The sequence below is a fragment of the Rhizobium sp. R693 genome, from assembly GCF_002211315.1.
Lineage (GTDB): Bacteria > Pseudomonadota > Alphaproteobacteria > Rhizobiales > Rhizobiaceae > Rhizobium.
Genome location: NZ_LOKY01000002.1, coordinates 56709 through 267929, shown reverse-complemented (window position 1 = coordinate 267929; position 211221 = coordinate 56709). Strand labels below are relative to the sequence as shown.

Annotated in this window: 199 protein-coding genes, 1 tRNA gene and 6 pseudogenes (1 of these 206 cut by a window edge); 96 read left to right on the top strand and 110 right to left on the bottom strand. The window is 59.8% G+C overall.

Annotated elements, in window-relative coordinates:
* Positions 1 to 131 precede the first annotated feature (131 nt).
* Positions 132 to 1040, top strand: a complete 909-nt coding sequence (locus tag ATY79_RS04065) for a BRCT domain-containing protein (RefSeq protein WP_088703122.1) — start codon at positions 132 to 134, stop codon at positions 1038 to 1040.
* 41 nt (positions 1041 to 1081) lie between these two features.
* Here the strand turns inward: ATY79_RS04065 and ATY79_RS04060 are convergent, their stop codons facing one another.
* From ATY79_RS04060 to ATY79_RS04045, 4 genes are read right to left on the bottom strand one after another with little or no spacing between them, the layout of a single operon-like run.
* Positions 1082 to 3238, bottom strand: a complete 2157-nt coding sequence (locus ATY79_RS04060) for a TniQ family protein (RefSeq protein WP_189637955.1) — start codon at positions 3236 to 3238, stop codon at positions 1082 to 1084.
* Entirely contained in the window at positions 3238 to 4206 is a 969-nt protein-coding gene (locus tag ATY79_RS04055; RefSeq protein WP_088703120.1) for an ATP-binding protein, read from the bottom strand. The genes ATY79_RS04060 and ATY79_RS04055 overlap by 1 nt, the downstream gene beginning before the upstream one ends.
* 4 nt (positions 4207 to 4210) lie before the next feature.
* A complete protein-coding gene (locus ATY79_RS04050) occupies positions 4211 to 6541 on the bottom strand; it encodes a hypothetical protein (RefSeq protein WP_088703119.1) in 2331 nt (776 codons plus the stop codon).
* Positions 6538 to 7389 (bottom strand): hypothetical protein, encoded by an 852-nt coding sequence (locus tag ATY79_RS04045; RefSeq protein WP_088703118.1) that lies wholly within the window; start codon positions 7387 to 7389, stop codon positions 6538 to 6540. Before ATY79_RS04045 ends, ATY79_RS04050 begins: the two co-directional genes overlap by 4 nt.
* A gap of 904 nt (positions 7390 to 8293) precedes the next feature.
* On the opposite strand from ATY79_RS04045, the gene ATY79_RS04040 reads away from it, so the two are divergent.
* Entirely contained in the window at positions 8294 to 9049 is a 756-nt protein-coding gene (locus ATY79_RS04040) for a helix-turn-helix transcriptional regulator (RefSeq protein WP_088703117.1), read from the top strand.
* A 51-nt stretch (positions 9050 to 9100) separates the two neighbouring features.
* Here ATY79_RS04040 and ATY79_RS04035 read toward each other — a convergent pair whose 3' ends face one another.
* The 5 genes from ATY79_RS04035 to ATY79_RS04015 form a co-directional block, all read right to left on the bottom strand.
* Positions 9101 to 9430 (bottom strand): nucleotidyltransferase domain-containing protein, encoded by a 330-nt coding sequence (locus tag ATY79_RS04035; RefSeq protein ID WP_088703116.1) that lies wholly within the window; start codon positions 9428 to 9430, stop codon positions 9101 to 9103.
* Positions 9427 to 10089 (bottom strand): hypothetical protein, encoded by a 663-nt coding sequence (locus tag ATY79_RS04030; RefSeq protein WP_088703115.1) that lies wholly within the window; start codon positions 10087 to 10089, stop codon positions 9427 to 9429. The genes ATY79_RS04035 and ATY79_RS04030 overlap by 4 nt, the downstream gene beginning before the upstream one ends.
* A 2-nt stretch (positions 10090 to 10091) precedes the next feature.
* Positions 10092 to 10592 (bottom strand): hypothetical protein, encoded by a 501-nt coding sequence (locus tag ATY79_RS04025; protein ID WP_141105691.1) that lies wholly within the window; start codon positions 10590 to 10592, stop codon positions 10092 to 10094.
* 329 nt (positions 10593 to 10921) lie between these two features.
* Positions 10922 to 12085, bottom strand: coding sequence for a Shedu immune nuclease family protein (locus tag ATY79_RS04020; protein WP_088703113.1), 1164 nt, complete (start codon positions 12083 to 12085; stop codon positions 10922 to 10924).
* A gap of 19 nt (positions 12086 to 12104) precedes the next feature.
* Positions 12105 to 12974 (bottom strand): hypothetical protein, encoded by an 870-nt coding sequence (locus tag ATY79_RS04015; protein ID WP_245312311.1) that lies wholly within the window; start codon positions 12972 to 12974, stop codon positions 12105 to 12107.
* 445 nt (positions 12975 to 13419) lie between these two features.
* Here ATY79_RS04015 and ATY79_RS04010 point away from each other — a divergent pair, with 445 nt between their 5' ends.
* Both ATY79_RS04010 and ATY79_RS04005 read left to right on the top strand, forming a co-directional pair.
* Positions 13420 to 14037 (top strand): hypothetical protein, encoded by a 618-nt coding sequence (locus ATY79_RS04010; RefSeq protein WP_088703111.1) that lies wholly within the window; start codon positions 13420 to 13422, stop codon positions 14035 to 14037.
* Between the two features lie 49 nt (positions 14038 to 14086).
* Positions 14087 to 15988, top strand: coding sequence for an AAA family ATPase (locus ATY79_RS04005; protein WP_088703110.1), 1902 nt, complete (start codon positions 14087 to 14089; stop codon positions 15986 to 15988).
* A gap of 102 nt (positions 15989 to 16090) precedes the next feature.
* Here ATY79_RS04005 and ATY79_RS04000 read toward each other — a convergent pair whose 3' ends face one another.
* The 3 genes from ATY79_RS04000 to ATY79_RS03990 all read right to left on the bottom strand — a co-directional run bounded on the left by ATY79_RS04000 (position 16091) and on the right by ATY79_RS03990 (position 18722).
* Positions 16091 to 17281 (bottom strand): MFS transporter, encoded by a 1191-nt coding sequence (locus tag ATY79_RS04000; RefSeq protein ID WP_245312310.1) that lies wholly within the window; start codon positions 17279 to 17281, stop codon positions 16091 to 16093.
* 61 nt (positions 17282 to 17342) lie between these two features.
* Positions 17343 to 17942, bottom strand: coding sequence for an NAD(P)-binding domain-containing protein (locus ATY79_RS03995; RefSeq protein WP_088703108.1), 600 nt, complete (start codon positions 17940 to 17942; stop codon positions 17343 to 17345).
* Positions 17943 to 17969: 27 nt separating this feature from the next.
* Positions 17970 to 18722: a 3-oxoacyl-ACP reductase family protein gene (locus ATY79_RS03990; protein WP_088703107.1), complete on the bottom strand. Its 753-nt coding sequence runs from the start codon at positions 18720 to 18722 to the stop codon at positions 17970 to 17972.
* Between the two features lie 111 nt (positions 18723 to 18833).
* Here ATY79_RS03990 and ATY79_RS03985 point away from each other — a divergent pair, with 111 nt between their 5' ends.
* Entirely contained in the window at positions 18834 to 19763 is a 930-nt protein-coding gene (locus ATY79_RS03985; RefSeq protein WP_088703106.1) for a LysR family transcriptional regulator, read from the top strand.
* Positions 19764 to 19842: 79 nt separating this feature from the next.
* Here ATY79_RS03985 and ATY79_RS31255 read toward each other — a convergent pair whose 3' ends face one another.
* On the bottom strand, positions 19843 to 20682 hold the full coding sequence (locus tag ATY79_RS31255) for a hypothetical protein (RefSeq protein ID WP_245312309.1): 840 nt from the start codon (positions 20680 to 20682) through the stop codon (positions 19843 to 19845).
* 1075 nt (positions 20683 to 21757) lie between these two features.
* On the opposite strand from ATY79_RS31255, the gene ATY79_RS03970 reads away from it, so the two are divergent.
* The 3 genes from ATY79_RS03970 to ATY79_RS03960 are packed head-to-tail and all read left to right on the top strand — an operon-like array spanning position 21758 to position 26253.
* Complete coding sequence (locus ATY79_RS03970; protein WP_088703104.1) at positions 21758 to 22897, top strand: hypothetical protein; 1140 nt, start codon at positions 21758 to 21760, stop codon at positions 22895 to 22897.
* A gap of 4 nt (positions 22898 to 22901) precedes the next feature.
* On the top strand, positions 22902 to 25142 hold the full coding sequence (locus ATY79_RS03965) for a ThiF family adenylyltransferase (protein WP_088703103.1): 2241 nt from the start codon (positions 22902 to 22904) through the stop codon (positions 25140 to 25142).
* A complete protein-coding gene (locus tag ATY79_RS03960) occupies positions 25135 to 26253 on the top strand; it encodes a patatin-like phospholipase family protein (RefSeq protein WP_088703102.1) in 1119 nt (372 codons plus the stop codon). The genes ATY79_RS03965 and ATY79_RS03960 overlap by 8 nt, the downstream gene beginning before the upstream one ends.
* 541 nt (positions 26254 to 26794) lie before the next feature.
* On the opposite strand, the gene ATY79_RS03955 is transcribed toward ATY79_RS03960, so the two are convergent.
* From ATY79_RS03955 to xylF, 4 genes are all read right to left on the bottom strand, one after another.
* Positions 26795 to 26871, bottom strand: a tRNA-Arg gene (locus ATY79_RS03955).
* Positions 26872 to 27001: 130 nt separating this feature from the next.
* Positions 27002 to 27796 carry an ATP-binding cassette domain-containing protein gene (locus ATY79_RS03950; RefSeq protein WP_088695206.1) on the bottom strand — a complete coding sequence of 265 codons (795 nt, stop codon included), beginning with the start codon at positions 27794 to 27796 and terminating at the stop codon, positions 27002 to 27004.
* Between the two features lie 14 nt (positions 27797 to 27810).
* Complete coding sequence (locus ATY79_RS03945) at positions 27811 to 29124, bottom strand: sugar ABC transporter permease (protein WP_088695207.1); 1314 nt, start codon at positions 29122 to 29124, stop codon at positions 27811 to 27813.
* A 263-nt stretch (positions 29125 to 29387) separates the two neighbouring features.
* Positions 29388 to 30428, bottom strand: coding sequence for a D-xylose ABC transporter substrate-binding protein (xylF, locus tag ATY79_RS03940; protein ID WP_088695208.1), 1041 nt, complete (start codon positions 30426 to 30428; stop codon positions 29388 to 29390).
* A gap of 229 nt (positions 30429 to 30657) precedes the next feature.
* On the opposite strand from xylF, the gene ATY79_RS03935 reads away from it, so the two are divergent.
* Both ATY79_RS03935 and ATY79_RS31250 read left to right on the top strand, forming a co-directional pair.
* Positions 30658 to 31881 carry an ROK family transcriptional regulator gene (locus ATY79_RS03935; protein WP_088695209.1) on the top strand — a complete coding sequence of 408 codons (1224 nt, stop codon included), beginning with the start codon at positions 30658 to 30660 and terminating at the stop codon, positions 31879 to 31881.
* 50 nt (positions 31882 to 31931) lie between these two features.
* A pseudogene (locus ATY79_RS31250) lies at positions 31932 to 32045 on the top strand (short-chain dehydrogenase/reductase); the annotation flags it as partial.
* 144 nt (positions 32046 to 32189) lie between these two features.
* On the opposite strand, the gene iolG reads toward ATY79_RS31250, so the two are convergent.
* The gene (iolG, locus tag ATY79_RS03930; RefSeq protein WP_088695403.1) at positions 32190 to 33182 is read right to left on the bottom strand and encodes an inositol 2-dehydrogenase; all 993 of its coding nucleotides are present in this window, start codon (positions 33180 to 33182) and stop codon (positions 32190 to 32192) included.
* 150 nt (positions 33183 to 33332) lie between these two features.
* Here iolG and ATY79_RS03925 point away from each other — a divergent pair, with 150 nt between their 5' ends.
* Positions 33333 to 33587 carry a hypothetical protein gene (locus tag ATY79_RS03925; protein ID WP_088695210.1) on the top strand — a complete coding sequence of 85 codons (255 nt, stop codon included), beginning with the start codon at positions 33333 to 33335 and terminating at the stop codon, positions 33585 to 33587.
* On the opposite strand, the gene ATY79_RS03920 is transcribed toward ATY79_RS03925, so the two are convergent.
* Positions 33588 to 34058, bottom strand: coding sequence for a hypothetical protein (locus tag ATY79_RS03920; protein ID WP_088695211.1), 471 nt, complete (start codon positions 34056 to 34058; stop codon positions 33588 to 33590).
* 56 nt (positions 34059 to 34114) lie between these two features.
* A complete protein-coding gene (locus tag ATY79_RS03915) occupies positions 34115 to 35122 on the bottom strand; it encodes a LysR family transcriptional regulator (protein WP_088695212.1) in 1008 nt (335 codons plus the stop codon).
* A gap of 273 nt (positions 35123 to 35395) precedes the next feature.
* On the opposite strand from ATY79_RS03915, the gene chvE reads away from it, so the two are divergent.
* From chvE to ATY79_RS03890, 5 genes are all read left to right on the top strand, one after another.
* Positions 35396 to 36460 carry a multiple monosaccharide ABC transporter substrate-binding protein gene (gene chvE / locus ATY79_RS03910; protein WP_088695213.1) on the top strand — a complete coding sequence of 355 codons (1065 nt, stop codon included), beginning with the start codon at positions 35396 to 35398 and terminating at the stop codon, positions 36458 to 36460.
* A gap of 99 nt (positions 36461 to 36559) precedes the next feature.
* Positions 36560 to 38098: a multiple monosaccharide ABC transporter ATP-binding protein gene (gene mmsA, locus ATY79_RS03905; protein WP_088695404.1), complete on the top strand. Its 1539-nt coding sequence runs from the start codon at positions 36560 to 36562 to the stop codon at positions 38096 to 38098.
* Positions 38095 to 39303: a multiple monosaccharide ABC transporter permease gene (gene mmsB, locus ATY79_RS03900; RefSeq protein WP_088703101.1), complete on the top strand. Its 1209-nt coding sequence runs from the start codon at positions 38095 to 38097 to the stop codon at positions 39301 to 39303. The genes mmsA and mmsB overlap by 4 nt, the downstream gene beginning before the upstream one ends.
* A gap of 111 nt (positions 39304 to 39414) precedes the next feature.
* Positions 39415 to 40410 carry an AraD1 family protein gene (gene araD1, locus ATY79_RS03895; RefSeq protein ID WP_189637956.1) on the top strand — a complete coding sequence of 332 codons (996 nt, stop codon included), beginning with the start codon at positions 39415 to 39417 and terminating at the stop codon, positions 40408 to 40410.
* Positions 40411 to 40480: 70 nt separating this feature from the next.
* A complete protein-coding gene (locus ATY79_RS03890) occupies positions 40481 to 41914 on the top strand; it encodes an aldehyde dehydrogenase family protein (protein ID WP_088703099.1) in 1434 nt (477 codons plus the stop codon).
* A 53-nt stretch (positions 41915 to 41967) separates the two neighbouring features.
* Here ATY79_RS03890 and ATY79_RS03885 read toward each other — a convergent pair whose 3' ends face one another.
* The 3 genes from ATY79_RS03885 to ATY79_RS03875 are packed head-to-tail and all read right to left on the bottom strand — an operon-like array spanning position 41968 to position 45154.
* Positions 41968 to 42792 (bottom strand): transglutaminase family protein, encoded by an 825-nt coding sequence (locus ATY79_RS03885; protein ID WP_088703098.1) that lies wholly within the window; start codon positions 42790 to 42792, stop codon positions 41968 to 41970.
* Positions 42793 to 42803: 11 nt separating this feature from the next.
* Positions 42804 to 43745, bottom strand: coding sequence for an alpha-E domain-containing protein (locus ATY79_RS03880; RefSeq protein WP_088703097.1), 942 nt, complete (start codon positions 43743 to 43745; stop codon positions 42804 to 42806).
* The gene (locus ATY79_RS03875) at positions 43745 to 45154 is read right to left on the bottom strand and encodes a circularly permuted type 2 ATP-grasp protein (protein ID WP_088703096.1); all 1410 of its coding nucleotides are present in this window, start codon (positions 45152 to 45154) and stop codon (positions 43745 to 43747) included. Before ATY79_RS03875 ends, ATY79_RS03880 begins: the two co-directional genes overlap by 1 nt.
* Before the next feature lie 356 nt (positions 45155 to 45510).
* Between ATY79_RS03875 and ATY79_RS03870 the strand changes: the two genes are divergently transcribed.
* Positions 45511 to 46419, top strand: coding sequence for a DMT family transporter (locus ATY79_RS03870; RefSeq protein WP_088703130.1), 909 nt, complete (start codon positions 45511 to 45513; stop codon positions 46417 to 46419).
* Here ATY79_RS03870 and ATY79_RS03865 read toward each other — a convergent pair.
* The 3 genes from ATY79_RS03865 to ATY79_RS03855 form a co-directional block, all read right to left on the bottom strand.
* Positions 46416 to 47057, bottom strand: coding sequence for a VOC family protein (locus tag ATY79_RS03865; protein ID WP_088695220.1), 642 nt, complete (start codon positions 47055 to 47057; stop codon positions 46416 to 46418). The genes ATY79_RS03870 and ATY79_RS03865 overlap by 4 nt on opposite strands.
* A 205-nt stretch (positions 47058 to 47262) precedes the next feature.
* Positions 47263 to 48930, bottom strand: a complete 1668-nt coding sequence (locus ATY79_RS03860; RefSeq protein WP_088695221.1) for a DEAD/DEAH box helicase — start codon at positions 48928 to 48930, stop codon at positions 47263 to 47265.
* Positions 48931 to 49262: 332 nt separating this feature from the next.
* A complete protein-coding gene (locus tag ATY79_RS03855) occupies positions 49263 to 49673 on the bottom strand; it encodes a hypothetical protein (RefSeq protein WP_088695222.1) in 411 nt (136 codons plus the stop codon).
* A 257-nt stretch (positions 49674 to 49930) separates the two neighbouring features.
* Between ATY79_RS03855 and ATY79_RS03850 the strand changes: the two genes are divergently transcribed.
* The gene (locus ATY79_RS03850; protein WP_088703095.1) at positions 49931 to 52774 is read left to right on the top strand and encodes a response regulator; all 2844 of its coding nucleotides are present in this window, start codon (positions 49931 to 49933) and stop codon (positions 52772 to 52774) included.
* Between the two features lie 472 nt (positions 52775 to 53246).
* Positions 53247 to 54182, top strand: coding sequence for a HEPN domain-containing protein (locus ATY79_RS03845; RefSeq protein ID WP_088695224.1), 936 nt, complete (start codon positions 53247 to 53249; stop codon positions 54180 to 54182).
* A 169-nt stretch (positions 54183 to 54351) separates the two neighbouring features.
* Here the strand turns inward: ATY79_RS03845 and mnmD are convergent, their stop codons facing one another.
* Positions 54352 to 55068 carry a tRNA (5-methylaminomethyl-2-thiouridine)(34)-methyltransferase MnmD gene (mnmD, locus tag ATY79_RS03840; RefSeq protein ID WP_088703094.1) on the bottom strand — a complete coding sequence of 239 codons (717 nt, stop codon included), beginning with the start codon at positions 55066 to 55068 and terminating at the stop codon, positions 54352 to 54354.
* On the opposite strand from mnmD, the gene ATY79_RS03835 reads away from it, so the two are divergent.
* From ATY79_RS03835 to ATY79_RS03795, 9 genes are all read left to right on the top strand, one after another.
* A complete protein-coding gene (locus tag ATY79_RS03835; protein ID WP_088695226.1) occupies positions 55067 to 56245 on the top strand; it encodes an FAD-dependent oxidoreductase in 1179 nt (392 codons plus the stop codon). The two genes, mnmD and ATY79_RS03835, sit on opposite strands and share 2 nt — an antisense overlap.
* Positions 56246 to 56358: 113 nt before the next feature.
* Positions 56359 to 57081 carry a DUF1045 domain-containing protein gene (locus ATY79_RS03830; RefSeq protein WP_088703093.1) on the top strand — a complete coding sequence of 241 codons (723 nt, stop codon included), beginning with the start codon at positions 56359 to 56361 and terminating at the stop codon, positions 57079 to 57081.
* 99 nt (positions 57082 to 57180) lie between these two features.
* Complete coding sequence (puuE, locus tag ATY79_RS03825; RefSeq protein WP_088695228.1) at positions 57181 to 58104, top strand: allantoinase PuuE; 924 nt, start codon at positions 57181 to 57183, stop codon at positions 58102 to 58104.
* Complete coding sequence (gene uraD, locus ATY79_RS03820) at positions 58104 to 58601, top strand: 2-oxo-4-hydroxy-4-carboxy-5-ureidoimidazoline decarboxylase (RefSeq protein ID WP_088695229.1); 498 nt, start codon at positions 58104 to 58106, stop codon at positions 58599 to 58601. The genes puuE and uraD overlap by 1 nt, the downstream gene beginning before the upstream one ends.
* Positions 58602 to 58655: 54 nt before the next feature.
* Positions 58656 to 58946, top strand: coding sequence for a nucleotidyltransferase family protein (locus ATY79_RS03815; RefSeq protein ID WP_088695230.1), 291 nt, complete (start codon positions 58656 to 58658; stop codon positions 58944 to 58946).
* Positions 58943 to 59305 carry a HepT-like ribonuclease domain-containing protein gene (locus tag ATY79_RS03810; RefSeq protein WP_088695231.1) on the top strand — a complete coding sequence of 121 codons (363 nt, stop codon included), beginning with the start codon at positions 58943 to 58945 and terminating at the stop codon, positions 59303 to 59305. Before ATY79_RS03815 ends, ATY79_RS03810 begins: the two co-directional genes overlap by 4 nt.
* Positions 59306 to 59309: 4 nt before the next feature.
* Positions 59310 to 59810 carry an ureidoglycolate lyase gene (locus ATY79_RS03805; protein WP_088695232.1) on the top strand — a complete coding sequence of 167 codons (501 nt, stop codon included), beginning with the start codon at positions 59310 to 59312 and terminating at the stop codon, positions 59808 to 59810.
* Positions 59807 to 60163 carry a hydroxyisourate hydrolase gene (gene uraH, locus ATY79_RS03800; protein WP_088695233.1) on the top strand — a complete coding sequence of 119 codons (357 nt, stop codon included), beginning with the start codon at positions 59807 to 59809 and terminating at the stop codon, positions 60161 to 60163. The genes ATY79_RS03805 and uraH overlap by 4 nt, the downstream gene beginning before the upstream one ends.
* A gap of 3 nt (positions 60164 to 60166) precedes the next feature.
* Positions 60167 to 60907: a metallophosphoesterase family protein gene (locus tag ATY79_RS03795; RefSeq protein WP_088703092.1), complete on the top strand. Its 741-nt coding sequence runs from the start codon at positions 60167 to 60169 to the stop codon at positions 60905 to 60907.
* A gap of 7 nt (positions 60908 to 60914) precedes the next feature.
* Here the strand turns inward: ATY79_RS03795 and ATY79_RS03790 are convergent, their stop codons facing one another.
* Both ATY79_RS03790 and ATY79_RS03785 read right to left on the bottom strand, forming a co-directional pair.
* On the bottom strand, positions 60915 to 62057 hold the full coding sequence (locus ATY79_RS03790; RefSeq protein ID WP_088695235.1) for an alpha-hydroxy acid oxidase: 1143 nt from the start codon (positions 62055 to 62057) through the stop codon (positions 60915 to 60917).
* 76 nt (positions 62058 to 62133) lie between these two features.
* Positions 62134 to 63102: a quinone oxidoreductase gene (locus ATY79_RS03785; RefSeq protein WP_088695236.1), complete on the bottom strand. Its 969-nt coding sequence runs from the start codon at positions 63100 to 63102 to the stop codon at positions 62134 to 62136.
* Between the two features lie 94 nt (positions 63103 to 63196).
* On the opposite strand from ATY79_RS03785, the pseudogene ATY79_RS03780 reads away from it, so the two are divergent.
* A pseudogene (locus ATY79_RS03780) lies at positions 63197 to 63956 on the top strand (LysR family transcriptional regulator).
* A 12-nt stretch (positions 63957 to 63968) separates the two neighbouring features.
* On the opposite strand, the gene ATY79_RS03775 reads toward ATY79_RS03780, so the two are convergent.
* From ATY79_RS03775 to ATY79_RS03760, 4 genes are all read right to left on the bottom strand, one after another.
* Entirely contained in the window at positions 63969 to 64628 is a 660-nt protein-coding gene (locus ATY79_RS03775) for a RibD family protein (RefSeq protein WP_088703129.1), read from the bottom strand.
* A 66-nt stretch (positions 64629 to 64694) separates the two neighbouring features.
* Positions 64695 to 65432, bottom strand: coding sequence for an SDR family oxidoreductase (locus ATY79_RS03770; protein ID WP_088695238.1), 738 nt, complete (start codon positions 65430 to 65432; stop codon positions 64695 to 64697).
* 31 nt (positions 65433 to 65463) lie between these two features.
* Positions 65464 to 66453, bottom strand: a complete 990-nt coding sequence (locus ATY79_RS03765; protein ID WP_088703091.1) for an aldo/keto reductase — start codon at positions 66451 to 66453, stop codon at positions 65464 to 65466.
* A 14-nt stretch (positions 66454 to 66467) separates the two neighbouring features.
* Positions 66468 to 66863, bottom strand: coding sequence for a cupin domain-containing protein (locus ATY79_RS03760; RefSeq protein WP_088703090.1), 396 nt, complete (start codon positions 66861 to 66863; stop codon positions 66468 to 66470).
* 123 nt (positions 66864 to 66986) lie between these two features.
* Between ATY79_RS03760 and ATY79_RS03755 the strand changes: the two genes are divergently transcribed.
* The gene (locus tag ATY79_RS03755; protein ID WP_088695241.1) at positions 66987 to 67880 is read left to right on the top strand and encodes a LysR family transcriptional regulator; all 894 of its coding nucleotides are present in this window, start codon (positions 66987 to 66989) and stop codon (positions 67878 to 67880) included.
* 59 nt (positions 67881 to 67939) lie between these two features.
* On the opposite strand, the gene guaD is transcribed toward ATY79_RS03755, so the two are convergent.
* The 3 genes from guaD to ATY79_RS03740 are packed head-to-tail and all read right to left on the bottom strand — an operon-like array spanning position 67940 to position 70958.
* Positions 67940 to 69247: a guanine deaminase gene (guaD, locus tag ATY79_RS03750; RefSeq protein WP_088695242.1), complete on the bottom strand. Its 1308-nt coding sequence runs from the start codon at positions 69245 to 69247 to the stop codon at positions 67940 to 67942.
* A gap of 44 nt (positions 69248 to 69291) precedes the next feature.
* Complete coding sequence (locus ATY79_RS03745) at positions 69292 to 69723, bottom strand: hypothetical protein (protein WP_088703089.1); 432 nt, start codon at positions 69721 to 69723, stop codon at positions 69292 to 69294.
* The gene (locus tag ATY79_RS03740) at positions 69720 to 70958 is read right to left on the bottom strand and encodes a urate hydroxylase PuuD (RefSeq protein ID WP_088703088.1); all 1239 of its coding nucleotides are present in this window, start codon (positions 70956 to 70958) and stop codon (positions 69720 to 69722) included. The genes ATY79_RS03745 and ATY79_RS03740 overlap by 4 nt, the downstream gene beginning before the upstream one ends.
* A gap of 739 nt (positions 70959 to 71697) precedes the next feature.
* Here ATY79_RS03740 and ATY79_RS03735 point away from each other — a divergent pair.
* Entirely contained in the window at positions 71698 to 72030 is a 333-nt protein-coding gene (locus tag ATY79_RS03735) for a hypothetical protein (protein WP_088695245.1), read from the top strand.
* Here ATY79_RS03735 and ATY79_RS03730 read toward each other — a convergent pair.
* A complete protein-coding gene (locus ATY79_RS03730; protein ID WP_088695246.1) occupies positions 72027 to 72932 on the bottom strand; it encodes a LysR substrate-binding domain-containing protein in 906 nt (301 codons plus the stop codon). The genes ATY79_RS03735 and ATY79_RS03730 overlap by 4 nt on opposite strands.
* A gap of 101 nt (positions 72933 to 73033) precedes the next feature.
* Here ATY79_RS03730 and ATY79_RS03725 point away from each other — a divergent pair, with 101 nt between their 5' ends.
* A complete protein-coding gene (locus ATY79_RS03725; RefSeq protein WP_088695247.1) occupies positions 73034 to 73237 on the top strand; it encodes a hypothetical protein in 204 nt (67 codons plus the stop codon).
* Positions 73238 to 73282: 45 nt separating this feature from the next.
* Here ATY79_RS03725 and xdhB read toward each other — a convergent pair whose 3' ends face one another.
* The 3 genes from xdhB to ATY79_RS03710 are packed head-to-tail and all read right to left on the bottom strand — an operon-like array spanning position 73283 to position 77898.
* The gene (gene xdhB, locus ATY79_RS03720) at positions 73283 to 75622 is read right to left on the bottom strand and encodes a xanthine dehydrogenase molybdopterin binding subunit (RefSeq protein WP_088695248.1); all 2340 of its coding nucleotides are present in this window, start codon (positions 75620 to 75622) and stop codon (positions 73283 to 73285) included.
* The gene (gene xdhA, locus ATY79_RS03715; RefSeq protein WP_088695249.1) at positions 75622 to 77088 is read right to left on the bottom strand and encodes a xanthine dehydrogenase small subunit; all 1467 of its coding nucleotides are present in this window, start codon (positions 77086 to 77088) and stop codon (positions 75622 to 75624) included. The genes xdhB and xdhA overlap by 1 nt, the downstream gene beginning before the upstream one ends.
* Positions 77089 to 77121: 33 nt before the next feature.
* Entirely contained in the window at positions 77122 to 77898 is a 777-nt protein-coding gene (locus ATY79_RS03710; RefSeq protein WP_088695250.1) for a 3-hydroxybutyrate dehydrogenase, read from the bottom strand.
* 176 nt (positions 77899 to 78074) lie between these two features.
* On the opposite strand from ATY79_RS03710, the gene glpK reads away from it, so the two are divergent.
* Positions 78075 to 79568 carry a glycerol kinase GlpK gene (gene glpK / locus ATY79_RS03705; RefSeq protein WP_088703087.1) on the top strand — a complete coding sequence of 498 codons (1494 nt, stop codon included), beginning with the start codon at positions 78075 to 78077 and terminating at the stop codon, positions 79566 to 79568.
* Between the two features lie 122 nt (positions 79569 to 79690).
* Here the strand turns inward: glpK and ATY79_RS03700 are convergent, their stop codons facing one another.
* On the bottom strand, positions 79691 to 80224 hold the full coding sequence (locus ATY79_RS03700) for a LuxR C-terminal-related transcriptional regulator (RefSeq protein WP_088695252.1): 534 nt from the start codon (positions 80222 to 80224) through the stop codon (positions 79691 to 79693).
* A 279-nt stretch (positions 80225 to 80503) separates the two neighbouring features.
* Between ATY79_RS03700 and ATY79_RS03695 the strand changes: the two genes are divergently transcribed.
* The 7 genes from ATY79_RS03695 to map all read left to right on the top strand — a co-directional run bounded on the left by ATY79_RS03695 (position 80504) and on the right by map (position 86368).
* A complete protein-coding gene (locus tag ATY79_RS03695) occupies positions 80504 to 81445 on the top strand; it encodes an MYG1 family protein (protein ID WP_088703128.1) in 942 nt (313 codons plus the stop codon).
* 200 nt (positions 81446 to 81645) lie between these two features.
* The gene (locus tag ATY79_RS03690) at positions 81646 to 82020 is read left to right on the top strand and encodes a YciI family protein (RefSeq protein ID WP_088695253.1); all 375 of its coding nucleotides are present in this window, start codon (positions 81646 to 81648) and stop codon (positions 82018 to 82020) included.
* Positions 82017 to 83276 (top strand): RNA polymerase sigma factor, encoded by a 1260-nt coding sequence (locus ATY79_RS03685; protein WP_088695254.1) that lies wholly within the window; start codon positions 82017 to 82019, stop codon positions 83274 to 83276. The genes ATY79_RS03690 and ATY79_RS03685 overlap by 4 nt, the downstream gene beginning before the upstream one ends.
* Before the next feature lie 101 nt (positions 83277 to 83377).
* Positions 83378 to 83845, top strand: a complete 468-nt coding sequence (locus ATY79_RS03680) for an SRPBCC family protein (protein WP_088695255.1) — start codon at positions 83378 to 83380, stop codon at positions 83843 to 83845.
* Positions 83846 to 83874: 29 nt separating this feature from the next.
* On the top strand, positions 83875 to 84291 hold the full coding sequence (locus tag ATY79_RS03675; RefSeq protein ID WP_088703086.1) for a DoxX family protein: 417 nt from the start codon (positions 83875 to 83877) through the stop codon (positions 84289 to 84291).
* 151 nt (positions 84292 to 84442) lie between these two features.
* Complete coding sequence (locus ATY79_RS03670; protein WP_088703085.1) at positions 84443 to 85504, top strand: LLM class flavin-dependent oxidoreductase; 1062 nt, start codon at positions 84443 to 84445, stop codon at positions 85502 to 85504.
* Positions 85505 to 85609: 105 nt separating this feature from the next.
* Positions 85610 to 86368: a type I methionyl aminopeptidase gene (map, locus tag ATY79_RS03665; RefSeq protein ID WP_088703084.1), complete on the top strand. Its 759-nt coding sequence runs from the start codon at positions 85610 to 85612 to the stop codon at positions 86366 to 86368.
* A 4-nt stretch (positions 86369 to 86372) separates the two neighbouring features.
* On the opposite strand, the gene ATY79_RS03660 is transcribed toward map, so the two are convergent.
* On the bottom strand, positions 86373 to 86942 hold the full coding sequence (locus ATY79_RS03660) for a PadR family transcriptional regulator (protein ID WP_088695259.1): 570 nt from the start codon (positions 86940 to 86942) through the stop codon (positions 86373 to 86375).
* A gap of 128 nt (positions 86943 to 87070) precedes the next feature.
* Between ATY79_RS03660 and ATY79_RS03655 the strand changes: the two genes are divergently transcribed.
* The 3 genes from ATY79_RS03655 (at position 87071) to ATY79_RS03645 (ending at position 90719) form a co-directional block, all read left to right on the top strand.
* Positions 87071 to 88276 carry a YbfB/YjiJ family MFS transporter gene (locus ATY79_RS03655; RefSeq protein ID WP_088703127.1) on the top strand — a complete coding sequence of 402 codons (1206 nt, stop codon included), beginning with the start codon at positions 87071 to 87073 and terminating at the stop codon, positions 88274 to 88276.
* Positions 88277 to 88403: 127 nt separating this feature from the next.
* A complete protein-coding gene (sbmA, locus tag ATY79_RS03650) occupies positions 88404 to 89669 on the top strand; it encodes a peptide antibiotic transporter SbmA (RefSeq protein WP_088695260.1) in 1266 nt (421 codons plus the stop codon).
* 156 nt (positions 89670 to 89825) lie between these two features.
* A complete protein-coding gene (locus ATY79_RS03645) occupies positions 89826 to 90719 on the top strand; it encodes an amino acid ABC transporter substrate-binding protein (protein ID WP_088703083.1) in 894 nt (297 codons plus the stop codon).
* A 72-nt stretch (positions 90720 to 90791) separates the two neighbouring features.
* Here ATY79_RS03645 and ATY79_RS03640 read toward each other — a convergent pair whose 3' ends face one another.
* Positions 90792 to 91790 carry a polysaccharide deacetylase gene (locus ATY79_RS03640; RefSeq protein WP_088695262.1) on the bottom strand — a complete coding sequence of 333 codons (999 nt, stop codon included), beginning with the start codon at positions 91788 to 91790 and terminating at the stop codon, positions 90792 to 90794.
* A 117-nt stretch (positions 91791 to 91907) separates the two neighbouring features.
* Between ATY79_RS03640 and ATY79_RS03635 the strand changes: the two genes are divergently transcribed.
* The 3 genes from ATY79_RS03635 (at position 91908) to der (ending at position 94720) form a co-directional block, all read left to right on the top strand.
* On the top strand, positions 91908 to 92492 hold the full coding sequence (locus tag ATY79_RS03635) for an NnrU family protein (protein ID WP_088695263.1): 585 nt from the start codon (positions 91908 to 91910) through the stop codon (positions 92490 to 92492).
* Positions 92493 to 92596: 104 nt separating this feature from the next.
* The gene (locus ATY79_RS03630; RefSeq protein WP_088703082.1) at positions 92597 to 93280 is read left to right on the top strand and encodes a tetratricopeptide repeat protein; all 684 of its coding nucleotides are present in this window, start codon (positions 92597 to 92599) and stop codon (positions 93278 to 93280) included.
* Positions 93281 to 93295: 15 nt separating this feature from the next.
* Positions 93296 to 94720 carry a ribosome biogenesis GTPase Der gene (gene der / locus ATY79_RS03625; protein ID WP_088695265.1) on the top strand — a complete coding sequence of 475 codons (1425 nt, stop codon included), beginning with the start codon at positions 93296 to 93298 and terminating at the stop codon, positions 94718 to 94720.
* An 11-nt stretch (positions 94721 to 94731) separates the two neighbouring features.
* Here der and ATY79_RS03620 read toward each other — a convergent pair whose 3' ends face one another.
* Positions 94732 to 95169, bottom strand: a complete 438-nt coding sequence (locus tag ATY79_RS03620) for a MarR family transcriptional regulator (RefSeq protein ID WP_088695266.1) — start codon at positions 95167 to 95169, stop codon at positions 94732 to 94734.
* 148 nt (positions 95170 to 95317) lie between these two features.
* Here ATY79_RS03620 and ATY79_RS03615 point away from each other — a divergent pair, with 148 nt between their 5' ends.
* Positions 95318 to 96331 carry an alpha/beta hydrolase gene (locus ATY79_RS03615; RefSeq protein WP_088695409.1) on the top strand — a complete coding sequence of 338 codons (1014 nt, stop codon included), beginning with the start codon at positions 95318 to 95320 and terminating at the stop codon, positions 96329 to 96331.
* Positions 96332 to 96335: 4 nt separating this feature from the next.
* On the opposite strand, the gene ATY79_RS03610 is transcribed toward ATY79_RS03615, so the two are convergent.
* On the bottom strand, positions 96336 to 97502 hold the full coding sequence (locus ATY79_RS03610; protein ID WP_088695267.1) for a glycosyltransferase family 1 protein: 1167 nt from the start codon (positions 97500 to 97502) through the stop codon (positions 96336 to 96338).
* Between the two features lie 156 nt (positions 97503 to 97658).
* A complete protein-coding gene (locus ATY79_RS03605) occupies positions 97659 to 98579 on the bottom strand; it encodes a sugar kinase (protein ID WP_088695268.1) in 921 nt (306 codons plus the stop codon).
* 150 nt (positions 98580 to 98729) lie between these two features.
* Between ATY79_RS03605 and ATY79_RS03600 the strand changes: the two genes are divergently transcribed.
* Both ATY79_RS03600 and ATY79_RS03595 read left to right on the top strand, forming a co-directional pair.
* Positions 98730 to 98966: a hypothetical protein gene (locus ATY79_RS03600; RefSeq protein ID WP_088695269.1), complete on the top strand. Its 237-nt coding sequence runs from the start codon at positions 98730 to 98732 to the stop codon at positions 98964 to 98966.
* 66 nt (positions 98967 to 99032) lie between these two features.
* A complete protein-coding gene (locus tag ATY79_RS03595; RefSeq protein ID WP_088695270.1) occupies positions 99033 to 100682 on the top strand; it encodes an alpha-glucosidase in 1650 nt (549 codons plus the stop codon).
* Between the two features lie 4 nt (positions 100683 to 100686).
* Here the strand turns inward: ATY79_RS03595 and ade are convergent, their stop codons facing one another.
* The 8 genes from ade to ATY79_RS03555 all read right to left on the bottom strand — a co-directional run bounded on the left by ade (position 100687) and on the right by ATY79_RS03555 (position 109601).
* The gene (gene ade / locus ATY79_RS03590) at positions 100687 to 102384 is read right to left on the bottom strand and encodes an adenine deaminase (protein ID WP_088695271.1); all 1698 of its coding nucleotides are present in this window, start codon (positions 102382 to 102384) and stop codon (positions 100687 to 100689) included.
* Between the two features lie 136 nt (positions 102385 to 102520).
* On the bottom strand, positions 102521 to 103624 hold the full coding sequence (locus tag ATY79_RS03585) for a branched-chain amino acid ABC transporter substrate-binding protein (protein WP_088695272.1): 1104 nt from the start codon (positions 103622 to 103624) through the stop codon (positions 102521 to 102523).
* A 254-nt stretch (positions 103625 to 103878) separates the two neighbouring features.
* The gene (locus ATY79_RS03580; RefSeq protein ID WP_088695273.1) at positions 103879 to 105207 is read right to left on the bottom strand and encodes an aspartate aminotransferase family protein; all 1329 of its coding nucleotides are present in this window, start codon (positions 105205 to 105207) and stop codon (positions 103879 to 103881) included.
* Between the two features lie 262 nt (positions 105208 to 105469).
* Entirely contained in the window at positions 105470 to 105787 is a 318-nt protein-coding gene (locus tag ATY79_RS03575; RefSeq protein ID WP_088695274.1) for a metalloregulator ArsR/SmtB family transcription factor, read from the bottom strand.
* A 96-nt stretch (positions 105788 to 105883) separates the two neighbouring features.
* Positions 105884 to 106636: a pyridoxamine 5'-phosphate oxidase family protein gene (locus tag ATY79_RS03570; RefSeq protein WP_088703081.1), complete on the bottom strand. Its 753-nt coding sequence runs from the start codon at positions 106634 to 106636 to the stop codon at positions 105884 to 105886.
* Positions 106637 to 106668: 32 nt separating this feature from the next.
* On the bottom strand, positions 106669 to 107721 hold the full coding sequence (gene choV / locus ATY79_RS03565) for a choline ABC transporter ATP-binding protein (protein WP_088695276.1): 1053 nt from the start codon (positions 107719 to 107721) through the stop codon (positions 106669 to 106671).
* Positions 107718 to 108563: a choline ABC transporter permease subunit gene (choW, locus tag ATY79_RS03560; RefSeq protein WP_088695277.1), complete on the bottom strand. Its 846-nt coding sequence runs from the start codon at positions 108561 to 108563 to the stop codon at positions 107718 to 107720. Before choW ends, choV begins: the two co-directional genes overlap by 4 nt.
* Before the next feature lie 81 nt (positions 108564 to 108644).
* Complete coding sequence (locus ATY79_RS03555; RefSeq protein ID WP_088695278.1) at positions 108645 to 109601, bottom strand: choline ABC transporter substrate-binding protein; 957 nt, start codon at positions 109599 to 109601, stop codon at positions 108645 to 108647.
* A 235-nt stretch (positions 109602 to 109836) separates the two neighbouring features.
* Between ATY79_RS03555 and ATY79_RS03550 the strand changes: the two genes are divergently transcribed.
* From ATY79_RS03550 to ATY79_RS03540, 3 genes are all read left to right on the top strand, one after another.
* Entirely contained in the window at positions 109837 to 110439 is a 603-nt protein-coding gene (locus ATY79_RS03550; RefSeq protein ID WP_007789867.1) for a thymidine kinase, read from the top strand.
* Positions 110440 to 110513: 74 nt separating this feature from the next.
* Positions 110514 to 111587: a hypothetical protein gene (locus ATY79_RS03545; RefSeq protein ID WP_088703080.1), complete on the top strand. Its 1074-nt coding sequence runs from the start codon at positions 110514 to 110516 to the stop codon at positions 111585 to 111587.
* A gap of 102 nt (positions 111588 to 111689) precedes the next feature.
* Positions 111690 to 112814: a DUF2333 family protein gene (locus ATY79_RS03540; protein WP_088703079.1), complete on the top strand. Its 1125-nt coding sequence runs from the start codon at positions 111690 to 111692 to the stop codon at positions 112812 to 112814.
* A 9-nt stretch (positions 112815 to 112823) separates the two neighbouring features.
* Here ATY79_RS03540 and ATY79_RS03535 read toward each other — a convergent pair whose 3' ends face one another.
* Positions 112824 to 113549 carry a LuxR C-terminal-related transcriptional regulator gene (locus ATY79_RS03535; RefSeq protein ID WP_088695281.1) on the bottom strand — a complete coding sequence of 242 codons (726 nt, stop codon included), beginning with the start codon at positions 113547 to 113549 and terminating at the stop codon, positions 112824 to 112826.
* Positions 113550 to 113799: 250 nt separating this feature from the next.
* A pseudogene (locus ATY79_RS03530) lies at positions 113800 to 114311 on the bottom strand (TIGR00645 family protein).
* A gap of 159 nt (positions 114312 to 114470) precedes the next feature.
* Here ATY79_RS03530 and ATY79_RS03525 point away from each other — a divergent pair.
* Positions 114471 to 116150 carry a formate--tetrahydrofolate ligase gene (locus ATY79_RS03525; RefSeq protein WP_088703078.1) on the top strand — a complete coding sequence of 560 codons (1680 nt, stop codon included), beginning with the start codon at positions 114471 to 114473 and terminating at the stop codon, positions 116148 to 116150.
* A gap of 49 nt (positions 116151 to 116199) precedes the next feature.
* On the top strand, positions 116200 to 116460 hold the full coding sequence (locus ATY79_RS03520) for a hypothetical protein (protein ID WP_088695283.1): 261 nt from the start codon (positions 116200 to 116202) through the stop codon (positions 116458 to 116460).
* 41 nt (positions 116461 to 116501) lie between these two features.
* On the opposite strand, the gene ATY79_RS03515 is transcribed toward ATY79_RS03520, so the two are convergent.
* Complete coding sequence (locus ATY79_RS03515; protein ID WP_088703077.1) at positions 116502 to 117353, bottom strand: extensin family protein; 852 nt, start codon at positions 117351 to 117353, stop codon at positions 116502 to 116504.
* 263 nt (positions 117354 to 117616) lie between these two features.
* Here ATY79_RS03515 and ATY79_RS03510 point away from each other — a divergent pair, with 263 nt between their 5' ends.
* On the top strand, positions 117617 to 119734 hold the full coding sequence (locus ATY79_RS03510; protein ID WP_088703076.1) for a TonB-dependent receptor: 2118 nt from the start codon (positions 117617 to 117619) through the stop codon (positions 119732 to 119734).
* Between the two features lie 259 nt (positions 119735 to 119993).
* Positions 119994 to 122183, top strand: coding sequence for an anthranilate synthase (locus ATY79_RS03505; RefSeq protein WP_088695286.1), 2190 nt, complete (start codon positions 119994 to 119996; stop codon positions 122181 to 122183).
* A gap of 64 nt (positions 122184 to 122247) precedes the next feature.
* On the opposite strand, the gene ATY79_RS03500 is transcribed toward ATY79_RS03505, so the two are convergent.
* Positions 122248 to 122802: a hypothetical protein gene (locus ATY79_RS03500; RefSeq protein WP_141105690.1), complete on the bottom strand. Its 555-nt coding sequence runs from the start codon at positions 122800 to 122802 to the stop codon at positions 122248 to 122250.
* Positions 122803 to 122960: 158 nt separating this feature from the next.
* On the opposite strand from ATY79_RS03500, the gene ATY79_RS03495 reads away from it, so the two are divergent.
* The 4 genes from ATY79_RS03495 to queF all read left to right on the top strand — a co-directional run bounded on the left by ATY79_RS03495 (position 122961) and on the right by queF (position 125580).
* A complete protein-coding gene (locus ATY79_RS03495; protein ID WP_088695410.1) occupies positions 122961 to 123203 on the top strand; it encodes a hypothetical protein in 243 nt (80 codons plus the stop codon).
* 10 nt (positions 123204 to 123213) lie between these two features.
* Entirely contained in the window at positions 123214 to 123933 is a 720-nt protein-coding gene (locus ATY79_RS03490) for a DUF2161 family putative PD-(D/E)XK-type phosphodiesterase (protein WP_088695288.1), read from the top strand.
* A gap of 267 nt (positions 123934 to 124200) precedes the next feature.
* Positions 124201 to 125115: a CDF family cation efflux transporter EmfA gene (gene emfA / locus ATY79_RS03485; RefSeq protein ID WP_088695411.1), complete on the top strand. Its 915-nt coding sequence runs from the start codon at positions 124201 to 124203 to the stop codon at positions 125113 to 125115.
* Positions 125116 to 125580: a preQ(1) synthase gene (gene queF, locus ATY79_RS03480; protein WP_088695289.1), complete on the top strand. Its 465-nt coding sequence runs from the start codon at positions 125116 to 125118 to the stop codon at positions 125578 to 125580.
* Between the two features lie 80 nt (positions 125581 to 125660).
* Here queF and ATY79_RS03475 read toward each other — a convergent pair whose 3' ends face one another.
* A complete protein-coding gene (locus tag ATY79_RS03475) occupies positions 125661 to 126455 on the bottom strand; it encodes a glycosyltransferase family 25 protein (RefSeq protein ID WP_088703074.1) in 795 nt (264 codons plus the stop codon).
* A gap of 147 nt (positions 126456 to 126602) precedes the next feature.
* On the bottom strand, positions 126603 to 127403 hold the full coding sequence (locus ATY79_RS03470) for a DUF2076 domain-containing protein (protein WP_088695291.1): 801 nt from the start codon (positions 127401 to 127403) through the stop codon (positions 126603 to 126605).
* 214 nt (positions 127404 to 127617) lie between these two features.
* On the opposite strand from ATY79_RS03470, the gene ATY79_RS03465 reads away from it, so the two are divergent.
* From ATY79_RS03465 to leuA, 4 genes are all read left to right on the top strand, one after another.
* Positions 127618 to 128205 (top strand): ATP-dependent Clp protease proteolytic subunit, encoded by a 588-nt coding sequence (locus tag ATY79_RS03465; protein ID WP_088695292.1) that lies wholly within the window; start codon positions 127618 to 127620, stop codon positions 128203 to 128205.
* 87 nt (positions 128206 to 128292) lie between these two features.
* Positions 128293 to 129021: a class I SAM-dependent methyltransferase gene (locus ATY79_RS03460; protein WP_088703126.1), complete on the top strand. Its 729-nt coding sequence runs from the start codon at positions 128293 to 128295 to the stop codon at positions 129019 to 129021.
* A gap of 103 nt (positions 129022 to 129124) precedes the next feature.
* A complete protein-coding gene (locus ATY79_RS03455) occupies positions 129125 to 130309 on the top strand; it encodes a benzoate/H(+) symporter BenE family transporter (RefSeq protein WP_088695293.1) in 1185 nt (394 codons plus the stop codon).
* Positions 130310 to 130640: 331 nt separating this feature from the next.
* Positions 130641 to 132356, top strand: a complete 1716-nt coding sequence (gene leuA, locus ATY79_RS03450) for a 2-isopropylmalate synthase (protein WP_088703073.1) — start codon at positions 130641 to 130643, stop codon at positions 132354 to 132356.
* A gap of 107 nt (positions 132357 to 132463) precedes the next feature.
* Here leuA and ATY79_RS03445 read toward each other — a convergent pair whose 3' ends face one another.
* The 4 genes from ATY79_RS03445 to ATY79_RS03430 all read right to left on the bottom strand — a co-directional run bounded on the left by ATY79_RS03445 (position 132464) and on the right by ATY79_RS03430 (position 135633).
* Positions 132464 to 133306, bottom strand: a complete 843-nt coding sequence (locus ATY79_RS03445) for an anti-sigma factor (RefSeq protein ID WP_088695295.1) — start codon at positions 133304 to 133306, stop codon at positions 132464 to 132466.
* A gap of 1 nt (position 133307) precedes the next feature.
* Complete coding sequence (locus ATY79_RS03440) at positions 133308 to 133814, bottom strand: RNA polymerase sigma factor (RefSeq protein WP_088695296.1); 507 nt, start codon at positions 133812 to 133814, stop codon at positions 133308 to 133310.
* A 170-nt stretch (positions 133815 to 133984) separates the two neighbouring features.
* Positions 133985 to 134545: a hypothetical protein gene (locus tag ATY79_RS03435; protein ID WP_088703072.1), complete on the bottom strand. Its 561-nt coding sequence runs from the start codon at positions 134543 to 134545 to the stop codon at positions 133985 to 133987.
* A gap of 149 nt (positions 134546 to 134694) precedes the next feature.
* Positions 134695 to 135633: a metallophosphoesterase gene (locus tag ATY79_RS03430; protein WP_088703125.1), complete on the bottom strand. Its 939-nt coding sequence runs from the start codon at positions 135631 to 135633 to the stop codon at positions 134695 to 134697.
* A gap of 83 nt (positions 135634 to 135716) precedes the next feature.
* Here ATY79_RS03430 and ATY79_RS03425 point away from each other — a divergent pair, with 83 nt between their 5' ends.
* Positions 135717 to 136154, top strand: a complete 438-nt coding sequence (locus ATY79_RS03425) for an NUDIX domain-containing protein (RefSeq protein WP_088695414.1) — start codon at positions 135717 to 135719, stop codon at positions 136152 to 136154.
* A gap of 10 nt (positions 136155 to 136164) precedes the next feature.
* Here ATY79_RS03425 and ATY79_RS03420 read toward each other — a convergent pair whose 3' ends face one another.
* Positions 136165 to 137151 carry a glutathione S-transferase family protein gene (locus ATY79_RS03420; RefSeq protein WP_088695298.1) on the bottom strand — a complete coding sequence of 329 codons (987 nt, stop codon included), beginning with the start codon at positions 137149 to 137151 and terminating at the stop codon, positions 136165 to 136167.
* Positions 137152 to 137420: 269 nt separating this feature from the next.
* Here ATY79_RS03420 and ATY79_RS03415 point away from each other — a divergent pair, with 269 nt between their 5' ends.
* The gene (locus tag ATY79_RS03415; RefSeq protein WP_088695415.1) at positions 137421 to 137921 is read left to right on the top strand and encodes an N-acetyltransferase; all 501 of its coding nucleotides are present in this window, start codon (positions 137421 to 137423) and stop codon (positions 137919 to 137921) included.
* Positions 137922 to 138032: 111 nt separating this feature from the next.
* Positions 138033 to 138303, top strand: a pseudogene (locus ATY79_RS03410) (MFS transporter); the annotation flags it as partial.
* Here the strand turns inward: ATY79_RS03410 and ATY79_RS03405 are convergent.
* Genes ATY79_RS03405 through ATY79_RS03385 form a run of 5 tightly spaced genes read right to left on the bottom strand, consistent with a single transcriptional unit; the run spans position 138296 to position 145553 of the window.
* Entirely contained in the window at positions 138296 to 138724 is a 429-nt protein-coding gene (locus tag ATY79_RS03405; RefSeq protein ID WP_088703071.1) for a GNAT family N-acetyltransferase, read from the bottom strand. The pseudogene ATY79_RS03410 and the gene ATY79_RS03405 sit on opposite strands and share 8 nt — an antisense overlap.
* A gap of 4 nt (positions 138725 to 138728) precedes the next feature.
* On the bottom strand, positions 138729 to 140798 hold the full coding sequence (locus ATY79_RS03400; RefSeq protein WP_088703070.1) for a hypothetical protein: 2070 nt from the start codon (positions 140796 to 140798) through the stop codon (positions 138729 to 138731).
* Between the two features lies 1 nt (position 140799).
* Positions 140800 to 143613 carry a DUF4159 domain-containing protein gene (locus tag ATY79_RS03395; RefSeq protein WP_088695301.1) on the bottom strand — a complete coding sequence of 938 codons (2814 nt, stop codon included), beginning with the start codon at positions 143611 to 143613 and terminating at the stop codon, positions 140800 to 140802.
* Positions 143610 to 144530, bottom strand: coding sequence for a DUF58 domain-containing protein (locus ATY79_RS03390; protein ID WP_088703069.1), 921 nt, complete (start codon positions 144528 to 144530; stop codon positions 143610 to 143612). Before ATY79_RS03390 ends, ATY79_RS03395 begins: the two co-directional genes overlap by 4 nt.
* A gap of 12 nt (positions 144531 to 144542) precedes the next feature.
* On the bottom strand, positions 144543 to 145553 hold the full coding sequence (locus tag ATY79_RS03385; RefSeq protein ID WP_088703068.1) for a MoxR family ATPase: 1011 nt from the start codon (positions 145551 to 145553) through the stop codon (positions 144543 to 144545).
* Positions 145554 to 145711: 158 nt separating this feature from the next.
* On the opposite strand from ATY79_RS03385, the gene ATY79_RS03380 reads away from it, so the two are divergent.
* From ATY79_RS03380 to ATY79_RS03370, 3 genes are read left to right on the top strand one after another with little or no spacing between them, the layout of a single operon-like run.
* Entirely contained in the window at positions 145712 to 146335 is a 624-nt protein-coding gene (locus ATY79_RS03380) for a DUF1285 domain-containing protein (RefSeq protein WP_088695304.1), read from the top strand.
* Positions 146332 to 146982: a CoA pyrophosphatase gene (locus ATY79_RS03375; RefSeq protein WP_088703067.1), complete on the top strand. Its 651-nt coding sequence runs from the start codon at positions 146332 to 146334 to the stop codon at positions 146980 to 146982. The genes ATY79_RS03380 and ATY79_RS03375 overlap by 4 nt, the downstream gene beginning before the upstream one ends.
* Positions 146979 to 148235, top strand: a complete 1257-nt coding sequence (locus ATY79_RS03370) for a CCA tRNA nucleotidyltransferase (protein ID WP_088703066.1) — start codon at positions 146979 to 146981, stop codon at positions 148233 to 148235. Before ATY79_RS03375 ends, ATY79_RS03370 begins: the two co-directional genes overlap by 4 nt.
* Here ATY79_RS03370 and ATY79_RS03365 read toward each other — a convergent pair.
* The 3 genes from ATY79_RS03365 to hemF form a co-directional block, all read right to left on the bottom strand.
* On the bottom strand, positions 148232 to 148417 hold the full coding sequence (locus tag ATY79_RS03365; protein WP_025581808.1) for a DUF1059 domain-containing protein: 186 nt from the start codon (positions 148415 to 148417) through the stop codon (positions 148232 to 148234). The genes ATY79_RS03370 and ATY79_RS03365 overlap by 4 nt on opposite strands.
* A 120-nt stretch (positions 148418 to 148537) precedes the next feature.
* A complete protein-coding gene (locus tag ATY79_RS03360; protein ID WP_088695308.1) occupies positions 148538 to 148795 on the bottom strand; it encodes a hypothetical protein in 258 nt (85 codons plus the stop codon).
* Between the two features lie 92 nt (positions 148796 to 148887).
* On the bottom strand, positions 148888 to 149802 hold the full coding sequence (gene hemF / locus ATY79_RS03355) for an oxygen-dependent coproporphyrinogen oxidase (protein WP_088695309.1): 915 nt from the start codon (positions 149800 to 149802) through the stop codon (positions 148888 to 148890).
* Positions 149803 to 149968: 166 nt separating this feature from the next.
* On the opposite strand from hemF, the gene ATY79_RS03350 reads away from it, so the two are divergent.
* Positions 149969 to 150229 carry a hypothetical protein gene (locus tag ATY79_RS03350; protein WP_007534061.1) on the top strand — a complete coding sequence of 87 codons (261 nt, stop codon included), beginning with the start codon at positions 149969 to 149971 and terminating at the stop codon, positions 150227 to 150229.
* A 3-nt stretch (positions 150230 to 150232) separates the two neighbouring features.
* On the opposite strand, the gene ATY79_RS03345 is transcribed toward ATY79_RS03350, so the two are convergent.
* Positions 150233 to 151879: a Na/Pi cotransporter family protein gene (locus ATY79_RS03345; protein ID WP_088695310.1), complete on the bottom strand. Its 1647-nt coding sequence runs from the start codon at positions 151877 to 151879 to the stop codon at positions 150233 to 150235.
* Positions 151880 to 152076: 197 nt separating this feature from the next.
* A complete protein-coding gene (locus ATY79_RS03340) occupies positions 152077 to 152538 on the bottom strand; it encodes a tRNA (cytidine(34)-2'-O)-methyltransferase (protein WP_088695311.1) in 462 nt (153 codons plus the stop codon).
* 384 nt (positions 152539 to 152922) lie between these two features.
* Here ATY79_RS03340 and ATY79_RS03335 point away from each other — a divergent pair, with 384 nt between their 5' ends.
* Positions 152923 to 154779: an ABC transporter ATP-binding protein gene (locus ATY79_RS03335; RefSeq protein ID WP_088703065.1), complete on the top strand. Its 1857-nt coding sequence runs from the start codon at positions 152923 to 152925 to the stop codon at positions 154777 to 154779.
* Positions 154780 to 154840: 61 nt separating this feature from the next.
* Here the strand turns inward: ATY79_RS03335 and ATY79_RS03330 are convergent, their stop codons facing one another.
* Complete coding sequence (locus tag ATY79_RS03330) at positions 154841 to 155050, bottom strand: hypothetical protein (protein WP_088695313.1); 210 nt, start codon at positions 155048 to 155050, stop codon at positions 154841 to 154843.
* A gap of 182 nt (positions 155051 to 155232) precedes the next feature.
* On the opposite strand from ATY79_RS03330, the gene ATY79_RS03325 reads away from it, so the two are divergent.
* The gene (locus ATY79_RS03325; protein ID WP_088695314.1) at positions 155233 to 157152 is read left to right on the top strand and encodes an ABC transporter ATP-binding protein; all 1920 of its coding nucleotides are present in this window, start codon (positions 155233 to 155235) and stop codon (positions 157150 to 157152) included.
* On the opposite strand, the gene ATY79_RS03320 is transcribed toward ATY79_RS03325, so the two are convergent.
* Positions 157108 to 158040, bottom strand: a complete 933-nt coding sequence (locus ATY79_RS03320; RefSeq protein ID WP_088695315.1) for an endonuclease/exonuclease/phosphatase family protein — start codon at positions 158038 to 158040, stop codon at positions 157108 to 157110. The genes ATY79_RS03325 and ATY79_RS03320 overlap by 45 nt on opposite strands.
* 286 nt (positions 158041 to 158326) lie before the next feature.
* On the opposite strand from ATY79_RS03320, the gene petA reads away from it, so the two are divergent.
* The 5 genes from petA to ATY79_RS31950 all read left to right on the top strand — a co-directional run bounded on the left by petA (position 158327) and on the right by ATY79_RS31950 (position 162050).
* Entirely contained in the window at positions 158327 to 158905 is a 579-nt protein-coding gene (petA, locus tag ATY79_RS03315; RefSeq protein ID WP_088695316.1) for a ubiquinol-cytochrome c reductase iron-sulfur subunit, read from the top strand.
* Between the two features lie 13 nt (positions 158906 to 158918).
* Positions 158919 to 160196: a cytochrome b N-terminal domain-containing protein gene (locus ATY79_RS03310; protein ID WP_088695317.1), complete on the top strand. Its 1278-nt coding sequence runs from the start codon at positions 158919 to 158921 to the stop codon at positions 160194 to 160196.
* 26 nt (positions 160197 to 160222) lie between these two features.
* The gene (locus ATY79_RS03305; protein ID WP_088695318.1) at positions 160223 to 161119 is read left to right on the top strand and encodes a cytochrome c1; all 897 of its coding nucleotides are present in this window, start codon (positions 160223 to 160225) and stop codon (positions 161117 to 161119) included.
* 116 nt (positions 161120 to 161235) lie between these two features.
* Positions 161236 to 161778 (top strand): adenine phosphoribosyltransferase, encoded by a 543-nt coding sequence (locus ATY79_RS03300; protein ID WP_088695319.1) that lies wholly within the window; start codon positions 161236 to 161238, stop codon positions 161776 to 161778.
* A 44-nt stretch (positions 161779 to 161822) separates the two neighbouring features.
* Positions 161823 to 162050: a hypothetical protein gene (locus ATY79_RS31950; protein WP_088703064.1), complete on the top strand. Its 228-nt coding sequence runs from the start codon at positions 161823 to 161825 to the stop codon at positions 162048 to 162050.
* A gap of 25 nt (positions 162051 to 162075) precedes the next feature.
* Here the strand turns inward: ATY79_RS31950 and ATY79_RS03290 are convergent, their stop codons facing one another.
* Positions 162076 to 162543 (bottom strand): MaoC family dehydratase, encoded by a 468-nt coding sequence (locus tag ATY79_RS03290; RefSeq protein WP_088695321.1) that lies wholly within the window; start codon positions 162541 to 162543, stop codon positions 162076 to 162078.
* On the bottom strand, positions 162540 to 163010 hold the full coding sequence (locus ATY79_RS03285; protein ID WP_088695322.1) for a MaoC family dehydratase: 471 nt from the start codon (positions 163008 to 163010) through the stop codon (positions 162540 to 162542). Before ATY79_RS03285 ends, ATY79_RS03290 begins: the two co-directional genes overlap by 4 nt.
* An 81-nt stretch (positions 163011 to 163091) precedes the next feature.
* Between ATY79_RS03285 and ATY79_RS03280 the strand changes: the two genes are divergently transcribed.
* On the top strand, positions 163092 to 164171 hold the full coding sequence (locus tag ATY79_RS03280) for a hypothetical protein (protein WP_088703063.1): 1080 nt from the start codon (positions 163092 to 163094) through the stop codon (positions 164169 to 164171).
* Between the two features lie 22 nt (positions 164172 to 164193).
* On the opposite strand, the gene ychF is transcribed toward ATY79_RS03280, so the two are convergent.
* Entirely contained in the window at positions 164194 to 165297 is a 1104-nt protein-coding gene (gene ychF / locus ATY79_RS03275; protein ID WP_088695324.1) for a redox-regulated ATPase YchF, read from the bottom strand.
* A 179-nt stretch (positions 165298 to 165476) separates the two neighbouring features.
* Here ychF and clpS point away from each other — a divergent pair, with 179 nt between their 5' ends.
* The gene (gene clpS, locus ATY79_RS03270; RefSeq protein ID WP_088695416.1) at positions 165477 to 165788 is read left to right on the top strand and encodes an ATP-dependent Clp protease adapter ClpS; all 312 of its coding nucleotides are present in this window, start codon (positions 165477 to 165479) and stop codon (positions 165786 to 165788) included.
* A gap of 63 nt (positions 165789 to 165851) precedes the next feature.
* Here the strand turns inward: clpS and ATY79_RS03265 are convergent.
* The 5 genes and pseudogenes from ATY79_RS03265 to ATY79_RS03245 all read right to left on the bottom strand — a co-directional run bounded on the left by ATY79_RS03265 (position 165852) and on the right by ATY79_RS03245 (position 170949).
* Positions 165852 to 166236, bottom strand: a pseudogene (locus tag ATY79_RS03265) (GNAT family N-acetyltransferase).
* Between the two features lie 3 nt (positions 166237 to 166239).
* Positions 166240 to 166956, bottom strand: a complete 717-nt coding sequence (gene pth / locus ATY79_RS03260) for an aminoacyl-tRNA hydrolase (protein WP_088703062.1) — start codon at positions 166954 to 166956, stop codon at positions 166240 to 166242.
* Positions 166957 to 167046: 90 nt separating this feature from the next.
* On the bottom strand, positions 167047 to 167766 hold the full coding sequence (locus tag ATY79_RS03255; RefSeq protein ID WP_088695417.1) for a transporter substrate-binding domain-containing protein: 720 nt from the start codon (positions 167764 to 167766) through the stop codon (positions 167047 to 167049).
* A 23-nt stretch (positions 167767 to 167789) separates the two neighbouring features.
* Positions 167790 to 170150 carry an EAL domain-containing protein gene (locus tag ATY79_RS03250; protein ID WP_088703061.1) on the bottom strand — a complete coding sequence of 787 codons (2361 nt, stop codon included), beginning with the start codon at positions 170148 to 170150 and terminating at the stop codon, positions 167790 to 167792.
* Between the two features lie 184 nt (positions 170151 to 170334).
* Positions 170335 to 170949: a 50S ribosomal protein L25/general stress protein Ctc gene (locus ATY79_RS03245; RefSeq protein ID WP_088695328.1), complete on the bottom strand. Its 615-nt coding sequence runs from the start codon at positions 170947 to 170949 to the stop codon at positions 170335 to 170337.
* Between the two features lie 336 nt (positions 170950 to 171285).
* Between ATY79_RS03245 and ATY79_RS03240 the strand changes: the two genes are divergently transcribed.
* From ATY79_RS03240 to ATY79_RS03225, 4 genes are all read left to right on the top strand, one after another.
* Complete coding sequence (locus ATY79_RS03240; protein WP_088703060.1) at positions 171286 to 173373, top strand: EAL domain-containing protein; 2088 nt, start codon at positions 171286 to 171288, stop codon at positions 173371 to 173373.
* Positions 173374 to 173457: 84 nt separating this feature from the next.
* Complete coding sequence (locus ATY79_RS03235) at positions 173458 to 174912, top strand: hypothetical protein (protein ID WP_088703059.1); 1455 nt, start codon at positions 173458 to 173460, stop codon at positions 174910 to 174912.
* Positions 174913 to 175024: 112 nt separating this feature from the next.
* Positions 175025 to 178279 carry an adenylate/guanylate cyclase domain-containing protein gene (locus tag ATY79_RS03230; protein WP_088695331.1) on the top strand — a complete coding sequence of 1085 codons (3255 nt, stop codon included), beginning with the start codon at positions 175025 to 175027 and terminating at the stop codon, positions 178277 to 178279.
* A gap of 87 nt (positions 178280 to 178366) precedes the next feature.
* On the top strand, positions 178367 to 179044 hold the full coding sequence (locus ATY79_RS03225) for a peroxiredoxin-like family protein (RefSeq protein ID WP_088695332.1): 678 nt from the start codon (positions 178367 to 178369) through the stop codon (positions 179042 to 179044).
* Between the two features lie 39 nt (positions 179045 to 179083).
* Here the strand turns inward: ATY79_RS03225 and ATY79_RS03220 are convergent, their stop codons facing one another.
* The 7 genes from ATY79_RS03220 to lgt form a co-directional block, all read right to left on the bottom strand.
* Positions 179084 to 179386, bottom strand: coding sequence for a Kazal-type serine protease inhibitor domain-containing protein (locus ATY79_RS03220; protein WP_245312308.1), 303 nt, complete (start codon positions 179384 to 179386; stop codon positions 179084 to 179086).
* A 247-nt stretch (positions 179387 to 179633) separates the two neighbouring features.
* Positions 179634 to 180566: a ribose-phosphate pyrophosphokinase gene (locus ATY79_RS03215; protein ID WP_088695334.1), complete on the bottom strand. Its 933-nt coding sequence runs from the start codon at positions 180564 to 180566 to the stop codon at positions 179634 to 179636.
* 106 nt (positions 180567 to 180672) lie between these two features.
* Positions 180673 to 181500, bottom strand: coding sequence for a hypothetical protein (locus ATY79_RS03210; RefSeq protein WP_088695335.1), 828 nt, complete (start codon positions 181498 to 181500; stop codon positions 180673 to 180675).
* Positions 181501 to 181654: 154 nt separating this feature from the next.
* Positions 181655 to 182806 carry a Xaa-Pro peptidase family protein gene (locus ATY79_RS03205; RefSeq protein WP_088695336.1) on the bottom strand — a complete coding sequence of 384 codons (1152 nt, stop codon included), beginning with the start codon at positions 182804 to 182806 and terminating at the stop codon, positions 181655 to 181657.
* A 5-nt stretch (positions 182807 to 182811) separates the two neighbouring features.
* Positions 182812 to 183606: a peptidoglycan editing factor PgeF gene (gene pgeF / locus ATY79_RS03200; RefSeq protein ID WP_088703058.1), complete on the bottom strand. Its 795-nt coding sequence runs from the start codon at positions 183604 to 183606 to the stop codon at positions 182812 to 182814.
* Between the two features lie 96 nt (positions 183607 to 183702).
* Positions 183703 to 184803: a class I SAM-dependent methyltransferase gene (locus ATY79_RS03195; protein WP_088703057.1), complete on the bottom strand. Its 1101-nt coding sequence runs from the start codon at positions 184801 to 184803 to the stop codon at positions 183703 to 183705.
* A 25-nt stretch (positions 184804 to 184828) separates the two neighbouring features.
* Positions 184829 to 185710 carry a prolipoprotein diacylglyceryl transferase gene (gene lgt, locus ATY79_RS03190; protein WP_189637281.1) on the bottom strand — a complete coding sequence of 294 codons (882 nt, stop codon included), beginning with the start codon at positions 185708 to 185710 and terminating at the stop codon, positions 184829 to 184831.
* A gap of 282 nt (positions 185711 to 185992) precedes the next feature.
* On the opposite strand from lgt, the gene ATY79_RS03185 reads away from it, so the two are divergent.
* From ATY79_RS03185 to ATY79_RS03170, 4 genes are all read left to right on the top strand, one after another.
* Positions 185993 to 186253, top strand: a complete 261-nt coding sequence (locus ATY79_RS03185) for an accessory factor UbiK family protein (RefSeq protein WP_088695340.1) — start codon at positions 185993 to 185995, stop codon at positions 186251 to 186253.
* A 392-nt stretch (positions 186254 to 186645) separates the two neighbouring features.
* On the top strand, positions 186646 to 187146 hold the full coding sequence (locus ATY79_RS03180; RefSeq protein ID WP_007789996.1) for a YbjN domain-containing protein: 501 nt from the start codon (positions 186646 to 186648) through the stop codon (positions 187144 to 187146).
* Positions 187147 to 187965, top strand: coding sequence for a pyrroline-5-carboxylate reductase (gene proC, locus ATY79_RS03175; RefSeq protein ID WP_088695341.1), 819 nt, complete (start codon positions 187147 to 187149; stop codon positions 187963 to 187965).
* A gap of 13 nt (positions 187966 to 187978) precedes the next feature.
* On the top strand, positions 187979 to 188320 hold the full coding sequence (locus ATY79_RS03170; protein ID WP_088695418.1) for a tRNA-binding protein: 342 nt from the start codon (positions 187979 to 187981) through the stop codon (positions 188318 to 188320).
* Here the strand turns inward: ATY79_RS03170 and ATY79_RS03165 are convergent, their stop codons facing one another.
* The 4 genes from ATY79_RS03165 to ATY79_RS03150 are packed head-to-tail and all read right to left on the bottom strand — an operon-like array spanning position 188321 to position 191516.
* Positions 188321 to 188902, bottom strand: a complete 582-nt coding sequence (locus ATY79_RS03165; RefSeq protein ID WP_088695342.1) for a DUF1349 domain-containing protein — start codon at positions 188900 to 188902, stop codon at positions 188321 to 188323.
* Between the two features lie 6 nt (positions 188903 to 188908).
* The gene (locus tag ATY79_RS03160) at positions 188909 to 190288 is read right to left on the bottom strand and encodes an ATP-binding protein (RefSeq protein WP_088695343.1); all 1380 of its coding nucleotides are present in this window, start codon (positions 190286 to 190288) and stop codon (positions 188909 to 188911) included.
* A gap of 28 nt (positions 190289 to 190316) precedes the next feature.
* On the bottom strand, positions 190317 to 191018 hold the full coding sequence (locus ATY79_RS03155) for a response regulator transcription factor (RefSeq protein WP_025581889.1): 702 nt from the start codon (positions 191016 to 191018) through the stop codon (positions 190317 to 190319).
* A complete protein-coding gene (locus ATY79_RS03150) occupies positions 191019 to 191516 on the bottom strand; it encodes a MarR family transcriptional regulator (protein WP_088695344.1) in 498 nt (165 codons plus the stop codon). It abuts the gene before it with no gap.
* A 254-nt stretch (positions 191517 to 191770) separates the two neighbouring features.
* Between ATY79_RS03150 and ATY79_RS31245 the strand changes: the two are divergent.
* Positions 191771 to 191906 (top strand): annotated as a pseudogene (locus ATY79_RS31245) (branched-chain amino acid aminotransferase); the annotation flags it as partial.
* A gap of 190 nt (positions 191907 to 192096) precedes the next feature.
* Here the strand turns inward: ATY79_RS31245 and ATY79_RS03145 are convergent.
* Together ATY79_RS03145 and ATY79_RS03140 are read right to left on the bottom strand one after the other, a co-directional pair.
* Positions 192097 to 192363, bottom strand: a complete 267-nt coding sequence (locus tag ATY79_RS03145) for a hypothetical protein (RefSeq protein ID WP_037132788.1) — start codon at positions 192361 to 192363, stop codon at positions 192097 to 192099.
* Positions 192364 to 192601: 238 nt separating this feature from the next.
* Positions 192602 to 193210 carry a DUF1236 domain-containing protein gene (locus ATY79_RS03140; RefSeq protein ID WP_088695345.1) on the bottom strand — a complete coding sequence of 203 codons (609 nt, stop codon included), beginning with the start codon at positions 193208 to 193210 and terminating at the stop codon, positions 192602 to 192604.
* 227 nt (positions 193211 to 193437) lie between these two features.
* On the opposite strand from ATY79_RS03140, the gene ATY79_RS03135 reads away from it, so the two are divergent.
* Positions 193438 to 194085, top strand: a complete 648-nt coding sequence (locus ATY79_RS03135; protein ID WP_088695346.1) for an MBL fold metallo-hydrolase — start codon at positions 193438 to 193440, stop codon at positions 194083 to 194085.
* A 64-nt stretch (positions 194086 to 194149) separates the two neighbouring features.
* On the opposite strand, the gene ATY79_RS03130 is transcribed toward ATY79_RS03135, so the two are convergent.
* The 3 genes from ATY79_RS03130 to ATY79_RS03120 all read right to left on the bottom strand — a co-directional run bounded on the left by ATY79_RS03130 (position 194150) and on the right by ATY79_RS03120 (position 196294).
* Positions 194150 to 194557 carry a BA14K family protein gene (locus ATY79_RS03130; RefSeq protein ID WP_088695347.1) on the bottom strand — a complete coding sequence of 136 codons (408 nt, stop codon included), beginning with the start codon at positions 194555 to 194557 and terminating at the stop codon, positions 194150 to 194152.
* Between the two features lie 141 nt (positions 194558 to 194698).
* Positions 194699 to 194914 (bottom strand): cold-shock protein, encoded by a 216-nt coding sequence (locus ATY79_RS03125; protein WP_007534130.1) that lies wholly within the window; start codon positions 194912 to 194914, stop codon positions 194699 to 194701.
* Between the two features lie 465 nt (positions 194915 to 195379).
* Positions 195380 to 196294 carry a DMT family transporter gene (locus ATY79_RS03120; RefSeq protein WP_088695348.1) on the bottom strand — a complete coding sequence of 305 codons (915 nt, stop codon included), beginning with the start codon at positions 196292 to 196294 and terminating at the stop codon, positions 195380 to 195382.
* A 111-nt stretch (positions 196295 to 196405) separates the two neighbouring features.
* Here ATY79_RS03120 and ATY79_RS03115 point away from each other — a divergent pair, with 111 nt between their 5' ends.
* The gene (locus ATY79_RS03115; protein ID WP_245312307.1) at positions 196406 to 196891 is read left to right on the top strand and encodes a DUF3052 domain-containing protein; all 486 of its coding nucleotides are present in this window, start codon (positions 196406 to 196408) and stop codon (positions 196889 to 196891) included.
* 8 nt (positions 196892 to 196899) lie between these two features.
* Here ATY79_RS03115 and ATY79_RS03110 read toward each other — a convergent pair whose 3' ends face one another.
* Genes ATY79_RS03110 through ATY79_RS03100 form a run of 3 tightly spaced genes read right to left on the bottom strand, consistent with a single transcriptional unit; the run spans position 196900 to position 201220 of the window.
* Positions 196900 to 198048 carry a PQQ-dependent sugar dehydrogenase gene (locus ATY79_RS03110; RefSeq protein ID WP_088703055.1) on the bottom strand — a complete coding sequence of 383 codons (1149 nt, stop codon included), beginning with the start codon at positions 198046 to 198048 and terminating at the stop codon, positions 196900 to 196902.
* Positions 198049 to 198104: 56 nt separating this feature from the next.
* A complete protein-coding gene (locus ATY79_RS03105) occupies positions 198105 to 198887 on the bottom strand; it encodes a class GN sortase (RefSeq protein ID WP_088703054.1) in 783 nt (260 codons plus the stop codon).
* Positions 198884 to 201220, bottom strand: a complete 2337-nt coding sequence (locus tag ATY79_RS03100) for a marine proteobacterial sortase target protein (protein WP_088703053.1) — start codon at positions 201218 to 201220, stop codon at positions 198884 to 198886. Before ATY79_RS03100 ends, ATY79_RS03105 begins: the two co-directional genes overlap by 4 nt.
* On the opposite strand from ATY79_RS03100, the gene ATY79_RS03095 reads away from it, so the two are divergent.
* The 3 genes from ATY79_RS03095 to ATY79_RS03085 all read left to right on the top strand — a co-directional run bounded on the left by ATY79_RS03095 (position 201176) and on the right by ATY79_RS03085 (position 204090).
* Complete coding sequence (locus ATY79_RS03095; protein ID WP_141105689.1) at positions 201176 to 201541, top strand: hypothetical protein; 366 nt, start codon at positions 201176 to 201178, stop codon at positions 201539 to 201541. The genes ATY79_RS03100 and ATY79_RS03095 overlap by 45 nt on opposite strands.
* 54 nt (positions 201542 to 201595) lie before the next feature.
* Positions 201596 to 202798, top strand: coding sequence for a pyridoxal phosphate-dependent aminotransferase (locus tag ATY79_RS03090; RefSeq protein WP_088695353.1), 1203 nt, complete (start codon positions 201596 to 201598; stop codon positions 202796 to 202798).
* Between the two features lie 137 nt (positions 202799 to 202935).
* Positions 202936 to 204090 (top strand): GGDEF domain-containing protein, encoded by a 1155-nt coding sequence (locus ATY79_RS03085; RefSeq protein ID WP_088695354.1) that lies wholly within the window; start codon positions 202936 to 202938, stop codon positions 204088 to 204090.
* A gap of 20 nt (positions 204091 to 204110) precedes the next feature.
* Here the strand turns inward: ATY79_RS03085 and ATY79_RS03080 are convergent, their stop codons facing one another.
* Positions 204111 to 205208, bottom strand: a complete 1098-nt coding sequence (locus ATY79_RS03080; RefSeq protein ID WP_088695355.1) for a calcium:proton antiporter — start codon at positions 205206 to 205208, stop codon at positions 204111 to 204113.
* Positions 205209 to 205436: 228 nt separating this feature from the next.
* On the opposite strand from ATY79_RS03080, the gene ATY79_RS03075 reads away from it, so the two are divergent.
* A complete protein-coding gene (locus ATY79_RS03075) occupies positions 205437 to 205718 on the top strand; it encodes a DUF2188 domain-containing protein (protein WP_088695356.1) in 282 nt (93 codons plus the stop codon).
* 28 nt (positions 205719 to 205746) lie between these two features.
* On the opposite strand, the gene ATY79_RS03070 is transcribed toward ATY79_RS03075, so the two are convergent.
* Positions 205747 to 206658 (bottom strand): LysR family transcriptional regulator, encoded by a 912-nt coding sequence (locus ATY79_RS03070; protein ID WP_088703051.1) that lies wholly within the window; start codon positions 206656 to 206658, stop codon positions 205747 to 205749.
* Positions 206659 to 206751: 93 nt separating this feature from the next.
* Between ATY79_RS03070 and ATY79_RS03065 the strand changes: the two genes are divergently transcribed.
* A complete protein-coding gene (locus ATY79_RS03065; protein WP_088703050.1) occupies positions 206752 to 207762 on the top strand; it encodes an NAD(P)H-binding protein in 1011 nt (336 codons plus the stop codon).
* 46 nt (positions 207763 to 207808) lie between these two features.
* Here the strand turns inward: ATY79_RS03065 and ATY79_RS03060 are convergent, their stop codons facing one another.
* The 4 genes from ATY79_RS03060 to ATY79_RS03045 all read right to left on the bottom strand — a co-directional run.
* Positions 207809 to 208612: an aminoglycoside phosphotransferase family protein gene (locus ATY79_RS03060; protein WP_088703049.1), complete on the bottom strand. Its 804-nt coding sequence runs from the start codon at positions 208610 to 208612 to the stop codon at positions 207809 to 207811.
* 71 nt (positions 208613 to 208683) lie between these two features.
* A complete protein-coding gene (locus tag ATY79_RS03055) occupies positions 208684 to 209805 on the bottom strand; it encodes an alkene reductase (protein ID WP_088703048.1) in 1122 nt (373 codons plus the stop codon).
* Between the two features lie 202 nt (positions 209806 to 210007).
* Positions 210008 to 210301: a metalloregulator ArsR/SmtB family transcription factor gene (locus ATY79_RS03050; protein ID WP_088695360.1), complete on the bottom strand. Its 294-nt coding sequence runs from the start codon at positions 210299 to 210301 to the stop codon at positions 210008 to 210010.
* A 541-nt stretch (positions 210302 to 210842) separates the two neighbouring features.
* Positions 210843 to 211221, bottom strand: the end of a protein-coding gene (locus ATY79_RS03045) for a LysR family transcriptional regulator VtlR (RefSeq protein ID WP_007534166.1). It continues 518 nt past the right edge of the window; 379 of the gene's 897 nt are visible here — the last part of the coding sequence; the start codon falls outside the window, past its right edge; it ends in the stop codon at positions 210843 to 210845.

Below are 211221 nucleotides of genomic sequence, written 5' to 3'. Positions count from 1 at the left end.
GCAGGACACCCCGACAAACAGCCCAATCAGGGGGCGGCATCATCTCGGAACAAGGGGGCGGTTAATTCTCGGAATTGGGGGGCGGCATCATTTCGGAATGCGGGGGCGGCTTGCCTCGGAATCTGCACACGATGGTCGATACGAAGCATCCGCGGGAGAAGACGCTCGAGCATGAGGGGGCGGCGCTCGGTCGAATTCACGCAAGATCGAACAACAGAAAGGCGCTGGGCTATTGGCTGGGATTTCTGAAAGGGGTTCTGGCGAGCACGAAAGTCGAGACGACTGAGTACGAGCCGCTGCGAGTGGAGGCTGAGAACTTCCTCAATCTCCTTCACGACCCTGATGCTAGCGAGCTCATTGAAGACATCCGTATCTGGAAGGACGAACCGAACGAGATCTACGAAATCGTAGAGAACATTGTCGCCGTGCGCTCCCGGGACTTCGTCATCGAGAGTGAAAAGGACGAGATCAATGAACTCTACGGATTCTGCGCCGGCATCGCCTGCGACAATCGTGTAACACCCGAGGAAGTGGAGCGGCTGCTGTTGAGATTGGACAGCTATCCCAGGATTCAAGATGATCGGCGGGTGCGTAGCCTCAAAAGCGCTGCGCAGCGGTCGATCGCCGATGGAAGGATCACACCTGAAGAATCCGACGACATCTGCAACTGGATCACACATCTGGTCGGTGACAGCGCCACCGATACCGGGATCGCCACTTTCGGAAATGTCGGCGTCCTTGAAGGCGCACTTGAAGACCACAACGACATAATCTTCGACCGACGGATGTTCGTGTTGACCGGGAAGTTCACCCTTGGCCCCAGGAAGGCGATTCAAGGCATGATTTCCGACCGCGGGGGCGAATTCAAAAGCAGCGTCTGCAGAAATACCAACTATCTCTGCGTCGCAGCAGAAGCTTCACGCGATTGGCGGCATAGCCACGAAGGCTTGAAGATTATGCGGGCCATGGAACTTCGAGACGAAGGGCGCGGCCCCCAGTTGGTTCACGAGGGTACCCTGGCTCAGGCATTCGTCCGATAGCGACGCTGGGATGCACCTTCTCGTGGTGGTGGCGCTCGCACCTACCGGATCTCCTTCTTGAGAAGTAGCCAGTGATACTCCCCCAGTTCCTTGGCGAGTTTCGTCATTGTCTCCTTGTCATCGAGGAAGCAGGCTCCCAAAACTAGATCGCGGGGCGGCACCTCCTGGAATCGAAAGGTGGGCATCACCCTGTAGACTTCGGCCTTGTGTTCCTCGAACCATCGCCATTCGCGAGCGGCCCGAGGATTGAACTTCTTCCGGATCACGATCCGGTTTCCGACTGCCGCCGCCGTGAAGCGCGTGACGCGCGTCGAATTGAAAATCGTCTGCTCGGACCTCGTCAGGATCGCCGGAAGCAGGAATGCGGGGCAATGTTCGGCGGCGATCGAGGAGAATGTCTGCCACGTCGCCTGAACTGCCGTCGACACCTCCTCGATGCCCAACGCCTTCAGCAATACTGTACGCTCGACGACGTGATCGTGCATACCGTCGATGTCGGTGAAATGGCGAGGAACGTCGAGCTTAGCCAGTGCGTCGGCGATGTCGTTTCGGTCCGCACGCAACTCCTTCCTGTATTTCGATGCTTCGACATATCTCGCGAGGAAGGCTTTAACGGAATTCTCGGAAAGGAAGGACAACGACGAAGTGGTTCTCACGATCTTCAGAACGCCAGCGCGGGCAAGCGGTGCGATGGACTGGTGGCGGAGACCCAGAAGAGCCTTCGCGCGACCGAAGGTAACTTCGCCTTCCCGGGCGGTCGACCTTACCGCTGCGGCCGGAGGATCGTTGGCCATGCGCAAAGCGTTGAAGCCGATGCGATCCTTCCTGATCGCTGCCGGCTGCAATGCACCGGAGAGCACCATCTTCACCACTTTCCGCGGCGTGATGTCGTTCCAGCGTGCATAGTTCCAGATCGTGAGGCGCGTTCCCTTCTTTCGGCTGACGGGCAGGGTCGCAATCTTTTCCGCCAGCGCCCTGGCAGAGTCCGGATCGATTTTGAATTCCGAGGTCGCGGTCAGGCCGAGATAGCCTTCGAGGTAGCCGGATGTCACAAGGAAACGGATCATCTTCTTGCTGCATCCGAGCACCGCCGCGCACTCCTTGTGCGTAAGAAGGGCATCGATCGCCGATCGGATTTTCTCGACGTCGTCCCTGGAGTATTTCAGATCTGGAGATTCGAGACCTCGCTTCCGCAGGAATACGCGTGCCAGTTTGTATTGGATGCGCAGTTCCTTCTGAAGCGCCTGCGACGTGATGAATTTGAAATCGAATCCGCGTAGCTCGCGGAACTGGGTCACGCGGGCATGTCTGGCGAAAGCCTCCTTCTGTGCAAGGTCGATCCGCTTCCAACTTTTCTGAAGAAGGTTGACCCCTCTGCCTCCGCGGCGGATCCAGCCGAAGCCGTTCTCGATGCCGGATTTCAGGGCGTCCGCCGCATTTTCGACCAGCCAGGATTCGAATAGGGAGACGAGCTCCTGATGTGTTCCTCGGAGCGCTTCAAACCCCCGTTGATAGGGATGCTCGCATTGTGGCGCGTTCTCTTGCCACGGATGCAGGAAGAAACGACCGACAAGACCACACAATTCGATGACCTGGTAGAGATCGATGTCATCGAGAAGGGGCCGAGGCCGGCCGGAAACACACCCCAACCGCTGAAGCAGGTAGTGCTCGAACAGGTCGCTGCCGTCAACGATGGGCAACTTCGCGATCAGGGATTCGCCATCTGGTGCGTGCCCATAGTGCGGCCATGTCCATTTCAGGTGTCGACCTTCTCCGAAGGTCTCTTCGAGCGGGCAGCCGTGAATAGGGCAGATCCGGAATGGCACGATATCCCACCACACACGATGTGACTTCATCTCGCCGAGGCAACCGCGGCAGAACCTGCGGTGGACGGCGGAGATCTGCCCGATCCGAAACTTCTCGCCCGAGATGACGAAAAATCGGCCGATCCGTCGAGGAGTCCATCGCTCGAGCGACTCCTTCGATGCCGGTGATAGAGGCAGATTGATCACCTTGTCGGAAATCTCGGGAGAAAGGATCGAAGTCGTGGTGACCCCGATCGAGTTGGCATAGGCTCTGACGCTGGCCAGTCCCTCTTCCCCGACAAGTCTTCCGAAATAAGTATATCCCGGCTCTCCCATGGCAGGTTTCGTTCTCCATGACGAGAAGGAACGCTGAAGACGATTTGCTACTGTCATCATGCCGCTCCGAAATTGAAGAACGTTCTCTGATTTTCCTTCCAGGGACTGCGCATGCACGCATCGCGCAGGGTTTCAGGTCTGATGTATCGATGCCCTTCGTTGATGGCGGTCCAGCATGCACGTCTGATGACTACCATCACGCGGCCGAGATAGCCGTCGGAATAGGCGTACATCTCGTCGGCCATGTCCGGCTCGCCAAGGTTAGAAGTTTCGGCAAACGGAAGAAGGTCATCGATACCACCCATGAGAAGCTGGAAGCGTTCCCTGCCGTCCTCGGAGCCATCGAATTGACCGACAAATTCCTCGAAATAGTTTCGGCCACTCATTTCGGGGAGACTGAAGACCCATTTCCGAATCTTCGGCTCTCCGACGAGGACGACGGCGAACGACTTCGCTTCGATCAGTGACCTGATGAAGCTGTTGAACTTGGGAACCTCGTCCTTTCGCCGATCGAATAGCAGGTACTGGGCATCATCGATGATCACCAATTCGGTTCGATGCATGATGAGGCGATCCAACGCGTTTCGATTCCGGATATGCTGCGGCACCTTGGCTGCCTGTGCGCGGGATCCTGTCTGATAATAAATCTCGTCAGTCAGGGTTGACGGTGTCATGCCTGCTGTAGCGGCGATGTAGACCATCGGATAGACTTCCCCGTCCTCATCGACGGATGGGGCGTACTTGGCCATATAGGCCTCGCAGATCGCCGTCTTCCCGCCGCGCGGATCTCCATATAGCGCGCCAAAACTTCCTTTTCCGACGTCACCACCGTTGACGGGCCTGTGCGCGTCGGCCAACAATTTCCAGCCGGCATCGAACATTTCGTATCGATGAAGAAGATTGTTCACCATCCACTGTCGCTCGCTGTTCGGAAGCTTGCTCGCGGTCCATCGTGTTTCGGGTGTCAGGAACGGGGTTTCGTGAAATAGCTTGCGTGGTGCTGTGTTCATCGAATGCAGAGTCATGGTGTCAGGTCTCCTTCGGCTTGTTCTGATCGGAGTGTTTCTTCCTCAGCTCGGCAAGGCTGAGGCGACCGCCAGTTTTGGGGGCGGAGGCTGGTGGTGCAGGGTGGTGAGGCTGTACGTCGGGCCGTGGCAGAATGATTGGCGGTGCATTGACCGGGCCGGGCCTCGATGACGGTGGCTTCCGCAGAGCGCGGAGGCTGACCGGTTCCCTGACTTCGATGGTCGATGGCTCCGCAAGACTTGTCCGACCGCCGCTATCGACCCAGGTCAGGTCGACAACTTTCGCGCGCTCGATCTTCAGCCCTTGCTTCTCGATGTGACGGGCGATCTTTCTCGAGTTTTCGTCGCGCCTGGTTTTGATGTGAAAATCGATCTGCATATTCCGGAGCCGCTCATAGGCCTCCTGGAAGCTCAGGTCGCGCCCGTGCTCTTCGAGCTCCCGCTTCTTGAAGTCGCAGATCAATTGATGCTGGTAGGCGTTCAGGCCGTTGGCATAGGAAGCCAGAGCCGGATCGACAGGCACCCGGATGGGGTAGTTCCGTCGATGCGAGTCCATGAGCCAGATGTGGCCGACATCCCAGAAGGGGCGCGTGGCGACATATTGCGTGGATCGGTGAACGCGGCCTTTGTCGTCCCGTACACCCTTCTGGTGATTGGGATTGGCCGTGACCGTGAGAAGCTCGTCGGACTGATAGAGCAGATAGTCGAACTGGATCCCGTTGTCCTGGATGGTCACGTTTTTCTTATGGCCCGCAAGCCATTCGAACGCCTGAGGATCGACCAGCTTTCTTGGCGGCAAGGTACGGATATCGCGCTGCCAGATGACATCGGGAATCGATTTCATCGTGGGAATCTCACCGATGCCCTTCTTCGCCGTGCGGTTCACGCGCACAGCGAAGTGGATATCGAGAAGCGAGCGCAGCTCGACGATAGAGATCTCTGCCTGGATTTCTTGATCGGCGAAGTCGAGCCTCTTTCTCTTCTCAGGACGCGGCATGTGGCCGGGTGTCGACTGAAGAAGTCCGATATCCAGATCGTCGAACAGGTGTTCCAGCGCGCCCTTGTCCTCAGGAACCCGAGGCCTGTATTCGGTGATCTCGAAGCCCAGCATGGCCGAAGCGAACTGGATCTGCTCGCCCGTGAGATGCGCCGCCAGGTCGACCCCCACGCGTTTGGGCTTCCCGAACCATGGCCATGAAACGGATGAGTGGAGGTGATCCTTCGGAAACATCGCATGACGGAAGCCGTCGATAAAGGTTTCGAACGAAGGCGGAGAGAAGGAAATCGAGTAGCCGTAGACGATGCCGCAATATCGGTCGCGAAAGACCAGAATCTCGGGACGGCCGTAGGCGAGACCAGGAAGCAACGGGTCGTACGCCTTGATCGGCAGCGTCGAATAGTCGACATCGACCACATCGAGGATGCTCGACGGTCGCCAGGACAGCACGCTCCGGGAATGCTCACGGGCAGCATATTCCTCGCTGATGCGAAGGCGATCCTTGGTGTATCTGTCGAGGTCTGCGATGCCTTTCTTGAAGGATGACAGTCTCATCACCGGCTGGCCGGCGGCATCCAAGGCTAGATCTCTCGCCCAAGCGAATTCTGCGCCGTCCTTCACCAACTCCTTGACCCGGTTGCGGGCGTCCTCCGCCCCCATTTTCGCGGTCAACGCTTCGACGATGGCTTTGTCCTTGATGGCATAGAGAACGGCCGGAAATCGTGGTTCGGTGTTGCCTTTTGATTTGATCGGCGCGAACTTGACGATCCGGTTCAAGGCGGTGCCGTGCTTGTCGATCCGCATGATCTTGCAGATCCAACCCTTCGAAGGGGGCTTTTGCTCGCGCCGTCTCGCGGCGACCTCCGCTGCGATGCGTTCCTTGACATCGTCCGGCAATGTGTCGCTTCTGCGAAAATCCTTCTCTCTGTTCAGGGCATCGACATATTCGATGCGCCGCAGCGCTTCGGCGACTTCCTCGCTGGTGAGGCTGTGCACGCTGCCCGGCATATTGCGCATGTCGGGCCGTCGCCCGTCGATGGCGACGATCCGGTTCATGTTCTCGAGCTGGAGGATCTGATCCTCGTAGAGCAGAAGGCTGTCGGCTCCACCGACCTGCCTCAGTTCGGCGAAGCGTCTGCCTGTCACCTCGTCCTGCCAGCGGACGAACATGAAATCGCCAAAGGCACGGACCTTCTTATCGAAGATGTGGTACCGATCACCCTTGCGCATGTCGATGGGCTGGCCGACGTCCATCGACCTATCTGGTGGCGGCAATTCCAGTTCGCCCAGCGTCTGGACGGGTTTTCTGAAGCGGGAGTAATAGTCGGCGATGCTCACGGCGTTCCTCTCCCGTCCTCCCATTCCGGGGCCAGGAACGAGCGTGCGAAGTTGCGATCACGCCGCATGCCGGTGAATTCGGTTCGATGAATCACGCTCTCGATCGCAAAGGGCCGGGCCTCATCGACCCAAAGGTCGCCGGACGCGACAAGATCCATCACGACCTCGAACACGGGATTGATCTCGGTCAGGATGCTCGCCGTTTCGGGAGGCTCGTCCTCAAACCGCGTCGACATCGCGTTGAAGGTGCTGGCCTGCATGATCTGATGCACTGTCATCGGCAAAGGCATCCGGAGGATGTCTTCCCGGATACGTGCGAACTTTCGCAGACGTGCCTGGGGGCGAGCGAGTTCGCACATCTCCTTCACGTTGGTGAACAGCGGCTCGGGATAGATCTTGCGCTCGTCGTGGAGGATGTAGACGCTGCCGAACTTTTCGCGGTAGTGCTGGACTCTCGCGTCCGCACGGCCGCTTTCACCGGGGGTCGTGATGGTCTCCCAGTAGCGGCGAACGTCGATGAAGGTGATGCTGCCGTCGCGGTGGCCGAGCGCGAGGTCGGCGATATGGGATTCCGTACGGCGGCCGCGCCTCCCTTGCACCCAATAGAGCGTCTCCAAGGGATGATCCACGATAGAGACGACGTCGAAGTCGGTTTCGGCGAAATAGAGGAAATCATGGACGATGTTGTCGCGTGTGCGCAGAATGTGGATGCCGGAAGGCGCCTTCATCGTCGGGAACCAACCAGGGCGCTTCTTGTAGTCGTGCAAGGCTTCTGCATGAGGGCGCTTGCGTTCCGGATCGAACACGAAATCCCAAAGCGCGCGGCCGCGAAGATCGCTATCGGTCATGACATGGCTCTCCTGTCGCTCTGACGGTGCCAGAGACGTTGAAACAGATCAGTTGAAGGATTCATCGCCGTCGGGGTGGCCGTGGCGCGTCCGAGAACACACTCCAAAGTGGAAAGGTAAAGAAAATCTAAACGAAGTTCTGGCTCGGAAGGGCAGCGGCTCTCGAAGCGAATCCTTGGAAAAGATGTCCAAAAGACTCGAATGCGAATCTTATGTGCGCAACCTTTAGTTGCGCTCTTTGGGTGGGCGGTTTTTTGAATCCTGTGATCATGGATTCGATCTTGCCAAGGCCGGCAACCTGTCCGGGTGGTTCGGACACACGGTTATGACCCCGGCAGCGAATATCTCATGTCAACAATTATGATGGCGAGTCGATGCCGCCGAGATAGTTTTCAGGATTCGTGTTCCGCTAGTGGAGCCGCGCGGCGATTTCGGGCGTAACCTCGGTCAGGAAATGTATCCGGGGAGCGAATCACTCTGACGGACAGACCTCTCGGTGAACCCGATTAATGATGTCGTATTCGTATCCGCATCATGCGTTTTCTCCGCTCCAGAAGCCCCCAGGGCACGCCTGGATAACAAAGCGATGGGGGATATGTTCACATTTCGTTCCAGACGTCAACATCTGCGGTTTTATTTTGTTTTTGATGCCGGTGATAGTTGTGTAGCTCTCTGGAAAGCGGGCTCGTCGACACGAGGAAGACCGGGATCTACGAGTGCGGCGGCGACGACGAGGATGCCTGGACATCGACTGGTCGAACGCGACACTCACGCCGGGCCGATGGATCGTCGACACCCGTCGCTTTGTTGATTGGGGGCGCATCCCGTCGTACTGAAGGATTTTCCGGACTCTTTTGCGCGAAGCAGTTCGGGCATCTTCTCTACAGCAAAAGGAGACATGCCCATGAATGTTCAGGAATTGCTTCACAAGATCACCCAGTCTGCGGACAAGCGCGTCGACGTCCCGACCGCTCCGCCCATCGAGCTGGTTGCGCTCATCGTGAGGTGGGCGCGGGATCTTCGCCAGTGGAAGGCCTCGACGCTCGCCGACTTCGCCACCGTCTCAATCTCGACTGTCGAGCGCGTAGAGCGGGGAGAACGCGTCGGCGAAGAGGCGCTCGACCGGATCGCACTGGCGCTCGGCTACGAGAAGGGAGCCTTCCACGAGCCGAGGCTGCCAATCGGCCCCGAAGCCGTCGCCGAGCAGATGGTCGAAACCTATGCGCATCTCGAAGCTGTCGACGTGGTTCCGATGAAGACGCAGCGGGCCGTTCGGGAAGTCGCCCAATGCCAGGCATTCCTCGTTCACAGCCCCGGCGTTCCAGACACCTATGACCAGGACATTGCCGCCCTCACGGAGTGGCTGGACTTCGCATCGTTCGTGCTGTCCGACGACATCGAGATCGAAGGCGGTGGGGACATCCCAAGGCGCCGACTCTACAACGATATCCTTGCTTGCGTGATGGAGCTAGAGCGGCGCGGCCTCACCGTCCTGAGCGGGGTGATGTCTGCCCCGCAGCCTGGGTTGCCTGGCTGGAACGTCGCGGTGCTGTCGATCACGCCAAAGTTGACCGATCCGGGAGCCGCAAAGCGAAAGCAGGTGTTCGTCGATAGGCGGCATGTGGCGATGCCGAGCCTCGGCTTCAGGGCTGTCGGCTAAAGCTTGGAGAGCCCCGAGAATTCCGAAATGCGCCTATCTAGGCGCATTCATCTAGGGAATATGGCTGGTTACGACGCTGGTTGGAAAGAGCGGGTGGCAGGATTGCGCTTGCACGAAATCACATTCAGCCTCCTCAGCGGGACTCATCACAAGGAGGTCGATGGGCCACGTGCTACATACGTCGTGCATCTCATCGAATATGCGCATTTGTTCTTCGTGAGTGTCGGCCACTGCCAGAACGTCGAAATCCGGACAGGCTTTTGGATGAGTAACGGCTGATCCGAAAAGATAGAACTTGCTGTTTGGAATAAGTTTGCCCACGCGTTCGACCTCGCGCTTGAGGTCGTTCAGAGGGGCAAGGGCAAGTTCGTCGTTCGTCATGGTTGATTTAGCCTTCGGAAAAGATCACCCAATTTTAGGATGCTAACTTCCAAAGTCTTGCCGGCAGCCACGCCGTCCGCAAGTACTTTTCCATTCGGGTTTGTGTGGTGCACGATATCGAATGGGCCGTGCAACTTCGCCGCGTCCCAGATATTAGGGCCGCTGAGCTCGTATTCGTTTAACAGAACAACACGCTTGGGCGGGTAGTTCTTTCGATGCAGCAGGTACAGCCGATCAGTCAGGCGATCGAGCCGCTCAAGGTTTCGGTGGGTGGAAATTCTTTCTTCGAAAAATCGAAATTCGTCTCGGACGTATTCACTCACCTCGTCCCAATTGCACGCTGCCATGATGTCCTTGATCCCGCCGAACGAACGTCCGTGCTGTTGGACGAGTTGAATGGCCTCGCCGCTCCATCTCGATCTTGCAGGCACATTGACAACCATTTCGACACGCTCGACCAAGGATTCAACGTGAATTGGCTTCACGTCATATTCGCTGATGATCCCCGCGGTGAATGCAAATCGGTCCTCTCGTTCAACTCGAAGAATGTTTGGGCCCAAAACTTCATACGCACTGGCCGGCGGAGAATCGCCATAGTTTCTCGTTTCGCGCAAACGCTGGCCAACCCACTCGGTAGTCTCAATCGGACGCCTTGCCATTTCTATCTCATCAACTCGGGGACATTATCGGGAAATCGCCGTGCTGGGCCGTCGACCGTGGAGGTGTAGTGCTTCGCCTCAAGATCATGAATGTGCTGCCGGAAAAGCTCGATTGTCGCGAGTTCCTCGTCCTGTGCTAGTGCACGGTTCACATCGAGCAACGCGAGGATCTTTCGGTTATTGGGAATAATCCGTTCGCGCATGTTTCGCTGCCAGACGAGCGCGACGCCGCTTTCCGGATCATGGCTGTAGTCGAGGTCCGGATTATACTCTCGATGGATTGCCGCGTTCTCCGTGAGCAATGGAACAATCAGATTTCGAACCTCTTGGCGGGTTTCGCAAATCCTTGCGCCGAACAGTCCGTTCACGCGGTTGCCATGACCCCGCTTCCACGCGAGGATCTCATCTTCCGGATGGTCTTCCGGAGCCTTGTCGATGATCGTGTGGCAGGTCGGGCAAAGCAATATAAGATTGTCAAACTGCCCCCGTTCGTCTCGGCTCAACTTACCCGGAGGGCGCGGCCCGGCGGCGCTGGCCGCGAAAACGTGTGCGATCTCTCCGATATGAATCCTTTTCGAACCCGTCGTTAGAAAAAGAGACTTGTTGCAGCCAGGGTTTTGACAGAAGCCACCAGAGGCGGCGAAAAGCTCATATCTTGTACTTTGGTCTGGGGAGGCTTTGCCGCGGGGACAACCCATTTGAAAACTCCGAATCCTATCGTCACCTGATAGCTTCCGACTGGGCTTATTGTCTACCGAGGTCTCTGCATGGTTGCAGGAGTTGAGCCGCTAATATCTCGTCGACTTGCCGCACGGCCGGCTTCCCCAAGGTTTCATTTACTGCGGGTGATGAATCTTGCGCGTTCGAGCAGTTCGTCGAACGTAACGATATCGATACTCCGCGTTTCCCGTCGGAATAATTCGAAGGTGTCGCGCATGATCCTGGTATCCCTCGCATTCCCCGCTCTTGCAAACTCGTCACGGGATCCGATCACAAGGATCGTCCGAGCATTTCGGGTTCGCGCCTCCAGCAACGAGGTGCCGCTTTTGTCGAAATGCTCGCCGCTTTGGGCAAACGCGAGCCACTCCGCCTTCTGTTCGACCGCCTGCGAGATGGAGCTCATGAACTCGGGGCTGAATTCCCATGTTCCGGCTCGTCCGCCACGCGAGGCCCTGAAGATTGCGGTGTCCGGCCGCTTTATCTCGACGAGAACGGTATAGTCCGTGAACGTCATGAGGAAATCGACAACGGGCTTGTTGCGGTTGTCGATTCCACCAGCGCCGACAGTCATCTCACGTCCGAACTGACGCATCACGCGGTAGTCGAGACCATAACCGAACACCCAGCTCTCGCGTTCGAAAAAGTCCTGCCATTCGGTCTCCGTCCATGCATCCGAGCGGATCTGAACCTCGAACTCCTCCAGTCCCTGCTTGCGCCCGAGGAGGATGTTGACGTCTTCGGCTGTCAGAGAGGATGCAAGGTTGGACATCAGTCCTGAACGCTCGGCTGCGGTCATCTTCCGTATGCGCTCGATCAAGGCACGGTCGGAAGCATCTATGATGGCTTTCGGACCGGTGCCCGTGGAGATGTCCTCGATCTGGAAGTTGTCCTGATTGGAGAGGTCAATGAACTTCATATGCGCCAGGAAACCGAGAAGGCGCTGGAACTCGTCGCCGCGGAAGGTAAATTCGTCCTTCTCCAGACTTTCGCCCCACTCTCCCTTGCGGGTCTTGAACGTCTGCAGCGAAAGACGCCGGACGCTTTTCTCATCCTGCGTCACCAGGGCTGTCACTTGAGTCTTGCGGGTGTTGCCGGACACCCGGAGAGCGATCGCCCCCTCGACTTCGCCTAGGAGAACCTGATCGTTTCCCTCCATGACGATACGGACGTATCTCTGGGGTTCGGGGCTGTTCCCACCGAATGAGAAGACTTTCGAGATGAACGTTTTTGTGCCCTTCCGGAGACGGAAGAACTCGTACTCGCTTTCATCGCTCATCTGGCATCCTTTAGAACCTTCAGAAAACCATCCACGGAAGGATGACCGCTGCGGGCTGCCCCTGGTGGCGGAGATAGATGATTTGCTCCAAGGGTGTTCTCGCCTTCATCATGCGGCGGATACCCAACAAGGTCATGTCCCTGGTGATCGAGAAGGACTTGTAGTCGGCAATAGCCTTGGCCGACATGAGGTACTTCATCTTGTGATGATTAGGGGAGGCCTTGTAGTCGGCAGCGCGGTGAGACGAAAGCCAATACAAAAGCTCGAAGCACCGATTGTAGGTGAGATTCATCCTGTCCAGTGACTGAGCCACATTGACAGGACGGTTCCTCACTTGCGCCGGCCGATAGCGATGTCGCCATCTTCGCTCTTCCAGTAGGACACCGAACGTCCATATAGGCTCATGGTGAGCGATGCGGTTTCGCATGTCCCAGGCCGTTTCGAGGCGGCTGTAGAGCTTGTCCTGATTGGCCTGCTTCGCCCAGTGGGCTGCAGAACCATTGCGGTAATTGGGGAGGAGATCAGTCAGAACCTCGTTGAGCGGAACCGGCGAACCGTCGCGTGCGTGAGTGACATCGAGCAAATGCTTCCAAAACCCGAAAGATAGCCCTGAAATGATGTCCCCGGGGTTGGGAGCAAAGCGCCGCCATCTGTAATGCCCCCTGATCTCGTCGATCTTCTCTACGGATCTCGGGGAAAGGTCGAGATAGTCGTACCAGTGAGTGTTCGGTCCTCCAGCCGGAGGTCCGTACCGCTTGCTCAGCTCTCGGTGGAAGCCGTTTCGGAGAGTGATTTCGACCGTGGCTAGGAGCGTACTGAAGCCGTTCGCAACGCTTTCGTTCCAGCAGTAGATGCCGTATAGCTCGAGATCATTCGCGGGAGCGAACATACTCCTGTACGTGGAGAGCCGCGAGAGCGATATCGCCTCCAACGTCTCTGCGATATTAAGGGGTTGCATTTCGCTGAAGCCACCTATATTTTCAAAATCGTAAGCACTCGGATCCAACTGTGGGATGCTCATTTACGCGACGAGCGCTCAGAGCCGGGATGTATGAATTAGTTGAAAGGGTTTCCGAAAGGGAACCCTTTCTTCGTTTGGCCATGCCTTTCAGCTCAGCTTCCACGACTTGCAGTCAGCAATCTAACCTCTAGCACTTAACTATATATAACTGATTCAATAACTCCACCTTCAGTTGGTCCTTGACGCCCTCTTTGGTGTTCTTTATTCGTTCTCACCCATGATCACCTTCGCGCGCATCTCGTTCCGAATACGCTGACGCACTCCGGGCATGCCCGGTGCCGCCCAGTTCTGCGTTTCGTTTTCGAGGGATGCCATGAAGAGTGTCTCGAATGACCGGAGGGACGATGCTGTCCCGCACAAGGTCACGCTTTCGCCCACCTATACGCCGTTGGCGACCATCAAGTGCGATGGACCCGCTCTGTTCCGATCCCAGCAGGCGAGGGATTTCGCGTGCCTGCTTGATCTCGATCCCGATGTCGCGCGATGGAGTGCGGCGCCGCCGCTCCTACGTTACGGTGACGACGAATATCAGGTCGATTTCCTCGTGCTGACTACGGAAGGCGGATCCTTCCTGATCGACGTCGCGCAGGAGGAGCCGTCGCCGCCGATTTGGCTATCCGGCGCGATCGAATCCATGGGGCACCGATACCGCCCCGTGGCGATGATCGACTTCGCCGATAGCTTCCGCCTCCGGAACGCGAAGGATCTTCTCCGTTACGGCTTCTATCGAGCGCCGCTCGGCGACAGGATTCGCCTTCTGGCCGGTCTCGAGGAAATGGGATCGCTCACCATCGCGGAATGCCTCTCGGCGATCCGGGAAGGACGACCAATGCCGACACTGGCCTCGCTCATCCTCCAAGGATTCGTGGAGATCGATCTGGATGATGCCCTGATCAGCCCGGAAACGCAGGTGCGCCGGATACGGGGATGACGTGACGCAATCAAGCGCCAGCAGCCATCTCTAATCCGGGAACACATCAATGAAGAACATCTCTCGCGATGGGCACGATTTCTCGCTGCCCGAATTCCTCGCATACGCGTCCCTCAGTGGCGCCATCCGACCGTTCAAGCGTGCCACCCGCTACGCCATCGGACTAATCATTCCCGACTGGGACCGCAGGGTCACCTACATGCGGGCAGCGCTCGTGGTTATCGACCGGGAACTTGATTTCCGCTTCCGGGATCAGGTCAAGGCGTTCGATGACGAAAAGGCGGAATCCTCAACCGACTCCGTGCTGGACATGCTGCAGAACACGAAGACGATCATCCTCTTCAAGTCGGCAGAAGCCGTCCCATCGGATCTCCGGCATGCTCTCGATGCAATCGTCTACGTTCCGCCTCCCGATGGTCGCCTGGTGCGTGGCGTGGTTCGGTGGGCATACGGTATCGGGATCACCGAGCAGCAGGCGGATTCCCTCGGGAAGTCCAACTGGAAACGCCTGAAGCTCGCTATGACACGCGGTCGGCCAATCTCACGCGTGTTCGCCGTCCTTGAAAAGATGGCTCAGGAGGAGCCGCCGGCACCAAAGCAGGCAAAGGATCCCGAAGCGCTCTCCGAGGTCCGTCTCGAAGACATGGCGGGCTATGGCGAAGCCAAGGAGTGGGGCCTCGATCTTGCGCGCGACGTAGCTGACTGGCGCGCCGGGACGATTTCGTGGGAGGACGTCGACAAGGGTGTGCTGCTGTCGGGTCCGCCGGGAACAGGCAAGACGATGTTCGCCCGCGCGCTCGCCGCGACCTGCCACGTCAAGCTGATCGCCACCTCGTACGCCAAGTGGCAGGCGAAGGGGTATCTCAACGACTTCCTGAAGGCCATGCAGAGGAGCTTCAAGGAGGCCAAGGAGGCGGCCCCGGCAATCCTGTTCATCGACGAGCTCGATGCTTTCGGCTCACGCGATGGCGCCGCTGGCAGCAACGCATCATACGACATCAAGGCGATCAACGGTCTCCTGGAAGAACTCGATGGTATTGAGGGCAGGGAGGGTGTGATCGTCGTCGCTGCCTGCAATCATCCAGGGATGGTCGACGCCGCCATTCTGCGAGCGGGACGGCTCGATCGACATGTCGTAATCTCGCTACCGGACGAGCATGCCCGCGAGGCCATCTTCAGGATGCACCTCCAGGACAGCCTGGCCGCCGACGATCACCGCGATTTCGCGGCGGCCACCGCCGGAGTTTCCGGAGCTGAGATCGAGAAGATCGTCCGCAACGCGCGCAGGTCGGCAAGGCGGCGGCGCGGGCCGATCACCAAGGGGGATGTGATCCTTCATCTGCCTTTCATGACGGACATTCCTCCGAACATCTTGAAGGCGAATGCGGTCCACGAAATCGGACATGCAGTCGTCGGCGCCGTCCTCGGCATGGATCTCGTGAAAGTTGCCATCACCGGCCGGATCAGGGTCGATGACAGCGTGCAGTCCCTGGGGCAGGCGCGCTTCAAGCGTGGCACATGGATTCGCAGGACGAAGGAGCACTATCTTGATCTGATTGCCATGACGATGGCCGGCATGGCTGCGGAGGAGGTGTTCCTGGGTGGCCACGATGACGGTGTCGCAGGCAACGATGGATCCGATCTCTTCGAGGCCACGAAGACGGCGATCGCCTTGGAGCGATCATATGGCATGGGCGAGAAGCTTGCCTCCTATGGCGATCTCAGTCGGCGCCGTATCGAGGAGGTCGGCCATCTCGATCCGATGCTGATCGAACGGGTCGACCGCACATTGCAGGAGCAGCTTGATCGCTCGAAAGGGATCCTCCAGCGGCACTGGAAGGCTTGCTTGATCCTCACCGATCAACTGGTCTCGCGTCTGGAGTTGCCGGGCAAAGAGGTCTTGGACGTGCTGGGCGAGCAAGGAAAGCCGTCTCAACGAGTGGCCATGTGACCCTTGTGCCACGGCTGTTGCGCTCAGTCCCCCTCAGCGAAGCAGCGAATCTTTCAGATATCGCCCACTGCTGCCGGTGTTATGAGGGGGACATAAGACGCTCTAACGTCTTCCGGTGGACGCGACGACTATTAGAGTGGTCGCTAAGGCCGCACCACCACCAATCAATAGAGCGCTAGCGACGCCAAAATGATCGACGGCGAGACCGCCAACCAAGGCGCCCGCTCCGATGGCTAGTTGCGCAGTCGAAACAAACAGCGCCGCCACGCTTTCAAGCTTGTCAGGGGCCGAGGTGAACATAAAGGTCTGCATGGCGATCGGAAGCATTCCAAAGCCGAAGCCCCAAGCGAGCGTCCAGATCGTTGCGGCCACGGCGCTGTTCCCGGTTCCTGCAAGGCCGAATGCGGACAAGCTGATCAACGCAGCGGTTCCGGACAAAGCGAGATTTAATTGCTTGCCGACTGCCCAGCCGCCGAAGAGATTCCCGATAAACCCAGCAACCCCGTATCCAAGAAGGAGCGCGCTGAGCCCGGCGGCGTCGATGTGCGCGACCTGGTTGAGAAAAGGTGTGATGTAGGTGTAGGCGGCGAATTGCCCGATGAATATCAGGACAGCGGCAAGCAGGCCTACTTGCGTCTTTCGGTTTCGAAGGACCGCGGGGATTTGAGCCAACCCGGATGACTGCTGTGGCTTGATCGAGGGCAAGAGCAACAGGAGCGCAGCAACGACGAAAATGGCGACTCCAGATGCCAATCCGAATGAAAGACGCCATCCGAGCAGATTCCCGACGAGCGCGCCCGCCGGCACCCCGGCGACCGTTCCCAGCGAAACACCGGAATAGATCAGAGATGTCGCGCGTCCGCCCTCCGCTCCGGGTCGAAGGCGCGGACCAAGCGATCCCCCGATCGTCCAGAAGCCACCGACCCCGATCCCCAGCAGAACGCGACCGAACATCAACGCCTGGAAACTGGCCGCCGTCGCAACAATCGCATTTGACAGCACGAGCAGACCCAAAAGAAGGACCAGCACGTGCTTGCGGTCGAACCGACCCGCAAGGCCTATGGTGAGAGGGGCGGCGATGGCGGCGAGGACGCCCGGCGTCGTGACCATCAGGCCAGCCTGCCCTTCGCTGATTCCAATCTCTGCGGCGATCTGCGGCAGCAGCCCCACGGGGAGGAATTCCGTGGTGACGAGAGCGAATGCGCCAACCCCGACGCTGGCGACGGCGGCCCAGGACGCAAGTGGCGCATGCGCGCGAGTCTGCGCATAGCTCGATGAAACGGGCATATCCATTTGAAGATTCCTCATTAGTGAGAGCCTTCGGCCGGAGGCATGAGCGTCCGGCCGAAGTTCGTCATCCAAATTTCACGAGGTTGAGTGCGGGGAGCGGACCGCCCGGGAACTGCACGAGCTTTCCACCGATCGAGATCGGACCGAGATCGATCCCCGCGAAACCCAGCTTGGCGATCAGTGTGCCAACTTCGGCCTTCGACCTCGCGTCGTCTCCCGAGTAGAAGAGGACGCGGCTTCCGCCCTCAGCACGCGGATCGCCAGAGAGCAGATGCGGAGGAAGATGGTTGAACCCCTTTACGACGCGAGCGCCTGGCACCAGGTCAACGAACACTTCCGTCGACAGTCGGCCATTGAGTTCCGCCGGCTGAAAGAGCGGGCGCTCGATCGGGTTGTTGGCGTCGATGACGATGCGCCCGGCCCAATCAGGAAGACCCGCCAAGGCCTTTGGCAACTTCGACCACGGCACGGCGACTAGCACGAGATCGGCCTGGGCCGCGTCCTCGATAGTGCCTGCCGTGATGTGTGGTGTCAGTTCGCGTGCAAAGTCCCGAAGCGAGTCCGGACCGCGGCTGTTCGCGATCGTTGCGGCGATGCCGTTTCGAGCAAGCGCGCGGGCGAATGCGGAGCCGATCTCCCCGGCTCCAATGATGCCGATAGACATTTGGTGGTCTCCAGGTTGGATTGCTGATCAGGCGGTGAAGCCGCCATCGGCCACGATGTCAGCGCCGGTTACGAAGGCAGCCTCCGGGCTGGCGAGATAGGCCACGACACTGGCGACCTCGTAGTCCTTGCCGTAGCGGCCGATTGCCATGCCGGGGCCGACGATCTTCGAGACGGGACCTCCATCGGGATTCATGTCGGTGTCGGTCGGGCCAGGGTGGACGGTGTTCACGGTGATGCCCTTGGGGCCGAGGTCTCGTACGAGGCTGCGGTTGAAGCCGGCGACGGCTCCCTTCGTCAGCGTGTAGAGAGAGGCAGTCGGAAAGGCTGCATAGCGGACCATGGAAGAGCCGATGTGAATGATCCGGCCGCCCGACTTCATACGGCGTGCAGCCTCCTGCGTGCCGACGAACACACCGGTCACGTTCACTGCGATCATGCGCTCGTAGTCTTCGAACTTGATGTCCTCGATCGGACCACCAAGTGCGATGCCGGCATTGTTGACGAGGATGTCGAGGGAGCCGAACGCTTCCTCCGTCCTGGATACCGCGGCCCGTACGGATTCAGGGTTCCCGGAGTCGGCATGGATGGCGATGGCGCGTCCGCCTGCGTTTTCGATTTCCTTCACGACTGCGGCTGCCTTTTCAGGCGAGGCGCTGTAGGTGATGGCGACGGCGGCTCCATCGGCCGCGAGGCGCTTTGCGATGGCTGCGCCGATAGAACGGGAGCCGCCCGTGACGAGAGCGGTCTTGCCGGACAGTTTCAGAGAGATGTTGGTCATTGCGATCACTCCATTGCTTGGTTTCGATGGAGTGAATATCGCCTTCTTATTCCTCTATGATTAGAGACAATTGACTGTTATTAATTTCAAGCAAGCCTTGAAAGATGCCTCATGGAAACACTGGCAAATCTGGAGTCCTTCGTTCGCAGCGCGGAGCTCGGCAGCTTCTCTTCCGCAGCCCGCAGGCTGGGACTGACGCCAGCGGCGGTCAGCAGGAACGTCGCCGCTCTGGAATCCAACCTGAAGCTTCGGCTCTTCCAGCGCAGCACACGGAGTCTGGCACTGACGGAGGCGGGCGAGCGCTTCCTCCATTCGGTCCGTGATCACCTGGAGAGCCTTCAAGGTGCGATTGCCGAGGCTTCCAATGAACAGACCGAACCTGCAGGCGTGCTGAGACTCAGCATGAGCCCTACATTTGGAATTGAGTACATTCTCCCCAAACTGCCCGAGTTCATGAGCCGATACCCGCTGATCAGGCCGGAATGGATGTTCGAGAATCGCCAGGTTGACCTGATCGCCGAGGGATACGACGCGGCGATCGGTGGCGGATTCGAGCTGACGCCGGGCATCATCGCAAAAACCCTTGCCTCGGCCCACATCATCGCGGTTACCTCGCCATCGTACATGCGGACCCGCGTTCCGCCTCACGACCCAGAGGGCCTGACCGAGCTGGATGGGATCGTCATGCGTTCATTGCGGACAGGTCGAATTCGACAATGGCAGATGCGAAACGTCGCAGGTGAAGAGCAGTCGGCGGCGCTGAAGGAAAGGATCGTCGTCAACGACCCGGCCGCAATGCGATCCGCCGCGGTTCTGGGACTTGGTGTCGCCCTGATCGCAAAGCCTGACGCACTGCCTTATCTCGAGAACGGCGAGCTTATACGGCTGATTCCTGCATGGTACGCAGACGCTGGTCCGATTTCGATCTACTATGCTAACCGGACCTTGCTACCCGCAAAAACTCGCGTATTTGTTGATTTCATAAGCGAGGCTTTTCAACGTGAAAGGTGGCCAGAACGGTTCGCAGGTACGTTGGGATAATGTCCGCTGTCGCTCTTCGGCGATGAGGTTCGACGATTTGCCGCTAAGTCTTCGAACTCTGTGCACTGACCGCTTCGGTTCAGATCGGGCTGAACTCGACGTACTCGCACTGCAGATAGTCCGATCTCGTCTTCTTCCAGTCGTAGACATATTCGCGCTGATCGACTGCCGAGCAACTCAACCCAGGCAACACTTTGCCCGACGGATTGGTGGCGGCTTTCCGGGCAATGTACCGCCAGAACAGGCCGGAGGTGTCGGACTGGTCCTTCTCGAAGCGCGAAAGCTGGACTACGCCACATGCACCTTCGGGGTGCGATGACACCACCCACGCACCGCCATTGCCGAAGTCGGAGACCCAGACGAATTCCTGCGCGAACGGATTCGAACTGACCTGGCAAGTTCGAAGATTCTTGTCGTGGTCGGCCTTTGTGATCTTCAGGAAATTCTCCTCAGTCGGATGATCGCACATGCCTGCGAGAGCGCGGAAGGTGTCGAGCACGCTGGGGTTCGCCTTGGCGTCCTCCTGCAGACGGATCATGCCTTCTTTGAACTTCGCAGCATCCGTGGCGATTCCGGGATTGCGGGCGAGGGCGGCATCAATGGAAATCTGACCGGTGGCCATGCCAAGCCACGCCCCCACCATGTTGCATTCCCTGGGGTCGGAGAACTCCTTCACAGCCCCGGGGTAGTTCTTGCGGGCTTCAGCGAGCTTCTCTTCCAGATCGGCTGGCTTCGACTTCTTGCGAACGGCTGTCTGGATGAATTCGCACCGGAGCCGCTGCTGACCCTGCTGAAGCGTGCAAGTGTAGGTCAGCGAGGAATCTTCCTGCTGGTTATAGAGCATGCCAGTGGTGGGGTATTCGGCGGCGAGCACGGTGGACGCAGCTAGGCCGAACAGGCAGGCGAGCAGTGATCTCATGAGAAGTCCTCCGGGCGCATGTTTGCAGCGACCCAGAGGAGATTGCAATGGTCATGCCTTCGGCAATTTCCGCGGATTCCTGAAATGAAGATACAGGCACCGCAAAGCCTCCGCAGCAACGGTGATATCCTCCATCGCACGGATCCTGAATTCAGCGGTCACGTCACCTCTCGCATTCTGTTTCGACTAGGTGAAGGCCTTCCACTCCCCCTCTATCTGCCGCTGATTGGCGGTGAACACTTTCCATTCGCGCGGGGCAGGGTGGCCCCGAAAGTCTTCCGGATCAGCGGTTCTGCGCCGTCGACGTGAAGCCCCACACACGTCCACCGCGTGGCCATGCCGAAATCGGGTAGTTTCCTCCTACGAAACAGAGAAATCCTTTAAGTCGAAGCCGACATTGTCTCCCGAAAAACGAGCAGGGATACAGCGATGTCGTTTCAGAATAATGCAAACATCATCAAGGTCACCGGCACGGTCCGGGAGATCAATGGCAGGACGTTCCTCGGCCGCAACGGCGTGGATGCCTCTCAGGCAACTTCTTAGCAAGATCGACACGGCGATGAAATCGCTCCAGGAATGGAAGCAATAATTCCCAGGATGGCAGGATTCTCTACCTATCAGAGATCCTGCCATCCTTTCGCGAGATCCAGCCTGTAGGACTTCAGCGAAGCAATGCGTGAGCGCATTCCTCGTTGTCTGACTGTAGAGCTATTTCTTGGCGCGACCGCTGCACAATGGCGCAATTTTCTCGCTATCCGAATACGGAATCCGACGGGTGGTGTCTGGGCGAATGTCTTGCTCTCTTTCCTTGCCGCCAATGCCGACCTGTAGCTTACCCGACGCTACGAGAGTCCGAAACGGCCACGCATGAATTTAAGCCGCCCTAAAACCCTAGGGCTTCAACGAGTTCTTCTTTTCGGGCCGCCTTCCGGCGGAAATATCTCCGGCCACCGAAATCATCGGTGGAAACCAGAACAAAAGTGAACAACGGACCCTTGCGCCGGATCGTTGGCGTGCCCATCTCTGCTTCGGATACTTAAAATTGTAATCAATGCGGCGACGAGGATCACGGCGAATGACAGCGCATATGAAATTCTTCCCGACGGGAAATGCAGACACGACCTTTATCCAGCTTGCGAACAATCAGGTAGTCCTGATGGACTACGCCCATATGCGGAACGAGAAGGATCCTTACGACAAGCGGATCGACCTCCCCACCGCCATCCGCGAGGCCATGGACGAGGCCGGTCAGGAATCTTTCCGGGTCGTCGCTTTCACCCATCTCGACAAGGATCATATCAGCCGCGCCAGCGAGTTTTTCTGGTTCGACCATGCAGCCGTCTATCAGGGCAGCGATCGGATGAAGATCGATGAGCTTTGGGTTCCCGCGGGCGTCATCACCGAGATGGCCTTGGAAGACGATGCCCGTGTGATCCGTCAGGAAGCTCGCCATCGCCTCAAGTTGGGCTACGGCATCAAAGTATTCTCCCGTCCCGAGGCACTTGCTTCTTTCCTTGAAGAAAACCACCTTTCAATCGCCGAACGTGAGCACTGCATCGTCGATGCAGGCAAGCTGGTTCCAGGGTTCAGCAAGACCGGGCCGGAAGCGGCCGAATTCTTCGTCCACAGCCCATTCGCCTGGCGGACGGATGCTGGCCTCATCGATCGGAACCAGGGATCGATCGTAGTGCAGATGACGCTGAAGGAAGGCTTCAGCGAGTCCTACGCGCTCCTCGGTGCCGACATTGACCACGAGAGCCTTTCCCAGATTGTGCGTACGAGCAGGGCCCATGGTAACGAGGACCGTCTCCACTGGGATGTCTTGAAGCTCTTTCATCACTGCTCCTACCTGTCACTCTCGCCGGACAAGGGCGAGGAGATGACGGAGCCGGTCGAAGACGTGAAGTGGCTTTTCGAGACGCTGGCCCGACAGCATGAGACGATTATTTCTCCTAGCTGGCCCATTCCCAAGAAGGGCACGACGGAGGATGAGGACGTGCAGCCGCCGCATCGGCAGGCCGCCGCTTACTACAAGAAGATCATCAAGGATTCGGACGGTCGGTTCCTCGTCACCATGGAGACGCCAAGCGAGGCTCGCCCGAAGCCGATTCACCTGAAGATCACCGCACAGGGCGTCTCAGTGATGCTGGCGGCCGCAGCGACGGCAACCAGCGTCGCCGCGTCGACGCCTACCAGGGCCGGCAGGACGGGCTGACAGCATGTATTGGCAGCCAGATGGCTCGGAAGTCATCGAAGTCGGCGATCTCGGTAGTCCGCTTGCGAAGGCGCTCCACGACTTCATCGTGGGGCCGGCCGCGAGCTATGCCGTGTTCGGCGAATGTCGCCGTTTCATGGAAATGGACCTCGTATCTTTCGACCTCACCGTCGAACGACCTCAGCGACCTGTGTACGATATACGTCCCGTAGAGGCGTTAACGGTGTGCTTTCCTACGTCCGGGCCGAAGGCGTTCTCGGTGTTAGTCGCGCGTCCGGACTTTCCCGACACGCCTCATCAGAACCTGATGCCCGAGGGTTTTCCTTCCTGCATCTGTATCGACGACCGCCCATGGCAGGACACCAGAAGCTTCTATACGGCAGCAGAGCTTATGGGGCGGTTGAGCGCATGGTTCGAAAAGGCTTGCCAAGGTGAGCTTCACGGAGCCGGCCAGCCTCTCGATCCGCTTTTTGTCCCCGAAAGCATCAATGAGATCGTGCTGAAGTGCGATTTCTGGGAAGCAGTGGAACACAAAAACAGTCTCTTCATCTGGACTGCCGATCCTGAAGCCCGTTGCATATTCATCTCGGGATCGCGACCCAACAGCGTTCGCGGAGATGATATCCGGCTGATGGCTCTTCACTGCGCCATCGAGCCTCAGAAGATGACGCGGATGAAGCGCGCTCCCCGCGATCTCGGCCAGTTGAACGACTTCCTCTCAAATGCAGGCGTCGATTTCCTCGACTTGCTGCACACATCGATCAAGGACTGGGTTCAAGGCCGGAAGGAAAACGGTGAAGGCAAGCGCATTACCTGCTTCCTTGTGACAATGCCCCAGATCGATCCCGCAACGGGGAATGTTGGCGTGTCCGAGACCGTGGCGTTCGTCTCACCCCATAGCCCCGGTGAGATCGGAGAGAAAATGGGCTTCCTCTATCGAAACGCCACCGACGAGGCGAAGGAGATCAATTTTCTTCCTACGGTAGGCGCCAAGGTCTCCATCGAAGCGGCACGGGATATTCCGGTTTTCATGTCCTTCGTTCACAACGAACTCGACGCTGAAGGGGCCGCCAGACTGTCAGGAGGCGAGCACGCCGATGTTCGCCGAATCCTTATGATCGGGGCTGGTTCCGCCGGCACGATGATCTCGGAGACCCTCGTCCGGCAGGGCCTCTTCAAGTGGACTGTCGTCGATGACGACACCCTGTTCCCCCACAACGTCGTACGCCATTCGTTGAGCAACCAGTTCGTGGGCCAGAAGAAGGCGGTCGCGCTTGCGGGCCGACTGCAGCATGTCAGGAAAGATGCCGAAGTCCGCCCGGTCGTGGATAATGTCCTTGCTCCGAGCGATCTGACAGCGCTCGACGAGCAGATTGCGGATGCCGAGCTGATCTTCGACGCGTCGGCGTCCGTTCCGGTGTCGCGCTGGGCCTCCGATCTCCCGAGCGCGGCCCGGCGCATCTGCGCGTTCTTTACTCCGGATGGAAGATCCGGAGTCGTCATGATCGAGGACGAGGTTCGGTCGATCACGCTTCGCGATCTCGAGGCAGCCTACCTGCGCGAAGTACTCGTCAATCCCGCCCTCGCGGGTCATCTGGGGGCCGTCAATAGGATGCAGTATACAGGTGCCTGCAGGGCGCTGACGAACCGTATTCCGATGTCTTCGATCCAGATCCTGTCCGGCCTGATATCCGCAGAGATCACTTCCGGAACCAAGGCCGCCACCGCCACGCTCAAGATCTGGACGATGACCGAGAACGGCGTCGACGCGATCACCACTGCAGGTGCCACGAGCCAGATCGCGGGCGCGGGCTGGACGGTCTCAATGCCGTCCTCATTGAAGGTTGAACTTCTTCAACGCCGCAGTGCGGCCCTTCCGAGGGAAACAGGTGGATCCTTGATGGGAATGATCGACTTCGAGCGGCGGCGCATAGATGTCGTCGGAACCCTGCCTCCGCCGACCGACAGCATCGCCACCGCAGGATCGTTCACCCGTGGCGTGTCCAGGCTGCGGATGGATATCGAAGCCGCCGCGGCCCGGACGGGCAACCAAGTGCGGTATATCGGCGAATGGCATTCCCATCCCCGGGGCAGGTCTTCCGCCCCGAGCGGAACCGACATGGAGCAGATCAAGCAACTGAACGAAGCGATGGAGATCGACGGCCTACCGGCCATTTCGGTGATTGTCGCCGAGAATGACACGTCAGTATTGATCGGTGGGACGGGGAGCGCAGCGCATGGATAATGTTCCGAGTCGCCAGCGTCTGGGGCTGGCACTATCGGGCGGTGGCGTTCGCGCTGCCGTCTTCCATCTCGGAGTCTTGCGCTATCTCGCGCAGCAGGGTCGCCTTGAGGATATCGCGCAGATTTCGACGGTGTCCGGCGGCAGCCTGATTGTCGGTGCGATATTCTCCCATGCAGGCATGCGCTGGCCGAGCTCGGAACAGTATCTGAACGAGATCTATCCGGTGCTACGTGCAAGGCTGACATCCGGAGACCTCTTTAGCCTGAGTGCTTTGGGCTGGAAAGGAATCGTCCGCGAGAACCTTCGGATTCTTTTCCGACGAGCTGAGATTTTGCCAAAGCTTCTCGCCTCCGGGTGGGGCATCCAGGGATCGATGAAGGATCTTCCGGACTCACCAGAATGGCACATCAACACGACCTGTTACGAGACGGGGAAGAACTGGCGGTTCTCCAAGAAGATGATGGGTGACTGGCAGTTCGGGCGCCACTTCAGCCCAGACGTTCCAATCGCCAACGCAATCGCAGCTTCCGCTGCCGTACCATATGCGATCGGCGTCCTTCGATTGGATCTGCCCGAGCATGGATGGTGGAGGACAGATCCGGCTACCAAGGAACCGCTCCAGAAGGTTTCGCCGCTCATGCGGCGCGTCCGACTCTGGGATGGAGGTGCCTATGAAAACATGGGACTTGAGGCCATTTACAAGCCCAAGGAAGGCCTGCAGAACTGCGACTTCCTGATCTGCAGTGATGCGTCCGGTCCGCTCGGTAGACCGAAACCGTTCTCGTTCTCTGGCATGCTTCAGGGAAAGTTGAATTCACCCCGGCTGTTCGACATTGCTAGCGATCAGATTCGAGCGCTCCGGTCGCGCATGCTCATGGGATCGATCGCGCGCGGGGAAATTCGGGGTATCCTTGTGCGGATGGGAACCTCCATGCGTCAGTTTGGGATGGCGTCCGAGATGTTCAAAGCGCGGCTCACTGACGAGCAGGGGGCTATGTCTCTCAACTACCCGACCAACCTGACACGGATTTCCGAAAAGGATTTCGATCTTCTCTCCAGACATGGATTCGAAGTATGCGAGGCGACGATGACCACTTACGCCGCTCCGTGAAACGTCGGAATGCCGTCCTCCGCCTGCTTCAGGATCGCCATGATCTGCGCGTCGCTAAATCGTGATGTCTTCATGGAATCTTCTCCAAAATCATTGCGAGAAAATTCTACTTTTAAACCCGGTTACTTTGCGGGAGGATTACCCAAGAGGCTGACTGTTCAGGCGAATGCTCAAAAATTCGTCGAGATCAGGGATCTCTTTTTACGATACATCCTGAAGACCGATGCCGCGAGATTGGAGATCCCGTCGACTCCGTCGTTCGCCTCGCTAAACGAGGCTCGCCGTCTAATTCGGGGACGTATAGGCGAGGATCGACCGCAGTCCAGGGGCAGCCACCGAGAGCAGGATCGGGGCCAGATGCATCAATTCAAAAAGCGACGATAGATCGAGCTCGACCGAAACTCTCTATTCCACCTCGCCGCGCATGATCCGAGAAGTGATTCGGACCAGGGACTTTCCCTGCGCCACAATCCATCAGGCAATGCCTCTGGTTCACGGACATGGGGTGCCAGTTCACGGGTATGGGGTATTCATCAAATTATGGCGCACCCGACAGGATTCGAACCTGTGACCTTTGGAATCGGAATCCAACACTCTATCCAGCTGAGCTACGGGTGCATGCCTAGGCGGGTTGAATCGCCTTGTCCGATGCGTGGTTCTTAGCCTAGCTTCTCGCTGGCTTCAATCTACAAAATGAAAAGTCCGCCGTTCTTGCGAGAGGCGGACTTTTATGTCTCACATCTGCGGCTTAGACTTGCATGGCGCCGGGGCCGGGGATGGCTTTGGGCGGCACCTTGCCGAGGATGATCATACCGAGCACTTCGTCCTTGGTAACGTCCTCGGTGCGGGCGTGGCCGACAACCTGGCCGTTTTTCATCACCGAAACGCGATCGGCGAGGTCGAAGACGTCATGGATGTCGTGGCTGATGAGGAAGATGCCGATGCCTTCCTTCTTCAGCTGCTTGATCAGCTCGCCGACCTGCGCCGTTTCTTGCGGGCCAAGGGCGGCCGTCGGCTCGTCCATGATGAGGATGCGGGCGTTGAAGAGGATCGCGCGGGCGATTGCCACCGACTGCCGCTGGCCGCCGGATAGCGCTTTTACCGGCTCCTTGAAACGGCGGAAGTTGGGGTTGAGGCGCCCCATCACTTCACGCGCCGAGGCCTCCATGGCGACGTCGTCCAGCGTACCCCAGGGGGTGCGCAGCTCGCGGCCGAGATAGAGGTTGGCGGCGGCGTCGACGTTATCGGCGACGGCGAGCGTCTGGTAGATCGTCTCGATGCCGTACTTCTTCGCATCGCGCGGATTGCGGATGTCGGCCGGCTCGCCGTTGATCAGGATCTCGCCGCTGTCGCGCTTGTAGGCGCCGGAGAGGATCTTGATGAGCGTCGACTTGCCGGCGCCGTTGTGGCCGAGAAGAGCGACGACTTCGCCGGGGTAGAGATCGACCGAAGCATTGTCCACGGCGTGGATACCGCCGAAGGAGATCGAGATGTTCTTCAGTTCGACGAGAGGAGCGTTCTGGGGAGTGGGTTGATCAGTCATATCTGGGACTCCTCTTACTTGGCACGCGAACGATAGACAGTGTCGAGCCAGACGGCGACGACGAGCACCGCACCAACGACAACGCTCTGCAGCGGCGTGTCGACATGGGCAAGCACCATGCCCGACTGGAGCGATTGCATGACAAGCGCGCCGAGCATGGCGCCGGCGATCGTGCCGGTACCGCCGGCGAGCGACGTGCCGCCGATGACGGCTGCCGCGATGGTGTAAAGCTCGTCGAGGGTGCCTTGAGCGTTGGTGGCTGCGTTGAGGCGTGCCGTCGAGATGGCGGCAGCGACAGCGGCGAGCATGCCCATCAGCGCAAAGATGCGGACGGTGACCCAGCGGGTCTTGATACCGGCAAGTTCTGCCGCCTCAGGGTTTCCGCCGATCGCGAAGACGTAGCGGCCGAAGCGCAGGCGAGTGGCGATGAAAGTCATGATGATGCCGACCACAATGGCGATCAGGACCGGCACGGCGATGCCATAGGGGATATCCAGGCCGGTTTCGGGCCAAGGAATATTGTTTGTCTCTGCGTATTTCTTGGCGATGTTGATCGGCCAGTAGTAGCTGTTGGCGATCCAAACAGCGCCGAGGATCAAGACGCAGGACAGTGCCGACAGGAAGTACTCGGCCCAGACGGGACGCCGCGGGAAGCCGAAGCGTTTGCGCTGGCGGCGCGAGTTCAGGATGCTGCCGATGACGAAAAGGCAGGCGAGCACACCGACGATCCAGCTCCAAGTGGCTCCGATCGAGCCTTCGGCACCGCCGCCCATGATGCGGAAGGTCTGGTCCATCGGGGCAACGGTCTGGCCGCTGGTGACGAGCCAGGTGGCGCCACGCCAGACGAGCAGACCACCGAGCGTCACAATGAAGGAGGGAACGTTCAGGAAGGCAATGATGAGGCCCTGGAAGGTGCCGATCAGGGCGCCGGCGATGAGGCCGACGATCAGCGTGATGATCCAGGTGAACGGGCTGTCGAAGCCGATAAATTCGGGCAGGATTTTCGCCTGCGTCACGCCCATGATCATGGCGCAGAGGCCAAGCACGGAGCCGACGGAGAGGTCGATATTGCGGGTCACGATAATGAGAACCATGCCGGTCGTCATGATCGCAATATCGGTCGTCTGGACCGAAAGGTTCCAAAGATTTCTCGGCGTCAGAAACAGGCCGCCGGTGATGATGTGAAAACCGATCCAGATGATGAGCAGCGCGCCGATCATACCGAGAAGGCGCGTGTCGATTTCGGTCGCGCGGAAGAAGCGGCTGACGAGGTTGCTCTCAGCCATGCTCGGTCCGCCTGAAGTTGTGGATTTTACCATTTCGGCCATAGGTTTGCCGTTCCCCCACTGTTTGGACGTTTGATCCGCTTCGCATCACATCGATGCCGCTGCGTCGCCCCGTTCTTGTACTGACCATCGCCGTGCTTCCGAATTTCGGTCGCTCTGTCCCGCGACATGAAACCGGCAGGGAATCAAGGCCGCGATGGTTGGGTGAGGCGGATAGACCATCGAGCGACGGCTTAAATCCGCATCCGGCGCCGCAACGGTTTCAGCCGTTGCGGCGCCGGCAATCTATGCCTTGCGGACGTCGATTAGTCGCAAGCCTTGACGCTGCCGGCCTTGACGCCCTGGCAAGCTTCAGCCTTGGAGATCCAGCCGGCGTCGATGACGACGTTCAGGTTGTCCTTGGTGATCGGAAGCGGCTTCAGGAAGACCGATTGCATGGCGACCTTCTTGGCGCCACCGTCGAAGGTCTGGACGCCTTCGATTTCGGTCATTTTCTTGCCAGCGGCTAGGTCGAGAGCAACTTCGGCGGCGCGCTTGCCGAGTTCGCGCGAGTCCTTCCAGACGGAAACCGTCTGCGTGCCGAGGGCTACGCGGTTCAGAGCTGCCTTGTCTGCGTCCTGACCGGAAACCGGAACGGAGCCAGCGAGGCCCTGGGCGTCGAGGGCCGCGATGGCGCCACCGGCAGTGCCGTCGTTCGAAGCAACAACGGCGTCAACCTTGTTGTTGTTCGCGGTCAGGAACTGCTCCATGTTGCGCTGTGCATTCTCCGGCAGCCAGCCGTCGGTATAGGCTTCGCCGACGCTCTTGATCTTGCCGGCATCAACCGCAGCCTTCAGTACTTCCATCTGGCCCGAGAACAGGAAGTCCGCGTTCGGGTCGGACGAGGAGCCCTTGATGAAGACGTAGTTGCCTTCCGGCTTGACCTTGAACACGCCTTCAGCCTGGAGACGACCGACTTCCTTGTTGTCGAAGGTGATGTAGAAAGCGGCCGGATTTTCGATCAGGCGGTCGTAGCCGACGACCGGGATGCCTTCAGCGGCAGCCTTTTCGATGGCCGGGCCGATCGCATCGGAGTCCTGGGCGAGGATGATGAGTGCATTCGCGCCCTGCGAAATCAGCGATTCAACGTCAGTCAGCTGCTTTGCGGCAGACGACTGGGCGTCAGCGGAAATGTACTTGGCGCCCTTGGCTTCCAGTGCCTTCTTGATGGCCGCTTCGTCCGTCTTCCAACGCTCTTCCTGGAAGTTCGACCAGGAAACGCCAACGACGAGATCGGCAGCCATGGCTGCAGTGTGCACCGACACGAGGATGGCCGCCCCGGCCATCAGCTTCAAAATAGACTTCATAAATATCCTCCCGAATGAGTTGCGGCCAGCCCCAGCCAGTGGTTCCTCCGGCCGCCGCGGTTCGCTGGCGAGAAGTACGAATTATTTTCTCGACAGTCGAGAAATTTAGTGTCAGAGATTTTTTCAACTGTCAACACTGCACTACCGACGGAATTTTCGTTAGGGAGAAGCCTGCCGGAGATACAGTGTGAACGAGGGGTGGAATGCGAGGGGGAGAGGGCCGGCATATATGCTGACCAAGTCGAGCACGGAATTGGTCCGGCAGCGAAATAGCGTCCTCGTGCTCGCCGCGCTTCGAAGACACGGCGCGCTCGCGCATACGGAAATTGCCGACTTTACGAAGCTCTCCTCAGCGACGATTTCAGCGATCACCGCCGACCTCGAAAAAGCGCAGATCATCGAGAAATCCGAGCACCAGGCAGCGAGCGGAAGAGGGCGTCCGCGTGTGCTGTTTCGGCAACGGCGCGACTGCGGCTACCTTGTCGTCGTGATCATTTCGTCGGACGGCGTGCAATATTCGCTGGTCGATTACGCCGGCAAACTGATTGACCGGTTCAGCGAGGAAAGATCCCACGATCCCGCTGGCGCCGAGCGGTTTATTGCCTCCGTGAAGGAGGGGCTTGCACGCATTCTTTCGCGCTCGAAGCTTCCCCAGGAAAAGGTGCTGCTGATATCCATCAGCAGCAAAGGTCTCGTGCATGCCACTGAGCCAGTGCTGGTGTGGTCGCCGATCTTCGGCAGCAACCAGATCGACTTCGAATCAGCCTTACGACCGGACTGGCAAGCCAGGATCCTTCTAGGCAATGAGACGCAGCTTGTCGCGGCAGCACTCGGCGCACATGAGGAAAATATGAGGCCGGCCGATTTCCGGTCGCTTGCCGCGTTGTCGCTCGGACATAGCATCGGGCTTGGCATTGTCCGGCGGACAGGACAGGGCGAGCGCGAGATCTCCGCCCCGAATTTCGGACATATGCTGCATATGGCGAATGGTGGGCTTTGTCGCTGCGGCAGCAAGGGGTGCATCGAGGCCTATGCGGGCTTCTACGCCATTCTGCGCATGGCCTTCGAGGTGCCGCTCGATACGATCCCAGCTAAGTTCGTTCCGGTCGCCGAGCTCGACAAGATCGCTACGCAAGCGCGCCAAGGACATCGCATGTCTGCATTTGCATTCAGGCAGGCCGGTATCGCACTCGGGAACGGACTCTCGCGTCTCCTCAGCCTGACGGAGCGCATGCCGATCGCAATTACGGGTCCCGGGACGCGCTACTATGATCTGTTGCGCCAGGGGATCGAGGAAGGGCTTGGCCAGGCGCATGTCGTGCGGATGGAGGGGATGCCGGAGATCCGCGTTGTGCCTGACGAGCCGATCCTCGTCTTCGGGGGGCATCTGGACAGGGCATTGTCATTGATCGATCAGGAACTGGTCCTATCCGGCATTCAGGGATCGGACTAGACCGTCGACCCAGGAACTCTGACACGGCGCCGTTTCATTTATCCTGGGGCAAGAGACGCTGTACTGACGGAAAAGCAGTAGGTCAGGTCCGCTTCCTCCGCCGATTCCTGCCTGAGTCCCTCGTCGACAAGAGCCTGCGGAAATTCAACAGACTTCCCGATTGAGCCTCAATCGCCGCACTCCACGCGCTTTCAGTCGGTGAACCCGGAGCCTGGCCGGGCGTTCCGCCGCGGCATGCCGATGAAACGAGAAATGGCCGGGCAGGGGCCCGGCCATTTCACAGGTGGCTTTCGGTCGGGAGAGGGCCGTCAGCCAATCTTGATGAGCTTGCCTTCCTTGACGGATTGTACGGCGGCATCGGCCAGTGCCAGAGCCGCCAGGCCATCGGCGCCGGAAGGCGCAATCTTCGTGCCCTTCTCGATTGCGGCGATGAAGCTCGCGATCTCGTTGGCGTAGGCTTCGGTGTAGCGGGTCATGAAGAAGTCGTGCAACGGCGGGCGGGTGTAACCATCGCCATTGGCGACCTCGATCGAGACCGGACGCTGATTCTCCGCCGCGACCATGCCCTTTGAACCATGCACTTCGATGCGCTGGTCGTAGCCGTAGGTGGCGCGACGGGAGTTGGAGATGATTGCCTGCTTGCCGGACTTCGTCTGCAGGATTACCGAAACGCTGTCGTAGTCGCCGGCTTCGCCGATTGCCTTGTCGACGAGGACAGCGGCAGTCGCGCTGACGGCGACCGGTTCTTCGCCAAGCAGGAAGCGGGCCATGTCGAAGTCATGGATCGTCATATCGCGGAAGATGCCGCCAGAACGCTTGATGTAGTCGACCGGCGGAGCACCCGGATCGCGCGAGGTGATCGTCACCATTTCGACGTCGCCGATTCGGCCGTCGTCGATCGTCTTGCGAACGGCCATGAAATGCGGGTCGAAACGGCGGTTGAAACCAACCATCAGCTTGGCCTTGGTCTCGTCGACGACCTTGATGCAGGCTTTGACGCGGGCAACGTCGAGATCGATCGGCTTTTCGCAGAAGATCGCCTTGCCGGCGCGCGCGAAGCGCTCGATCAGATCAGCGTGGGTGTCGGTCGGCGTGCAGATGACGACGGCGTCGATGTCCTTGGCGGCTTCGATCGCTTCGATCGTGCGGACCTCGCAGCCGTAGGCCGACGCGATCGCTTCGGCGGCCTGCGGAAAGGCGTCGGCAACGGCGACAAGCTTGGCATTTGCATCGCCGCTGACCGCCTTCGCATGAACCTTGCCGATGCGGCCGGCGCCGAGAAGACCAAATCTGACTGTCATGAGAACCTCCCTTGGATTCGGAACAAATGAACCGAATTGCATATAATATGGAATTTTCATTCCATTTTATGTCCGCCGCGTCAAGCCGGGCTCTTTCACATTTTCAAAATCCACCTTAAAGACGTGTGACAATCTAGCTATGGGAACGAGATGCAACTGATTGATCCACAACATCCGGCCTATCGCCCGCTCTGGGCCCGCATTCTGATTGTGGCCGTTTGTTTCGGCTGGGCGCTGGTCGAAATCATCACCGGCGATCCGTTCTGGGCAGTGTTGTCGGGCGGCGCCGGTGTCTACGCGGCCTATATGCTGTTCTGGACCTACAAGCTGCAATCGGCGGAGACCGCCACGCCGCCATCGTCCGATGACGAGGACGAAAAGGAAGACACGAAGGACGCGGACTAGTTAGCGGGCGAGGCGACGCAGCGCCTGGTCGATCAACAGGTTGGCTGTGGTCATCCGCGTCGTGGCATGCTCACGGAACGGCGGATCAACGCGGTCAGGGTGGTTCTTCTTGGCAAAGGCGCGGCGCTTCAGGCTGAGACTTTGCACCGTATCGAGCGCTGAAATATCTAGCTCGGCGGCGATGTCCTCTGTCGTGATACGTGCGAGATAATCCGGCATCACCGGCTCGGGCTCCGGTTCGGGAGGCGGCAAGGGCTCGGCTGCAGTCTCCGGCGGGGCGAACTCCATTGTCTCGAAGTATGCCTGGTCGGGCCGTGCTGACGATGCGGAGACTCCTTCCATGACGTTGAAAGCAAGTCCGGTGTTGAGACCACTCGCACGGGCCGAAGCGGGTACATCCTGTTCGACAGTCTCGTCCTCCGCTTTCAAGCGGTTGAGCACCGACTGGAATACCGATTGGCCGAACAGCATGATTGCCACCTCCTTTGGCGGCGGCATTAGATGCGAGCAAAATGGTGCAAGGCTTGTCAGCTAGCCGCGGCCTTCTTGCTTTCGTCCAGAACCAGGTCGTAGAGCAGCCGCGCGCTCGGGGGGAGTGCTCGCTCCTTCACAGTGATCAGGCTATAAGGTCTGACATTAATCTCGAAATCGATTGGCAACACCCGCACATCGGACGCTTTCGACTTGTGCGTTGCCAGGAACTGCGCAACGTCAAGCGCGATCGGAGCGATTGCATCCGTCTGGCAAACCGTCGCGCATGTGAGCAGTAGCGACGAGGTGTTGACTATATTTTCCGGCAGCGGCACGCCTCGAGAGAGAAACAGGTCCTCGATCGTCCGGCGCAGCAGCGTCCCCGCTGGCTGGAAGACCCAATCATATTGCGGGAGGTCATCGAGAGAGACGATCTCCTTCTTCAGCAGCGGATGGCCGCCCCGCACGATCAGGCAAGCCTTTTCCACGCCGATCTCCTGGACCTGGAACAAACGCGGATTGAGATCGTCGGGAATGCGGCTGATGATGAAGTCGTGCCGAGCGGCAAGTAATTCGCGTGCGAGCACGTTGCTCGTCTCTACCTGTATGGTCACCTCTATGCCGGGCAGGGCGGTTCTAACCCGCTTGATCGCCGGCACCACAAGGCTCATGGCCGGCGCGGTAACCGCGCCGATGAAGACGGCGCCGCCCTTTCCCGTCTTCAGTTCGGCAATCTCGCGGCCGGCCTCGCGCAGTTCCAGCATGATCTTGCGCGCCCGCCTAGCAAGCGCCTGTCCGAAGGTCGTCAGTACAACGCCGCGGGCCACGCGTTCATAGAGCGGCATCTTAACGATCGACTCCATTTCCGACAGGATTCGCGAAGCCGCCGGCTGCGAAATGTTCAGCGCCTCGGCAGCTGCTGATATTTGCCCGCTATCTTCGATTGCGACGATCATTCGCAGGTGATTCAGTTTAAGCCCCGATCTCAAAAGGGCGTCGTCACCGAAGATATCCGTTTGAATATCCACATGGGCATCGGTCTGCGGGTCTGAAATGAACGCCATGGTTGCGGCCTCCCAACCGCGCTCCATCAAAAGTAATACTTTTTAACGATATACCAAAATTGTTATGCACTTTGCCAGTTATTCTATTTGACAGTTATAGGAATCCATACCAGTTTGCCGCCGTGTGCTGGTTGGCACTCAACACGTGTGAGAGCGTGGAGGAGACCTACTTCGTTTCTCACCATCTGAAGTATTATCCAAGACGGAACCTGCCACAGTTTCGGAGCGGGCGATTTTTCGTCCGTGCGTTTATTAACTAAGGGAGAGAGAGATATGAAATCCATTATCTCGTTGATGGCAGCGGCGGCCTTTGGCGTCGCTTCGTTCGTAATGCCGGCTATGGCAGCCGACAAGGGGACTGTCGGCATTGCAATGCCCACGAAGTCGTCCGCTCGCTGGATCGATGACGGTAACAACATCGTCAAGCAGCTCCAGGAAGCTGGCTACGCTACCGACCTGCAGTACGCTGACGACGACATTCCGAACCAGCTGTCTCAGATCGAGAACATGGTCACGAAGGGCGTCAAGGTTCTCGTCATCGCCGCAATTGACGGCACGACGCTTTCCGACGTTCTCCAGAAGGCTCACGACGCAGGCATCAAGGTCATCGCTTATGACCGTCTGATCCGTGACTCGGGCAACGTCGACTACTACGCGACGTTCGACAACTTCAAGGTCGGCGTTCTGCAGGCAACTTCCATCGTTGACGCCCTCGGCCTCAAGGATGGCAAGGGCCCGTTCAACATCGAGCTTTTCGGTGGCTCGCCTGACGACAACAACGCCTTCTTCTTCTATGACGGCGCAATGTCTGTCCTGCAGCCTTACATCGACAGCGGCAAGCTCGTCGTGAAGTCCGGCCAGACCGGCATGGACAAGGTCGGTACGCTGCGTTGGGACCCGGCAACGGCCCAGGCTCGTATGGACAACCTGCTCTCGGCTAACTATACCGACGCGAAGGTCAATGCAGTTCTGTCGCCTTACGACGGTCTGTCCATCGGCATCATCTCGTCGCTGAAGGGCGTCGGCTACGGCACCCCGGACCAGCCGCTCCCGGTCGTTTCCGGCCAGGACGCTGAAGTTCCGTCGGTCAAGTCGATCATCGCTGGCGAGCAGCACTCCACGATCTTCAAGGACACCCGCGACCTCGCAAAGGTTACCGTCGGCATGGTCAACGCTCTGATGGAAGGCAAGGAGCCGGAAGTCAACGACACCAAGACCTACGACAACGGCGTCAAGGTCGTTCCGTCCTACCTGCTGACCCCGGTCGCAGTTGACAAGACCAACTACGAGAAGGTCCTCGTCGAAGGCGGTTACTACAAGGCTGACCAGCTGAAGTAATAATTGTACCACGTTGGCCGGAACCCGCTGCTTGCGGGTTCCGGTCTTCAATTTTATGATCGCCGCGTCCCTTGTGGCTGCTGGCGCTGGATTATGACCATGGACAATACAATCCTCGAAATGCGGAACATCACCAAGACGTTCCCAGGCGTAAAGGCGCTTGAGAATGTGAACCTCAAGGTTCGCCAGGGTGAGATCCACGCATTGGTGGGTGAAAACGGGGCCGGAAAGTCGACCCTGATGAAAGTTCTCTCCGGCGTGTACCCGGCCGGAACCTACGACGGTGACATTGTCTACGAAGGCGACGTCCGTCATTTCAAGGCGCTCAAGGATTCCGAGGAAATCGGCATCGTCATCATCCATCAGGAACTGGCCCTGGTGCCGCTCCTGTCGATCGCCGAAAACATCTTCCTCGGCAACGAAGTTGCGCAGAACGGCATCATCAAGTGGCAGGAAGCCTTCAAGCGCACGAAAGAGCTGCTGAGCAAGGTTGGCCTCAAGGAGTCGCCGGAAACGCTTGTCACCGATATCGGCGTCGGCAAGCAGCAGCTTGTCGAAATCGCCAAGGCGCTATCGAAGAGCGTGAAGCTGCTGATCCTCGACGAACCCACGGCTTCCCTCAATGAAAAGGATTCCGACGCGCTGCTGGAGCTCCTGATAGAGTTCCGCAACCAGGGCCTGACCTCGATCATCATCACGCACAAGCTCAACGAAGTGCGCAAGGTCGCCGACCAGATCACGGTTCTGCGCGACGGCATGACGGTCAAATCGATGGACTGTCGGACTGAAGAGATCAGCGAAGACATCATCATCAAGAACATGGTGGGCCGCGAACTCGCCGATCGTTATCCGCCGCGCTCCGTGCCGATCGGCGAGACGATCCTCGAGGTGAAGAACTGGAACGCCTATCACCAGCATCACCGCGACCGCCAGGTCCTGCATGACATCAACGTCACCGTCCGCAAGGGCGAAGTGGTCGGCATCGCCGGCCTGATGGGCGCCGGTCGCACCGAATTTGCGATGAGCCTGTTCGGCAAGTCCTACGGACACAAGATTCATGGCGACGTGTCCATGCACGGCAAGCCGGTCGACGTCAGTACTGTTCGCAAGGCAATCGATGCCGGTCTCGCCTATGTGACCGAGGACCGCAAGCATCTCGGCCTCGTACTTGGCGAGAACATCGTGCATAACACGACGCTCGCCAACTTGGCAGGCGTGTCGAGCGCCACGGTCATCGACACGATCAAGGAATCGAAGGTCGCGTCGGACTATCGCTCGAAGCTGCGCATCCGCAGCTCCAGCATCTTCCAGGAAGCGGTCAATCTTTCGGGCGGCAACCAGCAAAAGGTCGTGCTGTCGAAGTGGCTGTTCTCCGATCCCGACGTTTTGATCCTCGACGAACCCACTCGCGGTATCGATGTCGGTGCAAAATACGAAATCTATACTATCATCAACCAGCTCGCCGCCGACGGCAAAGGTGTTCTGATGATCTCATCGGAAATGCCGGAACTGCTTGGCACGTGCGACCGCATCTACGTCATGAATGAAGGACGTATCGTTGCGGAACTGCCAAAGGGAGAGGCGAGCCAAGAAACCATCATGCGCGCTATCATGCGCTCAGGGGAGAAGAAACAATGACTCCGGTCAACCCTTCAGCCACCGAGGAAAGCAACGTCGTTTCCGTTGCGGACTACATCCGCAGCAACATTCGTGAATACGGCATGCTCATTGCGCTCGTCGCGATCATGGTGTTCTTCCAGTTCTATACGGGCGGTATCCTGTTCAAGCCCGTCAACCTGACGAACCTCGTTCTGCAGAACTCGTTCATCGTCATCATGGCGCTCGGCATGCTGCTCGTCATCGTGGCGGGGCATATCGACCTGTCGGTGGGCTCGATCGTCGCCTTCGTCGGCGCGGTCGCGGCTATTTTGACCGTCAATATGCAGATGAATTTCGTAGTGGCGGGCATTCTCTGCCTAGTCCTCGGCGGTGCAATCGGTGCTGCGCAGGGCTATTGGATCGCCTATCATCGCATTCCGGCCTTCATCGTCACGCTCGCTGGCATGCTCGTCTTCCGCGGTTTGACGCTCTTTGTGCTCGGCGGCAAGAACATCGGGCCGTTCCCGAAGGACTTCCAGGTCATTTCGACGGGTTTCCTGCCGGGTGATATGATCGATATTGCCGGCATCCCGCTGCATTCTACCTCGTTGGTCCTGACCATCATCATCCCGGCCGTGCTGTTCTTCCTTGCCTGGCGTCGCCGCAAGGTGAACGAGAGCCACGGCATTGACGTCGAGCCGTTTGGTTTCTTCGTTGCGCAGAACGTTATTATCGCGCTGGCGGTCCTGTTCCTCGGCTTTCAGCTGTCGACGTACAGGGGCCTGCCGAACGTTCTCGTTGTGATGCTTGTGCTGATCGCGGCCTACACCTTCGTGACGCGTCGCACGACGATTGGCCGCCGCATCTACGCCATGGGCGGCAACGAAAAAGCCACCAAGCTTTCCGGTATCAACACCGAGCGGCTGAGCTTCTACACCTTCGTCAACATGGGTGTCCTGGCTGGTCTTGCCGGCATGATCGTCGCGGCTCGCCTGAACTCGGCGACCCCGAAGGCGGGCGTCGGCTTCGAGCTTGACGTTATCGCAGCCTGCTTCATCGGTGGTGCTTCGGCGTCCGGCGGCGTTGGCAAAATCACCGGCGCTGTCATTGGCGCGTTCATCATGGGCGTCATGAACAACGGTATGTCGATCGTCGGCCTCGGCATCGACTTCCAGCAGATGGTCAAGGGACTGGTGCTTCTCGCTGCCGTCTTCTTCGACGTCTACAACAAGAACAAGGGCTAAGCGCTCCAGCGCTGGCCACGCATTCGCAGTCATGTGAACTTACCAATCCGGCTCTTCGGAGAGCCGGATTGGCGGAGCATTTTCCGCGCTATCGAAAAAAGGATGAAGACCGTGCTCATTTCGCAGATCAAGGGTTCGAACGGAGAGATCATTGTCGCCGTGCGCGAGCCGGGCGGTACCGCGAAAGCCGTCAAGAATGCCGGCAGCGTCTACGCGCTGGCCATGGAAGCCGCAAATAGCGGCAAGTCGCTGCTACAGGTGATTGAAGCGCATGGCCTCGGCGATGCTGTCGACCTCGAAAAGGCTTATGCCGAAGGCAAGTTTCTGCCGCCGATGACGCATTCTGACGCCGCACACCTGCACCTGACGGGCACCGGTCTTACGCATCTGGGTTCGGCTGCAACGCGCGACTCCATGCACAAGAAGACCTCCGAGGCGGCTGAAGACACGCTCACCGACTCGATGAAGATGTTCAAGATGGGCCTGGAGAACGGCAAGCCGAAAGCGGGCGAGAAGGGCGTTCAGCCCGAGTGGTTCTACAAGGGCAACGGCTACGGTTCGGCGGCTCCCGGCGCACCGCTCGTTTCTCCGTCCTTCGCGCTGGATGGCGGCGAAGAGCCCGAAATGGCTGGCATTTATGTCATTGCGCAAGACGGCACGCCGTTTCGCATCGGCTTTGCGCTGTCCAACGAGTTCTCCGATCACGTCACCGAGCGGATTAACTACCTCTACCTCGCGCATTCGAAGCTGCGCCCGGCAAGCTTCGGTCCCGAAATCCGTATCGGTGCTGCGCCCGAGGATATCCGCGGCACATCGCGCATCAAGCGTGGCGATAAGGTGATCTTCGAAAAGCCCTTCCTCTCAGGCGAAGCGAACATGTCGCACACCTTCGCCAATCTCGAATATCACCACTTCAAGTACGGCCTGTTCCGTGTGCCCGGCGACGTTCACGTTCATATGTTCGGCACCGCGACACTCTCCTTCGCAGAAGGCATCAAGACGGAAGAGGGCGATGTCTTCGAAATCGAAGTCGCCGAGTTCGGCCTGCCGTTGCGCAACCCTCTGAAGATTGCCGCCGAAGAAGAGATCGCCGTCAAGCAGCTCTGATTTCGCAAGGCCCGGCTGCTTCGGCGGCCGGACCGTCTCTACAGAACGGTGAAGGAGGCCTAGTCAGCCCATGACCATTTATAAGAACCTCATTGCTGGCGAATGGGTCGGCTTGGACGCCACGAAGAACATCAATCCGTCGGATACCAATGAGGTCGTTGGCCTCTATGCGGACGGTACGACCGAAGACACGAAGAATGCGATTGCCGCCGCCAAGGCAGCCTTCCCTGCCTGGTCGCGCTCTGGCATCTGGGAACGTCATGTCATCCTCAAGAAGGCCGGCGATGAGATTATGGCGCGCAAGGACGAGCTCGGCGCGCTGCTCGCCCGCGAAGAGGGCAAAACGCTTCCCGAGGCGATCGGCGAGACCATTCGCGCGTCGCAGATCTTCGAATTCTTCGCCGGCGAGGCGCTGCGCCTTGCAGGCGAGGTCATCCCATCTGTTCGCCCCAACATCGGTGTCGAGATCACCCGTGACCCGCTCGGTGTTATTGGTATCATCACGCCCTGGAACTTCCCGATCGCGATTCCCGCGTGGAAGATCGCGCCGGCGCTCTGCTACGGCAACACCGTCGTCTTCAAGCCGGCCGAACTCGTTCCGGGCTGCTCCTGGGCAATCGTCGACATCCTGCACCGCGCCGGCCTGCCGAAGGGCGTGCTGAACCTCGTCATGGGCAAGGGTTCGGTTGTCGGCCAGGCGATGCTCGACAGTCCGGATGTTACAGGCATCACGTTTACCGGCTCCACCGGCACCGGCCGCCGCGTCGCGGCCGCCTCGATCGAGCATAACCGCAAGTTCCAGCTCGAAATGGGCGGCAAGAACCCGATGGTCGTCCTCGACGATGCTGACCTCACGGTCGCTGTTGAAGCAGCAGCCAATTCTGGCTTTTTCTCCACCGGCCAGCGCTGCACGGCGTCTTCGCGTTTGATCGTCACTGAAGGCATCCACGACAAGTTCGTGGCGGCGCTGACGGAAAAGCTTCAGGCGCTGGTCGTCGACAACGCGATGAAGCCTGGCACGCACATCGGCCCCGTGGTCGATGAAAGGCAGTTGAAGACGGATACCGATTACATCGAGATCGGCCGGAAAGAGGGCGCCAAGCTCGCCTTCGGCGGCGAACTCATCACCCGTGAGACGCCCGGCTTCTATCTGCAGCCGACGCTGTTTACGGAAGCCACGAACCAGATGCGTATCAGCAGGGAGGAAATCTTCGGTCCTGTTGTCTCGGTCATCCGCGTCAAGGACTACGAGGAAGCACTGGCGACCGCCAACGACACGCCGTTCGGCCTGTCAGCCGGGATTGCTACGACAAGCCTCAAGCACGCGACGCATTTCAAGCGCAACTCCGAGGCGGGCATGGTCATGGTCAACCTGCCGACCGCAGGTGTAGACTTCCACGTGCCGTTCGGCGGTCGCAAAGGCTCGTCCTACGGCCCGCGCGAGCAGGGCAAGTACGCGGCCGAGTTCTATACGAGCGTCAAAACGGCCTATACGCTGGCCTAACGATGGCCCAAAACGATCCGAGCCGCTGTGCGGCGGCTCGGACAGCGAGTCCGTCAGCTCTGGCTTTGGCTCTGCATCTGCTCCTGATCTTCGACCTTAACGACGACCGAGAGCTTTTCTCCCGGCGTGCCGATGCGCATGCCTGAAACGGGGGCCGCATCGCGGTAGCAGAGCCCGGAGGCGACGCGCACGTAGCGTGCATCAGGGCAGATGTTGTTTGCCGGATCGAAGCCGACCCAGCCGAGCCCCGGCACATACGCTTCGCCCCAAGCGTGCGTTGCCGCCTGCTCCACCTTCTCTTCCATCATCAGGTAACCGGAGACGTAGCGGGCTGGTACGGCGAGGCTGCGTGCCGCGGCGACGAAGACATGGGCGTGATCCTGGCAGACGCCGCTCTTTTTCTCCAGCGCTTGCTCCGCTGTCGTTTCGGTGTCGCTGGTTCCAGGCCGGTAGGCCACTGCCTCGTGAATCCCCGACATCAGCGCATGCATGCGAGCCAGTTCGTTGTCACCGCTGACACCTTTGATCAGTTCCTTGACGAGCTTGCCGGACTTCGTCCTCGGCGTCTCGCGCAGGAACAGCCAGAGCGGGCAGAACCCGCTGTGAGCGCCGAGGACGCCATTTCGATCTTCGGTCTCGACTTCGCCTTCTGCGACGATGCGGGTCGTCCGCTGCTCGCCTTCCAGCGAAACGAGGTTGATGTGATTGCCGAACTGGTCGTCATATTCGACCTCGGGTTTCGCGCCCTCGACATGCAGCGACCAATTGAGGATCCTCTGCCCGGTTACGGTCGGCGGCGTCAGCCGCAATCGCTGTAGCGAGAAGACGGACGGCTCCTCGTAGTGATATTCGGTGACGTGGCTGATCTTAAGCTTCATGTCGTGCCCGCCTATGCATAGAACCGGTAACCGTCGGAAATTTCCGCGCCGAGCTGGTTGTTGCGCGTGACGAAATCTTCCAGAAACTCATGCAGGCCCTGGTCCATGATCTCCTTGATGGCGCGCGTCTGGAGGCTCTTGCGAATGGCATCTGCCGTGTCGTGTGCCGGCAGTCGTTCGCCGTAGTCCTTGGAGAGATAGCCGAGTTCGCTAACGATCTTTTCGTAGCAGTAGGCGAGCGAGCGTGGCATCTGGCCGTTGAGGATTAGGAAGTCGGCGATGTTCATCGCCCGATATTCGCCGTCGTAGGCCCAGCTGTAGGAGCGGTGGGCGGAGACGGACCGCAGGATCGACTCCCATTGGATGTTGTCGATCGACGTGCCGACGGCGGAGACCGAGGGCAGGAGCACATAGTACTTCACGTCAAGAATACGGCTCGTATTGTCCGCGCGCTCGATAAAGGTGCCGATGCGGGCGAAATTGTAGAGTTCGTTTCTGAGCATGGAGCCGTGGAAGGCGCCACGGATCAGCCCGGCGCGATGTTTGATGGCATCGATCGCTTCCGGCAATTCCGCTGCCTTCAGCCGCTTGGACAGCAGCGCCTTCAGCTCGATCCAAAATTCGTTCGTTGCTTCCCACGTCTCGCGAGTCAGCGCGGTGCGCACCATGCGGGCGTTATTTCGCCCATAGTCGACGCAGGACATGACGCTCGAAGGGTTGCTCCGATCGCGCAGCAGGTAGTCGATCGCGTCGGCGCTCGTCAGCTTGCTGTGGCCCTCGTCGTAGGTCTCGCGGACGCCCGCGCTTTGCAGGACGCCGTCCCAATCGTCGTCACCGGTTCCGCTTCTCGTCAGAGACATGCGCAGACCGGCATCGATGAGGCGCGCGATGTTCTCGGCGCGTTCGAAGTAACGGAACATCCAGTAGAGTCCGTTTGCAGTTCTTCCGAGCATCAGTCCTCCAATACCCAGGTATCTTTTGTGCCGCCGCCTTGGCTGGAATTGACCACAAGCGAGCCCTGTTTGAGAGCCACGCGGGTCAATCCGCCAGGGATGATCTGCACCTTGTCGGAGACGAGAACATAGGGACGCAGGTCCACATGGCGTGGCGCAATTCCCTTGTTGACGAGGATTGGCACGGTCGAGAGCGAAAGCGTCGGCTGTGCGATGTAGTTGGCGGGCTTTACCTTCAGCTTTTCGGCAAAATCGGCGCGCTCCTTCTTGGTGGCCGTCGGTCCGACCAGCATGCCATAGCCGCCGGAGCCGTGTACTTCCTTGATGACAAGCTCTTCGAGATGCTCGAGGACGTATTTGAGGCTCTGTGGTTCGGAACAGCGCCAGGTCGGCACGTTTTCCAGGATCGGCTTGCGCCCAGTATAGAACTCGACGATCTCGGGCATGTAGGAATAGATCGCCTTATCGTCCGATATGCCGGTGCCTGGTGCATTGGCGATGGTGATGTTGCCGGAACGGTAGACGTCCATGATGCCAGGAATGCCGAGCGCCGAATCCGGCCGGAAGGTGAGGGGATCGAGGAAGTCGTCGTCGACGCGGCGATAGAGCACGTCGATCGCCTCATAGCCGCGGGTCGTGCGCATTTTCACCTTGCCGTCGATGACGCGCAGATCCGAGCCTTCGACCAACTCGACGCCCATGGTGTCTGCGAGGAAGGAATGCTCGTAATAGGCGGAATTGTAGATGCCAGGCGTGAGCACGGCGACGCGCGGCTTGCCCTTGCAGCCCGGAGGCGCCAGCGACGCCAGGCTCTGGCGCAGCAGGTAGGGATAGTCCTCGACCGGTCGGACCTTGTTGGCGTGGAACAGTTCCGGAAACATCTGCATCATCGTCTCGCGGTTTTCCAGCATGTAGCTGACACCGGATGGTGTGCGGGCGTTGTCCTCCAACACGTAGAACTCGTCCTCGCCGGTGCGCACGATATCGGTGCCGACGATGTGCGTGTAGACGCCGCCCGGCGGACGGAAGCCGATCATCTCCGGTAGGAAGGCATCGTTCCTCTCGATCAGTTCGCGTGGGATGCGACCGGCGCGGATGATTTCCTGCTTGTGGTAAATATCATCAAGAAAAGCGTTGAGCGCGATCACCCGTTGCTCGATGCCCTGGGCGAGCTTGCGCCATTCGCGACCTGAGATGATGCGGGGGATGATATCGAAGGGGATGAGCTTTTCGGAGGAGTCTGCGTGTCCATAGACCGCGAAGGTGATGCCCGTCTTTCGGAAGATGTTTTCCGCGTCCCGGGATTTGGCAATCAGATGCGTTCGATCTTGGTTATTGTACCACTCAAAATATTTCTCATATGGCTGACGAGGATTTTCGTCCCCGGTGATCATTTCATCAAATGCCAAAGGTGTGGCTCCCCTTTTTTGTTCATTTGAATACAACGCAATAAGCAATGCAAGAACCATGCACAGTTCGGGGGTGAGATTTGTAAAATCCTCCCAAGTGGCCAAAAGAGCCAAAAAACTGGGCATTTATCAAAATCTGACATGGCTGCGGTGGCCGTCAATCCCTGGTGGTCGCTCAAAATATAGGCGCCTGATTATTTTCAGATCGGCATTCGATTCATTTTCGGGCCGAGCCGAATCTCTGTCGATCGCGTCACCCATCAACGAAACTGCAGGTAAGCATCAATGCTTCGCTTTTGACGGCGGGGCCACCGGTCGGCTATCAGCGCGGCAATCCGTTGCCCCAGGACCAATTCATGCTTGATCGCATTGCGCCCATCATCTTCGTTTTCCTCTGGTCGACCGGCTGGGTCGTGGCGAAATACGCCGCGATACATTCAGAGCCCTTCACGTTCCTCGCGGTGCGTTATGCGCTTTCGGCGCTGGCGTTTCTCAGCCTTTGTCTTGCCATGCGCGCGGCGTGGCCGGGCCGTGCTGTTGCTTTCAAGGCAGTCTATTCCGGTATGTTCCTGCACGGCTTCTATCTTGGCGGCTTGTGGTGGGCGATCGCGAATGGCGTGCCGGCGGGAATCTCGGGCATCATCGCTGCCCTGCAGCCGCTTTTGACGGCGATGGCTGCGCCGCTCCTCGTCGGCGAGCGTTTGCACGGCGTCCAGAGGCTGGGCCTGTTGCTTGGCTTCCTCGGCATCGCCATCGCGATATCGCCGAAGCTCTTCGATCCGGCGACGGCCGATCTGGCGCATGCGGCCGTACCGCTGGCGATCAACCTTATCGCCATGTGTTCCGTCACTTACGGAACGCTCTATCAGAAGAAGCATCTGCAGACCGGCAACCTTCTTCCCATTGCCACGTTGCAATATGTCGGCGCCTTAATCGTTACCGTGCCGCTGATGCTTTCCTTCGAGCGTATGCACTTCGACGGATCGGCACAGGCCGTTGCGGCGCTGATCTGGTCCGTATTCGGACTGTCGATGGGCGGTGTCGGATTGCTGCTCTATCTCATCCGCCGAGGCCAGGTTTCGCGGGCGGCTTCGCTCATTTATCTGATGCCGCCGACAGTAGCGCTCGAGGCTTTTATCGCCTTCGGCGAGCCGCTGACACTGCCGCTGATCCTCGGCACCATCGTCGTGGTGACCGGGGTCTATCTGACCAACAGACCGGTGAAAGTTCCTCCACAGGACGCAAAGGAGCTTCAACGGGCCTAGGGAGCCGTCCCTGAAAAGGCGATCAGGTTTCCGTCGGGGTCCTGCATGATAAAAGTGCGCGCGCCCCATGGCTCGGTGCGTAAGGGCTGATGGAACGAGGCGTCGGCAGCCTGATACTCCAGAAACAACTGTTTCGGATCATCGACCGTTAGCGTTGCGGAGAGGGCGTCGACCTCTCCGGCTCTGAAGCCAGCGTCGAAAACCGGCACCCCGACTTTTCGCAGGTTCAAGCGTGCGCTGCCGCGAAAGACCTGGGCATAAAAGGGCGGTTCGCCGTAGAGGAACGCAATTTCAAAGCCGAGTTTCCGAACATAGAATTGGCATGAGGCATTGATGTCGGAGACGAAGAGCTGCGGCTCTGCGGAGAGGATCAGCGGGCGCCTGCTGTCCAACACTGTCGATTTCGTCATGGTTTCGATCCCTTCGACTAGCGCCGGCCGATTCGCGAAGCCGTGCTTTCTGGCAACAAGCTCCTGCGCGTCGCTGAGCCTGAAGTCTGCATCTAGGATCTCTCGGTCGCTTTGATCTCGATATCTGGGCAGAATCCATCTGATCTGTGCGGCAACGGGATAATACCGTTCGCGATGCCATCGCAGGTATGTCTTGGCTTGCTTTCTGAGATTTTCGATATTTGGCATGGGCGCGGACTACGTTTGACTTTGTCGTACGTACGTGGGCGGGCAATGCCCCTCCGGCTTGAAGCCGACGCGCCCTACAGCAGCGCCATCATGCTAACGCGACTGGCGGGTCGGTACAAGGCAGGATTGAAATGATGAGCAATCAATCTGGTGCCGCAAGATGCGCATTGTAAAGGGCGGGATCTCTCCCGCCCTTGCTTTTTGATCAGGCGCGTTCGCGACGCTGGCCATTCCCACCACGCGAGGGACCGCCGCGACGGTTACCGCCATTGCCTTCCCGACGTTCGCCGCCGCCGTGGGCCTGTGCGCCGCGATCTTCGCCGTGCTTGCGGGCGGGACGGCCGTGCGCGTTGCGGGCGCCGCCGCCGGGATGATGGCGGTTCTCGCCGTTGGCATGGTTGCCATGCTGCGGGCGCTGCGGCTTGCGGGCCGGACGGAAGTCAGACGTCGCGGCCAGATCATTGTCGGGGCCGGATACCATCGGCGTCGGCTCGCCGCGACGTTGGCCGCGGAAGTCCTCGTTGCGCTGGGTCTGGCGCTCCGGACGCGGACGACGCTCGCGGCGCTCCTCGTTGTTGGCGCGGACTTCGTCACCGGCCTCAGGGCGCGGACGACGCTCCGGGCGACCGCCTGCACGATGACCTTCGCCACGACGCTCACCGCCACGGTTCTCGCCACCACGACCCTGGCCGCGGTTGCCGCCATTGCCGTTGCCGCGCTTTGGCGCCGCGTTCATGTTGGCTGGGGCCTCGCCGCTGGCAACGGCGATCGAGATGTTCATCAGGCGCTCGATGTCCCGCAGCAGACGGGTCTCATCGGGAGCGCAGAAGGCGATCGCGATGCCGTCGCGACCGGCGCGAGCGGTGCGGCCGATGCGGTGGACGTAGGCATCCGGCACTTCCGGCAGGTCGTAGTTGTAAACGTGGCTGACGGCCGGGATGTCGATGCCGCGGGCTGCGACATCGGTCGCGATCAGCGTCTTGATGTCGCCGTCACGGAAGGCCTTGAGGGCGCGCTCGCGCTGGCCCTGACTCTTGTTGCCGTGGATCGAGGCGACGGAATAGCCGAGGTGGTCGAGATGCTTCATCAGCTTCTCCGCACCGTGCTTGGTGCGCAGGAAGACGATGGCGCGGCCATCCGGGTTCTCGGTGAGCGACTTCTTCAGGAGGTCGGTCTTGTCATTCTTGCCGTTGACGAAATGGACATACTGCTCGACCTTGTCGGCAGCCTTGCCCGGAGGCGTCACTTCGACGGTGACTGGATTCGTCAGATATTCGCCAGCGAGATCGGCGATCGCCTTCGGCATGGTGGCCGAAAACAGCATCGTCTGGCGTTTCTTCGGCACCATTTTGGCGATCTTGCGCAGGTCGTGCACAAAGCCGAGGTCGAGCATCTGGTCGGCTTCGTCGAGAACGAGGTAGCGCACGGCCGTTAGGCCGATGGCGCGGCGTGCGACGAGGTCTAGGAGGCGACCGGGCGTGGCGACGAGGATGTCGGTGCCCTTTTCAAGCTGCAGCTGCTGCTTGTTGATCGACACACCGCCGACGACGACGTTGATGCGCAGGTGTGACTTGCGCAGGAAGTTCTTCAGGTTCTGGGCGATCTGGTTCACCAGTTCGCGGGTCGGGGCCAGGATCAGCGTCCGGGTGGTACGGTTGTCCGGGCGGCGTTCCTCAGGGATGAGCTTTTCGATGAGCGGCAGGCCGAAGGCGGCCGTCTTGCCGGTTCCGGTCTGGGCGAGGCCGATGAGGTCTCGGCCTTCGAGAAGAAGCGGGATCGCCTTCTCCTGAATGGGGGTCGGCTTTTCGATGCCGAGCTGGAAAAGTGTGGCGACGATCGGCTTGGAGACACCAAGCGATTCAAAATTGGTCAAGTCATAACCTTTTTAGGGCGCGCCAAAACAAATCCGCCGGATCGCAGAGTGCAGCCCGGTGTCATTCTGGCGTCAAGAACCCCGCGTGAAGTGGGAACTTGTCTTGTTGGAAAAAGCTTTCCAGCGCTTCTGCCGCGTCTTGGGTGCGGCCCGTATGAAATGCGCTTTTGCCCTTCTTCCTGCATCTTATTTGCTGGCAGGGGCACGCTCACGCGGCGGCCGGAAGGTGAAAGCTGGCCTGCATTTGGTCTAGTTCGGGCCAAAAGTCAAGGGCAGCCGGCTCAAGGAGCGGCTGCGCGAAAGCCCTGTGAGGCCTCAGACCAGCTCGGTCCTTAGTAGCATACCCTTGTGCGGTAAGCCTCGCCCCATCCATTGCGCTGCCATTGAACATAACAACGGGGTGCGTAGTAGTCGCGGCGGTAGTACGGTCTGTAGTAGCTTCGATAGGCCGGATATGGGCGATAGTAAGACCCGTAATAGGGCCGGTAATAGGGCCGGTAGTAGGAGCCATAGTAGGGCCGATACACCGATCCGTAGTAAGGCCGATAGTATGGCCGCGGATAGTAGCCGTAGTAGGGGTAGGGACGTACAGCCTGCGACAGCAGGATGCCACCGACGGCGCCAGCCGCGACGCCGCCCCAGAAGTCACTGTTGGCATTCGCGGGCGTTGCCGGGAGGAAAGTGGTCCCAGTCAAGGTCAATGCCATTAAGCCCGCCGCCATGCTTTTACGAAGTACGGACATGGTCGTCTCCTTTCGTTGACGAAGCTTGTTCTTGAAGCCGTCAGGAGAAGCCGTTCGGGTCTACGGGGCCAGCTGAACGAGTTCATTTTAGAAACGACTGAAACTATACCACAGTTCCCGGATGTCTACGGCCTGTGATCATACCGCGCCGGCCAATGCGCAAATTGCCCATTGCCATCAAAATCATGGTTAAAGCCTTGTTAAAGCGGCGCGGCTATACTGTTCGACGAGCAGACTTTTCTGACTGAGGACTGATTTTGACATCGAACGGGGACCTTCTCGAACTGGCCTGCCGCCGGATCGCAGATCTGGATCGCCCTGCCTATGTCAAGAACAGCGAGCTCCGTTACGTCGCAGTCAACGAGGCCTATGCGTCCTTCTTTGGAAAGGAAATCTCTGACTTTATCGGCCGTCGGAGCCGCGAACTGATCGACACGCCGGAAGAGGAGACCCGCGAAGACAAGGAGCGGCGTGCACTCGTTTTCGCAAGCGAGGAAAGTGCCGTTTGCTTCGACAGCAGCGGCGCTGAGCACGAGCGGGTGCGCATCGAAAGCTTCTCGCCCTCCGAAGACCGTGTCTACGTGCTCGGTATTTTCGAGAGGCGAGCACCGCGCCGGGATGGCGGTAGGCAGCCGGCGTCGAATTTGGCCCGCAGCCAGGCCCTGAGCGAGGATCTTCATAACATCCTTCGCGCTCTTCCCGTCGGCGTCATGATCCTCGACGACATGCGCAACGTTCTCTACGCCAATGACGAGTTTTACGATGTCTGGGATCTGCCGTGCGACAACCGCTTCGACGGCTGGGCTTTCATCGATGTAATCCGCCACAATCATAAGCTCGGACGCTATGGCGCCAAGGTGACGCCGGAGCAGGTTCTTGCTCGGCGGGAGGCACATTTCCAGGCGGCGGAGAGGGAACAGCGGCCGGTGGAACTCGGTTGGGTCGGTGGCAAGCGGGTACTGTTCGATGGCAGAAGTCTCTCCAATGGCCGGGTTCTGCTTTCCTATGCGGATGTGACCGCAGTTCGCGAGCGCGAAAAGGAAGTTCACGAAACGCGGGCGGCGCTCGAGCATATGGGCGATCTGATGCATGATGCGACGCGCGCCATGTCCCAGGGTCTTCTGATCGTGCAGGACGGGATCATCCTGCTCGCGAGCGATCCGCTCAGCGATATCCTGGCAATTCCGCCAGAGTACCTGGCTGTCGGTCGGGGATGGATCGACCTCTTCCGGTTCTGCGCCGAGCGGGGGGATTTTCACGGCCAGGAGGACGAAATCCTCACGAGTTGGCGAGACAACATTGCGGCCAAGAAGCCGATCTCGACTCCATTTCATGTCGCCGGCGAACGTTGGGTCAACCTGGACGCTACCATCAGCGAGCGGCAGCATTGGATTGCGTTGTTTACCGATGTCACCGAAGCGAAGGAGCGAGAGGCCGAGCTAGAGCGGCTCCTGTCGCGGGCGGAGGCGGCCGATCGCGTTAAATCCGAGTTCCTGGCGAACATGAGCCATGAGATCCGGACACCAATGAATGGTGTCCTCGGCATGGCTGAGTTGTTGGCGAAGACCGATCTCGATACGCGCCAGAAGACGTTCATCGATATCATCGTCAAGTCAGGCAATGCGCTGGTGACGATCATCAATGATATTCTCGATTTCTCGAAGATCGATGCCGGTCAGATGACGCTCCGGCGCACGACGTTCGATTTAGTCGACGCGATCGAGGATGTTGCGACCCTCCTGTCTTCGCCTGCGGCCGAAAAGAACATCGAACTGCTCGTGCGCACGGCGCCCGATTTGCCGTCGGCTGTGATCGGCGACGCGGGGCGCTTCCGGCAGATCATCACCAATCTCGTCGGCAATGCCGTAAAGTTCACTGAACGCGGTCACGTCCTAGTGGACATCGGTTTCGCGCCGGGCGCGCAAGACGAGATCATGGCGAGCATCCGGGTCGAGGATACCGGCATCGGCATTCCGGATGACAAGCTGGAGTCCATTTTCGACAAGTTCTCGCAGATAGACGCGTCCTCTACACGTCGTCACGAAGGAACAGGCCTCGGCCTTGCCATCACGGCAGGGCTGGTCGACCTGTTTGGTGGCTACCTCGAGGTGGACAGTCAGCCGGGTGAGGGCTCGGTCTTTACCGTGAACCTGCCTTTCGTCGTGGCTGCGGCGCGGCTGGCGCCTAAGCCGTTGCCGGTCAACGTGAGGGGTGCCCATGTTCTCGTCGTCGACGACAATGCGGTCAACCGACAGATTCTGACCGAGCAATTGGCTCTTTGGGGCTTCGATGGCGCCGCCGCCGAAGACGGGCCCGCGGCCTTTGCAATAATCGAGGCTGCGCACGAGTTTGGTCTAGGGATCGATGCAATCGTGCTGGACTATCAGATACCGGGCATGAATGGCGCCGAGATTGCGCGGAAATTGCGTACCGACAGCCGCTTCGAGCGTCTGCCGATTATCTTTTTGACATCAATGGACATTGCCGGGACCGAAAAAGAGTTCGCGGCGCTCAACGGCCAAGCCTATCTGATGAAGCCGGCGCGGGCCAACGTGCTGAGGAACACCATCGCAGACGTCGTGCGTGCAAGCCGGACAAAGCAGGTCGCCGCTGCTGCTATCATGCAGTCTAGCGCGGAAGCGATGCCATCGCCGCTGTCCAAAGCCCAGCCTTCCGAGACGGCGCCGACGGAGTTCATCGACGTGCTGGTCGCGGAAGACAACGAAGTCAACCAGATCGTCTTCACCCAGATCTTGCTGGAAAGCGGTCGTAGCTTTCTCGTTGTCGGCAACGGCCAAGAGGCGGTGGAAGCGTGGCACCGCCACACCCCGCGCATCATCATGATGGATGTCTCGATGCCCGTGATGAACGGCCATGACGCGACGCGCGCGATACGCGATCAGGAGCGCGGGCAAGGCCATCGTGTGCCAATCGTTGGGGTGACCGCGCATGCGCTGGAGGCCGATCGCGACCTTTGCCTGGAGGCAGGCATGGATGATTACATGTCAAAGCCGATCAGCCCGGAGTTGCTCGAAGAGAAGCTGGAGCTGTGGTTGGGCAGGAACGGGCGACAGACGGGTCAGTCGGCGAGCCATCGCTAGAACGGGAAGCTGCAGCCAGACGAGCCCCGCGTGGTGTGTCTGAGGCTCGCCCAAACCATCTTTGAGCTTGCCCGGGCAACTCGGTGCCGCCGAAAACGCGTATATTCGCGAGATCGCTGAATGTGGCGATGCGTTGCGGGTTGCGACGAAGCCGCTGCGCGATCGGGCGAGCGGATAACTACAGTGCCGCCGAAGTTGAGATCCAAGGTTGAGATCCAGGAAGGCGAACAAAAAATCACAGAGGTCCGCAATATTTCGGAGACACGTGAACCGATCCCGCCGAACAGAGCGGGTTTCACGATTGGAAGAGCTTCAGCGCGAGGCCGAGCACAACCCCGACAAAGACGAGTTCGAAGGATAGCAGCCGTTCGCCGCGCTTGCGTCATGATGCCGGACTGCTCGGCATTTGATTGTATTTTCAAGAATATTCCCGTATAACGTTTGGATGCGCAATCATGACGGAGCCGCTAGGATGGATGCGATTCTGACCGAAGGCTTTGACGCGGCTTTGACCCTGACCGACCATATCGAACATCTGCCGGACCGGAAGCGGCGCGAACTGGCGCACATCCTTCAGATCCTGTTTGCCGAGGTCGAACGCTTCCAGTCAAGCAAGCTGTCGGCCAAGCGCCATGCCGGCAAGATTCTGATGGTCCTGCTCTATGGATCTTACGGCCGAGGCGACTGGGTCGAAGATCACTTGAGCGGCTATCGCTCCGACTACGATCTGTTGATCGTCGTCAACAGCAAGTCGTTCGCCGAGGAGCAGGAGCTCTGGGAAGGCATCGAGGAGCGGCTGTTGAAGGAGCAGATCGCCCACCGCATCGACACGCCGGTCGTGCCGATCATCCATACGCTGGCCGATGTCAACGACCAGCTTTCGCGGGGCCGGCCCTTCTTCGTCGACATCGCCAGGGACGGCATTCCCCTCTACGAGACGCCTGGCCATCCGCTGGCCCAGCCGAAGCCCTTGACGGCGAAGGAGAGGCGCGCCGAAGCGCAAAGCTACTTCGAACAATGGCGGCAGTTGTCTGAAGAAGCGTTGAAATTTGCCCAATACGGTCTATCGAATGGCATGTGGCGCGACGGCGCGTTCATGCTGCACCAGGCCACCGAGCGCGCCTATCATTGTGCCCTGCTCACCCTAACCCTCTACAGCCCCAAATCTCATCGTCTCAGGATCCTTCGCTCTCAGGCCGAGGAGATCGACCATCGGCTGATTGCTGCATGGCCGCGTGACAACCGGTTTTCACGGCGCTGCTTCGAGTTGCTGTCGCGGGCCTATGTGGAAGCGCGATATTCGTCGAAATACGCAATCAGCAACGAGGAACTCGCCTGGCTGGTCGAGCGCGTAAAGGCTCTTCAGACTCTCGTGGAAACGGTATGTAAGGAGCGACTTTCCGTGTGAAAGTTAGTCATGACCGGCGTGGCGACGGTTGGTCTGAGCGGCTCGTCATGCGCAGCAGCCAAATGGAAACGCATTGCTCTCAGTATGGCAAGGGTCGTCTTCCAGCATCCGTTTGCCGCCAAACTCCCGCAGAGATCGGGAAAGACCGCCGTTTACGGACGAGCACGAGCTAGGATTTGATACCGCAGAGCATTTCGCGCTTGCCGGCAAAGCCGCTCCGACGCTCGACGACAAAGCCAGCCGCGATCAAATTGCGCCGGACGAAGCCCGCCGCGGCGTAAGTCGCAAAGGTTCCGTTCGTTCTTGTCTTTTCGCAGACGAGGTGCATCAATTCCTCGGACCACATATCAGCGTTGCGCGACGGTGCGAAGCCGTCGAGATACCAGGCATCAAAACCCGCTTCGGCGGCTGCGACTCCGTCTAGCGCGCGACCACAGACGACGCTGAGCGTCGTCTGGCTATCAAGGCTAAGGGATACGGTTCCGTTGGGTGTTTGTGGCCATGCTGCAGCCAGGGTTTGCCGTTCCGCATCGATCTCGGTCCAATGAGACAGCGCTCGGTCGATTTCCTCGCGTTGCATCGGATAAAGCTCGAACGACATGAAGTGCAATTTCTGCCCCGTGCGCCGATTGAGTTTCCACTGTCGCCAGCTTTCGACAAAATTCAGGCCGGTACCGAAGCCGAGTTCGCCGATCAGGAAGTCGCCTTGATCCTGCCAGCGCTGCGGCAGACCGTTGCCGGCAAGGAAGACATGCCCGCACTCAAGCCTACCGTCCGTCTGGCAATAAAAATGGTCGCCAAAGGCCGGTGAATAGGGCATATCGCCGTCGCGCCATTCAAGCGGCTGGTGCGCGCCAGGAGTTTTTTCAGGATCCGTATCTGTCATGACCAAAGCCGATAATCCGGCCTTGTCGTCCGGTCAATCATCGACTTCCCTGCTGATCGTCGGCGGCGGCATCATGGGACTGTGGGCGGCGGTTCACGCGGAGCGTCTTGGCATTGATACATTACTCGTCGACGCCGATCGGCTCGGCCACGGCGCGAGCGGTGGGTTGCTTGGCGCGCTCATGCCGCACATGCCGGACAAGTGGAACGCCAAGAAGCAATTCCAGTTCGATGCGCTGGTTTCGCTGGAGGCGGAAATTGCAGCTTTGGAACAGCAGACGGGCCTTTCCGCAGGCTATCGCCGTTCCGGGCGCCTCATTCCACTGCCGAAGCCGCACTTGCGCGAGATTGCGCTTGGCCATAACCGCGATGCCGACGATCGCTGGATCGCGGGCGAGCGGCGGTTCCATTGGCATGTCCTTAATAGGCTGCCTCAGGAGAATTGGCTCGATGCCACGACTGGCGAAAGTGGCTTCGTGCACGATACGCTTGCCGCTAGGGTTGCCCCCCGGTCGCTGACTGCTGTACTGGCCGCATCGCTGCGCGACGCCCGGCATGTACGGGTTGCCGAACATGTCTCGGTCGAGGATCTCGACTTTGAGCGCAAGGTTGCAAAAGCGACCGCAGGTGACATTGCGTTCGGCCAATGCGTTGTCGCAGCCGGGCACCAATCCTTTCCATTGCTGGGGCGCCACACTGCTGGCCTTGCCAGGCCGCTCGGCCAGTCCGTCAAAGGGCAGGCAGCGTTGTTGAAAGTCGATATAGACCCGTCCATGCCGACGATCTTCCGCGACGGACTGTATATTGTTGCGCATGAGGGTGGCCACGTCGCTGTCGGCAGTACCAGCGAGAATCGCTTCGACGAGCCGCTTTCGACCGATGGACAACTCGATGCGCTGCTTGAGGCAGCCGGACAATTGGTGCCGGCATTGCGGGGCGCGCCCGTGCTTGAACGATGGGCCGGTCTGCGGCCGAAGGCAATCGACCGTGACCCCATGATTGGCATCCACCCCGACCATGACGGATTGATCGCTTTGACCGGTGGCTTCAAGGTCAGTTTTGGTGTCGCCCACCGTCTTGCCGCCGCAGCGGTCGACTTGGCGGCCGATCGCCGGCCGCGTTTTGCTCTGCCGGACAGCTTTCTCCTTGCTAATCACATTCGTGTGGCTTCACGCTAAACGTGAATTAGCATTTCCTGCCTTTCGTTAATCTGTCATGCAAATCACCTATCTGCTAGCGCGACCGCGGCGCCGACGGATGGCCGCGCCGTATGTTCGACGGAGGAAATCGCATGCGCTATGCCATCTGCTTTACGCCCGCTGCGAGCGACCCGCTCTCGCACGTGGCCGCAAATTGGTTGGGCCGGAATGTGTTTTCCGGGGAGATGGTCGAGCCGACCGCCATCCGTGGACTGAGCATCCACGAAATTGCCTTCCATACAGCCATGCCGCGCCGCTACGGCTTTCACGGTGTTCTGAAGGCGCCCTTCCGCCTTGCCGCCGACATGTCGGAAGCGCAACTTTTGCGTGATCTCATGCGCTTCGGCGGCACGCTTTCGCCGTTCCAGATCAGGAAGCTGGAGGTCGCGCGGTTCGGCGGCTTCTATAGCCTCGTTCCGTCGATGCCCTGCGAGCATCTTCACTATCTCGCCTGCGCCGTTGTTCAAGAGTTCGATCGTTTTCGTGCGCCGTTGAGCGAGGCGGAAATCGAGCGTACGGATCCCGGCGGTCTGTCGGCGGCGCAGTTCACGAACCTGCATCGCTGGGGAAGCCCCTATGTTATGGACGAATTTCGATTCCATATGCCGCTGACCGGCCCTGTCAGTCAGTGTGACATGCCTAGGGTGGAGCAGGCGCTTCGCAATGTCTTCGAGCCGATGCTTGCCAATCCTATCAAGGTGGCGAATGTCGCTCTGATGATCGAAGAGGGGAATGGCGGGCCGTTTCGCGTGCATTCGCTGCATCCGATGGGCAAGGTCAGTGCCCGGCGGGATCGTGTGCCTGCATTTGCCTAAGGCTTTGTGCCGTAAAGGCGAAACTCTGTTGCGTACTTTCCGTCTCGACATTCCCTCGCTGGATGCTACCGTTTCGCCGACTTTCAGGAAGGTGATTTCATGGTATCCGAGACTTATCCGCGCAATCTGACCGGTTATGGACGCAATACGCCCGATCCGAAGTGGCCGGGCGACGCGCGCGTCGCCGTCCAGTTCGTTATCAATTACGAGGAGGGTGGCGAGAGCTGTGTCCTTGATGGCGATCCGGCTTCCGAGAATCTGCTGTCGGAAATCGTCGGTGCCGCGCCTTGGCCGGGCCAGCGCAACCTCAACATGGAATCGATCTATGAGTATGGCTCGCGCGCCGGTTTCTGGCGCCTGTGGCGGATGTTCACGGAGCTCAAGGTTCAGGCGACTGTCTATGGCGTGACACTTGCCATGGCCCGCAACCCGGAGGCGCTTGCGGCTATGAAGGAGGCCGGCTGGGAGATCGCCAGCCATGGCTACCGCTGGCTGGAATACAAGGATTTCCAGGAGGACGTCGAGCGCAAGCACATCCAGGAAGCGGTGCGCCTGCACACGGAACTGACCGGCGAGCGGCCCTACGGCATGTACCAGGGCAAGCCCTCCGACAACACGCTGCGCCTCGTCATGGAGGAGGGCGGGTTTCTTTATTCCTCGGACTCTTATGCCGACGACCTGCCGTTCTGGGTCAAGGGCATCGACGACAAGCCGTTCCTGATCATCCCATATACGCTTGAGACCAACGACATGCGTTTCGCCACGCCGCAGGGCTTCAACTCGGGCGATCAGTTCTTCACCTACCTTAAGGATGCTTTTGACACGCTCTATGACGAAGGTAAGGCGGGCAGCCCGAAGATGATGTCTGTCGGCCTGCATTGCCGCTTGGTCGGTCGACCCGGCCGCGCGGCGGCGCTGAAGCGCTTCATGGAATATGTGCTGAAGCATGACAAGGTTTGGATCCCAAGGCGTCTCGAGATCGCCCAGCATTGGCATACGCACCACAAGCCGGAGACGATCTGATGCTTTCGCGTGACGAGTTCGTATCGCGCTACGGCGGTGTTTTCGAACATTCGCCGTTCATTGCCGAGCGTGCCTATGACGATGGTTTCGTCGGAGATGAATTGACGGTGGATCGTGTGCATACGGCGCTCGTCGCCATCTTCCGGGCGGCGAGCCCGGAGGAGCGGCTGGGCGTACTGCGCGCCCATCCCGATCTTGCAGGACGCCTTGCGGTAGCCGGCGAACTCACCGAAGACAGCAAGAAGGAGCAGGCAGGCGCCGGGCTCGACCGGCTGAGTGCGGAGGAACATGCCCGTTTCACCGAGCTCAATACGGCCTACGTCGAGAAGTTCGGCTTTCCCTTCATCATTGCGATCAAGGGCTTGAACAAGGACGATATCCTGGCAGCCTTTGAAAAACGCATCGACAACACGCGCGACGAAGAGTTCGAAACGGCCACCGCTCAGGTCGAACGTATCGCGTTCCTGCGACTGGAAACGATGTTGCCGGGGCGCTGAGACAGCGTTTCCGTGGTACTTTTCTCTTTTGCGCCCGTGACTTATAGTTGCGTTATGAAGCCCTCAGAAGCGTTGGAGAAGAACAGGCAGGCGATCCGCGAAGCGACGAAGCGCTTCAACGCGGCGAACCCGCGTGTCTTCGGTTCGGTGGCGCGGGGTGAAGATCGGCCGGACAGCGATCTGGATATTCTGGTGGATACGTTGCCGGGCACGAGTCTATTCGATCTCGGCGGGTTGCTGGAGGAATTGAGGGAGACGCTCGGTGTAAAGGTCGATCTTGTAACACCCGGAGGGTTGCCGGACAGGATACGCGAACGCGTTCTTTCGGCGGCGATCGCGGTATGAGCGTCGAACGGCTGGTGGAGTACATCGATCGCATGCAGCAGGCTGCCGAGCAGGCACGTGCGCTAACCGACGGTATGACCGAAAGCGCCTTTCTGGCGGACCTCAGAACCCAACTGGCTGTGACGATGTCGCTGGTCCTTTTAGGCGAGGCGGCGGCTCGTATTGGCATGAACCAACCAGATTTCATTCGCGATCATCCCGAACTTCCTTGGTCAAAGATAAAGGGAATGCGGAATCTAATTGTGCGCGACTATTACCGTGCGGATCTTTCGGCCATTTGGGGCACCGTCAGATGCGACCTGGCGGACCTTATCTCGCAGCTTCAGTCGATACGCCATTGGCGCATGCAAGGCGAATAGCGACATGTCTCAACTCCTCGATATTCTTCCTCTGACCAAATCCGCCTTCGCGCCCTTCGGCGACGTCATCGAAGCCGATCCGGCAACGATGCGCTATATCAACAACGGCACGACCGAGCGGTTCCATGCGCTCGCTGTCGCCGAAGCGGTGGGCGAGGGCGCACGCGTCATCATCAACCTCTTTCGCGGCCAGCCTCGGGTCTTTCCCTATGAGATAGGCTTGATGGAGCGGCATCCGTTTGGCAGCCAGAGCTTCTCGCCGATCTCCGGTTGCCCTTACCTCGTTGTCGCCGCGGAGGACGAGGACGGCCGGCCCGGTCGTCCTCTGGTGTTCCTGGCGCGAGGCAATCAAGGCGTGAATTATCGCCGCAACGTCTGGCACCATCCGCTGATGTCGCTCAATGCCGTCAGTGATTTCCTTGTTGTCGATCGCGAGGGACCCGGCGACAACCTGGAAGAATACTTCTTCGAAACGCCCTACATCATCAGCGAGCCCAGCCTATGACCGGACTGACCACCCACGTACTCGATACCGCGTCCGGCAAGCCGGCCGAGGGGCTGAGGATCGATCTCTTTCATGTTGAAGGAGACGTCCGCCGTCACCTGAAGACGGTCAGGACCAACTCCGACGGCCGCGTCGACGGCGGGCCGATCCTGATCGGCGACAGTTTCAAGGCGGGAACTTACGAACTGCTCTTTCATGCTGGCGACTATCTGCGCGCGGCGGGCATCGCGTTGCCGCACCCGGCCTTTCTGGACCTCGTGCCCATCCGCTTCGGCATTGCCGACGCGACCGCGCATTACCACGTGCCGCTGTTGATCTCGCCCTACGGCTACTCGACCTATCGCGGTAGCTAAGCCATGCGATTTGCGGCGATCGCGGATGTTCACGGCAACCATCTGGCGCTGGAGGCGGTGCTGGCCGATATCGCGGCGCAGGGCATTACCGATATCGTCAATCTCGGCGACTGCTTTAGTGGCCCGCTGACAGCAGGGCGAACCGCCGAGCTGCTGCGGGCGTGGGACATGCTGACCGTCCGCGGCAATCACGACCGCTATTTGATCGAACAACAGCGCGAGGCCATGCACGCTTCCGATGCCGCGGCGTTTGATCAACTAACGGCGGACGACCTGCAATGGTTGCGCGGGCTGCTGCCGAGCGCGGTCTACCGTGATGAGGTCTACCTCTGCCACGCGGCGCCGGCGAACGACAGTACCTATTGGCTCGAGTCCGTGTCTACGGAAGGCCATGTCTTTTTGAAGCCGCTGGTGGAGATCGAGGCGCTGGCCGAGGGCGCGGATTTCCCGTTGATCCTCTGCGGCCACAGCCATATCCCGCGAATAGTTCGCCTCAGCGATAGCAGGCTGATCGTCAATCCCGGCAGCGTCGGCTGCCCGGCCTATGACGATGACCTGCCGCACCGCCACAAGGTCGACACCGGCCATCCACTGGCGTCCTATTGCATACTGGAGAAGCGTGAGACCGGCTGGCTCCCGATCTTCCGCACTGTCGCCTACGACCACATGGCCATGTCGCGACTCGCAAAAGAAAACGCCCGCCCGGAGTGGGCAGGCGCGCTCGCGACGGGCTGGATACCGTAGCTCTTTCTTACTGACGGCCGAGCAGGATCGATGCGTTGACGTCGTTGATGTCGCGCTTACCGCAGAGCGCCATGGTGACATCCATTTCCTTCCGCAGGATGCTGAGGGCGAGTGTGACACCTTCCTTGCCCATGGCGCCGAGGCCGTAGAGGAAGGGGCGCCCGATATAGGTGCCCTTAGCGCCGAAGGCGATGGCCTTCAGCACGTCCTGGCCGGAGCGGATGCCGCCGTCCAGGTGCACTTCGATCTTGTGGCCGACGGCATCGACGATCGGTTCCAGCATGCTGATCGACGAGGGGGCGCCGTCGAGCTGGCGGCCGCCGTGGTTGGAGACGATGATGGCGTCGGCGCCGGTTTCGGCGGCCGATTTGGCGTCCTCGACGTCGCAGATGCCCTTGATGATCAGCGGGCCGCCCCACTGCTCCTTGATCCAGGCGACATCGGCCCAGGACAGCTGCGGATCGAACTGCTCCGCCGTCCAGGAGGAGAGCGAGGAAAGGTCAGAGACATTCTTTGCATGGCCGACGATATTGCCGAAGGTGCGGCGCTTTGTCTGCAGCATGTCCAGGCACCAGAAGGGGCGCGTCGCCATCTGCCAGATATGCTTCGGCGTGAACTTAGGCGGCGCGGAGAGGCCGTTTCGCAGGTCCTTGTGGCGTTGGCCGAGGATCTGCAGGTCGGCAGTCAGCACCAGGGCCGAACACTTTGCCGCCTTGGCACGGTTGATCAGGTTGAGCACGAAATCCTTGTCGCGCATCACGTAGAGCTGGAACCAGAAGGGTCTGGTGGTGACCGAGGCGACATCTTCGATCGAGCAGATGCTCATCGTCGACAGGGTGAACGGAACACCGAATTCTTCGGCGGCGCGGGCCGCCAGCATTTCGCCGTCGGCATGCTGCATGCCGGTCATCCCGGTCGGCGCCAAAGCAACCGGCATCGAGACCTTCTGGCCGACCATGGTCGTCTCGAGCGTGCGGTTCGTCATGTCGACAAGCACGCGCTGGCGCAGCTTGATTTTGGCAAAATCGCTCTCGTTCGCCTGGTAGGTCGACTCCGTCCAGGCGCCGGAATCCGCATAGTCGAAAAACATCTTCGGGACGCGGCGCTGGGCAAGGGTTTTCAGGTCGGCGATTGTGAGAGGCGTGGCCATGGATAAGACTTTCACATCTGAATAACGCCATGGCCCTTAACATGATTTCCGAGGCTTTGTGTATCTCTTTCGTCGCCTACGGAACAAGAATCAGACTGCCTGCGGCACGCCCGTCTTCGAGGTATTGCTGGGCTTGCGCAGCCTCCTCGAGAGGGTATTCGCGGGCAATTGTCGCGGTGATGCCTGATGCCAGCATTTTGACCACGGCTTCGGCCGCTGTCAGGTAGGCCGAAGTGTCCGTGATGTAAGCCATGATGCTTGGATGCGTCAGCGATTTTCCGGGGCGAAGCGCGTCGACGGCGACAGGAGGGATCGGCCCGCCGGCCTGTCCAATCGTGGCCACGACGCCGAACGGACGTACGGACTGAATCGACTTTGCGAGCATACCGGCACCGATGCCGTCATAAGCAACATCGACGCCGCCGTCGTTAGTCAGCGCCTTAACCGCGACGACGACATCAGCGTTGCGGCCGACGATCAGATGGTCCGCGCCGTGGCTGCGGGCGAGATCGGCCTTCTCCTCCGAGCTTACGGTTCCGATGACTGTGGCGCCCAGATGCTTTGCCCATCGCACGAGAATACTTCCAAGGCCGCCGGCGGCGGCGTGGATGAGAACGGTGGTTCCGAGCTCGACGCGATGGGTCTTCGTCAGCAGCATGTAGGCTGTCAGCCCCTTCAGCATGGACGCGGCCGCGACCTTTGACGACACACCATCGGGCAGGCGAACGGCGCGGGCCGCCGGTAAGAGGCGCGTCGCAGCATAGGCGCCAACGGGTGCGCCGGCATAGGCGACGCGGTCGCCGGGCTTCAGGTCGGTGACTGCGCTCCCCACGGCTTCGACAGTGCCGGCGCCTTCGACGCCGAGCACGGCGGGGTAGGCCGGCAAGGCGTAGAGCCCGCGCCGGTGGTAGATATCGAGGAAATTCATGCCGATCGCATCATGGCGGATGCGGATCTCGTATGCACCAGGCGCTTGCGGCGCCTGCTCCGAAACCTGCAATTGTTCGATACCGCCAGGGGCGAGAAGCGTAACGACCTTATCCATGTGTACTCTCCGATTGCTGTTTTAAGCATCATCGCGGATGGCGATATGATCGAAAATTCCCTATTGTTTCTCATTGAATGGGAAAAAATTAACAATGATCGATTGGGAAAGCCTTCGCTATTTCGCGGCGCTCGCTCGCGCCGGAACATTGCTCGGGGCGGCTCGTGCCCTTGGTGTGGAGCACGCGACCGTCGCCCGCCGGAATGGCGGAACGGATGGGGCAGGAGGCGCAGGCCGTCGAACGGCTGGGGCTTGCCGCCGGTGCGACGCTTGCCGGAGAGGTCCGGATCAGCGCGCCGCCGACACTTGCGGCGGCGATGCTGCCGGAAGCGCTCGTCGCCTTGCGGGTACGGCATCCTCACATCGGCATCACCATCGTCGGCGAGACGCGCTACGCCTCGCTCGACAGGCGGGAGGCGGATGTTGCGGTTCGCATGACGAAGCCGGAGCAGGGCAATTTCGTCATCAGCAAGCTCGGAGATATCGCCTTCGGCTTCTACGCCACGGCTGATTATCTGGCCGCGACGCCGGAGGCGCAGAGAACCTTCATTGCCTATGACGAAACGATGGCAAGCGCACCCCAGTCGATCCGGCTTGCCGAGGCAACCGAGGAGAGGAAGGTGGCGCTAAGAGCCACGACGCTGGAATTTCAGCTGGCGGCGGCGCGCGCCGGCGGGGGCATTGCCATGCTGCCGAATTTCATGCTCGCGGGTGTTGATGATCTCGTCGAGGCGATCCCGCAGGCTCAGCCTCTGATGCGGGAGCTGTGGCTGGTCGTGCATGCCGACATCCGCAACGTACCGATCATCCGGGTTGCCATGGACGCGCTGAAATCGATCTCGTGGTCAGGCTAGCCGCTGCCGGCGTTACCGCGCGCGGTAGCGCAGGTGAACGATATCGCCTTCGAGCTGCTCCACCGAAACGAGCGACAGGGGCTTTGCCGGCGCTGGCGCGCGGTCGAAGGTCATCGGCATGTTCCTACCACCGTCGGCGACGGGCAGGATCAGCAGGCTGATTTCGTCGATGAGCCCGGCCGACAGAAAACTGCCGTTGATGCTGCCGCCGCCTTCGAGCAATAACCGCTCGATGCCGAAGTCTGCGCGGAGGTGTTCGAGCGCCAGAGCAAGGTCGATCTCTTGTCGTCCGGCGAAGATATAGGAGATGCCATCGCGGCGGAGTTCTGCCAGATGGTTGTCAGGCGCCGTTTTCGGCAGGATCATCACGATCGGATCGCCGTTGATCGCGTCGATGTTCATTTGCAGTTTGGCGCCTTGATCGACGGCAACGGCGTATGGACCTTCTGAAGCCCCTGGCGCCTTGCAACTGGTGCGAGGCAAAGCCTCGACGGCTTCGGCAGGGCGGGGGTCGCCTTTCGCGAATTCGGCGATGGTCACGCGTCCGACAAGCCAGGCGTCGCCGTTCATCTGCTGGTGCAGGCGCTCATAGATCGCGGTGAGGGCGGCGGTCATCTCCTGCGGCCATTGAGACGGTACGATCCGGCCGTCGATGCTCGACCCCATGTGCATGATCACGTAAGGGTCCTCCAGGTCCCGTCGGTGGTGAGAGGCGGCAAGATGCGGCCGCCTTCCGTGTCAATATTCCTGCCTGGTTGGCCTGAACAGGATTTCATTCACGTCGACATCCTCCGGCTGGCTCATGGCGAAGGCAACCATGCTCGCGAAGGAATCGGCCGGGATCGCCATCTCGTAGACCTTGCGGATGCGCTCGGCGACGTCAGGTTCGGTGACGCTGTCCGGCAGCTCGGTCGCAACGGCGCCCGGCGAGATGATCGTCGTGCGGATGTTGTAGGGTTTCACCTCCTGCCGCAGAGCTTCGGAAATGACGCGCACGCCATACTTGGTCGCGGCATAGACGGCGCCACCCGGATTGACCTTGTGGCCGGCCACCGAAGAAACGTTGATGACATGGCCGCTTTTCTGCTCCTTCATGTAGGGCAGCGCTGCGGCAATGCCGTAGAGCACGCCCTTGAGGTTGACGTCGATCATCCGGTCCCAATCCTCGACCTGGCCGCGCTCTAGTGGAGAGTGCGGCATCAGGCCGGCATTGTTGATGACGACGTCGATGCGGCCGTGCAGCCGGACGGCGTGGTCGACCAGCCGTCTGACCTGATCGACCTTAGTTACGTCGGTCTCGACAACGGCATCGCTGCCGAGGCCGAGTTCGCCGGCGATCGCATTCAGCCGGTCGAGACGCCGGGCGCCGAGAGCGAGCTTGGCGCCGTCTCGAGCCAGGCGTCGGGCCGCAGCTTCACCAAGGCCGCTGCTCGCGCCGGTAATCACGACGACTTTGTTTTTGATACCGTCAGTCATGACAGGCCCCTTCCGTTCGCTTGGTCGCCGCTCAACGGTCGATCCGTGCCTGCAGGTGTGCCGGATAGCGGTCGCCCTCGACCTTTATGCCGGCGAGCGCGGTTTCGATAGCAGCAAGGTCGTCAGCCGTCAGCTGCACGGCGGCGGCGCCGATGTTCTCTTCCAGGCGGTGCATCTTCGTCGTGCCGGGGATCGGAACGATCCAGGGCTTGCGAGCCAGCAGCCAAGCAAGCGCGATCTGCGCTGGCGTCGCGCCCTTTTCGCGGGCGATCTCGCCCAGCCGATCGACGAGCGCCTGATTGGCCTTGCGTGCTTCGGCGGAAAAGCGCGGCACGACGTTGCGGAAGTCCTTGCTGTCGAAGGTCGTAGCCTCGTTGATCGCGCCGGTCAGGAAGCCCTTGCCGAGCGGGCTGAACGGAACGAAGCCGATGCCGAGTTCCTCGAGCGTCGGCAGGATGTCCTGTTCCGGCTCGCGCCACCACAGCGAATATTCGCTCTGGAGGGCGGCAACGGGCTGCACCGCATGCGCGCGGCGGATCGTCCTGGCGCCGGCTTCGGAAAGGCCGAAATGCTTGACCTTGCCCTCGCGGATCAGGTCCTTGACCGTGCCGGCGACATCCTCGATCGGCACGTCAGGATCGACACGGTGCTGGTAGAAGAGGTCGATCACGCCGGTGTTGAGGCGCTTCAGCGCCGCATCGGCCACCTCTCTGATATGGGCGGGACGGCTGTTCATGCCGCTCTGGCCGCCATCTGGGCCGAAGTTGAAGCCGAACTTGGTGGCGATGACGACCTTGTCGCGGAACGGCGCCAGCGCCTCGCCGAGCAAGGTTTCGTTCTTGCAGGGACCGTAGGCTTCCGCGGTGTCGAAGAAGGTGACGCCGCGTTCGAAGGCGGCGCGGATCAATTTGATCGCGTCCGCGGTGTCCGTTGCCGGGCCGTAGCCGTAGCTCAGGCCCATGCATCCGAGGCCGAGCGCGGAGACTTCGAGGCCGCTTTTTCCGAGTGTGCGCTTCTGCATGGAATTTTCCTTTTCTAGCCCTGGTATTGTTCGTCGGTGACCTTTTCCATCCAGTCGACCACCTTGCCGTCGAGGGCTTCGGCAATCGCGATGTGGGCCATGGCTGTTGTTGCGGATGCGCCGTGCCAGTGCTTCTCGCCCGGTTCGAACCAGATGATGTCGCCGGCGCGGATTTCCTCGACGGGTCCACCTTCGCGCTGCGCGCGACCGCTGCCTGAGAGGACGATCAGCGTCTGACCGAGCGGATGCGTGTGCCAGGCGGTGCGAGCGCCGGGCTCGAAGGTCACCGTTGCACCGCCGACGCGCGCCGGCGCTGTCGCGCTGAACGGCGCATCGATGCGGACCGTCCCGGTGAAATAATCCGCCGGTCCCTTGGCGGATGGATCGGAGCCGTTTCGCTTGATTTTCATCTTTCGTCCTTTCGTGAGCTCAGGAGCGTAGTGCTCGGCTGACGTTCGGAGGAAGATCTAGTGCGGAGGCTTTCCTGCGATTAGATGGTATAAACGGCATAAGCTTATGAGTGAGATTCATGAATGACGCGGCAATCGATCAATGACCTCATCGCCTTTCTGGCCGTGGCCCGGGAGAGAAGCTTCACGAAGGCCGCGGCCAAGCTCGGCGTGTCGCAATCGGCGCTCAGCCATACGATCCGCGCCCTTGAGACACGCCTCGGCCTGAGGCTATTGACGCGCACGACACGCAGCGTGTCGCCGACAGAGGCAGGCGAGCGGCTGCTGAGTTCGATCGGGCCGCGTTTCGACGAGATCGAGAGCGAGTTGGCTGCGCTCAGCGAATTTCGCGAGAAGCCTGCTGGTACGATCCGCATCACGGCGGGAGAGCACGCCGCCGACGCTTTGCTCTGGCCGGCGCTGGAAAAGCTGCTGCCTGATTATCCTGACATCAATGTCGAGATCATCGTCGATTATGGGCTGACCGATATTGTCGCCGAGCGTTACGACGCCGGCGTTCGGCTCGGCGAGCAGGTCGCGAAGGACATGATCGCCGTGCGCATCGGGCCGGACATGCGGATGGCTGTCGTGGGAGCGCCTGCCTATTTCGGGCGGCGGACGAAGCCACAGACGCCCGCCGATCTCACCGACCACAACTGCATCAACCTGCGCCTGCCGACCTATGGCGGGGTCTATGCCTGGGAATTCGAGAAGGACGGGCGCGAAGTGAAGGTGCGCGTGGAGGGGCAGCTGGTATTCAACAATGCGCAGCTACGGCTGAATGCAGCCCTTTCAGGGCTCGGTCTGGCGTTCGTGCCGGAGGCGCTGGTGCGACAGCCCCTGTCCGATGGACGGCTCGTTCGCGTGCTTGAGGATTGGTGCGCGCCTTTCCCAGGATACCACCTCTACTATCCGAGCCGCCGGCAGACGTCGCCGGCTTTCGCCTTGCTGGTCAATGCGCTTCGCTACCGGCGGTGAGGTGCGCGAAATCCGCCCGCTGTTTGCGGGCAGGCGCCGACCTCAAAGGGCGGCGGATCTCAGATCGCGCTCTTGGCTGCGACGCCCGCCACGTAGGTCTCCACGATCGCGCGGTCATCGCCCATGGTCTGCAGCAGGAAGAGTTCTTCCGGCAGCGTCTTCACGACCTCCATTTTCAGCGCCATGGCGGGCGTCGCGGCGGCGTTGAGGACGACGATATCTGCGTCGGAGCCGACATCGAGCGTACCGATCCTGTCGGCAAGTGACAGCGACCGGGCGTTGCCCAATGTCATGTGGTAATAGCTCTCCAGCGGGTTCAGGCGTTCGCCCAGCAGCTGCTGGATCTTGTAGGCCTCGTCCATGGTGCGCAGCATCGAATAGCTGGAGCCGCCGCCGATATCGGTGGCGACGCCTATTCGAACCGGCTTTTCGCGGCGTGCCAGCGCCTTCAGCGGGAAGAGACCGGAACCGAGAAAGAGGTTCGAGGTCGGGCAGTGGACCGCAACCGAACCCGCCTCGCTCATCGCATCGGCTTCGCGATCCGAAAGATGGATGCAGTGGCCGAAGAGCGTCTTGTCGCCGAGCAGGCCGTAGCGGGCATAGATGTCGGTGTAGTCGATCGCCTCGGGATAGAGCTCGCAGGTGAACTTGATCTCGTCGTGGTTCTCGGAGAGATGCGTCTGGATGTGCAGGTCGGGAAACTCGCGGGCAAGCGCTTGCGTCGCCTCCATCTGCGCCGGCGTCGAGGTGATCGCGAAGCGGGGGGTGATTGCGACGTGGTTCCGGCCCTTGCCGTGCCACTCGGCGATGATCTGGCGGGTTTCGTCGTAGCCCATCTGTGGGGTGTCGAGCAGGCCCTGAGGGGCATTGCGATCCATCATCACCTTGCCGCCGACCATACGCATGTTGCGTCTCAGCGCTTCGGCGAAGAAGGCATCGGCTGAGGTCTTGTGGACGGAGCAATAGGCGACAGCCGTCGTCGTGCCGTGGCGCAGCAGCTCATCATAGAAATGCGTTGCGATCCGCTGGGCGTGACCGCTTTCGACGAAGCGGCACTCTTCGGGGAAGGTGTAGGTGTTCAGCCATTCAAGCAGGTTTGCGGCGTAGGAGGCGATCACCTGCATCTGCGGGAAATGCAGGTGCATGTCGATGAAGCCAGGCATGATCAGATGCGGACGATGATCGACGGTCACGGTATCGGCGGGAGCTTGCGCGCTGACCTGGTCATAGGCGCCGCAGGCAATGATCAAGCCGTCCTTGATCAAGAGGCCGCCGTCGCTTTCATAAAGATAGCTTCCGCTATCGCCAAGATCTTGGGGTGTGCGCAGAAAGGAGAGCAGGCGGCCGCGGAGGAGGGTATGTGTCATGGCTTTCTGCCTCTGTCGATTGTCTTCTTGTTACGCCGTTCGCGTCAGAGCGCCGGCTGGGCGGCAATGGCCGCCGGAGTGTCGGCGCAGCCGTACATGGTCTTGTCTGCGAATACCAGAACCGCGTTCAGTGTGTAGTGGCGATCGGACATGCCATCGGAGCACTCGCCTTTGGTCAGCGTCAGCTTGAAGGGCGCCGGTCCGTCGGCGATCGTCCAGGTGGCGCGATCGTTCTCAATGACCGGACCGGGGTTGGCGCTCTTCACGTCCTCGGCGCCCGGGCGGCTGAAGGTGAGGCCGTCGGTGCGGATCTTGATCGCCCAGAAGGGCTCCGTGCCGAGCGCGTTGAGATCGGCCGCAAAATAGCCTGCAGGTGCGGTCGGGCTGCCCTTCGCTGTCGTTGCGTCCGCACCGCTCTTGCCGCAAGCGGTCAGAATTGACGCAAGGAGCATGAGGCGAAGGGCGGCTGACATCATTCCTGTTTGCCTTCGACTGCGCTTTCGAACCAAGCGACGAGTAGCTTGCGCTCATCCGGGGTGATATCGGTCACGTTGCCGGGCGGCATGGCGTGGCTGCGGCCCGCCTGTATATAGATCTCGCGGGCATGAGCGGCAATTTCCGCATCGGTTTCAAGAACGACGTCTTTCGGCGGACGCGCCAGCCCCTCATAGACAGGTTCGGCGGCATGGCACATCGAACAGCGCGTGCCGACAAGCTGCTTGACCGCGGGGAAATGCGCGTCGCCGGCGAATTCCTGGAAGGCAGGAGCGACGGCCTGCGCATCCTTCTCGCCGGTCAGCACCTTGGGCACCGTGGACAGCCACATGATCAGGATGAAGAGGATGACGGTGACGATCCAGGTCCAAGTCGGGCGACCCTTGCGGGCGTGCGTCGTGTTGAACCAGTGGCGGATGGTGACGCCCATCAGGAAGACGAGGGCCGCGATTACCCAGTTGTAGGCAGTGCCGAAAGCCAGCGGATAGTGGTTCGACAGCATGAAGAAGATGACGGGCAGCGTCAGGTAGTTGTTATGAAGCGAACGCTGTTTGGCGATCGCACCGTATTTCGCATCAGGCGTACGCCCCGCGATCAGGTCGGCGACGACGATCTTCTGATTCGGGATGATGATCATGAAGACGTTGGTCGACATGATCGTTGCCGTAAAGGCGCCGAGATGCAGGAAGGCGGCGCGGCCGGTGAAGAGCTGCGTATAGCCCCAGCCCATGAAGATGATCACGGCGTAGAGCACCGCCATCAGGCCCCAGGTGTTCTTGCCGAGCGGCGATTTGCACAAGAGGTCGTAGACGATCCAGCCGACGGCGAGCGAGGCAAGCGAGATCAGGATCGCCACCGGCGCGCTGATGTCGAGCACATGACGGTCGATGAGGAAGAGATCGGCGCCGCCATAGTAGACGATGCAGAGCATCAGGAAGCCGGAGAGCCAGGTGAAATAGCTTTCGTACTTGAACCAGGTGAGGTGCTCCGGCATCTGCGCCGGGGCCACGAGGTATTTCTGGATGTGATAGAAGCCGCCGCCGTGAACCTGCCACTCCTCGCCATAGGCGCCGGGCGGAAGATGCGGCCGCTTCACCAGGCCGAGGTCGAGTGCAATGAAATAAAACGACGAGCCGATCCAGGCAATCGCGGTAATGACGTGGAACCAGCGGGCCGCAAAGGCCAACCATTCCCACGCGATGGCATATTCATACATTGAGTTCCCCTGTTCTTCCCTCGACTCGTCACATTGCAGAAAGTCGTGCCCGGAGGAAAGGGGATTGGCGGCTCGCTAGGAGCTATTGGCGCGAGAATAACCTCCAGTCGATCGCGGTAACGAACTTTTGAAAAGGTGCCACGGAAGCATGCACGCAGTCCTAGGCTCAAAACCTATGGGAAAAGCCAGACGCGTTGTTTTGATTTCATGCTCGGTTAGAGATCAAGGCGGTCTTGTCTTATCGGAAGCATGCTGACCCGGGAGATGGTGATCGACAGGACGGTCCAGCTCCTATGACCGATTGCGTCGAAGCTCGCGTTTGTTCTGTCTTGTCCTTCGAACGCGAACGAACTCGATCCCGATACGGCCGTAATACACAAACCATATCAATGTCCGAGGTAGCTGATCTTGTGGATCTCGCCGCGCAAATCAGATTCTCTGCCCGAACAGATGTTCCCCGGCAAACGCCGCGGACTAAGCCAACATATCGACGTTTTTTCATTGGATGCTCTTCCGTGCTGGAGATGTCAGCCATCGTGGAGACGGCTTGCCAACGGTCGATTGGTGAACGCCATGAATGGTAAAGCACCTTTGAAAATGCGGTTCGTCGACGCCGCCTCGCAGCACGTGAAGTGGCTTGAAATGTAACGCTTCGATTACAGTTTCATTTTTGAAGCCGCCGGGATGAGGTGGAAACCGCTTCATTCCGGCGGCGCATTCATCAACGGAGAAGATGCCAATGCGCAGCATTCTTGTGTGTGTGATGATTGCATTCGCGTCCGGCGCTTACGGCCATGACGCACCGTCCGGCTGGAGCTACGAGCCCTTCTGTTGCAACGGCGATAGCGAAACCGGGGATTGCCAGATGATCCCGCCGAAAAGCGTGGCGATCACGCCGCGCGGTTATCGGGTGACGCTGCTGCCGGGCGATCACCGACTTGTCACGCACGCGCATGTCTTCCTGCTTCCTATGGGAAAGGCCATGCGTTCAGGTGACGGCGACTACCATCTCTGCCTGTTCCCGAATGAGGATACGCCGCGCTGCTTCTACGCGCCGCAGATGGGTTATTAGCTGTCGTCGGTCCCGGTGAAGTTCATTTCCTCGAGAATCCAGTTTCGAAATGCCTTGATCTTCGGAACGTTGCGACGGGTCTCCGGATAGGCCAGCCAGTAGTCTCGCCCGTCATTGGCCGTTAAGGCAAACGGCTGATAGAGCCGTCCCGCGGCAATGTCCTCCAGGAAGTGGCCGGGGCTGAGAATAGCGACGCCTTGGCCGGCCATCGCGATATTGGCGTCCAGTACCTGAGTGCCGAATTCATTCTTCGGAAACTTTTCCAGACCCGGGTTATCGACATCGGCGGCATTGAACCACTGCAGCCACCACGGGTCCCGCGCACTTATCAGTGTCAGACGCAGCAGATCGGCGGGCGTGTTGATGCCGCCTGCCTTCTCGGCCAGCGCCGGACTCAACATCGGCGTGAAATCGAGACTCATGATCTTATGTGCGGTCAACCCCTGCCAGTCGCCCTTGCCCCAACGAATGGCGATATCGGCGGCCTCGCGATTGAAATCCACCAGCGATCCCGAGGTGATTAGCCGTACGGCGATATTTGGATGCTTCAACTGAAACGAGCCGATATGGCGTGACAACCATTGTTGCGCAAAAGTGGCCGTCGAGTGGATGATCAGCGTGTCCTCGATCTGCTCGCGAACCGACGCCATCGCTTCATGCAACATCGCGAAGGCTTCTGTCACCTTGGGCGCCAACCGCTCGCCAGCGTCGGTCAGCGCGATCTGACGCGGACGCCGCAGAAAGAGCGGCTCTCCGATATTCTCCTCCAGCAGTTTTACCTGGTAGCTGACGGCCGTTTGCGTCATGCCGAGCTCGTCGCCCGCCTTGGTGAAACTGCCGAGTCGCGCGACGGCCTCGAAGACCCGCAAGGCGTTCAACGGAAACTGCTTCGACAGCTTCATGGATAAGCTCTCTTTATGCGTGCAGATGATCGTTCGATTGGAATTGCAGCATTTATAGGCGCAATCTGCAATCGAATAGATCAGATTATTAAGGTGATGTCATGGATTGCGCCGCAATCGAGCAGGACAAGCAAGCAAGGGCTGCCCGGGCTTCTAGTTGGCTGTCCGACCTTGGCCGGAGACTGCTGCGTCGGCTTTCGGGATGGGACAGGCTGGAACTCGAGGGTATGCCGGATCGCATCAAGCGCGACCTCGGTTTTATGGACGGGCGCGAGCCGCGCTGCGACATCGAGTTCCGGCGATAGGCCGTGAGGCAGGGAGTGGCAGCACCCGAGGTGCTGCCCTTTTTGTTAGGCTTTCTTCATTCGCTCGACGGCCATCAGTACGCGCTCGGGCGTTGCCGGTGCGTCGAGCCGAGGGCAGACCTTGTAGTTCGCAACACTGGCGATCGCCATCGAAAGCGCTTCCAGCACCGAAATCGCCAGCATGAACGGCGGTTCGCCGACGGCTTTGGATCGGCCGATCGTATGTTCGGCATTCTCCGACCATTCCGCCAGCCGGACGTTGAAGCTCTTCGGGCGATCTGAGGCGAGGGGGATCTTGTAGGTCGAGGGTGCGTGCGTGCGCAGCCGACCCTTCTCGTCCCACCACAGCTCTTCCGTTGTCAGCCATCCCATGCCCTGAACGAATGCCCCCTCGACCTGACCGATATCGATCGCCGGGTTCAGTGAGCGACCGACATCGTGGAGAATATCGGTCCGTTCGATCATGTATTCGCCGGTCAGCGTATCGATCGACACTTCCGAGCAGGCCGCGCCGTAGGAATAATAGTAGAACGGCGTGCCGCGGCCGGCCGCGCGATCCCAATGGATCTTGGGCGTCTTGTAGAAGCCCGCGGCGGAAAGCTGGATGCGGGCGAAATAGGCCTGCTTGATGAAATCGGGGAAGGCAAACTCCTTGTCGCCAACCCGGACGCGGTTCGGCAAGAAGACAACGTCCGTCGGCGGCACGCCCCATTTTTCGGCGGCAAAAGCGACCAGCCGCTCCTTGATCTGGCGGGCGGCATCGTAAGCCGCCATGCCGTTAAGATCCGATCCTGACGATGCTGCCGTGGCCGAGGTGTTCGGGACCTTGCCTGTCGTCGTGGCCGTGATCTTTACTCGCTCGATGTCAACCTGGAAGCTGTCGGCCAGCACCTGCGCTACCTTCGTGTAGAGACCTTGGCCCATCTCCGTGCCGCCGTGGTTCAGGTGGATCGAGCCGTCCTGATAAACGTGAACGAGGGCGCCTGCCTGGTTGAAGGCGGTCATGGTGAAGGAGATGCCGAACTTCACCGGTGTCAGTGCAATGCCTTTGCGGATATAGCGGTTGTTGCGGTTGAACTCGACGATTGCGTTGCGGCGCGCCTGATAGTCGGCGCTTTCCTCAAGCTCATCGACGATGCGGCCGATTATGTTGCCCTCGACTTCCTGGTGGTAGGGGGTGAGCGTGCGACCCGAGCCGGGCTGTCCGTAGAAGTTCAGTTTGCGGACATCGAGCGGGTCCTTGCCGACGGCGTAGGCAATTTCCTCGATGAAGCGTTCCGCACCGAGCATGCCCTGCGGACCGCCGAAACCGCGGAAGGCGGTGTTCGAGACGGTGTGAGTCTTCAGCGGCTTCGATACCAGGTGAACATGCGGGTAGAAGTAGCTGGAATCCGCATGGAACAGTGCGCGGTCGGTGACAGGCCCCGAGAGATCCGAAGAGAAGCCGCAACGGGCGGCGTAGGTCGCTTCGACTGCGTGGATCCGCCCGTCGTCGTCGAAGCCAAGTTCGTAATCGACAAGAAAATCGTGGCGCTTGCCGGTTGCGGCCATATCCTCGTCGCGGTCGGGCCGGAACTTAATCGCACGCTTCAGCTTCTTGGCGGCGACTGCGGCAAGGGCTGCGAACTGGTTGCCCTGTGTCTCCTTGCCGCCGAAGCCGCCACCCATGCGGCGGACATTCACCGTTACCGCGTTCGACGGGATATCGAGGACGTGGCCGACGATATGCTGGATCTCGCTTGGATGCTGGGTTGACGACCAGACAGTAACCTCGTCATCTTCGCCGGGGATCGCCATGGCGATATGGCTTTCGAGATAGAAATGCTCCTGGCCGCCGATGCGCATCTGGCTCTTGAGACGCCGCGGCGCGTTTTCCATTTCCGTCTTCGCATCGCCGCGTTGCAGGGTCATGGGTGTGATGACGAGCGGGCTGCCGTTGGCAAGCGCGCCATCGATATCGCTCCAGTGCGGCAGATCGCGATATTCGATTTTCGCCTTACGGGCCGCTCGCCGCGCAATTTCGCGCGTTTCGGCAATGACGGCGAAGATCGGCTGGTTGTGGAATTCGACCTTTTTCTCGGCGAGCAATGGTTCGTCATGGCTGCCGTTGGAACTGACGTCGTTGACGCCTGGGACGTCCTTGCCGGTGAACACCCAGATGATGCCCGGTGTTGCTTCGACCTCCGAGAGGTCCATGCTGACGATCTCGGCGTGCGCCCGGTCGGACAGGCCCAAAGCGCCGTGCAGCAGGTCGACAGGCTCAGGAAGATCGTCGATGTAGTCGGCAGAGCCAGTCACATGCTTGTGCGCGGAATCGTGGCGCTGCGCGTCGTGCATCGCGCCGTTGATGATGAATTTGGGATCGGCGAAGCTCGACTTGTCCATTATGCCACCTCTTCGAAGCGGTGGAGTTCAGCCGGCGTTCCTGATGTTTCCAGGAAAAAGCGCGTCAACAGATTTTTCGCCGTCAGTTGGCGGTATTCGGCCGTTGCGCGCCAGTCGGTCAGCGGCTGGAAGTCGGCGTCGAATTCTGCCCGGGCCGCCTCGATGGTCTGTTCGGTCCAGGGTTTGCCCATCAGCGCGTTCTCGACATGGCGCGCGCGCTTCGGCGTTGCTGCCATGCCGCCAAAGGCGATCCGGATGTCGTTGACGTCGCCTTCGTCGTCCAGCGTGAGATAGAATGCTCCGAGAACCGCGGTGATGTCCTCATCACGGCGCTTGGTGACTTTGTAGACCGCAAATTGCGTGTCCTCGGCAGGATAGGGCACGAAGATGCTCTCTACGAATTCACCGGGGCGCCGATCCTGCTTGCCGTAAGCGATGAAGAAGTCCTCAAGCCGCAGCATGCGCGCTCCGTCCAGAGACCGCAGCGTCACGGTGGCGCCAAGGGCAATCAAGGGCGGTGGCGTGTCGCCGATCGGCGAGCCATTCGCGATATTGCCGCCGATCGTGCCCATGTTGCGCACCTGATCCCCGCCGATGCGGTTGATGAGACGGCCAAGTGTAGGCACCTTCCTGGCGATGGTCTCGAAGGCGCGGCTGTAGGTGACGCCTGCGCCGATCGTGAAGCCGCCATCGCCTGCGGTGATCGATTGCAGATCGGTCAGATGGTTGATGAAGACAACCGGATCCAAGGCACGCATCTGCTTGGTTACCCAAAGCCCGACATCGGTCGATCCCGCGACGATGGTGGCCGCAGGCTCTTCGGCCAGCACACGCGCCAGCGCGTCCGGCGATCCCGGGAGGACGAGCCGGCCCTCTGCCGTCGCGATCGAGATGGTCTCGCTGTTCCGCATCGCCCACAGGCGCGAGATGATTTCGGAGCGGGTCTTCTCGAGCGGGTCGAAGAGCGCGCTCGGACGGGTGTGACTCACCTGCTCGGCGGCCTTCACGATCGGCTCATAACCGGTACAACGACAGAGATTGCCTTGCAGCGCCTTTTCGATGTCGGCGCGGCTCGGCTTGTCGTTGGAAAGCCAAAGGCCATACATCGACATGATGAAGCCCGGCGTGCAGAACCCACACTGCGAACCGTGGCAATCGACCATTGCTTGCTGCACCGGATGCAGCGTGCCGTCCTTGGCAGCCAGATGCTCGACGGTAACGACATGGGTGGCGTTCAGCGATCCCATGAAGCGGATGCAGGCATTGACGGACTCATAGTGCAGTTTGCCGTCGATCAGCCGTCCGACGAGGACGGTGCACGCGCCACAATCGCCTTCCGCGCATCCTTCCTTCGTGCCGGTCAGCCGGCGCTTCAACCGGAGATAGTCGAGAAGCGTCTCAGTCGGCCGGACATCGCCAAGCGTGACGTCCTCGCCATTCAGGATGAAGCGGATGCTGTCGGTCATATCGTTCCCAGGTTTTATCTTTGTTTTGAATGGTTATGCCGCGGTCCAGCCACCGTCAATCGAGATATGGGTCCCGGTCACTTGCCGGGCTTCGTCGCTTGCGAGGTAGAGGGCCAGCGCGCCAATCTCTTCCGCCTTGACGAACTCATGCGTCGGCTGGGCCTTGAGGATCACCTCGGTTTTGACCTGTTCCTCGGTCATGCCGCGTGCCTTGGCCGTATCTGGTATCTGTTTCTCGACGAGGGGCGTCAGCACATAGCCCGGGCAGATCGCGTTCACGGTCACGCCAAATTCGGCAAGTTCGAGCGCCGCGGTCTTCGTCAGGCCTAATATACCATGCTTTGCCGCGACATAGGCGGATTTGAACGGCGACGCGACCAGGCCGTGCGCGGAGGCTATGTTGATGATGCGGCCCTGCTTCTTCGCCTTCATCAGCGGAATCGCCGCCCGCATCGTATGAAACGAACTGGAGAGGTTGATGGCTATGATCTGGTCCCACTTTTCGATCGGGAAATCTTCGATCTTCTCGACATGCTGAATGCCGGCATTGTTGACCAGCACATCCACACTGCCGAAGGTCTTTGCCGCTGTCTCTATCAGATCCGCGATTTCAGCCGGCTTCGTCATGTCCGCCGGATGATGGATCACCTTCGCCTTCGAGACTGATTCAAGGTTCTCGATTATCGCCTTGATTTCCTCGGACTTTCCGAAGCCGTTGATGACGATGTTGTCGCCCTTGCCGACAAAGGCTGTCGCAATCGCAAGCCCGATGCCGCTGGTGGATCCGGTTACGACGACTGTTCTGGCCATTCTCTTCTCCTCAAGCCTTTTTGCGACGCAATAGAGGTGAGGTTATGCGCAAAGCATCGCTGCTGGCAATTGCGCTGCTGCCAAATCTCTTGTGTCGAAGAGGGGCTGGGTGCTTTCCTCGCTTGCCCTCCTGTCCTATTGATTTTTCCCGACAATCACGATCAGCGGGGGCAGGCATGAGCGGATATGTTCTGGCAATCGATCAGGGGACGACATCGACACGGGCGATCGTCTTCGACGGTAAGATGCAGATCGCCGGTGCGGGCCAGAAGGAATTCCGCCAGATTTACCCGCAATCCGGCTGGGTCGAGCATGATCCCGAGGAAATCTGGGATTCCGTTGTCTCGACCATCAAGATGGCGATCCGCGAGGCGAGGATCGAGGTAAAGGACATTGCGGCGCTCGGCATTACCAACCAGCGCGAGACCGTTGTCGTCTGGGAGCGCGAGAGCGGCAAGCCGATCCATAACGCGATCGTCTGGCAAGACAGGCGCACGGCTAGCTACTGCGACAAGCTGAAGAGGCAGGATCTCGAAAAGACCTTCACCAAGAAAACCGGCCTTCTCCTCGATCCGTATTTTTCCGGCACCAAGCTTTCGTGGCTGCTCGCGAACGTCAAGGGCGCGCGGGCGCGCGCCGCGAAGGGTGAGTTGTGCTTCGGCACGGTCGATACCTTCCTGATCTGGCGGCTGACCGGCGGCAAGATGTTCGCGACCGATGCGACGAACGCCTCCCGCACACTGATGTACAACATTGCCGACAACACCTGGGACAAGGATCTGCTCGATATCTTGCGGGTTCCGGCGGCGATGCTACCCGAGGTGAAGGATTGTGCCGACGATTTCGGTACGACGGAGAAGGCTATCCTCGGAGCGGAGATCCCGATCCTCGGCGTTGCTGGCGACCAGCATGCCGCGACCATCGGGCAGGCTTGCTTCGAGCCCGGTATGATGAAGTCGACCTACGGCACCGGTTGCTTTGCGCTGCTCAACACCGGCAGTGATATGGTTCGCTCGAAGAACCGACTGCTGACGACGATCGCCTATCGGCTGAACGGCGAGACGACCTATGCGCTCGAGGGGTCGATCTTTATCGCGGGCGCGGCCGTGCAGTGGCTTCGTGACGGGCTTGGCATCATCGATACGGCCTCGCGTACCGGCGAGCTCGCCGACGCCGCCGATCCGACGCAAGAGGTCTATCTCGTTCCGGCCTTCACCGGCCTTGGCGCGCCGCATTGGGATGCGAATGCCCGGGGCGCGATTTTCGGGCTGACGCGCAATAGTGGCCCGAAGGAATTTGCTCGCGCCGCGCTCGAGGCTGTCTGCTACCAGTCGCGTGATCTGCTCGACGCCATGCACAAGGATTGGAAGGGCGGCGTGGAGAGCACTGTTCTTCGCGTCGATGGCGGTATGGTCGCTTCCGACTGGACGATGCAGCGGCTTGCCGACATTCTCGACGCGCCCGTCGACCGGCCGGTCATCCTCGAAACCACGGCGCTTGGCGCCGCATGGCTTGCCGGCAGCCGGGCCGGCGTCTGGCCGGATCGCGTCGGCTTTGCCAAGAGCTGGAAGTGCAACCGCCGTTTTGAACCCGAGATGGATGAGAAGACGCGTGTGGCAAAGCTCAAGGGGTGGCGTAGTGCCGTCAAGCGTACGCTCGCCGACCTGTGACGCGCGCGGGTCCCGCTTGGTTGGGATCAGGCATCTTTTCTGTATGGTCGCCAATTCGCTGCGCCGTGGCGTGGCGGTTTCGATCGAGCGTGCCGTCTAGCTCCACGTCCGAGCAGGCCGGTTTACTTGCCAAGTCCCACGACGAGGCGGGCGAGATCGATCTGACCACTCGTTCCCGTCTTCTCGAAAACCGTGTGGAGTTGAGCGCGGACCGTGCCGACGGAGACGTTTCGGGCCTTGGCGACAACTTCCACACTCTGACCAAGCCCGATCTCGCGCGCGACGCTGGCCTCGGCAGGCGTCAGGTCGAACAGACCTGCAAGGAGGCCGTCATCGACCTTAGCATCCCTGATCGCCGACGTTATCACAAGAAGCAGGTCCGCAGCGGCGAAAATGTCATGGGCCTCGCCGGCGATCGGCAATGCATGGACGACCATTCCCACGTGTTGTTCGTCGGCAGCGATCGGAAAGGATCCGCCCAACTTCACGACGCCGGCCTCGATCAGCGCCTCCCAACGGGCTTCCGTGGTTCGCTGTGCAAAAACCAGCCTGTGCCGCGAGTCGCGGATGACCTCCGGTATCAGCCTACTGAAGCCGCTGTTGGCATGAGCGACAGCGGGTAACGCTATCAACAGCACCAGAGAAATCGACCGCATTTCCTCCTCCTGTCGCTTGATATCCGGTATCGGGCCCACAACCCATCAATCAAAACAGAATAACGAGGCATTAGCCACGGCGCATATATCAAGTGATATAGACCACCGCAGAGCACGAAGTCCGGCGGATGCCGGCGAGGGCGCCGTCGTGTAGGTTGCCGCTTTTCGATCGCGAACCAAAAAGGGAATTGGGCCAATGACGGGTTGAGATGGCAGCCAGCAAGGGTTATGTGCTGCCGACCGCAAGCGGCCGTCGCAAACAACAAGGCGCATCCTGGCATGACACCAGATTTCCTCGTCACCCATTCCGGTGGTTTCCATGCCGACGAAGTGCTGTCGAGCGTCATCCTGACTCGGCTTTTCCCGCAGGCCCGTCTGATCCGCAGCCGGGCACCAGAGTGGATCACGCCAGGCGCCGATCGCATCATCTATGACGTCGGCGGCGGATATGACCCCGCTGTGCGTCTCTTCGACCACCATCAGCGCGGTGCGCCGCTGCGTGGGGATGGGCAGCCCTACAGCTCGTTCGGTCTGATATGGAAGCACTACGGTCGCGACTACCTGGTTGCCACAGGTGTTCCCGAAACCCACGTCGAGGCATTGCATGCCTCGTTTGATCTCGCCTTTGTGCTGCCGATCGATCTGACGGATAACGGCGCGCTCAGCCCGTCGGGACCGCTGGCCGGATTGACGTTGCCGGCCTTGCTTGAAACCTTGAAGCCGGTGTTCGACGAGACTGATCCGGATGCCGACGATCGCAGATTTCAGGACGCAGTGGTCATCGCCCGCAGTTTGGTCGAGGCGAAGATCGCCCAAAGCGCTGCGAAATTGCGGGCCGAGGCGCTTGTCCTGCAGGCAATCGTGCGTACGGGACCGGGGCGCGTCCTCGAACTTCCGACTGGAATGCCTTTCCGTCCTGCGATCGTAAAGGCCGGCGCCGATCATCTTCTCTTTGTCGTTCACCCGCGCGAAAGGGATTGGTGTGTGACCGGCATTCGCCGTGGGGACGAGGGGTTTGAGCTTCGAGCGGATCTGCCGGCTGCCTGGGCCGGCCTGACCAATCACGATCTGGAGGCTGTTTGCGGCGTGGAAGGCGCAACGTTCTGCCACAACGGCGGCTTCGTTGCGGCAGCCAAGACCCGCGAGGCCGCATTGGCTATGGCTGAGTTGGCGGTGCAGGAAGCCGTTGCCGTCGGCTCGGTCCAAACGGATGGGAACTGAGGTAGCGTAACGCTTCTCAGGCTGGTGGTCTTCATCTGAGAGGGTAGCGGCGTACGCGCCGTCTGCTTGGTCTCATATCGCGTTCGCCATTCTTGCTGCTCCTGGGGACACTCAGCATCTCCTTCCGCATGCTACAATTTTTTGCTGCGTCCTGTCGGATGTCGCGCTACTCCTTCGTCATTCGGGAAGAGGAGTAAGACATGCTTTATGCAATCCTTTGTTACGCCAATGAAGAGACCGTATTCTCCTGGACCAAGGAGGAGGAGGACGCCGTGATGGCGAAGCTCTACGCTGTCCAGGCACCCTTGGCAGAACGCGGCAAGCTTGGCCCTGTCGGCCGGCTGATGCCAACGACGGCGGCGACGACCGTGCGTAAAGGCAAGGAAGAACCGCTCGTTCTTGACGGTCCCTTCGCGGAAACGAAGGAAGCGCTTCTCGGTTTCTACGTGGTTGATTTCGATACTCTGGAGGAGGCCGTCGCCTTCTCCAAGGAGCTTTCCACCGTCAATCCTGGTTCCACCTCTTATGAAATTCGGCCGTTCTACGTGTTCCGGCCGGGAGCTTCTGCGACATGACAGACATTGCCTGGATCGACGTGACACTTGCTTCGGCCCGACCGAAGGCGCTTGGCGCGCTGCTCAGATACTTCCGCGATCTCGACATCGCGGAGGAGGCCTTTCAAGAGGCCTGCCTGCGCGCTATCCGCACTTGGCCGGACAAGGGGCCGCCGCGCGATCCGACGGCATGGCTGATCTTCGTCGGCCGCAACAGCGGCATCGACGCCGTGCGCAAGCGTTCAAAGACGCAGGCGCTTCCGGAGGAGGAACTGATCTCCGATACCGGCGATGCCGAAAGCGATATCGCCGAACGGCTGGACGATTCCAACTATCGCGACGATATCCTGCGGTTGCTCTTCATCTGCTGCCATCCGGATCTGCCCGCGACGCAGCAGATCGCGTTGGCGCTGCGCATTGTCTCGGGTCTTACGGTGCAGCAGATCGCTCGTGCCTTCCTCGTCGGCGAAAGCGCCATGGAACAGCGGATTACACGGGCCAAGGCACGGGTTGCCAAGGCAGGTGTGCCCTTCGAAACGCCGGATGCGCAGGAACGTGCCGAGCGGCTCTCGATCGTCAGTACGATGATCTATCTCATCTTCAACGAGGGCTACAGCCAGGCCGATCCGAAGCACGAGGCCTGTGCGTTCAGCGACGAGGCGATCCGGCTTGCGCGGCTTCTACTGCGCATTTTTCCCGGCGAGCCCGAGCTAATGGGGCTGCTCGCGCTGATGCTCCTGCAGATTTCGCGGCGCCAGGCCCGTTTCAACGGCGAAAACGATATCGTGCTGCTCGAGGATCAGGATCGCTCGCTTTGGAACCGCGAGCTGATAAATGAGGCGCTGGCGTTGCTCGACAAGGCGATCCGCCATCGCCAGCCGGGGCCTTACCAGCTGCAGGCCGCCATCGCGGCACTGCATTCCCGCGCCAAGCGCGCCGCAGATACCGATTGGGAAGAGATCGAGCTGCTTTATCGGACGCTGGAGCGTGTTCAGCCGTCACCCGTCATTACGCTCAACCGCGCCGTCGCCGTCTCCAAGCTCAAAGGACCGGAAGTGGCGCTGGCGCTCGTCGAAACGCTCGGCGAGAAGCTCGACGGCTATTTCTATTATCACGGTCTGCGTGGCGGCCTGCTGAAGCAACTCGGCCGCGCCCATGAGGCGCATGAGGCCTTCGATCGCGCCATCGCGCTTGCTCACTCGGCAGCGGAAGCCGCGCATATCCGCCAGCAGATCGACAGCCTCGCCCATGGGGATGCGCAGCCGGTCGCGAAATAATCTTCAAAAAGATCCTATCCGGTTGTCGGAACCGGAAAAGCTCCCACGTCCTTGTAACAACCTGATCGAAAACAGGTTTCGTTCAACAGGAGAATGCTGAAATGACCGAGGAAGCTCAACACGAACTGGTTCTCGTCCGCGAATTCGACGCCCCGCGCGAGAAGATTTTTAAGGCCTGGACGGATCCCGTGCTGATGAAGGAGTGGTTCGTTCCGCGTCCCTGGAGCATCGCGGACGCCAAGCTCGACGTACGTCCGGGCGGCTCGAACCTTATTGTCATGCGCAGCCCCGAGGGCCAGGAATTTCCGAACCGCGGCGTTTATCTGGAGATCGTCGAAAACGAGAAAATCGTCTTTACCGACGCCTTCACCAGTTCCTGGGTGCCGTCTGAAAAGCCGTTCTTCGTCGGCATCATCCTGCTCGAAGACCTCGGCAACGGCCGAACGAAATACACCGCCAAGGCCCGCCACTGGACGGCCGCCGACAAGGAGCAGCACGAGCAGATGGGCTTCCACGAGGGGTGGGGCAAATGCGCCGATCAGCTCGCCGAACTACTTCCCAGGATCTGAAATCGGAATTGAAATAGGGGGATAGAGGTATGTCCGCAATTGTTGATTCAAGTGCCCGGCTTCCGCGCTGGCAAACCGTCACCGGCACTGTCATGAGCGGGTTGATCGTGGCCTTCCTCGTTTTCGACGGGGCCATCAAGCTGGTGCCGATCGCGCCGGTCACGGATACGATGACCGCGCTCGGCTACTCGGGCGATCCGATGCTTGCTCGCGGTCTCGGCATTGTGACGCTGTTGTGCGCGCTGCTCTATGCAATCCCGCGGACGTCGGTGCTCGGGGCAATTCTGCTCACAGGTCTGCTCGGTGGCGCGATCGCAACGCATCTGCGCGTTGGGAGCCCGATCTTCGCGCATTTGCTGTTCGGAGTCTATCTCGGGCTGATTGCCTGGGGCGGCCTTTATCTGAGATACGAAGCCGTTCGGAAAATGATTCCATTCAAGCTTTGAAGTCGTTGATTTCAGAATCAGAATTCCGCCGCGATCCCAAGTCGCGGCGGACTACCTATCAATATTCTCGAACGATCGGTTCCAGAGTTTGTATTTGCGCTGAGGTCGCTCCGTCCTTATCTCCATCTGTAGATTCAACGGGATGCGAGCCATGGAACTAGGCCTCTACACCTTTGCCGACGTGAACCCGAATCCAAACCGAAGCAAGGGTGAGGAGGGGGCAGAGCGACTGAAGCATCTGCTCGAGGAAATCGAACTCGCCGATCAAGTCGGGCTGGATGTCTTCGGGTTGGGTGAGCATCACAGGCCGGACTATGCGGCTTCCGCTCCCGCCGTTGCGCTGGCTGCCGCTGCCGTGAAAACCAAGAACATCCGGCTAACCAGCGCCGTGACGGTCTTGAGTTCCGACGATCCGGTTCGGGTCTTCCAGCAGTTCGCGACACTGGACCTGCTTTCCAACGGACGTGCAGAAATCATGGCGGGACGGGGCTCGTTCATCGAATCCTTTCCTCTCTTCGGCTACAATCTGGAGGATTACGATCAGCTTTTCGAGGAAAAGCTCGATTTGCTGATGGCGCTCCGCGATCAGGAAACTGTCACCTGGTCGGGCGAACTGCGTGCGCCGATCAATGGGCGTGGCGTTTATCCCCGTCCGTTGCAGGACCCATTGCCCTTGTGGATCGCTGTCGGCGGCACGCCGCAATCGGTTGCCCGCGCCGGTGCCATGGGCTTGCCGGTAGCACTGGCGATCATCGGCGGCGAGCCGCGACGCTTCGCACCGCTGTTCGATCTCTACCGCGAAGCAGCGCGCCGGGCCGGACAGGAGGGATCGAAGCTGAAGACCAGCATCAACGTGCACGGCTTCATCGCAGATACCACGGATGCCGCGGCCGATCAGTTCTACGGCCCGCAGGCCGAGGTAATGAACCGGATTGGCCGCGAGCGTGGCTGGGGGCCAACCAACCGGGCACATTTCGATATGTCGCGCGGACCGAACGGTGCGCTCTTCGTAGGTGAGCCGGAACTGGTGGCCGAGAAGATGATCGCGCATCATCGGCTGTTCAAGAACGACCGCTTTTTGCTGCAGATGGCGATCGGCCTGATGCCCCACGACCAGATCATGCGCGGCATCGAGTTGTATGGCACGAAAGTCGCGCCAATCGTCAGAAAGGCATTGACTGAAAGCAGCGAAGAGGCGAAAGCCACCGCCTGAAGCTAGAGCATGATGCCGAAAGGATGAATTGGATTCCGAACGCCGTCGTGCTCTCATCCTGATCGAGAGCCGGCCGACCGGCCGAAGAAGGCCGGGTAGACATTCATGATCATTGAAAGCGAAGACGAACTCCTCAAGCTGAAGGAAATCGGCCGAATTTGCGCCAATGCCTTGCAGGTGATGAGCGCATCGCTTGAGCCCGGCATCACGACACTGGAGCTCGATCAGATCGGTCGCAAGGTGCTGGAAGATGCCGGCGCGCGTTCCGCGCCCGAACTTTGCTACCAGTTTCCCGGTGCGACCTGCATCAGCGTCAACGAGGAAATCGCCCACGGCATTCCGGGACAGCGCATCATTCGCCCGGGGGATCTGGTCAATATCGACGTATCCGCGGAGAAGGACGGCTTCTTTTCCGACACGGGCGCATCGTTCAGTGTTCCACCTCACAAGTCAAAGATCGAAAAGCTCTGCCGCGATGGCAAAAGGGCGCTTTGGGTTGGTCTCAACCAGGTGAAATCGGGCGAGCCGCTCGCCAAGATCGGGCAGGCGGTCGGCGCCTTCGCCTTGAAGAACCGCTATACTCTCGTCGCCAATCTGGCGAGCCACGGGATCGGCCGCTCGCTGCACGAGGAACCGGCCGAACTCTCGACCTGGCCGGATCCATCCGAGAAGCGGATGATAACGGAGGGCCTTGTCTTCACTGTCGAGCCGTTCCTTTCGCTTGGTGCAACATGGGCGGAGGGGGGCGACGATGCCTGGACGCTCTACTCGGACCCGCAGGCTCCGACCGTGCAATTCGAGCACACGATCGTCGCAACACGAAATGGTCCGCTGATCATGACGCTGCCGGAAGGCAGCGCCTGAGCCGTCACTCGCCCGAACGTCCGCCGGCAAGAATTTCACCGGCCGCGCGCTCGAGAATACCGGCGATGCGCTTGGCCTCGTCTTTCGACCAGGGATAGCGCAACCGAAGTGCGGATTTCAGCAGCATGCGTGCAGTTGCGACCTCGCTCTTGTCTTCCGGGAAGCCGTCCTCGTCCCGGTCGCCATTGCGGCTTTCAGGGTCGAAGATCCTGCGGACATGCGCCATCTTCGCGCCGATCTTTTCCAGTTTTCCGAGCGTCATGTCGATCATCGACTGGTTGTCTTCGACAAGCCTGCGACCGCTCTCCGTGATGCGGTAGAGCTTCTTGGTACCTTCGCTCTCGACGTCGGCAAGGCCGGTCTCTTCCAGGTAGGTTAGCGCCGGATAGATTACGCCGGGGCTTGGAACATAGAAGCCGCCCGAGCGCTCTTCCAAGAGCTTGATGAGCTCGTAGCCATGGCGGGGTTGCTCCACCAGTAGGGCCAGGATCACCAGTTGCAGGTCGCCCGACGCAAATTTCCGCCCCATGCGAAAACCGCCGCCGCCCATCATTCCACCTCTAAAACCTCTCATAGGTCACTCCTTTGATGTATCTTTCACTATGTCGTAAAACATATATCGTAAGATAATCGCTTTCAAGGGGCGTCGGCATGATTTCGTGCGATTGATCAATCGATCAGAAATTCTTGATTGTCGCCGCCATGCTGCAGGGCGATAAGCACTGCATGTTGGCACGCAATGAAACTCTCCCCGAGAACCTGTTCAGGACCGGACTTGCAGGCGCGATCGCCATGGCAGCTGCCATGGGTTTTGGCCGCTTTTCTTACACCCCAATCCTGCCGAGCATGATTAGCGGCGTGCCGCTATCGGCCGCCGATGCAGGCTTCATCGCCTCTGCGAATTTCGTCGGCTATCTCGTCGGCGCGGTTCTCGCCGCCTATGGCTGGGCAACCGGATGGGAGCGCAAGGTGGCGCTTCTTGCACTGGCGGCGACGGCGTTGCTTCTTGCGGCCATGGCCATGACAACATCCGTTCCGGTCTTTGCCATCATCCGTTTCCTGGCGGGTGTTGCGAGCGCCTTTGCTCTCGTTTTCAGTTCGCAGATTGTGCTCAGCCACGGGGCCTTGGCCGGTAATGACCATGTGCAAGCGGCGCATTTCGGTGGCCCGGGCGCTGGCATCGCGCTCTCGTCCGTCATGGTTTTGCTGGTCGGGCTGCTCTTTGATGGAAGCGCAGACGCTTGGCGGGCATCCTGGATCGGCGGCGCCCTATATTCGGCCGCCAGCCTGATAGCGGTCTGGTGGTTGCTTCCGGCAGGGCCGGCTGCCGCGGCGCAGACTGGCAAGGAACCGCGGATCGCCTGGAGCGTCCCAATGCTGCTCGTCGTGGCGTCCTATGGCCTGTTCGGGTTCGGCTATGTGATTACCGGCACGTTTCTGGTCACGATCGCGCGCATGGACGCTGCCGGGCCGACGGTCGAATTTCTCTGCTGGTTCATCGCCGGTCTGACGGCGTCGGTGGCGCTCTTCGCCTGGAAGCCCTTCGTCCGTCCGCTGGGATTGGGGATGGTGTATGTGGCCGCATTGCTGATCGAGGCCGTCGGGGTACTCGCGACCGTTCTCCTGCCTCGCTCGGTGGCACCGCTCATCGGTGGCGCCCTGTTTGGCGCGACCTTCCTCGCGATCACCGCCTATGGCCTACAGATCGGCCGCAAGCTCTCGCCGGCCAGCCCGCGGCGTATCCTTGCGACGATGACGGCGGCGTTCGGGGTCGGGCAGATCGTCGGTCCCATCGTCGCGGGTTGGATGGCCGAGCGAACCGGCAGCTTCACGACGCCGACTTACGCCGCGGCCGCGGCGCTGCTGGTGTGCGCGATGCTGGTGATACCGGTCGCCAGGAAGCTGTGATAGTGCCTTACAAGTGCGTAACAATAGGGTGAGCCCATTGCCGCCCTTTGCGAACTGCCGTAGTTTTCGCCGCAATTGGTCTGTTTAGAGACTCCGAAGACTCCAGTTCAGGAAAGCAAGCTCTCCCGTGTTCGTATCCTATTTCCCCAAGCCTAGGCTTTTCTTCATCTCAGCTGTCGCTTGGGCACTTCTGGCCGTTCTCTTTTGGTATTTCGTGGGCTCCGGCCTCGGTTCGGTGATTGGCCTCGCGCCACTGCCTCCCGGGGAGGAAGCTCCGATCGGTGTCTCGGTCTTCTGGTCGGCTCCATTCCTCTGGTTCTATATCTATTACACTGTGGCAGTCGCGCTCTTCGCCGCGTTCTGGTTCACCTACAGCCCACATCGCTGGCAGCTATGGTCGGTGCTGGGTTCCGCCCTGATCATCTTCAATACCTATTTCTCGGTTCAGGTGAGCGTTGCCATCAACGCCTGGTATGGGCCTTTCTATGACTTGATCCAGCAAGCGCTCGCGAAGACGGCACCAGTCACCGCGGCGCAGCTCTATCTCGGCATGTTGGGCTTTGCCGGCATCGCCTTCGTGGCAATCACCGTCGGCGTGCTCAACCTTTTCTTCGTCAGCCACTGGATCTTCCGCTGGCGCACGGCGATGAACGAATACTACATGTCGTACTGGCCGAAGCTTCGCCATATCGAAGGTGCTTCGCAGCGTGTTCAGGAAGACACGATGCGCTTCTCTTCGACGGTGGAAAGCCTTGGAGTCAGCCTTGTCAGCTCGGTCATGACGCTGATCGCCTTCCTGCCGGTGCTGTTCAAGATCGGCGCCAACATCACGGAATTGCCGCTGATCGGCGAGGTGCCGCATGCGCTCGTCTGGGCGGCACTGTTCTGGTCGATTTTCGGAACGGTTTTCCTCGGTTTGGTCGGTATCAAGCTGCCGGGCCTCGAGTTCCGTAACCAGCGTGTCGAGGCCTCGTACCGCAAGGAACTCGTCTACGGCGAAGACCACGCGGACCGCGCGACGCCGCCAACGGTGGCCGAGCTTTTTGCCAACGTGCGCCGCAACTATTTCCGGCTCTATTTCCACTACATGTACTTCAACGTCGCCCGCATCTTCTATCTGCAGGCCGACAACCTGTTCAGCCTCATCGTGCTCGTGCCGTCGATTGTCGCCGGCAAGCTGACGCTTGGCCTGATGACGCAGATCAACAACGTGTTCGATCAGGTGCGCGGCTCCTTCCAGTATCTGGTCAACTCGTGGACGACGATCGTCGAGCTGCTGTCGATCTACAAGCGCCTGCGCACCTTCGAATCCGCGATCGGGGGCGAGCCGTTGCCAGATATCGACCAGCGCTATCTGGAGCGCGAGGCGGGCATCATCCACGCCGACGGCTAATCCCGTCGGCTGCAGGAAACCGGAATGGGTCGCAAATGCCGTCATGCCGTTCGTGCCGCTTTTGCGCCGACGGCTGCCTCGGTTGACAAATGGCGGGCGGCCCATAATCTGCGAGTACGCCTTTGAGGTTGTACTCGTTTTTCGGAGATGAGGATCATGCCTATCGCAGAGTGCATGAGACGGTTTCTGCTGGCGAGCCTTGCCCTTTGCCTTTCTGCTTTCGCGGCAGGCGCTGCGACGCTCGACTTGATAACCCAGCGCAGTATCCTGCGCATCGGCTATATCGCTGACGAGGCGCCCTTCTCCTCGAACAAGCCGGGCGCCGCTCCGACGGGATATGCCATCGACCTGTGCGGCAAGATTGCCGATGAAATAGAGCATCAGTTTCCGCAATTGAAGCGCGAATACATTGAAATGACGCTCGCGAACGGCTTCGATGGAGTGAAAAATGGACAGGTCGATCTGCTTTGCGGTGCGATCACCGTCAATTTGAAGAGGCGGGAGATCGTCGACTTTTCACAACCAATCTTCCTTACGGGGGCGACCGCGCTGCTGCGCAAGGATTCACCGAATTATCTGCAGACTCTTTTTGTCGAAAAGCCCGCTGTTCGTGCCGTTAGCGAGCATGTCGCATCCACACGCGTAATCGGCGTGCACGCAAGCACGACAACAGGCACAACGCTGCGCGAGGCATTGGCAACCCAGGTGTCGAAGACGAAACTTGCCGATTTCGAAACGCACCAGGACGGTCTTAAGGCGCTGGAGGATCACAAGATCGATGCCTATATCGCTGATCAGGCGCTGCTGATCAGCCTCGCCAAGCGGGCGCACGATCCGTCCTCACTCGAGATCGGCGACCGGCTCTTTACGCATGAACCCTATGCGATCGCGCTACCACGCGACGACGCCGATTTCCGCCTGCTGGCCGATCGGGCGTTGACGGAGTTCTATCTGTCGGAGGATTTTCTGCCGCTGCTCGAAACCTATTTCGGAGCCGAGGCGGCGCCGATGCTGCACACGCAAATCATCATGGAGCATGTGCCCGATTGAGAGCCCGCGCGTTCAATCTCACGTGCGGCTGTTCTCATACCCGGCAAAAGCATACGTGACGGTAGTGCTTCCCTATAGCCCTGAGGTTTGCGTTTGCTCCTGCAGCTTGCCGCGCGCCTCGATCATCGGGATCGCTTCGGAATAGCTGACGCAGGCGACGTCCGCGCGGTGACAGACATCGCTCACCAGCCGGTCGAGCGCGCGCCAGTAGGCGCCACCGTTCATCTCGACGAAGTGGAAGCCGAGCTGCAGCGGAATACGGCTGCCCGTGTACTGCTTGTCGAACGCCTCCTTGAAGGCCGCATACGAACGCTCTTCAAATGCCTTCGAATCGGCCTTGTCCTCCTCGCCGTTAGAATGGCGAACGAAAAGGTTGTAGTCCATGCCGATGATAGGCTTCTCGCGCGGGCCTTCGGGGATCAGCGGCAGGCCGAAGCGGACGACGCCGGCCTCCTCAAGCGGTATGGCGGGTCCCTTGGTCACGAGGCTTGCGTCATAGGTGAAGCCGGCCTTTTTCTCCGCCGCTATCATGTCTGCGCCCGGCGTCGCCGAGAGGTAGGGGGCGCGGAAGCCGTGGATGCCGTGATCGACCAGGTCCTGCCAGCCCTTCGGCTCTTCGAGATCGACGCTCTTCCAGGCGCGTTTCAGTGTGGCGCGGAATGTCGCGAATTCCTTCGACCAGTCGGCTTCGCTCCATTGGCGACCATCGAAATGGCCGCAAGCATGGCTCGATATGTCGTGGCCCTCGAGGTGGGCGTGCCAGATATTGCCGAGCCTCTCGCGGATCTCGTCGTCGCTCTGGGCAAAGCCGACGTTGGATTTGCCCTGTTTTTCATGCGGTGCCTGATAGGCCTTCTTGGCCGCCTGGTTCATCAGGAAGGTGCAGGAGAGGAAATAAGTGAAATGCGCGCCGTTCTTCGCCGCCATTTCACGGCTCTTCTGCCAGAGCGCGTTGGCGTGCGCGCCGTCGAAGGAGATGATAACCAGCTGTTTCGGCTGGTCGACTGCGCCGGCCGCGCTGGGAATGAGCAAAGAGAGGGCGAGGGAGGCTTTGAAAAACGAACGAAACATGGACACCGCGACAATTTGTTTGCGGTTTTCCTGTTACAGAAATGCGGCGAAGCTGCGGTGACGCTAGCGTTTTTGTGCCGCTGCGGCTAAGTCTCAGAAAACGCACAGGAGATCGCCATGGCATTGCTCGTCGTCGGTATCATCATTTTCCTAGGGCTTCATCTGATCCGTGTCATTGCGCCCGGTTTTCGCCAGTCCATGATCGACAGTCTTGGCGAGAACGGTTGGAAGGGCGTCTATTCGGTTGTCAGCATTCTCTCGCTGATCTTGCTCATCTATGGCTTCGGTCAGGCCCGACAGGTGACCGGCGTTCTCTACACTCCACCGGTCTGGATGGCGCATATCACGCTGACCCTGATGCTGCTCGCCTTGATCTGTCTGGTCGCCTCGCTGCTGCCGGCGGGGCATATTGCAGTCAAGACGAAGCATCCGATGGTGTTGTCGGTGAAGATCTGGGCTTTCGCGCATCTCTTGGCCAACGGCGAGACCTCTTCGGTGCTCCTGTTCGGTGCCTTCCTCGCATGGGGCGTCATCCTGCGCATTGCGCTAAAGCGCCGCGAACGGGCAGGCGGGCTTACCCTACGGCCCTTCGTCTCGGGGAAGTATGACCTCTATGCCGTGATCATCGGCGTCGTGGCCTGGGCACTTATCACATTCAAGCTGCATGAGCTGTTGATCGGGGTGGCTCCGATCGTTATGTGACGAATCTTTCCAATCCCCCTTACAACTGCTGAAAAATGGGGTAGAAGGCCCCACAATGTGCGTGCAATCCGCATGCCGAAGCATATCCGCGCCCGGAGACGAGAATGGCATTCAACGACGACAGCTTCATTCGTGAAGTCAATGAGGAACTGCGTTCCGACCAGGTGAAAGGCGCATGGCGTCGGTTTGGTCGCTACCTGATTGCGCTCGCTGTCCTGATCGTGCTCGGTACCATCGGCTACAAGGTCTATGAATATTGGGACGATAACCAGTCCTCCGGCACGGGCGACAAGTTCATCGCCGCGATGAAGCTTGCCGATGAGAACAAGCACGACGAGGCGCTGGCAGCGCTCGAGACGCTGGAAAAGGAAGGCCACGGATCCTATCCGATCCTGGCGCGGCTGCGCGCGGCCAGCGTGCTGGCCCAGAAGGGTGATACGGCAGGTGCCGTTGCCGCCTTCGACGTGATCGGCAAGGACAACGCCGCACCGGCAGCCGTGCGCGATGCCGCCAAGATGCGCGCCGGCTGGTTGCTGATCGAGAGCGGCTCGTACGATCAGGTTTCCGCACAGGTGGAGGAAATGGCTGTTCCCGGCAACGCCTTCCGCCACTCCGCCCGCGAAGCGCTCGGCCTTGCCGCCTATAAGGCCGGCAATATGAGCCAGGCGCGCCAGTGGTTCCAGGCGATCGCCGACGATGCGCAGAGCCCGCGCAATGTTGCCAATCGTGCCCAGATGATGCTTGATAACATCACCGCATCCGGCAAGGCGCCCGCCGCACAGGGCTGAAAGTAAGGAATTTCAATGAGCTTTACGGTCGCCATTGTCGGTCGCCCGAATGTCGGCAAGTCGACGCTTTTCAACCGCCTGGTTGGGAAGAAGCTGGCGCTTGTCGACGATACGCCGGGTGTCACGCGCGACCGTCGCCCGGGCGAGGCACGGCTGGTCGACCTGCGGTTCACCATCGTTGATACCGCCGGTCTTGAAGAGGCCCATGAAGAGAGCCTGCAGGGCCGCATGCGTGCGCAGACCGAAGCGGCGATCGACGAAGCCGACCTTTCTCTGTTTGTCGTCGATGCCAAGACCGGTCTGACGCCTGTTGACACGGCGCTTGCTGAAATGCTGCGCCGTCGAGGCAAACCGGTGGTTCTCGTGGCCAACAAGTCGGAAGCGCGCGGATCGGACGCCGGTTTCTATGATGCCTATTCGCTCGGCCTTGGGGAGCCGACGCCAATCTCGGCCGAACACGGGCAGGGGATGCTCGACCTGCGAGACGCTATTATTGCCGCGCTCGGCGAAGATCGCGCGTTCCCGCCGAAGGAAGATGTCGCCGTCACCGACGTCGATATCCCTCAGCCGACCGATGAGGACGGCGAGGAAGAGGACGAACCTCTATATGACGACACCAAGCCGCTGCGCGTGGCGATCGTCGGCCGTCCGAATGCCGGCAAGTCGACGCTGATCAACCGCTTCCTCGGTGAAGACCGGTTGCTGACCGGACCGGAAGCCGGCATCACGCGCGACTCCATCTCCGTGGAATGGGACTGGCGTGGTCGCACCATCAAGATGTTCGATACGGCAGGTATGCGCCGCAAGGCGAAGGTGATCGAAAAGCTGGAAAAGCTCTCCGTCGCCGATGCGCTGCGCGCTATCCGCTTCGCCGAGCTCGTCGTCATCGTCTTCGATGCGACGATTCCGTTCGAGAAGCAGGACCTGCACATCGTCGATCTCGTCCTGCGCGAAGGGCGAGCTGCCGTGCTCGCGTTCAACAAGTGGGACATGATCGAGGAGCCGCAGGCGGTTCTTGCGGATCTGCGCGAAAAGACCGACCGGTTGCTGCCGCAGGCGCGTGGCATCCGCGCCGTGCCGATCTCCGGCCAGACCGGCCGCGGGCTCGACAAGCTGATGCAGTCGATCATCGATACGGACAAGGTCTGGAACAAGCGCATTTCGACCGCGCGGCTCAATCGCTGGCTGGAGCAGCAGCAGGTTCAGCATCCGCCACCGGCAGTTTCCGGCCGTCGTATCAAGCTCAAGTATATGACGCAGGTGAAGGCTCGCCCGCCGGCCTTCATGATCTCCTGCACGCGCTCGGACGCGCTGCCGGAGTCGTACACCCGCTATTTGATCAACGGCCTGCGCAACGATTTCGATATGCCGAGCGTGCCGATCCGCATTCACTATCGTTCGCCCGACAATCCGTACGAGTCGAAGAAGAAGCGGACCTGAGGGCAGGCCGCTCAGGCTGCGCTGCTCTCCAACGCGTCGCGCAGCGCGACGACTTGCGCCCTCAGCCGCTTCAGTTCAGCGAATTTCTGGCCTGACGCATTGACGATGCAGCCGGGAATGGAAGCTGCGCGCGCTCTAAGTTTCCGGCCTTCATCGGTCAAACGGATAATAACGACACGTTCGTCGTCCGTACCACGTTCGCGCTTGATGTAGCCTGTCGCTTCCAGGCGTTTGAGGAGAGGGGTGAGCGTGCTCGATTCCAGAAGCAGCTTCTCGCCAATGGCACCGACCGTTTGGCCATCCTCCTTCCAGAGCGTAACCATGACCAGGTATTGCGGGTAGGTCAGGTTCAAGGCGTCCAGCATAGGCTTGTAGACGCGGTTCATCGCGTGGTTCGCGGTGTAGAGCGCGAAACAGATGAAATCGTCGAGATTCAGATCGTCGCTCATGTCGGGACCTCCCAAATCGCACAACAATATATCGCGCGATAAATAATCGCAATGATCTTTTTCGCATGACTGAGTTGCCGAAATTTAAATCGTGCGATAAATTATCGTGCGATAAATAAAAACGAACCGCAACCGAAAGGACAAGATGATGTCGACCATCAAGACCGCAGTCTCCGCAGCAACCATTCTGGCAGCCGCGACCTTCGGCGCCGCTGCCGATCCGGTGCTGGAACCGACCACCCAGAAGTTTATCGACGCGCTCGCTGGCGCCAAGCCGATCTATACGCTGTCTCCATCCGATGCCCGTGGAGTCCTTGCCGGCGCCCAGAAAGGCGACTTCAAGAAAGTCGCAGCGAAGGAAGAGAATGTGACAATCAAGGCCGGCCCGACCGGCAGCATCAAGTTGCGTATCGTCCGTCCGGCAGGCGCGAAGGGCAAACTGCCGGTCGTAATGTACTTCCACGGCGGCGGTTGGGTTCTCGGCGACGCCGACACGCATGACCGTCTCGTCCGCGAGATCGCCAATGGCGCCAACGCCGCCGTTGTCTTCGTCGATTATGAGCGTTCGCCGGAAGCACGTTACCCGATCGCGATCGAGCAGGCCTACGCCGCTACGAAATACGTCGGCGAACATCAGAAGGAATTCAATGTCGATGCGAGCCGTCTGGCGGTGGCCGGCGATAGCGTTGGCGGCAACATGACGGCTGCGGTCACCCTGCTTGCCAAGGAGCGTGGCGGTCCGGCAATCGACCAGCAGGTCCTCTTTTATCCCGTGACTGATGCAAACTTCGAAACGGGCTCCTACAACGAATTCGCCAACGGTCCCTGGCTGACGAAGGAGGCGATGAAGTGGTTCTGGAACGCCTATCTGCCGGATGAAGCCAAGCGCAAGGAACCGACTGCTTCACCGCTTCAGGCCTCGCTCGATCAACTGAACGGCCTGCCGCCTGCCTTGATCATCACGGATGAAAACGACGTGCTGCGCGACGAAGGCGAGGCCTATGGCCGCAAGCTGACGCAGGCCGGCGTGAAGGTGACCTCGATCCGGTACAACGGCACGATCCACGACTTCGTGCTTCTGAACGCCATCACCGAGACGCCAGCAACGCGCCGTGCAATCTCTGTCGCCAATCAGACGCTGCGTGAGGCACTGAAGAAATAGCGGATCAGGCTCCCGATGAGATAGGCCCGGCGGCGTCGCCGGGCTTTTTTGTTCTCGGCAGCGACTTGGCAGCAAATTGCCACGCCTTTTTCCACTTTGGCGTAATGACGCCGTTGGCGGCGCGAATGTTGTTTATGAACTGCGTCGTTGCCGCTTCCCATGAATATTGCAGCGCGAGTTCACGGGCCTTTTCGCGCGAGGCAGACAGCGCCGCCATGCAAGCCGTCCTCAGATCATCGTCGAGCGCGCCGACGTCGGTATCCTCGCCGATAATATCGAGCGGACCGGTGACAGGGTAGGCGGCGACAGGAACACCCGAGGCGAGCGCCTCCAGAATTGTATTGCCGAACGTATCCGTCAGTGATGGGAAGACGAAGACATCCGCCTGGGCATAGGCCCTCGCCAGTTCCTCGCCGACCTTCAGGCCGGTGAAATGCACATCCGGGTAGCGCTTCTCGAGCTCGGCGCGCGCCGGTCCGTCACCCACGACGACTTTCGATCCGGGCAGGTCGAGATCCAGAAAGGCCGGCAGGTTCTTTTCCAGGGCAACGCGGCCGACTGTCATGAAGATCGGGCGAGAAAGGCCGAATGGCGCATCTTCCAGAGGCATTGGACGAAAATGATCGGCGTCGATACCGCGGCTCCACGGCATGAGATTTCGGATGCCCTTTTCGGAGAGTTCGCGCGCAAGGCTCGGGGTTGCGACCATGCAACCGGCGCCTGAGTTGTGGAACCAACGAACGAACGCATACAGCCAGCTCTTTGGCACCGGCAGGCGGGCCGAGACGTATTCCGGAAAGCGAGTGTGATAGCTGGTGGAGAAGGGCATGCGGTTCTTCAGGCACCAGCGCCGCGCCGTCAGCCCCAAAGGCCCTTCCGTCGCGATATGAACGTAGGAGGGCATGTGCTTCCTTATCTCGCGCGCGACGCGGCGGTAGCTGGCGATCGAGAGACGAATTTCGGGGTAGGTGGGGCAAGGGATGCTGTGGAAGCCCTGCGGCGTCACCATTGCCACCTCAATGCCCATCTTCGCCAGTTCGCGATTGGTGTTCTCGATCGAACGGACGACACCGTTGACCTGCGGATGCCAGGCATCGCTGACAATAACCAGCCGTTCCGCCACATCTAGCCGAGATGCATCCCGGCCTTCGTTGCCTCCAACATCCGACATATGTTGTAGCACGCCCCAATTCCATCCATGCCGCGCCCGCGGGGGCGCCGGCCCAATTCCGAGCAGACCCGGAGACTCGATTCCCGCGCCTCACATTCTGGCGGCAGTCGATGATGGAATTATTACAGTCTCGTTACGCCGATCGTTCGGTGTTGCTCAAGCTTTCTTGATGCCGAGCTTTTCCCATGCAACCAGGGCGCCATGTTCGCTGACCACACGTGCAGCGACCTTTGCGGCAAATGCCGCTGCCGCCGGGGCGTCTTTCGTTTCAAGGTAGCGGGCGAGAAATGCTCCGTTGAAACTGTCGCCGGCACTGGTCGTGTCGACGACCTGCTTGACCTTTTCAGCCGGGACGAAGCTCTCCACGCCGTCAAAACTCAGCGTAGCGCCTTCTGCGCCGTTCTTGACGAGCACGTCGGTGGCCCCAAGTGTGCGGTACCGCTGGATCGTCGCCTCTATCGAAACGTCGCCGAAGTGCGTGGCCTCGTCATCAAAACTCGGAAGCACCAGGGAGGAGGCGCGGGCGCCTTCGCTGATCGTCGCATGCATCACGTCATAACCCGACCAGAGCCGTGGTCGGATGTTGGGGTCGAAGGCAACAATCTTGCCGGCTGCCTTGGCGCGGCGCACTTCAGCGAGCAGCGTATCGGCGTCATTGCGCGACAGGATCGCAAGCGTGATGCCGGAGAAATAGATGACATCGCAGGCCTCAATCGCCTCGCGCAGAAGCTCCGCGTCGGCAGCCAGTAGGCGAGCGGCGGAGTTGTCGCGCCAGTAGCTGAAGGAACGTTCGCCTTCCTTGAGGCTGATCATGTAGAGACCGGGCGCCTTGCCCTTGATGCGCCTGATAAATTCGGTGCCGATGCCAGCCTGGTTGAAGAAGGCAATCATCTCATCGGACATGGCTTCGTCGCCGAGCGCGGTAAAATAGTCCACCGACCACCCTGCAGGCAGGCAGGCGCGGGCATACCAGGCGGTGTTCAGCGTATCGCCGGCAAAGCCCTTGCGCAGCAAGCCGGCACCCGCCTGTGAAAGCTCCACCATGCACTCACCGATCGATAGAAAACGCCCGCTCACAGAAAGCCTCCCTGAATTTTCCCGCTTCGCTGATACGCGCAGGGCAGCTTCCTGACAAGCCGCGAGTGGCATGGGACTGCGGCTTTGGGCCGGATTGTTGACCTCGTCGGCGGGGCCCATAATAGCGATCATGCGGCTATGGGGAGAGCCATGCAGAAGATCCCAGTTTCTCTGATCGCCATTTCGCTTGTCGCGGCGCTATCCCATTCAACTGCTCCCGCTTACGCACACGGAGGCGGAGGCAAGGGGCGAAAGATGGATTGTCGGACACTTGCCATGCAGGAGCGTAACACCGTGGGCGGCAAGCTGCCGAGCAAGGACATCAAGCACCGTGAAAAGATAAAGCACAAATTGCGGAAGCTGGGATGTTCGACGGATCTCGGCTGAAGGTTGTTTTTTGTCGCGCCCGCTTTAGTCTTGGCATCATTGAATGATGCGGGAGATGATTGGCTGATGTCGGTTGCAGGCAAGACGGCGCACTGGTGGCGGGGTGCAGTTATCTATCAGGTCTACCCACGTTCCTTTCAGGATACGAACGGAGATGGCCTCGGGGATTTGAAGGGCATCACGCGGAGATTGCCCTATATCGCCAGCCTCGGCGTCGATGCGATCTGGCTGTCGCCGTTCTTCAAGTCGCCGATGGCCGACATGGGCTACGACGTTTCGGACTATTGCGACGTCGATCCGATCTTCGGCACGCTTGATGACTTCGATGAGATGATGGCGACGGCCCACGGGCTCGGCATCAAAATTGTCATCGACCAAGTGATCTCGCATACGGCTGATGTTCATCCCTGGTTTGTCGAAAGCCGCTCGAGCCGGACCAATCCCAAGTCAGACTGGTATGTTTGGGCGGATCCGAAACCGGATGGGACGGCACCCAACAACTGGCTCTCGATCTTCGGCGGGCCTGGATGGGAGTGGGACGGCGTGCGCCGGCAATATTACCAGCATAACTTCCTGAGCTCGCAGCCGGATCTCAATTTCCACAGTGCGGAGGTCCAGGACGCCGTGCTTGCCACCGTGAAGTTCTGGCTCGATCGCGGCGTAGACGGGTTCCGCCTCGATACGGTGAACTATTACTTCTGTGACAAGCTGCTTCGCGACAACCCTCCGCATGCGCCCGACGAGAGCGATGCCGGCCTCGATGCACCGGATACGAACCCCTACGGCATGCAGAACCACCTCTATGACAAGACGCAGCCGGAAAATATCGGCTTCCTCCAACGGTTCCGGGCGCTGCTCGACCGCTATGAGGCGCGCGCGACGGTTGGCGAGGTGGGCGACGGTGCCCGCTCGCTGAAGACGGTGGCCGCCTATACGGGTGGCGGCGACAAGCTGAACATGTGCTACACGTTCGATCTGCTCGGACCGGACTTTACCGCTGCTCATATCCGCGGCTGCGTCGATGCCTTCCAGAAGTCGGTCGCCGATGGATGGGTCTGCTGGGCTTTCTCGAACCACGACGTCAACCGTCATGTGAGCCGCTTTGCCAAAACGGAAGCGGAGCGGCCTCTGATCGCCAAGCTCGCCATGTCGGTGCTGGCCATGCTGCGTGGATCGATCTGCCTCTATCAGGGCGAGGAACTCGGCCTTCCCGAAGCCGAGCTTGCCTTCGAGGATCTGCGCGATCCCTATGGCATCCGCTTCTGGCCGGCCTTCAAGGGGCGCGACGGATGCCGCACGCCGATGCCCTGGGAAGCAGCTAAGGCACATGCCGGCTTTACGACCGCCGAAAAATCCTGGTTGCCGGTGCCCTACGAGCAGGCGGCGCTTTCCGTCGACACGCAGGAGAGCGATCAGCATTCTGTGCTGAACCATTACCGGCGGACGCTCGGATTCCGCAAGAGCCACCCGGCATTGCTTGACGGCGCGATGGAGTTCATCGGGACCAATCAGGACCTTCTCGCCTTTACGCGTGCCAAGGGCAGTGAGACGCTACTCTTTGTCTTCAATCTGACGCGCAAGCCCGCACAATTCATTCCGCCGGCGGGAATGGTGATCGGAGAACGATTGGCGATGCCGGGCTTCGCTGCGACAACCGGAAGCGGCCCGATCAAGCTCGCAGCGCTCGACGCGTTCTGTGCGCGGGTGGCTGGCTAGACGCTCACCCGATCAGGGCAAACTTGTCGACATCGACCATTCCGCGATCCGAGATCTTCAGGTGCGGAATGACCGGCAGCGGCAGGAAGGCGACCTGCAGGAAGGGTTCTTCCAGTGTCGTGCCGAGCGCATAGGCGGCCTTGCGCAGATGGTGGAGCGTGTCGCGCACCGTCTCGTAGGGCTCGAGGCTCATCAGGCCGGCAACGGGCAGGGCGATTTCGCCGGTGACCTTGCCATCCTCGACGACCACGAAGCCGCCCTTGATTTCGCCGAGACGATTGGCGGCGAGCGCCATATCGTCCTCGCTGACGCCGACGACGCAGATGTTGTGGCTGTCATGGCCGACGGTCGAGGCGATCGCACCCTTCTTCAGGCCGAACCCCTGGACAAAACCGTTGGCATGGTTGCCGTTCTTGCCATGCCGCTCGATGACGGCGACCTTGATGATGTCGTTGCCGAGATCGACGTCGGTCTGGTTGCCGTTCACCGGCAGCCGATAGCGGCGATGTTCGGTGATGATCTTACCAGGGGTGACGCCGATCACGGGCGTTTCACCATCGGCAACCGGAACGCCGAAATGGGCGGCGTTGACAGGCCTAGCCTTGACGCTGTCGAGGCCGACCGGCTCCACGGGCTTGCGCGTGGCGAAAAGCTCTGTCGTCACCTGGCGACCCGCCGCAAAGACGAGGTCCGCACGGCAGTTTTCGAGGCTGTCGATGACCACGAGGTCCGCGCGCCAGCCTGGGGCGACGAGACCGCGGTCTCTCAGGCCAAAAGCACGGGCAGCCGAGATCGAGGCAGCGCGGTAAATGGCGAGCGGCTCCACGCCGCTTTTGATGGCGGTGCGGATCATGTAATCGAGATGGCCCTGTTCCGCGATATCGAGCGGGTTGCGGTCATCTGTGCAAAGCGCGAGGTAGGGTGACAGGCGTTCGGTGATGATGGGCATCAGGGCTGCGAGATCTTTCGACACGGAGCCCTCGCGTATGAGGATGTGCATGCCCTTGCGGATTTTTTCCAGCGCTTCGGCAGCACTCGTGCATTCGTGCTCGGTGCGGATGCCGGCTGCGAGATAGCCGTTGAGATCATTGCCCAAGAGCAGTGGGGCGTGGCCGTCAATATGCTGGCCCTGGAAAGCGTCGAGCTTCGCCATGCAGATCGGATCCTTGTGGATCACGCCGGGGAAGTTCATGAACTCGGCAAGGCCGATGACCTTAGGATGATGGCGGAAGGGAAGGAGCCGTTCGATCGGCAGATCGGCGCCGGATGTTTCCAGATGCGTGGCGGGCACGCAGGAGGAGAGTTGGACGCGGATGTCCATGATCGTTTCGAGCGAGGAATCCAAAAAATACTGAATGCCTTCGGTGCCGAGAACATTGGCGATCTCGTGCGGGTCGCAGATGGCAGTCGTCACGCCATAAGGCAGAACGCAGCGGTCGAACTCGTGCGGCGTCACCAGCGATGACTCGATATGGAGGTGGGTGTCGATGAAGCCAGGCACGACGATCTTTCCCGAGATATCGATCTCGGTATCGCCGTCATAGCTGCCGCACGTGCCGACTATGCGGTCTTGAGCCATCCCGATATCCGAAGCCACCAGTTCGCCGGTCACGAGATCGAAGAAACGTCCGCCTTTCAAGACGATATCGGCAGGCAAGCGGCCCATTCCCTGGTCAATGAGGCGTTCGAGCTTGGCAGTCATGGGCATCCTCGTGCTGGCGTTTTACCACTTATAGCCCATGTGTCCGACAAAGCGAGGTCGGCTTACCATCCGGGCCACAAACGAAAACCGGGCGCCCACAGGGACGCCCGGCGATTACGATCGGGAGATCGACAGCTTATTCAGCCGGAACGATCTTGCCGCCTTCCCACTTGTAGAGCGCGAAGCTCTGCGAGGTCAGGTCGCCGGTTTCGCCGTAGGTCAGCTTGCCGATTGCGGTCGAAATCGGCTCGCCGCCCTTGAGCGCCTTGGCGACTGCTTCGGAATCTTCGACGCTGCCTGCCTTCTCGATGCCGGCCTTCAGCACTTCGACTGCGGCGTAGGCGTTGAGCGTGAAGGCTTCGGCCGGGATGCCCTTGGCCTTCAGCGCGTCGGCTGCTGCCTTGGAGTCCGGGCTCTTCGTTGCGTCCATGGCATTGGTGAAGATCGTGCCACCAGCTGCGTCGGTGCCGATGTTCCAGAACTCGCTGTTGGAGAGGCCGTCGCCGCCGATGATTGTCGCCTTGACGGAGAGGTCATGCAGCTGGCGGGCCAGCAGGCCACCTTCCGGGTGATAGCCACCGAAATAGACGACGTCGACGTTCTCAGCCTTGAGGCGGGTGGTGAGCGCGCTGAAGTCCTTATCGCCAGGGGTCAGCGAGTCGTCGAGTACTTCCTTCATGCCGCCGGCATTCAGCGTGGCCTTGAAGGCATCCGCCAAACCCTTGCCGTAGGCGCCCTTGTCGTTGATGATCGCGACGCGCTTGTCCTTGAAATTCTTCAAGACGTAGTTGGCGGCGACTTCGGCCTGCTGATCGTCACGACCGCAGGTGCGCAGGACGTTGGCGAGACCGCGTTTGGTGAGATCGGGAGCCGTCGCAGTCGGAGTGACCATCAGGACGCCGTTTTCGGCGAGAACGTCGGATGCCGGGATCGCCACGCCCGAGGTGACCGGGCCAACGACGAAGCGGATGCCATCGCCGACGAGCTGGTTTGCGGCGGAAACGCCTTGCTTGGGTTCACCGGCGTCGTCGGCGTATTTGAGGATGACTTTTTCGCCGAGGATGCCGCCTTTCTTGTTGATTTCATCAACCGCAGTTTGCGCGCCATTCTTCACCTGATCGCCATAGGCGGCCACCGCACCGGTCAGAGGCGCAATAAGGCCGATCGTGATGTCTGCGTGGGCGAGCGGCGCGAAGGCAAGCGAGGCGACAAGGGCCGCCGACAAAGTCTTCAGACTCATTTTCTTTCTCCTTGGGTGGGTTTCAAACCCGCGATTTAAGTACCGCAGCGGCAAGCCCAGATCGTACAACAGCCCTTGCGGGATGCGCCAAGAGACGATCAGCGGCCGCGCGGCCGAAGCATCCGCCTGCCATGTTTGGCTTCGGCGAGTGCGCAGCAAGTTTCTTAGGAATTTACTGCTGATTTCGCAAGAAGATAAAGAAATAGGGCCCGGTTTTGCCGGATTTGGCAAAAACGGGCCCGAAAACGCGTTGTTTAGATGTTGTTTTGCAGAATTTCGCGCAGTTTTCCGAAAAGTTCGTCGATGTGGTGCTTCTCGATGATCAGCGGCGGCGAGAGCGCGATGATGTCGCCGGTGGTGCGGATCAGCAGGCCCTTCTCATAGGCCTTCAGGAAGGCGGTGAAGGCGCGCTTGGTCGGCTCGCCAGCAATCGGATCAAGTTCGATGGCGCCGATCAGGCCGGTGTTCCTGATATCGATGACATTCGGGCAATCCTTTAGTGAGTGCAGCGCGTCGGCCCAGTAGTCGGAGAGTTCCGCCGCACGGGTCAGAAGGCCTTCTTCCTTGTAGGTGTCGAGCGTGGCGAGTGCGGCCGCCGAGGCGATCGGATTGCCGGAATAGGTATAGCCGTGGAAGAACTCGATCATGTGCTCCGGGCCGTTCATGAACGCATCGTGGATCTCCGCTGTCACGAAGACCGCACCCATCGGAATGACACCGTTGGTCAGGCCCTTCGCGGTGGTGATCATGTCAGGCTTGACGTCGTAATACTGCGCAGCGAACGGGGCGCCAAGACGGCCGAAGCCGGTGATGACTTCGTCGAAGATCAACAGGATGCCGTGCTTGGTGCAAAGCTCGCGGAGCTTCTGCAGGTAGCCCTTCGGCGGGATCAGGACGCCGGTCGAGCCGGCGATCGGCTCGACGATGACGGCCGCGATGGTCGAAGCGTCGTGCAGCGTGACGATGCGCTCAAGCTCGGTCGCCAGGTCGCCGCCATGCTCGGGCTGGCCGCGAGTGAAGGCATTCTTGCCGGGCAGATGGGTGTGCGGCATATGGTCGACGCCTGTTAGCAGGGTGCCGAACATCTTGCGGTTGGAGACGATGCCGCCAACGGAAATACCGCCGAAGTTGACACCATGATAGCCGCGCTCCCGGCCGATCAGACGGAAGCGCGAGCCGTTGCCCTTCACGCGATGATAGGCAAGCGCCACCTTGAGAGCCGTCTCGACCGATTCAGACCCCGAATTGGTGTAGAGAACGTGATCCATACCTTCGGGCGCGATGTCGACAAGGCGGTTCGCCAGTTCGAAGGCCTTGGGATGGCCAAGCTGGAACGCCGGCGCATAATCGAGTTCGCCCGCCTGTTCGCGGATCGCCTCGGTGATCTTCGGCCGGCAGTGGCCGGCATTGACGCACCATAGGCCGGCGGTGCCGTCGAGCACCTGGCGGCCGTCATGAGTCTGGTAGTACATGTCCTTGGCGCTAACAAAGAGACGCGGCTCCTTCTTGAACTGACGGTTCGCAGTGAAGGGCATCCAAAAGGCCCGCAGGTCATTTGGCGTGGTATTGAGGCGGTTGGACATGCTGTTCTCCATGGCCGTTTCGGAGGCCGTTCCCGGTATTGGCTGAGGCGGTTTTTTACTGCCCGGTCAAATTATCAGCGCTTCTCCGGGCGTCAAGCTGCGGACCTGCTGCGTGCTTGTCGCTCCAATGGACACTACAAAAAATAGACCGGCATTTCTGCCGGTCTAAGAGTATGTAGACGTGCTGAAATAAGGTGCCGCACTATTCCGGATGCATCCCTCAGCAGTGCGGCTTATAGGCTGACGTTATGTCAGCGCGTCCCTATGCCGCAGACTTTGTGCGGTTTTGAACAGTATAGATGTCCGTGAGTGCTTCGAGGATTTTGAGAACCTGCTCGGAATTGCTCGAGTAGTAGATCGTCTGAGCGTCGCGGCGGGTCTTGACCAGCTTCTGAGCGCGCAGCTTGGATAGGTGCTGCGAGAGCGCGGACTGGCTCAAACCGACCTCTTGCGCCAGCGCGCCAACCGGGATTTCGCCCCTCACGAGGTTGCAGAGAATGAGAAGTCTCTTGGGGTTCGCCATTGCCGACAACAGGGCAGCGGCAACGTTTGCATTGGCGGTTAAATCGATTGTGTCCATACCTTCTTCCTGATGTGAAACTAATTTCAAAAACGCACGTTCCCGCTCAATGCCGGACGGCGAAAACTATCAATACAGCGTCAAGATTGTATATAGCTAAATTTCAGGTATTGCGTATTTCATGTTAGGTATATGTGAATAAACGTCCTCAACGGCCTGCGCGACGGCGTCGAACTCGCAACGCAAAAGCAAATCACCCGAAATGAGATCGAAACCGGCGCAATCCACTCCACAAATGCGCCAATCGCCGTTGCCGGCCTTCACGCTCGCTGCGGCCCTAGCCGCGAGGTCTGGGTGCCTGGCTAGCAATTCTTGCACTATCGCGTCCGCTTGCGCTGCCACCGCTTCGTTGCCGGGAGATCGAATCGTAAGATCTACGCCTTCCAGCACATAGGCGCGACCAAATCCGCCATTGAGACTTGCGGACTGCGGCACAAGCCGGAAGAAACGGAAATCAGGGAAATCGATATAGAGCTTTGCCTTGGCATGGCGGCTGAGGAAGCGGCTGCGAATTCGCGCGTAGACCTCACTGTCGCGCTCGACCGGTTCGGCAAGGCATTGGGTCGTCAGGCGTGCATGAGCAAGCGGATCGCCCTTGCCAGGCTCGCCTGTCAGAAGCGAAGCGCGGCGATCGGCGTCGAGCGCGCGGGTATGCGTCGACAAGCCCGAGACGAGAATGACGGGAACACCGTCGATGTCGGTGCCGAGGAGGACCCGGCTGGCAAAGGGGAAACCGGTCCCGGGGTCGAGAACGGCGATTGCGGCGTAACGGGCGGAACGGAGAAGCGTGCGAGCGAGCTTGCGGGCTTCTCCGTCGGTTTCCCTGAGAACGGAAGCTTGATCTTTCATGTCCACTTTTTTGGCGGAAGCGGACGGTAGGATCAAGCCTCTTCTTTGCGGCGATGCTGCGTCAAACCTTCGACGACGTCTTGCGCCGAAATGGTGCCGACGATCGCGCCGTTTTCGACAACCCCGATGCTGCCAGGTTGGCGTGAAAGGGCATCCAGGATGTCGATCAGCGGCGTTTCGGCCCGTGCCGTGCCGCTGACGCTGGCGCCTGCGGCCGCGTGGCCGAGACCGGCCTGCATGACGTCCCGCGCCGTCAGCATGCTGATCGGGTTCATGTGCTGGACGAAGTCGGCGACATACTGGTCGGCGGGGTTCTTGACGATCTCCTGCGGCGTGCCGCACTGGATGATGCGCCCGCCCTCCATGATGGCGATGCGGTTGCCGATGCGGAACGCTTCGTCCAGGTCGTGGCTGACGAAGAGGATGGTCTTCTTCAGCCGCCGCTGGAACTCGAGAAGCTCGTCCTGCAGGCGCGTGCGGATCAGCGGATCGAGCGCCGAGAACGGCTCGTCCATCAGCAGGATCGGCGCACCCGTGGCAAAGGCACGGGCAAGGCCGACACGCTGTTGCATGCCGCCGGATAGCTCATTGACCTTGCGGTCGGCCCATTTGGTCAGGTTGACGAGTTCGAGCTGTTCACCGACGCGTTTCTTGCGTTCGGCCTCCGGCATACCCGCGAGTTCGAGACCGAAACCGACATTCTCCGCCACGGTGCGCCATGGCAAGAGCGCGAACTGCTGGAAGACCATCGAGACAGTGTGCATGCGCAGGTCGCGCAAGCCCTTCGCGGTGGTCTTGTAGGGATTGCAGAGCCCGTTTGGCGTTGCGACCGAAACTTCCCCGCGCACGACGGGTGCCAGCCCGTTCACGGCACGAAGCAAGGTCGATTTACCGGAGCCGGAAAGGCCCATGAGGACCAGGATCTCGCCTTCCTGTACCGAGAGTGAGGCATCCGCCACGCCGAGAACGAGACCGGTCGCGGCGCCGATTTCGTCGCGGTTCTTTCCCTGATCGGCCAAAGCGAGGGCGCTTTCTGGTTTATCGCCGAAGACGATGCTGACGTTGTCGAAGCGGACCGCGGTCATACGCCTTCTCCTTCACCTGTCGCACGGAACATGCGGTCGAGAATAATCGCGAGAATAACGATACAGAGTCCAGCTTCGAAGCCCTTGGCGACATTGACCGTATTGAGCGCGCGAACAACCGGCACGCCGAGACCATCGGCGCCTACGAGCGCGGCGATCACGACCATCGAGAGCGACAGCATGATCGTCTGCGTCAGGCCTGCCATAATCTGCGGTGTAGCGTAGGGCAGTTCGACTTTGCGCAGCACCTGCATCGGCGTTGCGCCGAAAGACTCTGCGGCTTCTACGAGCGATGGCGGCGTCGAGATGATGCCCAGACGTGTCAGGCGGATCGGGGCCGGGATCGCGAAAATGACAGTGGCGATCAAGCCAGGAACCATACCGAGGCCGAAAAGAATAAGCGCGGGAATCAGATAAACGAATGTCGGAATGGTCTGCATCAAGTCAAGAATTGGGCGCAGTGCCGCGTAGACCCAAGCGCGGCGCGCGGCGGCGATGCCAAGCGGGATGCCGACGAGCATACTGACGAAAGTGGATGCCAGGACCAGCGCCAGGGTTTCGGTGGTTTCTTTCCAGTAGCCCTGGTTCATGATGAGCAGCAGCCCAAGCCAGGTGAATACCGCCACAACAATCGAGCGCCGGAGCCAGTAGGCAATCCCGCCGATGGCAAGGATGACGATCAGAGGATGCGGCTTCTGCAAAACGAACAGCAGCCCGTCGATGACGTGCGACAACAGGAAGGCGAGCTGGTTGAAGAACCAATCGGCATTCGACGTCAGCCAGTCCACGAAAGCTTTCGCCCACGCGCCGATGGGGATTTTAGATTCAGTGATCCAAGTCAAGGGCTCGCCTATCCAGAAAGAGCAAGAACAATAGCGATGATATCGGAAGCGGGGTGGTGCAAACCACCCCGCTCGTCATTGTCACAGGCCGAGGCTTTTCTTGACAGCCGCAAGGCCGTCACCGCTGCCGTCGCGAGTCTTCACGCCCGCAAGCCACGGATCCAGCGCGGACGGATTGGCCTTCAGCCATTCCGTCGCAGCCTTTTCCGGCTCGTCACCGTCGTTCAGGATCTTGCCCATCACCTGATTTTCCATTTCCAGAGAGAAAATCATGTTCTTGAGCAAGGCGCCGACGTTCGGGCATTCGTTGAGGTAGCCCGCACGAACGTTGGTGAACACCTTGGCGCCACCGAAGTCCGGTCCGAAGATGTCGTCGCCACCCGTCAAATAGGTAAGCTTGAAGTTGTCGTTCATCGGGTGGGGTTCCCAGCCGAGGAAGACGACCGGCTTTCCTTCCTTCTCCGTGCGGGCGACTTGCGCAAGCATGCCTTGCTCGGACGATTCAACCACTTCCATGCCCTTCAGGCCGAAGGTGTTCTTGTCGATCATGTCCATGACGAGGCGATTGCCATCGTTGCCCGGCTCGATCCCGTAGATCTTGCCGTCGAGTTCGTCCTTATGGGCGGCGATGTCCTTGAAGTCCTTGATGCCGAGTTCAGCGCCCTTGGCATTGGTTGCCAACGTGTATTTTGCGCCGACGAGGTTCGGGCCAAAGGACTCCACCGACTTATCGTCGAGGAAGGGACGAACGTCTTTCTCCTGGGTCGGCATCCAGTTACCCAGGAAAATGTCGATGTCCTTGTTTTTCAGTGATTGATAGGTAACCGGAACCGAAAGAACCTTGACGTCGGGGGCGTAGCCCAGTCCTTTCAGGACCACGGAGGCAGTGGCGGTGGTCGCGGTGATATCCGTCCAACCAACGTCCGAGAAATGGACGGTGGAGCAGCTGTCCGGGTCGGCGGAGAATGCAGCGGTTGCGACAGAGAGAGCGGCAACTGCGGTGGCGGTGGTCAGTTTGAATACGCTTGTTGTTTTCATTTTAGACTCCCAGTCTTACGTTCCCAAGCCAATCACCAATAGCCGAGTTTTACAAGCGACCTGAGCGCGTTTGCGCCGCATTGGAGTACCCGATTGCGACGTGAGCACTTTTTCGCGGAGTGCCGGAATTTCAAGGGTTTTGGGCATTTTCGGCCGGGAATTTCCTGTGATTATCAAAAAGGGGGACTTTTCTTTGACGTTTCGAGCTTTCAAGAAGCGAAAGACGGAGAAAACGATGGCAAAACTCTATTTTAACTACTCGACCATGAACGCCGGCAAGTCGACGATGCTGCTGCAAGCTTCCTACAATTACGAGGAGCGCGGCATGCGCGTCGTTCTGCTGATAGCGGCCTTCGACGAGCGTGCCGGAAAGGGGATCATCGGCTCCCGGATTGGACTGCAGGCCAGCGCCGTCGCCTTCGAACCGGAAGCAGACTTGCAGGCCTTGATTGGCGAGCTCAGCAAGGAGGGGGAACCCATCGCTTGCGTCTTCGTCGACGAAGCTCACTTCATGACGCGCGAGCATGTCTGGCAGCTTGCCCGGATCGTCGACCGGATGAACATTCCGGTCATGGTGTATGGCCTGAGGACGGATTTCCAGGGGAAGCTTTTTCCGGCTTCAGAGGAGCTTCTCGCGATCGCTGACGAGATGCGTGAAGTGCGGACGATCTGCCATTGCGGACGCAAGGCGACAATGGTGGTGCGTCTTGATGCGGAAGGAAAGGTGCTGCGTGAAGGCGCGCAGATCGATGTCGGAGGCAACGAAAAGTATGTGTCGCTCTGCCGGCGCCATTGGGATGATGCCATGAACGGGCAATGGCTCGCCGAAGCGGTATGACCATTCCTCAAATCGATTCCGGTTCGGCGGCTTATGCGCTAGGTTCGCGGTAACCGATTCATGGAGGCGTCCCGGTGCGCAAGCCTTTCTCCTTTGATACTCAGCTGGAAGCGGCACGAGCGCTTCCGGAACAGCTGCGTCTTGAAGCCAAGGTTTGTGTCGATTTCGTCACCGAATTTGCCCGCCAAGGGGCTGCTGTCGACGATGAGCGTTTCCTTGTCGAGAATGGGCGGTTCCAGGCGTTTGTCACGAACGGCGCGAGCCTGACCAATCTCCTCGCGGAACTCGTATCCGTCCTCGACACGCTGACGGTCAAGGTGTCGGCAGATCTCGACAGTTTCCGTGGCCTGACGCCAGGTGAGAAATTCATTGGTCGCTTTTCTCGCCAGCGGATGTGGCGTCGCCATAGCGCGCGGGTGCGCGCTGCGCCTGTTGTGGAGCGGTTGCGCGACCTCTTGGTAAAGTCGAACGAAACCGCCGCGGTTATTGCGAGCTACCGCACGATTGCCATCGACTTTCACAAGTTGGCCGAGCATGGATTGATCGGCATCGTCGAACAGCGCCGTCGGCTTGTTGACAGGATCGATATCGCCCGCCTTCGCATCCGGGAATTGAACGCCAAGGCGTTGACGACGCAGGGCAGGATCGGTCTCTACGGAAGCAGGGCCGAATGGGAACGCATGGAAGAAGAGCGCCGCGCGCTGAAAGCGCAGGCCGACCGTGCATCCGATGAAGAGCGCGGAATGCGCGAGGATAGTCAGCGCCGCGAACGCTTCATCAATCTCTTCCAGGTTTTCGTCGATGCGTTGAATAGGCAGGTCGGCCAGTGCAACGTTCTCGGCCGCAAAATGGTGATCGACACCGAAGAGCGGTTACTGATCTATCAGGCGCAGGTGGACACCGACATTCCCGGGTCAAAGGTACAGATTTCGGCAGAGCTTTTTCCCGCGATTGCCGGTCCGATTGAATTGTTCGAGCGCAACATGCTGGTGCCGCAGGAACTGGAGCACCGCAAGCGAGCCGCCGATGCTGCCTTCGCGAACAAGTTCGTGACCTTCGGGCCCGAGGCGGACGATGGCTCAGGAGAGCCGCTCATCGATGCGACGAAGATCTCCAAGCGGCTGCGTTTCCGCTTTCTGCGTTCCTAGGCTCCGAAGAAACAATAATATCAGCACGATATTGTCCTTCCCCGAGCGAGCGCATATGTCATTGCGCAGACAATTTTTGTCCACCACGGCAAGGAGAAGACGATGCTCGACCGGATCGCCGGTTTTTTCAGGCTGATCGGCCGGATCATCGGACGCTGGGCGCGGATTTTCTTTGCCTGGGCGTTCTGGCCATTTATCGCTGCCCGCGGCTGGTACGTTCAGCGCACCTGGATGGTCCGGTTGCCGATCCTTGGTTTTATCGGGCTGCTTGCCGTTCTCTATTGCTATTTTATCTGGCAGACGCAGGTCTGGTCCGGATTCAACCCGTCCTTCGTCAACGAATACAGACTTTCTGAGCGAAAGGTTCCCGCTGGACAGGAGCTGCCGTCAACAGACAGCGCGGCGACCACCAAGACCTGCCAGCGTTCTGCCATCGTCGATGTCGTGGCCGACCTGGTCGACTTCAACGTCAATCAGAATGCGTGGATCTCGTCCATGCTGCTCTATCGTCTCGGCCTTTTCGGCGTCGACTGGGATCATACGCCGTTTCTCGACAATAAGGCGTCGTTCCAGCGTGGTGTGAATCAGGCGGTTCGCCGCACCTCGGTTGAACTGGTCGACACGCTCGGACGTGTGCGCGGCACCTCGGGGATCAACAACGACCTGCAGAAAGCGCGCGGCAACCTGCAGTTCGACGAATACAGCTGGTATTTTGGACTTGATCCGTTCGGGCCGAAGACGCCCACACCGAGCTATTATCGATCCGCTCTCGAAAGCCTGCGCAAGTTCAATACGGATCTGGCAGCCTGCAACGCGATCTTCGATGGGCGCGCGGATAACCTCATCCAGTTCATCGATCGTATCGCCAACGATCTCGGCAGCACTTCGGACGTGCTTGCAGACCGCTCACAGAATCATCATCGCGGCTGGTTCGACACACGCGCAGACGACCGCTTCTGGTTCGCTTACGGGCAGCTCTATGCCTACTACGCGATCCTTGCCGCCGCACAGTCCGACTTTTCCCAGGTCGTCGCGGAGCGCAATCTAGGCGCCATATTCGGCGCAACGATGAGGCAGTTCCAGGCGGCGTTGCAAATTCAGCCGGCAATTATTTCCAACGGTCGGGAGGACGGCTGGATCATGCCGAGCCATCTGGCGACGATGGGCTTCTATATTCTTCGCGTCAGGTCGAATCTCGTCGAAATTCGCTCTGTGCTCGATCGCTGAGCGTCACGCTCAGTTGATCAGCTTCATCCGGATCGCCTTGGCGACAAGTTGCGTCCGGTTCACGCAGTCGAGTTTCTTGATGGCGCTGGTCATATAGGCATTCACGGTGTGATCCGACAACGAGAGGATCTGGCCGATCTCGATCGAAGTTTTTCCCTGCGCCGTCCAGCGAACGACCTCGCGTTCGCGAGCGGAAAGCGGCGTATGCTCGGTAACCTTCGATTGCTTCGTGCGGTGATAGGCGTCAAGCAGATGGAGAGTCACCATCGCGAGTTCGTTGAGCTCGGTTTGTCCAAGCACCGGGCGGTCACCGGCCAGCCAGAACAGGATTCGCTCACCGTCGCGGGTATATGCCGGGAGCGCAACGCCGGTGGGAATGCCGAAGTCGTGCTGAAGCTTGTTCAACTCGTTCGGGAAAGTGTAGGCGCAGGAGTTGTCGGAAAGGCTCCATGAGCGCGGAAGAGCCGAGTCGCCCATTCCCATCGACAGCATGGGAAAACGCATGATGCGGGCGCGGTCGAATTGGTTGAAGTAGGCGGATGGAAGCGATGTTTCAATGAGGAGGGTTTTGAGGAGAACGCTTTCAAGAGCTGGCGCAAGCATCAAGGTGATATGCCGGAAGCCATAGGCGCGCGCTACTTTGACGAGAATTTGTGCGAATTCGGCCCTGGTATTGGTCGCTGAAATCTCCGTGGCCAGAGACAGCTGCCTTTCCGAGGTAGTCATGTAAGACATCAATGCGTCCCTGCTTACCTTCATTTCAGCGCTATAGAATATGCAAACTGATATATTTGCTAGTGCGAAACGGCGGGGCGCGCAGTGATTAATTTCAAATGTATTACTTTAACCACAGGATCGTCCTATGGTTGCGGCGTTTCGTGTTCAAAACGCAACCCAAGGAAACGGGACCGGCTCTCCGCGCAGCATCGAAGGAAACATGGAGGTTCGTCCGGGGCGCACCAATCGCCTGCGAATCGCTTCACGATCAGATCTTGTCCGTCACTTTCGCTTTTTTTGTTATCTGCTCGAGGAAGCCGAGCATCACCGCGGAGACGACAAACGCCAGATGCATCGCCGTCAGCCACATGATCTTGCTATCGGTGTATTGCTCGGCATTCAGGAAGACCTGCAGCAAATGGATTGATGAAATTGCCACGATCGACGAGGCGACCTTGATTTTGAGGCTGCCGGCGTCGAGTTTGCCGATGAACGAGACATCGTCCTCGCTCTCCTCAAAGCGGCTGACGAAATTCTCGTAGCCGGAGATCATCACCATGACGATGAGGCTGGCGACCAGTGCAGCGTCAATCAGGCCGAGCATAGCGAGGATCATTTACCCTCGTTGAGGACGAATACGCCGCCGGCCACCTTCAGGAATTTGTAGCCGAAGGAGACAGCATAAACGGCGAGCGCGAGGGAAAGGCCGAGATAGAAGGCGACGAGGATCCAACGGCTCGAAAGGATGATGCGCTCGACGATGAGTTCGAGTGATTTCATGTCTGGTCCTCGCAACGTATAGAAACAATGCTTGACCGATAGCTGCTTGGATGAGCTTTGGGCAACCTGCGCGCTATTCACAGTCTCGGCATATTTCGCTATCCCGTTGAAACAAATATGTGACGCCGATCGAGCGTGGAGAACCGCGGGGAAACGGGGATGGCAGCATACAAATCCGACATCGAGATTGCGCGTGCGGCGGAGAAGAAGCCAATTTTCGAAATTGGTGAAAGGCTTGGCATCCCTCAGGCGCAACTCGCGCCGTATGGGCATGACAAGGCGAAGCTCAGCGCGCAATTCATTGCCGCGCAGGCAGAGAAGCCCGATGGCAGGCTGATTCTCGTCACGGCAATCAATCCGACCCCTGCCGGCGAGGGCAAGACGACGACGACAGTCGGCCTCGGCGATGGGCTGAACCGGATCGGCAAGAAGGCGATCGTCTGCATCCGCGAGGCTTCGCTTGGACCATGTTTCGGAGTGAAGGGCGGGGCCGCGGGCGGCGGTTATGCGCAGGTCATTCCGATGGAAGACATCAACCTGCATTTCACTGGCGATTTCCACGCTATCACCTCCGCCCACAATCTGCTCGCCGCAATGATCGACAATCACATCTATTGGGGCAACGAGCAGGACATCGATCTGAGGCGCGTCACCTGGCGGCGCGTGATGGACATGAACGACCGGGCGCTACGCGAGATGGTCTCCTCGCTAGGCGGCGTGGCCAACGGCTTTCCCAGACAGAACGGCTTCGACATCACCGTCGCTTCCGAGGTGATGGCGATTCTTTGCCTCGCCAGGGATCTCGAGGATCTGGAAGAACGTCTCGGCAAGATCATCGTCGGTTACCGTCGCGACAAGTCGGCTGTTTCTGCCCGTGACCTGAAGGCGGATGGAGCAATGGCGGTTCTCCTGAAGGACGCCATGCAGCCGAACCTCGTCCAGACGCTGGAAAACAATCCGGCCTTCGTGCATGGCGGCCCATTCGCCAACATTGCCCACGGCTGCAACTCGGTCATCGCCACGAAAACGGCGTTGAAGCTCGGTGACTATGTCGTGACCGAAGCGGGTTTCGGCGCGGATCTCGGCGCCGAGAAGTTCTTCGACATCAAATGCCGCAAGGCGGGATTGAAACCGGATGCCGCTGTCATCGTTGCGACGGTGCGCGCGCTCAAGATGAATGGCGGGGTGAAGAAGGACGATCTTGGAGCCGAGAATGTTGCCGCGCTGAAGAAGGGCTGCTCCAATCTCGGTCGCCATATCGCCAATGTTCGCAAGTTCGGCGTTCCCGTCGTCGTCGCCATCAATCACTTTGTCTCGGATACGGACACGGAAATCGCAGCGGTGAAAGAATATGTCTCGCGCTTGGGGGCGGAGGCGATCCTCTGCCGGCACTGGGCCGAGGGCTCCGCCGGCATCGAGGAGCTCGCCTACAAGGTGGTCGAGCTTGCGGAATCGGGACAGTCGCGATTTGCGCCGCTCTATCCCGACGATGTCTCCCTGTTCGAGAAGATCGAGATCGTGGCTTCGAAGATTTACCACGCAGGTGAGGTGACGGCTGATAAGGCGGTCAGGGACCAGTTACATGCCTGGGAGGAGCAGGGTTACGGGCATCTGCCGGTCTGCATGGCTAAGACGCAATATTCCTTTTCGACCGATCCGAACCTGCGGGGCGCGCCCGAAGGGCATATCGTGCCGGTTCGTGAAGTGCGTCTCTCGGCTGGCGCGGGTTTCGTCGTCGCCATCACCGGTGAGATCATGACGATGCCCGGCCTGCCGCGATTGCCCTCGGCGGAGCGGATCTATCTGAATGATCAGGGCTATATCGAGGGATTGTTCTGAATCTCTCCGCAATGCGGGGAGGTTTATCCGGCGTGGATTGGAAACGACGATGTCACTTTGTAGCTTTGCTCGATGCCATGTTCTTGCAGTGGCGGCGGTTCTTTTATTGCCTGTGAACGGCGTTGTGGCTGGCAAGCAGGTTGCTCCCGAACAAAGCATGGCCGACTTTATGAATAGGAATCCCGACTGCACGGAATTCGGCGATCAGTGTTCGATTTGTGCCGTGGTCGATGGCAAAGCCGCTTGCTCCACGCCCAAGATCGCCTGCATCAAGGCACCTTATGTCTGCACTCGGCGCAGAGGAGATTGAGTCGGCAAGCCCAGAGCGTCGGCAACAATTAGCGAAGCCTGCTAGTGGCAATAGCGATATCCTCCGTTCCGCTCCAACACATCGAGATGGAAGTGCGTTTCGTGGGCTGCGTCACTTTCAGGATCCAGCACCGTGGTGAAGTAGAGACAGCCGGCAGCGCTGATCGTGCGCTGGAAGGCTCCGATCAGTGTTGGATCTTCCCTGCGGGGCTGCACCGCGATGTCCTTGCCCCTTTCGAAGCTGAAGCTTGCAATGTCGATCGCGTTACCGCGTGCATGCTCTGACACCTTGCCGGTCTCCGCCCCATTGCGCAGGCGGCAGATATAGGATGATGCCTGGTTGACGCTGACAATGTTTCCCTGATCCGACGCGGCGACCCTGGCGGCCGGTATCACGCTCTCCTTCATCCAGCGAGCAAGGGCCAGGGCGACAGGGCATCGAAAGACCGCGTCCGGTTTGATTTTGATGCCCGGTAGCACTTCGGTGACCTTGATTGGTTTGTCGATGCCGCAGCCGTTGCCATCGTCGATCCGCGATATGTCCGTGAAGACAACGCCAAGGCTCTGCAGCTCTTTGATACATTCGGAATGTTCCTCATCACTTTCTGCTGCGATTGTCAGATGCTGCTCTTCCAGCGTTTGCTGAGAAGGGAGTTTCGGTCCCTGCTTCTCTGGCTCGGCAGAAGTGTCGGTCGGCGGTGGCTCGGTCGAAGGCGCTCCCGCATCGGGCCGGTCCGGCTTTGGTTCAGGCGTTGGCGGAGTCGTTGGAGCTTGGGGAGCCGGGCCGGATTCCGCTGGCCGGATTTGCGGCTGGGAGCCCTTCTTCGGCAGGCTGGCGCTGGCCAAAAGTCCGATGCAGCTCAGCGCTGCCAGAATCACGATAATCTTCTTCACGCATCCACCCGTTGTATATTTATGCGGGAGGAGAACGTGTGGATGCGATTTTCGTTGCAAGTTCGCAACGTTGATCGTTGCGGTAAAAATATGACTTATTAAATCAAGATAACATTGGCCTGATATATTGACAATAATACTCATGTTTTTTATGCGGCAAAAAGAAGGCGAAAATCTTCGTCTGAATGCCTAGCCAGCCCATCGAAAACGCAGCCGCGTCACGACCAGCCAGCCCGGTGACATTATCTCAAGGGGTTGTTTTCATGATCGTCCAGCACTCGCGCTCGGTTCTACTCGCCTGCACGGCACTCGCCATCGTTATGCCTTCCGCCATCGCCCTCGCACAAAGCGCACCTTCAACCGCGCAGACTACCGAAGAGCAAAAGGCAAAGAGCGAAGCTGATACCTTCCTCTCGCCCATCATCGTGAAGGGTAGCAGGCAGGCCGCCAACGATCCCTACACCAAGCCGGGTCCTTCAAGCACGGTCACGGCAGACCAGATTGATCTCCAGGCGGGGCAGGGCACGGATGATCTGTTTCGCAGCGTTCCGGGAACGTCGACGGCCAATAATCCCCAGAACCCCGGTGTAGCCGTCAACATTCGCGGTTTCGAGGGGTCCGGCCGCGTCAACATGTCGATCGACGGCGTCCGCCAGAACTTCAGGTTCACTGGTCACGAGGCGCAGGGCTTTACCTATATCGATCCGGCGTTCCTGGCGGGCATCGATGTGACCCGTGGATCAGTTACCGGTATCGGCGGCGGTGCGTTGGCTGGTACGGTCAATTTCCGCACCTATAACATCGATGATCTGATCCAGGGCGACAAGAACTACGGCGGCATCGTCTCCGCGACGGTCGGGACCAACGAACTCGGCTGGTCCGAGTCGGCTATCGGCGCCTATCGGTTCAACGATGTCTTTGCCGTTCTCGGCGGTATCAGCAAGAGCGATCCGGGCAATTTTGAAAACGGTGACGGTGTGACCGTGCCTTACACAGAGCAGGATCTGATTTCGGGCATGCTGAAGGCGGAAATCACGCCGAACGCCGAGAACACCATCAAGCTCGGTGGGATCAGCTACGACAACGACTTCTTCGCGAACTCGTACTTCCAGAACGTGAAGAACAAGACGTTTACCGCCAGCTATGCCTATACGCCCGGCGACAACGACTTGATCGATTTCAAGACGAACTTCTACTATAACCGCCTTGAGATGCAGTACGATACGAACGCCACGGGCGGCGGTTCGGCTGCCGGTCGCCGGATCAAGGACACCGGCATTGGCTTCGATGTTTCCAACACGTCCAAGTTCGATGTCGGCGACGTCGCGGTCACCACCAATTATGGTGTCGAATACTTCCACGACGACTATGACGTGATCAACAGCCGGACGCAGCCTTTGGGTGGCGTCAATGGCAGTGGCAAAAGCGCTATCCTCGGCGTTTTCGACACGACCACGCTGACCTACGGCATGGCGGACCTGACGCTCGGTTTGCGTTACGACCACTTCAACCTCGACGGATCGGGCGCTGTCGTTGCCAGGAATCCGTTGGGCTTGCCAGCCGGTCCGTACACCGTCGACAAGTCAGAGGGGCGTCTGAACCCGAGCTTCACCTTCGCACTGAATCCGACCGAGTGGTTCCAGCCCTACGTGACGTACGCGGAAACCCAGCGTGCGCCGACCGTCAACGAGATCTTTGCCGGCGGTACACATCCAGGAGGGACGCAGAGCTTCTTCCCGAATCCGTTCCTGGAGCCGGAAACCTCCAAGGGTTGGGAAATCGGCGCGAATATCAAGTTTGATGGACTGCTGGATGCGGGCGATAGCTTCCGCCTAAAGGCAAATTACTTCTACGACAACATCGACAATTACATCACCGCCGCACTTCTCAACGGTGGTCGGCAGATCTTCTTCGTCAACAATCCGGGCACGTCCAGAGTCAGCGGCTTCGAGCTGCAGGCCGCCTACGATGCGGGCTTTGTCTTCGGTGATCTTGCCTACACCTACACGGATACGAACCTGCCGTCGCAGGTCAACGGCTTTGGCGTGCAAAGCTACCTGCCTGACAGCATCTTCAGCGCGACGCTCGGTGCCCGCTTCCTCGAGGATCAGCGCCTCACCGTTGGCTCGCGCTTCTATGCCGTCAGCCGAGCTTACGTCGGAAGCGTGAATGTTGCCGCTGGAACCAGCCCGTACCAGCCAGGCTACGGATTGGTCGACCTCTTTGCGAACTACAAGTTCGAAAAGGGCTTCGAGCTCACCGGAAGCGTCACCAACGTCTTCGACAAGACCTACACGCCTGCGTCTAGCACGATTGCAGGCAACACCATTGAAACCGGTCGTGGGCGGACGTTCATGATCACGGCACGCGCACGCTTCTAATCGGCTCGCGCATCACGAAGGGTGGCCACCATGCCGCCCTTTTTCATTCGTGGGATTCGGCTCTTGCGCTCGGTCCGATCTCACGCTAACAATTCCGCCCATGAACACGTCCTTGAACATTGCAATTTGGTGGTGGGCTCGCTGAGGCGGCCTCGACCAATCGTGTCCAAAGACGACGAGTGAGCCGCCCGGAAAACGCCAGGCGGCTTTTTTGTTTTTAAGGCTGCCTGTCATCCGGGCCCGATAACGGAGTGGAACAATGGTAACGATCCTTCGGGATGACGGAGCGGAAATCTACGAGACGAAGGGCGGCATATCGGTCACCCGGCAGCGCAGGGCGATCCCTTACGCTGACGCGGTCTCGTCCTATATCGACAAGCTCGACGAGCGCCGCGGCGCGGTGTTTTCGTCGAACTACGAATATCCGGGCCGTTACACCCGCTGGGATACCGCTATCGTCGATCCGCCGCTCGGTATTTCCTGCAACGGTCGCCACGTATGGATCCAAGCCTATAACGAGCGCGGCGAGGTTATCCTCGGCTTTGTCACGGAGCGGCTAAAGACAGTTTCGGATATGGTGCTTGGCGCTTCGACGGCGCGGCGGCTGGATCTGACTGTCAAGAAGCCTGAGCGCGCCTTTACCGAGGAGGAGCGCTCGAAGATCCCGACGGTGTTCACCGTTCTGCGCGCCATCACCGAGCTGTTTTATTCCCAGGCGGATGCCAGCCTTGGTCTTTATGGCGCCTTCGGCTACGATCTTGCCTTCCAATTCGATGCGATCAATCTGAAGCTGACGCGCCCGGCCGACCAGCGCGATATGGTTCTTTACCTGCCGGATGAGATCCTTGTCGTCGACAACTATTCGGCCAAGGCCTGGATCGACCGCTACGACTTCGAAAAGGGCGGGCTTTCGACCGAGGGCAAGGCCGGCGACATTCCGGCAGAACCCTTCCAGCGCACCGATGCCATTCCGCCGAAGAGCGATCATCGCCCCGGCGAGTATGCCGACCTCGTCGTCAAGGCGAAGGAGAGCTTCCGCAAGGGTGACCTCTTCGAAGTGGTTCCGGGCCAGAAGTTCATGGAGCGCTGCGACAGCAAGCCGTCGGACATTTCCAAGCGGCTGAAGGCGATCAACCCGTCGCCCTATTCCTTCTTCATCAATCTCGGAAATCAGGAATATCTGGTCGGCGCCTCGCCCGAAATGTTTGTGCGTGTCTCCGGCCGCCGCATCGAGACCTGCCCGATCTCCGGCACGATCAAGCGCGGCGACGATCCGATTGCCGACAGCGAGCAGATCCTCAAGCTGCTGAATTCCAAGAAGGATGAGTCCGAGCTGACGATGTGCTCGGACGTCGACCGCAACGACAAGAGCCGCGTTTGCGAGCCGGGTTCGGTGAAGGTCATCGGCCGCCGCCAGATCGAGATGTATTCGCGTCTCATCCACACGGTCGATCACATCGAGGGGCGCCTGCGCGACGACATGGATGCTTTTGACGGCTTCCTTAGCCACGCCTGGGCGGTGACGGTCACCGGTGCGCCGAAGCTTTGGGCCATGCGCTTCATCGAAAGCCACGAGAAGAGCCCGCGCGCCTGGTACGGCGGTGCAATCGGCATGGTCGGCTTTAACGGCGACATGAATACCGGCCTCACGCTGCGCACGGTTCGCATCAAGGACGGGATCGCCGAAGTCCGGGCAGGGGCGACCTTGCTCAACGATTCCGATCCGCACGAAGAAGAAGCCGAAACCGAACTGAAGGCCTCCGCCATGCTTTCCGCCATCCGCGATGCCAAGGCCGGCAACTCCGGCAAGGTCAGTCGCGACGTCGCTGCCGTCGGCAAGGGCGTCAAGATCCTGCTTGTCGACCACGAAGACAGCTTTGTCCACACGCTCGCCAATTATTTCCGCCAGACGGGCGCGACGGTTTCCACCGTCCGCACGCCGGTGCCGGAAGAAATCTTCGACCGGCTGGATCCTGATCTCGTCGTGCTCTCGCCGGGTCCCGGCAATCCGAAGGACTTCGATTGCAAGGCGACGATCAAGAAGGCGCGCGCACGCAACCTGCCGATCTTCGGCGTCTGCCTCGGGCTGCAGGCGCTGGCGGAGGCCTATGGTGGCGAGCTCAGGCATCTGGCGCTGCCGATGCACGGCAAGCCGTCGCGCATCCGCGTGCTGGAACCGGGCATCGTGTTCTCGGGACTCGGCAAGGAGGTGACGGTCGGGCGCTATCACTCGATCTTTGCCGATCCCTCGACGCTGCCGCGTGACTTCATCATCACGGCGGAAAGCGAGGATGGCACGATCATGGGCATCGAGCACGAGAAGGAGCCGATCGCCGCTGTGCAATTCCACCCGGAGTCGATCATGACGCTTGGTGGTGATGCCGGCATGCGGATGATCGAGAACGTCGTTGCGCACCTTTCACGCAAGGCAAAGACCAAGGCGGCCTGACCTTCGCATCCTGGCGCCGCCCCGACCGGTCATTTGCCGCGATGGATCATCCGGAGCAAATGGCCTATCGCGGCGGTTCCAATCGCAAGCGCTCCAGGTCGCTCGGCAGGGCGATATCGCGGTACCGCAGGGCTGCAGCGGTTTCAGCCATCGCCTCCGGCGCAAAAGCAGCGAGATTCCCCAGCAACGGGTCGTTCTGGAAAAGGTCGAGGCCGAATTTTCTGGTCTGGCCGCTCCAATGAATTCGCAGGCTATCGCTTTCAATGCCACGAGATACGGAGTGGACGTAGGAGGTCGTTATATCGGCGAGCGGATGACGTTCGATAAGCCTCTGCGAGCCTCTGCAACCATCGCGAACAAGATCAGAGCCTTCCAGAAACACGGACGTCGTCTTTTCGCTTAGGGCGGGCACGATCGCAAACAATGGCGGGAACAGGACGCATAATCCGCCGCACCATCCGAAAACCGTCCGCCTCCACGGGGACGGCGAAGAGCGCAGATAAGGCACAAGCATCGCGGTGCAGATAAAAAGGCCAAGCAGGATGGCGAGGCCATATTCGGACCACGAGCGCGTGTCGCACGCCATGTCGCTCAGTGTCTGCTGATACAGAAAACTCAACGATGCGCCCTCCGGTTGCGGGGACGCTAACAGGCGAACTCTTCACCAACAGTAAAGCCCTGCCTCCAGCCAACGGTACCTTGCGGTGATCTTTCCAGATGCAGCAGTTGACTTTGGCAGTCAAATCAGAACATTTCCGGAACGTAGAATGAGGGGATATTGTCGTGGCTGCTGAGAAGTTTATTGTCCTGCCGTACCGCAAGAACCGCGGCAATCTTGTGCCGGGCGAGATGCGGCAGGCATCGAATGCCATGAGCGCCGAGAAGATCGCTACCTCAATGGCCTCGCGCTTCGTCGGTGTCGCGGCTTATGCTGTGATGGTCGACGAGGAGACCGGCGATATGTCGTCTCCGCGGCTGCTTGCCCGACACGGCGAGATCGCCGATATCAATCCGGCATAGCCAGGTCTCTATGGAAACCTCGCTCTATCTGCCGGTCAAAGGCTTTCTGGAGGCGGCGGGCTACGTCGTCAAAGGCGAGATCGGCGGCTGTGATCTCGTCGGCCTAACCGAGGGCGAGCCGCCGGTCGTCGTGGTGTGCGAGCTGAAACTCAGCTTCAATCTCGAGCTTGTCCTGCAGGCCGTTGATCGAGCCGCGATGAGCGACGAGGTTTGGATTGCCGCCCGCGTCTCCGCCAAGGGACGCGGGCGCGAGGCCGACAAGCGCTATCGCGATCTTTGTCGCCGGCTCGGGATCGGTATGCTCGGCGTGTCCGATGCCGGCGAGGTCAACGTCATCGTCAGTTCGGTTTCGCCGATGCCGCGCACCAATCCGAAACGCCGGTCGCGGCTCGTCAGGGAGCATCAGCGTCGGCGCGGCGATCCAGCGGTCGGCGGCAGTACACGTGCGCCTGTCATGACGGCCTATCGCCAACGAGCGCTAATCTGTGCCGCCGCACTCCAGGAGGGGATGGTGCGGCCGCGCGATATGAAAGCGCTGGCAGCGGACGCGGGCAAGATCCTGCTCGCCAATGTGTATGGCTGGTTCGAACGGCGGGAGAAGGGCGTCTATGCCCTGACGCCAGCAGGTGAGGCGGCGCTCCTGCGTTGGCCACAATCGATCAGCATCGCGGCCGAGATCGCCGGTGGTCCAACGTCTGCAAGCTCTGAACGCTCCTCGGTCTATTCATAGCGATCCTATCTGCGGTGGCATCGACGTTGGGCGGGTGTGCAGCTTGCTTTGGCGCCAGGACCCGGCCGACGGGACAATCGTGTCGGATTGCAGAAAAAGGGGGGCTCGCCAGCTTTCTTGCAGCCTGTGTTTGACAAAACAGGTATCATCACACATATGAGCCTCATGGGCCGCCTGCGCGATTTTCGCGCGGGCGGTTTTGCGTTTGAATGGGCTGATTTCTGCAATTCATTCGCATCCGCACTGATGTCTGCGCAGGGGATGAAAATGGACGGGAAGGGCAATCTCACGGTTCGGCGGCTGGCGCTCTGGGGTATCCCGATGTCGTTGGGCGTCATGGGCTTGAAGATGGTCGCATGGTGGGTGACAGGTTCGGTGGCGCTGCTGTCGGACGGCCTGGAGTCGACGGTGAACGTCGTTGCGGCCTTCATCGCCTTCTTCGTCATCCGCTATGCGCAAAAGCCGGCGGACCACGACCATCCCTTCGGACATCATAAAGCGGAATATCTTTCGGCCGTGACCGAGGGCGCGTTGATCATTGTGGCGGCGCTTTTGATCGTCAACGAGGCGATTGGGCAGCTCTTCCAGCCGCGTATGCTGGATGCGCCAGCGCTTGGTCTTGCGATCAACTTCGTCGCTGGCGTCATCAATGCCGTCTGGGCGCAGATCCTGATCAGGACCGGACGCAGGTATCGCTCGGCAGCGCTAACGGCGGATGGTCAGCATATCATGTCCGATGTCGTCACCTCGGTCGGCGTCCTGATCGGTCTGCTGCTGGCGCTGGCCACCGGATATGCAATCTTCGACCCCGTGCTCGCCATTCTGGTTGCGGTCAATATTCTCTATCAGGGCTGGAAAGTGATCTCCCATTCGATCGGCGGTCTGATGGATCAGGCGGTCACGCTCGAGGAGGAGGAGGCGATCAAGCAGGCGATTGCTACCCATGCCGCTGGCTCGATCGGCGTGCATGATCTGAAGACGCGCCGCGCCGGCACGGTCACCTTCGTCGATTTTCATCTTGTCGTGCCGGCTGCCATGACTGTAAGGCAGGCGCACGATATCTGCGATCGCCTTGAAGATGCCATCCGTGCGGCGCATCCGGGCTCCAGCATCGCCATTCACGTCGAGCCGGAGGGTGAAAAGGCCCACGGCATCCGCGTCAAAGTCATCAAGGAGGCTTGAATGCCCAAAACAGACGTATCCAACCTGTCCATGCTGGGCAGCCAGACGGAATCTCCGAAATCACCCGAGGAGGCGGTGCTTGAGAAGGTGCCGTCGAGCCATGCCGGCACCGATTATGTCGTCCGCTTCACGGCGCCGGAATTCACCTCGCTCTGCCCCATGACAGGGCAACCGGATTTCGCCCATATCGTGATCGACTACATCCCGAACGAATGGCTGGTCGAATCGAAGTCGCTGAAGCTGTTCCTACATGCGTTCCGCAATCACGGCGCCTTCCATGAAGATTGCTCGGTCTATATTGCCAAGAGGCTGGTCGAGCTGCTCGATCCGAAGTGGCTGAGGATCGGCGCCTACTGGTATCCGCGTGGCGGCATTCCGATCGACGTGTTCTGGCAGACCGGCAAGCCGCCCGAGGGCGTTTGGCTGCCGGACCAAGGCGTTGCCACCTATCGCGGTCGCGGCTGAACCGTTGGACTGACTGAGACTGGCCGTTATCCCGTCGCCAAAGGGGCGGCGGTTGCCGATTTGGCTGAACAGCCCAGACCTCAAACGTTGTTGTGGTCGAGTGGAAACTTGGCGACATCCATTTGGATCTGCCGCTTCTCGCTGCGAAGCCCTGCTCTGAGAAGATTGCGCGCCTTCACCAGTTCGAGACGCAAGCGCATCAAATGCTTGCTCAGCCTGCTCTTTGGCCTGAACGTATCGTCTTCCGACGCCCGAAGGAAGGGCGCCTTGTTTGCGCTGTCTTCGAGAAAGCGGAGCTGGACCACGGGGGCCGGTTCGATCTGAACGGCCGCAATCCACGATCGATGCCAGAAGTATGCATCGACCAGCGCATAGCTCTTCGTATCCTCAAGCATCCTCGCGGCTGCACGTGGGCCGATGACGTAGCCTGCCAAGCCGAGCCGGTTTTGAAAGACACGTGTCGCCCGATAGCCGCTGGGATCATCTGTCCAAAGGGGTGACTTCGCCATGATATGGGGCAGGGGAACGAATTCCAGATCGTAGACGTAGTTCCAATCGTCGTCACGGTCTCGGATAGTTCGTATCACGTCGGCAATATCACTCGAAAGGACGGCATCGTCTTCCAGTATGACGGTCTTTTCATTTCGCTCTACGACGGCGTTCCATGCCATTCGATGCGATGTGAAGCAGGCAATGTCCTGGCGAAGCGTCGGGCTTGGCCAGTGGTTGGCTGCTTCCTGGCAGTCTTCGGGCGACAGATCGCTCGCCTCGAATGCATCGAGAAAGCGATATTCCAATCCAAGTCTCGCCATCTGGCGGGACTGAAAATGTCTTCTCGCGTTCTCGGACTTGCGACTGATAATAAAGATATTCAACAGATCTTGCCTGGTCGATGGCCGTTGCGTTCCTGATCTTATTGAGAACTCTGCTTCTACCGTCAAGATTGATCATCGGGGCGCCGCGACGCCGGGCGCGGATGCGGCAGCGGATCGGTCGGCCTCCGGGAAGGCCGTCAGGTTGGCTCAGACATCGAAGCTGTCGTCGTTGTCGAAGTCGGATTGACCGTCATCGACGGCGTCGTCGTCGTTCGTGTTGTAGTCGGCTTGCTGAATACTGGCAGTGCCGTTGTTGTCGTTATCGTCATTCGCGTTGTCAGCTGCCTGCTGCTTGTCGCCGTCGTTGTTGAAATAGTTGTTGATGACCGTTTCTTCTGTCGGCGCGTTGCCGAGGGGATTGCTCCCTGCAAGCGGTGAGCCCCAGCCAAGCGACGACATGTGGCTCCCGAAGATCCCGCTCAGCGAATTGGCAAGCAACATGCCGCCTGCGACGCCAGCCGCCGTCCCGAGTGCGCCCTGCAGGAAACTGCCGCCTGCGGAGGGTGCTGCCGGCGGGCTCCAGGGCCCGGTCGGTTGCGGCGGCATGGCGCGGGGGGCGGTGTCGAAGCCGCGATCCTGCTGGATCTGTTGACGCGGGGCGCTACCCCAGGGACCTGAGGAGGGTGGCGGTGGCGCCGGTTGCTGCGGCGCCTGGCTGCTGCCGAAGATAGAGCTCAGGAAGCCGCCGCCCTGTTCGGCCTTGTGATAGTCGCTCTGATCGGCCTCGAGCACACGAATGCGCTCTTCGAGCTGCTTGATGTGATTGGCCGCCGCTTCCAGCCCCTTTTCCTGCACGATCACGGCCTGCGCAAGATAGTAGGCGGCATAGGGCTGCTCGCGTGTTCCCTGCTCAATCAGCACTTCGGCGTCGTGGTCACGCGGCGTTGCCGATGCGGTGCGGACGCGCTCGAAAAGGGCGGTCAGCAGTTGGCGTTCTTCGGGTGACATGGCCGGGCTCCTTTGTTGCTTGCGATGCTTCGCTAGGGATGACGTAGGAATGGATTCCGACTTTTCAAAGCCACCCAAATTACATTTCCGTAAGCCTCGCCGCCTGCCTAACCATATCTTCATCCGTTCCGTGGCTTGTCTTTTTCCCGCATTGTTTTACGCATGGAGTCGCACTATGTGCGAGGAACCCGAATTCGACGTAAGAGAGGTTCGAATGTACGAAGAAGAAGAACAGGACGACAAGACGAAGGAACTGCCGCTCGGCAAGGAAACGGAGGCGAACCTTTTCAAGTCGCGTTCGATCTTCATCTACGGGCCGATTACGCAGGAACTCGCGCAGAAGGTCTGCACGCAGCTTGTGGCGCTCGCAGCCGCCAACGACGACGATATTCGCATCTACGTCAATTCCCCCGGTGGTCATGTCGAATCTGGCGATTCGATCCATGACATGATCAAGTTCATCAAGCCGAAGGTCTGGATGATCGGAACGGGCTGGGTCGCATCGGCCGGCGCGCTGATCTATGTCGCGGCGCCGAAGGAACAGCGCCTTTGCCTGCCGAACACCCGCTTCCTGCTCCACCAACCGTCCGGTGGCACGCGCGGCATGGCGTCCGACATCGAGATCCAGGCTCGCGAGATCATCAAGATGAACGAGCGCCTGAACAAGATCATGGCTGAAGCCACCGGCCAGCCTTACGAGAAGATCGCTACCGATACCGACCGCGACTACTGGCTGTCCGCAGAAGAAGCCAAGTCCTACGGCCTCGTTTCGCGCATCATCACGTCGCAGTCCGAGATCTGATTTCGTGTTATGAGAGGCGCCCTTGCTTGCTGGATGGCGGGCGAGGGCGCTTTTTGCGTTTGCGCAACCGAACCGCGGAGTTTTGATATGCCCGATCTGCACTACGAGCATCCGCGTTTGGCTGCCCTCTATGATCTTGCTTGCGGCTGGTCTGAGGATCGGGATTTCTACCTCTCGCTCGCGGATGGCGGTCCGAAGTCAATCCTCGATCTTGGTTGCGGCACCGGACTGATCTGCGACGCCTATGCGGCATGCGGGCATGATGTGACCGGTGCCGATCCCTCGCGGACGATGCTTGATATCGCTAGAGGCAAGCTGCATGGCGACAGAATTGAATGGGTAGAGTGTCTTTCCCAGCACTTTCGATCCGATAAGCGCTTCGATCTAATCATCATGACCGGACACGCCTTTCAGGTGCTGCTCGACGAGACCTCCATCCTCGCCACCTTTGCCGCCATGCGCGAGCATCTGGCGCGTGACGGCTGCATCGTCTTTGAATCCCGCAATCCCGAAATAGACTGGAAGGCGCGATGGAACGGCGGGGCATTCGAGGTTAATCAGGAGGGGCGCGTCATCCGCGAGACGCGTGACGTAATCTCCTACAGCAATGGCCGGGTTCATTTCGAGACGCGTTATCATTTCCCGGATGAGATACTGGTTTCGAAAAGCGAGTTGTTGTTCTTATCGCGCGAGGAGATTGAACGCTACCTCCAAGCTTCCGCGCTACAGGTCGAGGTGGTCTATGGTGACTGGGACCGCGGACCTTTCGACGAACGGACCTCAGAGGAAATGATTTTCGTCGTCCGAAAGGTGTAGCCGTATAGAGCCGACCGATAGGTACCGAATGGTGCCAATCTGCACTTGCGCAAGTCCGCGCGATACGGCTTCCATGCGGACTTTCCGCCGATCGAGTTCCGCCATGCTCAAAGACTTTTCCATCCAAAGCCTGTTCATGGGCATCCTCACCACTTTCGTGGGGTTTGCCAGCTCCTTTGCGGTCGTGCTTCACGGCCTGCAGAGTGTCGGTGCGACGGATGCGCAGGCGGCGTCGGGCCTTATGGCGCTGTCGATTGCGCTGGGGCTTTGCGCAATCTTCCTTAGCTCCGTGACGCGGCTGCCTATCAGCATCGCTTGGTCCACTCCGGGTGGGGCACTGCTTGCAAGTACCGGTGTGGTCGAGGGCGGGTTCAATGCGGCGGTCGGCGCGTTTCTCATCTGCGCGTTGCTGATCGTCATCGCCGGCCTGTTCAAGCCGCTCGGCCGGGCGGTTGCGGCCATTCCCGCGCCTCTTGCCAATGCGATGCTCGCCGGCGTCCTGATCGGATTGTGCTTTGCGCCGGTTAGGGCGATCGGCTTCAATCCGCTGCTCGGCTTGCCGATCGTGGTGGCGTGGATCGTTGTCGGTGCGTTCAAGCGGCTTTGGGCGGTGCCGGCAGCGCTCGCGGCCTTCGTGCTGGTGGTTGCCTTCGGCGTGGATATTCCCGAGGGGGCACTCGGCTCGGTCGAGCAGGCGCTACGGCCTCCGGTCGAGTTCGTTATGCCCGTCTTCAACCTGCCGGCCTTCGTCTCCATCGCCCTGCCGCTTTTCATCGTAACCATGGCGTCGCAGAATATTCCGGGCATTGCCGTCCTGAAGGTCAACGGCTACCAGCCGAAGCCCGGGCCACTCTTTTCCGTGACCGGACTGTTCTCGATATTGTCGGCGCCGTTCGGCGGCCATGCGGTGAATCTCGCTGCGATTACGGCGGCGATGTGCGCCGGTCAGGACGCGCATGCCGATCCGGCGCGGCGCTACTGGGCCGTCCTCGTCTCGGGCATCTGCTATGTCGTTCTCGGCCTGCTGGCGGGGGCAGTGACGACCTTCGTGGCCTTGGCGCCGCCGATCCTGATCCAGGCGGTGGCGGGTCTCGCACTGGTCGGCGCGTTTTCCAGTTCCGCTATGTCGGCCTTCCAGGCGCAGGAGTCGCGGGAGGCGGCGGCCATCACATTTCTGGTGACGGCATCGGGCGTTTCCTTCGCGGGTATCTCGGGGGCATTCTGGGGATTGCTCGCCGGAGGGTTGATGCTGGCGCTGTCACGTATTGTGCAAGCGGCGAAAAAATAGACGGAGGGATTGCCAGTTTTTTGTACCCCGGCTATAAGCGCGACCATGAAGAACACGGGCGTCATGATTTCTGAGCAGATTGTTCGCGGGCGCATCGCGCTCCGTGACAATACGCGCGCCCTTACCTCGCTTCTTCTCCTCGGCCTTACGCGCGGTTGCCGGGTCCGTTGAGGAGCGCCCGGCGGCCGAAAGCCCGCCCAGGCCATCGCTCCTCGTGACCAATCCCGAAAACTGATCAACCGGATGCTTTCGCGCCGGATTCGTCATCGCCAAGCCAGACCCGATACGCTATGACGCGGCTGGCCAGATGACGGGAAGAGGAAGAGAAGACATGGACACGAACACCCGCTCCCAAACCAAAGGCATGCCCGAGGCGGCGATCAAGTATCGCTCCTATCCCCAGGTGAACATCCCTGATCGTACATGGCCGTCGAGGACGCTGACCAAGGCGCCCATCTGGTGCTCGGTCGATCTGCGCGACGGTAACCAGGCGCTGGTCGACCCAATGGGTCATGACCGCAAGGCCCGTATGTTCCAACTGTTGCTCGACATGGGCTTCAAGGAAATCGAGATCGGTTTCCCCTCCGCCTCGCAGACCGACTTCGATTTCGCGCGCTGGTGCGTCGAGCAGGGCAATGTGCCCGACGACGTGTCGCTGCAAGTACTGGTGCAGTGCCGTCCGGAACTGATCACCCGCACCTTCGAGGCGCTGGAAGGCGCCAACCGCCCGATCGTTCACTTCTACAACTCCACCAGCGAATTGCAGCGTCGTGTCGTGTTCGGCAAGGACGTCCAGGGTATCAAGCAGATCGCCGTCGATGCTGCGAAGATGATTTCTGATATGGCGGCGAAGGCCGGCGGCGGCTATCGGTTCGAGTACTCGCCGGAGAGCTTCACCGGCACTGAGCTCGAAGTGGCCTTGGACATCTGCAATGCCGTCATCGACGTGATGAAGCCGACGCCCGACAACAAGCTGATCATCAACCTGCCGTCCACCGTCGAAATGGCGACGCCGAACATCTATGCCGACCAGATCGAGTGGATGTGCCGCAATCTCGACAATCGCGAGAACCTGATCATCTCGCTGCATCCGCACAACGACCGCGGCACCGGCATCGCTGCCGCCGAACTGGCCTTGCTGGCGGGTGCCGACCGTGTCGAAGGTACGCTGTTCGGCAATGGCGAGCGCACGGGCAACGTCGACGTCGTCACCATGGCGCTGAACATGTTCACGCAGGGCGTCGACCCTGAGATCGACTGCTCCGATATCGTGCGGATGAAGGAAGTCTTCGAATATTCGAACCAGATGCCGATCGGCGAGCGCCACCCCTATGTCGGCGAACTGGTCTATACGGCTTTCTCCGGTTCGCACCAGGACGCGATCAACAAGGGTATGAAGGCGATCAAAGTCGCCAATCACCCGGTCTGGGAAGTGCCCTATCTGCCGATCGATCCGCAGGATGTCGGCCGCACCTACGAGGCGATCATCCGCATCAATTCGCAGTCCGGCAAGGGCGGTATCGCCTACATCCTGCAGCAGGACTACGGGCTGAACCTGCCGCGCAACCTGCAGGTCGAGTTCCGCGAAGACATTCAGCGGATCACCGATGAAGAGGGTAAGGAGTTGCCGTCGAAGCGGATCTACGACCGCTTCATCGAGCGCTACGTGACGCAGCCGAAGGGCCGCATCAAGTTCGTCGACCATCACACCTATGCCGACCCCGAGCGCAAGGGGCAGCGCATCGTTGCCGCCGAGATCACCGATAACGGTGAGACGAGGCGCATCGAGGGCAGGGGCAATGGCCCGGTCGACGGCTTCATCAATGCTCTCTCGCATTATCTCGGCATCGACATGTCGGTCGAGGACTATTCGGAGCATTCACTGCAGCACGGCTCGAACGCTGCCGCCATCTCGTATGTCGAGACCTCCTATCCTGGCGGCAAACTGTTTGGCGCCGGCATCAGCACAAACATTGTCGGTGCGTCGCTCGAAGCGATCGTCTCTGCGGCAAACCGGGTGCTCGAGGTCAAAGCCGGAAAGCCCTGACGCGATCCGTGCAGCGGATTAATCCGCTGCACTTTTTTCCTATACGGTGTTGAGAGCTTCGCGCCGTTGATCGCGGCCGGCCAGTGGAAGCGCGAGACGTCCGGATATCAGATCGACGTAGCGACCTGTATGGCGAGCTGGCCGAGCGAGGCTTCCGACGATGGGCCGACAAGCACATAGGACGTGCCGGCATTGTGCCAAGCGACCACGCCAATCTCGTCCTTGATCGTTTCTTTGAAATCGTCGGCCTCGGACGGCAAGTTATCCTTGCGGAAGCAGATGGAAGCCAGGTCGCCATCGGAGCTGGTGTAGACGAGCTGGCCGACCGGCCGGCCGTCGCCGATGAAGACGCGCGCGCCTTGGAACGTCCAGCCCTGTTCCGTCAGATCAGGCACGCGGAACGCAACGCCCACTGTTGAGGTCAGCCAGGTGGCAATTTCCTCCGCCTGCGTCGACGGCACCTCGAAAATATGACGGGGCTGGCGGGCGATAAGCCGCTGGTTGGCGACAACGTCTGTCAACCATTCGCTGGATTCCAAGGCGGCTTCGATCGTTGTCGGGGCGGTCGGTTGCACCTTGCTGGTGCTGCCAGCGGCGAAAAAGCCGATGCCGCAACCGACGATGAAGAGGATGATTGCCGCCGCGAGGGCCTGCGGCCCGGTCGGCGCAAGCTTGAGCGAGGGGCGCGAAACGCGCGCCGCAACCGGGGCCTTTGGCGGCTCTGCGCTCTTGATCGAGCGAACGAGGGCGAGGGGAACCGGTTCCTTGAGAACGTCGTCGAGGCGGTGCTTTCCGAAATCGGTGCCGTGTCGCAGCTTGTCGTAGAGCCGCTTGGCGCCCTCGTCGATGGCTAGGCGCTGCTCGAGCTCATGCTTCTGTTCGGGCGTCGTCTCGCCGTCCAGCAGGGCGGCTAGCTGAGCGTCGAGCGGCAGTTTTTTGAAATCGAGCAATTCAGTACCTGTGAGGATAGTTGTCGGCGACACTGGCGAAATGCAGTCTAGCCGCGGCAAGCTGGGTTACGACGATGTTGATGGTGATGCCCATGATGTCGGCCGCCTGCTGATAGCTGTGCCCTTCGACGACAACCAGCAAAAAGGCGCTGGACGTGCCCTCGGGCATGTCGGCGATCATGCGGTGGATGACATCGGGATCGACGAGCGAGATACGATCGCGGCTCGCTTCCCGGATATCGGTGACATTGCCCCTGGCGATCGGGTGCGGCTTGCGCCGGCGATGGTCGTCGCTCCATTGCTGGCGGGCGAGGGCGTAAACCCAGCTCTCCAGGCGGCCTTCGCCATTCCATTGGTTGCTCTTGGCGATCGCGCGCTCACACGCCGCTTGCGCGAGTTCGTCCGCACTCGCCGCGTCACCTGCAAGGGTCATCGCAAAACGCCGCAGCCGGGGCAGAAGGCCCACTAGGTCGCGTCTAATATCGATGGTCGTCACGGGTTGACGCATGGTCTTTCCAAGTGGTGCATGGGCGTTCGGGCAGAACGCCCAGCAGGAAATCGATTTATATCGCCTCTGTGTCCTTTATGAAACAAGTACCGGATGCTTCGCAAGCATCCGGCAGCCTATCCCACGGGTTCTCAAAGCTTTTCTTCGTCAGGCTCTGCCTCGGGTCAATCTCAATACGTGCGGTAACCGTTCAATGCCTGCAGCAGCGAGCGGTAAGCCCAGGTCTGCTCACCGCCCCGATCCCGGATCTCGACGAGTTGGACGCGCGCTCCCTGTAGGTCACCCTGTTCCACCAAAGCTTGGCCCATATATGACCGTGCCAGAATATAATTCTCGTCGGCCTGCAGGGCCTTTCGGTAATACGACATTCCCAGCTCTATTCTGCCCGCCTTGCGGTTGGCATAGCCGAGGTAATTCAGGATGCGCGGATCGTTCTGGTTCTTGGCAAGCTGGAGTACGGTCAAGGCGTTGTCGTATTGGCCGGCATAGGCGAATTCGCGCGCTGCTTTGTAAAGCTCGTCGTCGTTGAACGAGTTCTTCTTCGGGACCACGCATTCCTTGCGCTTTGCATCCCAGACCTTGCCGTCCGTGCATTTCGTCGTCGTTTCAGTCTTTGGCGGCGGCTTGGTTTCGTCGCTCTCCTCGCCGATCGCATAGGCGGATGAAGAGACTGCGAGGGCAATTGAGCCGGCCAAAGCTAGACCGCGAAGACTGATAGGCGCCATGGGCATGCAATGACTCCGTGAATTGATACTGCAGAGACGACAAGTTTACGTCGCGATCGCCAATTGCCAAGACCTCGGATGCTTCCCGAAATTCAAGTTATCGTCATCTTGAATTTCTGAATCAGCTTGACGAGAAGGTGATTCCAGAAACGACGCTAAGCCTTGAAGATATCGACGCTTTCACTGGAAACGCCGTCGCCCATCGAGTTGATGCTGAAGCGTTCTCCAGTCAGTTCCCAGGCGCCAGGAGCGCCATCTATCGAAAACAGATTGTAGGCGGCGCGGGGTTTCAATCCTCCCGGTCCCTGCGATGCCGAAGCGATGCCGACCACTGGGACCGGGCCTGTCTGGCCGCGTAGCCAGTGGAGCGTGTTCAAATGCGTATGGCCGTGAAGCACCAGCTCGGCTCCGCCGGTAGAGATCACGGCGCCGAAGCGGCGGATGCCGATCATCCGCTTGTGGAAGGAGGTGGCGCCACGGATGGGCGGATGGTGGATCATCACGACCCGAAACAGGCCAGCCTCGCCGGCCGCGCGCAGCATGTTCACGGTGTCGCGGGCCTGGCGCTCACCGAAGAAGCCGCTGGCCGCAAAAGGGGGCGTTGCGACCGCCGTCGAGCAGCCGACGATGGCGACCTTGCCGCGGACGCGGAGATAAGGAAAGACGTGGCGATCTTCCTGCCATTCGGCCGGAGCGAGGTCGCCGCGCACATTGTCGTACCATGCGCGCACCGATTTTTCGTAGGCGCCGGGTACATAGGCATCGTGGTTTCCGGGTACGACGGAATTGTCGGCGGGATCACCGAGTTCTTTCAGCCATGCGGCAGCCGCACGGATTTCCAGCCCGCTCGCGAGGTTCATCAGATCGCCGGTGACGGCCAGGTGGTCGGCTTGCTTGGCACGTATGTCATCGAGCAGCAGATCCAACGTGCTACCGAAAAGGTGCTTGCGCCGATTGCGATGCCAGTTCACAAAGCCGGTAATGCGTTTGGAAAAGAGCTCGCGGACCGAAAGGCGAGGGAGTGGGCCGAGATGGATATCGGAGATGTGTGCGAGCTTGAACATGCGACGACACATAGCCCAGTCGGTCTGCAATTCAAACACATCTGCTTGAACGGATTAGTGGAATTGGAAAGAGCGTGATCGGAACTATCCGCCCCTGGCAGTCGCGAGCGCTGATGCGCATCGTGCATATGTATTTTGCGGTGGCGCGTGGAATGACGATGGGTGTCCGCGCCGCCTGCTTCGATTCGGCGGGCCGTATCTTTCTCGTACGGCACAGCTACGTACCCGGCTGGCACATGCCTGGCGGCGGGCTCGAGCGAGACGAGACTGCCGAGGAAGCGCTGGTCAAGGAGCTCCGAGAGGAGGGGAATTTGCGTATTCTCGGCCGGCCGCAGCTCTTCCACATCTATTTCAACACGGCGGCCAGCCGCCGCGACCACGTCCTTTTCTACAAGACACAGGTGGAGCAAACGGCACCCCGGCCGCCGGACCGGGAAATCGTCGAGTGCGGTTTCTTCGCAGTCGATGATCTGCCATCGGGTACGACCGAGGCAACGCGCCGCCGTCTGGCGGAACTCGCGGGCGAAGAGGAGCCCGCCCACGTCTGGTAGTGCACAGGGGCTAGGCCGCTGCCAATCGGGCACGACCATGCGGGCGATCGAGATCGAGCGCAGGGCCGACAGGCACAACGCCGGTCGGATTGATCGTCTTGTGGCTGCGGTAATAGTGATCCTTGATATGACGGAAGTTCACCGTCTCCTTGACAGCCTGCGTCTGGTAGAGATCGCGCAGATAAGCCGACAGATTGGGATAGTCGTCGATGCGGCGGATGTTGCACTTGAAGTGGCCGACGTAGACGGCATCGAAACGAACCAAAGTCGTGAACAGTCGCCAATCGGCCTCGGTCAGCCGATCGCCGAAGAGATAACGACCCTTGCCGAGACGGTCTTCGAGCATATCCAGCGTTTCGAAGAGCCTGACGACATTCTCGCCATAGGCTTCCTGCGTCGTTGCAAAGCCGGCCTTGTAGACGCCGTTGTTGACGGTGTCATAGACGACAGCGTTGAGTTCATCGATATCGGCGCGCAGGTCGTCGGGATAGAAATCGGCGGTCGAGCCCGTCAGATGATCGAAGGCGCTGTTGAACATCCGGATGATTTCGGAGGATTCGTTATTGACGATCGTGTTGGTCTTCTTGTCCCACAAGACCGGAACAGTCACCCGGCCGGAGTAGTGCGGATCGGCCTTCACGTAGATTTCCCAGAGCGTCTTGGTGGCGAAGAGATGGTCGCCGGTGGCGCCGTCGCCGACCTTGAACTCCCAACCGTTCGACAGCATTAGCGGATCGACGACGGAAACGCTGATGACGTCCTCGAGCTTCTTGAGCTTGCGGAAGATCAGCGTCCGATGCGCCCAGGGGCATGCCAGCGAGACATAGAGGTGGTAACGATCGACCTCCGCCTTGAAACCGCCCGTTCCGGATGGGCCAGCGGCTCCATCGGCTGTAATCCAGTTTCGAAACTGGGAAGCGGCGCGCTTGAAGTGCCCCTTGGTTTCTTTCGTATCGTACCAGACGTCATGCCAGACGCCATCAACCAGCATGCCCATGTTGTGATCCTTCAAATTTTCCTTGGCTCGAACATATCGTACCCCTGGCGCGTTTGCAGGGCGGTAAAGATTGAACACTGCGTCACGCCGCGCGACGTTGCGCTAAATTCCATTGGACGACTGAATTTTTTCCTGCTATCGGCCATTTTACATTTCTGGAACCCGATTTGATGTTTGCACCGAGAAACCTGCGACGACGCTGATGCTCCCGAACGCCGAAGGGCGTGCTCGAGATCCATCAATTCTGTCTATCCGGTTTCCGTCTCATCATGCACAAGCACGATCTGGTCTACCTCACTGAGGATGCGTCGCACGACGCTACAATCGAACATATCAACGAAGAAGCGTTCGGCCCTGGCCGGCATACGCGCGCCGCAGCACGGATCCGCGAACAGGGACCACACGATCTCTCGCTTTCCTTCATCTGTGCCGATGACGGAGAGACGATCGCGTCGGTGCGCATGACGCCCGTTCAGGCCGGTTCGGTTAGTGGGCACCTGCTTGGGCCGCTTGCCGTGCGGCCGTCGCACAAGGGCCGTGGCATTGGCCGGGAACTCGTCCGGATTGCCATCGACGCCGCACGTCGCAAGGGATCGGAGGCGGTCATCCTCGTCGGCGATCCGCCTTACTATTGCCCGCTTGGATTCGAGCGGGTAGCCCACAATGCGCTGACGTTTCCGGGCCCCGTTGATCCGTCTCGCGTGCTGGTCGTGCCGCTTGCCGAGGATGCACATAGCAGGCTGAAGGGAACTATCGGCTGGCGGAAATAGGCCCCCTGCGATATTGAAGCCATAGACCTCAGACGCACTTCGTGTGATTTTTCAGTGGTTTGAGAGGCCAGCGCATGACGCAGTATTTCCATGGACGAGGCGCTGGATCGCGCGGTGCTGGTCATGAGTTTTGCCCTGCTTGGGACAGGGGGCATTATACGCCTATATGCCCGAGCTCTATCCCACGGCATTGCGGGCGACGGGCATGGGCGTCGCGGGTGCGATGGCGCGGCTCGGCGGTTTGCTTGCTCCATCGCTGATGACGTTTGTTGTCTCGGGCGGATTAGGTCTGGCGATCGGCTTGTTCGCGGGCCCGCTGGTCGTGGCGGCGATGGCCGCGATGGCAATTGATGCCGAAACGCGGCAGGCTGCGCTCAGCTGATTTCCGGAAGCGACTTGCGCAGAAAGGTGCGGGTACGGCCTTTCGGAAACTCCGGCAGTTCACCGAATATCTCGTAGCCCTGCCGCTGATATGCCCGCAGGGCTTGTGGATTGAAGGTATCGATCCAGGCCCCGTGACAGCCGCGCGCGGCCGCTTCCTCTTCAGCCAAGGCCAGAATCTTGCCAGCCATGCCTTTGCCGCGTTCCTCGTCGGGAATGTACAGCAACTGCGTGAAGAGCCAGCCCCAGGCGGTATAGCCGGACAGACCGCCGGTGACCTTGCCGTCGGTATCCCGGATGAGAACCGCCAGCGGTTGGCGTTCGGCAGGGCCGACGTCATGAATATTGAAGGCCGACAGTGCGTCGCCGATCGCCGTGAGATCATCGGCGGTCGGCGAGCAAGTCACTTCAAACTCGACCATGCCGCTAACGCCCTTCGCGCCACCACATGGCGCCGAAGGCAAGCAGCAGAATGCCGACACCGGCGAAGCCGGCAAATAGCGGTAGGGTGTTGATGCCCTTCAGCACCGTTTCGTTGGTGAGATGGATCTGCATGCGATCGTCGTCGGCGACACGGATCTGGCCACGAACAGGCAGGATCGGCGGAATGCTGATCGCCCCGCTGGTATCGGAAACGCGGGTGACGAGACCCTTTGTCTTGTCGGAGACAGGCTTCAACGCATCAGTCGTCGAGATCATTGCCTTGAATTCGGGAGCATCGACCGCGCCGACATGCGCGAGTGTCGTCATGTCGCCATTGCGGATCTCAAAAAGGCCGATCTCGTCCATCTTCTTCTCAGCCTTGAACAGGCCGGGCTCTGCCTGCGTCAGGGGCAGAGTTTCCGTCCTTCCCGAGGGATAGCGAACCGTCGCGTTGCCAGGATCCGCGCCAATGGTCTGGCGTGTGATCTCCAGCGTGCGGCCTGATGCGCGCGCCGTGAGGGCCTCCTCCTCAAGCGCCGGCTCTTTCATCAGCCAGTGAGCGACGCGGCGATAGAGCGATACATGCGGGCCGCCGCCTTCGAAGCCACGGGCCCATAACCAGCCCTGATCAGAGAGCAGCATGGCAACGCGGCCCTGTCCGGCGCGGTTGAGAACGAGCAGCGGATGGTTGTCGGCGCCGACCATAACCGTCTGGCCCTGCGGGGGATCGACATCGACGCTGCGGAACCAGCGGCCCCAATGCGGCGGTTCGTCAGCGGAACCATCGAGGCCGCGGGTAACGGGGTGCTTGCGACCTTCTTCCGAAAGCCGGGGATAGAAGGCCTTTTCGATCATCTGGCCGGTCGGAGCGGCCGGCAGTACCGACGACAACGGCGTCAGCGCAATCGAATCCTGGCCTGCATGTTCGGGGCCTGCAGCGATCAGCAGGGCGCCGCCATTTTCAACGTACTGGGCAATATAGTCGTAGTAGAGGATCGGTAGCACGCCGCGATGCTGGTAGCGGTCGAAGATGATCAGATCGAAATCCTTGATCTTGTCGACGAACAATTCGCGGGTCGGGAAGGCGATCAGCGACAGTTCGTTGATCGGTGTGCCATCCTGCTTTTCGGGCGGGCGCAAAATGGTGAAGTGGACGAGGTCCACCGAGGCATCCGACTTCAGGAGATTGCGCCAGGCGCGCTCGCCGGCATGCGGTTCGCCGGAGACGAGCAGTACGCGCAGATTTTCGCGAATGCCGTCAATCAAGTGGACCGCGCGGTTGTTCGCGTCGGTGACTTCGCCCGGGAGGGTGGCGACCGAAAATTCGAGAACGTTGCTGCCGCCGCGCTCGACCTTGAACGAAAACGGCGTGTCGCGGCCGGGCGTTGCCTGGAGTGTGGCGATCTCGTTGCCGTTGAGTTTCACCGTGACGTTTGCGGTGCCGCCGGGGCTCGGTCCGTCGTCGAAGACGCGCAGCATCAATTGCTGCTCTTCATTGACGATCCCGAAGCGCGGTGCCTTCACCACTTCGATGCGGCGGTCGAACTCGTTGGCCTTGCCGGTGATCAGGCCGTGGATCGGCGCGTCGAAGCCGAGGGCTTGGTTGACGCCGGGAACGTCGTGGATTTCGCCGTCCGTCAGCATGACGGCGCCGCCGATGCGGGCGGGCGGCACATCCGCGACAGCGGCGGAAAGCGCATTGAACAGCCGCGTCGAGGGAGCGTCCGAGTCTTCCGGTTCCGTGGCGTCGACGTAGCGTGGTTCGATGTTGGGGAAGCGAGCGAGGCGATCCGTCAGCTGCGCCAGGGCATCGTTGGTCATCTTGATGCGTTCAGGCGTCTGCTGGCTCTGGCTGCGGTCAACGATCACGGGCACGACCGTCGACAGTTGCTCGCGATCTTCCTGCAGCAAGAGCGGGTTGGCGAGGGCAGCCAGCAAAGCAAGGGCCGCGATCGAGCGGATCCACGCGCCACGCACGCGGCGCCAGATGGCAAAGGCTGCAGTTACCAGAACAATGATCGCCAGACCCGCCAAGAGCGGCCAAGGGATGAAGGGCGAAAAATCAACTGTCATATCACTGTCCCAACCGTTCCAGGAGAGCTGGGACATGGACCTGATCGGTCTTGTAGTTGCCGGTTAGCATGTACATCATGATGTTGACGCCGCTGCGATAGGCGTATTCGCGCTGTGTCTCGTCCGGCGGGACCGTCGGCAACATCGGTACCCCGTTGTCATCGACGGCCCAGGCGCCGGCAAAATCGTTGCCGGTGATGAGGATTGGAGAAACACCGTCGGCCGTGGCCGCCGACTTGGCGTTTTCGGGACGATTTTCTTGGCGTGCTTCAATCCAGAGCGGGCTGCCCGTGTAGCGGCCGGGAAAGCTTGAGAGCAGGTAGAACGATTTCGTTAGTACGTGGTCCGACGGCACCGGTTCCAGCGGCGGAATATCGAGATTGGCGAGGATCTGCTGCAATCGCTCGCCATTGGCGCTGACCGAGCTTCCATTGCTGTCGAGCGCGCTAAACTGATCGCGCGTATCGAAGAGCACGGTTCCGCCCGCGCGCATATAGGCATCGATCTTGTTGATCGCAGCGGCCGAGGGCATGGGCGCGGTCGCCGAGATCGGCCAATAGATGATCGGATAGAAGGTGAGCTCATCCTTCGTGAGATCCACGCCGACAGGCGGCGATGGCTCCAACGTGGTGCGGTATGTCAGGAATTCCGTCAGGCCTTCCAGCCCGCGTTCGGATATGTGGTCGACCTCCTGTTCGCCGGTGACGACATAGGCGAGGTGTGTATTGTCGAGCCGCTGGAAGATCTGATCGTCGCCGGGCTTGGAGTCATCGGCATTTGATTGTCCCGGCAGCAGAAAGAAGGCCGCACTGACCGCCACTGCGACAAGCGCTGCTGTACGCGCCGCCGAGCGCAGCCTCGAAAAGGCTCCGCTCATGAACATCACGATCAGGCTGTCCGCCAGCAACAACAGGAAGGCGATCAGGAACAGCGCAGGCTTTGCCGACCAGGTTTCACCGCCGATCAACCCTTCGCGCACGACGGTGAGACCTGAGGCATCTAGCGGTTTCAGTTCGGCATTTTTCGGCAGGACGTTCAGCGCCGTAAATCCTTCTTCCGATCCGTAGAGGCCGGGTGGGTTATCGAAGCTTGCAACCGGCGTCACTTTGGCGTTCGGGATCAGCGGACGCGCCGTGCCGGTTTCGGTCGTGAGTGCGCCCTTCGCGGTCAGCAACCGGAAAGGCGGCAAGGCCTCAGCAGTCGAGGCGCCGCTGGCCTCGGCGGTAACGCCGCCGGAACGCGACAGCTGGACGAGGCGACGCAGCATCTCGACAAAATTGCCGGAGATCGGCAAATCGGACCACGTCGCTTCGGCGCTGACATGGAACAGGACGATCCGGCCTGCATTGATCGGCTTCGTCGTAACGAGGGGCGTGCCATCGGCGAGGCTTGCCCAAGTGCGTTCTGCAAGGTCCGGCGTCGGCTCCGCGAGAACTTGCCGCTTGACCGTAACATCCGTCGGCTTCGGCATCCCGGCAAAGGGGCCAAAGGTCGGAAATTCGGCGAGCGGCTGCGGCTCTGCCCATGAGAGCGCCCCACCCAATGCACGTTCGCCCTGGCGCAACGTCACCGGCACCAACGGATCGTCGGCGGGTGCGGCGGCAAGGCGCGGACCCGCAAAGCGAACGAGCGTTCCGCCGTTCGCGATCCAGCGCTGCAGCGGCTCGTAGGTTCCCTGGGGCAGGCGGCCAATATCCGCCATGATGATGACAGATGGATTCTGCGACAGCAGATCCGGGATCGAGGTCGCAAGATCGGGCGTGTTCGGTTCGATCAGGTCGGCATAAGGCTGCAGGGCGCGCTGGATGTAATAAAGCGGCGAAAGCAGTGGCTGGAACGTGTCGCCGACTTCGCCCGATAGCAGGACGACGCGGCGACGTTTGAAGCCATCGTCGAGCAGGTGCACGGCGCCAGCCGTAGCGTGATTATCGATGCTGACGCGCGCGAAATCGTTGCGCATTTCAAACGGTGCGGTGATCGATCCGGTCGCGACGCTCTGACCCGGTTGGAAGTCGATCGAGCCAGCCGCGATCGCGCGTCCCTGCGTGTCCTGCGCGGTGATCAGGCGCGAGGCGGCAGCGGCATTGTCAAGGCGCGTGGCGGTCACCGTCATCGCATCGGCGGCATTGTTTGCCGACGTGATCGCGATCGTCTCGTTCGCGTCCCCGGAAATCAGTCGCAATTGGGCCGGCGAGAGATCGGAAAGCTCGCGGACGGTCGCGTCGTTCTCGCTTGCAGCGGCACCGTCAGTGAGAAAAGCGAGAGTGCCAGGATGGACGCCGTTCAGCGCGGCGCGGAGAGCTTCGAAAGCGCGCTGGCGATCCGGCACAAGCGGCTTCGGTTCCGCGGCACGCAGCTTGTCGCGGGCGGCGGCTGCCGTTCCAGGGACGGCATCGTTGGTCGGGTCGGCAGTGAAGGCGATCGCCACCGGAGTACCAGCCGATTCTGCGTCATCAATCAGCGCGTCGGCCGTCTTCACGCGGCGATCCCAATCTGGTGACGTGGCCCAGCCGTTGTCAACAAAGAGCACGAGCGGGCCACCGGAAGCGATTGAATTCGTACGCGGATTGAAGACCGGGTCGGCGATAGCCAAAATGACGGCAGTGGCCAACAGCATGCGCAGCAAGGTCAGCCACCAGGGGCTCTGGGCCGGGGTTTCCTCCCGCTTCAGGACCGTCGCCAAAATCTTCAGCGGCGGAAAGACTTCCGTCTTCGGGCGCGGGGGCGTCAGTCTCAGCAGCCACCAGATGATCGGCAGGGCGAGGAGCGCGCCGAGGATTGCGGGGTAGGCGAAGGCAAAGGGAAGAGCGCTCACGTGCGTTCTCCCTGCGTTATCCTCGCGGGCATGCCCGAGAGATACATGTGAACGGCGACCAGTGCTTCGGAGGCGAGATGGTCAGTCCGGTGGCTGACAAAGGTCCAGCCCATATGACGCAACGCCTGGCCAAGATCATCCCGGCGGCCGAGGTAGGCGCGGGTATAAGCTTCGCGAACATGCTCGGCCCGGCCGGATGTCAGCTTCGACCCCGTCTCGGGATCGGTGAATTCGGTGCGGCCATCATAGGGGAAAAGCTCTTCGGCCGGATCGGCGATCTCGATGACGTGGCCGCGCAGACCGCGCCGCGCCAGGGGACCGATGCGCGCCATGACCGCGGATGCATCATCAAGGAAATCACCGATCAGCACGAGTTCGCTCCAACCGCGGATCATGGCTGTGTCGGGCAGTCCTCCGCTCAGCGGCGCGTGCATCAGTGCCGCTGCAAGTCGTTCGGCGGCATTGCGCGCGGCGATCGGTTCCATGACGCCTGGGCATCCGATTCGTTCGCCGGAGCGCGCCAGGATTTCGGCAAGCGCCAGCATGATAACGAGCGCCCGGCCTTCCTTCGAGACATTTCCGAACGTCGATTTGTACATCATCGAGGGAGACATGTCGGCCCAAAGCCAGACCGTATGGGCTGCCTCCCACTCGCGGTCACGGATGTAGGTGTGGTCGTCGCGTGCCGAGCGGCGCCAGTCGATGCGAGACAGGCTCTCGCCTTCGCTATAGGGACGGAACTGCCAGAAGTTCTCGCCGATGCCGCGTTTGCGACGGCCATGCCAGCCGGCGATGACGGTGTTTGCGATCCGCTTGGCCTCGACGAGACAATCCGGCACAAGGCTCGCTCGCTGCCTTGCGCGGGCGAGCGCATCATTGCCCGAGGTCGGATTGACGATCTGTCCGATGGGTGCCACGCAGACGCTTCCTTATCCCTTGGCCTGCTTGACCAGCCCACCAATGACGTCGCGAACCGACATGCCTTCCGCCCGCGCGGCAAACGTCAACGCCATGCGGTGCTGCAGTACGGGTTCGGCGAGCGCGTGGACATCGTCGACTGATGGTGCAAGGCGGCCTTCGTACAGAGCGCGAGCGCGGGCGCAAAGCATCATAGCCTGGCCAGCGCGCGGACCCGGACCCCAGGCGACGTTCTTGTCGGTCGCGGCATTTCCCTGACTGGGGCGAGCCGAGCGGACAAGCGCGAGGATCGCGTCGACAACCTTGTCGCTGACCGGCATCTGGCGGATGAGCGTCTGGATTTCGACGAGGCGCTCCGCGTCCAGGATTACTTGCGGCGCCGTCTCGCCGATTCCGGTCGTCTCGAGCAGGATCTGTCGTTCCGCGGCGAGCTCCGGATAGTGGACGTCGACCTGGAGGAGAAAGCGGTCGAGCTGGGCCTCCGGTAGAGGATAAGTGCCTTCCTGTTCCAGCGGATTCTGGGTGGCAAGGACGTGGAACGGAGCGGGCAAGTCATAGCGATGCCCGGCGACGGTGATGTGGTATTCCTGCATGGACTGCAGCAGGGCCGACTGCGTGCGCGGCGACGCCCGGTTGATTTCGTCGGCCATGAGGAGCTGGGCGAACACCGGGCCCTTGACGAAACGGAAGGAGCGGCGGCCGCTGTCGTCCTGGTCCATCACTTCCGAGCCCAGGATATCGGAGGGCATCAGATCCGGTGTAAACTGGATGCGGTTGGAGGCAAGGCCGAGCACTTCGCCGAGCGTCGTGACGAGTTTGGTCTTGGCAAGGCCCGGGACGCCGACCAGCAAGGCATGGCCGCCCGAGAGAACCGCGAGGAGGGTGTTCTCCACGACGCTTTCCTGGCCGAAGATCACCTTCGAGACTTCGCCCCGGACGGCGGCAATATCTGCAAGGGCCTTCTCGGCCGCGGCGATGATCGCCTTTTCATCGAGAGGGGCTTCGGTCTTCATCATACCCATAAGGCATCTCCAGCGGCTGATATCTTTCGTCGCGAATCGGCAGACTTACACGCAATCGTCATACCAGATAGAGTTATGGAGATGTTGCGGGCTGACAAGTTCGTTCCGAATGACTATCTCGTGACCCTCTGGAGTTAAAGACAAACCGGGACAGAAGAATGGCAGCCGAAGAGATCAAGGCGACAACGGATGCGGCCGGTCTTGCCGCGCTGATTTCGCGCGCGGCCGGCGACGCAGGAGCCAAAGCCCGCGGCCTTCCGCCCGTCGACAAGTGGAATCCGCCGTTCTGCGGCGATATCGATATGGAAATCCGAGCGGACGGCACGTGGTTCTACATGGGAACGCCGATCGGCCGGGCGCCGCTTGTCAGGTTGTTTTCGACTGTCCTCCGCAAGGATGAGGATGGGAAGACCTACCTTGTAACGCCCGTGGAAAGGGTGGGTATCCGCGTTGTAGATGCGCAGTTCGTGGCCGTTGAAATGAACGCCGGTGAAAGGGATGGTGAGCCGCTGCTGACGTTCCGGACCAATGTCGGCGACGTGGTCGAGGCTGGGCCGGAGCATCCTCTTCGCTTTGTAATTCACGGTGAAAACAGCGAGTTGAAGCCCTATCTTCATGTGCGTGGGCGGCTGGAAGCGCTGGTTTCGCGGCCCATCATGTACGAACTCGTCGAACTCGGCGAGCGCCTTGAAGTCGATGGCAAGACGATGTTTTGTCTCCGCTCCGGGGGGATGACTTTTCCCGTAATGCCCGCGGACGAACTGGATGCACTTTCCCGATGACCAATGCTTTGATCGAAAACCGTTCGCTCTATTCAGCGGCTGAATTCCGCCGTCGCGCCCTTCACCAGAGTGGTGGCCCGGTGGATCTCTCCTGGCGCGACCATGGCGATCATATTCTCAACCCCGATATTATTACTCAGGTTGAGACCTTCAAACTTCGAGATGCTGCGGTGCTCGTGCCGGTCATCGACGATGGTGATGATGCGCATGTAATTTTTACACAGCGCACGGCGACGCTGCGCAAGCACTCCGGACAGATTGCGTTTCCGGGTGGGAAGATCGACGCTATCGACGGCTCCGCCGAAAAGGCTGCAATCCGTGAAACCGAGGAGGAGATCGGTATCGACGGGTCGTTCGTCGAGACGGTGGCGCGGCTTCCGAACTATCTCGCGTCGACGGGCTTCCGCATTACGCCGGTGCTGGCGGTTGTCCGGCGCGGTTTCGAGCTGAAGCTTAATCCAACGGAAGTGGATGACGTCTTCGAGGTGCCGCTGTCCTTTCTCATGAATCCGGCCAATCATAGCCGCGACCGGCGCGTGCTCGACGGGCTCGAACGGCATTTCTACCGGGTGCCCTATGAAAGCCGGATGATCTGGGGCATTACCGCCGGCATCGTTCGCACCCTCTATGAAAGGCTCTATGCATGACCAACCTTGGCCACGAGGCATGGTTCAAGGACCCGGCGCTGACGCGCGTGTTCACGCTGCTCAACGCCGATGGAGGAGAGGGGCGCGTCGTCGGCGGTGCCGTCCGCAACAGTCTCATGGGGCTCCCGGTCAGTGATATCGATGTTGCGACGACACTCACGCCGGAACAGGTCATCGAGCGTGCGGCTGCCGCTGGCATCAAGGCTGTTCCGACCGGCGTGGCACATGGCACCGTGACTCTTGTCATTGATGGCAAGCCCTTCGAGGTCACGACGCTGAGGGCCGATGTGGAAACTGACGGGCGCCGGGCCAAGGTCGCCTTCAGTTCGGATTGGCAGACGGATGCGGAGCGTCGCGACCTGACCATCAATGCACTTTATGTCGACGCCAAAGGTGATGTGATCGACCTGGTCGGTGGTCTTGCCGATATCGAGAAGCGCAATATCCGCTTCATCGGGGACGCGGCGACGCGTGTTGCCGAGGACTATCTGCGTATCCTGCGATTTTTCCGGTTCTTCGCCTATTATGGTTCCGGTCGTCCGGACGCGGATGGGCTGAGGGCATGCGCAGCGGCTCGGGACAAGCTGAAGACACTTTCCGCCGAAAGGGTATGGTCGGAACTCCGCAAGTTGCTCGGCGCCGGGGATCCTGGCCGGGCACTCCTGTGGATGCGGCAGGTCGGCGTGCTCAGCGAAATCCTGCCGGAGACAGAGAAGTGGGGTATCGACACCATTCCGACGCTGATCGGCACGGAGCAAGTGCTTGGCTGGAGACCGGATCCGCTTCTACGCCTCGCCGCCATCATTCCACCCGATGCTGATCGGCTGGAGAAGATGGCGATACGCCTTAAGCTTTCCAATGCCGAGGCCGCCTGGTTCAAAGCATGGGCCAAAGCGCCTGTTATCAATGACGAATTGTCGTCGGTTGCCTTTGCGCGATTGCTCTACCGGCACGGCGCGGACGGGATACTAACACGTTTGAAACTTGCGCTGGCAACGGCACGGGGCAAGGCGGAAGGCGACATGCAGGAGATGGCTCGCTCGGCGAGGCTCAGTAAGCTGCTTGAATTGGCGCAAGGCTGGAGGAAGCCGCAGTTCCCGATCAATGGCGGCGACGTCTTGGGTGCGGGCGTGCCGGCCGGGAAGCAGGTTGGTGAGACGCTGTCGGCTTTGGAAGATTTCTGGGTCGGAGAAAACTTCGCTCCGGACCGGGCGGCGCTGCTCGCCCGGCTGAACAGTCTGACAAATAGCTAAGCGGCCGTCGCCTCGTTGCGAATCCGGGCCTTGATGTTGTCGATCATGTTCTCGCGGATCACGGTTTCCCCGTGAGCGCTCCTCATGTGCTCGACGACGCGGCGGACGATCTCCGCATCATCATTCGCCCGGGTATGCCAGTCGCATCCGGGGACAAGAGTTCCACATTCGAAGAGTCTCATTTTTTCCTCCTTCTGTCGGATTTCATGCCATTGCGCGCTGCCGCAATGTTTGAATGTTCGAAGCGGTAAGAAGGTTCCGGTCCGGCCGGCGCGAAGGACCGGCCGGCGGTCATTTTCTCGTTATTCCGGCATCGCCCAGGCTCTGTAGCAATCTACTGCTGCTTTGTTGTCTTGATTTGCCGCGAGGTCGAGTTCCTCCGGCGTCTTGCCACCGGCCAGTTGAAGCTTTACCTGCTCGATGAAGCAGGAAAGCGGCAAGTCGGAGCCGCTTTTTGCCCGCAGCCGTTCCGCAATCCGGCGTAGAAACTCGGGCGTATCCAAGGGCATAAGAGGCTCGTGAGCACCCGCCGATGCCGCAGAGCTGCTTTGTATCGTCATGAACAATCCTCCTCCGATTGTTACGCGTACATGCCTAAACCTAGTGGTCCAGTTTCCGAATTTAAGCCCTCCAGCCCTCTTTATTTGTCCGGTCAAGGCCAGAGCACGAGAGGGGGCAGAGACGAGAGAATGGACTCTACATTTCCTCCTGTCTTGAGGCCAAAGATTGTACCTCGATCGTAGAGCAGATTGAACTCAACATAGCGCCCACGGCGAATCAATTGTTCGTCACGATCCGCGTCTGTCCACTGTTTATTGAAGTTCGAGCGAACGATCCGCGGATAAACCATGGCGAATGCCCTGCCGACATCGCGCGTGAAGGCGAAATCGGCATCCCAACCGCCTGCTTCCTCGCCGGAATGGAGCCAGTCATAAAAGATGCCGCCGATGCCGCGCGGCTCGTTGCGATGCTTGAGGAAGAAATACTCGTCGCACCATGTCTTGTAAGCAGCGTAATCGGCGACGCCGGAGTGGCTGCGACAGGCGATCTCCATCGCCTTGTGGAACAACTGGCTGTCCTCGTCTTCCTGCGTGCGGCGGCGGTCAAGCACCGGCGTCAGATCGGCGCCGCCACCGAACCATCGACTTGAGGTCACCACCATGCGCGTGTTCATGTGCACGGCGGGCACGTTAGGATTGACCGGATGGGCGATGAGCGAGATGCCGGAGGCCCAGAAGCGAGGATCCTCCTTGGCGCCGGGCATCTGAGCGCGGAGGTCGGGCGCGAACTCGCCATAGACGGTGGAAGTGTGCACGCCAACCTTCTCGAAGACGCGGCCGTGCATCATCGACATCCGGCCGCCACCGCCTGCACCATTCTCGCGCGACCAGTCCTTGGCCACGAAACGGCCTGGCTCTCTGTCCGATAGCGGGCCGGTCAGTTCGTTTTCCAACGCTTCGAAGGAGGCGCAGATAGTGTCGCGAAGGCTCTCGAACCAGGCGCGGGCGACGGACTTCTTCTCTTCGATATCGTCAGGCAGGCCGATCGGAAGTTCGGGTCTTTCCATCTTATCTTTCTCCGGGCGCGTCAGAGGTCGATTCGCGCTTTCGTCTTTTCAGTCCTGATAGCAGGTGAGGCACGGTCCTGCCAGCATAGCGGGTGATTGAGGCTTCCTCAGATTCGACTCGCAAAACGCGACTTTCGATATTACCTTTTCCCACAGAGGTAGGCTCATGACGAAAATTCCTGGACCTCCGTCGTTCGAGGGTCTCAAACGACGGATTGCTACCCACCGGGCGGAGGGCACACCCCGGAAGAATGACCGTTTCGTGCGTCAAACATATTGCCTCAACCTGCTTGAGGCTCGCGCCAAGGCGCGTGAATGGTTCGACGAGTATCCCAAGGCGGCGTACTGGACAGAAGTCGAGAGCTGGCGTCAGCTGGAAGGCGATCAGATCGAATTCACGATGCGCCGCTTGCCGTCCGCCGATTGAGCGCTATTCGGCCGCACCTTTCAGTCTGCTTTCGATCAGCAGTCCGCTCTCGTCGAGGATTGGGTGTGCGACGGAGACGATGTGAGCGTTGATGCGCTTCAGGTCGCGCAACATGTCGAGGTGCAGCGAGCTTGTCTGAAGGCTGTCGGCGCGACCATCGCGCAGGCGCTCCAGATGCCGCTCCGACGATTGCTTCTCCATCCGGCGAACCTCGACCTTCACCTCCATCAACTGCTTGGCGAGATTGAAGTCGCGGGTGACGAAGATCGTCTGGGCAATCCGCAGATTGTCGATTGTCAGGTGGAAGAGCTTTCGTAGTTCTTCGTAGCCCTCCTCGGAGAATTTCAAGCCGAGCGAGATCTTCTTCGTCACCTGCGGCATCAGGCCCTTCTCGATGATGTCGCCGATGTGTTCGAGGTTGATCGCATAGTCGATGATGACGATGGAGCGGCGACCGTCCTCTTCGCTCAGGCCACCATGCCCCAGCTTCGAAAGGTAGATTTTCACTTCCTGCTGCAGGCTGTCGACGCGTTTCTCCAGTAATGGAATTTCCTTGAGCTTCGCCAGATCATTGCTTTCAAAAGCGCTTGACGCGCGCAGCAGCATCCGTTCGATCAGATCGCCGACGCCGAGAACCTCGCGCGTGGCGCTGGCAAGGGCGACAACTGGCGTCGAAAGTTCGTGTTGGTCGAGATATTTCGGTCCGCTGTCCGGCTGAGCCTGTTCCGGTACCAGCCTGAGCATCAGTCGCGACAAGGGACGCGAGAAGGGCCATGCAAGTGCTGCAAGCATCAGGTTGAAGCCGAGGTGGGCGTCCACAGGCAGCTTTGCCGGTGCCAGTGGCAGTGCTTCCAGCAATTCGGCACCGAAGCTCGCGAGCGGTAACGCAACCAGGCAGCCGATGGCTCGGACGATCAGATTGCCAAGGGTGACACGCTTGGCGGCAGCCGGTCCGGAGAGCGATGCTATGACAGGCGGAATGGCGCCACCAAGATTGGCGCCGAGCACCAGCACGATGATCAGTCCCGCCGACAGGATGCCCGTCGAGGCGAGCGACAGAATGAGGACGACTGCGGCAAGGCTCGACGACGAGATGAAAGCGATGCCGGCGGAAAAGGCCAGTGCGACCGGCCAGGCATTGTCGAGCAGGGCAACGAAGGCACCAAGCGCCGGCGACTGGCGCATCGGCTCCGTGGCACTGCTCAACAAATGCAGCGACAACAGCATCAGACCGATGCCGATCAGCGCCGTACCGCCGCCCTGACGCGACGACGAGCCACTGCGATGGAGGACCATGCCGGCGAGGATTACCAGTGGAGATAGCCACTCTATGCCGGTTGCCACGATCCAGGCGGTCACAGCGGTTCCGACGTTGGCACCGAGCAAGACGATTTGCGCCATGCGCGGCTTCACCAATTCGCGCTCGACGAAGGAGGCGACCATCAACGCCGTGGCAGTCGAGCTCTGCAGCGCGATCGTCGCGAAGAAGCCCGACACGAACGAGCGCAGGCCGCTGCGCGTGCCGGTGGCAAGGCCGGTGCGCAACCGCGCCCCAAACGCTCTAGAGACACCGTCCTTCACCTGTGCCAGACCGAACAGCAGCAGAGCTACCGCGCCGAACAGGTTGATCATGACGATGGTGGATTCCATGCTGCCTTTCTTTTACGTCTTGCACGAACAAGCGTCGTTCTGTTCGAATCTCTCTTTGCCAAGTGATTGAAAACATGGCTTTCCGGACATTCTTTTTATTGTCCGGCTAAAAACTATACGCCGCTTGGGGGAATTCACAACGCCATTCGCGACATATTCTGAGGCTGTATCGGCATTTGCGTCATTGAGGCCAGAAGTCAACGCCAGACTGTCTGCCGCATGGCCTCTCCAACGATCATTGCCGCCGAGACGGCGACGTTGATGGAGCGTTGGCCCTCTATCATGGGGACAAGTATCCGGGCGTCCGCTGCCGCGTGCACGTGATCGGGGACGCCGGCGCTCTCGCGGCCGAACAGGAGGATGTCGTCGGGCAGGAACTCCAAGTCGGTGTAGCGTTCGGCCGCCTTGGTGGATGCCAGTATCAGGCGGCGGCCGGTGGCCCTTCGCCATTCCTCGAAACGGTCCCAATTGACGTGGCGGGTGAGGGCGGCAGCAGCGATATAATCCATACCAGCCCGCTTGAGATTGCGATCCGATATGTCAAAACCTGCCGGCTCGATGATGTCGACGGCAAAGCCGAGGCAGGCGGCAAGACGCAGGATAGTACCGGTATTCCCCGGGATGTCAGGCTGATAGAGGGCTAGTCTGAGGTCTGCCATAGTGGGTGTCGTCGTTTCCGCTTTCTTCGAGAGACACCTATTGCAACTGTGATTTTGGCGCAACAGGACGCATTTAGGCCTATAATTGTTCAATTTCCGGCCGGTCGGGGCTGGAAATTCTGCTTAATTCGCGTTAAGGGTGCACATCTTTTAATCGCCAAAAGGGAGCGCCAGATGGAAATGTTGCCGCGTATGCGCTCTCGATGCGTGAACCCACGAGTGGCGATCTGGCACGCCTAGTGCCATTTCTTTCCTGAATTCCCATTTCTAATCCATTGCGCGGCTGTCGTGGCCTCGCCCCGTGAACGTCCGGTTCCCATATGAGCTCAAGCGCCGTTTTGCGCGAGTCGGGAGGCCGGAGCGATCAAGTTTCGGAGCATTTTCATGTTTGGCTGGTTCGAACAGCGACTCAATCCCTTCCCCAGCGAGGAGCCGATTGCTCCTCCGAAGGGCCTCTTTGCATTTTGCTGGCATTATACGAAGCCGGCAGCACCGTGGCTCGCCATCATGGCAGTCCTGACCGCGCTGATCGCCGTGGGCGAGGTGGCGCTCTTCCAGTTCCTGGGCGACATTGTGGACTGGCTGACCAAAGCCGACAAGGCGACATTCCTGCAAACGGAGTGGCCGAGATTGGCGTGGATGGGATCGTTGATCCTCCTTGGCCTACCGCTGGCGGCTGGGCTGGATTCGCTCATCATGCATCAGGTGCTTCTCGGCAACTATCCGATGATCGCACGCTGGCAGATGCATCGCTTCCTGCTGCGTCACAGCATGACCTTCTTTGCCAACGAGTTCGCCGGACGCGTTGCGACGAAGGTGATGCAGACGTCGCTTGCGGTTCGCGAGACGACGATGAAGATCCTCGATGTCTTCGTCTATGTTGTCACGTACTTCCTGTCGATGATCATCGTTATCGCTGCTGCCGACTGGCGGCTGATGATACCGATCCTCGTTTGGCTCGCCGTCTATATCGGCATCGTCGCCTACTTCGTGCCACGGCTTCGCAAGATCGCGGCGCAGCAGGCGGATGCGCGCTCGATGATGACCGGGCGGGTGGTTGACAGCTACACGAACATCGCGACCGTCAAGCTGTTCTCACATGCCGGCCGCGAGGAGACCTACGCGCGTAGCGGCATGGAGGAGTTCCTCGGAACCGTTCATGCGCAGATGCGCCGCGTCACGTTGTTTCACATATCTGTCTATGTGAACAACTGCGTGGCACTCTTCGTGGTGTCGGGTCTGTCCATCTGGTTCTGGCTAAACGGGCAGATTTCGGTGGGCGCCATCGCCATCGCCATTGGTCTTGCCATGCGTGTCAACGGCATGTCGCAGTGGATCATGTGGGAAGTCTCGGCGTTGTTCGAGAACATCGGCACGGTCTATGACGGCATGGAGATGATGACGAAAAAGCACGACATCGTCGACAAGCCGGGCGCGCCGCAGCTGTCAGCGAAGAAGGGCGCAATCCACTACGATCGCATCCGCTTCCACTATGGCAAGGGCAAAGGCGTCATCGACAATCTCTCTCTCGACATCAAGGCGGGTGAGAAGGTCGGTCTGGTCGGTCGCTCCGGCGCCGGCAAGACCACGCTGATGAACCTGTTGCTGCGCTTCTACGATCTGGAGGCTGGCCGCATCACGATCGATGGGCAGGACATCTCGGGCGTGTCCCAGGAGAGCCTGCGTGAATTGATCGGTGTCGTGACGCAGGATACGTCCCTGCTGCACCGGTCGATCCGCGACAACATCGCCTATGGCCGCCCGGATGCGACGGATGCCCAGGTGATCGAAGCCGCCAGACGCGCCAATGCCTGGGACTTCATCGAAGGGCTTGTCGACATGCAGGGCCGGACAGGGCTTGACGCGCAGGTCGGCGAACGCGGCGTGAAGCTCTCCGGCGGCCAGCGTCAGCGCATCGCGATCGCCCGCGTCTTCCTGAAGGACGCGCCGATCCTGGTGCTCGACGAAGCGACGTCGGCGCTCGACTCCGAGGTCGAGGCAGCGATTCAGGAAAACCTGTTTGCGCTGATGGAAGGCAAGACGGTGATTGCAATCGCTCACCGCCTGTCGACCCTGACGGAGATGGATCGCTTGATCGTGCTCGACAAGGGCAAGATCATCCAGGCAGGAGCCCATGCCGAGCTTGTCGAACAGGGCGGCATTTACGCCGACCTGTGGAACCGCCAGTCGGGCGGCTTCCTGGCCGACCATTCCGAAGAAGCGGAAGAGGCGGCCGAATGAACCAGAAGCCCTCCCTGCGGGTGCGGGGAGGGCTTCTCATTTGCATTTGATGTGTGTCGGATCAGAGGCTGTCTGCCCAGTCTTTCACGCGGTTTCCTTCGACAAGCATGCTGTTGGTCGACGCAAGCGTACGCAACGCAAACAGACGCCGCTCTTCCTCACGATCGACCCACGCAGAGATCGCCTCGGCGATAACTTCGTCGTAAGATATTTCCAGCTGTTCAACGATTGCATCAAGTCGTTCCGCAAGGGGCAGCGGAATACTCGACATGACTGTCTTCCTTGCTTGCATCGCGGCCGTCTCCCGTAAAAATCCATTGTACCCCGAGATTGTCACGAGGTCAGTCTCATTCAACGGTGATGCCGTTGTTGTTACCGATTGTTACGAAAATATAAGGTTGCGCCCTGGGGCCGTTGCTTTCCCGCTCTGGCTAATAATCCTATATCGCATTTATGCTGATAAAACGACTCCTCCGTGTCTTCGAAAATTGGATTAATCCCTTTGCGCCGCGGGAAAACATTCAGCCACCGCGCTCCACGTTTGGATTCATCTGGTTCTACATCGGTCAGGCGAAGGCGCCGTTCGTGGCCATGCTCGTCCTCGGCGGCATGTCGGCGGCAATCGAGGCGGCGCTCTTCTGGTTCGTTGGCCGGCTTGTCGATATCCTCGCGACGATCACACCGGCGGCAGGCTGGAGCGGCCTCCTTGCAGCGCACGGCGCTGAACTGTTCGGTATGCTCGTGCTTATCGGCATCGTCCGCTCTGTCGTTGCGCTGTTGATTGCGCTCGTGGATCAGCAGGTGATTACGCCCGGCTTCTATAACCTCGCGCGCTGGCAATCCTACCTGCATGTTTCGCGGCAATCGCTCTCTTTCTTTCAAAGCGATTTCTCCGGCCGCGTCGTCACCAAGGTCTGGTCGGCCGGCCAGGCCACGGGCGACCTGGTGACGTCGCTGATGGAGAGCGTCTGGTTCGTCGGTATCTACGCGGCGACGACGCTGGTCCTCGTCGCCAGGCTGGACTTCTCGCTTGCCGTGGTCGTGCTCTGCTGGCTCTGCGTATTCGGCGTTCTCGCGCGCTATTTCGTGCCGCGCATCCGATTCCATTCCCGGGAAACGGCTGAAGCCGCGTCGATGATCAACGGGCGTATGGTGGATGCCTACAGCAACATCCAGACACTGAAGTTGTTTGCGCGCGACGAGGAGAGCGACCGCTACATGCGGCAAGGCTTCGACTTCTATCAGCATACCGTACTGCGGTTCACGCGCTTCATCACCGGTGTACGCGCCTCGATGGCGCTGCTCTCGGGCATCATGATCGTTACAATGGCCGGACTGAGCGTTCATTTGTGGCTGGCTGGTCTCGTCAGTTCCGGCGCGGTGGCCTTCTCGCTGGCGCTTGTGCTGCGCCTCAATTTCCTTCTCGGCCGACTGATGACCCAGTTCAACGGCATCATGCGTAACCTCGGCACAATCCAGAATGCCGCCGAGTTGATCGCGCAGCCGCTAGGGCTCGTCGATCGCCCGGGTGCCCGCGATCTTGTGATCCGCCAGCCTGGCATCCGCTTCGAGAACGTCTCTTTTCACTATGGCAGGCCAAACGGCGTCATCGGCAACTTTTCACTCACGATCGAACCAGGTGAGAAGGTCGGCATCGTCGGGCGCTCCGGTGCGGGCAAGTCGACGCTGGTGAACCTGCTGCTACGGCTGTACGACCTCGAAGGCGGGCAGATCTTGGTCGACGGCCAGAATATTGCGGCGGTCAGCCAGGAGTCTCTGCGGATGCAGATCGGCGTCGTCAGTCAGGATACGTCGTTGCTGCATCGCTCGGTCCGGGACAATATCCTGTTTGGGCGCCCTGATGCGGGCGAGGCGAAATTGACGGAGGCAGCATTGCGTGCGGAGGCGCTTGGCTTCATCGAGCGCCTGCAAGATCAGAATGGCCGTAAGGGCTTCGACGCCCATGTCGGCGAGCGTGGGGTGAAGCTCTCCGGCGGCCAGCGCCAGCGCATCGCGATTGCTCGTGTCATGCTGAAGGACGCGCCAATACTCGTTCTCGACGAAGCCACATCGGCGCTCGATTCCGAAGTGGAAGAGGCGATCCAATCCAATCTGATCGGCCTCATGCAAGGCAAGACGGTGCTTGCCATCGCGCATCGGCTCTCGACCATTGCCGCACTCGACCGACTGATCGTCGTTGACGATGGCAAGATCATAGAGGAGGGCACGCATGAGACCCTCCTGAAACGTGGAGGTCTCTACGCCGATCTCTGGGCGCGGCAATCCGGTGGGTTCCTTGCCACCGATTTCGACGTGTCGCGGCCAGCGTCAAGGGTCGATGGCAAACTCGGCGATGAGGCCAAAGTGGTTTGATCCCATATTGTCCGCGATCCGCTGGACGGACTTCAATCGCAGCGGCGGACGGGCGAGGACGTGGTCGATGCTGATGCCGAAGTCACGCGCCCTGATCGGCCAGGTCGCCGGCTCGGGAAAGACCGTCTGAAAGCCAGTCGTGCGTATGAAACGCTGGATGCGTGGGTCCAGGATCGCTGAATTAAAGTCTCCGGTGAGGACGAGCGGCCCGTCGATAGCGCCCGTCACGGACCCGAGATCGTCGAGTTCGTCTCCCTGGAAGTCATCGAAGTAGGGTTTGGCGAGATGGGCCGCGAGGAAATTGATCTTCGTTCCCTCGAAGTCGATGACCGAATATGTCAGCCGATTTTGCCACAGTTCGCCAAGGCTGCGGACTTTCTTCTCGATGAATCGACGCTTCGAGAGGACGAGCGTGTCGCATTGGTTGATCTCTTCGCCGCAGCCGATGCGGTACGGATATGTGCCGGACAGGCGTGCGATATAGGGGCGAAGCGGAGCTGCCTCCAGGATGTTCACGACATCGACATTCGAGGCGACGATGAAATCCGCAATTTGCCCGGCATTGGAGAAGTTCTCGTGCTCGATGTTGAAGGACATCACGCTGAAAAGTGGTGGCGTATCAGCAGCCGCTGGCAGAGAGGCGAATTCCCTCAGCATGATAACGCCATGCCCCAGCAACACTACCGCGACGGTCAGTAGCAGGTAGGCATACCAGTGCCGTTTGAGGAGTAGAAGGACGAGGCACCCTGCGACCGCAACCAGGGCAAAATGGATCTGAAAGCTGTAAACGAAGGCGAGAAGCCAAACGTATGTGATGTAGCGCAAAGACATCAGCGCCAGCAACAGCGAGAGGAGGACACTCCCTATGCAGTATAAAGTGTCTTTCATCGGCGGGCGCTGGGATAGGGAGAGGTTAGTGGCGGTCGCCTAGCACGAGGTTCGAATTGGTGCAATGCACAACTGTGGCAAGCATGTGATTGTCTTCGAAAATCATCTGAAAATTCCCGCGACATTGTGCCCTCATGGCCTTGCCAAGGCTGGACATAATTTGCGATCAAGCTTAGAACGCGCCGGATTGGTGGGGAATCTATGGTCGAATTGTGTCGCGACAGATTCGCCGCCGCGAGGGGAAGGGCGGAGTTCCGCAAAAATTGCGCAGAGGATGGTTTAAGCCGTGAGCGAACACGAAACGACAAGCGAGATCACGGGTGAGCCCACTCGCCGTGATTTCCTTTATCTCACCACTGGTATGGCGGGCGCCGTGGGCGCCGTTGCGGTCGCTTGGCCGTTTATCGATCAGATGCGTCCGGATGCTTCGACATTGGCTCTGGCTTCCATCGAAGTCGACGTTTCCAGTCTTGAGCCCGGAATGTCGCTGACCGCCAAGTGGCGCGGCAAGCCTATCTTCATTCGCAACCGTACGCCCGAGGAAGTGAAGGCGGCCGATGAAGTGCCGCTGTCCGACCTGAAGGATCCGGTTGCCCGCAACGCCAACCTGCCTTCTGACGCGCAGGCGACGGCTGTCGACCGTTCCGCCGGCAAGGACAAGGAAAACTGGATCGTCATGATCGGCTCCTGCACCCATCTGGGCTGCATCCCGCTCGGTCAGGCCGGCGAATACAATGGTTGGTTCTGTCCCTGCCATGGCTCGGTCTACGATACGGCCGGCCGCATCCGCAAAGGTCCGGCGCCGCAGAACCTGGCGATCCCGACCTATTCGTTCATTTCCGATAAAGTAATCAAGATCGGTTGAGGGGGACTGATTTATGAGTGGCCATTCCAGCTACGAGCCATCAACCGGCCTTGAGAAGTGGATCGATGCGCGCCTGCCTTTGCCGCGCATGGTCTATGACAGCTTTGTCGCATATCCGGTTCCGCGTAACCTGAACTATGCCTACACCTTCGGCGCCATGCTTGCGGTCATGCTCGTCGTGCAGATCCTGACCGGTGTCGTGCTTGCCATGCACTATGCCGCGGAAACGACGGTTGCGTTCAACTCCGTCGAGAAGATCATGCGTGACGTGAACCACGGCTGGCTGCTGCGCTACATGCACGCCAACGGCGCGTCCTTCTTCTTCGTTGCCGTTTATCTGCACATCGCCCGCGGTCTCTATTACGGCTCCTACAAGGCGCCGCGCGAAATCCTCTGGATCCTCGGTGTTCTGATCTACCTCCTGATGATGGCGACCGGCTTCATGGGCTACGTTCTGCCCTGGGGTCAGATGTCCTTCTGGGGCGCGACGGTTATCACCGGCTTCTTCTCGGCATTCCCGCTGGTTGGCGAGTGGATCCAGCAGTTCCTGCTCGGTGGCTTCGCCGTCGAGAACCCGACGCTGAACCGCTTCTTCTCGCTGCACTACCTGCTGCCCTTCGTTATTGCCGGCGTTGTTGTCCTGCATATCTGGGCGCTGCACGTTGTCGGCCAGACGAATCCGACCGGCGTCGAAGTCAAGACCAAGACGGACACTGTTCGCTTCACGCCTTATGCGACCCTCAAGGACGCGCTTGGCGTTTCGGTCTTCCTGCTGGTCTACGCCTACTTCGTCTTCTACATGCCGAACTTCCTCGGTCACCCGGATAACTATATCCCGGCTGACCCGTTGAAGACGCCGGCCCATATCGTTCCGGAATGGTACTTCCTGCCGTTCTACGCGATGCTGCGCTCGATCACCTTCAATATCGGACCGATCGACTCGAAGCTTGCAGGCGTTCTGGTCATGTTCGGCGCCATCATCGTGCTGTTCTTCCTGCCGTGGCTCGACACGTCGAAGGTTCGCTCGGCTGTCTACCGCCCGTGGTACAAGCTGTTCTACTGGTTGTTCGTCGCCAATGCGATCGTTCTCGGTTGGCTCGGTTCCCAGCCTGCCGAGGGCCTGTACACCACCATCTCGCAGATCTGCACGCTGCTGTACTTCGCCTTCTTCCTGGTTGCCATGCCGGTTCTCGGCCTCGTCGAGACGCCGCGCCGCTTGCCCAATTCAATTACGGAAGCGGTTCTGGAAAAGCGCAACAAGGCGGCGGCCGCTGAGCCGGTCAAGGCCTGAACGTGCGACAGGAAGGGAAGAGAAACATGAAAAAGCTTGTTACAAGCCTCCTGTCGCTTGCTGTCGTCGCTGGTTTGAGCGGCGCGGCATTCGCCCAGGAAGCCGCATCATCGAACGGCGCTGAGCCGGCACATCATGCGGAAGGCGCAACGCCGCACTATCCGCTGCTTCATCCAAAGCATGAAGAGTGGACCTTTGCCGGTCCCATCGGCCACTATGACAAGGGCCAATTGCAGCGCGGTCTGAAGGTCTACACGGAAGTTTGTGCAGCCTGTCACTCAATGAACCTTGTGGCTTTCCGTACACTTGGGGATCTTGGCTACTCCGACGCTCAGGTGAAGGCCTTAGCGGCGAACTACGAAGTTCAGGACGGTCCGAACGCAAGTGGTGACATGTTTACCCGTAAGGCCATTCCGTCGGATCACTTCCCGTCGCCGTTCCCGAACCACGAAGCGGCCGCAGCGGCCAACAACGGTGCGGCTCCTCCGGACTTCTCGCTGATCGCGAAGGCGCGCGGTATCGAGCGCGGTTTCCCGCAGTTTCTGATCGACATGATCCCGTTCGTCGGCGGCTATCAGGAAGGTGGTCCTGATTACATCTATTCGCTGCTGACCGGCTACGATCAACAGCCGCCGGCTGGTGTTCAGGTCGCTGAAGGCACGCACTACAACCCGTACTTCGCCAATGCTGCCGCACTGGCCATGCCAAAACCGCTCTCCGACGGTCAGGTAACATATGACGACGGCTCGCCGGCGACGGTCGACCAGTATGCCAAGGACGTTGCATCCTTCCTGATGTGGGCCGCTGAACCGCACCTTGAAGAGCGCAAGCGTACGGGCTTCATGGTCATGGTCTTCCTGGCCATCTTCACGGGATTGATCTACCTGACCAAGCGCTCGGTCTACGCGAACAAGGAACACTGAGAGCTTCGCTCCAGAGTCTAGTGAAAGGCGGCCTTGGGGCCGCCTTTTTTGTTGGTTCCGTCTGCGGCAATTGATAGGGTGCAGCCGAATTGAAGCATGCAGAGTATGGACATTCCATGAGCGATACGATTTCGGAGCTTGCAGCCAGCATCCGCTCCATCCCGGACTACCCGAAGCCCGGCATCATTTTCCGCGACATCACCACGCTTCTCGGCAATCCGCGCGCCTTCCGCCGCGCCGTCGATGAACTGGTGCAGCCCTATGCCGGGTTGAAGATCGACAAGATTGCCGGAACCGAAGCTCGGGGCTTCATTCTGGGCGGTGCGGTCGCGCATCAGCTTTCGGCGGGGTTCGTACCGATCCGCAAGAAGGGCAAGCTGCCGCGCGATACCGTGCGGGTAGCCTATAGCCTGGAATACGGTGTCGACGAGATGGAGATGCATCGGGATGCGGTGCAGCCGGGTGAGAAGGTCATTCTCGTCGACGACCTGATCGCGACCGGAGGAACGGCGGTCGCCGCCACGCAGCTTTTGCGGCAGATGGGGGCGGAGGTCGTTTCGGCCTGCTTCGTCATCGACCTGCCTGATCTCGGTGGCCGCAAGAAGCTGGAAGAGCTGGGCGTCGACGTCCGTACGCTGGTGGAGTTCGCGGGCCATTAGAGCCTTTCAGGGTTAAAGCGTTCTGTTGGCTCAAACGGAGTCGAATGGTCGACCGGTCGGCGCGCGTCGTAGCCATTTCCTACGGCCAAGCCGGCCGGTCGATCAGGCGGCCCGTTTCAGCCAACCCCGGTGGTTTGCTTGCGAACCAGCTAGGGCCGGGCATCTTTCCACCAGGATCAGAGGCGATCGGCTCAGACGTACATTGGGGTGTGCCCTTCGCCAATCGCCTCTGCCCTGACGAAAACCTGCTCCGGCAGAACGCTTCAATTTAACTCTGAAAGGCTCTAAGGCTAGCGCTTACTCGAATTCGATGACGGTGCTTTCGAACCGGATGACCGGCGTGCCGTCGGCGATCGTCCCCTCGCACAGAATACTGTTCAGCCGGCACCCTGGACGGGACGCCAGGGGACGGCTCGCAAGGAACGTGACAGAGTAGGTCACTTCCTCGCCGGCGTAGACCGGGCGCAGCCATTGAAGCTTCTGAAACCCAGGGGAGGGACCAAGCTTGGGTGGTTTCACTCCCTCGCTTGCAAGGCGCGCGCACTCGGCGCTCCAGTAGGCGATGAAAGTTTTCATCCAGGCCGCGCAAGTGTGCCATCCCGAAGCGCAGTGTCCACCAAAGAGCGTGGCCTTCGCAGCCTCCGCATCCAAGTGAAATGGTTGAGGGTCGAAGCGCTCGGCAAAGTGAATGATCCGTTCGGCCGTAAATAGATAGCTTCCGATGTCGGTCTTCTCGCCGGCGGCGTAGCGTTCCGCCATAATCATGCGGTCTTCTCCAGCGTTTCACGCATGACGAACATGATCGAGTTCTCGGCGCGACAGACGAGTTCTGCTTTCTGATTTAAAACTTCATGGCGGAACTTCACCATGCCGATGCCGGGCCTAGAGCGCAGTGCGCGGGTTTCTATGACCGTCGAATGACCTGCAAGCGTATCTCCGGCAAGAACAGGCTTTCGCCACTCCATGAAATCCACGCCGGGCGCGCCTTGGGAGAACGAATTGACGAGAAAGCTCTCCGCCATCATGCGCATGAACAGCGCCGAGGTATGCCAGCCGGATGCCGCCAGGCCACCGAGGATGCTGGCGCGACCGGCCGCCTCGTCCAGATGCATCGGCTGCGGGTCAAATTCGCGGGCGAATTCGATGATCTCCGCTGCGGTTACCGACCGCGGCCCGAGCGCAAAGCGTCGCCCCGGCTGGAAATCTTCGAAGGTAAGTTTCTGATCGGACAAATTCCTCTTTCCCTCGTAGGAGTTTCAAAACGACTACAATAGCATTCGAAGCGACTCAACGATTCCCGCGAGAATTTGACCATGCCCGAATTGAAGTTGATCCTTGATGAAGCCGAGCGGGAGGGTCTCATTCCGCGCCAGGCTGCTGAGCGGCTGCTACCATTCCTGATCGCGCACGGCGTCAGGGTCGATCAACTGTCGTCCGAAGCGCCTCCACGGTCGGTGCCTTTTTCGGATACCGAAACGCCAAGCTTCGTGCGTGGCTTCCATGACGTGTTGATAACCATCGGCATTGTCGTAGCGTTGGCCGGCTTGTGGGGTATCGCTTCGGTTTATGCCGTGCTGCCAGCGATCGTCGTCCTCGCCGAGATCCTTGTTCGACGTCAGAGGCTGGCGTTGCCCGCCGTCGTGCTGACGATTGCGCTTGCCATCTGGACGGCAGTTGTCGGCGCGCAATGGCTGCAAGATTCGCCTTCTTTTATCCCGATAGGTGGCAACGTTGCGCTGCAGTACACCCTTTCCTTTCCAGTCGTTCTAGGGCTCTTCTACCTGCTCTATCGCGTACCGCTCGCGCTTGCGTTGACGATCATGGGGGCGGCAGTGGTCGCGCTGCAATTGATTCTGCGTGCGCTTGGCTGGCTGAGCGGCGATCCACTCTTCGATGTCAATCATCCCATCGTCTTGTCGATTATCGCGATCGCGTGTGCGGTCGGTCTTTTCGCACTGGCGATGACATTCGATCTGCGCGACCCGCTTCGTCGTACAATCAATTCCGACGTTGCCTTCTGGCTCCATCTCGGTGCCGCGCCGGCCTTGCTCTACAGTGTCATATCGCTAGCCGGGCTCAGCGGCGGCACGCTTGCCGCGCTGCAGACGGTATCGTTTCGTACGCCGGTTGTGGTTGTGACCATCGTCGCGCTTATGTTGATCGGCCTTATCATTGACCGGCGCGCATTCGTGACGTCAGGCCTGCTGTCGCTGGGCTTTGCGCTCTACGGAATCTTCCGCCTGGGGGACGCGCGGGTCGATACCTACATCTACATCACGCTTCTGACTGTTGGCGCGATCGTGCTGGTGATCGGGACGGGATGGATGCCGCTCCGTCGGTTCGTCATGGGCAGGCTGCCGGCTGCCATGCAGGCGAAACTGCCGCCGGCATAGGGCGGCAGTTTCTCGGTTCGCGTCAGGTATTGAAGCGGAAGTGGATGACGTCGCCGTCCTGGACGACGTATTCCTTACCTTCGTCGCGGCCCTTGCCGGCTTCCTTGGCGCCGACTTCACCCTTGAAGTTGATGTAGTCGTCGTAGCCGATGGTGAAGGCGCGGATGAAGCCGCGTTCGAAGTCGGTGTGGATCACGCCAGCCGCCTGCGGCGCCTTGGTGCCGCGCACGATCGTCCAGGCGCGTGTTTCCTTGGGGCCAACCGTGAAATAGGTGATCAGGTCGAGCAGGTGGTAACCGGCTCGGATCAACCGATCGAGACCGGCTTCCTCGAGGCCGAGCGCCGAGAGGAACTCCGCCGCTTCCTCCTCAGGAAGTTGGGCCACTTCGGATTCGATCGCGGCCGAGATGATGACGCATTCGGCGCCCTGCTTCTCGGCCATGGCGGCGACTGCCTTGGTGTGCTCGTTGCCGGTCGAAGCGTCGGCTTCCGCGACGTTGCAGACATAGAGGACCGGATGCGAGGTCAGGAGGTTGAGGCCCTTCAGGATCTCGATTTCTTCCGGCGCCAGAGTCTTCAAGAGCAGGCGAGCGGGCTTGCCTTCGTTCAGCAGCTTGATCACGGCTTCCATGACCGGCAGCTGGGATATCGAATCCTTGTCCTTGCCCGTGGCGCGCTTGCGCGTCTGCTCGACACGGCGCTCAAGGCTTTCGAGGTCGGCCAGCATCAGTTCGGTTTCGATCGTGTCGGCATCGCCGACCGGATTGATGCGACCCTCGACGTGCGTGATGTCGTCGTCCTCGAAGCAGCGCAGCACGTGCACGACTGCATCGACTTCGCGGATATTGGCGAGGAATTTGTTGCCGAGGCCTTCACCCTTCGAAGCGCCGCGCACCAGGCCGGCGATATCTACGAAAGAGATGCGGGTCGGGATGATTTCCTTGGAGCCGGCGACCACTGCGAGCCTCTGCATGCGGGGATCAGGAACGGCGACTTCGCCGGTGTTCGGTTCGATCGTGCAGAAGGGATAGTTTGCCGCCTGCGCTGCTGCCGTCTTTGTGAGCGCGTTGAAGAGGGTCGATTTGCCGACATTCGGCAGACCGACGATACCGCATTTGAAGCCCATGGCCAGAAACCTGCTGTTCTTGAATTCGTTGGTGCTGGCTATGGGATAAAACGCGCCTTGCGGTCAAGCTTTTCGCGCAAGTCTCTTGCATTGCGAGGGTTGAAGGGTCGCCTTTGCAGCGCAATATAGATATTGGCGATCTGTTCTCGCTTCTTCATGTCATCAACGGTGGGTTTCCGATGAGTGACAACGATATTGCCCTTAAACCGAAGACAAAGTCTAAACCGAAGCTGGATCGGCCGAAGCTCTATAAGGTCATCCTGTTCAATGACGATTACACGCCGCGCGAATTCGTCGTGATGATCCTCAAGGCTGTCTTCCGCATGAGTGAGGAGGTTGGCTATCGTGTGATGATGACAGCGCACAAGATGGGATCGAGCGTCGTTGTGGTCTGTACGAAGGATATCGCCGAGACCAAGGTCAAGGAGGCGATGGATTATGCCAAGGAGGCCGGCTTTCCCCTGATGCTGACGGCGGAGCCGGAGGAATAGCTTGCGATCTCTAACCAGGCTTCCCAGCATTCTCCTTCTTTTCAGGCTCGGGCTGCTCTGAGCTTAGTCGTCAGCCGGTCGTCGGATCTGGTAGCCGGTCTTGTCCTGTCTGAAACCGCAGTTCTCGTAGAAACGCAGCGTTGCCGGATCCTTCGAGCCGGTAAGGAGCATCACCTTGTAGCAGCCGGCCTTCCATGCCGTTTCGATGGCATGCAGGATCAAGGCCCGTCCGTAGCCACGCTGCCGGTGATCGGCAGCAGTAACAACGTTCTCGATCAGTGCATAAGACGCGCCATGCCGGGTCAGATTGGGGACGATGACCAGCGTCACCTTCGGCAAACGCGCGGTCCATGACCGGATCAGTTGGGTTGAGCTCATGGTAAAGGGCAAGCACGCCCGGCAGATCGCCAATCTCGGCGGCGCGGATGACGAGTTCGCCGGCAGACATGGTTCAATCGCCCTTGTTGCCGAACATTTTCTTCAGCATTTCAGCCATTGGCCCAGTTGCAGGCAGCTTTGGCTGGTTATGATTGCGGGCCTGGTGGATATGGGACTTTGCCGCCGCCTTCTTCTCCGGCTTCGGCTTCTCCTCTTCGACATTGCCGCCGAGCGCAAGGGCCAGCTTGTTCATCAGCTGGGAATCTTCCTTGCGGACCAGCATGTCGGCATTGTCGGCAAGCGCATCCAGCAGCGGTTCAAGCCAGGCCTGGTCGGCCTTTGCGAAGTCGCTGAGAACGTGATGCTGCACGAGTTCCTTGACGCCGGGGTGACCGATGCCGAGTCGCAGCCGGCGATATTCCTTGCCGCAATGAGCGTCCAGCGACTTGATGCCGTTATGGCCGCCATGGCCACCGCCTGTCTTGAGGCGGGCCTTGCCGGAGGGCAAGTCGAGTTCGTCATAGATCGCAACGAGGTCGGCGGGCTGCAGTTTGTAAAAACGCATGGCCTCGCCGACGGCTTCGCCCGAGAGGTTCATGTAGGTCTGGGGCTTGATGAGCAGCACCTTCTCGCCCGCTATCTCGCCCTCGGCAATCTCAGCCTTGAACTTCTTCGACCAAGGCGAAAAATTATGGCGACGGTAAATGGCATCGACGGCCATGAAGCCGATGTTGTGGCGGTTTCCGGCGTATTTGCCGCCGGGATTACCGAGACCCGCGATGATCAGCATGGCTCGTTCATTCCTTGCAATGTGCTTTTTCCGTTCACCATCGCGAAACGGCGTCAAAGTCAAGACGAAGTGGCCGCTGCCGCGGAAAAATCAGTCCGCGGAGCTTAGGCCATATTTGGTGAAGATGGCCTTCTGCGTGCCATCGGCAATCAGCTTGTCCAGTGCGGCTTGCATCTTGGTCAGCAGATCGCTTGGGAAGTTCTTCTCGCAGGCTATCCCCATCGGCTGGGTGGAGAGTATCGTAACCATCTCCAAGGGCTGTTCCGCCTTGAGCTTGCCGAAGTAGATCTCGGAGATCGGCATCATGTCGATGCGACCGTTAAGTAGCTTGCGCAGTGTGGCGTTGAAGTCGGTGGCGATGTCGAGCTTGGTGAAGCCGTTCTCCTTCAGCGTCATCTCGGTGTAGTCTTCGCGCTGGGTACCGACCGTGTATTTCTTGGCTTCCTCGAGATCCTTGGCTGTCACGCCGGAGCCCGTCTTGGTAATGAGGATGTTGCGATCGACCAGTAGCGGTTCGACCCATTTGAACATCGGATCGCGTTTCGCATTGTGCGCGGTCGTGAAGACGCAGCCCAAAGGCGTGTTTTGGGCGAGGGCGTAGGCTCGCGCCCAAGGCATCATCTCGATTTTGTATTCAATGCCGGCGTCCTTCATCACCTTTTCGACTTGCTCGACCGAGGCGCCTTTGATTGCTTTCCCGTCGCGGTAGCTGAAGGGAGGGTATTCCTCCGTCGCGAGTGTGACGGCGGCTGCAATGGCATGGGTCGAGGCAGCGAGACCCAACAGAATGGAAAGCAGCAGTCTCTTCATCGCGTTGACCTTCTTCCCCGTGTTCAAGAAGCCCGCGCGATAGGCTGTTCCGCTGCGGACAAACGCTCGATCAAAGCCGTGGCATGCTGTGGGCGGTGGAACAGATATCCTTGGCCGAAGTCGAGGCCCATTTCGTGAAGCGTCTGGCATTCATCCTCGGTCTCGATGCCTTCGGCGATGACAGTGCAGCCCATCTTGTGGGATAGCGTCGTGATGCTTTCCACCAGCGTGCGGCTCTTTTCGCGGACATCATCATTTGTGTCGTTGATCGACTGGGTGAACGACTGGTCGACCTTGATGATGTCGACCGGAAAGCGATTGAGATAGCTCAGTGAGGAATAGCCGGTACCGAAGTCATCGAGGGCAATTCTGCAGCCGAAACGGCGCATCTCGGTGACAACAGTGTGGATTTGCGGATTGTTATGCATCAGCACCGCCTCGGTGATCTCCACGACGATGCGTTGAGGGCGAATGCCGTGGCGGCCAAGCAGTGCGGCCAGACGCGCGGGCAGGGCGTCTTCGAACTGCAAGGGAGAGAAGTTGATGGCGAGATAGCTGTCCTGCATTCTCGGTAACCTGGAAATGGCGGCAAGATGGGCGATCGCCTTCTCCATGATGACGTTGCCGACTCGAATAATCTTCGCCGTTTCCTCGGCGACATGGATGATTTCCGCCGGTGCCATCAAGCCCTTTTGCGGATGGTTGAGGCGCATCAGGGCCTCGAAACCCGCGATGCCGCGGCCGTTCAGGTTGACGATCGGCTGCAGGTAGGCGTCGAACCAGTCCTCGGCGAGGCCGGCCTCGATATAGGTCTCGATTTCGGCGCGGGCCCGAGTACGGTCCATCATGCTGTTGTCGAAGAGCTGCGCACCGTTCTTGCCGTCACGCTTCTTTGCGTACATGGCCATGTCGGATTTCTGCAGCAGCTCGGATGCATTCGCGGCATGGAGCGGGTAAATGGCGATACCGACGCTGGCGCTCATATGCAGGTCCGGACCGAACGGCTCGATGAAGATGGAGGCAATCTGCTCGGCCATCGCGCTTGCCCGGCGGGTGGCATCCTTTGCCGGGAGAAGGATCGCGAATTCGTCGCCGCCCAGGCGGGCCGCTTGATCGGATGGTGCCAGGTGCATCTTCAACCGGTCGACAAACTCCCGAAGGGCCCTGTCGCCCTCGGCATGGCCGAGATTGTCGTTGATCCATTTGAAGCGATCGAGATCGATGAACAGGCAGGCGAGTTCCTGGCCTGCCGCATCCGCCTCCTGAATTTTGGTGTCGAGCACTGACTCGAACCCCTGACGGTTCAGCAGGCCGGTCAGATGGTCCCTGATGGCCTGCTGGTGGTTGCGGGCCTCGGAGGCTTTGAGCTCGGTGACATCGGTCATAACCGACAGTGAGAGCCGATCATAACCCGCGGTCGCCGCCGTCGATTCCAGAATGAGCACATCCATAATGTTACCGTCGGCGCAGATGAACTTGACCGTGACATCGACTGCGGGGCCGCCCTCGAGATCGTTCTTGCGCTTGAGGAAGGCTTCGCGCGTATCTGTAGTGACGAGGTCGGCGAACCGGCGGCCGATCACGTGCGGTCGGTCGTAGCCGGTCGCGACGAGCCAGTAGTCGCTGACGGCGGTAATGCGATCGTCCTCGTCAAGGGAGAAGAGCATGGCGGGGGTCAGGTCGTAGATGTCGACGGCACGGCGATGCGCGAGCTTCAATTCGCGTTCCTCGCTTTCGAGCTTCGACTGCATCTCGTTGAAGCCACGGGCGAGGCGGCCCATCTCGTCGTTAGACTGCCAGTTCACGTGTTGCCGCGATCCGAGTTGGCGCGTGGCCTCGACCGCGGCCGTCAAGCGCATCAGCGGCCGGATGATGAAGATACGATTGCCGATCAAGGCAGCGCTGAATACGGCAAGCACCGCGAAGATGAAGATCGACATGAAGACGACTTCTTCGTGCTTGAGGCCGGAGAAGAGACCGAGCGCCGGATAGAACACGGAAATGGTGCCCAGATTTTTCGGGCCGTCGATGGTGTTGTATATGATCGCGCGCGACACCTGGACGAGGCTGCCGTTAAACGACTTCGGTATAGTCGACTGTGTGACGTCGAGCTGCCCCGACTGGTCGCGGACCTGAACCTTGACGATGGCGCCCTGCGAAACGATCGTCGCGCTGATCTGGGTCACGCTGTCGTCGTCAAGGTCCCAGAGCGGCTTTGCGAGTGCCTGAGAATTGGCGACAAGAAGAACCGAGATGTGGTCACGTATTTCCTTGTCTGCGCGCTCAGAGGAAAGAAAAAGAAAAAGGACGAACAGTGGGGCGACGAAGAGCAGCAATGCTCCGCAAATAATTGCCAAAAAACGATTTTCAACGGAATTGTTCATTGTTCCGTTTGCTCCCAGCCGCACTTTGCATCCACGATTTTCTACGCCCGTGGGTCTTCAAAAACGTACCGGCATGGTTTCACGAAATGTATTAAATGTTGCTGAAACGGGCTTCCTACCGCCAACGAAAAGGGCCCGCTTTCGCAAGAAAGCGGGCCCTATGCTTTACAAATTATGGAAGCGATCAGGCTTCTGCTTCGCCTTCTTCCGCAACCGTCTCGTCAACGCCGCCGGCCGGGGCGATGATCGTTGCGATCGTGAAGTCGCGGTCGGCGATAACCGGCGCTACACCCTTCGGCAGGGTGAGGTCGGAGATATGGATGCTGTCGCCGATCTTCTTGCCGCTGAGGTCAATGTTGAAGAATTCCGGGATTGCATCGGCCGGGCAATGAACTTCGATTTCGTGACGAACGATGTTCAGAACGCCGCCAGCCTTGAGGCCCTGGGACTTCTCTTCGTTGACGAAGTGAACCGGGATTTCAACGGTAACCTGGGTGTTGCCGGAAACGCGCAGGAAGTCCACGTGCATCGTGAAGTCGCGGACCGGATCGAGCTGATAGTCCTTCGGCAGAACCTTGTACTTCGTGCCGTCGACTTCGATGGTCGCGATGGTGGTCATGAAGCCACCTGCGTGAATGCGCTTCGTCACCTCATTGGTGCTGAGAGCGATAGAAATGGGGGCCTGCTTGTCACCATAGATGACAGCGGGAATCAAACCGTTGCGGCGAAGTTCACGGGCGGACCCCTTACCAACCCGTTCGCGCGCCTCGGCCTTGAGCTCGTAGCTTTCGTGGCTCATGACTTTTCCTTCCGAGGTTATTTGGAGAGCCCCGCGCAGGCTTATGCTTGCCGCGGAACTGGAGGCGGGTTACCCCATCCTCATCCGCGTTGCCTCCAAGGGTGTCTGCGCGGACGCGTGCGCTATAGTATAGATGTGACGGAAAGGCAAGCTGGTGCCTGTCATCGATAAAGGGCCACGTTCCAAACAAGCAGTCGGCGAGCGGTGTCGCTCGAACGATTCCGGAGGTTGAAGCGGATCGCGAAAGCTTAACCATATAGCTGGATTTCCCGCGAGATTAAGTAATACAAAATATCGGCGTTGCTATGAAGGCCAAAACGCAACCTGGTCCCTCCGATGCCTCGTCTTCTTACCTGCATTGTTGCCGAACACAGCTGGCCGCATCTGATCTTCGCAACCGTGATCTGCCTGCTTGGCTCGCTGCTTACCGTTCGGCTCTTCTCGCGGGTTCGGCGCACGCAGGGACTGCAGAGATTCAATTGGCTTTTCCTGTCGGCCTTCGTCGGCGGCGCGACGATTTGGACAACCCATTTCATTGCCATGCTTGGCTTCAATGCGCCGACGCTCAGCGGTTATGAGCCGGATTTGACGCTGCTGTCGCTTTTCATCGGCGTCGCCTCCTCGATGATCGGCTTTACGGTCGCGTCGATGCGTAGCCAGGATGCGCTGGTCGAGGCCGGTGGCGCAATCGTCGGCCTTGGCGTAGCGGCCATGCACTATGTCGGCATTGCCGGCTACAAGGTGGCTGGCGATGTTCAATGGAATAGTGCCTATGTTGTTACCTCGCTGATTGCAGCTGCCGGTTTCGGCGCCCTCATGGCGAGCCGAGTTGCGCGCCCGACGGCGCCCTTCAGCCCGGTCGGGGCGGCTTTGCCGCTGATCCTTGCGATCGTTTCGACGCATTTCCTCGGAATGGCGGGTATGACGATCGTGCCGGATGCGGCAATCGCCGTTCCGCGTGAAATTCTCTCCGTGGGCGTGATGACCAGCCTTGTCGGCGCGGTGATGATCATCATCCTGCTTCTTGGTGCGTCCACCTACATCATCGACATGCAGTCGACGGAAGCAGCTGTCGCCCGCTACCGCCATCTCTCCCTTCATGATCCATTGACGAACCTGGCGAACCGGTCGGCGCTGAACGAGCATCTCGCTACAGCGACCAAGAGCACTCGTGAAATCGGCTGGAACATCGCCGTCCTTTGCTTCGATCTCGATCGCTTCAAGGAAATCAACGACGTGCACGGCCATGCCGCCGGCGACGCCGTGCTGCGGGCAATCGGCGAGCGGTTGGCGAAAGTCATGCAGAAGGGACAGTTTGCCGCCCGGGTTGGTGGTGACGAATTCGTGGTCGTGATGCGCGATCACGCTGGTCGTTCAGAGGCCAGAAGCGTAGCACAACGCCTGCTCGACGAGATCGAACGGCCGGTGGAGTGGAACGGCCAGTCGCTCAGCGTCGGGTCCAGCATCGGCGTTTCCAGCTTCCCAGACAGGGCACGAAGCGTTGATGACCTGCTTTCGCAGGCCGATGTCGCCATGTACCGCGCCAAGACAACGGCGGGCAATAGCATTTGCTTCTATGATCCTTCGATGGACGAGGCAGCGCGCGAACGAAATGCTCTGGCGATCGAGATGCGCGAAGGGCTGAAGAAAGGCGAATTTGAGCTGTTCTATCAGCAGCAGAACGATACCATGACACGGGAGGTGTTGGGCTTCGAGGTGTTGCTGCGCTGGAAGCACCCGACGCGTGGTTACATCTCGCCGGCCGAATTCATCCCGATCGCTGAAAAGACGGGCTTCATCATGGAGCTTGGCGAATGGGTCCTGCGTAGCGCATGCGTGGAAGCTGCCAGCTGGAAGAGACCATTGAACATCGCCGTTAACGTGGCAGCCCAGCAACTCGCCGATAGCCGCCTGCCGCAGATCGTACAGCAGATCCTGATGGAAACTGGTCTGGCAGCGCCGCGGCTCGAGCTCGAGATCACGGAATCCGGTATTATTGCCGACCACGGGCACGCGCTGAATGCCATCCGGCGGCTGAAGGCGCTGGGCGTCAAGGTTGCAATGGACGACTACGGCACCGGATATTCCTCGCTGTCGACACTCCAGAGTTTCCCGTTCGATAAGATCAAGATCGATCGTGCCTTCGTCGATGGCGTCGTCACCAACAAGCAGTCGGCTGCGATCGTTCGCTCGACGCTCATTCTTGCGCAGAGCCTTGATATTCCGGTTCTCGCCGAGGGCGTGGAGCGGGAGGAGCATGTCGATTTCCTTCGCCGCGAAGGTTGCCTGCAGGTGCAAGGCTTCCTTTTCGGAAGGCCGGTGCCACGTCCCGACATCGAGGCCTTCGTCAATGCCGACGCAACAGCTGTAGTCGAGAACGCGGATCGCTCGTCAGTTGCGGTGAAAACCGACGCCGCGGCCTGACCGTTGCCCTGCAACACAGCTTGACATCCGCCGCCCGGAAACCTCACATGCTCGCAAAACGCAGATGGCGGAGGAATTCAGGTTATGCGGCTCAATCTCATTGCGGCAACGAGCACGATCGCAATCGGTCTGGCATCCGCGGCCTATGCGGCCGACGTCAACCAGGCAGGGGCAAAGAAAGTTGAAGAGAGCCTGACGAAGCTGCTGCCGAGGAGCGTCGCGAAAGAAGGCTTCGTGACCGTCAATCCGGCAGGGACTCGCTACGAGATTATCTACGATCTTGCGAAGCTCCTGAAGAAAGTCGATCCGGGCAGTCTGGCGATCACCGGCTTGACGCCGTGGTCGATGTTCGCGACACCGCTAGACACCGGTCTATGGAGCGTGGACGGGAACAACTCCCTCAATGTTTCCGGCAACTTCAAGGCGCCGGGACAGGCGAAAACGGATTTTACCTACGCTATCGATGCCTTCGTGTTCAGCGGTATTTTCGACCCGGCGATCAGCTATTTCCGCTCAGGTGATTTCTCCACGAAGGCCGTGAACTTTTCGTCGAAGACCGAAACCGAGGAGGTTAACGCCAGCTTTGACGGCATGAAGTACAAGGTGACGTCATCGGAGGGGGCCGCGGCTGGCACAACGAACTTTGCCACCAGCGGTTCCGCTACAGGGTTCCTCGAGAAGATCAGCAGCCAAGAGGTGCCGCCGGTCGAAGTTCGCGCTGACGCATTTGACTTCGCGGCGGCGGTGAACGGCCTGCCTGCAAACAAAGTTCGCGACATCATCATGTTCGCGATCGACCACGCGGACGAAGAGAAGCTTGCCACGGCGGACAGCGACAAGTTGAAGGCGATGCTTCGCGATGCTTTCCCGTTGCTCACGAGCTTCAACGAAACGATTGGCTTCAACAACTTGACAGTGTCGAGCGCTGCAGGGAACGGCGGTGCGAAGAACGTCGGTTACGAGGTCACGCTCGACGGTCCGACCAACGCCACGCGGTTCGGAGTCGGTGTGACGGCGGAAGAGATCAGCTTCGCGAGCCCCATCGTTCCTGCGGCCTACTCGGCGTTCGTGCCGCAGGAATTCCAGCTGAAGTTCGCCATTGCCGATATGGATTTCGCGGCCTTCGGCGACGAGTTTCTCAAAGTTGACTTCACCGGCGGCGCCGCATCGGAGGACAGCGGCAAGAAAGCGGCCGAGCGGCTCTTCAAGGGCGGTGAACTGGTGATGGACTTCCCGAAGATCAGCGCGGTGTCGAGCGTGTATGATGCCGAGATTTCTGGCAAGATCCGCGGGCGGATCGACACGTCCAAGGATTATTCCATGGATGTCACCGTTCTGGCGCGGGATCTGGACAAGACCGTCGCTGCCGTTCAGGAGCTTGCGAAGACCAACGCCGATCTCAATCAAGTTTCGTTCAGCCTGATGATGGCGAAGGGCTTTGCAAAGACCGATCCAGATGGGCGCCAGCGCTGGGATATCAGCGTTGCTCGGAACGGATCCGTCACAATCAACGGCCAGGTCATCAAGGGTGCGGACTGAGCCTGTCGCAACTCTAGGTGCGGGGCTCTTGCAGGGCGCCCCCGGCAGGTTCATGCTGTCTTTTTAAGCGTTTGCTCAAGTGGGGGCGATACGCTTCCGAGAGGCAGGCCCGATGAATTGTGCCGCCTGTGGTTTTGCGATCGAAAGCAGTTTTGCGTTCTGTCCCAAGTGCGGCGCAAGACAACCTGTTGTGTGCGCGTCCTGCGGAGCGGCTTGCCAGCCCGATTTCGCGTTTTGCCCGAAGTGTGGAAATGCCCTTAGTCGGGCCGAGAGCTCTGCCGCTCCAGCTGAGGCGCCGCAGCCGGTCACGTCTCCGTCGCCACTGGACGATGTGGCCGACCGACGTCCCCTGACTGTTCTATTTGCTGACCTCTGTGGTTTTACCGCTCTCAGTGAGAGAACCGACCCCGAACTGATGCGCTCCCTGCAGAACGAGCTGTTCGAAGAGTTGACGCGCGCGGTAGAAGCCTACGGCGGCTTTGTCGACAAGTTCGTCGGCGACGCGCTGCTTGCGTTGTTCGGTGCGCCGACGGCACATGAGGATGATCCCGATCGTGCGCTTTGCGCAGCGCTCGACATGATCGCGGGCGCCGAACGTCTTGGCGCCAAGTGGCTGGATCTGGCCGGTGGCGATCCGCTGCAGCTGCATGTCGGCATCAATACCGGACCGGTGGTCAGCGGTGGCTTCGGGGCGGCGGCGGCGCGTTCCTATTCAGTGACCGGCGACACGGTGAACACGGCCCAGCGACTGCAAACCATGGCAGGGCCCGGTGAGATTCTCGTCGGGCCGGTAACCTGGCGCCTGACGCAGCATGCATTCGCGTTCGAAAATCTCGGCTCGCTGACGCTTCGAGGGAAGACGGGCAATGTGCAGGTGCATCGTCTCCTCGGGCGGATGGAGACACCCCATGCGGCGCGCGGACTGGAGAGCCTCGGACTACACGCCGAACTCATCGGGCGTGACGCGGAGTTGTCGCGAATGTCCGATTGCCTCGATCTTGCCTGTGGCGGAAGTGCGCAACTCGTCCAGCTCATCGGCGAGGCCGGCATCGGCAAGTCAAGGCTGGTCGGGGAGTTCCTGAAGACGGTCTCTGAGGGAGAGCGATTTCGTGACGTTGTCGTGCGCCGCGCTGTCTGTTCGCCGCTTGGCGAGCAGTCATACGGTACACTCGCATCCGTTCTGCGCAGCGCTTATGGAATAGCCGAGCGGGAAACGGCAGCCCGGACTGCGGAACTGCTGGTATCAGGATTGATCGATCTTGGTTTTAGCGAGGCCGAGGTCGCCGGTCTGACGCCGCTTTTATCCTACGTCCTTGGCCTAGGCGATCCCGACGGAGCGCTGCGCCATGTCGAGCCGGAGCAACTTCGGCGGCAGATCTTTTACGCCACGCGCACCCTCTTCGAGCGACGCCTGTCGCTCAGCCCGCTGCTGCTTGTCGTGGAGGATCTTCACTGGGCGGACGCGGCGTCGATCGAGGCGCTTCGTTTCGTGTTGGACAGGCTGGAGCGAACGCGCCTGATGATGCTGACGACAGGGCGGTCGGTTGCGGAGGGCGAGGGCCTGGAGTCAAGCCGGATCAACCACACACTCATGCGACTCGCGCCGCTCTCGGTTCAGGACGGCGAGGCGCTGCTGGCCCAGTTATTCGGCAGGGACAGCTCTGTGCCTGCAAAGACGCGTTCTCGCATTCTCGCACGCGCGGGCGGCAATCCTCTTTTCATCGAGGAGATCGTTCGTGCCTTGATCGAGACAGGCGTGCTGCGTTCCGATGGTGGAGCTTGGCGTGTCGCGGGCGCTGAAATGGGGACCGAGATACCGATGAGCCTACAGGCGATGCTGCTTGCGCGCGTTGACCGTTTGCCGCCCGAAATCAAGCGCTTGGCGCAGGAAGCTGCCGTCATCGGCCCACGCTTCGATCCCGCGCTGCTTCGCGCTGTCGCATCGGACGCTGCGCGCGTTGAGCATGGGTTAGACTATCTCTGCCAGGCGGAGATCGTGGAGGAGATGCCCGGCGCTGCTGCGACCAAGGCGACCTCCTATCGCTTTCCGCAACAGCTATTGCACGATGCCATCTATGGCAATCTCTTGCTACAGCGTCGCAAGCAGTTGCACGCACGCATCGGCGCGGCGATCAAGCGGATGCATCATGGAATACCAGATCGGCTTGAGGACATTGCACAGCTCGGCCGTCACTACTGCCGGGCGGGTGAGACGAGCGAGGGTGTGCAATATCTCATGGCTGCGGGCGATTTGGCCCGCAAGACCTACGCCAATGACGATGCGATGCGTCTCTACCGCGAAGCGCTCGTGGCGATTTCGGAAAATCCGCAGGCCAGTTCGCAATTGCTTGCCCTTTCTGAGCGGTTCGCCGATCTATGCGGGCCGGCGGGAGAGCGGGACATGGCACGTGAACACTATGGGCGCGTATTGGCGACCTTAAGGAGGGTCGGCGATCGGCCCGGTGCGGCACGAATCCTTCGAAAGCTTGGCCGTCTCAATCTCGCCGCCGGCAGAAGGGATCTTGCCGATGCCGACTATGCCCAGGCAGCTTCGCTGCTCGGCGAGAGCAATGCGCCGATCGAGCTTGCCCATCTTCTTCAGGAGCGTGGGCATCTTGCCTTCCGAATGGGCGATCAAAGCGCGGCGGCACGCTGGGCCGATGATGCGCTATCCTGCCTCGATACAGCGGCGATCGACGAGGCAGGTTCCGCTGCGTCTGAGTCCGCGCAGGTGCGCGCGGAAGCGCTGAATACGAAGGGCGTAGCACTGGCACGGTTGGGGCGGCATCGCGAAGCGGTACACGAGGTCGAGCGAAGCCTGGAGGTGGCCGAGGCGGCCGGATTGCTGAGCGCTGCCTGCCGCGCCTATTCCAATCTTGGAGTGCTCTACACGATCGTCGATCCGGCACGCGCCATCGATGTGTGCCGCCAAGGCCTGGAGGTCGCCACGCGGATTTCCGATCTCGGCTTTCAGGCTCGTCTTTTTGCCAATCTCGCTGTCGCCTGCTGCACCTTCACGGACAATTGTGCCAAGGAGGGAGTCCCGGCGGCGGAGAGAGCGATCGAGATCGATCGGGCGCTGGACCAGCGCGATCACTTGGCGGTGCCGCTCATCGTGCTCGGACAGATCCATCAATGTCATGGCAAACCGGACCTCGCGTGGAACTATTATGAGGAAGCGCTTCAGCTCGCGCGTGAAATCGGCGAACCGCAGCTCCTCTTTCCGTGCTATGATGGGCTCGCGACGTTGAACCTTGAAAAGGACGACATGGCCGAGGCCGAGCGATACTTTTCACTCGCCCAAGACGTTTGCGTCAGGCATGGGCTGGATCCCGACGCACTCGTCGTGCTGCCCTTCCTGGATTGATTCAGTGCCGGCAGGTAAAGTACTGAGTTTTCGCTATTTTTTTCTTCTGCTCGGCCTTCCGCCGATGCGCAAGCGAGGGAGGGTGTCATGCCCGAAAGTCAAAGCGAAAGACCACTGCAGCCCGGCGATCGTGCGCCAAACGTCGTTCTCGATGCAATCACGCGTCAGGGCAAAATTTCGATCGATGACTTCCGAGGGCAGAAGCCTGTGCTGGTCGGCCTGTTTCGCGGGCTCCACTGTCCGTTTTGCCGGCGGCAGATCGCTGCGATGGCAAGCCTTGCCGGCGATCTCCAGCAGAAAGGCATCGAGAGCCTGACGATCGTCAATACGCCCATCGACCGGGCGCGCCTTTATTTCCGTTATCACCCCCTGCCAAACGTCTTGGCTGCATCTGATCCCGACCGAATATCGCATCGAGCCTTCGGGCTTCCGAACATCGAGTTCACGCAATCAGAAACGGCATGGCCTTACAAGGTGAGCCTCGACACACTCACCGCGATGCGCGTCGACCTGCCTGACCTGCCTGAGCCGATGGCTCCGATGGCAGCTGTCGACTATCTCGACAAGGCTGACGGCTATGAATTCACCGACGACGACAAGCGCATGATTGCAACGGGTGAGGGGCAACTGGTCGGCGAATTCCTGCTCGACCGCGACGGCGTCGTTCGCTGGTGCTTTACCGAAGTCCCAGATGAGGGACGGCACATGTTCGGAGTGCCAGCACCCCAGGAGGTTATGTCAGCCGCATCCCATATGGCTGCGTAATGCGGCTGCTTGAATCGATTTGGTCAGCCGCTGCTGAAATCAGCGGCGGCATTGACCTTGGGCGATGATGCGGAAGCCGCTGTTGCCAGCTTCGCAGGCATTCGGGAAGGTCCGCATCTGCTGACCACGCTGGCCGCATACCGGCCGGTATTCGCGCGTGCAGATACCACCGGGTCGCGGCGGTGCGGGAGGCTGCGGGCGGATTGTTATGCCGGGCTGTCGGCGGCACTGGCCGCGGCCGATGACGGTGAAGTTGGCTGCGCGGGCCTCGCACGCATTGGAGAAGGTCTGGACACGCGCCCCACGCTGGCCGCAAACCGGAGCGTATTCCATGGTGCACATCTGCGGCCTCGGTGGGAGAGGCGACGGATGCGATGGTGGGCGAGGCGGCGGACGCGAATAACTAGGCCCGACGTCGACGCAGGCGGAAAGAAGCGGCATGAGTGCCAATAGGGCGAACTTTCGCAGCGACAGGAATCCGGCGAGCGTCATTATTCTTCCCCCACGTGGATTTCTTTTCAAATCCTAGCGCAAGTTGCATTTCCGGGGAAGATCAAACCTCTGCGGTCGTTGAGAATTTCGTGACGCGTCAGTCGAACAGGCTGGAAACCGATTCTTCCTGGCTGGTCCGGTTGATCGCTTCACCCATCAGGCTCGCCGTGCTTACGACACGGATGTTGTGGGCCGACTGGACAGCGGTCGTCGGCTGGATGGAGTCGGTGATAACGAGTTCGCGCAGCTTCGAGGAGGTGATGCGGGTAACCGCACCGCCTGAAAGAACCCCGTGGGTAATATAGGCGGTGACGCTCGCGGCGCCCTGGGCAAGCAGCGCGTCGGCGGCGTTGCAGAGCGTGCCGCCGGAATCGACGATGTCGTCGATCAGCAGGCAATCCTTGCCTTCAACTTCGCCGATGATGTTCATGACTTCGGATTCACCCGGACGGTCACGGCGCTTGTCCACGATCGCCAGCAGACAGTCGAGGCGTTTGGCGAGCGCGCGCGCGCGAACGACGCCGCCGACATCCGGTGAAACGACCATGACGTTGCTGATGTCGTAGTTGGCCTTGATATCGCGGGTCAGGACCGGGATGGCGTAGAGGTTATCCGTCGGGATATCGAAGAAGCCCTGAATCTGTCCTGCGTGCAAATCGAGGGTCAGCACGCGATCGGCGCCGGCTTCCGTGATCAGGTTCGCGACAAGCTTGGCCGAGATCGGCGTACGCCCGGAGGCACGGCGATCCTGACGAGCATAGCCGAAATAGGGAAGGACGGCGGTGATGCGGCGTGCGGACGAGCGGCGCATCGCATCGATCATGATAAGCAATTCCATGAGGTGATCGTTCGTCGGGAAGGACGTCGACTGAACGACGAACACGTCCTCGCCACGGACGTTTTCCTGGATTTCGACGAAGATTTCCTGGTCGGCAAATCTTCTGACGCTGGCTTTGCCCAAGGGCACATTGAGATAGCTGCAGATCGCTTCGGCGAGATGCCGGTTCGAATTGCCTGCGAAAACCTTCATCTTGGTCCGCCTATTTCCTGCTGATAGCCGCGCTTTTTAGCCAGCTTGCTCCTGAATGCAAGGCCTAAGGCGTCATCTCGGCTCATATTTCTAAAAAGCTTGTGGCTTAACCTCCGCGAGCATCACGCCACGACGAGAATTCGGTGATGGTTTTAGAGGCGATTTGCTGCATGACCGAAGCCGGAACGCCAGCCCAAGGGTCCTGCGCTTCCGAGGGCACGCTCTCCTGTCCCTGAATGCGGTGCAGGCGTGCGCCTGCTCCGTCGAGAACGTCCCAAACGTAGACCACGGTCACCTTACCGCTGTCGGAAAAGGCGGAGAGGTATCCTTTCAGAATGTAGGCGCTGGAGCTGTCATTCGAACTCTTGATGGAAAACCCATGTGACCGCGCCTCGGCTCCGAGTTGGCGCGAAAGCGGTGTGACGGCTTGGACCGGTGCACCGATGATCGGCAGGAAGCGGACGGTCGTGCTGCGTGACGATGCGCTGGTGTTCAGCGTCGCCGTCTGGGTCTGCTGCCGCGGCGGCTCACGAGCAGGCGCTTCCACCATGTCCTCTTCCTCGGCCTGGGCGTTGGATATCGGCTCCGACAGCGTCTGAGCCTTGATCGGCGCGGCCGCCGCGGGCGGGCGGGCGTCGTTTTCCAGCGCCAAAGCCTGGGCGTCCATCGTGGTCGGCGGTGCGCCGGAACCCTGCCGATAGCCCGTCTGATTGTAGGCAGGATGATATCCGTTCGACCGCTGTTCGGTGGTAAAGGCCTGCTGGCGGGGGGCGGTTCCCGCCATGCGCTCAACGTCGCCCTGCGTTACCGGCGACGAGCGCATGTTTGTGGAAGAATTACCGATGTCGACTAGGGGGACCAAGGCGTCGGTGGTGTTACAGGCGGTCAGGGCAACGCAGGCAAGGAGCATTGGCGCAGTCGCAACTCGCGTCATCCCTCGTTACATCCTTCCCAGTGCCGGCCCCGTGCACTTTATGAAGGCCGGCGCCGGTCTGTGTCAATTCCGGATTCTTGCTCGCAATGGTTTGCGTCTAATGAATAGAGCGGGATCTCAGCTGAAGACCGCTCACACTCTTCAGCATGCCGCTCTAGACGTTGATGAAGTCCAGAGAGTGCCGGGAAAGCACGCGTGGCGCGTCGTCGGTCGTCAGATAGGTTTGTCCGAGGGTCATCGCTGTTCCAGTGTCGGAATCCATGATGATCATGTGCACGAAGAGCGACATGTTCGGCTCGATCGGCTGCGGATTGCCGACATGGAACATCTGATGCTCCATCCAGGATGGCGAGAAACGGGCGCCCAGCGAGTAGCCGCAGGCATTGAGACGATGGCGGGACAGGCCGCGCTCGTCCATGATCTTCGCATGCATATCGAACACGTCGCCGAAGCTGTGGCCCGGCCTCAGGACCGTTTCGATCGCCTGGATCGTTTCGAAGCAGGCGTTGTAGAGTTCGCGGTGGCGATAGCTCGGTTCGCCGATGACGATGGTTCGCATCATTGCCGCATGGTAGTGGGCGTAGGCGCCCGCCCATTCGAGCGTCAACTGATCGTTCGGGTCGAGTTTGCGGCGGCCGGCCTTGTAGCGGCAGAGGAGGGCATCCTCGGCGGAGCCGATGATGAACTCGTTGGCGGGGTAGTCGCCGCCACCCGCAAATACAGCACCCTGCATGGCGGCCAGAATGTCAGATTCATCTGCGCCCGGCGTGGTCAGCGCGAGTGCCGCATCCAGCGCATCGTCAGCCAACACCGCGGCGCGTTCGACATATGCGACCTCGGCCGGGCTCTTGATCAGCCTCAGGTGGCTAACGAGATAGGATGCGTCGACGATCTGGCCGAAGGACGTCAACTGCGCATCGAGCATCCGGGCGATGCGGCCCGTCATGCCGTGGGTATCATACTCGACGCCGATCCTGGCGCCGAGCAGGTCCATCTCGACGAGCAGGTTCCGGAGGTCGACGGTCGGGTCGGCATTGACGCGGTCGACCCAGATTTGGACATTTTCCAGGATGGAGGTGTGCTTGGCCTGGCGCAGGTCGGCGGAACGCGTGATCAGCGCCATCGTTCCATCGGCCTTGACGACAAGTGTCTGGAAGAAGCAGTAGCCGAATGTGTCATAGCCGGTCAGCCAGTACATGCTTTCCTGGGCAAAGAGCAGCAGGGCATCCAGCTTCTCTTCGCGCATCTTGTCTGTCAGACGTGCGAGGCGGACGGCGAATTCGGGTCTGTCGAAGTGCAGGGCCATGCCTCTTAAATCTCCCTGATTGCAATTGCAGAAATCTGCCGGCCGTAATCCGGCTCCTTGTTATGTGTGGTCCGGCGATAAGAGAAGAAACGCTCGGTGTCGGGATAAGTGCAGAGGCCTAAGCTCTCTGCGCGGATACCGGCGGCGCGCAGCCGATCGACCGTCAGGGCCGGCAGGTCAAACATCGCGTGCCCCGGCTTTCCGGAGGGTACGAAGTAGCGCCCGTAAGATGGATCCTGTGCGACGAAGCGTTCAACGAATTCCGGGCCGACCTCGTAGCTTGCCTGGCTGATCGATGGGCCGAGGCAGGCTACGATTGCCTCGCGCTTTGCGCCTAGTCGGACCATCGCGTCGATCGTATTTTCCAGCACGCCGGTAAGAGCGCCTTTCCACCCGGCGTGAGCGGCGCCGATGACACCGTTTTCCGAATCGGCGAAGAGAATTGGTCCACAATCGGCGGCCAGCACGCCAAGCGCTATGCCCGGAGTTGCGGTCACCATCGCATCGGCTGCGGGGCGGGAGCCGTCATAGTCCTTGTCGACAATGACCACATCGGGGGAGTGGACCTGGTGTACGGTAGCAAGGCGCTCGACAGGCAACTCGAACCAGCTTGCCACGCGGCGGCGGTTCTCCTGAACCTTCTCGCGCTCGTCATTCGAGCCAAGGCCGACGTTCAAGCCGCGATAGATGCCATCCGATACGCCGCCCTGCCGGGTGAAATAGCCGTGGAGAATCGCGTCACCGGTTGCCTCTTTCAGCAGCGCGCTTTGGATCGGTGCCGGAGATGCTGCTTGCGTCATTAAAACTTCCGAGATTGCTTGAATTGCCTGGGCGTCATTACTGATGGCGAAGCCTGGTCGACTGCGGCGGATGTTGGCCCAGCGGTGCTCGCGCTGTCAATCCACTGAACGGAAAGGCATCAAATCCACGGCGGGGTGTGAGACCGCCAGCACCTTGAAGAGTTCGCCCATACGGCCTTCACCTTCGCCCGCCAGCCGGTCGACTGCCGTCTGGATAATTTGCCGCGTATGTGCTTCGCGATCCCGGCCAAGCGCGGCGGCGCGGTCGAGAATGCCGAGGCCGACGAGAAAATCGCCCTGGTGGAGCATGCCGTTGACGTAGACGCCGGCCGAAGTCGCGGTCTGCGCCAATGCCTGGAAATCGACATGGCTCGTCAGGTCCGCTTCGCCGGGATGGGCCAGCGGCGGATCATACTCATGCATGCGCACCGCCTGCAGCGTGTCGCCATAGCCGCTCACGAGGTGCCCGTAGTCGATGGCGACAACCGTCCCGCCATGTTCTTTCAGCCGGTCGCAGATGGCGAGCATCACCGACTGGCGTGCCGGCGAGACTTCAAACACGGTTCCTGGGAGCACGTCCGCTTCCGGCCAGGGGAGGAGGCTGGAATCGATCCCTGCCACGCCGACACCGAACGTCAGGTCGCCCGCGGCGTCGATACCGACCATTCGTTCACGGAAGCCCGCCGGCGTCCTCACGAACTGACGGATCGGAATCGCATCGAACAACTCGTTCGCAGCGACGAGCGAAAATCCCGGCGGGATCTCATCGAAACCCTGATGCCAACTGACCTTGTGGCCGTCGGACGCCAGCGTCTCCTGCTGGATGTCGCGCAGGCGCCCGCTTGTCTCGACGAGGTGCACTGTCATGTCTTCGAAAAGTGGTGGCGCGATCCGGGCAATGACGCGCAGCATATCCGACATCATCGTGCCGCGACCGGGGCCGATTTCGACAAGACGGACACCGGTGGGCGTTCCGTGTCGCTGCCAGGCATGGACGATGAAGACGCCGATCATCTCGCCAAAAAGCTGGCTCACCTCCGGTGCGGTCACGAAGTCGCCTGAGCTTCCGAAGGGTTCGCGGGTCCTGTAGTAACCATATTCAGGATCGGCGAGGCACAGCGAGAAAAAGTCCGTGACGCTGATCGGGCCGTTCGCCTGAATGATAGCCTTGATCTTCTCACCAAGCGCGGTGCTCATGTATCTCCCCCCTGTCCAGCTCCGGTCATTGCTGAAGCGCGGCCTGACGGCGAGCGCGAAGCATGGCCCAGATTCCAAGCAGTACCATCGGCGTGGAAAGCACCATGCCCATGGTGAGCCAATTGGTGCCCAGCAGGTAACCCAGCTGGGCATCCGGTTCGCGGAAGAATTCAACGAAAATGCGGGATAGTGCATAGCCGCAAACGAAGACGCCGGTGACAAAGCCGGGGGTCTTCAGGGCACGGAAACCAAAAATCAGCGCTGCCAGAACCAGAAGCAGCACGATGCCCTCGAGGCCTGCCTCGTAGAGTTGGCTGGGGTGGCGAACAAAGTCGCCGCCGGGGCAGTAGCCGTTGGCCCGCTCGATATATTGGTTGCAGAAGACCATGCCCCACGGCACATCGGTCAAACGGCCCCAAAGCTCACCATTGATGAAGTTGGCGATACGGCCGCAGAATAGGCCGATCGGGACGACCGCCGAGACGATATCGAAGAGGCTCCAGATCGGTACGCTGTTGCGACGGGCGAAGATGATCATCGCGATGGTAGTGCCCGTCAATCCGCCGTGGAACGACATGCCGCCGTTCCATATCTGGATCGCCCGAATCGGGCTCTCGATAACCGACGGTAGATCGTAGAAGAGGATGTATCCGATGCGCCCGCCGAGAACGATGCCGAGCGCGACCCAGATGATGAAATCGTCGAGTTGCACCTTGGTAATCGGGGAAGCGTCAGCCGGCCACAGTTTGTCGTTTCCGGCGAGCTGGCGCGCATAGTACCAGCCGAGCATGATGCCGGCGACATAGGCCAGTCCGTACCAGTGAATTGAGAGTGGGCCGAGCGAAAAGGCGATCGGGTCGATCTCGGGGAACGGCATGATCGCCATAAGATTGGCTACTGTCGGCAAGGTTTTCCCATTCGCTGGCGTGAGTCCCATGGAGTATTCGATCGGACGTCAACGCGCTTCAGTTCAAGGCGTCCTTTGCGACTTTCTAAAGGCGCGCCAAGCTCGGTGTGGGCGGAAGATGGCGCTGGGATCAAAGGTGGTCAAGTCGATTGTTGGCGATCGGGTGGCGGCCGGAAGGCTTATCCAGAGCAAACCGCTTGCATCCTTGGTGGCGAAGGCCTACCTCATTCTTGAGGGGCCGAAGTGGCCCTAACTGGTCTATAGCAAAGGGAGAAAACCGCCATGACGACTGGAGCAAACCGCATCATGGACGAGTTCGCCAAGCTGATGACGGATGCGGCCGGCGCTGCCCAGGGTGTGCGCAAGGAAATCGAGACAGCCTTCAATGCGCAGGCCGAGCGCTGGCTGAATACGCTCGATATCGTCAAGCGCGAAGAGTTCGAGGTTGTGCGCGAAATGGCCATCAAGGCGCGGGATGAAAATGATGCGCTGCTTGCCCGTATCGCCGCCCTTGAAGCCAAGCTTGCGGCTAAGGGCAAGTAATTCCCGTTGTGACACAGGCCGTGGTGTGACCTTTATGAGACACGCCGCGGCCGCGACCTAAAAACCGGGTGTCGTTATCCACCTGTGGACACTGCCAAAAAGATCAATGGGCAGAGTCATTTAAACCCTCCTTCTGAATGGAAATCCGAAAAGCTTTCCACAGTGCCGTTCCCTAAAACGGCGCCAAGGGGCTGGCGTGTCGCCTAGCCCATTATACACTGATTTTAAATGATGATTCGAAGCGGTTGGTAAGCTCCAGGCAGGTTTGACTGCGTTAAGTCTGGTAGCGGTTCAACGGTCATCAGGGTTGGTGGTTCCGGCTGTTGCGTGTGTTCTCCTTGTGTCTCGTTGACGAAGTTGGTTCGCATTCACTCCGGTCAAGAAGGTGCTGCATGAGCCTCATGGAATTGGAAGTCGAGCGTCAGTCGAACCCGGTCGATATGATCGAGTACGTCGCCGCCAATAACGACTGGTCTTTCGAGCGGTCGGGCGATGACGAGATTGCGATGACGGTTGAAGGGAAGTGGACCGACTACCACGTTTCCTTTTCCTGGATGGAAGAGTTTGAGGCGCTGCACCTTGGCTGCGCCTTCGACGTCAAGGTTCCCGAACAGCGTGTCAACGAAGTCACCAAGCTTTTGGCCGCAATCAACGGTCAGGTCCTGATGGGACACTTTGATCTGTGGCGCCAGGAAGATGTCATTATCTTCCGGCAGTCGCTGCTGCTTGCCGGAGGTGCCGAGCCGACCAATCGACAGGTCGAAGTTCTGCTCGCTAGTGCGCTGGACACCTGCGAGGCGTATTATCAGGCTTTCCAGTTCGTGATCTGGTCCGGCATGGACGCGAACCGCGCGATGGAAGCGGTTCTATTCGAAACCGTCGGCGAGGCGTAAATGTCATCCGCAGCTTCAGGTCCAGTCGTTCTCATCGGTGCCGGCAATATGGGGGGCGCTATGCTCTCCGGCTGGCTGAAGAATGGCATGCCCGGTTCTTCTATCGTTGTCATCGATCCCGGTCCCTCCGAGCAGATGATGAAAACGATCAACGATGCCGGCGTGACCCATGTTACCTCGGCGCCCGCTGGGCTAACGGCAGGCGTTCTTTTCCTTGCGGTCAAGCCGCAAGTGATGGATGCCGTGCTACCTCCGGTCAAGGGAACGGTAGGGCCGGAAACCGTCGTTGTTTCGGTCGCTGCAGGCAAGACGCTGTCGTTCCTTGAAAAGCATCTCGGCGAGGCTGCGATGGTGCGCGCCATGCCGAATACGCCGGCCATGGTCGGTCGAGGCGTCACGGGCGCGTTTGCTAATGCGCGCGTCACGGATGCGCAGCGAGGGCAAGTCGATTCTCTGTTGCGCGTATCCGGTCCGGTGGAATGGGTTCCCACCGAAGCGGATATCGATGCCGTCACCGCCCTGTCGGGAAGTGGGCCGGCTTATGTGTTCTATCTCGTCGAGTGTATGGCAGAGGCAGGCCGTAAACTTGGCTTGCAGGCGGACCTTGCCATGCGCCTTGCACGGGAAACAGTCGCGGGGGCTGGTGAGCTTTTGCACCAGTCCCCCGACGACGCCTCGCGGCTCCGGCAGAACGTGACATCACCGGGCGGCACGACGGCTGCGGCGCTTTCCGTGCTGATGGCCGACGATGCGATGCAGCCGCTTTTCGACAAGGCCCTTGCCGCAGCGCGCAAGCGTGCCGAAGAGCTTGCCGGCTGAGGGCATCAAGACCATGACCGACGAAATCACCTATGCCGACTTCGAGCGTGTCGACATTCGCGTCGGTACGATCGTCGAGGCAAGTCCGTTCCCGGAAGCCCGTAAGCCGGCCTTCAAGCTGCTGATCGACTTCGGGCCTGACATCGGCCTCAAGAAGTCGTCGGCCCAGATCACGGTTCACTATACGCCCGAGAGCCTTGTCGGCCGGCAGGTTCTCGGCGTGGTCAACTTTCCACCGCGACAGATCGGCCCGGTTCGCTCGGAAGTCCTGACGCTCGGGTTCGAGGATGAGGCGGGCGCCATCGTTCTTGCGGCAACCGACAAACCGGTACCGAACGGTAAGAAACTGATGTGATCAGTGGATTTCGCGCGACAGCGGATCGGTGAGCGAGAAATCGTGAAATACGGCTTCGAAGCCGGCGCGTTGCGGCGAGCAGAACGTGGGGCCGACGGAAATTTCCGTAAATGCCGGATCAAACCATGCAAGGCGTGCCATGCGCCAGTCTTCCATGCGGTTTGTCTTGTACTGAATGAACAGGGCATCGCCGTTTCGTGTCACCCGCACGCCCATACGCTCGAATGCGTGGTCGATCCGAAAGGCTGACCAATCGGAATTGCCATTGGTCACGACGACGCTGAAATGCCTGGCGCCATCGGTATATTCGATCCCGCATTTCATCCAATGCCTTGCGTTAGCACGTACCATGAGGCCCGCCTGGTCATAGAGTTCCTGGTAGCGTCCCGAGAAGGAAACCTCGGCGGTGAAGTCACCTTGTCGCTGACGGTGCAGGAAATGTCCGCCGTCGCGATGGAAACCGTAGTAAGTTCCCTGCCAGAAATCGGTTTTGTGTCCGGACCAGACATGCAGCTCGCCGTCGCGGTCTTCACAGCGAGGCGGCGGGTTCAGCCATGTCATTCGATTGATATCGATCGCCATCGGCTCTCACGCGGGTAGGCGGACGGTCGCCCGCAGGCCGCCGAGGGGACTATCGCCGAGCGTGACGTTGCCGCCATGGCTTCGGGCGATGTCGCGGGCGATTGCCAAGCCGAGGCCGGTGCCGGAGGCATCGAGATTCCGTGCTTCGTCGAGCCGGAAGAACGGTTTGAAGACATCCTCGCGGTTCTTCTCGGGAATCCCCGGGCCATCGTCGTCAAAGGTTACCGTCAGCCACTTGGCGCTGTGCTTGGCATTGATATCGAGCGTGTTGGCGTAGCGGCGGGCATTGGAGGCGAGGTTGGTCACAAGACGCGTGAAGGCGTTCGGGCGCACCAAAATCTCATCGTCGCCTTCGATCGAGTAGGTAAGCGCCTTGCCGTCGTGAAGCTCGAAGTCTGCCTCCAATCGAGCGAAAAGCTCGCTGAGCTTCATGTCGCCGACATCCTCTTCGACCTCGCCTCGGGCAAACGCCATGTAGGCCTCAAGCATCGACTGCATATCGTTGACATCGTCGTTCAGGCCATGCAGGTCGGGATTGTCGCCGGCGAGCGCCAATTGCAGCTTGAAACGCGTCAGGATCGTGCGCAGATCGTGGCTGACACCGGTCAGCATCGCTGTGCGCTGCTCGATCTGCCGCTCGATGCGCTCTCGCATCAGAATGAAGGCGAGGCCGGCACGCCGAACCTCGTCTGCGCCACGCGGGTGAAAATTGTCAGCTTTTTGGCCCTTGCCGAAGCTTTCGGCAGCGTTCGCTAGCGCAAGGATCGGTCGAATCTGTCCGCGCAGGAATAGGATTGATATGCCGATCAGCACCAGCGAGGCGCCGACCATCCAGACGATAAAGATGTGTGTGTTGGAGGCGTAGGTCGAGCTGCGCCTTGCCAGCACGCGAAGGATCTTATCCTCGAGCTTGATGCGAATCTCGACGAGATTGGAATCGCCCAATGTGTCGATCCAGAACGGGCGTTTGACCTGGTCGCTGATCTCGTCGCTCAGGATTCCGTCGAGGATGGAGAAGAAGGGCTTTGTGCGCGGCGGTGGCAGATCGCCGTCCGGTTCGATCGAGATCTGCAGGTTCATCTGGTCGCGTGCGATGCGGGTGACTTCGCTGTAATCCGTATCCTGCGGGTAGGTCTCGATGATCTGGATGATTGCTGCAATATCGCGCGTGACCGCCGCTGAAAGGCGCTGCGTCACCATCTGCCAATGGCGCTCCATGAACACGGCGGCGACGACGGACTGCAACAGCACCATCGGGATAATGATAATCAGCAACGACCGAACATAGAGACCGGTCGGCAGATAGAGCCGTAGCCTGCGTATCATCCATCGCCATCCGCGGGCGGGCGAGCGGTCGTCGCGCCGAAGAGAGTCGAATGTCACCATATGGTCGCCGGTCCTGCGGTTGCGACTGTCAATCGATGCTCAATCGGTATCCTATACCACGAACCGTCTGCAGCCAGACCGGATTTGCGGGGTCATCCTCGATCTTGCGCCGCAGGCGATTGATCTGCACATCGATGGTGCGCTCGCCGACATCAACATCGTTACCGATGAGCTCATGTCGCGGAATGGTATCGCCAGCGCGCTTGGCGAACAGCAGCATGATTTCCTGCTCGCGATCCGTCAACCGGACCACTTCGGAGGCTTTTTTCAACTCCTTACGCGTCAGGGAGAAGGTATATGGTCCGAACATCACTTGTTCGATCTTCGGCGCATCGTTCGAGACATTGCGGCGCAGGATGTTGTTGACGCGCAGCACGAGTTCGCGCGGGTCGAAGGGTTTTGCCAGATAGTCGTCTGCGCCAGCTTCCAGTCCGGCGATGCGGCTGCCCGATTCCGCAAGCGCTGTCAGCATGATGATCGGCACGTTCTTGATTGTGCGCAGGCCCTTGGTCACCTCGATCCCCGAATCTCCCGGCATCATCACGTCCATGATGATCAGGTCGAAATCCAGGCCGGCGAGCTTGCGTTGTGCCTCAGCGCCATCCGCGGCTACCGTCACCCTGAACCCGTTCTCGGTCAAATAGCGGTTGAGCAGAGCGCGGATACGCGTGTCGTCATCCACAACAAGCAAGTGCGCAGCGTCGTCCGAAATCACTGTCTTTGTCGCCATTCAATCCGCTCTCGAGTTTGGTCTGTTTCGCATACCTCTCAGAAAGGCCTTTATGCCCTCCCGTACCTCCGGGGAAGCCCCGTCGAATGCTCTCTCAATACGGCGCGATTGCGGCTCTGCCAGAGCAAGAGCAAGCTCGCGCCCCATCGTGGTAGGATAGAGCTTGCGCTGCCGCCTGTCTTCAGGCCCCGCTATCTGTCGAATATACCCCGAATCGATGAGTTGTTTGAGCACTCTTGCAAGACTCTGCTTGGTAATCTTCAACGTATCCAGCAGATCGGCAACCGTCATGCCCGGGTTGCGGTTAACGAAATGAACGACGCGGTGGTGCGCCCGCCCGAAGCCGATCTCCGCAAGAATGGCGTCAGGATCGGAAACGAAGTCGCGATAGGAAAAGAACAGAAGCTCGATGATCTCGAAATCGATGGTTTCCGTGTTTTCCATCGGCATCTTGAGCGGTTCGGGCTTGCCCGCCTTCGGGCTCGTCTGGCGTGCCAATTTGGCATTTCCTTTCTAGTTGCGCACCTTCCGGGAAGTTTTCGAAAAATATGTCAGTATTGGTGACCTATCTTTGCGCTGTTGCGAGCTTCCCTATGCGTTGCGAAGCCGAAAGAGGACGCCATTTCCAATGGAAATTTGGCCTGACTTCGCAAACTTCACTACAATGCGTAATTTTCCCCTGCGCCAGTGGATAAAACGTATCGGGGACAACAATCAACAGCAATGGCGTGCGGGCGTCGGAGGAGTGCGACGTGACTTCAGTGACCCTTTACCAATTGGACGGCGAAATCTGGTCCAACGGCACGTTCGTGCCGTGAAGACGCAAAGATCCACATATTGACCCACGGGCTGCACTTCGCGAGTGCGATGTTCGGAGGAGGGCGCGCGCCTATGACGGTTGGCCGAAGTGACGTCGGTTTTGGAAATCAGCCCACATAAATCAGGCCGGGGCGATCAGCGAAACGCTGATGAATGATTAACGGAAGAAGTATCTCGGGCAGCCACGACAGCCGAGTAATCTTCGCTGACAGGAGCGGCCGGGTTCCTTGCGAGCTCGGCCGCTTTCTTGACGCCCTGTTTATCTTGCGCGAGCTGCTACGGCGCCGACGATCGTCGACAGGATACCGCCGCCGATCAAGCCGCCGATACCGTCGGCAATGAGGCCGGTCATTGCGGCTTCACCACCTACCATGCTGAGCAGCATGCCGCCGCCGATGCCGCCGATTGCACCGGCGATCGTTCGGGCAACGGCATTGATTGCAACCTGTTTCAGCGCTCCGCTTGCGACGTTGCCGCCGACGGCGCCTGCTATCGCCTGCGTGATGATGGGCAATAAGGCTTCCACGATTTCCCTCCTTCGCGTTTCCTCAAAACGCCTCTGCCGGCTGGGTGGTCCGAGAAGATCGCCAGCCCTACAGGCGATCCGACGTCCGACCGGGAGCAGGGGATATCGTCTGAATTGCAGTATCTTATCATGATTGAATGTAAAGTGGAATGGAGGGCAACCCACGCGTGAAAGTTTTCCATGCTGCCGTCAAAAGAAAAGGCGCCCGAAGGCGCCTTTTTCCAACTGTCCACCATAGTCAGTTGTAGACGTAAACGATGCGACGGGTACCGGGATCCACAAGGACCGGCCGATCGTTGATGCGGACATATCGATACTGATAGTCCGGAATTTCCTGGAACGTCACGCTGTCGGGTACCGACGCGCCGACGACCACATCACCACGGAGGCGGACGGTCCGGGCCGGATTGGTTTGAACATAAGTCGTGACGGTCTCAGGCGGGCTGATCGCCTCGATAGAGCCAACAGGTCCCAACAGTTCGTCCCCTGGAGCGGGGTCAGGAGCGATGCTTGCCGTCGTCTCATAGGTGACGATAGGCACGCCGAGGTCGGCCTGGTGTTGCTCGACAATGACGCTGCTGCCACCTTGTTCAACCTGCAGATATTGCGCATAGACCCAGCCACGGACGCCATTGACGTCAACGCGGCACCAACGGCTTCCCTGGATGCAGCCGTCCAGCATTGTCTGCGAGCCGCGCGTCGCTATTCCGATGGAAGGATACTGCGGGCCGGGGCCGGCACGAACGTTCAGATCGTTGATGGCCGTGGCAACCATGTCCGCCTGGGCAAGACCGGCGCTTCCCACGACGATCGCGCCAGCCAGGAACAGATTTCGCTTCAAGGTCATCTCGTTTCTCCTTGTCTTGTACAGGCAGGTAACGTTTGGTTGATGGTGATGTTCCAGCGCGCTCAGACTCGCCGGTAAACGATTGTATCAATGTGTTAAATTCAAACGGAACCGGCGCCGAGGTCCGGGCGCCGGGGCATTGACGGCCTTTGCTTTTATAAATCGCGGGCTGTGCGCAACGCCGTTTCAGACTATAGGGACACGGAACAGAGAGAAGCGAGGCACTCATGGGCATGCTCCAGGCCGGTATTATTCCGGTGACACCCTTCCAGCAGAACTGCACGATCCTCTTCGATCCTGAGACGAAGGAGGGCGTCGTGGTCGATCCAGGCGGGGATGTGCCGGCGATCCTAGAGGCCATCAAGTCGAACGGTTTCAGCATCAAGGAAATCTGGCTGACGCACGGCCATCTTGATCACGCCGGCGGTGCGAAGGAGCTCAAGGAGGCTCTGGGTATTGATATCGTCGGCCCGCATCAGGACGATCTTCCCCTGTTGCAGCGGGTCGAGACGCAGGCGCAGAAATATGGCCTTCCGCCGGGCATGCAGAATGTCGTTCCCGACCGCTGGCTGAAGGATGGCGACAAGGTTTCCTTCGGCACTCACGAGTTCGAAGTCTATCACACGCCAGGCCACGCGCCGGGCCATGTTATCTATTTCAACCGCGCACAGAACTTTGCCCATCTGGGCGACGTCCTGTTCAACGGCTCGATTGGTCGAACTGATCTGCCGGGGGGCAACCACCAGCAATTGCTCGATTCGATCCGCGATAAGGTTCTGCCGCTGGGCGATGACGTCGGCTTCATTTGCGGGCACGGGCCGGGCAGCCGGATCGGCGATGAGCGACGCAGCAATCCCTTCCTGCAGGGGATCTGACCATCAAAAACAAAAAAGCGCCGTTGAAAGGCGGCGCTTCGTGCCTGACCATACGTTCAGGCTATCAGCCGGCGTTGCAGAAGTGGCTGCGACCGTCATTGCCGATAAACGTGCCGCTGGCCGGATCGAACGATCGATAGCGATAAGAGCAATAGCGCTCCCACTGCGGAGTCCAGGGCTCGATGTCAGCGACCGGACGATAGTAACGGGGCGGGGGAGCGCGATAAACCGGAACGGCTTCATATTCCGGCTCATAGACCGGCGGATCGATGTAGCGCGGCTCGTCATAGCGCGGCGCGCTGGCAATGGCAGAGCCGACGATCAGGCCCGTTGCGAGGCCGACGGCGCCGCCCACAAGTGCGTCGTCGCTATGGTGGCGGTGCCAATCACCTGCCGATGCAACGCCGATCGATGACACCGTGAGGGCTGCAGCGGTTGCCGTCATTAGGAGCGTTTTCGCAAGCCTGTTCATTTGTCTTTCCCTGTTTAAACCGATTCCGGTTCTGCACCTTGATGATGGCAAGGTAAGGGCCGCGAGGTGAATGCAGGCTGAATGACAAAACCCGGCATCGCTGCCGGGCTTCAACTCGAATTGACAACGTTGGCTGGAGGGTCAGCCTGCAATCTGCAGGTTGACAGCCTTAGGGCCCTTGCCGCGGCGGTCCGGCTCCGTGTCGAAGCTAACCTTCTGATTTTCCGTCAGTCCGGCCAAGCCTGAAGCCTGAACGGCAGAAATGTGTACAAAGATGTCCGCCCCGCCCTTGTCCGGCTTGATGAAGCCAAAACCTTTGTCGGTATTGAAGAATTTTACAGTGCCAGTCTCGGCCATGCGTCAGGTCCTTTTATCTCTGCCCGCCATCCACACGGGCAGCATCACTGATATTGCCTCCTCGCGGAGACGTTAGCAGGCAATCATTGAAATGTGAGAAAAAGGTCCCCTCTAGCTCAACCACATTCCCCGCGGAACTGACGCCCGCTTTATTGGAACCGGTTGACCGGAATATTAGCGTCTCCGGCGCGCACATTCCTAAGGACTTCCCATGCTCGCAAAATGCCCGAACACGGTGAGAGTGCTGCGATTATTAAGTTTTGGCAAGCAAAAGTTTTTTAACGCCTCTGTGCAGATACGCCTCTCTGAGCGGCTTTTTCGCGCGTCTTGAGCAAAAATTTGGTCGTTAGCCGCCGCAGATCAAGGCTTTATATCGTTGGCAATATAGTTTGGGAGCAGATTTTGCCAAAAATGCAACAATAGCGCGACTACGCAAAAGCTAAAGTTTTTTTCTTTTCGGGACATTCAACCCAAATTTGGGCTCGGTTTCAGTCTGTCCGAAGCACGACGGCGCGCTATTTCGGGCACGACTTCAACCAGAAGCATAGCGGTAAACATCAACGCGCAGCCGGCGTAGCCGAGTGGCGGCATGGTTTCGCCCAAGAGCAGGGCGCCGAGAGAGGCGCCGAAGAGCGCTTCCGAGGACAGGAAGATCGCTGCTTGCGATGGAGTCGTGTAGCGCTGGCCGATGATCTGCAGCGAAAAGGCGACACCGGAGGAGAAGAGGCCGACATAAAGGATCTCGGGAGCGGCCGCTAAGACCGCCTCCCAGCTGATCGGTTCCGCGATGATGGCAACGGCAAGCGCGCAGGCGGCGGTCACGGCAAACTGGGCGACCGAGAGTGCAAGCGGACGACCGGTGTCCGATACCGTGGTGCCCGCCAGGGTGATCTGTCCGGCCCAGAAGATTGCGCAAACGACCGTAAGCAAGTCGCCGGTCGTCAGTGCCGAGAGTTGTCCGCCTGACAGCAAATAGATGCCGGAGACGGCCATGATTGCACCCGGCCAGATGATCCAGTGCGGGGAGCGGCGAAGGAAGACGACGGCGATCAAGGGGACGATCACGACGTAGAGCCCGGTGATGAAACTCGAATTCGTCACGGTCGTCGTCTGCAGGCCGATCTGTTGGGTTGTGGCGCCGCCGAATAGCGCAAGGCCGGTCAACAGGTAGAGCTTGAGATGGCGCGGAGCGGTCTTGACCGGCGCCTTGCGTGCCTCAAACAGCATGAACGGCAGGACCGCCACAGCCGCGATCATGAAGCGCAGGCCGATGAACCAGAACGGACCGATCGCCTTCATTGCCGTCGACTGCGCGACAAAGCCACCGCCCCAGATGGCAGCTGCAAGCAATAGAAGGAGGTTCGCCTGAATGCGCGTCATTTCGTCCTCGATACGGGAGCGGGAGAGTATGGCCGAGCGTTAACAGTTGCCTTTCGTTTGGGCAAGGGTGAAGAATGTCGCCACTGCGCTAGCGTCTGAGAGCAAAAACGGATGACAAGGAAAGCGGTTTCATTGCCGGACGAAAAGGATGCGCTACGACAGCAAGGGGATGGTGCGCCGGCGGGGTATTCGGGCAGTTCGCTGACACGAAAGCTGGGTCTGAGGGATGGGCAGGCGGCACTCCTGATCGCTGTGCCCGAGATCGCCGAAATTCAAGCCTTTGATCATTTCTCCGCCGTCGAGACTGCTCTGCCATCGATGATCGAGCGTCGCTTTGACTACGGCCACGTTTTTGAAACCCGCCGGTCGGCCCTAGAGGACATGGCACCGGTTCTCTCGGGCGTTATCAAACCCGATGGGATGCTATGGATTTCCTGGCCTAAGAAAGCCGCACGGGTGCCGACGACAATCACCGAAGACGTGCTGCGATCGATTTTCCTGCCTTTGGGACTGGTCGACGTCAAAGTCTGCGCCATAGACGGGACATGGTCCGGCCTTAAGTTCGTGAACCGAAAGGAACTGCGTGCCGGTCTCTAGACTTCGCATCAGCCATTATTGGCCGGCGCTCGCGACACTCTCAGCAAGGCACCATCGTCTTCATCCGTGAGGATCAGCACCGCGCCATCGGGCGCAACGATCACATCGCGCAGGCGGCCATAGGAGCCATCGAATATCCGCTCCTCGGCGACGAAGGCTCCGCTGTCGTCGCGCTGCATTCTCGAAAGCAGCTGGAATTTCAGCGCCGCGACGAGGAAGTTGCCATCCCATTCAGGGAACATCTTGCCGTGGTATATGGCCAGTGCCCCCGGCGCGATGGACGGGTCCCAATAGTAAAGGGGTTGCTCAAGTCCTTCCTTGGCGGTTCCTTCGCCGATCTCGGCGCCGGAATAATCACGGCCATAGGTGATAATCGGCCAGCCGTAGTTTTTGCCGGGCTCTATGTGGTTGATCTCGTCGCCGCCGCGCGCGCCGTGCTCTACCGTGTAAAGCTTGCCGTCGGCGGCATCAAAGGCAATGCCCTGTGGATTGCGATGACCTTTCGACCATATTTCAGGAAGCGCCTTGGCGCCATCCTTGAAGGGGTTGTCGCCAGGAATGCTGCCATCGGCGTTGATGTGGATGATGGAGCCGGCGTCATCCTTCCAATCCTGTGAGCGATCCCTGTCGCCGCGGTCGCCGATGCTGATGAACAGCGAGCCGTCCTTGGCGAAGGCGATTCGCGAGCCGTACTGGATATTGCCACCGGTGAAGCGCTTCATCGCGAAGGTGGATCTAACATCGTTCAGCTTTGTTCCGTCCTCTGACAGCGTCGCGCTGAATACCTCGGTTCCGGAGCCGCCCTTGGCGCTAGTCGCAGCGGTTAGGAATATCTTGCGGCTCGTTGCAAAATCAGGCGCGAGCGCGACGTCCATCAGGCCTCCTTGGCCGCGGGCATTGACATCAGGTACGCCTCCGATGGGAGCCGAGAGCCTGCCGTCACGGATTATCCGCAGCCGCCCCGGTCGTTCGGTGACGAGGTAGGAACCATCTGGGAGAACCTCGACCGCCCAGGGATGCTCGAGCCCCTTCACAATCGTATCGACCTGTAACTCGACGGTCTTCGTCTTGACGATATCGGCGGAGAGGCTTGGGGCAGCGGCCAACACCGCGGTTGCGAGAAAGAGCCCGTATCGAAGCCTTGCAAGTGTCGTCATGGTCCGTCCCAATTTCTGTCCCGGTCAACCTGGAGCGTCGGCCATCCGCTTCAACCTCATTTGCCCCCGGATAACGGTTTTGTGTTTGTCGATGGCACGGTGGCGGTTGGCTGCGGATCAACGAGTTCCGCTTCTACGATATAGCGCAGCGGGCCGCGTTCCGTTGCGCCGAAAGGCCAGCAAGTCGCGAGTATGAGATGGCGACCTTGCGCTGCCGGATCAATGCCGCTCTGGTCCCACGGCACGACGCGACCTTCGCCTGCCTTGAACGTCAGCACCTTGCCGTCACGACGCGTAACCTCGATCTCATCACCGGGTTTAACATCCTTCAGCCAGCGGAAATGGGTGTCGCGGTGGGCGGCGATGACAGAAGTTCCCTCATCGCCGGGTTGGGGAGTGTTGGCGAGCCAGGCAGGGCCGAAGGCCAGCGCCTCTCCGGAGGCGCCCGAAAGGACAATCGCGTGCTTGCCGAGACGAGGTGCGGACACCTCCGCTTCGGTCGTGAAATCCGCCCAGGGCCACGGCTTGGCGTCTTCGCCGCGAAGTTCGGCGGCAAAGGCCCTCTTCAGAAGAACTTGCGACAGGTTCGCTTTGGCCTTGATGTAGAGCCCGTCGGCGACCAACAGCGTTCCGTAGAGCGCAAGCGCCGCGATGCTCACGGCAATGGCCTTTTCAACAATGGAGAGACGGGGCAACAGCGTGCGGCTTTCCTGTCCCGTCGTCGTATCGTAAGCAGTCGCCGCCGCGGTTGCCATGGCGAGCTCGAGATAGGTTGGAAGCGGACCGAACTCCTCCGCTTCGTGGTTTCGAACTCCTGCTCGCGAGCCCACTGGCGTCATTGCTTGGCTCCTGCGAAGACGCCGCGCACGCGCCGGCGCCAGATGGCGAGCCCGCTTGCTGCGATCAGTGCGGCGAGAAGCATGAAGATGCCGCGGACGATCTGCTCGTCTGCTCGCGTTGCAGTTTGTGGCAGCTTGACCGATCCAGACTTCTGCGCGATCAGCCCGGCAGCCTTCGCAGTCGGCGCGGCAGCCATACGCGATGCCGCAAGCTGGGCAAATTCCTGCTGGGGCGTTGCCATCGCATGATCGGGCGGGCTGGCAGGTGCGGGCAGCGCTTCTTCGCCAACGACCTTCTCGAAATTCCAGCCGTCGGGCAGGTTCAGCGGCAACTTCGCGGAGCCGACAGGTTCGCCGGTCGGACGCGCCGGTGTGACGTCGACTGCGACGAGGCTGGTCACGCGCGAGACAAGGTGGTGGGCGAGCGCTATTGCCTCGATGTCCTTGTCGAGCGAAGCGCGGTCTTCCCGTTCGTAGGCACGGGCTTCGAGATCATCGATCTTGCGCCGCGCCCAGAGCTTCGAGATGCCCTGGCCATTGGCGGCATTTGCGATATCCATGTCGACGCGCCAGGGCTGAAGGCCGGTCTTGCCTATGATCTGCAGCTTGCCGTCGGGTTTTTCCTCCGGCAGTTCGGCTGTCAGGACGACCGGCTCGCCCGTATAGAGGTCAGGCATCGGATTCGGGGTGATGTCCTCGGCCTTTATACCTTCGAAGGTTGCCGCGATATCGGTCATTGCCGGGGTTTGCAGCTTCGCGAAAAGCTCTCCCATGCGGCTCGCGACCTGGTCCGCGGACCCGATCTGGGTGAAGGTGCCGCGACCCATCTCGGCGGCCTTGGTCATGAAATAGGAGTTCGGGGCCGAGCCGATACCGACGGTGAAGACGCGAGCGTCGCCGCGGTTCTGGCTGATTTCGCCAAACAACTGCTGTTCGTCGCCGATTGCGCCGTCCGTCAGGAACACGACCTGGCGAAGCGCGCCGTTTGCGACAGGACCCTGGTTGCGCAGCGCATCCTGCAGTGCCGGCAGCATTTCGGTGCCGCCATCGGCGGTCAGTCCGCGAACGTAGGCAATGGCCTTCTCACGATTGTCGGGTGAAGCGGCAACAAGGCTGTTGAAGTAGTCGGTCATCGTGTCGTCGAAGCGGATGACGTTGAAGCGATCGTCGGGATTGAGCTTCGAGATGGCAAGCGCCAGGCTTTCCTTGGCCTGTTCGATCGACGGGCCGGACATGGAGCCGGAATTGTCGATGACGAAGACGACTTCGCGCTTGGCTCCAGGCGAGGATGCGTCAGGGGTTGCCGGCGGTGTAACGAAGGCGAGCAGATAGGTCTTGCCGTTGATGACCTCACGGAAAAGGCCGGCGCTTGGCGCTTTGCCCGGCGCGGCCTTCCAGGTGAGTTCGAAGTCCTTATCCGCCGGAACGCTCTCACCTTTAAGCGAGATCATGCGGTTCTGGTCGCCGTCCTGCTTGATGTCTACGTTGTGGAAGGAGGATTTTACGTCGCCGAGTGGGAAACCGGCGTTGAGATTGACGGTAAGCGCGACGGGATTGATCTTGGCGTTTTCGCGGGGATCGAGAACCGGCGCCTCGATCTTCTCGCGATTATCCACCGGGTCGGTCGGGACGGCGAAACCGGCGCCATTGTTGAATTCCACAGTCTGGACGATCGGCGCGGGATTGTAGCGCGGGGCGACGACCATCGGGAAGCGCAGCGAGAACTCGCCGGCGGATTGGTGGACGGCCTGCTGGTATTCGATCTGCACGACAATCGTTTCGCCCGGGCCGATGTTGGCGACCTGGTTGGTAAAAATGTTGGGGCGCTGCTGCTCGAGAAGGGCAGCCTTCTTGCCTTCCACCTTTGCCTGTTCGTAGATCTCGCGCGCCTCCTGGCGCGGCTTGATCTGACCTTCGATGAAGCGCTCGCCGATCTGCATCTTCAGCACGTCTACCGCGGCGTTTTCCGGAAGTGGAAAGACGTAAGTGCCCTCGACCCAGCCTTTGCTCGGGTTCTGGAAGCGCTGCGTGACCTTGACGCGGGCGATGGGGCCGGACACGTCCATCTGCACATCGGTCTTCAGGCGCGGTGCCTCGACGAAGAAACCGGGTTCCCTAGCGGGAAAGAGGAGCGAGCCGCTGTTGACGTCGTTCGGCCGAACGAGACCGGCGAGCTGCTCGACCTTCTGCTGGACTTCTTCGGCGTAAACCGTCGTGACGAGCCCGAACGTCATAAGGATCGACGCGGCGAAAGCCACGAATGCAACCAGCAATGAGATGGATACGCGATGGGCGCGAAGGCGCCTTATGACAAGTTCGTCTTCCAGAAACATGGGTATGCCCTCAATAACCAATGTCGGATGCAAACAAAATGCGGCTTCGATCTCGGCGCGCTCGCGACCGAATTGCGGCATGTCGCGGCATTTGTTGCGACCAATTCGTGGCAAAGCCCGAAAAAGGCGAAGTTTTTGATTTCAGAGCGTAAATCGGGCTCTCTTCAGAAACTGATTCAGGTACTTCGCAAAATGATTCATCGGGCCGAGCGGGCGATGTCGCGAATCGGCAATCGCATGAGCCGACCGATCACGAAGAATCATTGGCACCATCACGCCTTTGCGCTTGAAATGCCTGCTCACATTGGACATAGAGCTTAGCGCAGAATTCCGGTCCCGGCCTTCTGCCCAAATCAACCGTATAGGACCGATATCATGGCCTTTCTTGCCGATGCTCTTTCCCGTGTGAAGCCTTCAGCCACCATCGCCGTTTCCCAGAAAGCGCGCGAGCTGAAAGCAAAAGGACGCGATGTGATTGGCCTCGGCGCCGGCGAGCCGGATTTCGATACGCCAGACAATATCAAGAAGGCCGCCATCGACGCAATCAACCGCGGCGAGACGAAGTACACGCCGGTTTCCGGGATACCTGAGCTGCGCAAGGCGATCGCCGCGAAGTTCAAGCGCGAGAACGGCCTGGAATACTCCTGGGAGCAGACGATCGTCGGTACCGGCGGCAAGCAGATCCTCTTCAATGCCTTCATGGCGACGCTGAACCCGGGCGATGAAGTCGTCATCCCGGCGCCGTACTGGGTGTCCTACCCGGAAATGGTATCGCTGTGCGGCGGCACGCCTGTCATCGTTTCGGCAACGCAGGAAAACAACTTCAAGCTCCAGGCGGCCGATCTCGACAAGGCGATCACGCCGAAGACGAAGTGGTTCGTCTTCAATTCGCCGTCCAACCCGTCCGGCGCTGCCTATACGCACGACGAGCTGAAGGCGCTGACGGACGTGTTGCTCAAGCATCCGCATGTCTGGGTGCTGACCGACGACATGTACGAGCATCTGACCTATGGCGACTTCAAGTTCGTCACGCCTGTGGAAGTCGAGCCGAAGCTCTACGACCGCACGCTGACGATGAACGGCGTCTCCAAGGCCTATGCCATGACCGGCTGGCGTATCGGCTACGCAGCCGGCCCGCTGCAGCTCATCAAGGCGATGGACATGATCCAGGGCCAGCAGACCTCCGGCGCAACCTCGATTGCCCAGTGGGCCGCCGTCGAAGCGCTGAACGGCACGCAGGATTTCATCCCCGCCAACAAGAAGATCTTCGAAGGCCGCCGTGACCTCGTCGTATCGATGCTGAACCAGGCCAAGGGCATCACATGCCCGTCGCCGGAAGGCGCCTTCTACGTTTATCCGTCCTGCGCCGGCTTGATCGGGAAGACCGCGCCGTCGGGCAAGGTCATCGAGACGGACGAAGACTTCGTGTCTGAGCTTTTGGAGAGCGAAGGCGTTGCCGTCGTTCATGGCTCGGCCTTCGGCCTCGGCCCGAACTTCCGCATCTCCTATGCGACCTCGGAAGCCCTGCTCGAGGAAGCCTGCAAGCGCATTCAGCGCTTCTGCGGCGCCTGCAAGTAAGCCTCCGATCTACCTATTGCTGAAAAAAACCCGTCGGAAACGGCGGGTTCTTTTTTGCAGGCGTGCAATTCAATCTTCGCTAACAACTGTCGCCTATCTGTCGGCCCAACTTCTCTGACTCTGATGTTTTCGGGATCATGACCATTCATCTCGACTTGGCGACCGTTCTCCTGCTGCACCAATGTTCTTTCCTGGTAGGTGCTCTGTGCTTCATTTACATGCGTCTTCAGTCGCGCAGCGGTGAAGGGTTGGGAGCGCTTGCCGCGAGTTACTTCTCACTGGCTTTGGCGTCGGCGCTTGCTGGATTGGGAGAACAACATCTTCTGTCGGTTCCTGTTTGGGGATTCGGCAGCGTTACCTTGGGTGTCACCGGATACGCATTGTTCTGGATCGGCATTCGCGGATTGAGCAGCGGCAAGCAACAGCGCATGGACTGGTGGGCCCTTGCCATTCCGGCCGTTGTGGCGGTCCTTGCGTTCGTGACGCAATTTCATGTCGTGGGTTATATGCGCGGCACCATCGGCAACGGCTTTGCATTTGCGTCGCTTGCAGCATCCGCGATGTGCGTATTGCGAGATCGTGCACGCGAGCGATTGCCGGTCCGGCTCTTGCTTACCATCCCAATCGCGCTTGGCGCGTTGCTGGCCCTGCTCGTGATCGTGGGCCTTCTTGTTCCCGACGTCGCGCCCATGACGCCGATATGGGCCTTCTTCTTGCGCATCATGTGCCAATTCGCAATTGCGCTGTTCGTCATCATCCTTGTCACCGAACGGACCGAAGCGGAATTGCGGTGTGCTGCCGAGACTGACATGCTCACGGGCGTTGGCAACAGGCGCTGGTTCATGTCGCGCATGCCGCGCACGGCGCTCGAGGGCAATGCGCTGTTGTTGATGGATCTCGATTTTTTCAAACAGGTAAACGACCGCTTCGGTCATGATGCCGGTGACGCTGTTCTTGTCTCGTTTGCCAAGGCGATCCGTCGTAACCTGCGGCCTGGCGACAGCTTCGGCCGATTGGGTGGAGAAGAGTTCGGAGCGTACCTGCCAAAGACGGCTGCAAGCAAGGCTCTCGCGATGGCGGAGAGCCTGTGCAATGTCGTACACGGTCTTGCGGTGGAATGTGGTGGCGAACGGATATCGCTGACGGTGAGCATCGGCGTTGCCGCCGTCGGGGAACGCCAGTGCTCACTGACCGATCTGTTCAAAATGGCCGACGCCGCGCTCTATGCCGCAAAGGATTCCGGGCGTGACCGTGCGGTTCTATTCGAGCCGAGCATCCGCGCCGCTGCGTGACGATTTGTTTGTTGAGATCGTCAGAGACCGAGTGCCGACAGCATCAGGAACGTTGCAAAGAGGATGAAATGCGTCATGCCCTCGATGGCGTTGGTTTCGCCGTCGTTGAGGTTGATCGCGGCCGCGATCAGCGTGATCGCCACCATGACCGTCTGGACGGGCGTCATGGCCATGATGAAAGGTTGGCCGGTATAGAGGGCGATCGCCTCCATAACCGGAACCGTGAGGATGACAGTCGAAAGGGAAGCACCCATGGCAATGTTGACGGTCGCCTGCATGCGGTTGCGAAGCGCCGCTCGCAGTGCCGTCAGGATCTCGGGCGCCGCGGAAATCGCCGCCACGACGATGGCGGTCAGGGCGACGGGAGCGTTGGTAGCCCGCAAGCCTTCCGTCATGAAGGCAGACATGAACTCCGCAAGCAGGCCAATGATGACCACACCGATCAGGATCGTCGCGATAGATGCGGCCGTGGACTCCTCGGTCGAGTGCTCCGCCGGATCGGATTTCTTCCGCTCGCTGCGAGGATAGGCATAGCTGAAGAAGTAGCTGTGCTGACCGACCTGCATGCGCAGGAATAAGCCGTAGAGCGCGATCATCGCGACGATGGTGAAGGCGGAATAATAGTGCCATTTATCCGTAGGCACGAATTCCGGGACGATCATCGAGATGCCCATGGCGGTCAGGATCATGACGCCATAGGTCTTGCCCGAATTGTCGTTATATGGCTGTTCTCCGTGTTTCAAACCGCCGAGCAGGGCGGCGAGGCCAAGGATGCCGTTGATGTCGAGCATCAAGGCCGCATAGATCGTGTCGCGAACGAGGGTGGGGGAGCTTTCGCCACTCATCATGATCGCAAGGATGATCACTTCTACGGCAACGGCTGACAGCGTCAGAATCATCGTGCCGTAGGGATCGCCGACCTTGATTGCCAGAATCTCCGCATGATGGGCGACGCGAACGGAGGCAACGACGATGGTGGCGACAAGCGCTGAGGCCGCGATCAGCGCTGCGCCGCGCCCCATCTCAAGGACAGTGTGTTCCGAGAAATACGCGACAGCGGCGACGACCATTGCCAGCATCAAGAACATTTCGTCTTTCAGTCGCGACACGATTTCCACGGAAAGCTCCGACCTTGATTCACCCAGCAAGTCTAAAGCGATGATTTTGCATGGCAAGCGAGCACGGGGAGGAGTGCGTTTGCAGTCTTGGGAATTTAATGGAATACTAACGTATCGGTCAGCCGGAAGCATATCGCGGCGCCCACTCGTCTCTTGCAACGCGGCCCGCGCAGAACTGGATGCAATCCGGTCAGTGTTCGGGCGCGAACAAGAAGAGGAGTGAGATGTATGGTCAAGGTGGTCTACGAGGTCGTTCCTCACGACGGGGGCTGGGCCTACCGGTTGGGCGGTGTCTATTCCGAAGCATTCCCGACACACTCCGAAGCGCTCGAAGCAGCCCGTATCGTTGCGGCCGAACAGCAGGTTGGCGGTGACTCCGCCGAGATCAGCTGGCAGGACGACAAGGGGAAATGGCACGAGGAATACGCCGAAGGTGGTGATCGGCCGGAGACGGAGGTTGTCGATGGCACCTGGAAAAGCCACGCCAGCGAAACCTCGCCCCGCGCATAAGGATGCTGTATCGTTGCCGATGCGATGATCATCCTGCGTGCTTGCGCGCCGTTCCTTTCACATATTTCGTCAGGCCGTCTACCAGCGCGTCGAATGTGACGCGGTAGCGGCGCGCGGTTTTGATTCCTTCATGCATGACGACCCAGGTGTCGAGCGGTATCCGGAAACACTCCGGCAGGACTGGCAACAGATCGGGATCTCGTGCCGCAATACCTATTTGGCAAATTCCGATCCCCAATCCGGCCCGAATTGCTGCGATTTGCGCGTGTGGATTGTCGCTCTTGAAACCGAAGGCGAGGCCATCCGGCAATGGAAAGCGCGCCATCATGGTCCTGATATAGGCGGTCTGCCGGTCAAAACCGACAAGGCGATGGCGGGCGAGATCGGCAATCTGCTGGGGCATGCCGTGTTGATCGAGGTAGCGTCGATGGGCGTGAAAGCCAAGCGGTATCTCTCCGATGCGGCGTCCGATGAGCTGTTCCTGAACCGGTTCTGCCATCCTTACGGCAATATCCGCCTCCCGATTGAGAAGGTCCTCGATGGCGTCCGATGCCGAGAGCTCGATGTTGAGGTCCGGATGCGCCGCTATGAGAGGTGCGAGTATGGGCGGCAGTATCTCGACACCGATGACCTCGCTGGCGCTTATCCGGACGGTACCGGCAACCCGCTCCCGATGTCCCGACGCAGTTCGTAGCAGAGCGGCAGATGTCGCCGCGAGCGTTTGGGCGTACGGCTTCAATTCAAGGGCCGCGTCCGTGGGCAAAAGACCGTTCGGCGAGCGGACGAAGAGCTGCGAGCCGATTGCTTCCTCCAGCGCGTCGATGTGCCGTCCGACCGTCGGCTGTGTCAGGCCAAGCTCGCGCGCTGCCGCCGAAAGCGATCCGTGTTCCAGGACGGCCAGCAGCGTTCGATAGAAATGCCAGTCCGGGTCTCTATTCATACATTAATGTATAGCTACACCACGATTTTAGTCAATTTTGTTTAGACGGGAGTGGTGGCATGATCGGTTCAGTTCAAAGAGACGGAGATCATCATGACGGAACAGAGTGGACAGATTGCCTTGGTGCTAGGGGCAACCGGCGGGATCGGAGGCGAAGTCGCCCGGACGCTCGCGGCGCGCGGTTGGCAGGTGAGGGCGCTGAACCGGGATGCAGCAAAGGCCCGCGTGAAAGCGCCAGACTTCGATTGGGTTCAAGGCGACGCGATGAACGCGCGGGATCTCATGACCGCAGCGAAAGGTGTCAGCATCATCGTTCACGCGGTCAATCCGCCGGGTTACCGCGATTGGGAAAAGCTCGTTCTCCCGATGCTCGACAACACCATTGCTGCCGCACGTTCCGTCGGTGCGCGCGTAATTCTGCCGGGCACAGTCTATAATTTCGGACCGGATGCCTTTCCGGTTCTTCGGGAAGACAGCCCGCAACATCCCGTAACGAAGAAGGGAGCGATACGCGTCGAAATGGAAAGGCGGCTGGAGATTGCCTCGCGGGCTGGTCTGCGGGTCATTATCGTTCGTGCAGGCGATTTCTTTGGACCCGGGGCGGCAAACAACTGGTTCTCGCAAGGTATGGTCACGCCGGGGAAACCGCTGACCACCGTCAAGAATCCGGCGCGGCGAGGTATCGGGCACCAATGGGCTTATCTGCCTGATGTCGCGGAAACGATGGTCCGTCTCGTCGAATGCGGTGACCGCCTGCCATCGTTTGCCGTTTATCACCTGGACGGATTCTGGGACGTCGATGGTTATCAGATGGTGGACGCCATCAAACGGGTGGCTGGCCACCGACTAAAGACACAGGCTTTTCCCTGGTGGGTGGTGCCGCTCGCGGCTCCCTTCGTTACCTTCATGCACGAGTTGAAGGAGATGCGTTACCTCTGGCGGGAGCCGTTGCGGATGTCGAACGACCGATTGGTCGCCGAGCTCGGCAGCGAGCCACATACACAAATCGACGAGGCTGTTCGTGCCTCGTTGGTCTCGCTCGGTTGCCTGCCGGCGACCGGCCGGGAGGTCGAAGGTCGCGTTTCGGTGCCAGCGGCCCATTAGTACGGGTTTTGAAGTTCGCGCATTCGGCCTCGTGGCGTCCTTGATGTCAGGTGCGCTGTAGCTCGGCCAGTGCGATGCGTGCGACGGCAAGCGGGCTTTCGGCTTGAACGGTCGATCCATCGCCGAGAAACCAGGCGGCCGACAGGCCGGAATAAGCAACAATCCATTGAAGCAGTCGTTTCGGCTGGAGGCGAGCCTCGGTAGCGACGATCCCAAGCTGCCTCTGCAGGCGACCGGGAGCGTTTATTGTCGGAAGGTCTTCGTTGGCGAAGATATTGGCGTAGTCAAAGCCGCGTTCGCCGATAAGGCCTTTCGGGTCGATCGCCAGCCAGCCGTGCTCTTTGAAATCAAGGATGTTGCTGTGGTGAATGTCCCCATGCAGGACGACGGGATCGTCCTGGTCTGCCAGCAGTGTTTCGGCAATCGCATTGCACTGAACCAGTATGCCGCCATGGACGCTCGCCGCCGGCGCGAGGTCGCGAAACCAGCGGGTCAGCGGAATGAGCTCCGGCTTGGGTTGCTCGCGTGGCGCGTGAAGCTTTGCGACAGTGCTGCAAATGATGCGGGTTGCCGTATCGTCCGCGCCATCCATTGCCATCGCCAGAAGCGAGCGCCGGCCCATCGCGCGTTCGAGCAGAACGGCTTCGCCGTCGTGCGCGTAGACCCTTGCGGCACCGATGCCGTCCCACCACTGCATCAGGGCGCCTCCCGCGCGCTCTGCCTCGTCCCTGGAGATTTTCAGCATCGCGGGCCTGTCGTCCCAAAGGATGGGCAACAGGTGGCTGGAATGGGTGATGATCGGTTCACCGTCGACAGTCAGTCGCCAGCGCTTGAGATGCGATTCGAACATGGTGTCATGCTAACCACGCACTCGAAAAAGAAAATCCCGCCGGATGGCGGGATCTCCTTGGTAGATATGGCTCAGGCCGCCTTCTCTTGCGTCGGATAGTCGACGTATCCGGTCGCGCCGCCGCCATAAAGGGTTGCTTGGTCAAGGCCCGCGAGCGGCGTGTTGTCCTTGAGGCGCTGGACGAGGTCCGGATTGGAGATGAACGGTTTGCCGAACGCAACGAGGTCGGCGCGGCCGCTTTCCACGGCGTCGATTGCCATGTCACGGTCATAGCCGTTATTGACCATCCAGCTCGCCTTTCCACTAGCCTTCTCGTAGGCGTCGCGAAGCGCCTTGTAGTCGAAGGGCTTGTCGCCTTGCTGATAGTTGCGATCGCCGCCGGTCGCACCTTCCACGACGTGGATATAGGTGAGATCATACTTTGCCAGACCTTCGACCACATAGGTGAAGATCGACTGTGCATCCGGGTCGGAGGAGTCGTTTGCCGGCGTCACGGGTGAAATCCGAATGCCGGTGCGGCGAGCGCCGATCTCGGCGGTGATGGCGTCGACGACTTCGAAGAGGAAACGTGCGCGGTTTTCGACCGAGCCGCCATATTGATCCGTGCGGTCGTTGATGCCGGAGCGTAGGAACTGGTCAATCAGATAGCCGTTTGCGGCGTGGATCTCGACGCCGTCGAAACCAGCTTCGATCGCGGCGCGCGCTGCCTTGCGATAGTCTTCGACAATGCCTGGGATTTCCGAAGTTTCGAGGGCACGCGGCTCAGAGGTCGGGGCGAAGCTTCCCGTACCATCCGGATTGACGAGATAGGTCTTGGATTTGGCGGCCGTATTCGTCGAGGAGACCGGCTTGCCGCCGTTCGGCTGCAGCGTCGTATGCGAGATACGGCCGACGTGCCACATCTGAACGACAATCTTGCTGCCCGCCGCATGCACGGCGTCAGTCACTCGCTTCCAGCCGTCGATGGCTTCCTTAGAGTAGAGACCGGGAACGTCTGCGTAGCCCTGGCCCTGATGCGTAATGGCCGTTGCCTCAGTCACGATCAGCCCAGCTCCCGACCGCTGGCGGTAGTATTCGACGTTGAGGTCGTTCGGAACGGCGCCCGGCGATCGGTTACGCGTAAGCGGCGCCATCACAATGTGATTCTTGATGGCAATATCGCCAACGTTTGTCGGTTCGAAAAGCTTGCTCATGGGAGTCCTTTCTTAGTGCTGGGAGATCACTCGGCCGAGGCGGACGTGCCTGCCATTCGGCGAAGGGATAGGTGAGGGCGGTTGCCACACGCCCGATCAACGGCAGAGGCCGCAAGCGGTGCTGCCCGGTCGTGGTTTCGTACACACGGTGCCGAGCAGCACGAGCGCGCTCGGACAACGCATCGCAATGGCAACCAGCATCCTACAGATCCTTCGAGAGTTGATTGAGGAAAGCCGCGATGGTTTCTTCGTTGCGCTTGTAGAAGATCCATTGGCCGACGCGCCTTGTCGTTACGAGGCCTGCTCGGCTCAACGTCCCGAGATGTGCTGACACAGTCGATTGAGAGAGGCCGCAGCGCTCGAACTGGCTGGCGCATATGCCCATCTCAAGCGGATGCTCCTGCGAGGAGAAGTGATCCTCGGGATTCTTCAGCCAATTCAGGATCTCCATCCGTGTCGGGTGGGCTATCGCCTTCAGGATTTCGTCTTTGTCCATCGTCGTTCGTCGAACTATAAATCGTTTCTAGGCGATATATGGATTGGCCATTCTCGATATGCAAGTCACGACGGCGTGAATTGTTATTGTTTCCGGCGTGGCTAAATTTTGGGCAAAAAAAGAGGGCCACCGAAAGATCGGGGCCCTTTAAAGGTGTGAAGGTCAATAAACCTCCAGAGGGGAACAGCTAACGCGGTGGCACTGGGAGAGAAGCCACGAAATGCATCAGCTGAGTGGGATATGATGCTTTGAGAGGCAGATTGCAATGCATGTTTGCGCATGCCTGCTATGCGCTGCACAATTTTCTGCTGCAGTGCGAAAAAAACGGGCAAAAAAAGAGGGCCGCCGAAAGATCGGGGCCCTTATAGGTGTGAAGGTCAAAACCTCCAGAGGGGAACAGCTAATGCGGTGGAACTGGGAGGAAAAGCCACCGTGTGCATCAGCTATAAGCGATATGGTGTTTTAATGAGCAGACGGCAACCCCAATTTATGCATGCCAGACATGCATGCATTGCAAGGCTTGTATTTCTGGGCTGGACAACTAAAAGTTCCAGTTGCGCGCCTTGCTGACAATGAAGTCCCGGAAAGCCTTCAGTTTGGCGGCATTCTTCATTTCGTCGGGATAGCAGAAGTAGGTGTCAAACGAGGGCACGTCCGCGTTGATTGGCAGCTGGATGAGGCCAGGGTCGCGTCCAACAATATAGTCAGGCATGCAGGCGATGCCCATCCCAAGCAGGCAGGCGCGCTTGATCGAGGTCTGGCTGTTGATCTGCAGATGCGGGATGCGCTTGTTATCGGACGAGCGTCCAGCGACCTCAAGCCAGTTGACGTCAAGCAGATAGCTCGGTGCCGGTTCGCCGAATGTGATGATGCGATGGTTGTCGAGGTCTTCGACCGTCTGTGGCTCGCCATGGCGGTTG

What these genes read in the sequence shown, in the direction of transcription:
- ATY79_RS04065 (WP_088703122.1), top strand. Translation starts at nt 132, where the DNA reads ATGGTCGATACGAAGCATCCGCGGGAGAAGACGCTCGAGCATGAGGGG.
- ATY79_RS04060 (WP_189637955.1), bottom strand. Translation starts at nt 3,238, where the DNA reads ATGACAGTAGCAAATCGTCTTCAGCGTTCCTTCTCGTCATGGAGAACG.
- ATY79_RS04055 (WP_088703120.1), bottom strand. Translation starts at nt 4,206, where the DNA reads ATGACTCTGCATTCGATGAACACAGCACCACGCAAGCTATTTCACGAA.
- ATY79_RS04045 (WP_088703118.1), bottom strand. Translation starts at nt 7,389, where the DNA reads ATGACCGATAGCGATCTTCGCGGCCGCGCGCTTTGGGATTTCGTGTTC.
- ATY79_RS04040 (WP_088703117.1), top strand. Translation starts at nt 8,294, where the DNA reads ATGAATGTTCAGGAATTGCTTCACAAGATCACCCAGTCTGCGGACAAG.
- ATY79_RS04035 (WP_088703116.1), bottom strand. Translation starts at nt 9,430, where the DNA reads ATGACGAACGACGAACTTGCCCTTGCCCCTCTGAACGACCTCAAGCGC.
- ATY79_RS04030 (WP_088703115.1), bottom strand. Translation starts at nt 10,089, where the DNA reads ATGGCAAGGCGTCCGATTGAGACTACCGAGTGGGTTGGCCAGCGTTTG.
- ATY79_RS04020 (WP_088703113.1), bottom strand. Translation starts at nt 12,085, where the DNA reads ATGAGCGATGAAAGCGAGTACGAGTTCTTCCGTCTCCGGAAGGGCACA.
- ATY79_RS04015 (WP_245312311.1), bottom strand. Translation starts at nt 12,974, where the DNA reads ATGTTCGCTCCCGCGAATGATCTCGAGCTATACGGCATCTACTGCTGG.
- ATY79_RS04010 (WP_088703111.1), top strand. Translation starts at nt 13,420, where the DNA reads ATGAAGAGTGTCTCGAATGACCGGAGGGACGATGCTGTCCCGCACAAG.
- ATY79_RS04005 (WP_088703110.1), top strand. Translation starts at nt 14,087, where the DNA reads ATGAAGAACATCTCTCGCGATGGGCACGATTTCTCGCTGCCCGAATTC.
- ATY79_RS04000 (WP_245312310.1), bottom strand. Translation starts at nt 17,281, where the DNA reads ATGGATATGCCCGTTTCATCGAGCTATGCGCAGACTCGCGCGCATGCG.
- ATY79_RS03995 (WP_088703108.1), bottom strand. Translation starts at nt 17,942, where the DNA reads ATGTCTATCGGCATCATTGGAGCCGGGGAGATCGGCTCCGCATTCGCC.
- ATY79_RS03990 (WP_088703107.1), bottom strand. Translation starts at nt 18,722, where the DNA reads ATGACCAACATCTCTCTGAAACTGTCCGGCAAGACCGCTCTCGTCACG.
- ATY79_RS03985 (WP_088703106.1), top strand. Translation starts at nt 18,834, where the DNA reads ATGGAAACACTGGCAAATCTGGAGTCCTTCGTTCGCAGCGCGGAGCTC.
- ATY79_RS31255 (WP_245312309.1), bottom strand. Translation starts at nt 20,682, where the DNA reads ATGAGATCACTGCTCGCCTGCCTGTTCGGCCTAGCTGCGTCCACCGTG.
- ATY79_RS03970 (WP_088703104.1), top strand. Translation starts at nt 21,758, where the DNA reads ATGACAGCGCATATGAAATTCTTCCCGACGGGAAATGCAGACACGACC.
- ATY79_RS03965 (WP_088703103.1), top strand. Translation starts at nt 22,902, where the DNA reads ATGTATTGGCAGCCAGATGGCTCGGAAGTCATCGAAGTCGGCGATCTC.
- ATY79_RS03960 (WP_088703102.1), top strand. Translation starts at nt 25,135, where the DNA reads ATGGATAATGTTCCGAGTCGCCAGCGTCTGGGGCTGGCACTATCGGGC.
- ATY79_RS03950 (WP_088695206.1), bottom strand. Translation starts at nt 27,796, where the DNA reads ATGACTGATCAACCCACTCCCCAGAACGCTCCTCTCGTCGAACTGAAG.
- ATY79_RS03945 (WP_088695207.1), bottom strand. Translation starts at nt 29,124, where the DNA reads ATGGCCGAAATGGTAAAATCCACAACTTCAGGCGGACCGAGCATGGCT.
- xylF (WP_088695208.1), bottom strand. Translation starts at nt 30,428, where the DNA reads ATGAAGTCTATTTTGAAGCTGATGGCCGGGGCGGCCATCCTCGTGTCG.
- ATY79_RS03935 (WP_088695209.1), top strand. Translation starts at nt 30,658, where the DNA reads ATGCTGACCAAGTCGAGCACGGAATTGGTCCGGCAGCGAAATAGCGTC.
- iolG (WP_088695403.1), bottom strand. Translation starts at nt 33,182, where the DNA reads ATGACAGTCAGATTTGGTCTTCTCGGCGCCGGCCGCATCGGCAAGGTT.
- ATY79_RS03925 (WP_088695210.1), top strand. Translation starts at nt 33,333, where the DNA reads ATGCAACTGATTGATCCACAACATCCGGCCTATCGCCCGCTCTGGGCC.
- ATY79_RS03920 (WP_088695211.1), bottom strand. Translation starts at nt 34,058, where the DNA reads ATGCTGTTCGGCCAATCGGTATTCCAGTCGGTGCTCAACCGCTTGAAA.
- ATY79_RS03915 (WP_088695212.1), bottom strand. Translation starts at nt 35,122, where the DNA reads ATGGCGTTCATTTCAGACCCGCAGACCGATGCCCATGTGGATATTCAA.
- chvE (WP_088695213.1), top strand. Translation starts at nt 35,396, where the DNA reads ATGAAATCCATTATCTCGTTGATGGCAGCGGCGGCCTTTGGCGTCGCT.
- mmsA (WP_088695404.1), top strand. Translation starts at nt 36,560, where the DNA reads ATGGACAATACAATCCTCGAAATGCGGAACATCACCAAGACGTTCCCA.
- mmsB (WP_088703101.1), top strand. Translation starts at nt 38,095, where the DNA reads ATGACTCCGGTCAACCCTTCAGCCACCGAGGAAAGCAACGTCGTTTCC.
- ATY79_RS03890 (WP_088703099.1), top strand. Translation starts at nt 40,481, where the DNA reads ATGACCATTTATAAGAACCTCATTGCTGGCGAATGGGTCGGCTTGGAC.
- ATY79_RS03885 (WP_088703098.1), bottom strand. Translation starts at nt 42,792, where the DNA reads ATGAAGCTTAAGATCAGCCACGTCACCGAATATCACTACGAGGAGCCG.
- ATY79_RS03880 (WP_088703097.1), bottom strand. Translation starts at nt 43,745, where the DNA reads ATGCTCGGAAGAACTGCAAACGGACTCTACTGGATGTTCCGTTACTTC.
- ATY79_RS03870 (WP_088703130.1), top strand. Translation starts at nt 45,511, where the DNA reads ATGCTTGATCGCATTGCGCCCATCATCTTCGTTTTCCTCTGGTCGACC.
- ATY79_RS03865 (WP_088695220.1), bottom strand. Translation starts at nt 47,057, where the DNA reads ATGCCAAATATCGAAAATCTCAGAAAGCAAGCCAAGACATACCTGCGA.
- ATY79_RS03855 (WP_088695222.1), bottom strand. Translation starts at nt 49,673, where the DNA reads ATGTCCGTACTTCGTAAAAGCATGGCGGCGGGCTTAATGGCATTGACC.
- ATY79_RS03845 (WP_088695224.1), top strand. Translation starts at nt 53,247, where the DNA reads ATGGATGCGATTCTGACCGAAGGCTTTGACGCGGCTTTGACCCTGACC.
- ATY79_RS03835 (WP_088695226.1), top strand. Translation starts at nt 55,067, where the DNA reads ATGACCAAAGCCGATAATCCGGCCTTGTCGTCCGGTCAATCATCGACT.
- mnmD (WP_088703094.1), bottom strand. Translation starts at nt 55,068, where the DNA reads ATGACAGATACGGATCCTGAAAAAACTCCTGGCGCGCACCAGCCGCTT.
- ATY79_RS03830 (WP_088703093.1), top strand. Translation starts at nt 56,359, where the DNA reads ATGCGCTATGCCATCTGCTTTACGCCCGCTGCGAGCGACCCGCTCTCG.
- puuE (WP_088695228.1), top strand. Translation starts at nt 57,181, where the DNA reads ATGGTATCCGAGACTTATCCGCGCAATCTGACCGGTTATGGACGCAAT.
- uraD (WP_088695229.1), top strand. Translation starts at nt 58,104, where the DNA reads ATGCTTTCGCGTGACGAGTTCGTATCGCGCTACGGCGGTGTTTTCGAA.
- ATY79_RS03815 (WP_088695230.1), top strand. Translation starts at nt 58,656, where the DNA reads ATGAAGCCCTCAGAAGCGTTGGAGAAGAACAGGCAGGCGATCCGCGAA.
- ATY79_RS03810 (WP_088695231.1), top strand. Translation starts at nt 58,943, where the DNA reads ATGAGCGTCGAACGGCTGGTGGAGTACATCGATCGCATGCAGCAGGCT.
- ATY79_RS03805 (WP_088695232.1), top strand. Translation starts at nt 59,310, where the DNA reads ATGTCTCAACTCCTCGATATTCTTCCTCTGACCAAATCCGCCTTCGCG.
- uraH (WP_088695233.1), top strand. Translation starts at nt 59,807, where the DNA reads ATGACCGGACTGACCACCCACGTACTCGATACCGCGTCCGGCAAGCCG.
- ATY79_RS03795 (WP_088703092.1), top strand. Translation starts at nt 60,167, where the DNA reads ATGCGATTTGCGGCGATCGCGGATGTTCACGGCAACCATCTGGCGCTG.
- ATY79_RS03790 (WP_088695235.1), bottom strand. Translation starts at nt 62,057, where the DNA reads ATGGCCACGCCTCTCACAATCGCCGACCTGAAAACCCTTGCCCAGCGC.
- ATY79_RS03785 (WP_088695236.1), bottom strand. Translation starts at nt 63,102, where the DNA reads ATGGATAAGGTCGTTACGCTTCTCGCCCCTGGCGGTATCGAACAATTG.
- ATY79_RS03775 (WP_088703129.1), bottom strand. Translation starts at nt 64,628, where the DNA reads ATGCACATGGGGTCGAGCATCGACGGCCGGATCGTACCGTCTCAATGG.
- ATY79_RS03770 (WP_088695238.1), bottom strand. Translation starts at nt 65,432, where the DNA reads ATGACTGACGGTATCAAAAACAAAGTCGTCGTGATTACCGGCGCGAGC.
- ATY79_RS03765 (WP_088703091.1), bottom strand. Translation starts at nt 66,453, where the DNA reads ATGCAGAAGCGCACACTCGGAAAAAGCGGCCTCGAAGTCTCCGCGCTC.
- ATY79_RS03760 (WP_088703090.1), bottom strand. Translation starts at nt 66,863, where the DNA reads ATGAAAATCAAGCGAAACGGCTCCGATCCATCCGCCAAGGGACCGGCG.
- ATY79_RS03755 (WP_088695241.1), top strand. Translation starts at nt 66,987, where the DNA reads ATGACGCGGCAATCGATCAATGACCTCATCGCCTTTCTGGCCGTGGCC.
- guaD (WP_088695242.1), bottom strand. Translation starts at nt 69,247, where the DNA reads ATGACACATACCCTCCTCCGCGGCCGCCTGCTCTCCTTTCTGCGCACA.
- ATY79_RS03745 (WP_088703089.1), bottom strand. Translation starts at nt 69,723, where the DNA reads ATGATGTCAGCCGCCCTTCGCCTCATGCTCCTTGCGTCAATTCTGACC.
- ATY79_RS03740 (WP_088703088.1), bottom strand. Translation starts at nt 70,958, where the DNA reads ATGTATGAATATGCCATCGCGTGGGAATGGTTGGCCTTTGCGGCCCGC.
- ATY79_RS03735 (WP_088695245.1), top strand. Translation starts at nt 71,698, where the DNA reads ATGCGCAGCATTCTTGTGTGTGTGATGATTGCATTCGCGTCCGGCGCT.
- ATY79_RS03730 (WP_088695246.1), bottom strand. Translation starts at nt 72,932, where the DNA reads ATGAAGCTGTCGAAGCAGTTTCCGTTGAACGCCTTGCGGGTCTTCGAG.
- ATY79_RS03725 (WP_088695247.1), top strand. Translation starts at nt 73,034, where the DNA reads ATGGATTGCGCCGCAATCGAGCAGGACAAGCAAGCAAGGGCTGCCCGG.
- xdhB (WP_088695248.1), bottom strand. Translation starts at nt 75,622, where the DNA reads ATGGACAAGTCGAGCTTCGCCGATCCCAAATTCATCATCAACGGCGCG.
- xdhA (WP_088695249.1), bottom strand. Translation starts at nt 77,088, where the DNA reads ATGACCGACAGCATCCGCTTCATCCTGAATGGCGAGGACGTCACGCTT.
- ATY79_RS03710 (WP_088695250.1), bottom strand. Translation starts at nt 77,898, where the DNA reads ATGGCCAGAACAGTCGTCGTAACCGGATCCACCAGCGGCATCGGGCTT.
- glpK (WP_088703087.1), top strand. Translation starts at nt 78,075, where the DNA reads ATGAGCGGATATGTTCTGGCAATCGATCAGGGGACGACATCGACACGG.
- ATY79_RS03700 (WP_088695252.1), bottom strand. Translation starts at nt 80,224, where the DNA reads ATGCGGTCGATTTCTCTGGTGCTGTTGATAGCGTTACCCGCTGTCGCT.
- ATY79_RS03695 (WP_088703128.1), top strand. Translation starts at nt 80,504, where the DNA reads ATGACACCAGATTTCCTCGTCACCCATTCCGGTGGTTTCCATGCCGAC.
- ATY79_RS03690 (WP_088695253.1), top strand. Translation starts at nt 81,646, where the DNA reads ATGCTTTATGCAATCCTTTGTTACGCCAATGAAGAGACCGTATTCTCC.
- ATY79_RS03685 (WP_088695254.1), top strand. Translation starts at nt 82,017, where the DNA reads ATGACAGACATTGCCTGGATCGACGTGACACTTGCTTCGGCCCGACCG.
- ATY79_RS03680 (WP_088695255.1), top strand. Translation starts at nt 83,378, where the DNA reads ATGACCGAGGAAGCTCAACACGAACTGGTTCTCGTCCGCGAATTCGAC.
- ATY79_RS03675 (WP_088703086.1), top strand. Translation starts at nt 83,875, where the DNA reads ATGTCCGCAATTGTTGATTCAAGTGCCCGGCTTCCGCGCTGGCAAACC.
- ATY79_RS03670 (WP_088703085.1), top strand. Translation starts at nt 84,443, where the DNA reads ATGGAACTAGGCCTCTACACCTTTGCCGACGTGAACCCGAATCCAAAC.
- map (WP_088703084.1), top strand. Translation starts at nt 85,610, where the DNA reads ATGATCATTGAAAGCGAAGACGAACTCCTCAAGCTGAAGGAAATCGGC.
- ATY79_RS03660 (WP_088695259.1), bottom strand. Translation starts at nt 86,942, where the DNA reads ATGAGAGGTTTTAGAGGTGGAATGATGGGCGGCGGCGGTTTTCGCATG.
- ATY79_RS03655 (WP_088703127.1), top strand. Translation starts at nt 87,071, where the DNA reads ATGCTGCAGGGCGATAAGCACTGCATGTTGGCACGCAATGAAACTCTC.
- ATY79_RS03645 (WP_088703083.1), top strand. Translation starts at nt 89,826, where the DNA reads ATGCCTATCGCAGAGTGCATGAGACGGTTTCTGCTGGCGAGCCTTGCC.
- ATY79_RS03640 (WP_088695262.1), bottom strand. Translation starts at nt 91,790, where the DNA reads ATGTTTCGTTCGTTTTTCAAAGCCTCCCTCGCCCTCTCTTTGCTCATT.
- ATY79_RS03635 (WP_088695263.1), top strand. Translation starts at nt 91,908, where the DNA reads ATGGCATTGCTCGTCGTCGGTATCATCATTTTCCTAGGGCTTCATCTG.
- ATY79_RS03630 (WP_088703082.1), top strand. Translation starts at nt 92,597, where the DNA reads ATGGCATTCAACGACGACAGCTTCATTCGTGAAGTCAATGAGGAACTG.
- der (WP_088695265.1), top strand. Translation starts at nt 93,296, where the DNA reads ATGAGCTTTACGGTCGCCATTGTCGGTCGCCCGAATGTCGGCAAGTCG.
- ATY79_RS03620 (WP_088695266.1), bottom strand. Translation starts at nt 95,169, where the DNA reads ATGAGCGACGATCTGAATCTCGACGATTTCATCTGTTTCGCGCTCTAC.
- ATY79_RS03615 (WP_088695409.1), top strand. Translation starts at nt 95,318, where the DNA reads ATGTCGACCATCAAGACCGCAGTCTCCGCAGCAACCATTCTGGCAGCC.
- ATY79_RS03610 (WP_088695267.1), bottom strand. Translation starts at nt 97,502, where the DNA reads ATGTCGGATGTTGGAGGCAACGAAGGCCGGGATGCATCTCGGCTAGAT.
- ATY79_RS03600 (WP_088695269.1), top strand. Translation starts at nt 98,730, where the DNA reads ATGCAGAAGATCCCAGTTTCTCTGATCGCCATTTCGCTTGTCGCGGCG.
- ATY79_RS03595 (WP_088695270.1), top strand. Translation starts at nt 99,033, where the DNA reads ATGTCGGTTGCAGGCAAGACGGCGCACTGGTGGCGGGGTGCAGTTATC.
- ade (WP_088695271.1), bottom strand. Translation starts at nt 102,384, where the DNA reads ATGACTGCCAAGCTCGAACGCCTCATTGACCAGGGAATGGGCCGCTTG.
- ATY79_RS03585 (WP_088695272.1), bottom strand. Translation starts at nt 103,624, where the DNA reads ATGAGTCTGAAGACTTTGTCGGCGGCCCTTGTCGCCTCGCTTGCCTTC.
- ATY79_RS03580 (WP_088695273.1), bottom strand. Translation starts at nt 105,207, where the DNA reads ATGTCCAACCGCCTCAATACCACGCCAAATGACCTGCGGGCCTTTTGG.
- ATY79_RS03575 (WP_088695274.1), bottom strand. Translation starts at nt 105,787, where the DNA reads ATGGACACAATCGATTTAACCGCCAATGCAAACGTTGCCGCTGCCCTG.
- ATY79_RS03570 (WP_088703081.1), bottom strand. Translation starts at nt 106,636, where the DNA reads ATGAAAGATCAAGCTTCCGTTCTCAGGGAAACCGACGGAGAAGCCCGC.
- choV (WP_088695276.1), bottom strand. Translation starts at nt 107,721, where the DNA reads ATGACCGCGGTCCGCTTCGACAACGTCAGCATCGTCTTCGGCGATAAA.
- ATY79_RS03555 (WP_088695278.1), bottom strand. Translation starts at nt 109,601, where the DNA reads ATGAAAACAACAAGCGTATTCAAACTGACCACCGCCACCGCAGTTGCC.
- ATY79_RS03550 (WP_007789867.1), top strand. Translation starts at nt 109,837, where the DNA reads ATGGCAAAACTCTATTTTAACTACTCGACCATGAACGCCGGCAAGTCG.
- ATY79_RS03540 (WP_088703079.1), top strand. Translation starts at nt 111,690, where the DNA reads ATGCTCGACCGGATCGCCGGTTTTTTCAGGCTGATCGGCCGGATCATC.
- ATY79_RS03535 (WP_088695281.1), bottom strand. Translation starts at nt 113,549, where the DNA reads ATGTCTTACATGACTACCTCGGAAAGGCAGCTGTCTCTGGCCACGGAG.
- ATY79_RS03525 (WP_088703078.1), top strand. Translation starts at nt 114,471, where the DNA reads ATGGCAGCATACAAATCCGACATCGAGATTGCGCGTGCGGCGGAGAAG.
- ATY79_RS03520 (WP_088695283.1), top strand. Translation starts at nt 116,200, where the DNA reads ATGTCACTTTGTAGCTTTGCTCGATGCCATGTTCTTGCAGTGGCGGCG.
- ATY79_RS03510 (WP_088703076.1), top strand. Translation starts at nt 117,617, where the DNA reads ATGATCGTCCAGCACTCGCGCTCGGTTCTACTCGCCTGCACGGCACTC.
- ATY79_RS03505 (WP_088695286.1), top strand. Translation starts at nt 119,994, where the DNA reads ATGGTAACGATCCTTCGGGATGACGGAGCGGAAATCTACGAGACGAAG.
- ATY79_RS03490 (WP_088695288.1), top strand. Translation starts at nt 123,214, where the DNA reads ATGGAAACCTCGCTCTATCTGCCGGTCAAAGGCTTTCTGGAGGCGGCG.
- emfA (WP_088695411.1), top strand. Translation starts at nt 124,201, where the DNA reads ATGGACGGGAAGGGCAATCTCACGGTTCGGCGGCTGGCGCTCTGGGGT.
- queF (WP_088695289.1), top strand. Translation starts at nt 125,116, where the DNA reads ATGCCCAAAACAGACGTATCCAACCTGTCCATGCTGGGCAGCCAGACG.
- ATY79_RS03470 (WP_088695291.1), bottom strand. Translation starts at nt 127,403, where the DNA reads ATGTCACCCGAAGAACGCCAACTGCTGACCGCCCTTTTCGAGCGCGTC.
- ATY79_RS03465 (WP_088695292.1), top strand. Translation starts at nt 127,618, where the DNA reads ATGTACGAAGAAGAAGAACAGGACGACAAGACGAAGGAACTGCCGCTC.
- ATY79_RS03460 (WP_088703126.1), top strand. Translation starts at nt 128,293, where the DNA reads ATGCCCGATCTGCACTACGAGCATCCGCGTTTGGCTGCCCTCTATGAT.
- ATY79_RS03455 (WP_088695293.1), top strand. Translation starts at nt 129,125, where the DNA reads ATGCTCAAAGACTTTTCCATCCAAAGCCTGTTCATGGGCATCCTCACC.
- leuA (WP_088703073.1), top strand. Translation starts at nt 130,641, where the DNA reads ATGGACACGAACACCCGCTCCCAAACCAAAGGCATGCCCGAGGCGGCG.
- ATY79_RS03440 (WP_088695296.1), bottom strand. Translation starts at nt 133,814, where the DNA reads ATGCGTCAACCCGTGACGACCATCGATATTAGACGCGACCTAGTGGGC.
- ATY79_RS03435 (WP_088703072.1), bottom strand. Translation starts at nt 134,545, where the DNA reads ATGCCCATGGCGCCTATCAGTCTTCGCGGTCTAGCTTTGGCCGGCTCA.
- ATY79_RS03425 (WP_088695414.1), top strand. Translation starts at nt 135,717, where the DNA reads ATGCGCATCGTGCATATGTATTTTGCGGTGGCGCGTGGAATGACGATG.
- ATY79_RS03420 (WP_088695298.1), bottom strand. Translation starts at nt 137,151, where the DNA reads ATGGGCATGCTGGTTGATGGCGTCTGGCATGACGTCTGGTACGATACG.
- ATY79_RS03415 (WP_088695415.1), top strand. Translation starts at nt 137,421, where the DNA reads ATGCACAAGCACGATCTGGTCTACCTCACTGAGGATGCGTCGCACGAC.
- ATY79_RS03405 (WP_088703071.1), bottom strand. Translation starts at nt 138,724, where the DNA reads ATGGTCGAGTTTGAAGTGACTTGCTCGCCGACCGCCGATGATCTCACG.
- ATY79_RS03400 (WP_088703070.1), bottom strand. Translation starts at nt 140,798, where the DNA reads ATGACAGTTGATTTTTCGCCCTTCATCCCTTGGCCGCTCTTGGCGGGT.
- ATY79_RS03385 (WP_088703068.1), bottom strand. Translation starts at nt 145,553, where the DNA reads ATGGGTATGATGAAGACCGAAGCCCCTCTCGATGAAAAGGCGATCATC.
- ATY79_RS03380 (WP_088695304.1), top strand. Translation starts at nt 145,712, where the DNA reads ATGGCAGCCGAAGAGATCAAGGCGACAACGGATGCGGCCGGTCTTGCC.
- ATY79_RS03375 (WP_088703067.1), top strand. Translation starts at nt 146,332, where the DNA reads ATGACCAATGCTTTGATCGAAAACCGTTCGCTCTATTCAGCGGCTGAA.
- ATY79_RS03370 (WP_088703066.1), top strand. Translation starts at nt 146,979, where the DNA reads ATGACCAACCTTGGCCACGAGGCATGGTTCAAGGACCCGGCGCTGACG.
- ATY79_RS03365 (WP_025581808.1), bottom strand. Translation starts at nt 148,417, where the DNA reads ATGAGACTCTTCGAATGTGGAACTCTTGTCCCCGGATGCGACTGGCAT.
- ATY79_RS03360 (WP_088695308.1), bottom strand. Translation starts at nt 148,795, where the DNA reads ATGACGATACAAAGCAGCTCTGCGGCATCGGCGGGTGCTCACGAGCCT.
- hemF (WP_088695309.1), bottom strand. Translation starts at nt 149,802, where the DNA reads ATGGAAAGACCCGAACTTCCGATCGGCCTGCCTGACGATATCGAAGAG.
- ATY79_RS03350 (WP_007534061.1), top strand. Translation starts at nt 149,969, where the DNA reads ATGACGAAAATTCCTGGACCTCCGTCGTTCGAGGGTCTCAAACGACGG.
- ATY79_RS03345 (WP_088695310.1), bottom strand. Translation starts at nt 151,879, where the DNA reads ATGGAATCCACCATCGTCATGATCAACCTGTTCGGCGCGGTAGCTCTG.
- ATY79_RS03340 (WP_088695311.1), bottom strand. Translation starts at nt 152,538, where the DNA reads ATGGCAGACCTCAGACTAGCCCTCTATCAGCCTGACATCCCGGGGAAT.
- ATY79_RS03335 (WP_088703065.1), top strand. Translation starts at nt 152,923, where the DNA reads ATGTTTGGCTGGTTCGAACAGCGACTCAATCCCTTCCCCAGCGAGGAG.
- ATY79_RS03330 (WP_088695313.1), bottom strand. Translation starts at nt 155,050, where the DNA reads ATGTCGAGTATTCCGCTGCCCCTTGCGGAACGACTTGATGCAATCGTT.
- ATY79_RS03325 (WP_088695314.1), top strand. Translation starts at nt 155,233, where the DNA reads ATGCTGATAAAACGACTCCTCCGTGTCTTCGAAAATTGGATTAATCCC.
- ATY79_RS03320 (WP_088695315.1), bottom strand. Translation starts at nt 158,040, where the DNA reads ATGAAAGACACTTTATACTGCATAGGGAGTGTCCTCCTCTCGCTGTTG.
- ATY79_RS03310 (WP_088695317.1), top strand. Translation starts at nt 158,919, where the DNA reads ATGAGTGGCCATTCCAGCTACGAGCCATCAACCGGCCTTGAGAAGTGG.
- ATY79_RS03305 (WP_088695318.1), top strand. Translation starts at nt 160,223, where the DNA reads ATGAAAAAGCTTGTTACAAGCCTCCTGTCGCTTGCTGTCGTCGCTGGT.
- ATY79_RS03300 (WP_088695319.1), top strand. Translation starts at nt 161,236, where the DNA reads ATGAGCGATACGATTTCGGAGCTTGCAGCCAGCATCCGCTCCATCCCG.
- ATY79_RS31950 (WP_088703064.1), top strand. Translation starts at nt 161,823, where the DNA reads ATGGTCGACCGGTCGGCGCGCGTCGTAGCCATTTCCTACGGCCAAGCC.
- ATY79_RS03290 (WP_088695321.1), bottom strand. Translation starts at nt 162,543, where the DNA reads ATGATTATGGCGGAACGCTACGCCGCCGGCGAGAAGACCGACATCGGA.
- ATY79_RS03280 (WP_088703063.1), top strand. Translation starts at nt 163,092, where the DNA reads ATGCCCGAATTGAAGTTGATCCTTGATGAAGCCGAGCGGGAGGGTCTC.
- ychF (WP_088695324.1), bottom strand. Translation starts at nt 165,297, where the DNA reads ATGGGCTTCAAATGCGGTATCGTCGGTCTGCCGAATGTCGGCAAATCG.
- clpS (WP_088695416.1), top strand. Translation starts at nt 165,477, where the DNA reads ATGAGTGACAACGATATTGCCCTTAAACCGAAGACAAAGTCTAAACCG.
- pth (WP_088703062.1), bottom strand. Translation starts at nt 166,956, where the DNA reads ATGCTGATCATCGCGGGTCTCGGTAATCCCGGCGGCAAATACGCCGGA.
- ATY79_RS03255 (WP_088695417.1), bottom strand. Translation starts at nt 167,766, where the DNA reads ATGAAGAGACTGCTGCTTTCCATTCTGTTGGGTCTCGCTGCCTCGACC.
- ATY79_RS03250 (WP_088703061.1), bottom strand. Translation starts at nt 170,150, where the DNA reads ATGAACAATTCCGTTGAAAATCGTTTTTTGGCAATTATTTGCGGAGCA.
- ATY79_RS03245 (WP_088695328.1), bottom strand. Translation starts at nt 170,949, where the DNA reads ATGAGCCACGAAAGCTACGAGCTCAAGGCCGAGGCGCGCGAACGGGTT.
- ATY79_RS03240 (WP_088703060.1), top strand. Translation starts at nt 171,286, where the DNA reads ATGCCTCGTCTTCTTACCTGCATTGTTGCCGAACACAGCTGGCCGCAT.
- ATY79_RS03235 (WP_088703059.1), top strand. Translation starts at nt 173,458, where the DNA reads ATGCGGCTCAATCTCATTGCGGCAACGAGCACGATCGCAATCGGTCTG.
- ATY79_RS03230 (WP_088695331.1), top strand. Translation starts at nt 175,025, where the DNA reads ATGAATTGTGCCGCCTGTGGTTTTGCGATCGAAAGCAGTTTTGCGTTC.
- ATY79_RS03225 (WP_088695332.1), top strand. Translation starts at nt 178,367, where the DNA reads ATGCCCGAAAGTCAAAGCGAAAGACCACTGCAGCCCGGCGATCGTGCG.
- ATY79_RS03220 (WP_245312308.1), bottom strand. Translation starts at nt 179,386, where the DNA reads ATGTGCACCATGGAATACGCTCCGGTTTGCGGCCAGCGTGGGGCGCGT.
- ATY79_RS03215 (WP_088695334.1), bottom strand. Translation starts at nt 180,566, where the DNA reads ATGAAGGTTTTCGCAGGCAATTCGAACCGGCATCTCGCCGAAGCGATC.
- ATY79_RS03210 (WP_088695335.1), bottom strand. Translation starts at nt 181,500, where the DNA reads ATGACGCGAGTTGCGACTGCGCCAATGCTCCTTGCCTGCGTTGCCCTG.
- ATY79_RS03205 (WP_088695336.1), bottom strand. Translation starts at nt 182,806, where the DNA reads ATGGCCCTGCACTTCGACAGACCCGAATTCGCCGTCCGCCTCGCACGT.
- pgeF (WP_088703058.1), bottom strand. Translation starts at nt 183,606, where the DNA reads ATGACGCAAGCAGCATCTCCGGCACCGATCCAAAGCGCGCTGCTGAAA.
- ATY79_RS03195 (WP_088703057.1), bottom strand. Translation starts at nt 184,803, where the DNA reads ATGAGCACCGCGCTTGGTGAGAAGATCAAGGCTATCATTCAGGCGAAC.
- ATY79_RS03185 (WP_088695340.1), top strand. Translation starts at nt 185,993, where the DNA reads ATGACGACTGGAGCAAACCGCATCATGGACGAGTTCGCCAAGCTGATG.
- ATY79_RS03180 (WP_007789996.1), top strand. Translation starts at nt 186,646, where the DNA reads ATGAGCCTCATGGAATTGGAAGTCGAGCGTCAGTCGAACCCGGTCGAT.
- proC (WP_088695341.1), top strand. Translation starts at nt 187,147, where the DNA reads ATGTCATCCGCAGCTTCAGGTCCAGTCGTTCTCATCGGTGCCGGCAAT.
- ATY79_RS03170 (WP_088695418.1), top strand. Translation starts at nt 187,979, where the DNA reads ATGACCGACGAAATCACCTATGCCGACTTCGAGCGTGTCGACATTCGC.
- ATY79_RS03165 (WP_088695342.1), bottom strand. Translation starts at nt 188,902, where the DNA reads ATGGCGATCGATATCAATCGAATGACATGGCTGAACCCGCCGCCTCGC.
- ATY79_RS03160 (WP_088695343.1), bottom strand. Translation starts at nt 190,288, where the DNA reads ATGGTGACATTCGACTCTCTTCGGCGCGACGACCGCTCGCCCGCCCGC.
- ATY79_RS03155 (WP_025581889.1), bottom strand. Translation starts at nt 191,018, where the DNA reads ATGGCGACAAAGACAGTGATTTCGGACGACGCTGCGCACTTGCTTGTT.
- ATY79_RS03140 (WP_088695345.1), bottom strand. Translation starts at nt 193,210, where the DNA reads ATGACCTTGAAGCGAAATCTGTTCCTGGCTGGCGCGATCGTCGTGGGA.
- ATY79_RS03135 (WP_088695346.1), top strand. Translation starts at nt 193,438, where the DNA reads ATGGGCATGCTCCAGGCCGGTATTATTCCGGTGACACCCTTCCAGCAG.
- ATY79_RS03130 (WP_088695347.1), bottom strand. Translation starts at nt 194,557, where the DNA reads ATGAACAGGCTTGCGAAAACGCTCCTAATGACGGCAACCGCTGCAGCC.
- ATY79_RS03125 (WP_007534130.1), bottom strand. Translation starts at nt 194,914, where the DNA reads ATGGCCGAGACTGGCACTGTAAAATTCTTCAATACCGACAAAGGTTTT.
- ATY79_RS03120 (WP_088695348.1), bottom strand. Translation starts at nt 196,294, where the DNA reads ATGACGCGCATTCAGGCGAACCTCCTTCTATTGCTTGCAGCTGCCATC.
- ATY79_RS03115 (WP_245312307.1), top strand. Translation starts at nt 196,406, where the DNA reads ATGACAAGGAAAGCGGTTTCATTGCCGGACGAAAAGGATGCGCTACGA.
- ATY79_RS03110 (WP_088703055.1), bottom strand. Translation starts at nt 198,048, where the DNA reads ATGACGACACTTGCAAGGCTTCGATACGGGCTCTTTCTCGCAACCGCG.
- ATY79_RS03105 (WP_088703054.1), bottom strand. Translation starts at nt 198,887, where the DNA reads ATGACGCCAGTGGGCTCGCGAGCAGGAGTTCGAAACCACGAAGCGGAG.
- ATY79_RS03095 (WP_141105689.1), top strand. Translation starts at nt 201,176, where the DNA reads ATGGGCGCGAAGGCGCCTTATGACAAGTTCGTCTTCCAGAAACATGGG.
- ATY79_RS03100 (WP_088703053.1), bottom strand. Translation starts at nt 201,220, where the DNA reads ATGTTTCTGGAAGACGAACTTGTCATAAGGCGCCTTCGCGCCCATCGC.
- ATY79_RS03090 (WP_088695353.1), top strand. Translation starts at nt 201,596, where the DNA reads ATGGCCTTTCTTGCCGATGCTCTTTCCCGTGTGAAGCCTTCAGCCACC.
- ATY79_RS03085 (WP_088695354.1), top strand. Translation starts at nt 202,936, where the DNA reads ATGACCATTCATCTCGACTTGGCGACCGTTCTCCTGCTGCACCAATGT.
- ATY79_RS03075 (WP_088695356.1), top strand. Translation starts at nt 205,437, where the DNA reads ATGGTCAAGGTGGTCTACGAGGTCGTTCCTCACGACGGGGGCTGGGCC.
- ATY79_RS03070 (WP_088703051.1), bottom strand. Translation starts at nt 206,658, where the DNA reads ATGAATAGAGACCCGGACTGGCATTTCTATCGAACGCTGCTGGCCGTC.
- ATY79_RS03065 (WP_088703050.1), top strand. Translation starts at nt 206,752, where the DNA reads ATGACGGAACAGAGTGGACAGATTGCCTTGGTGCTAGGGGCAACCGGC.
- ATY79_RS03060 (WP_088703049.1), bottom strand. Translation starts at nt 208,612, where the DNA reads ATGTTCGAATCGCATCTCAAGCGCTGGCGACTGACTGTCGACGGTGAA.
- ATY79_RS03055 (WP_088703048.1), bottom strand. Translation starts at nt 209,805, where the DNA reads ATGAGCAAGCTTTTCGAACCGACAAACGTTGGCGATATTGCCATCAAG.
- ATY79_RS03050 (WP_088695360.1), bottom strand. Translation starts at nt 210,301, where the DNA reads ATGGACAAAGACGAAATCCTGAAGGCGATAGCCCACCCGACACGGATG.